This window comes from Paenibacillus sp. NAIST15-1 (assembly GCF_001894745.1).
Taxonomy (GTDB): Bacteria; Bacillota; Bacilli; order Paenibacillales; family Paenibacillaceae; genus Paenibacillus_B; species Paenibacillus_B suaedae.
The window spans coordinates 1-230606 of the sequence record NZ_BBYF01000009.1; the positions used below are offsets into that span (position 1 = coordinate 1).

A 230606-nucleotide genomic window follows, 5' to 3' on the forward strand; every position below is an offset into this window, starting at 1 on the left:
TCTCCAATAAAATTGACCGCCAACACGACAATAAAAATGCATGCTCCTGGATAAAGCGCTTGCGTCGGATCGACAAGCATGAATTGCTGTGCGTTGCTAAGCATCAATCCCCAGCTCGTATCAGGAAGCTGTACCCCTAAACCGAGATAAGATAATCCGGACTCGGCAAGAATCGCCCCGCCTACCATTAAAGTAGCGTTTACGATAATCGGAGCCGTGGCATTGCGAAGCAAATGTCTGCTTATAATCCCCCAACTGGACACACCAATCGCCTTGGCCGCTTCCACATACTGCATCTCCCGCAGTTGAAGGAACGTTCCTCTAACAAGCCTCGCCGAGCCCATCCAGCTTGTAAAGCTTAAAATCATGATCATGTAGCTGAACTTCGGACCGAAGATAGCCAATACCAAGATGTTCAGGAACAAGGTCGGGATGGAGTTCATGACATCCACCAGCCTCATGAAAATCGTATCGATCCAGCCGCCGAAATATCCGGAAATGGAACCAATAATGGTTCCGATTACGACAGAAATAAAGGCAACCGAGAAACCGACCGATAACGACACTTGACTGCTGTAGATAAGCCGTGACAAGATGTCCCTTCCCAATTCATCCGTTCCCAGTGGATGACCAGGACTGCCCGCTGGCAAACTTGACTTCAACATATCGATCGCGGCTGGGTCATACGGGGCAATATATTTAGCACATAGAGCAATGACGACAAAGAACAATAGGACGATGGCTCCAACTACTGCAAATGGATTGCTCATAAATTTCTTCCATGCCATTAAGGTCATACTTGTCGGCTTCTCCGACTTAGGGCCAACCTCACTCGTCTTGCCGCGTTCAGGGTCAAGCTGAGCACCTTGTAAGCTCGTTGCACTCATGCCGACATGCCCCCTTTGCCCAATTGTACACGCGGATCAACAACCGCATACAAAATGTCCGCGATCAAGTTGCCAAGAACGACGATAACCGTTGTAATTAAGGTAATTGCCATCAGTACCGAATACTCCCGCGACACCGCCATCTCAACGAACAACCGCCCCATGCCTGGCCAGTTAAATACGCTTTCCGTAATCGCTGCTCCCGCTATGAGTATCGGCAGATCCAGACCAAGTACGGTAATGATCGGGATGAGCGCATTCCGCAAGGCATGACGGAAAATGACCCTGCTTTCCTTCATTCCCTTCGCTCTCGCCGTTCGAATGTAGTCCTGCCCCAGCACCTCAAGCATGCTGGATCGAGAATATTTCACGTAAGAAGCCAAGAAGCCTAATGTGAGAACCGTGACAGGCAGAATAAGATGCATGAATAAGTCCTGAAAATCGCCCTCTTTCCCCATCGAATACATGTCGGATAAAGGCAGCCAGTCCAACTTAATAGAAAAATAACTCTGCAAAAGAATACCAAACCAGAATGTCGGCATGGCAAACCCAATATAAGAAATTAACGACGCTGTCTGGTCGGATAATCCATACTCTCTCGTACTATTGTATATCCCCCAGGGGATCGCAATGATTAAGGAGAGCAGCCATGCAACGCTCATCAGAACAACCGTATTCTTCACCGTCGGCCAGAGTATATCACCTACTGGGAGATTATTCTTGAAGGTTTTCCCCAAATCACCCTTCAACAGGTCTCCCACCCAGCGAATATATTGGATATGAATCGGCTTGTCCAAGCCGAGATTTTTCGCTTGTATTTTACCCGCTTCCTGAGACAGTCCCGGCGACAGAAAGATTTGCGTCGGACCTCCTGGTGCTGCATGAATGAGTCCAAAGGTAACGATGGAGATCAAAAACAGCACTAAGAGTGACTGTAGTACACGGCGGATCAGATACTCCGTCATAGGAAATCCTCCTAAATCGTATCGTGTGAATTCATGTATTAGCACATCCATATAAAAGAGGAAGGGGCAAGCAACCCCCTCCCCTCATCATGCATATTCAACCTGTGCTTGGTATTTTATTCTACCCACCAGTTGATCATGCGGAACATGTATCCATATGCGAGTCCTGGTTCAGGTCTGTCTTCTTCCGCATATTTCACACGAGGGTTCAAGCCCTGTGGTGTACCATATTGATACATGAATACATAAGGAAGATCCGTTGTGATTTCTTTACCGATCTCTGCGTAAACTTTCTTACGCTCGTTTTGATCAGCGACAGAGTAACCTTTTACCCACAATTGATCGAGTTTTTCGTTTTTATACCAACCCGAATTTTGGTTCGGCGGGAAGAACTTTGAGGAGAGAATGCTTTCTGCGTTCGGATCTGGATCATTTAATGACCATGCCGCCAAGATAGCTTGGAATTTACCCGGTACAATGTTCTGCTCTTGCCAAGCAGCGAAGTCAACGCCTCTCGGCTTCACTTCAATGCCGATATCTTTCAAGTTCTGTTGGATAACAGCAGCAACCTGTTCGCGGCGGCTATTACCTGTATTGTATTGAAGTTCGAAGGAGAACTTGACGCCGTTCTTCTCTAAAATGCCACCTTCAGTGCTAGCCTTCCATCCATCTTCAGCCAGCAGCTTCTTCGCCAATTCCACATCATAGTTATAAACTACTGCAGTTTCGGCTGGATCTGCCCATGAGCCTGGCAGGAATGGCGAGTTCATCAACTTACCTGTTCCCTTAAGGATATTGTCGACCATGCCTTGGCGGTTAAGCGCGTGAGCGATCGCTTGTCTTGTCTTCTGTCCAGCAAAGAAGCTTTCTTTATTATCGAAGTTCATTTTGTTAAAGTTGAAGCCCATGTATTCGTAGAGTGGTCCTGGTGCCAAGATGACGTTGAGGTTGTCGCGAGCTTGAACAGCTGCTAGTTGGGTGACTGGAATCGCTGATACAGAGTCGACATCTCCCTTGATGAGAGCTTGCACTTCTGTATTTTGATCTGCGTAGATTTTGTAGATGACTTTCTGGATGTGAGGTTTTTTCGCTCCCCAGTAGTTCGGGTCTGCGTCGAAGCTTAAGTATTGTTTTTGCTTCCATTCAGTCCATTTCCAAGGACCGTTCGTTACAGTCTGCTCTGGTTTGGAACCGTATGGATGCTTCTTCAATTCTGTAATCGGAACATCCTTCAAGATGTGATATGGCACTGGTTTAAGTCTAAGAGAGTAGAGGAATGGGGCAAATACTTGCTTTAACTTGATCTGAACAGTGTGTCCATCGATCTTCGTTACCGATTCAACATGTTCGAATTGGCTAATACCTGGGGAACCTACTTCTGGGTTGCGTACCGTATTAATGGTAAAGATCAAATCATCCGCTGTTACTGGTTGGCCGTCGCTCCATTTGGCTTCTGGCTTCAATTTGACCGTGTAGGTCTTCAAGTCTTCACTGATTTGAGGAGGCTCAGCCGCGAGAGACCAAGGCTCTACGACTACGTTCGCTTGACGGTCAAGATCGTACAGGCTGGAGAAGATCAAGATTTCAGCATCCCCGGATGAAGTATCACTTACGTACAATGGGTTTACCGAAACGATATCCGAGAAGGTACCTAACGTGATTGTACCTCCATCTTTCGGGGTCTGAGCCGTATTCTCCTTCGCTGGCTCTTCCGTTTTCGCTGGTTCGGTATTTTTGGGCTCATCCTTTGGAGGATTCGTCGATGTGCTTGAACCTCCGCACGCTGACAACAACGATCCCATTAGTACCAAGAGCAGCATAAATGACATCCATTTCTTTTTTGCCACATAATTCCCCTCTCTCATTTTCGATATTTTTGTGAAGGATATATTTTCCTAGACATTGTATCATTTGAATCAGCCTACAGGTAGTAAAATGATGGAAAATATTTATAATTTGCAATTATATTTTTCATTTTACTGATTACTTTCTTTAAAAAGACTATATAGAAAGAAAAAAGGGGCGACATCCGCCCCCTTTACCACTTTACTCCAATAAATTAACCTATGGTACACGGGATACGAACGTAAATCTTCTACGCTCCCCTTCCTTCTTATCCTAGCGCTGGATGCTGACAATTCTCTCTGTTCCATTCCATGTGACGCTGGCCCCTATGGATTCGGCAATTGCTCGAACAGGTACATAGGCACTGCCATTTAGAATGATGCTATTTGGCTGAGAAATATTGTTGAGATACGCGACCTTCTTCGTATTGTCCCATCCAACAGAAAGACCCAATGCTGACGCTATATCACGAATCGGACCGTATACGACATTTTCCTTCATTATTCCCTGCGCTGCTTCTTGTCCATTGACTAGAATGCGAATTCCATTTTGAAGTTGCTGTACTTGCCCCTTAATTAAAATTATGAACTGGCTCCAGTACGGGAGAATTTGCGAAGGGCACTGCTTGCCTGACCATTTCTTATGCGGGACAACTTGATCGACCGTAAGCGTATAGCGCAAAATCAGTGTTGCCACGAGCCACGCTGCGTTATTCCAAGCCACATCTTGATTCATGCCCGTATACATGCATACCTCAATAGCAATGCTTGTCGTGTTGCCAGGCCCATTGCCATCGCCTGCGTGCCATCCCTGCTCATTATCACGCAGATGCTGATAAATATCCTTGTCATCCACCGTATAGTGCCATGATGCTTGTCTCCCACCGCTTCCATCTAACAAGTAGCGCGCGTGCGATTCCGCTGTTCCGCTTGTATTGTCCGTGTTGTGGATCGTAATCCACTGTGGTGTCATAGGCCTGCTCGGCTTGTTCGGACTGCCATCCGGAATCAGACGTTGTTGAATGACGATGCTCATGGTTCATCATCTCGCTTCTGCATAATGTGTTGTCCTAGAAGACTTGGCATGCATGCTGCGAGAGCTGATCTATCACCAAAAAGCGTTCAAAGGAGTTGAACGCCGCTTGGATCATTGCCGCAAATGGATTGTATATAGGAGAATCACCCTAAGATATAAGTGCCGTCGCAAATCTTCTATAGTAAAGCATACGTACTTTCATAGAAGTTTGGCTCTGGCAATTGTCTCGATGGATTTGTCTGTTTTGGCTCCACTCATCAGCTTAGATGTCCATGAATCTCCTCAAATGACAGTAACAAATGAATCTCGTTAACTATCAACTACAATGAATTATGAATGCAATAAAGTATCATTCCAATTTATAGCTGATTTCACTTTTCATGCATTCGCAGTTTAGAAGGACAATGATACAATTACCTCATGCATTCCAGCAATTGACTTCATGAGAATTGATTAATTAGGAGAGATCTATGTGGAGCGTGAATGGAAACTAGAACAATCGTCGCCTAGCACTGAAAAGAGGCCATTCTCTACCGGTATCGTCGTCACCTCTATCTTTGCAGCATGTTGTGTAATCGGCTTGTCTATCTTTACTTTGGTTCATAGCATGAAAGTGAATGATGCCGCAGAGAAGCTGCAGCAATCCTTCTCTAAATTGCAAGCAGACTATGAGGAACTAAAAAGAGACAACAGCAAACAGAGATTTACGATGAATCAACTGCAGAACAATCTCTTGTATGCAAATATTCAGCATGATATGGAGGAAAACGTCGTATCCGATCATTTGATATTGGATAAAATCTACTTCGACGATATCGTCTATCGCAAAGGAACGAGCGGCACGACCATAGACGTTCGCACTCAGCCCGAATTTAACACTAAATATGCGGGGTCTGGGAAGTTCACTCTATCTGATAAAGAATTGAACAATGTTGTAACCACGTTCATGCAAGCAGCGCGAGATCAATATGAGTGGTGTCTGGAAATGTACAGCATGGATGCCGTTGCACCAGATTGGAATGAGCTTACGCATACCATTACGATAGGCAACTATGATCTTGGAACCTATCATAATGGTTTGTTTACGCCTGTTAAGAAATAGTATCTTTGAGCTTAGGTAAAACACCTCTAGCTTCTGCAATCCGCTGAACTGAGAAATCAGGTCATTCAAAAAAGAGAGAGTCAACGAGAAATGCTATTCGATGACCCTCTCTTTTATTAGTTCTGTTAAGATTGATAAAGTATCATTTATGCATGTTACTGAAACAATTTAGGCTCTGCGAGTGCTGCCCACGTAGACTCGAAAACATTGCCTGGTTCCGCCACAATTTGAAGCTTAAGTACCCCACTCACATCAATATTTACAGGATTAGGGTTATCTCCGCCCTTTACATTTTCAAACGAAGCCAATTCTGTCCCATCACCAATAAAGCGATAGGTAACCACTCTATTCGAATTTTTCGTTTCATCATCTACACCAATAAAAGTTGATAGCTTTTTATATTTTTCATTTAAGTTATAGTCAATAGAGGTACTTTTGTTGTTCATAAAGCTAAGATTAAAAACAATTCCTTTTTGGAACTTATCTCCTGCAATTTCAATTTTATTGCTGTAAGGGTTTTGATTAAAATGAACGCTTGAACCACTAGGGCCATCCGTTCTTGCATAATTTACATCAGATAAATATGTAAACGAACCTTCTTTTTTACCAACCCAGGCTGTTTTATTTTTCCCGTCATACGAAAATTCTTTCCCCGAAGCGTCAGCAACGAATTTCACTGGAGCATATAGCTGCCCTTTATAGAGAATCGCATTATCTGTGCTAACTTTCTGGACACCATCGAACATATACTTTATGTTTTCAAACGAGACTTCAATTTTTGCCGTGCTAGCAGCAAATGCCGCTGTACCAAATAGCAGACCCCCGATTACTACTCCCATCAGGAGGCCTTTTAGTTTCTCCTTCATCATTCAGTTCTCCCCTGTTTATGTTTTTAGCATGGATTGACCAATCACATCACTTCGACATATACCACTATATTCCTGCATATTCTCCCAAAATACCTACCTATTTTGTCAAATAGAGTATTAGTAAATATCCACAAATTATAAATAAACCCACAAAATAGGTAATTTGTATCATTCATCTTTTATTACTATTAATGGTAATATAGATTCACCTGGAAGAATATTACACATAATGGACTTAAAGTTGAAAAATTAAAAAGGAAGTGTGCCAAACTATGAAAAAAACGTTTGTATCCTTACTTACGACCGCTCTCTTACTTACTGCCGCTGTTCCAGCTTTTGCCCAAGAAAGCACTCAAGCTCCTGCACCAGCAGCCACAAGTGTTGTTAATCCTGAATCGATTTCCGCTTCGTCTTACTTCTTCGCTAATGTTTCTTGGAGAAATGTTTCTGGCGCAACTCGCTATGAGTATTTCGTGTATAAAAACGGAAATTTGGTTGAGTGGGGAAGTCAGAGTGTTACAGGCAGAGATGTCGGGATGGAGGAATTCGCCGCTTACAGAATAGAAATTAGAGCTGTTGGGTCAAATGGAAATCAGCTTGCTTGGGGCACAACGAATACCTTTGTAGCAGGTCCCACTTCAATTTACGTATCTCTGTAGTCTTTGGAAGGTTCATGTAAGTATCTCAAAGGAATAAACAGAACAAGAACCTGCTTAGCGTTGAAAATAATGACTACCATAACTCAAATAGGCTGCCAATACGGCAGCCTATTTCTTGTATCAAGTCCATTTACAGTATGGATGCTTTTTATAATAAGGAAAACGCCCACCGACGTGAGATGACGTTAATGGGCGTTGAAGTGTTAAGGAATATTATTTTTACAAATTACCGTTTGCCCTATATGGTTGAGCATAATAACTTTTAATCCTATGCCTTCCATCGTATCTTGAAGGATTTAGCTTTCTTTTCCTTCCTATGGGTCCATCGAACAGTACGTCACTGACAAAATCTCCTATAACAATAAAATTAATCGGATCTCTATTCACATGTCTTGCCAAACATGCAGGAGGCGGTTCTTCGCAGCCTAGGAGATTCGATTACAGCAACGAAAATCGAGACTGAAAATCCGCTTTATCTGGATAAAGGGTAGATGAATGGTAGATGAAGCACTTAAAAAAGGGAAAAGCGCGGCCTCCGATTGCTCGGAAACCGCGCCGTTATCGACATTACATGGTGCTGGAGAAGGGAATTGAACCCCCGACCCACGCATTACGAATGCGTTGCTCTACCCCTGAGCTACACCAGCAAATTTTGTTGACACCAAATATTATAGAGAAGTCAAATTATTGTTTCAACACTAAAATAAATTTACCTATATTTACTATATGATGCTGCAGAAGTGTTCTAGAACGATGTTCCTTCCCTTCATGCAGCACCATATTCTATTTTCCGCATCCAATCGAAATATCTACAATTAGCTCTCCGCTAAAAGCGCACTGACCAACTTCTCCAACGCTTCTTGATCCTGTTCATTGAAGCGATCCGTAATCGGGCTATCGATATCCAATACCCCGATAAGCTTGCCTTCTTTCATCAGTGGGACAACAATTTCGGAGCGCGATGCCGCATCACAGGCAATATGTCCGGGAAATGCGTGAACATCCGGCACAATTATTGTACGCTGTTCCTTCGCCGCCGTTCCGCACACGCCGCGGCCAAGCGGAATTCTTACACATGCAGGCAGTCCTTGGAACGGCCCGAGCACAAGCTCCCCTTTCCCCTCATCCATCAAGTAAAATCCAGCCCAGTTAATATCCTTAAGCCCATGCCACAATAGCGCAGCTGCATTAGACATATTCGCAATGAAATTCGGCTCACCTGCGATTAATGCGGACAGCTGTCCATTGATAATCGGATAATCCTTGGCTCTATCGCCAGTATATAGTGTCGGTGTGAACATCTGTACCGCCTCCCTCAGTCCTATTTGTAATGTATCATACCATAGTGGAATGAATTCCGTGTATGATGCAATTAGAAAATAACGTAGCTTTCGTTTCAAAGCTCTCGATATAATGTAAGAAAAGGGTAACGGAACAAATGCCGATGAGGAGGCAATCTGATGAGAACGAACACCTTTCAATTTATAGATGAAGAACAAGTACGGATTCATGTCTACCACTGGATGCCCGAGGACACAGTTGAGGTTCGAGGCGTGGTACAAATCGCTCATGGGATGACCGAAACAGCGATTCGCTATGAGCGCTTTGCCGAAGAGCTTACGGCTGCCGGTTATATCGTATACGCCAATGATCATCGCGGTCATGGCCTTACAGCAGCAACAGAGCAAGACTTGGGCTATGTTGGCGAGGACGGATTCACGTGGATGGTGCGCAATATGGCGCAGCTCACCAAGATGATTCGAGAGCAGAATGGCGATATTCCACTGTTTCTGTTCGCTCATAGCATGGGCTCTTTCCTCGCTCAGCAATATATAACAGAACATGCGAGCCTGATAGACGGCGTCATCCTATGCGGAAGCAATGGCCCTCGCGGTCCTGAGCTGCTAGCAGGTGTCGGCGTTACGAAGTTGATCGCCTCGGTGAAGGGTTCTCGCCATCGTAGCGCCTTCATCGATAAGATGGCGTTCGGCAGCTTCAATCGCAAATTCAAGCCAGCACGCACACAGGTAGACTGGTTAAGCCGCGATCTGGAGGAAGTCGATAAGTATGTTGTAGATCCTTACTGTGGATTTCTAAGCACGGTCGGATTCTATCGCGACTTCTTCAAGCTGCTGCGCAATATCCATCGTCCCGAGGTCATGAACCGCATTCCGAAGCAGCTGCCTGTGCTGCTTATTGCAGGAGATGAAGATCCGGTAGGCAACTACGGCAAGGGTGTGAGGAGGTTGGCGGACCAATATATGCAGCTTGGCTTGGAACAAGTGGAGTGCAAGCTGTATGAAGGTGCACGCCATGAGTTGCTAAATGAAACGAATCGGGATGAGGTTACGGCGGACTGTCTTGCATGGTTGCAGCGTCAGACCCCGAGTTTGACCAACTCCTAAAGTTTCGCTAGTCTGTCATTTGTACCCACAATCTGGATCAGCGTATAATAGACTTGAGTCAATGATTTAGTCCAATGGAGATGGAAGGAGATTTTACATATGTCTCGCTTGTTTGAACCGATAACGATCGGAGGAGTTACAATCCCGAACCGGATTGCTATGTCTCCGATGTGCATGTATGCATGTGATGATGAAGATGGCAAAGTAACGGAATGGCACTTGGTCCATTATGCCTCTCGTGCAGTTGGGCAAGTCGGGCTTATTATCGTGGAAGCGACTGCCGTCACACCAGAAGGTCGTATCAGTGCTCGTGATTTAGGAATTTGGAGCGACGATCAGATTGCGGGTCTGCGCAAGCTAACTGATCTGGTGCATTCCCATGGCAGCAAGATCGCAATCCAGCTTGCCCATGCAGGCCGCAAGGCTACCGTTCCAGGCGCAATTGCCCCATCGGCAATTGCATTTAGCGAGGAATACACAGTGCCGGAAGAAATGTCGCAGGAGCAGATTCGACGGACAGTGAAGGCATTTGCAGAGGCCGCTCGCAGAGCGAAGGAAGCAGGCTTCGATATCGTAGAAATCCATGGTGCTCATGGCTACCTGATCAATGAATTCCTCTCCCCGCTTACGAACCAGCGCATGGACATGTACGGCGGTAGCACAGAAGGAAGATACCGCTTCTTAAGCGATGTAATCGATGCAGTACGCCTCAATTGGGAAGGCCCCGTGTTCGTGCGTATTTCGGCCAATGAGTATGCGGATGGAGGCAATTCTCTGGAAGCTTATATCGACTATGCACGCCGTATGAAGGATCAAGGCGTCAGCCTCGTTGATTGCAGTTCCGGCGCGGTAGTACCGCATCCAATCGATGTATTCCCCGGCTACCAAGTGCCTTATGCGCATGCCATTCGTCAGTCCGCTGGCATAGCTACGGGAGCAGTCGGCCTTATTACCGAGCCAGCTCTAGCAGAAGAGATCGTCCGTAATGACCGTGCGGATCTCGTCCTTCTCGGACGCGAACTGCTGCGTGACCCATACTGGCCGCTGCGGGCCGCACGAGCACTTCGTGCTGAACTGCCTAAGCCGAAGTCTTACGAACGCGCTTGGTAAACCGCAAGATAACATAGATAGTGCCCCGATATAGAAGAGGTGGCATTTTCTAACTCAGCCTGTTGCCTTCTTCATGAAGCAAGCATAAGCAATCGTTGTTACTATGGATAGAAAATATACTCAGTTACGAAGAGGGCATTCTTCATGGATGCTCTCTTTTTTATCTTCAGATACAACAGCGAAACCGACATGTTCGACATTTTGTGATACCGATAACTTTTTTCGCCGAAAATCGCGTTTCCCTATTGAATATCCGATTATATCCATCTAGTATAAGGATAAGTTTGTTCTTCATTGCCATATTTACGTATTTGTGTGTTCTCCAACACCTACCACATGCATTCATCTAGAGGAGGATGGAAGATGGATAGAAGCGGCGTTCCTGAACCGAATATCGTGTTCGAGCCAAAGCATTACATTTGCCACCGTGCAGCAGAACCGTTACAGCTTGATGGACGATTGGACAAGCCTTTTTGGGCGAATGCCCCGTGGACAGACGACTTTGTCGATATTGAGGGAAATTTGAAGCCACGGCCGTTCAAGCGCACACGGGTCAAAATGTTATGGGATGACGAGTATTTATACTTCGGAGCCGAAATGGAAGAAGATCAAATATGGGCAACATTGACGGAGCGAGATTCTGTCATTTTCTATGATAATGATTTCGAGATTTTCATTGATCCCGACGGCGACACGCATAACTACTATGAGTTCGAAATGAACGCCTTCAACACGATATGGGACTTGCTGCTTCCGAAGCCATATCGTGATGGCGGTCCGCCTATTAATTCCTGGGATATTCATGGCATTCGCACTGCCGTTCATATTGATGGCGAAGTGAACAATCCGAATGCAGACAACAAGGGTTGGAGCATTGAAGTGGCCATGCCTTGGAGCGTGCTGAAGGAATGTGCGCCAGAGGGACGCCTGCCGCGTCATGAAGAATATTGGCGCATTAACTTCTCCCGTGTCGAGTGGCGTGCTGAAGTGCAGAACGGAAAGTACGTGAAGACAATCAATCCGGATACGAACGCCCCTTATCCAGAGTATAACTGGGTATGGAGCCCGCAAGGCATTATTAATATGCATTATCCAGAGCTGTGGGGCTTCGTCGTCTTCGCCGAGGCGAATCAGCCAGAACCCATCTTCCAACTTACGCAAGATGAGCTGATCAAGTGGGAGCTGCGCAAGCTCTATTACCGCCAGCGTCAGCATTATGCAGCGCATGGACATTATGCCTCCACCTTGTCAGTGTTAACGAACGAAGAGGTGTGCAGCATTGAACCTGTCATTGAGACAACAAGCGGAACCTTCCTCATGTCTGCCAAGTCACAGGACGGACTGCAGTGGATTCGCATTCAAGAGGATGGGAAGGTGTGGGGCGAATAGGTTTGCTGCTGCAGCATGCATGCTCCAAGCCTTCGGCACATCCGTTCTCTGCATTTTTTGTAGTTATCGATAACATAACCAATAACCAGTAATCGATGTTCCAATGACCAAGTTCGACCGGACTAACAATCATACATGAACCATCACTGCATCACAGATATTCCACACACGGAGCTGATGAACAAGATGACGAGTACAACTGGCTACGCAGATAGCACATTCCTTCAACAGATCGAAGATAAGTTTCATTATAAACAAGAATTAGCCAAGCACCGTTCAGAAGAGCTATTCGGTGTATTCAATCAAGAACTGACCTGCGAAGAACGTTTACTCTTGAAATACTTGTACGCCTACATGCCAATTCACGACTTGGCTGACTATAACGGGAATTTCTTCTTAGCTCATGTGCGCCGCACTCTAGCAACACGTCAGGCGCTTCCTTGGGGAAAAGATATTCCAGATTACATCTTCATGAACTTTGTCCTCCCCTACCGGGTCAACAATGAGAATATCGACGACAACCGCGAAGTGATTTATCAAGAGCTTGTTGATCGTGTGAAGGATAAATCCATGGTCGATGCGATTTTGGAAACGAACTATTGGTGTCATGAGAAAGCAACCTATGTCGGCACAGATCAACGTACCGTATCTCCATTAACCCTGATGCGTACGGCTCTAGGCCGCTGCGGGGAACAATCGACACTAGCCGTCGCCGCACTGCGCAGTGTCGGCATTCCGGCGCGCCAATGCTACACGCCGCGCTGGGCGCATTGCGATTCGAACCACGCATGGGTGGAAGCCTGGGCTGATGGCACATGGTACTTCCTCGGTGCATGTGAGCCGGAGGGACGCCTGAACGAAGGCTGGTTCAAGGCTCCTTCACGCCGCGCCATGCTTGTGCATACGCGCGTTCCTGCTGATTATAACGGGCCCGAGGAAACGTGTTCCAGCCACCCTTGGTATACCGAGATCAACCTGCTCGGCAATTATGCGCCGCGCAAGACCATTACAATACAAGTCGTGAATGAACAAGGAGAAGCAACACCGGCCGAAGTTCATTTCCAAATGTACAATTTCGCTGAATTCTACTCTGTTACGACATTGCCAACCGACGCGGATGGACAAGTAGCATTCACAACGGGATATGGCGACCTGCTTATCCACGTACGCAACGAGCAAGGCTACGGCTTCCGCCATATTTCGGTCGGAGATGCGGATATTTTCACCGTAACGCTCCAGTCTGAGCCACCGGAGCACGAAGTATTAGAATTCAATATGGTGCCGCCGCCAGAGATTCCAGACAAGAGTGAAGATCGGATGACAGACGAGGAACGTCAGGCGAACGATAACCGCGTCCAGCACGGTACAGCAACACGTGCCGCATACGAAGCTACATTTATAAATGAAGAACAGGCTGGGGAATTAGCGCGCAAGCTCTCCCTGCCTGCAGATCGTGTATGGACGGTACTTCGTCATGCACGTGGGAACAGTCATGAAATAGCGTCTTTCCTCAAATCCTGCACACCGGAGCATGGCGAATGGCCGCTGCGACTGCTCGAATCGCTGCACGAGAAGGATACACAAGACACGATGAGCGAGACACTGTGCGATCATTTGGAGGGTGCCCTTCCCTATCTGCAGCAGGTGAAGGATGAAGAACTATTCGCAACCTATGTGCTCTGTCCGCGTGCCTATTATGAAATGATCAAGCCTTATCGCTCATTCTTCCAAGCCAATCTAACGGCTGAGGAGAAGGCGGCCTATACAGCCAATCCGCAGCAGCTGGTTGAGCGCTTGGCCAATGACATAACACTTGAAGGCTGTATCGATCGCTACAATGGCATGATTACGCCAGTCGGCGCATTCCAATTGAAGCTGGCTGATCGCGTAAGCCGGGATGTATGCTTCGTGGCAATCGCGCGCAGCATCGGAATCCCAGCGCGACTTGAGCCGCTGAATACACGTCCGCAATTCTGGATGGATGGCGCGTGGCAAGATGCCCTGTTCCATCAGGATGCCGTCGAGGCGCCTATGGATGCTGCCGCTACTGGTTCCGTCGTATTTACACGAGGAGAAGGAGATCAAGAAGCTGCCTATTACTTGAATTTCACCATTTCTCGATTCGAGAAGGGTAGTTGCCGTACCTTGACCTTCCCATATGGAGAAAAAGATATGTACGACAAGCCTTACGAGGTGCTGAGCGGCGACTATCGAATGACAACGGGAACTCGCCTTAGCGACGGAACGGTGCTAGTTCGCCAAACCTTCTTCTCGGTGCAAGACGGGACAACAACATCGGTGCCTATCGTGTTCCGTAAGGAAGAGATTCATGTTCCGGTACTCGGTACAGTGACGGCCAATCAGTGGGAACTCATGACCGCGAAGGCGGATCTTAATATTCCCGAGCAAGGAATCGTCCTTGCATGGCTCGATCCAGAACGGGAGCCTTCCAAGCACCTCGCGCGAGAATTGCGTGAGCTCAAGGCAGAGCTCGATCAATGGGGAGGCCGGATTGCACTTATGGTAGAAACGCAGCGCAATCGCGGCGAATTCAAGCTTGAGGGCATGCCGGAGCATACAACATACAGCGTGGATGAAGATGGAGGGGCTCTGCAAGCTCTGCTTCCTTCCTTGCCGGAATGGAACGGGCAAGAATACCCGCTCGTTGTTGTCGTGGATCATCAGCACCGCATCCGCTATCAGCTCCAAGGCTACAAGCTTGGCACGGGATCGGATATCGTGAAGACCGTAAACAATATGCAGTAACGGTACCGAGTTAGACGAAGTGACGGAGGCGCTATCACGTACATGGTTAGCTCTTTTACTTTGATAGCCTCCCTTGTAGAAATCGTAGATGGTATGATGTCAGATCGAGTTCGAGCATTGAAGCTGCTGAACTCGATCTGTTTGCTTTTATCGAAAAGGATAGCAAGGTTCGAGATTGAATCGAATTGAATTGCAGCCAGTTCTTACAGTCAATCCTTATATCCTCGATCCTTACAACCAGTCATTAAAGCGGCGGATATACCATTTCTTGACGGTCTGCGTCAAAATGCAGTAACCGAGCAGAATAGCTGCCAACCAAGGGAAATACGACAATGGCAGCGGCACTAAGCCAATCCCTTCTCCGAACTCGGAGAACGGAATCATAATGCCTGCCAGCATAATGAGCCCCGTCAGCAGCATGACAGGAAGGCTCGCCCGACTCTGGATAAATGGTACCTTCTCCGTACGGATCATATGCACGATCAAGGTTTGCGACAGCAGCCCCTCAATGAACCAACCGGAATGGAATAGGGCTTGATCTGCAGGTGAATTCGCAGCGAAGACGAACATCATCAATCCATAAGTGAGGAAGTCGAAGATTGAACTTGTTGGCCCAATGAACAGCATAAAGCGGCCAATCGACTTCGCGTCCCACGTACGCGGCTTCTTCAAGAACTCTTTATCCATGTTGTCCCACGGAATCGACAGCTGCGACACATCATAGAACAGGTTCTGCACGAGCAGATGCAGCGGCAGCATCGGCAGAAACGGCAGGAACAAGCTTGCGCCGAGTACACTGAACACGTTGCCGAAGTTCGAGCTGGCCGTCATCTTGATGTATTTGATCATGTTGCCGAACGTGCGGCGACCTTCGATGATCCCCTTCTCCAGCACCATAAGAGACTTTTCGAGCAGAATAATATCTGCCGACTCCTTCGCAATATCCACCGCAGTATCAACCGATATGCCAATATCCGCTTCCTTCAAAGAGATTGCATCGTTAATGCCGTCACCCATAAATCCGACCGTATGCCCCTTCGCCTGCAGGGCACGAACGATCCGCGCCTTCTGCATCGGATTCAGCTTCGCGAATACCGTCGTCTTGTCAGCCAGCTCCGCAAGCGCCGTATCGCTCAACTCATCAATTTCCTTGCCTAGCACAATACGACCTGTGTCGATGCCCACATCACGGCACACCTTGCGCGTCACCGCATCGTTATCTCCAGTCAGCACCTTCACCGCTACCCCATGCTCAAGCAGCGCTGCAATTGCAGGGGCCGCACTATCCTTCGGCGGATCCAGGAATCCGATATAGCCAACGAATACAAGCCCTTGCTCATCGGCAGCACTGTAGGATTCACGGGAACTTCCATCGTGCAGAACTTTAATCGCTACACCAATGACGCGAAGCCCATCTTCGTTCATTTCATTCGCTTTGCGCAGCAGTTCCTGCTTCATATCCTGCTCCAAGCCAACGACCTGTTTGCCATCAAGCATGGATTCACTGATTGAGAGCATCTCCTCCATTGCACCTTTGCAGATCAGAACATGTTCCCCTTGCTTTCTAGACAAGACCACAGACATCCGTCTGCGATTGAAGTCAAATGGAATCTCGTCAACCTTCATATAATCCAGATCCAGACCCGCAAGGCCATGCTCTTCTGCCCGCTCTACGACCGCATGGTCAAGCAGATTGCGGAGCCCTGTCTGATAACGGCTGTTCAAGTACGCGTACCGAAGCACTTGCTCGCTTTCTTCCCCATGGATGTTCAAATGCTTCTCCAGTATAATTTTGTCCTGCGTCAAGGTTCCTGTCTTATCCGTACACAGCACATTCATCGCGCCCAAGTTCTGAATCGCGTTGAGACGCTTCACGACTACCTTCTGGCGTGACATCGCCATCGCACCCTTCGCCAGATTCGACGTCACGATGACGGGCAGCATTTCCGGCGTTAACCCTACTGCGACTGACAATCCGAAGAACAGCGCATCCCACCAGTCGCCTTTCGAGAATCCGTTGATGAAGAAGATAATCGGCACCATCACCAGCATGAAGCGAATAAGCACGAAGCTGACACTGTTGATGCCGCGCTCGAAGCTCGTCATGGGCCGTGCTCCGACCAAGCTGTGCGCCATCGCGCCGAAGTACGTTTGCGAGCCTGTCGCAATGACAACTGCCGTCGCGGAGCCGCTGACAACCGTCGTCCCCATGTATGCCATATTATCTAGCTCCAACGCCTGCTTAGCTGTCTTAATCGCCTTAATGCGGCGCTGTACAGGCAAGACCCCAATATCCCGCTTCTCTACCGGCATTGCTTCTCCCGTCAACGCCGACTCCATAACAAGCAAGTCCTTGGCAGACAGAAGGCGGATATCTGCAGGAATGAGATCGCCTGCCGCGAGCCTTATCATATCTCCAGGAACGAGCTGCTCCATATCAATCTCACGGCTCTGCCCGCCGCGAATAACTGCGGCTGTCGTCTTCACCATCGCCTTCAGCTTCTCCGCTGTGCGCAAAGAGCGGAATTCCTGCGTGAACGTAATGATAATACTGATCGTAACCATTGTCGAAATAATAATAACGGCCTCTGTATCATCCGTTAGCGCCGAGAATACGTCCAGACCGAGCAGAACAAGAATGAACGGATTCTTGAAGCATCGCAGCAGCTGAATGTACCAAGCAGGCGGCTTCTCATACGCAACCTGATTAGGGCCGTACTCCTCCAAACGGCGCATCGCCTCCATCTCGTCCAAGCCGTATGGCTTCGTCTTCAACTCTTCCAGCACATCATCGACATGAGACTCCGATGCCTCAATGAGACGCTGTTCCAGCTTCGCATTTTCCTTATCTGCATCTCTGCGCGACACATATTTAGGCCATTTACGTTTAGTTTGATTAACCTTCATTTCCATAGTGAATTCCTCCTTCTCATGCACCAAAGTACGCAAAAAGACCTCCCTGCCTACAGGGAGGTCTGCATGACCCGAACCTTCATTTCCTTGCTGTCTGCATGCGCATACTTCTTCCGCACAAGAGGGGAAATCCCTCATTTTCTCACGGATGTCACTTGCTTGTGGATATGATCCATACCAGCAGACCTCGACTATCCAAGGTCTGAATACTCCATGTACAAACGCACATACGAGTACTCCTGCTGCCGATATGATATGATCTTCGATCGCCAATCGAAGCTGTCATTCTCCACAAGTATACAGCCGTTACGGTCGGGTTGAACGAATTTCATCGCAAAGTAACGGAGTGCAGCACTTCTGAACTACACTTCCATTTCCTCACATCACAAAATAAGCCATCCCATGTATCGGTGTCGGCAAGTGAATAACGCATAGGAAAGCAAGGAGAATCAAGGTTCTCCCGTTCCAAGGTTTCACAAAGCTATGCAATTGTGTCTTCGGACTCGGGCTTCCGTCCATGCGTAATCACCGCCTTTTCCTGTCTAATTGATTCATCATACGAAAAAAACCCTTCGGCTCGCCGAAGGGTTTCGCATGCGCAAATAAAGAACTGGGATATTGCCTATCCCGTTCCAGCCCTCCTCGTCGAGCTTCAGCACTATACAACGTAAAGGGATTCATTCCCTTAGCCACCTTAAGAAGAGCCTTAATCCGACAATTCCTGTTCTACCCATGGGCATCTCTCGATATTTCTGGGCAGTGGCCTCTGTTCGTATAGGAGCCTCACCTAACAAAGCTTAGATTGTTTTTCCTCATACAATGTATTACGGCACTTCTCGTTTGTCAACCGCATAACTCAAAAAAATATTTTACACTCATGCTGTAGGATTCCGTCATTTTCAGTTGTTTTTCCATTACGCTGTGTGCTATACCGCATCCGAATCCATAGATCGGCGAAAGGAGGAGGCCCATGATACATTTCCATCAAATCAATAAGCATTACGGCAGCTTTCATGTGCTTAAAGACATTAATTTATCGATCAAGCAAGGGGAAGTCGTTGTCGTCATCGGCCCAAGCGGTTCGGGGAAAAGCACAATGGTTCGCTGCATTAACCGGCTCGAAACGATTACCGACGGCGAGCTCATTGTCGACGGGATACGCGTAAACGACAAGTCTACTGACATTAATCGACTTCGGCGCAATATCGGCATGGTCTTCCAGCACTTCAACCTGTATCCGCATAAAACGGTGCTGCACAATATTACACTCGCCCCGATAAAGGTAGCAGGCATGTCCAAGCAAGAAGCAGAGGAAGCAGCAAGACTGTATTTGGACAAAGTTGGCATTGCTGATAAAGCGAACGCCTACCCTTCTCAGCTGTCAGGTGGTCAGCAGCAGCGTGTTGCCATTGCGCGAGGACTCGCGATGAAGCCCAAAATTATGCTGTTCGATGAGCCTACATCGGCACTCGATCCTGAGACTATCGGAGAAGTGCTCGACGTTATGAGAACGCTTGCGAAGGAAGGCATGACGATGGTCGTCGTTACCCATGAGATGGGCTTCGCCAAGGAAGTAGCAGATCGCATCGTGTTCATGGATCAGGGAAGGATTGTCGAAGAAGCAGAGCCTGTTTCCTTTTTTACAAAACCGCGCGAAGAGCGTGCCCAGCTATTTCTTAGCCGGATACTGAATCACTAAATGATAAGCGATGAAAAGGAGTGTATGTCCCATGAAACGTTGGATGAAATTGATGAGCATGACAATTGTAGCCGCCTTTATTGTAAGCGCTTTATCTGCTTGCGGAAATCAAGCCTCTGAAGGAGAAAACGCCCTTGCAAAAATCAAAAATCGGGGCAAAATTATTGCCGGCGTGAAGTATGACCTGAACCTATTTGGACTGAAGGATCCTGCCACCGGAAAAGTGCAAGGCTTGGACATTGATATTGCGAAACAAATTGCCAAAAAGGTGCTGGGCAATGAGGATGCGATCGAGTTCATGGAGGTGACATCGAAGACACGGATTCCGATGCTCAAAAATGGCGACATAGACTTCATTATTGCAACCATGACGATAACCGACGAGCGCAAAAAAGAGATTGATTTCTCGGATGTATATTTTACAGCCGGCCAGTCCCTGCTTGTCCCTGCTGACAGCCCCATTAACTCCATTAAGGATTTGACCAATGATTCCAAGGTACTCACAGCCAAAGGCTCTACATCCGCCAAAAACATTCGCGAATCTGCACCTGACGCGCAAATTCTAGAGTTTGAAAATTATGCCGAGGCATTTACAGCCTTGAAGGCTAAGCAGGGCAATGCGTTGACGACTGACAACGCGCTGCTGTATGGAATGGCTAAGCAGGACAGCAACTTCCGTGTCTTGGATGAGACATTTACAGAAGAGCCTTATGGCATCGGCATTCGCAAGGGAGAAGCAGAACTAGTTAAAGCCGTGAACGACACCTTGAAAGAGCTGAAGGAGAACGGTGAATACGACAAAATATACGAGAAATGGATCGGCAAAAAGCCAAACTAACAGACCGTCATGTCCGCACGGATTCCGGTGAGGGGATAAGCGCTGGCCGCTCATCCCCTCTTTCGGGTTCATCCAGCCTACCAACGAGGGAGGAACATTGATGTTTATCAACTTTTCGATTCTTAGCGAGCATCTGGATCGCTACTTGATCGGGCTGGGAGGCACGCTGGCTGCCAGCCTGATTTCACTCGTGGCAAGCTTTATTCTAGGTGCAATCATCGCGGTATTTCGCATCACACCCGTCAAGCCGCTTCAATGGCTTGGTACGATCTATGTTGAATTTATTCGCAACATCCCACTGATGCTCATTGCCTTTTTTACGCTGGTCGGGCTTCCGCTCGTAATTGGCACCGTCCTTATCCCATTTGTGGCGGGTCTTACCGCCTTGACCGTGTATACTTCTGCTTTCATCGCGGAAGTGATTCGTGCTGGAATTCAAGCAATCCCCAAAGGACAGATGGAGGCTGCCCGATCTTCTGGACTGACCTATACGCAAGCAATGTGGCATGTCATCCTGCCGCAGGCCGTCAAGTTGGTTATTCCGCCACTCGGCAACCAATTTTTGAACTTGGTCAAAAACTCGTCTATTTTCACTGTTCTATCCGCTACAGACATCATGTATCAAGCTGACTTAATCAATTCCGATACATTCGACACGTTTAGCACCTATATTTTTGCCGCGATGTTTTATTTGGTGCTGACGATTCCGCTCAGCTTCGGTATCCGTTATTTGGAACTTAAATATCAAGGTGTGAAGGGAGTCGAAGCATAATGGATTTCATTGGAGCGTTGTCCCCTGTTAATATGCAGTTTTTGCTGCAAGGCGCCCTTATCACCTTAGAAGTCGCCATAGTGTCCATTATCATTAGCTTTATCATCAGCGTCATAGTCGGAACCGTTCGATATGCCCAAGTCCCCATTCTAGGCAAGCTATTTGCCATCGTGGTGGAGATCATTCGTAACCTGCCCCTATTGCTGATCATCTTCTTTACGTATTTTGCCCTGCCGCAGATCGGTATTAAGCTTGATAAATTTACAGCGGCCATAGTCGCTCTTGTTATTTTTGAATCGGCCATGATTTCTGAAATCGTGCGGGGTGGGTTGAACTCAGTTGAAAAAGGACTCCTCGAAGCAGGACGCTCATCCGGGCTGACAATGACTCAGACGCTAAGGCATATTGTTCTTCCCATCGCGCTTCGGCGAATGGTTCCGCCCATCGTCAGCCAATTTATCTCGCTATTGAAGGATACCTCACTCGCCGTCGTCATTGCCCTGCCGGAATTGATGAACCATGTGCAGATCATTAATGGGCAAAATATCAATTACGTCATTCCAACATTCTTGTTTGCCGCCCTGCTCTATTGCATAGTCAATTACTTGTTATCCCTCGCCTCACGCAGGCTGGAGCACAAACATTCCTGAATATGGATAATTCTACAAGACAACATACCCTCTTTTCCGGTACGATAAGAAGAGGCCCCGAAGGCAGGTGCAGTGTCGGAGCTTGCGGAAAGGAGTGTTCATATTCGATTGCGTGACCAGAGGCTGCTTATTTGGAGCATCATATTATTGTCCACAGGGCTGCTCGGTGAGATGAAAATCAACCCATTTGGCGGTGATTTTCGCTTTTCGCTCGGCATCATGGCCTTCTTTTTCGGGTTGCTGTGGTTCTCGGTTCCCGTGCTTGCCACGGGTATCTCAGTAGGGGCATTCGTTGTAGTATTCCGGATCGCGCTTGGATTGCTGCTCTATGATATCCCCATTCCTCTTGGATTTGCACAGCACATGCCTGTATTTTTTTACTACGTCACCTTCGCCGCCATCATCTTCCTGCTCAAATTGAAAGCGAATGTGGAATATCATGTGAAGGTCGCGATATACGGCGCACTTGCCGATATGGCATCCAATGGTGTGGAGCTGCTCGTTCGCATTGCCTCGGGCACTCCGTCCAACATGAGCTATCAGGAATACCTGCTCATCATTCTCGTTGGCCTGCTGCGCAGCTTCTTCGCCGTAGGTCTGTGCAATATGCTGGCCATTCGACAAGTTCGTGCACAGGCAGAACAGCGTCGTCTGGAATTGGAACGTCTTATGATGATCAATTCCGATCTGTTCGAAGAAGCGTTCTATTTACGCAAGTCCATGTCCCATATTGAAGAAATTACGCGCGAAAGCTATCGGCTGTATCAATCGCTCAAGCAGCGGCTCTATGCAAATGCAGCACAAGCATTGCAGATTGCCAAGCATGTACATGAGCTGAAGAAAGACTCCGAGCGCATTCTGTCTGGCCTATTCAAAATCATTCATCAGGAACGCATGCTCTCCAAACGCATTCAGATTGCTGAATTATGCGCCATGGTCGTAAGGGCAAATACTAACTACGGCCTGCTGCTCGGAAAGCAGATCCATTTACATTCCAGCTGCAACATGAATCTCTCTACCACCGAGATCTATCCGCTTCTCTCTGTGTTGAACAACATTGCATCCAATGCTGTTGAAGCGATACCACAGGAAGGTCGAATCGATTTGCAGGTTGATTTGCATGACGGGCTCCTCTTGTTCTCTATCATCGATGACGGGCCTGGCATCTCGGCAGACGATCTTGAACTGATCTTCCATCCCGGATATACAACTAAATTCGATGCTGAGGGTAACTCTTCAACAGGCATTGGCTTATCGCATGCCACTGACATCGTCCAGCTATTCAAGGGCGACATTGACGTAACCAGCACTCCCGGACATACATGTTTTCAAATTCGGATTCCTGTAGAGCATTTAACTTGAGAGGAGGGTGTTCACTTGTTAAAATTCTATCTTGTCGAGGATGACCCTGCTATTCGTAAAATGCTTATGCGGATCGTTAGCGAAAGTGGCCTTGGCGAAGTCGTTGGCGAAGCCGGTGATGGCTCCTATGTATCGGCAGAGGTTGTCAGCCATGCAGACATTGTCATCATTGACTTGCTTATGCCGGGCCGCGATGGAATTGAGACGGTAAAGTCACTGCGGGAACATGATTATAACGGCCGCTTTATCATGATCTCCCAAGTCGAAAACAAGGAAATGATCGGCGAGGCCTACCAACAAGGGGTGGACACATTCATCCAAAAGCCTATCAATCGCTTGGAGGTGTTGTCTGTTCTTCGGCGTGTATCCGACCATTTGCGATTGGAGAAATCCATGCAATCTATCCGAAATTCACTTCGCGTCTTCGAAGTATCTGGAACGGAAGCCCTGCATGCATGGCAGGGGCAAGCACCTGTGCAACAGGAGAAGAATATAGAACAGCAAGCCAGATCACTGCTCCTGCAACTAGGGGTTGTCGGGGAAGCTGGTGCTCCTGATATGATTCGGATTGTAAAATGGCTGAAGGGACAAGAACAGGAACAACGACTGCTTCAAGATTTGCCGCCACTTAAAACGATCTACGAACAAGTAACATCGCACGGTCAAGCTGCAGGAGATCATCTCAAGCGCGATGTGCGTGCAATAGAACAGCGAATTAGACGATTAACTTTGCAAGCGCTTACTAACTTGTCCTCTATCGGATTGAGCGATTACGGCAACCCCACCTTTGAATACTTCGCGGCGCGGTTGTTCGATTTTCAAGAAGTACGCCTGCGCATGCGAGAGCTGGAGGAGTCCCGTAAGTCCACTTCCTGCAAACTAAATCTAAGAAAATTTCTATATGTATTTTATATCGAATGTGCCTCTACTCCGTGATCGATTCAGCGGAAAAAAGAGAGTACAGTTCCACCCTCTTCCCATACATACGTGCAGCCAGTACATCGATAATGCATTCAAATGAAATGTCGCACAAACTCTGGCTGCCGCCCTTTTTCCCTCTTTATTCGACATCAACTGCAATCTGTTTTGTCCACTGCACGCGGACAAACAGGTTTTATTCCATATGCGATCACAACATCCCCCTCCATCCTCCCCTCAGCAAGGAATCGCAGTAAAAAAATATTTTTTGTCCCCCGCTTACATCCCTCGGACAAGCCTGCTGGCAAGGAATATTGCCAATATAACACTCCAGAACCAGTGACATTTATCACCTTGCGCCTATTTACTTACCCTATATGTTGTAGTATATTTACAAAAGAATATCTACATGTTGTGATTGTTAAGAAATTACTACTACCAATACGCATAAAGTGCAAATGACCTCGAGAACAGCAACAACGGATAACCCTTACGCTGTATTCGAGGTTCGTTTTTGGAGCTTGTTAACAATCGCTAGGTAGATGGCAACTTGTATAAGCCATATCGGATTGTCGAGAATGATGAAGGTGTGCGTCCATGTATGGCGCACGCGCTGTTCTTATGCGCTTAGACAGAGGAGTGCTTCATTCAGGCCTATTATCAGCCCTTTATCTTGGATACATAACCAGCACTCAACTTGAAGTTTTATTTCTTCTGAACGACTCCGACATAGATAGCTAAGCTCCATCTCAATTCGATATTCGAGGAGGAATACTCACGAATGCAGACGACTACACCTATCGTCCACACCGTTCACAAGCCTAACAATCGCTCCCTTGCCTTCGATGCGGATCGCATTAAGCGCTACGGAGAGCGAATGATGGCTCCCTACCCTCAGCTTGATCGTGAGCGCTGGTACCGCAGTTTGCTGTCGAAGCTGCGCAGCAGCAGCGTACAGGCTGCAGATATTACCCAAGCCAGCATGATGACTGCGTTGGAATTGGTGACGAAGGAAGAACCGGATTGGAAGTTCGTTGCCGCACATTCCTTATTAACGAAGCTATATAAAGAGGCAGCCCTCCATCGCAACTATAAGTCTTATCCGGATAAGCCTTACGGAGATTTCTACAAGCTTATCTCTCGGCTATGCGATCTTGGTATTTACCGTCAAGAATTGCTGGAAGCTTACACACCCGAACAAATTCGAGAACTTGGACAATCCATTCAAGCGGAGCACGATCTTATCTTCGACTACATTGGACTTCTGACATTAGCAGAGCGGTATCTCGCCACTGACTTCGAAGGCCGCACGATGGAGCTGCCGCAGGAACGTTATATGATCATTGCTATGTACTTGATGCATAAGGAGCCGGCAGAGCGCCGAGTAGAACTGGCTAAGGAAGCATACTGGGCAATGGCTAATCTATACATGACCGCTGCTACACCGACGATGGCGAATGCAGGCAAGAAGGTGGCCGGACAATTATCCAGCTGCTTCATCGACACGGTAGACGACTCGCTGGAGGGCATCTTCGAGTCCAACACCGATGTAGCCCGCCTCAGCAAGATGGGCGGCGGTATCGGCGTATATCTAGGCAAGATCAGGGCACGCGGCTCCGATATTCGCGGACATAAAAATACAAGCTCAGGTGTTATCCCTTGGATTCGCCAGCTTAACAATACAGCCGTCAGCGTCGACCAATTGGGCACACGCAAAGGTGCGATCGCAGTGTACTTGGACGTGTTCCACAAGGATATTCTGTCCTTCCTCGATTTGAAGCTGAACAACGGGGATGAGCGCATGCGGGCGCATGATATTTTCCATGGGGTGAGCTTGCCGGATCTGTTCATGGAGGCGGTGGAGAACCGGGAGGATTGGCATCTGTTCTGCCCTCACGAAGTGAAGAAGATCATGGGCTGGAAGGATAACCATGGACGCCCACTTGGACTTGAAGATTTCTACGACGAGCAGCGTGGTCAAGGCCAGTTCCGCGATAAATACGCCGAGGCAGTTGCGAATTCAAACCTGCCGCGCATTACACTGCCTGCGATCGACATTATGAAGCGTATCTTGAAGTCGCAGCTAGAGACAGGAACACCGTACATGTTCTATAAGGATGCCGCGAACCGCGCGAATCCGAACAAGGCGCATGGCATGATCTACAGTTCCAACCTGTGTACGGAAATTATGCAGAACATGTCTCCTACCCTCGTTGAGCAAGAGGAACTGACCACTCAGGATGGACAGTCTCGCATTATTATTAGCAAGATCCCTGGTGATTTTGTCGTATGCAATCTGAACTCAGTCCATCTAGCGCGTGCTGTGCGTGCCGATATTCTGGAGCGGCTCATTCCGATTCAGGTTCGCATGCTGGACAATGTTATCGACATTAATCGCATTGAGGTGCTTCAGGCGCAGCATACGAACCGCCGCTATCGCGCAATTGGACTTGGAACCTTCGGCCTGCACCACCTGCTTGCCCTAGAGGGCATCGCTTGGGAGTCCGAAGAAGCCGTGCAATATAATGACGCGCTCTATGAGAAGATCAACTACCTGGCGATTCAGGCCAGCATGGAGCTTGCTAAGGAAAAAGGAGCATATCCTCTCTTCGCTCAATCGGAATGGGAGAACGGCCGCTATTTCTCCGATCGAGAATATACAACAAGCACCCGCCAAGGCAAATTCGTGACGACCGAACAGTGGCAAGAACTTGCGGATAAGGTACAGGCGAACGGCATGCGCAATGCATGGCTGATGGCGGTAGCTCCGAACGGTTCTACTTCCATTATTGCGGGCTCAACGGCAAGCATTGATCCAGTCTATGACCTGCTTAGCTATGAGGAGAAGACGACGTACAAGATTGCCAATCCTGCTCCGGATCTATCGGAGAAGACAATGTGGTATTACAAGACAGCCTTCCGTCTCGACCAGAACTGGTCCATTCGTATGGCAGCGGCACGTCAGCGCCATATCGATCAAGCACAGAGCTTCAACTTATATGTACGTCCGGATATTCGCGCAGTAGACTTTCTTTCTCTCCATCTTCATGCATGGAAGGCTGGGCTGAAGTCAACGTATTACGTGCGCAGTCAAGCATTAACCGTGGAAGAATGCGAAGCGTGCAGCTCGTAACGCACCCATCGTCCAGCGACGGACTCGAATCACTGTTAGAGGTTGTTCAAAAAGTCCGCTTTTGATCACGAAGTAAATCATGAAGTGGACTCGGCATCGAATCTTGAATTCAGCCGGGCCTAAACAGATGCTTACGAAGTATGTTTCCTGCGGAAACATCTCAGGTGCTCATGTACCCAAAACGTACACTCCGCTCCTCAGGCCCTAGCTTCATCCAATTGAGGCGTTTTGAAAAAACGCACATCGGAAGCATAAGCTTCGGTGCCGAAAACTGGCCTTTTTGAACACGCACTGTTACGGAAATCCGTTCATAAGATCGGGAAGGGCTACTGAACGTTACATACAGCAGCACAGCCCTTTCCTACTGGTTGACTTTGACAGCAACCAATTTGTGCATGATTGTGCACGGGGAATAAGGTGTATAGAGAGGAAGAGTTCTATGACATTGTTAGATCGTGAGCTAAATCGGCAGCTCATCTTCAATACAGAAGCACCGAATCAATCGACACGAATTATTCTAGGCGAATGCTCCGGCATATTGAATTGGAACGACATTCGTATGCCGCATATGTATAAATTGTACAAAGTACTCCTTCAAAATCATTGGATTGCGGATGAAATTCCGATGGCGAAGGATGCGCAGCAATTCCCGCTGTTAGACGAAGAAGAGAAGCATGCATTTAAAATCAATATCTCGCTGCTTGCTGTGCTCGATTCCATGCAGACGATGTTTGTCGGTGATGTGAAGAACTACTTCACTGACTCATCGCTAGAAGCCATATCGGCGATCATTGCGCAGCAGGAAGTCGTGCATAACCAATCGTATTCCTATGTACTGTCCTCTCTCGTATCCGAGCAAGAGCAGAAGGATATCTTCGAATATTGGAAGCATGATCGTGTGCTGCTTGAACGGAACCGATTCATTGCGGACATTTATCAGACATTCCGCGATAATTCAACACCTCAGACGTTCTTTGAAGCACTCGTAGCGGATCTGATATTGGAAGGGATCTTCTTCTATAGTACGTTCGCTTTCTTCTACAATTTAGCCCGGGATCAGAAGATGATGGCGACGAGCCAAATGATCTCATACATTCAGCGTGATGAGAACCAGCATTGCTACTTCTTCGGTGAGGTGTTCAAACAGCTGCTTGTGGACTTCCCAGAGTTGAATACCGAGGCTAACCGCCAATTTGTGTACGATACGATTGACCATGCTGTACAATTGGAAACCAACTGGGCCCATTATACGCTCAAGCAGGTACGCGGCATCGATCTGCGTGAATTGTCGGATTACATTAAGCACATTGCCAATCGCCGGTTAAGCCTTATCGGTATGGAGAAGCTGTATGAAGGCGTTGACGTAAACTGCATGCCGTGGATTAAGCCTTTCTCGGACGAAGCCTTGAATGCAACGAAGACCGACTTCTTCGAAGCGAAGTCCCGCACTTACGGCAAGGTCGGCGATGACAACGGCTTCGACGAGCTGTAGGCAGCTGTAGGCTGGTGACTGTTTGCTGCTTGAGTGTCTGTTAGAAACCAGCGTATGTGTTGAATAATGAATATGGATTAGAAATGTAGTCTTGAATTCTGATTAGGAAATACAGATGCGAGCGAGCGGCATATCTGAATCGCCGGATGTTTATACTTTGTATATTACAGTCACCCTTGTCTGCCATGAGATAAGGGTGTTTTTTATCTAATTTACAATTTCTTAGGCTCTAGTTAACAATCTCCCAACCCCCGTGTCCTACGATACATATATCACTCATATCTATTACATATACATTTCAAATATGAAGCAAGCATGGAGGTCCGTTTATGAACAAGAAAAAACTAGGTACCGCCGCAGTCCTGACAACATTGATTAGTACTCTATTCGCTGGATCATTGTTTGCAGCACCTGTGAACCCAATTAACCACCTGGAATGGATGCAATCGAAAAGCTACATAACCGGATCCAATGATGGCCTAGCGCTTGATCGTCCAGTCACACTTGCTGAAGCAGTGGCGATGATTGCCCGCGTACAAGACAAAGAAAAAGAAGTGAAGGCAATTGATCCTTCCATCCAAGGCTGGGCAGCCAAAGCACTCACTTGGGCGAAGCAGAACAACATCGTGGATGCAGCACAATGGAAGGAGCTCCATCGTCCAGCACCTGCTGCGACACTGCAAGCTGTAGCCAAGAAGGCAGGGCTTGATGTAGCAGTGACAGGAGATACGGTGACACGCGAGCAGTTCTTCACAGCACTCGGCGATGCCATTACGACACATATTACGCTCGGACATACGAACGATACGCATGGACATATGTTAGAAGACGAGAAAGCGAAGGAAATGGGCTACGCTAAGCTCGCTACGTTGATGAAGGAGCTCCGTGCAGAGAACCCGAATTCCATGGTGCTGGATGCAGGCGACATGATTCAAGGTACGATTTATGTGAACCTGTCCAAAGGGGAAACCGCAACAAAGCTGGCTAACGCGCTTGGTTATGACTTCATGGCGTCCGGCAACCATGAGTATGACTTCGGCTACGAGCAGCTCACGAAGCTGACGAAAATGTTCAAATTCCCTGTACTCGCTGCGAACGTATTCGACGCACAAGGGAAGAACCTCCTGCAGCCGTACGTCATGAAAGAGGTTGGCGGCAAGAAATTCGCGATTCTTGGATTGGTCACTGCAGATACACCAATCGTTACGCATCCTGACAACGTCAAGGGCTTAACCTTCAAGGATCCGATCGAAGTCGCGAAGGAATGGGTACCGAAGCTGCGCGAGGAAGCTGACCATGTCATCGTCCTCTGTCACACGGGAATATCCTATGACCGTGAAATGGCCAAGCAGGTTCCAGGCATCGACATCATTGTAGGCGGACATACGCATACACCAGTGGATCAGCCTGAACTCGTCAACGGTACGTATATTGTGCAGGACTGGGAATATGCGAAATCGCTTGGCCGTGTTGATCTATACTACCATGGCAAGGATTTGGTTCATTTCTCCGGCGGACTGATCAAGTACGATGAAGCGACGAAGCCAGACCCAGAAGTAGCTGCCATTGTTGAATCTCTGAAGAAAGAAACCGACTCCCTATTGAACGAGAAAATTGCTACTGCAAGCGTAGATCTAGACGGCGATCGTGCAAGAGTGCGGAAGCAGGAGACGATTATGGGCAACTTAGTAGCAGATGCCATGCTGGCGCGCACTCGTACAATGCCTGGATTCGAAGCCGATCTGGCCATTACGAACTCAGGCGGTATTCGCACAACCATCATGAAGGGCGATATTACGAAGCGCAACTTGTATGATGTGCTTCCATTCCCGAATACACTTGCTGTTGTTGAGGCGAAGGGCAGTGATTTGACAGCAGCCTTGGAAAATGGCGTTAGCGAGATCGAAGCTGGTTCCGGCCGCTTCCCTCAAGTTGCTGGTATCACATTCTCCTTCGACATCAAAAAGCCAAAAGGAAGCCGTGTATCGGATGTGAAGGTTGGCGGTAAGGCGGTGGAAGCTGACAAAACGTACCGCGTAGCTGTAAATGACTTCTTAATCGCCGGTGGCGACGGTTATGCCATGTTTAAGGATAAAAAATCACTTGATACAGGCGTGACCCTCTACGAAGTCGTGGAGCAATACATGAAAGAGAAGAAAGACATTACAGCAAAAATCGAACAACGCATTAAGCAATAACGAAATTACGGATTTCTTATGGCATGAGGAATCCCCCCTTCTGAACATAGACACGTGTTGGCGCATCCCTCTTTCCGCCTCGCGTGTCTACTTTTTTATGCAATGAACCGGCCTGGAAAATTAGACACCAATCCGCATACTCTCCCTACTTCAGTCAACTAGCATTAAATCTACCAACAATAGCAATCAGATTCTATGGGAAGCAGTATGATTCTTTCCTATACTGATTGGGGTAAGTATTAATTGGAAAATATTGCGAAGGAGCTGATCGAGTGTCACCCTCACCGAATATGGAGAAGAACGCCGAGCTCGTTATTATTGGTGGAAGTGTAGGAGGCTGTGCAGCTGCTCTCTCCGCTTGTCGATTAGGCAAGACAGTGGTACTGACGGAGGAGACCGCCCGTATCGGCGGCCAATTGACAAGCCAACTGGTTCCGCCAGACGAGCACCCGTGGATCGAACAATTCGGATGCACGCAGACATACAGGCAATTCCGCAATGAAATACGCCGCTACTACCGGGAACATCTCCCTCTGGCCATGAACGCCCGCTCCAACCCGGAGCTGAACCCCGGGAGCGGCCTTGTAAGCCGCCTCTGCCATGATCCACGCGTAGCTCTGTCTGTGCTGGAGTCAATGTTATTCCCTTATGTGAACAACGGACAGCTTACCATTCTGACGCAATGCCGCGCCACCAATGCCGAGGTTGATGGCGACCGCATCCGTGCGGTAACCGCTCAGGATGCAGCGGGCAACGAATATGTGCTAACTGGGGCATATTTCCTCGACGCAACCGAATGCGGAGACTTGCTTGCCCTCTCGGGCACAGAGTATGTCACAGGTGCAGAATCGCAGCATGATACCGGCGAATCGCACGCCGTGCCGGGCGACCCTGAACCGCAGAATATGCAGGGCTTCACTTACTGCTACGCCGTTGATTACGACAAGGACGGAGATTATACGATTCCGAAGCCTGCACGCTATGACTTCTGGAGCCAATATCAGCCTTCGTTCTGGCCGGATCGTCTTCTAAGCTGGACGGCAGTCAAGCCAACGACGCTGGAACCCATCACCTACTCCCTCTTCTGGGAGACAGGGAAGTTCCCACTGTTCCATTATCGGCAAATTACGAACCCGTCGCTGTATGATCAATCGTCAGGCGTACTCCCTACTCCGGTGTCGGTCGTCAATTGGCCGCAAAATGACTACTGGCTTGGTTCGATTATCGATGTAAGCGAAGAGGAGAAGCAGCGGAGCCTATTCGATGCCAAGCAGCTCAGCCTATCGCTCTTGTACTGGCTACAGACAGAAGCACCGCGTCCTGACGGAGGCATCGGCTACCCGGGTCTCCGATTGCGGCCGGATGTCGCCGGCACAGCAGACGGATTCGCCATGTACCCATATGTACGGGAGTCAAGACGGATTCAAGCAGAATTCACTGTGCTTGAGCAGCATATTGCTACCGATTGCCGTCCTGGTCAGCCCGCTGAGACATTTGCTGATTCCGTCGGCATCGGATGCTATCGGATTGACCTTCATCCTTCGACCGGAGGCAAAAACTATATCGATATCTCTTCTTTGCCGTTCCAAATTCCGTTAGGGAGCTTGCTTCCGGTTCGCATGGACAATCTGATTCCCGCCTGCAAAAATATCGGGACGACGCATATTACCAACGGCTGTTACCGCGTGCATCCAGCAGAATGGAACATTGGCGAATCAGCTGGCGCACTGGCTGCATATGCACTGAATCAAGGTATTGTGCCGCGCGCTGTGCGCAGTGACGAGAAGCATCTTAGCGCCTTTCAGAAGCAGCTGCAGCAGCTCGGCATAGTACTGCAATGGCCTTCTACAAGGCCTGTATAAGCAGCCAAGGAAGCATCGCATCGATTCTTCCCGCAGCATAGGAACCAGGACTTAATCAACCTAATGACATAAATAAAAGAACCCTCCAGAATTCTAGTTTTGGAGGGTTCTTTTATTGGCCGGTTTGCAGGTTTTCATACTTTTCTTTATTAGCATCTACTTTGGCTGGAATTGAAATGGATGTAGAGAGCAGAACTCCTGCAAGAAATGTTTTGAAAATTTTTGATTCTATCATTTTTTCCTCCATTCATTCTTTTTCATTCTTTCTTTTTTTGAAGAAATCGAACAAATCGAACTTGATGACATAATCAAAGAGGAAGGTAATTACAACAGCTCCAAGTGGAATCATTGAGTATACCCATAGCGGATTATTTGGAGCTTCACCAGGGGGTGCATCAGTTAAAATCACAAAAAGGACAATACAATAAATTATGGCCAATACAATACCTGTAACATTTCTATTTTTCATAGGCTGTTTTTCACCTCGGATTCACTTAAGAAATTCAAAGTATAGTAAATAAAGTGTAACACTGCCCAACAAAAAATGGATCTATCTTTTTTTAGTGGCGATATTTGTTCTTATATGTACCAAAGCTGGGATTTTGTGCAACAGTCCAGCCCCCAGGCCGCCGTATTCGGCCAAATTCAGCCTTGAGCGGCAATTTCGCTTCCGTGGAACATCCAAAAAACGGGCGAATCGCAACATTTACGATCTCCTGTTTTCTTCGTATTTCTTTGATTCATGTATTAATCCATTTTCCTTCAATGAATGAAATAACTTCTTCGGTCGATGAACTTCCTTCCTCATCGATTTCTCGTTCACATCGTGAGGACGCAGTAATAAGCTTCCCCATCATCCACAAAAGGGGTGGCCCTTGAATCTCGGGCCATCCCCTTTGCTGTGCACACATCTTGCAGACGATATCTGCATTCAGCATACCTATCTTGTTTTTTGCTCATGCTTAACGCTTCGCATACCAATCATTCGCGGCCTTCACCATATCCGCCCCACCCTGTGCATGCCATTCCGCGAGGAACTGGTCATAATTGTCGAGCGGTTCCGTTCCGCTAATATAGTTAATGAACGTGTCCTCTTGATACTTGTTCAACCGCTGCACGTTCTTCGAGATATCCGGCATTGGAGGCGCTGAACCGAGTGGATCAGCGATTAACAGGCCCTCCGCATTTTTCTGGAATGTGTTGAAGTAGTTCTCAACGATTGGGTTTTTCTTCAATCTCGCCTGCCAGTAGATCGGATAGTTCTTCTCGTCCACACCCGTCAAGAATGAGCTTGCATTTGTACGCTCATCTGCGAACTTCGGCAGAATCGGCGAGTAGGCTCCATTTTCAAACTTGTGATGTACACCTTCTTCACCGATAGCGATCCCCTTGAAAATATCCTTATCGAACTTCATGTCGAGCCACTTCACCGCTTCTTCCTTGTTCTTCGCGAACTTCGGAATTGCAATGTAATAATTAATCGTATTGCCCGGCGTGCCTACACGCGCTTTCCCCGATTTGTCCTTCAATACCGGCACAATCGCAAGCTTCGCATCTGGGAAATTCTTTGCAAGTGCATTTTCCAAGTTCGGAGCAATCCACCACCCTGGACTATACATGGCAGCCTTGCCGCTTGCCATCTTCTCAATCGATTTATCCGCCGTATTAATGCCCCACTCGGAGTCGATTAGTCCCTCTTTGTACAGCGTATTCATGAACTTCAAATATTCCTTCATCTCTGGAGCTTCAACCGCGTGAATGATCTTGCCGTCCCGCTCCAACCAAGCCGTCGTTAAGCCGAACACACTGGCGATGTCCGGATGTACAGGGATCTTGCCTCCCGTCAGCGGAATCACATTCTTCTTCTCCTTGAATGTCTTCAGCACCGTCACCAGCTCATCCAGGTTCGTCGGCATCTTCAAGCCCAGTTCATCAAGCCAATCTTGGCGGACGACGAGCGCATTCGATGAGGTTCCGCCTCCGCCCGTTTCTGGTATAGCGTAAATTTTGCCGTCATAACGGGCGCCATTCCAAGAATCTGGGCCGATAACCTGTTTCATATTCGTTCCATACTTCTCAATCAGATCATCCAGCGGCTCCAGCGCACCAGACGATACAAGCTGATAGTATTGGGCTGAAGCGAGCTTCATAATATCATAAGACTCCTTGTTCGCCATGAGCAGGTTCAGCTTCTCGTCGGCATTTTCCGCAGGAAGCATCTCATACTTCACGGAATATCCCGTCTTCTCCTTCAAGTATACGGCTACCGGATCGCTATTCGGCTCGAAGCGATCGAACTGCATCAGCTGACGGAGCTGCTTGCCGCCTTCTCCTCCTGACGCACCCTGCCCTGAACCGGCGCTGTTGCAGCCGAGAAGTGACAAGACCATCACAATCGAAATCAATGATATCCATACCTGTTTACGTTGCATGAACATACCTCCGCTCTTTTGGATGTCCCCCGAAATATCTTCACCGCATTACCCTTTTACGGAACCAATCAGCACCCCTTTCACGAAGTATTTTTGCAGGAACGGATATACCAGCAATATGGGCAAGGTTGCAACAAGAATCGAAGCGGCCTGTATAGCCTGAGGCGTCGTGTTCATGACCGCATCAATATTCGTTACATGCCCGCCATCCTGATATGTGATATTGGAATGCGCAAGCAGTTCCTTCAAGTACAATTGCAGTGGCTTCAACTCTGCCGTATTGATATAGATCATCGAGGCAAAGTAATCATTCCAGAAGCCTACCGCAAAGAAGAGTGCAATGGTAGCGAACACCGGCAGCGACAATGGAACCGTAATGCGGAACAAGATTGTCAAATTCGATGCTCCGTCCATCTTGGCCGATTCCTCCAGCTCATCGGGCAGAGACTCGAAGTAGTTTTTAATAATCAGCATATTAAACACGCTAACCATGCTCGGCAGAAAGAGCACCCACAGTGTATCGATCAGATTCAATCGGTGCATGAGCAAATACGTAGGAATAAGACCACCACTGAACAGCATGGTGAACACATACATCAAGATGAATATTTTGCGTCCGCGCAGACGCGGCTTGGATAAGGGATATGCGGCCAATGCGGTCATGAACAGACCGAGAGCCGTTCCCGCCACGGTAATTGTGACCGATACGAGGAAAGCATTCATGAATTGAGAGTCGCGCAGCACATATAAGTACGTTCCGAACTGAATATCAACCGGGAACAAGGACACGCTCCCTGACATAACCGCTTCCTCACTGCTGAGCGACTTCGCAATCAAATTGAGAAATGGGAACAATGTCGTCCACGACACAAGGGCAAAAAACAGATAGTTCAACACATGGAAGATACGCTCCCCTACCGACATTCGAATGGCCGTTCTTGTTCTCCGCGAAGCAGTCAATTGGTGTCTCATGTTATGCCAGACCTCCTTCCTTCTTACGTTCAGGTTCCAAATAAGCGGCGACTTGCAACATCAAGAGAGCTGTATGCTGAACTTCTCTCATTACCAGATCCCCCGATTCAAATAGCGCCGGCTGAGAGCGTTTCCACCAATAATGAGCACGAAGCCTACGATGGATTCGAACAGCCCCACAGCAGCTGAGAAGCTGTAATTCTGCTCGCCTAGACCCGTACGATATACATACGTGCCGATAACATCCGACACATTGTAGACGACGGGATTGTACATGACGAGAATTTGCTCCGTCCCAGCCTCCAGCATATTCCCGAGCCGCAGGATGAACATAAGGAGAATGACGGGAACAAGCCCTGGTAGTGTAATATGCAGAATCTGTCTGAACTTATTTGCCCCATCGATCTTGGCTGCTTCATACAGCTGTGGATCGATAGAGCTTAAGGCGGCCAAGTATACAATGGTCCCCCAGCCTGCTTCCTTCCAGCCCGCCGTGCCGACGAGCAGCCAGCGAAAGACACTGTTGTCGAGGAAGAATTTGATCGGCTCTCCGCCGAACCACTCAATGATTCGATTCACAAGCCCCCCATTGATGGAGAGCAGATCCATAAAGAGCCCGCTAACGATAACCCATGACAGGAAATGAGGCATGTAAATGATCGTTTGTACCGGACGCTTGAACCACATTTTCGTAAGCTCATTCAACAGAATTGCCAGCAGAATTGGCAGTGGGAAGAGAAGTACAATTTTCAGAACCGAAATGATAATCGTATTCCAAAACACTTGAACGAACTTCGGCGATTGAAATAGTCGTTCGAAGTGCGAGAACCCTACCCAAGGACTGTCCTCTATTCCGCTAAAAATGTTGAAATCTTGAAACGCAATCACGACCCCATACATCGGCGTATACTTGAACAGGAGAAGAAAGGCGATCCCTGGCAAAAGTGCAATGTATAAGTCCCAGTCCTTCCGAATGTCGCTCCACAACTTTCGCCCATATGATCGTGAAGACAAACGTGGAGCATTGTCCAATTCCAGCTTATCCATAGCTCCCATCCTTTCCGTGGCATGAGCACTTGGCATTCATTGTTTGCTGCATCTGCTACTAGCCTACGGCATCTGGCTGCAATCGAACACGGGAGAGCCATGACTTCTTCTGGTAAAATGATTTCCATCGTGAGGTCAGGTTCAACTGAGCCTATGCAGCCCGTTAACCCCGCTTCCAGTCACTCGGCGTAACCCCCCAATATTTGCGGAATACCTTCGTGAAGTAGCTGACATCGCGGAATCCCGCCGCCTGTGCTGCCTCATATACCCGCTCCCCTTGAAAGAGTGCCTCCTTGGCTCGCTCCATGCGGCGCATAAGGAGATAAGACGAGAAGGGCTGATCCATCTCCTGCTTGAACAGCCTGCTCAAGTACGAGGCATTAATAAACAGCCGATCCGCCACTTCCTGCAGGGTTAGCTCTGTATGAAGTTCACTCTCGATTAGCTCCTTCACTTCCGATACCAAGCGATTGCCGCCGCGACGACGCACCATGCCTGCTTCCGCGCCAATGCGCCGCATGACACTTCGCATCCACTCACTCCACTCCTGCTTCGTTCGCAGTTCGGCGGTGTGACGGAACCATCTTGCATCCTCTCCCATTACCTCCGCCATCGACCACCCCTGCCTGCGCAGCCACATAATAATCCACGATTGCAGGAACATCATCTGCTCCTTAAATGCCTCTGCCTCTGGAATCGCACATACTGCGCGAATCCAAGCTTCGGCCAGTTCCGCTGCCTGCTGCTCTTCGGCAGTGTTCCAGGCAATGTCCAGTTCCCGTTCCCACTGCTCCGTATGTATCGTTACGGCCGAAGCATCTTCAGCCGCTCTCAGTCCGTGATTGCGGTACGGAATGACAATATCGCCACCATGAACGAGCCGCTGACGGAGCGCGAAGTCCGCTTCCTTATACAACCGCGGCACGTCAGCCAGCCGCCCGCACGCCGAGCAGATGCCCGCACTCGCCGTAAGCTTCAATGAAGTCTTAATATACTCCAGCATCTTGCCTGCCAGTGCATGAATGCCAATCATCAGTTCTCCATCCGATCTCTCACAATGACTTTCTGCTGCTTGAGATGCCTCTACCCTTCCATTCTCCTCAGCCATGCCCCTAGAGAACGCAGCTGGCGGATAGCGAAATAGGATGGCGAGCGGACCGTCTGCTTCGCGGCATAATAGCATAGAGCCATATTCCATCCCTGTCATCGTTTCCTCCACGACTTGGCCGACCGCGAAGTGCATTAGACCCTGATCGCCTCCAAATGCCTGCACCCGCTCCTGCGGGTAAGGATCAGGATCGATTACCATCACTGCGTAGCGCTCGTCTTCCTGCAAGTCGATACCGAGTTCTGTCATTCTCCTTATCAGCGAGGCCGTCGACAAGCTGCCATCCAGCCCTTGGCGCAAGATGCGCTGACGCAGTATCGGCAAGTAGTTGTGCCATTGCTGACGCAGCATATCGGCATCGTGCCGCCGCTGAATGTCTTGGCGGCGCTCCGAGACTGCAGCGGCAACTGCTTGCAGGATGGCATCCTGTCCCGCCGGCTTCAATAGATACTGCTTCACCCCCATGGATAGCGCCTCTTGAGCATAAGGGAAGTGATCATGACCGCTGAGCACCACCGCCTTCACCTCAACATTCCACTCCGACGCTTGCCTCACGAGGGATAAGCCATCTCCGTCCGGCAGCTGAATGTCTACAAGCAGAATGTCCGGACGCTTCAACTGCAGCCACCGCTTCCCTTCTTCTAGGGTAGCGGCTGCCGTTACTTCCGTAATCCCTGCCCTCTCCCAAGGCATAAGCTCAGTTAAGCTTTGACGGAGCCGCAGCTCATCCTCCACAATCAATAGGTTCATCTTATCTCCTCCTCGGTGACGATTCGAAATGAAGGCATTCTTTACTTCATCAACTAGCGAAGGGGCAGCTGAAGGCTGCCTAGCATTAAGCATTAAGCATCAATTTATTAAGCATTAACCTGCCGTCCTCGACCGATCTTCAATTTGTCTCCCCACGTATGGCTCGGACAAGGGGAGCAAGAGTGTTACCGTTGTCCCCCCACCCCATACACTATCAATATGAATGTTTGCATTCTGACCGTAATTCAAGCGGATTCGTGCCGCGACATTTCGAAGTCCATAACCAGCACCTGTGTGGCCGTTCGCCACCACACCATGCTCTGTCGGCTGCCGCAATACAGCAGACAGTTCAGCTTGCAATTGAGCGCGCATGTCCTCCGTCATACCCGTTCCAGAATCGATAACCCTAATTGTAAGTCTTCTCCCTTCTGTGTCCTCCTCTACTCGGACTACAATGCGCAGCAACATCTCTGCTTGCTGGGAGGACTTCTCCAAGCCATGTATGATGGCATTCTCGACAATGGGCTGCACCAGCAGCTTCACGAGCGGAAGTTCCTCTGCGCACGATTCAATATCGTACTCCATATGGAATAGGTCTAAGAACCGGATTTGCTGGATTCGTATGTAAGCGTGCAAATGCTCCAGACAGTCCTTCACGGTAATTACATCCTTTCCCTTACTTAGACTTAGCCTGAAGAATCGGGATAAGTGAAGTACCATCTCGGAAATATCCTCAGCTTCAGCATGCTGGGCCATCCAATAGATCGAATCTAGGGTGTTATATAAGAAGTGGGGATGGATCTGGGATTGGAGCAGCTTCAGCTCTGTATTGGCAAGCCGCAAGCTCTGTTCATAGTGATCGTGAATGAGGTGCTGCTGCTGCGATGCCATGTGGTTAAATAGGTGGGTCACGATACCGAATTCGTCCTGTCGCGTCGAAGTCAACCTCACATCTAAGTTGCCGCTCGTCATCGCCCTCATACCCCGAGCTAATTTCCGCATAGGAGCAGCAATGCTCGTGTAGATGCTATAAGCCATAACGAGGGCAATGACAATGCTCAGCGCAATCATAAACACCGCGTAATACTCCAGCTGGTAGGACTGGGCGAACAGCTCCCTCTTCGGCTGAGCCAGTGTCAGTGTCCAGCCGTAATAAGGCGAAGCTGCTTGAATTAACACCTGATCATTCGCTTCTGCACGTGTCAAGTAATCCTGATACGATTCAGGCTGCTTAGCCGTGCCTGTGACCCATTTCCCATCTGCCGTATATAGATGCAGCTCTGCTTGTGGCGATGGTGTAACAGAACGGATATATTGCTGCAAGCGCCCCATGTTCAGGCTAATAATAAGCGCATGACGTTCTCGATTCGGGTTGTAAATATCCATCGCTCGAACGACTGCCAGACTATCCGCTCCAAACGCTTGGCCGAACGGCTTCCCCGCCCCTATTCGTTCGTCCGGCTGAATGAATACAATGCCTGTCCCCAGTCCATTAAGCAGCTGTCGAAGCCAAATGCGTTCATCCGCACGATCAACCGGAAGCACGCCATGGAGCGTAGAAATCACGGAGTTGGAATGATCGTGATATACAGCAATTTGCGAGAACATTGGATGAATTGATAGAAAGTTGGCCAGCTTATGCTTCAGATCGGCGAATGCCATGACATTCTTCGGCTCCAGCTTCCTCTTCGTATGTGCAAGCGCATCGTTCATCTCCGTATCGGTTGATAGCACCGCGGACAGCTCTTCCACGTTCTGAAGCACGAGCTCAATATTGTCCATGAGGGCATGCATTGCACTTTCGGTACGAGCGGTCGTCTCTGACAGAAGCAGCTCCTGAGAGCGCTTGTTGGAGAACCAGCCGGTCAACAGCAGAGGGATCAGAATAAGTACAAAATAGATGGTTAATCGCCACTGAATCCGTTGTCGAATTTGGTCACGTATCATTTTCAGCATATTAGCACTCATCCTCCGTGCTTCGAACTGCGTTCAGACTGAATGAATGGCGGCTCACTTCCAATCTGGTTGCGACTGAAGTGATACCAGTCATTGGCCTCCTTCGTCATATCACGCCCCCCTTCATTCATCCATTCCGACACGTATCTGTCGAAGTCCTCAAGTGGTCGATTGCCAAGAATAATGTCGATGAGCATATCATTCTTCTTCAACAATAACGGTGCATATCTTGTCATCGCTGGTGTCGGCAGAGAACGGAAAGCGCTCGGACGTGCATGCATGGATGTAAATCGAAGATTATCGTACAACTGGTATTGAATTCCTAACGAATCCAGCCGGGATCGGGTGTAATCCTCATCAGGCATATCTGCCAAATTAGCATAAAGTCCGCGATAATGATCCTGATTATGGCGCTCCATATTGGTCACCCTCTTCCCCTCCTTCCAAGCCCACACGTCTCCCTCGAATCCAAGCTTGAGGGTATCCCTCCCCTCCTCGCCGATATAGTTAAGCAGCTTCAGCACCTCCACCGCGTGAGAGCTGGTAGCAGGGATTACTTGATAGCTTCGAACTTGAGGCAGCGCAAAGGTTCCACTTCCACCAGGCCCCTTCGGGAAAGGTAGGGGGATCCATTCTGCACGCGGATCCCTTGCCTTGCTCCTCTCCAGCACACCACGGGTATCGTACCATGTTCCCGTGAACAGCCCCAGCTTCCCATCCACAACCTGCCGCTCCAGTCCACGCTGTGTTTGAATCGGGAACAATGGATCTACGAGCCCTTCCTGAACCATTGTTCGCATGAAGGCAAGGGCCTCCTTCATCTCTGGCTGCACATTGGAATATACGAGCTGACCATCCCGTTCCATCCATTGATTGAGCTGCACACCATATGCACCGAACCACGGTGAGGTGCGGCCCAACTCTTCAATGAAGCTGGTACCATAAATATCGTGCAACCCATTGTCATCCGAACGGAGCGAAGTAAAGGCACGCATCACATTTACCATCTCCGCAAGAGTAGCTGGTGGTTCAAGTCCGAGCTGTTCCAGCCAATCCTTGCGAATATACATCATCTCCTGCCCCCTTCCCTCATGCAGGCTCGGAATCGCATATATTTGGCCGTTAAAGGACACCTGCTCCCACACTTCAGGAGGAATCCGTTCCTTCAGCTTTGGCGCGTATCGGGCAAGCAAGTGGTCGAGCGGTGTTAGCATCTGCTTCCGTGCGTAAAAGGAGACCCAATTCGCATCCGTAATGCTGATCAGGTCTGGTATATGGTTCGACATCATCATGACACCGACGCGATCCTCATACCGATGTGATGGGGGGATGATCACTTCTACTTGAAGACCCGTCTTCACCTCGATGTCGGTTACATACGGATTGTCGTTCTCCGTCAACGGCTCTGGGAACCCTATGCCAAGACTATTCAATACAACCGTAACCTTAGGCAGCAAGGAACGCTGTTCCGCCACCTTCGACTGCCCTACCTGCCCACTGCATCCAATCAGCAGAAATAAGCATACAGCTCCTGCCATCATCCCGCCTTTCTTGTACACAAGAGCCGGTCGCAGCACAACAGCTAACCCACTCGTTGTAAGCGTATACATTTTGAACAGCATGACTCTAATCCTGCTCGCCTCTCCCCGATGCTTCATCCACATACTTGCATTCCCCTCTCCATACCTGACCTCCATCAATCTGGGCGGAAGATTATACCTACCTGCTTTCCCTTAATCATACAGAAAGGGCCTATCAGATTGTACTCTCTGATAGGCCCTTTTTTTCATCTATTTATTCTTCTTCGGACAGACGCTTCAAATCACTGACATGCTTGTCTAATCGGCTGTATCCATCAACAAGCACCTGAATATCCATATGCTGCTGCTCCATATTCGCCAATACTTCTTCTACAGAAGCCATATGCTCCTCCGTGCTGTTCGTAATCGTCACAACACCGTGTGCCATATTGGAGTACTGTGTCTGAAGGTCGCGAACGGCTTCATGCATCGCTTCCGACTGACGGTTCACCTGGTCGGTGTTATCCGTAATCGTACGCATAATCTGCTCTACTTGCCCCGTAGCCTCTACACTGGATACGACGGCAGATTGTCCACGTTGTACCTGCTCTGCTGCGGCACTGATCTGAGTTCGTATCGTTTCCAATATGGTTGCAATATCCTCAGTCGCTTTCTTCGCATGGTCAGCCAGCTTGCGAACCTCTCCCGACACTACTGCGAAGCCCTTGCCATGCTCGCCTGCTCGCGCAGCTTCAATCGCCGCATTCAAGGACAGCAAGTTCGTCTGTGCGGAAATATCACTAATGGTACTGACAATATCGCCGACCTGCTCCGTCTGCGCATTCAGTGCGTCCATCACTTGCACAGTCTGTTCCACTGTACGCTTCACACGGTCAATCTCACCGACAAGGGTGTCAATCTGACCACTGCCCTGCTCGGCCAATTGCAGTGTAATTGATGCGACCTGCTCCAATTGATTCGTCCCGTTCGCAACGTGACTTACGGAGCGCTCCACGGATTCCACAGAGCTTCCGATATGCTGCAGGCTAATCGTCTGCTGTTCGAAGCCTGTCGATATTTGCGCGAATGTCTCTGTAACTTCACGCGAGATCGTTCCTGTCGATTCTGCACGCAGCTTCTGCTCATGACTGAATTCATTAAGCATCGTAACCGAAGATTGAATTTGTCCAAGCAATTCTATCGCCTGCTCCTTCGATTTCAGCGCTTCCGATCCCCGTTCTGCCACTTGCCGCTGCAAGTTCTGACTGAACACAGCAGAAGCGCTGAGCGCGATCGTAACGAAGAGCAAATACATCAGCAGATACATAAGCGGTTCCCGCGCGAACAGCTTCTCATGCAGGAAAGGATCATAGAACACATATACAGTCATCAGCATGCTGAGAACCCCGGTGAACACGATAGGGCGATAATTTTGATATAAGGTCATTGCAGTGATTGCGACATAGAACAATAAGTACGTGCTAAAAATCGGATTCGGATCCGACTTCATTAGCATCAGAACCAGAGAGCAAAAAAATACCGGAATCAGATACATGACATACTTCACACCAATGCGCTTGTATGTAAGGAAAGTTGCTAGTCCACAGGCAACTGCACCGGATCCAATCAGCACATAAAGCATTGTACCGACAATACCTGCAGCCAAATCGCCGATGATTCCAATGGCAAGCATTGTCCATATGATCTTGACAAACAGGCGGTTACGTCTGTCAAGAATCGTTAGTTCATCCACGTAATCTACCAACTTTCTATGTATTCAAAATGATCGCAGTTAACAGCTTAAAATCCGCTTACGTTAACCTCAATACCTTATTATATCGGCTAACATCTGGCAGGAGTTGAGTATTCTTCGACTTGTTCCTGTTCTGGAATTAACCAATCGAACTTGGCGGGATTTTGCCAGACTTCCCCGGCATGGATAAGGGTAGGGATGACATCATCTCCCTTGTAGAATGTCTTCTTCCCAACCTTGCGCATCGGAATATGGAATGATACACGCAGCGCACGTGCGAACACAGGCTCCAACAAACAAGCTAAATGCATAATACCATGCTTGCGCGAGTAGTGAACGAGTGAAGAGAGCAGTCTGTCTATATTATGACCGCGATGATCCTTCAGCAAAGCTACCTTATCCACTTCAGCCACTTGTTCTGGGGCATCCATCACCTCCGGTTGTTCAGCAAATGGCGCAACTTCTTCAAGCTTACATGACCTCTCTCTGTATAGCGTCAACTCGAATGTGCCTACAGCCATACCTTCTTCATTAAAGACAATGACTTGATCCAACGGGCGCGCGGACGGCTCCAACTCGAAGCCCTTCTCTTGCCAGACCGTAGTCCAAATGGATCGATACATCTGCAATTGTTGTTCGCTTTCCACCGAAATGTGCATCTCCCTGTAACTCCTTTATGTATGTAAATATTTATATAATTTGTTATCGGTCACAGGTAAGGAAATGATTATATAAATCATTTTTCAAAAAATATGAAAACAGAAGGTTATTTTCTGAAATCTCACTTCTCTTTCTCATTGTAAAAACGATCAGTTATAATGCCAACTCCCCATCTCAAAATTCGTTCCAACGACCCAATTATATATGAATATATACTCACATTTTGCCAGTTTGGTTGCAGTCTATGCCGCTATCCAATCATCCTCACGACTGCAACTTTACATTTGTCATAAATGTAAACCTCCTATATACTTGTAACAACGTTAATTTAGACACAATCCATTCGTAATCGGAGCGATTTATAGATGTCACAATCCAAAGTAACTCAACAACATATTGCCGACGCGCTGAACTTGTCCCGCAATACCGTATCGAAGGCGTTGAACAACGATCCTGACATGCGCGATGACACGAAACGCCGCATCATGAAGAAGGCCGTCGAGCTCGGTTATACCAAATTCCATCAATTCGAAGCGGCGGAAGGAATCAGCTCGACCAATCGTATCGTGTCCCTGCTTACTCATTCGGATTATATGGGCAACCACTATTGGTCTAGCTTCATCAAAGGACTGAATACAACCTTGAAGGAAGCTGGCTACTCCCTGGCGATGACGATTATTGATATGGAAGAAGAGCGCGAACAGAAGCTGCCTTCTCTATTCGTGCAGCAGCGGCCTGCTGGCGTTATTATGATCGGCCCCTTCTTGAGGGAGTACTATGAACTAATCGAACGTTCAGGCATTGCCTCGATGTTCATCGATACGTATGCGGACTTCAACTTCGGCATGCTGGGCAGCGATATTATGCTCGTAGACAATGCCCATAGCGTATATGCCCTAACGCAACAATTGATTGCACGTGGACATAAGAAGATCGGCTTTGTAGGGGATATCGGCTCCTGCCTCAGCTACCGCGAACGGTGGGAAGGCTTCAATCGTGCGCTGTCTGAGGCAAGGCTGAGCGTCAATGAATCTTGGTGCATCATTAACTCCATGAAGCGTCATTATTTCAATGAAGAGGAACTGTCCGCAGCCTATTCCCGGATGGAGGATAAGCCAACGGCCTTCGTATGTGTGAATGACAATATTGCTGTCGACTTCATGCAAATTGTGAAGGCAAGCGGCATGCGCGTACCAGAGGATATCTCCATTACCGGATTCGACAACATCGCCGAATCGCTGCTTGTTCATCCCGCCATCACGACTGTACATGTACCGAAGGAAGAGCTCGGCATGCGCGCCGGAGAACAGATCGTATGGCGCATTGACCACCCGCATCGTCCGAAGGAGCTTATTCGCATCGGCGTGGAGGTAGAATGGCGCGATTCAGTACACAGTCTGATATAGTTTACATTTGCACATCTACATTCGATATATAACACGTTTTTGCACATTATTTGCACAGTAAATGCACAATATTTACTTGACATTGTAACCTTAGTGTTTTACTCTTTAGTTATTCGGAAACGCTGTCATTGCGTTTCGAGAGACAATTGACACATGCTGTGTTACAAGTTCAGTTGACATTGCACACGACATCAATAAAGAACAAGGCTCTCACCTATTCTTTTGGTCTCAACATCTGTCACCTGCACTTGAACAGCACAGGTTTCATACTTACTACGCAAAGCGAGGTTTGCATCATGAGCCAAATTAAGATCATCGGTCCAGATATTCCGAACATGCCTTGGGAAGAACGTCCTGAAGGACATCGCGACGTATTGTGGCGCTACAGCCAGAACCCAGTAATTCCACGCGATTTGCTGCCTAACTCGAACAGTATCTTCAATAGTGCTGTTGTTCCGTTCGAAGGCGGATTCGCTGGCGTATTCCGCTGCGACGATCGCAATCGCTACATGCGCTTGCATGCTGGCTTCAGTAAAGACGGCATTAACTGGGACATCAACCATGAGCCGCTTACATTTGAATGTGACGATCCGGAAATCGGCAATTTCATCGAAGGCTACGACCCACGCGTATGCTGGATCGAAGACCGCTACTATGTAACTTGGTGCAACATCTACCACGGCCCAACAATCGGCGTGGCATACACATATGATTTTAAGACATTCCATCAGCTCGAAAATGCATTCTTGCCTTACAACCGCAACGGAGTTATGTTCCCGCGCAAAATTAACGGCAACTATGCAATGGTGAGCCGTCCGTCCGATACAGGCCATACACCATTCGGCGACATCTTCTACAGTGAGAGCCCTGATATGGAATTCTGGGGTCGTCACCGTCACGTAATGGCTCCAATGGGCGGCTGGCAGAGCAAGAAAGTTGGCGCAGGTCCAATTCCAATCGAAACAAGCGAAGGCTGGCTCATGATCTATCATGGCGTCCTGAACTCCTGTAACGGATTCGTATACGCATTCGGCGCAGCGATCCTCGACCTGGATGAGCCTTGGAAAGTAAAATACCGCAGCGAACCATACTTGCTGCAGCCTTCCACATTGTACGAGTGCGTAGGCGACGTTCCTAACGTAGCATTCCCTTGCGCATCGCTTGTGGACGCAGCAACAGGACGCATCGCGATTTACTATGGCGCAGCTGACACGGTTACTGCTCTTGCATTCGGTTATGTTGATGAGATTATTGAATTCGTGAAGAACAATTCTCGCGTGAAGTAAGATATACTGTAAGCAAAGACTGCTGGGGAGCAGCACCGACTTACAGGGCTCTTCCTTTCTTTGCAACCCCTATACCTATGATCAAAACCCCCTTGCATCTGATCGCAATAAGCGGCCAGCGCGAGGGGGTTTTGTGCAATAATGTGCAATAAGGAAGTCTACGATTATTTAAAATGTACAGTCTTACACCATCGCACTGCGCAATTGCTGCACGTAGCGCCATCGAATGACGAAGAAGTAAATAATTTGAACAACTGTGAAGCTAACGAGCACTTTGATTGTACTTTCCCCCACAGAGAAGTGAACCAACTGCTGCAGCGCTGCAAATGCAACCCCACTATGCAAGATTGCGATGAAAAGCGGCAAAAAGAACATAACCAGCAGCTGTCGTGTCACGACGCGATTCAGTTCCTTGCGAGTCAACCCCATCTTGGACAGCATCTCGGTCTGCTGCTGATCCCGACTGCGATCCGTATATAATCGGAAGTATAAGAAGCTTGCGGCAAAGGTGAAGAACACCACACCAATGAGTACGCTCACGAGCAGCAGCAATCCATTTGCCTGCTTGGCCGCTACCCACTGTGGGTACAGCGCTCTGAACTGAAACTTCATGGATTCGCTCTGTTCTCCTTCTTGATCTGTGTTCAGTTGCTTCATTAGCTGTTCTGTTGTATCCCCAAGCTTACTCCAATGCTCTACCGCAAATCCATATACCGTATAGGATCCCTGGCCTGACTCATCCCGATCAGGTATCTGCTCATAAGCATCATCCGTTACCACAACAAGCCGAATGATCCCATAATCCTGCGGCAGCACTTGATGGGGTACAGCTTTCATAATTTGAAAGGCAAATCGAGTAGTGTCTTCTATCAGTTGGACAACTTCTTCGAAGCCTTCTTTACTATATACTCGCTCCCCCATGACTGAAGTCGGCACAAGGAATGCTTCATTATCAGCAGTAATCGCTTCTTGCTCATATCCAAGGGCTATCGCCAGCTTGTTATAATCGGACAACTTCATAACCGTGACATCATTACCTGCAAATTTCAAGGTAGCTGCGCCAACTCGATAAGGCAATTGTGATTGTTCCAGTTTTTGTTTAATCAAACTTACATCGGCCTGTTCCTGCTTATTTCCTTGATACGAATAATACGTAAATGCAAACGGGTTCGTCATCTCCGCTAACCCTTGATTGCCGATTGCCGTACACGTACCAATCGCAGTAAATGCAACCGCCGAGATTACAGCAACGATAAAGAACAAGCGTGAATTATCCTTCAACCGATATCCCAGTTCAGAGAGCGTCAAGAGATTCGTCTTCTTGAAATACAGCCGCTCGCTCCGCTTCAACATTCGCAGTGCAAATACCGCGAATTGCGTGAACAGAAAATACGTTCCGACTACAGTCAGCACCACCCCTGACAGGAGTACAAGGAACGAATACGTGATGCCTGTTGCAAAGGAAAACACCGTCGCATAGCCCGCTCCGACGAGCAAGACGGCTAGCACCGACAGTCCTATCGACGCCTTAGGTTCAGGCTTCGGCTTGTCCGATCCCTTGAGAAGATTAATGAGTTGATGCACCCTTACCATCCGAGTAGTCACGATCGATATCAGCAGGAAGAGGATCAAGAATGCGATAAACGTTGTCCCTATCGCCTTCAATGGTACATAAAACGTTAAGCCTTTATCAATCGCCAGAAGTTCAGATATCCCGGAGAGGATCAATTTCGAGAAAATGACACCCAGCAATACGCCTGCCACAATGGAGGCGCAGCCAATCAGCATATTTTCCATGAACACCAGCTTGCGAAATTGCTTAGGAGACATTCCATGTATGATGAGAATGCCAAATTCCTTGTTCCGTGTCTTAAGAAATGAGCCTACCGAATATAAGATGAAGAAGAAAGAAAACACGATCAGCAGAACCTGCGACACACGTAGTCCCATCATCCCGAGTTCGCTTAGTGTCTCACTGGAAGATCGAATCTTGCCGTTCAAATCGGGATGGAACAAGAGCAAAGAATAGGTGAAGAACATCAGTACCGAGAAGGTACTGCTCCAGAAATGAGCAGCGTACATGCGCTTGTTGCGAGTGATATTATGAATAGCTAGTTGTGAGAACGTCATTCGGATTGCCTCCCATCACGGACAGCACGTCCATTATGCTGCGCATAAACATGGACTGACTGCCTCTGCGAGTAATTTCATGATGCAGCTGACCATCCTTAATGAAGACAACGCGATCACAATAGCTTGCCGCCATCGCATCATGCGTAACAAGCAGCATCGTTGTCCCCTCCTCCTTGTTCAGCTGATACATCGTATCCATCACAGCTCGCGATGACTTCGAATCCAGGTTTCCAGTCGGCTCATCCGCCAGCAGCAGCTTCGGCTGGTGAATAATGGCGCGTGCAATAGCTGCGCGCTGTGCTTGCCCTCCAGAAATCTCGTAAATTCGCTTGTTCAGCAATGCAGTAATGCCAAGCCTCTCTGCCAGCGCATTCGCCTTGCGGTGCAATTCCTCCACTTCTACCCCGTCCAGTGTTAAGGGAAGTACGATATTTTCCTTAACAGTCAGCGTATTTAATAGATTAAAGGATTGGAATACGAATCCGAGCTCGCGCCGGCGGAATAGAGCCAGCTTCTCCTGAGTTAATTGGAAGGGATTATTGCCATGAATCAACACTTGGCCAGATGAAGGCGCATCAATGGTTGCAATCATATTCATTAAAGTGGTCTTCCCGCTTCCAGATGGCCCCATGATACCTACGAATTCGCCCTGCTCAATACCTAGATTTATATTGGACAATGCCTGATAGGCTACCTTTCCTTCATAGGTCTTACTTAAGTTTCTCACTTCTACCATTGTCATTTTCGATTCCACTCCTGTTTACGAGATTCCTATATTCATCCTGCATATTGTTCAAAGCCATAATCGAGCAATTCTCTCGCATCTGTCCAAACGCTATTCGAACCGGAATGCAGAACAACTGTAATCATTCGGTGATCATTGCGCTCTGCAGCGGAGACTAGACAGTATCCGGCTTCATCGGTGAATCCTGTCTTAATGCCTGTTGATCCTTCATAATAATATTCGCTCTCCTGTTGCAGCAGCCGGTTCCGATTCGTATACGACTTCATAATCTTCTCCATATCCGCGGACACGAGCTTCACATCAGCAGTGGTTTGGCCCACAATAGCGCGGAACACTTTGCTCTTCATCGCTTCCTTCGCAATAACAGCCAAGTCATGTGCTGAACTATAATGGTTCGCATCGTGCAATCCATGCGGATTCATAAAGTGCGTGTTGCGAAGGCCGAGCTCCTCTGCCCGATCATTCATGCATTGAACGAACACGCGGATCGCCTCTTCCGTATCCAAGGATGCATCGGCGCGTACCTGACGTCCCAATTGAACGGCAACCGTTCTCGCCGCATCGTTCCCGGATGGAAGCATCATCGCTTCCAGCAAGTCTTTCCACGACAATTGCTGCCCGAAGCGCAGCCCTGCCGAGCTCTCCCCCGGCTTGGCAAGCAGCACCTCCTGCCCTACAGTCACCTGTTCCTTCATGTCTGCCATCTCGATGGCGAGGAGCGCGGTCATTACTTTGGTCGTGCTGGCCGGTGCGAGCCGATCATCAGTATTCATCCCGTATAGAACTTCACCTGAATCTTGATTGATGACGATCGCTGCCTGGGCATCCAGGCTTCCTGAAGCAAATACATTCTGCCCAGTTACAGTGTGCACGCTATTAGACACTACTTTATATATCTTTTGTTTGATTTGTCCTGAGTAAGGTTGCAGTATGAACCAAATACCAGCAGCGGCGATGCAGCCTGCGAACAGCCATCTTTTCCTATTCAATCTCACGATTATCCACCCTTATCCTGTTATCATGCATTCGCATGTCTTCCCGTGATAGATATCAGGATAACCGAATGGACTTAATAATGTGCTAAGCAGAAATGAAGAAAAGTGAATGAAAGATGAAGAAAATATGAAGAAGACGGTATAAAGGTTATGTGGAATTTATACCCTATGTACAAATCTATTAATTCTAGACCTTAGTAGGGGGGATTAATCAGCTCGAACAGGTATAATAGACATATGATTGTGAAATATGTAACATATCGAGGAGGTATACCTTATGAAACGCAACATCTTAGCCGCTGTTCTCATCTTGGGAGGAAGCCTCTTGCTTGGCAATACCGTATACGAGGGACTCGCAGGTGCGGGAGAGACAGAATCCGGCACAGCATCAGCTCACGACATGCAACAACACCATATGGAACAATCCCATATGAGTGATTCCCATATGAATGATTCTCGTATGAGTGAATCCCGAATGAGTGAATCTCGTATGGGAAATATGAACAGGGATGTATCACCACGTCACGGATCGGGCGACTCCCATATGTCGAAGTACTCCAGCAATAACGACAACTGCCATAACGAAGCATAAGTAGAACAAGAACCGAAGGCTCACCTGCCTTCGGTTCTTATTCATACAATGGAGGCACGGAGCTTGGAATCTCAACGACAAAGTAAGTGCCTTCCTGATTGCTTATCGCTTCAATTGTTCCCCCATGCAGCTCTACAATCGTCTTGGATATCGCAAGACCCAGCCCAGAACCACCCGAATGCTCCGATCTTGATTTCTCCACACGGTAAAATCGATCAAAAATATGCGGCAGATCATGAGCCGGTATAGGCTCACCGCTATTATGCACAGAGATCATAATTCGAGTCCCCCGCTTGCGGAGGAATATTCCCACTGCAGATCCACGCGGCGCATAGCGCATCGCGTTGGTAAGCAGGTTGTCGAATACACGCACCAGCTTATCTGGATCCGCCTCGATCCAGTACTGATCCTCATCGCTGTGCATCGAGATGGTCAGTCCCTCCTGCTCCATCGGATAACGATAGTGTACACACAGCTGACCTGCCATTTCCACAATATTGAGCGGCTTCGTATGCAGCGTCATCCCACCATTCATGCGGGTATATTCGAACAAGTCGTTAATCATGACGTTCAGGCGCTGAGCCTTCTCATAAGCAATATTCGTATAATGCCGCAGCTCTACTTCATCCCTATATCGATCCTGCTCAACCAACCCTAAATACCCCATGATGGAGGTAAGCGGTGTGCGAAGATCATGTGATACGCTTGTAACCAGTTCATTTTTGGTACGTTCGGCAAGGCGCTCCTCTTCCAGCGACAGCTTAATCTGTTCGGCCATACGATTAATGTTATCCGCAAGCTTGCCAATTTCATCATCCGTGGAGACGGTGCAGCGGGCATCCAGATTGCCATCCGCCATACGCTGAACCGTTGCTGTAATTTGCTCCATATTTTTGATTAATTTGCGATTCAGTAAGAAATAGATACCGACGAACAGCGCCAACCCAACGACAATGAGCGGCGGAACGATTCCGAACATTCGCTCCAATGCCCGAAACAAGACATTAAGCAGATCAATTTGCAAGTAACTGTACATAACCATAGCTAGACCGAGCATGAGGTAGGCTGTTATCAATGCCAATATAATGCTCAGCACGAAGGTGAACAGCATCTTCCATCGAAGGCTACTATACCATGGTGTCTTCAATCTTATACCCTACTCCCCATACGGTCTGAATGAGTTTGCCACCGCTTGATTCCAGCTTGTCCCGCAGCTTGCTGATATGAACCGCCACCGTATTGTGCGATCCATTGAAGTTCTCTTTCCATACTCGTTCGTACAGCTCTTCCGCACTGAATACTCTTCCTGGGTTGCTCGCCATTAAGTAGAGAATATCGAATTCCACACTCGTTAAATGTACTGCTTGTCCATCCACCTTCACCGAATGGGTCGACTTATTAATATCCATCGTTTGAATGCGAATGACATCCACAGGCTGCGCTTGAGACTGAAGCTGCGAGTTCAATAAGTAAGCACGACGGAGCAGCGATTTCACACGTGCTACCAGCTCCAATGGATTGAACGGCTTCGTCATATAATCATCCGCACCTGTCATAAGGCCCATGATCTTATCCATATCTTCCGACTTTGCGCTCAGCATCATAACTGGCGTCGCTTGGTTCTCCCGAATTTTGCGGCATACCGCAAGCCCATCCAGTCTCGGCATCATCACATCGAGAATGACCAGTTCGATAGGTTCATGCTGAAGGATGTCCAATGCTTCCACACCATCGTATGCCTTATGCGTGCAATATCCTTCATTTTTCAAGTAAATATCGATTAAGCCAGCGATCTCTTTATCATCGTCGACAATTAATATATTTGTCACACCCATTACCCTCCTGCTTCCACTATCAACATTGTTGGCACTAGCATACCGTTAAATACCGTCCCGGTTCAACGGCAATCACTAGCAGCCTGCTCTCCTGTTTACATGAATCCACGGAAAAATTCCAGAAAACGCTGCCCTTCAGTAACATTGTGCTTCATAACCGCATACGTTCTTGCGGTAGGCAGCATCAATTCCGAGCAATCCACCTGAAGCAATCTTCCTTCCGTACGTTCACGGCGAATCGTAATCTCAGGCAAGAACGAAATGCCAAGCCCTTCTTCAATGAACCGCTTCGTTACATGAACTTGGGTAACAAGCATTGTGCGAATGTATCGATACCTCGTCTGCAGCTCCTGCATAAGCGGCTCCCAATATTCAGGATGATTATAAGTGAGCAGCATATGATTCGCCAGCAAATCTCCGAGCTGGAGCGGAGAAGCAGTCTCTGCATCATGCCCATCATGCGGCGCAACAAGCACCACCTCGTCCTCCCCCAATATATCACAGGTGAGCCGCGCATCACTTGCCCACATTCGAGATAACCCTAGATCCACCTGATCCTGCAGCACCGCATCGGCAATTTGCTTCGATTCCAACACCTGAACTTGAACCTCTACATCAGGATTAGCATGCACATAGCGATTCAAGACATGTGGGATGAGATATGCCGCTACAAGCGGCGATACCGCCAGATTCAATCTGCGGGTATAGCCCTGTTTGAAGCGATGCAGCTCCTGCAGACCTTCCTCGTGAACGGACAACAGATGTTTCGCGTGCGGAAGGAATCGCCGTCCTTCCTCGGTCAATTCTACTCTGCGTCCTACTCGTTTAAATAAAGGCGAGCCCAAGTATTGCTCCAACTGCTTGATCTGGATCGTTACCGTCGGCTGCGAAATGAACAATTCCTCCGAAGTGCGACGGAAATTCTCATGCGCAGCAGCGTGCACAAATGTTTGTATCCATTTCAAATCCATCGTCATCGGCTCCTTATTGATTATGATTCCCTATTAAATCAATAAAAACGTTTCAATATTTTTAATCAAAGACCATGTATATAATAATACATATTAAAGGAGGAGGGAAATGATGGTTGACAAGGGGTTAAAAGGTGTTGTTGCAGCAGAAACCGAATTGAGCTTCATTGACGGCAGTGTCGGTATATTGCTTTATCGCGGATATGATGCTAAAGAACTTGCCATTCGGCATTCCTTCGAGGAGGTTGCTTACCTACTCTGGTACGGCACACTGCCGAGCTTAGCAGAATTGCAATCCTTCAAAGCGGCCTGGGTGCGCTGCAGACAGCTGCCTGAGCCTGTCATCCATTGCTTGAACCAGCTTCCTTCAGACATGAACTTGATGAGCCAGCTGCGCACCGCAGTCTCTGTACTAGGAACGACCGTATACGAAGGGGCTCCACACATCGAACAAGCGATGGCGTTAACAGCGATGATGCCTGCTATCATCGCGAACTTGTATCGCAAGCAACAAGGGCTGCCTATATGGGACTCGATACCGAGTAACGAATCTCTAGGCCATGCAGCCCATTATCTATATTTGCTGACAGGTGAGGTTCCGACCGATATCCATGCCAGCGCGTTGGAAACGTACATGATCCTTACCATGGAGCATGGACTGAACGCTTCCACCTTCACCGCTCGCGTTATCACATCCACAGAGTCGGATATGGTATCCGCTTTGACGGGGGCGCTTGGGGCGATGAAGGGGCAGCTTCATGGCGGTGCTCCTTCAGGTGTAACGGAAATGCTGGAGGCGATCGGTACGGCTGATCGAGCGGAAGACTGGCTGCGTGAACAGTTGGAGAATCGTAGTCTGTTAATGGGCTTCGGTCACCGTATATATCGAACACGCGATCCAAGAGCAGAAGCATTGAAAATGCGCATTGCGCAGATGGAGGAAAGTGACCATTGGCTCGATTTGGCTCAGTTTGTCGAGGATACTGCTGTACGACTGCTCGCTGAATATAAGCCTGGGCGCAAGCTGTATGCGAACGTCGAATTTTATGCAGCTGCCATTATGCGTGCAATTGGCTTGCCTAGTGAGTTGTTCACACCAACCTTCTCGGCAAGCCGTACCGTCGGCTGGACCTCCCATATGATCGAACAGGCGAAAGACAATGTCATCTACCGTCCCGATGCCAAGTACATTGGCTCGTTTCCCACTACTGAACATGTATCGTAAAGCGTAAACCTTGGTCTCTATCCTCGTTTTTATACATTTATGGGGTGCCTCTTCGTCGGATCGGAAATAATCAGACGAGCAGGCATCTCCTTTTTTATCCGAAACCACGTAATTTATCCAAAAGACGAACAATCACAAATTTGTACCACTTCCATTATCCAATCCTATTTTGGCGGATCGAACCCATCATAATATGGTTTAATTAACCAACGTAACTTTTAAGCACCTTATAGCCTGTCCTCTTCATATAGACATTTTCCGATGACACCCCAAGCACAATCCCCTAGTTATTATCATATTTATTTGAAATACGCCCGTATAGAGCGCGAAAAATGTCCTCTCTTGAAATACATACCAGCCACTTCAAATTGTTAAAATTTTTCTATAAAAAGGTTTTATGGCCATAAAAGATTATATTAATGTAATAAAATTTATCACCCTGTGTAAAATCTTCTTTTACGGATGTGGGCGTTTTTGCGACAAATCGTATTTCAAAAAGCGCACATTGTCAGTATAATGTGTGAAAAGTGTTCCTATATTGCAGAGAGGTTAGGTGTAATCCCATGGAAACCATACAACGCGAACAAACAGAAGTACTTAACCCATACGAAATCGTTAAGAAGCAAATTGATGCAGCTGCAGCTAAATTGCAATTGCCCGAGCATGTCACCGAATTACTGAAGAGACCAAAGCGTGTTCTTTCCGTAAACTTCCCAGTTCGAATGGACGACGGCTCAATTCGTATCTTCGAAGGCTATCGCTCGCAGCATAACGATGCAGTAGGACCAACAAAGGGCGGCATTCGCTTCCATCCGGATGTAACACTTGACGAAGTTAAAGCACTCTCCATGTGGATGACATTCAAGTGTGGTGTTGTTGGCTTGCCATACGGCGGCGGCAAGGGCGGCGTTATCGTGGACCCACGCACACTCAGCAAAGGCGAGCTTGAGCGTCTCAGCCGCGCATTCATGGAGGCAATTGCTGACATCGTAGGACCAGAGCGCGATATTCCAGCTCCAGACGTATATACAACACCTCAAATTATGGGTTGGATGATGGACACATACAGCCGCTTGCGTGGACACAACTCGCCAGGCGTTATTACAGGCAAGCCAATCATCATCGGTGGTTCCCTTGGACGGAACGCAGCGACTGCTCAAGGTTGTGTATATGCAATCCAATCTGCATTGGAAGACATTAAACTTCCGATGGAGAACGCAAAGGTAGCCGTTCAAGGGTTCGGTAACGCTGGACGTATTGCAGCTCGCCTGCTCACAGACCTCGGTGCAACAGTAGTGGCAGTCAGCGATTCCCGTGGCGGTATCTATGATGCAGACGGTCTTGATCTGGATCGTGTAGAGCAGTTGAAGGACGAAGCAACGATCCTCGATTACGGCGCAAGCTACCATATCAGCAACGAGCAGCTGCTTGAGCTGGATGTAGATATCTTGATCCCGGCAGCATTGGAAAATGTCATTACACAGGAAAACGCTCCACGCGTCAAAGCACGCATCATTGCGGAAGCAGCAAACGGACCTACAACTCCTGAAGCGGACGCAATCCTGAACAAGAACGGAACGATTGTTATTCCTGACATCTTGGCAAATGCCGGCGGTGTTACCGTATCCTACTTCGAGTGGGTACAAAACCTGATGAACTACTACTGGAGCGAAGAAGAAGTTCTGGAGAAGCTCCAAGTGAACATGGTGAAATCGTATAATGCCGTTCGTGATCTGGCAAAAGAATACGCTACAGATCTTCGTACAGCAGCCTTCATGATTTCACTTCAACGCGTTACAGAAGCTATGCGTGCAAGAGGTTGGGTATAATCCATTCCAAGCGCTAAAGGTCAAATATATCCTTACCCTTCAACATAAGTTCAGCCCTCTCCACTTCCAGTCGGAAGCACGAGAGGGCTGATTCTGTATATTGGACACATAAAAACCATTTTCATGAATTGAGTATATTCTTTCCACATACACTATCAACTATATTTTTCTAACCGCCTGCGCTCCCTTATTCAGCCGTCTTGTCTTGTTGGTAAGAATGGGATCATGGTCTATAATGTAACGTGTAGCACGATACTGACACAAAAGGAAAACATAAATCATGAATGCTAAGCGTACCAATAAGCGCCGTTCCCGATTCATTCCTTTTCGAATGACAAGGGATATTATAGGGGTGTGGAAATATGCTCACCGTCCTTTTCTTCTATTTGAATTGGTTTACAAACTACTGACGATTGGCGTATTCATCCCGCTTCTATCGATACTTTTCAACAAAATACTAGATGTCGGGGGCTTCAATGCGGCCGCGAATCACGATCTGCTCCGCTTCGTGTTCAGCAGATACGGCCTGATCAGCCTGCTGCTCATGGCCCCCATTGCCATGATGCTCATTTACACGGAATTTGCTGCTCTCGTCTATATTGCCTATTACGGTATTCAAAAGAAGCGCGCACGAATTAGGCCTGTGTTGTTCAAAGCCATCTCTCGCTTGCCAGGCTTATGGCGCATCGGGATATTCGGTCTGGCTCTTTATTTGCTGCTGTTGTTCCCACTGCTTGATGCTGGTATTGGAGGATCACTGCTGCCAAGCGTTGCGATACCGAACTTTATTACCGGCGAGTTAATGAAGACCAGTATCGGAACCATCGTCCTAGTCATTGTCGCGCTGGTCGTTCTTATTCTCAATTTGATTTGCATTTATGCCCTGCCGATTATGGTATTGGAAGGCAAGAATCAATTTTGGAATGCTGTCCGCGAGAGCGGCCGATTGTTCTGGCGCAGCAAGTGGTCATTAGTTAGAGCCGTGATTGAATGGGTCATTATCTTCTTACTCCTATTCATTCTCCTGATCTGTATTCTCATCCTGGTTGGACTTCTGCTTCCTGATGTAGATAGCGAAGGGGCTGCCATAGCTATTACGCTCGGCATCACACTCAGCCTAGGCCTGTATATTGCAACGCTAGTTATGACACCATTGTTTATTACCGTCATTACACTGCTCTATGTGCGATACCAAGGCCAAGACCAGGTGAACCTTGATACAGATGGAGTCGATGCCACTGTCTGGGAAGGTCGCGACATGCAGCGTTCACTTGTGCGGCGTTACCGCCCTGCACTGGCGACATTCGGACTTCTTATTCTTATCGCCATCGGCTGGGGAGCAACGACCTTATTGACCGATTGGGGAGAGGCTAATGATAAATTCATCATCATGGCTCATCGCGGCGATGTGACTGCCGGTGTGGAAAATACAATGGGTGCCTTCGAAGGCGCCATTCGAACAGGGGCTGACTATATCGAGCTTGACATTCTTCAGACGAAGGATGGCAAGCTGGCAGTTATCCATGATGAGAACTTGAAGCGGTTATCCGGCAAAAATGTGAATGTGTTCGATCTTACACTCGCTCAGTTGCAGCAAATTCCGCTGCGCGCAGGGGAGTTCCGTGACTTCGTGCCCTCCCTCGACGAGGTACTCGAGCGAACGAGAGGGAAAATCAAGCTCAACGTGGAACTCAAGACACATGGTCATGAGAAGAACTTGGTCTCTACCTTCGTCGACACGATACGCAAACATAAGGCTGAACAACAAATTATTGTACAAAGCCTAGATTACGAACTGGTTCAGAAGGTGAAGAAGGCAGCACCGGATCTGACGGTCGGGTATGTCATATTCGCCACCTTCGCTCCGCTTAATCGCTTCGAAGCAGATTTCTTCGTTGTCGAAGAATCATTTGCCCGGCCAAGACTCATTCGTTCAGCGAAAATGAGCGGCAAGCCCATTTACGTCTGGACGGTCAATGATACAGAGAGTGTAGAACGATTCTATACCCTTGGAGCTGACGGTATCATTACAGACATTGCCACTGATGCAAAAGAGACCATTAATGTACTGCACATGGTAGAGAACGAGGAGCAGTGACAATAACAAGAAGGCTCCATTCCCATTTACACACAAACACCCGGTAAAGAAGCGAAATCCGCTTACCTACCGGGTGTTGTTCTTATCTCTATTTGAACGATTTGCCTATCAGTCCTGCAGCTTCTCTCGTACGGACTGCAGTTTCTGAGCAACCGAGGACGGCTTGTCTCTGCGGTCATCGATTTTTAACACAGTTGACACTCGCTGTGCTCCTGCCTCGAATGGACTTTCATGAAGTGCCTGCACCGCTGCGAGCAATCGATCCAATGGCCCCTCAATAATGGTTCCCATCGCAGTTAGCTCATAGGTGATGCCCTCAACACTCTCCAGCGCCTTCTGCATTCCCGCCACGTAACTGCTCAAACTTGTAGAGCCTGTGCCGACTGGAATTACAGTAATCTCAGCTATCGCCATATACGTTCATCCCTTTCTTGAACCTATCTCCATCATATCCCTTCACGAAAGAGAGCTCAATACGATTCCTACAATAATTATCTCCATTTACCTTCTCCTATAAATAGAGGAGAACATGCACAGGTTCGTTCCCATCCAACCTAGCTCAATCCCGAAATAGACCCATTTGCGTCCACATGGATGCGTTCAGCAGCAGGCCGTGCCGGCATTCCCGGCATTGTAAGCACTTGCCCCGTGTGCACCACGACAAATCCAGCTCCAGCAGATAAACGAACATCCTTCACTTCAACGGTGAACGCCTCTGGTGCGCCAAGCAGGCCTGCTCGATCGGAGAAGGAATATGGCGTCTTCGCCATGCATACAGGCAGGCGGCTTGCTCCAAGCTGCTCCAGCTTGCGCAGAGCCCGCTTCGCCGCAGGCTGATAATGTACACCTGCCCCGCGATATATACGCGTAACGACGTCTTCAATCTTCTCCTCAATGGAGTACTCATCCGGGTACAGCAACTGGAATTGCGATTCGGCATCAGAAGAATCGGCCAATTCGGCAACATACTGCGCCAATGCGCGGCATCCTTCGCCACCATTCTCCCATGCCTCAGACAGGATCGCGCGCACTCCCGATTGTGTGCACAATTCGATAACCGCATCCAGCTCAGCAGGCGAATCTGTCGCGAATCGATTCACAGCGACAACCAGAGGCACGCCGAACTGCTTTATATTTTCAATATGACGCTGTACGTTCACGAAGCCAGCACGAACCGCCGCCACATTTTCGCTGGCCAGCTCCTGCTTGGATACGCCACCGTTATATTTCATTGCCTTCACCGTAACGACCAACACGGCTGCCGACGGGAACAAGCCTGTCTGGCGGCACTTAATATCCATGAATTTCTCCGCACCAAGATCAGCGCCGAAGCCCGCTTCCGTTACTACATAATCTGCCAGCTTCAACGCGAGGCGAGTAGCACGAACACTGCTGCAGCCGTGCGCAATATTCGCAAACGGGCCACCATGCACCAGCACTGGATCCCCTTCGCCTGTTTGCACCAGATTCGGATGAATGGCATCCTTGAGCAATGCACACATCGCTTCAACTGCATTCAAGTCCGCAGCGGTAACTGGCTCATCCTCTTCGTTGAATGCCACTACAATGCGTCCTAGGCGACTGCGCAGATCATCCATATCTTCCGCCAGACATAGAACCGCCATAACTTCTGAGGCAGTTGTAATCATGAATCCATCCTCACGAACAACGCCATTGCCATCTCCAAGACCTACGACAATACTTCTAAGGGCACGATCATTCATATCGACCGCCCGCTTCCATATGATTCGGGAAGGGTGTATACGCAGAGCGTTCCCTTGATGGATATGGTTATCTAACAATGCCGCAAGCACACTATGTGCAGATGACACCGCGTGAATGTCACCGGTAAAATGCAAGTTAATATCCTCTGCCGGCACGAGCTGCGCCTTGCCGCTTCCCGTGGCGCCGCCCTTCATTCCCATGCAAGGGCCAAGCGAAGGCTCCCGCAATGCCGCAACTGCCTTATGTCCAACTCGATTCAGACCTTGGGTCAATCCAATCGTCGTCAATGTCTTCCCTTCACCAGCCGGTGTAGGATTCATTGCTGTTACGAGAATGAGCTTCCCGTTCGGCCGATCGGCTACGCGATTCCATACATCTTGTCCAAGCTTAGCCTTGTACTTCCCGTACTGCTCTACATCTTCTTGCGGAATGCCCAATTGCGCTGCAACATCTACGATTCGCTTCATCGTCATGCCCTCTCCCCCTGTATCCGGTCGTGTTCCATCTTGAGAATAGTTAGTGTCCATTCCTGGTAAACATATCATCTTTATTATACACGTCCAGCCTGTTGCGTACATGCACGTTCCTCACAACGGAAATAAAGGCAGCCAAAGTACATTACAAAAGTGCATCGCAAGAGCACATCGCAAAAAGGCCTGCTTGCGCAGCCCCCGCAATATGCGAGAGCTTCCCAAGCAGACCCTATAGATTCCAATATGAATTACCTACGAATCATGGTTCTGTTGAAGCGGCGCCGCCTCGGCCAGCACACCTTCGAAGGCAGACAGATACACACGACGAATATCATCTTCTGTCAACAGCAGAGGACTGCGCGCAAGAAGTCGCCTTTGCTGTATGCCGTCCTGTACAAGTGACTCCAGTGCGTCACGAGGGATCTCGAAGGCATCCAACGTCTGCGGGATTCCCGTTTCTTCGATCAACTGCTTCATCCGCTCAATGGCAAGGCAGGACGCCTCTGCATCGGACAATTCACGAACATCCGCGCCCATTGCCTCTGCGATATGGCGAAGACGCGTCATACAGGCACCACGAATATAATTCATCACATACGGCAGCAGAACTGCATTGGACTCGCCATGCGATAAATGGAATTGTCCCCCGAGCGGATAAGCAAGCGCATGAACACCGCCCACGCCCGCGTTGAAGAAGGCGAGGCCAGCCAAATAGCTGCCATAGCTCATTTCAGTCCGTGCTTCCTTGTTCGTTCCATCCTTCACCGCCCGAACGAGCGAACGGCTAATTAAGCGAATTGCATGCAGCGCCACCCCATCCGTTGTCGGACTTGCATGTACAGATACATAAGCCTCGATTGCATGGGTTAATGCATCCATGCCCGATGCTGCAGTGACTCTCGGTGGTACACTCACGGTGAGTTCTGGATCAATAATCGCCGCATCAGCCAGCAAGTAATCATGAGCAACAACGTCCTTGGTTGTCTCCAATGACAGCACGGATATATCCGTTACTTCCGAACCTGTGCCTGATGTCGTCGGGATTAGAATCTTCGGCAGGCCGCGTACAGATAATGGACGAGTCCCGCTCAAATTCAAATAATCCGCAACTGCTCCCTCATGCTGCGATAGAACTGCCGCAAGCTTAGCCAAATCCAGCGCACTTCCCCCGCCTAAGCCAATGACAAGATCGAACTTACCTTCACGTGTATAGCGAACGAGTGCCTCTCCTGCCGCAAGCGGCGGCTCCGGCATCGTATCCGTATAGATATCAATATCATAGCCTACCTCACGAAGCGGCTGAAGTACACGCTCCACCGTACCGTTGCGAAATACCGACTTGCTCGTCACGCACAATATCCGCTTCGGTGCGTGACGCTCCACTTCGGACAGCAGTTGGGCTGCTGATCCCCACCCTGTATATTGATAGGGTGCAAATCTATGTGTAAACATACCTTTCTCACCTCTTCTTTATCTTGAACCTTGCTCATTACGCACACCTCGCATGGATTCGGAAGTATGATCGTAACATCCTTAGAGCCCTTGATCAACCTGCTACCAAAGATAGACGAATCGATTTTCCATAATATATGTATACAAACAAGAGCCTCCTGGATGGATCAGGAAGCTCTCCCAAATGATTAAGCTATCTTCACTATCTGTACTGTATTTGCCAACCTTTCTTCCATAACTCACATTAGTTTTCATTTGCTGTCATACATTCGATATCACTGGCATCAGGATACTTCCTGAATAAGGGGGTTCGTATACAATCGATAGTAGAACCCTTCCCGCTTCAGCAATTCTGCATGGGTTCCACGCTCGATAATACGACCTTGCTCGATAACGAGAATTTGATCTGCCTCTCGAATCGTGCTTAACCGATGAGCGATAACGAAGCTCGTACGTCCCTTCATCAAGGTCTGAAGCGCCTTCTGAATATGCATCTCTGTTCTCGTATCAATACTGCTCGTCGCTTCATCCAATATAAGGATGGCTGGATCCGCCAAGATAGCCCGCGCAATCGTCAGCAGCTGACGCTGCCCTTGACTCAGGTTGCTTCCGTTTTCCGTAAGCACAGCGTCATATCCATCAGGTAGGCGCACGATAAACGAATGTGCATTGGCAAGTCTGGCAGCCTGCTCCACCTCTTCATCCGTTGCCTCTAATCTTCCATAACGAATATTGTCCCTAACCGTTCCGGCAAACAAATAGGTATCCTGCAGCACCATGCCAATCGAGGTACGCAGCTCCTCCTTGTCCATGTCTCTAATATCTTGCCCATCAATAAGGATTGAGCCTTGATCAACATCATAGAAGCGCATGAGCAAGTTCACGACCGTTGTCTTACCAGACCCAGTTGGACCAACAAGTGCTATTGTCTGACCGGGTTGTGCAGTTAGCATAACCTCCTTCAGCACCGGCACATCCGGCTTATATCCGAAGGATACATCTTGGAAGACAACTTCCCCCTTCATGCCTTCTAATGGCAATATTGTCTGTTGATCAGCATACTCCGGCTGCTCATCCATGATTTCAAAAATACGCTCTGCGCCAGCAATCGCTGCCTGCAGCATGTTATATTGATTTGCCAATTCGTTAATCGGACGAGCAAATTGTTTCGAATAATTAAGAAATGCCGTAATAATTCCAATCGTAATGACGCCTTGAACCGCCATATAGCCGCCAACCGCCGCAACTAATGCGAAGCTAATATTGTTAATCGCATTCATGAGAGGAGGAACGAAGCCAGAGAAGGCTTGTGCGTGGATACCCACATGTCTCAGCTGAATATTCTTCTTCTCAAACGCAGCAATCGCTTCTTCCTCGCGGCCAAATGCCTTGATGACCCGCTGACCTGAAATCATCTCTTCAATATATCCATTCATTTCTCCTAGCTCACGCTGTTGATCCGTAAAAAATCGACGCGTTCGCTTCGCTATGCTGCGGGTCACAAACAGCCCCAGCGGTACGACAATTAAGCTAATCAATGTCAGTACAGGACTTAGTGCAATCATCATGCCGATAGCGCCAGTTACCGTTATGACACTGGTGAAAATCTGAATCGTACTCTGTGACAGAGAGTTGTTGATATTCTCGACATCATTGGTCAGGCGACTCATCACATCTCCGCGCGGCCGCTCATCAAAGAACTTGAGCGGAAGTGTCTGCACCTTGACGAACACATCCTTGCGAATCGCCTGAACGGTTCGCTGCGAGATGCTTGCCATCATATATGTGTGCATCCATGAGGTTAATGCACCTAGGGCATACACAATAAGCAGCCAAGACACAAGTGATCCGAGCAAGGCGAAGTCGGTTGTCCCTGAGTCGATGCCTAGACTGTCAATAGACTTGCCGATCAAATAAGGACCAATCAGCGCACACACGGAGCTGGCGACGACAAGCAGGAAGACTCCCAGCAGCGGCATGCGTTCCGCACGCAAATACTGCCACAGTCGAATGATAGTCGCCTTGGATTGCTTAGCCCTCTTAGGAGGGCCCATAAGGTGCATGCCCCCTGATCCAGGCCCTTTGTGGCCCATCATTTTGACAGAATGGTCAGCGGAACTGCGTTCTTGCTCCCGTCCTATACGGGAATTCTGCTCTGACACGCTAGACCGCCTCCTCTCCGACTTGGGAACGATAAATATCCTGATACACTTCACAGCTATCCAGCAGCTCTGCATGGGTACCTATGCCAACCACACATCCGTCATCAAGCACCATGATGCGATCCGCGTCCAGCACGGAACTGATTCGCTGGGCTACTATGAGGCAGGTCGTGCCCTCCAACTGCTCTCGAAACGCCTTCTGCATGCGAGCCTCCGTACCTGTATCCACTGCACTTGTACTGTCATCCAGAATAAGTATGGACGGCCGCTTCAACAACGCTCGCGCAATGGACAGGCGTTGCTTCTGCCCACCGGACAGATTGACGCCTCGTTGTCCAATCATCGTATCGTAACCTTCTGGCAGCTTCTGAATGAACTCAGCCGCTTGTGCAGCTTCAGCAGCTGCCTGCACTTCCTGATCGGAAGCTGCTGCATTCCCCCAGCGAATATTATCCCGAATTGTCCCGGAGAACAGGATCGATTCCTGAAGCACCATACCAACCCGCTGCCGCAGCTTGCGCAGTGGGATATGCCGAACATCTGTCCCACCCAGCAGAATATGTCCTTCTGTTACATCATAAAATCGTGGAATTAAGTTCACCAGTGTTGATTTGCCTGCACCGGTGGAGCCAAGAATCGCAATCCGCTCCCCTGGCATCGCCGTGAAAGAAATCCGCTTCAGGACAGGCTGCCCTCCTCCACCTGTATAGCTGAAAGAAACTTGATCGAAGACAAGCTGGCCATGTGCCTTAGAATAAGCTGTGGTGTGCTCCGCTGAATCCGTTGCTAGTTCTGATTCATGTTCTGTTAGATGTTCCATTGCATGCTCTGACCCATGCTCCACTTCCAGTCCAACGTTACGAACAGCAGCGATATCTGAAATATCCGTCTGTGTATTTAGCACTTCAGATATTCGGTCTGCAGACACCTTAGCCCGAGACAGCATCATAAGCATCATCCCCACCATCATAAGCGCAAACAGAATTTGCATCATATAGTTCGTAAAGGCGATGACTTCTCCCACCTGCATACTGCCGCCGTCCACCTTGATTCCACCGAACCATAGAACAGCTACAATACTGAAATTCATAACCAGCATCATAACAGGCATCATAAGCGCCATAATTCGAGCAGCCTTCACCGTTACTTCTGACAAGTCAGCGTTCCTCTTCTCAAACCGTTCCTGCTCATACGAAGAGCGAACGAATGCTTTTATAACACGTATGCCTGCTAAATTTTCGCGCACTACACCATTTAATCGATCGAGTTTGGTTTGGACGTTTTTGAATAGAGGAATACCTTTGCGGAAAATAAGAATAAGTGCCCCGAACAACAATGGAACCGTTACAACAAATATAAGGGCCATCTGCGCATTCAACGCGAACGCCATCGCAATCCCACCCATGAACAATAGCGGAAAGCGAGTCATCATGCGCAGCATCATCAGCACGACGTTCTGCACCTGTACGACATCATTCGTTAAGCGCGTAATCAGAGAGGAAGTATGGAATTGATCCAACTTGTCGAAGGAAAAGGTCTGAATGTTCTTGAACATGGCTAAGCGGATATCTGCGCCAACATGCTGTGAAGCAATACTCGCAAAATAAACGCATCCCATTCCACCCGCAATACCGACAAAGGCGATGCCGACCATCATGAGCCCTGTTCTTGCGATATATCCCATATCCCGATTCACTACACCATAGTCTACAATATGGGACATCAGCGTCGGCTGCATCAGATCACATATGACCTCAACGAGCATGAGGAGCATCGCGCATAAAGCCGCTTTTCGATAAGGCAAGATATAAGCAAATAACTGTTTCATGAATACAGCGCACCTTTCACGTTAGTTTGGCAACTAATGATACAAACTGCAGTAGGGGTAGCTCGGAGCTTATTGTAGAAAACTCCTTCAGCAGCCAACAGCGGTCTCTATTCTATTCGCCTAACCCCTCTTCATCATGAGCAGACAGATTGTGATGCATATGCAGCAAGAAACGACGCAGCAGGATTTTCTCCTCCTCGCGGAATCCTTGGAAACATTGCTGTTCCACTTCCTTCACCGCCTTCTGCACATGCCCTACGGCCTCCTTGCCTCTTGGCAGCAAATATACGCGGGATACCCGCAAGTCCTCCTCATCCGCTCGGCGTTCGATGAGCCCCGCTTTCTCCAAACGATTCAGCATCACCGTAACTGTTGCTGGCTTAATCTTCGCCTTCTCCACTAATTCCTTCTGGCTCCGCCCATCTTGATCACTAAGCAGAAACAGCATTGGCAGCTGCCCAGGATGGATGCCCACATCCTGCACCTTCTTCATCATTTCATTGTTGTATGCCCGCACAACCTGTGACAGCAACACCTCTAACGAATCCAAATACGTATCTTCCATTGCCTATAAACTCCCATTCATTTATTTAGCCGACTACTTATTTTGTGACAGTAGTCTACCACAGAGCTGAATCGGATTCAAGCAGCAGACAACCCCCTCAACCGTACGTAACCTGCGCAAAAAAAAGCATCTGCTCACGCAGACGCTCTCTTCCCGATTCCCGTATATCATCAACAGTCCTACATACTGCCTTATTTATGGCTAGCATGCAGATCATGCATGTTCTGATGAAGCTCCTTAATCATATGATTCATCAAGTATTGCTCTTGTGAATTCAGTCCGTGCTGATTGTCCTGTGCAATGTATTGCTGGATATTCCGCTTTAACAGTTCATTTCGTCTATCTAACATTTGTTCGTAACTCAAACAGAAGTCACTCCTCGCTTGTTGTACGTGCACAATTTAAGCCTATTTAAGTATAAGGAGTAGACTCTTGTTAGAAAAATGTGGTGTTCCCTCTTCCTGCCGCATCTGACCGCAAGAAGCATCATCTTCATGAAACAGAACGGTTCGCTTGTAATAATGCTCGCTTTTACTCCCTGTTAGTCCCCTGCATGAAATATAAGCCCAATCATTTGCCACCGAAATCAAGTGCCTCTGTTAGTTTTGCATAGATGCTTACAATCTCATCCAGCTTCATACGGACAAGTCCACTCGATGAAGGGGCGACGAACTCATATACGCCCTCTACAACCGGATCTGCCTGTACACCCCAATTGATGCCCGCACGCCCACTGTACTTCTCATACACACCCTTTCCGACAAAACATACGGCCCTCGGCTTATACATCTCAATTTTCTGACGAAGCTGCTGGCGCCCTTCCGCATACTCCTCTGCCGTTATCTCCGCAGCCTCTCTAGTCGGACGGGCAACAATATTCGTAAACCCATAGCCTAATTCAATCAGATCGCCATCTTCCTCTGCCCGGAACAACCTTGGAGTCAGACCTGCTCGATAAATGATCTGCCAGAATCGATTGCGTGGATTCGCATAATGATGCCCCGTCGCTCCTGATCTCAAGCTGGGATTAAAGCCAACGAACACAATACGCAGATGCGGTGCAAGATGATCGGGAATGGAATCCATCGACATGACCTCCTTCACTTATTTACAACATCATGAGAAATTAGAAAATTTCGCATATTTTTCGAAGTTGCCTCACATAATAGAAGAGCGGCAACATGCGAAAACGCTCGTGAGCTGCATAACAATTCGTTTTCACTGTACCGACTGCGCTTGCAGACATACTTGGAACTTGCCGAGTCAACCGTGAATAGAAGGGCTGTCCATAGGGGCAGTTCTTTTCATTCAGCCCGCGCTTTTATTTATCCCATCTCATCAGCGCGCACAAATAAAAGGAGGGTTCTACCATGTACTATGCAAAAAAACAACCCGAGCCAGTCCCCGAGGAGCAAACATCCATCTGGCAATGCAGTCAGGACGGCTGCTCCTGTTGGATGCGGGAGAACTTCACATTCGACGACACCCCCATTTGCCCGATCTGCCAGTCTACAATGGTTGAATCGTCGCGTATGCTCCCTACACTAACGAACAACACCAATTATGCCCACACGAAGTAGAATCGCTCAGCTTCGACGTCCGCGGCTGGCTTCATCCGTCTATGGACTGAGGCTGGCCGCATTTTTTTACAGCGAAAGGTCTGTGCGCTCACAATGAGACACAGACCTCTTATTTATTCTTATTATGTTCTAGCGCTTGTACTAACGAACAACGACTGCCGTACCGCTTACTGCAACCATCAACATGCCTTCTCGCACCACTTCATAATCCACGTCAATGCCGACAATTGCGTTGGCGCCAAGTCGTCTTGCCGCATCCTTCATTTCTTCCATCGCAATGACACGCGCTTCCTTCAATTTACTCTCATATGCACCAGAGCGGCCGCCTACTACATCACGCACAGAGGCAAGGAAGTCCCTTACGACGTTGGCTCCCATGATTGTCTCTCCCGTTACAATATCTATATATTCTACAATTTCTCTGCCTTGAATCGATGGTGTTGTCGTTACGATCATCATTTCATTCCTCCTAAGGGTAGGGTGACTTTAAACTCTTCATGCATTCACTGTTTTCTATAGTATCCAGTATACAACGAGCCATTCACAGTACCTATTGATTAATATGACAATCCACCCTCATTTACTTACATTATTGCAACATGCATCTATGGTACTCTTCTCGTCCGAACAGATAACCAGATTACCTTGACAAGATGCTATTAAATTGGTTATATTTTACATGTAAATAATATATCGTAATTTCTTGCGACGGAAGCACCCGTAGGAATGGGCAATCATGCCCTTCTTGCGGGTTTTTTGTTGTCCTGAAGTTAACGACCAAGAGGAGGTTTACAAATGAAACAGAGAGGTTGGCAAGTCTCAGCAGTGCTGCTCGCCGTGTTACTTCTACAGCCATTTCTATCCGCAGTATCGCATGCAGCAAACAAGGAATTATCCCCCACAGCGAAGACCGCATTGACCAAGATAGCTGAATCCGCTACCCCAACCCAAGCCAGCTCCATAGACTCCATGTACAGCGAGCTCATTTCCTTGCAAAATCAGAGCCTGCAGCGAGACAGCACCCTGAAGCAGGTGCAAGCAAAAAACAAAGAAAACCTGACTAATGTACGCAGTAAGCTTCAACACTGGGATACCGACAAGATTAATAAACTGGAAGCCTCCCTAAAGCAAACAAGACAACGCTATGAACCGCTATTCGCTTCATACCAGCTCCTGAACGATCAGCTATCCCGCATGGGCTCCAAAAAAGACGACAAAAAAGAAATGCTGCGCAAGCAGCGCGATATTGTGAAGGCCGCAGTGCAATTAGCAAGAATGGACATTAAAACAAAGGTAGAAGCAGTAAAGAAGGCACGTGAGAGCAAATCGAAATTCGTAAAACGCGTACGTGATATTCTGGCAGGCATCAATACCGTGAATGCCCAAATGAAATCAGAACGAAGCACGGTTAGTGAGTTACAGAAACGCACTACGCCACTATGGTCATCGCTCAATCAAGCAATTAAGAAGGGAGACGCCAAAAGTTCACTTCAGTCGCTAACATCCCTCGTCTCCCTAATTCGTCAAATCGATCAGTCCAAAAAGAAGCTGGAGCAGCACGAGTCACGTATTACTGAAATTGTAAACAAAGCAAAAGGCACCTTCACTTCATGACATAATACAGGCTCTACGGTTCACGCCAGATGGTCGCAAATAAAAATCCCCGGAGTTATCCGGGGATCATCATTCACATGCAGCTGCGACGGGGATTAGACAGAAGGGAGCAACTCCAGCCGAGGCCCTAATCGCCGTTCTACACTGACTGCTTATGCTGTTCTAAGGCAGTGTCTGTGTGCTCTTCTTCATCAGAAGTATGCCGCGTGAAGCGTGCTTCAATTTTTTTGCTAATCAACAGAGACAGGCCTATAAATAGGACGACAAAAATAAGTTGCAGCGGATGATCAATAAATCGTTGTATATCGTGACCAATATAGGATACGGAGAATACCATGAGCGCCTTGCCAAAGAGAATCGCAATGAAGAAGGAGCGGATTCGCATGCGCGCAACAGCCGCGACCATATTAATAAGAACGAAGGGACCTACTGGGAAAATACTAAGCAAGAAGACATAACTGAATGCATTATGACGCACCCACAGCATGCTCTTCTTCACCTTCGGCTTCTCAGCCCAGCGAGCGAGCAACGGGTGGCCTGCTGCCTTGCGCACAATGAGGAACGTCAGCATGCAGCCGCTTACGATTCCAATCCATGAATAGAGAAATCCGAGCCACAACCCATATACTGCAGCATTCACACCTACAATAACGAGGGTAGGCAGCGGCGGGATAAAGGACTTCATGAACGTCAGTAATATGCCCGGCAGCGGCCCGAAGGAACGGAATTGCTCCAACAACGCCTTCAAATGCTCTTCGGTAAAATAAGAAGTTATCTCGGATAGTTCCATGTTGTACGTATCCACCAGCCTCTATATTTATCTGTCCGAAATGGCTCAATATGATTGCCATTGTCATACGAGAGGAAGCCGCCATAAGCTCGCTTCGAACAATAGCATAACATACTTCATCCCCGCTATACTGCCTCTACAACAAAAAAGATCGACAAATAAATGGCGTGGCTGCGAATATAACAAAAGCGAAGCAGAAACACAAAGAGCCGCCCCTGAGGACGGCTCTTTGCTATTCATACGGCATCCCTGCCGCATAAAATTAATAAATGCCCCAAACCTTAGGTCTGGGGCATTGTAATTTCGTGTCTTACAGCTTTACAACGTTCTCAGCTTGTGGTCCACGGTTGCCTTCAACTACGTTGAACTCAACGCGTTGGCCTTCGTCCAACGTTTTGAAGCCGTCGCCAGTGATTGCGGAGAAGTGTACGAATACATCGTTGCCGCCTTCAACTTCGATGAAACCGAAACCTTTTTCTGCGTTGAACCATTTAACTGTACCTGTTTGCATGAACAAATACCTCCTAAAATTTACATGACCTCTTATTTACATAAATAAATAAAATTCACATATTGGACAAGGTTATTCTAGCTTCAAAATAACCCTCTGCAATATGTGAATCAGGTCAAATTTGAATATAGTCATCTTACCACATGGTTACCCAAATAGCAATTCCTGTTTTTTAATTTGTTTTAATTTCCCGTTGTCCAAGTCTTCTCAGGCTCAGACAACGTCAGCGTATTCAACTAATTAACCACATCTACGTGCTCAACCTTCTTTATTGTCATGTACATTACGAATGCACCGATCAGTGCCAAGATGATCGGAACGATAATGATTGAATTCAGCGAGACTCCCCCATTATTCGAGCACACGATGGAAACAATGAGCAAGGAAGACATGATCGTCGTCGGTGTCGAATATTTTTTCATGCCGAAATATAGCGGAATGAGGCTCATAATGCTTGCAGCAATTGCATTCATGATCAACTTCAATGCCCCTCCCCCAATTATCGACAAAGTCAGGGGCTCTTGTATAATGGGTACAAATGCATTTGCTGTCAACAAGATCGCGTTGAGCACAATTTCAGACACAATAATATTGCTAAATGTGAAGATGGCGATAATGGCCAACTTGCTGAGGAGGATCTTTTTCCGACTTATTGGATACATAAATAGGATGTTTATTGTCTTTGATTTATATTCATCAATAATGAACCGAGATATCAATACTGCTGCAAAGACGATAAAGATCATTCGTACAAATGAATCCACACCCACAAAAAGGGCAGTGTAATCCGCGAAAACAACTTCTTCCATCATGTTAGGACTGTATAACATTAAGAATAAGATGGCAATCGCGACAATATTTGCAATAATCGCGTTTCGAATATACCCTCCTATGTGATGCTTCCGAAGCTCCAAAGCTATCAAATTACGCAACATGATCGCCTCCATCCAACAAAGATAAGAAGTATTCCTCTAAAGAGCTGTTTTTCTTATGGATCGATTCTATTAAAATATCGTTCACGACCAGTTCCTTCGTCAGCACTCCCTGCTGGATATTCGGATCATATACTCGAATTATGCGCTCATCCATGACTCGTAGATTGTGTATGCCTAGTTTATCTTCGAGCAGGAACGCAGCTCGCGTGCAATCATTCGTCACAATCTCAATATATTCGCTATTTTTCATACGAACCTCGTCCATAGACACTTCTGCAATTAATCTACCCTTATTAATGACACCAATCGTATCTGCAACAAGCTCAATTTCACCCAGCAGATGACTTGATATCAATATCGTTGTACCATATTGTCTGCTCAGCATGAGAAGCAAATCGCGTATCTCCTTAATCCCTATCGGATCCAGCCCATTAATAGGTTCATCCAACAGAAGCAGCTCCGGCTTCGTTGCGATCGCTCTGGCGATACCTAGCCGCTGCTTCATTCCAAGCGAGAAATCCTTAACTGCTTTATTACCCACATGGTTGAGCTTCACCAGCTCCAATGCTTCATCTATGGCCTTCATGTTGTGATACCCCATGTACTCGCAGTGCAGCTCCATATTCTCTCGTGCCGACAGCTTGTCATAAAATACAGGGTATTCGATAATCGTCCCCATCCGAGCCAGCAGATGATACGACTTAGGGGACAGCGCTTCCCTGAATACTTCAATTTGGCCCATCGAAGGCTTAATTAAGTTCGTAATCATTTTCATAATTGTTGTCTTACCGGCCCCATTCGGACCCAAAAATCCATATATCTCTCCTTGGCGGATGTTCATATTCACATTCGAGACGACCTCTTTACCTTGGAACGTCTTCGTCAAATGATGTGTACGTAATAAATACGTCATGCCAGTATCTCCTCCCGCTCAATGCGTATTTCCCGATGACTTTATTGTATGAGGCATTCCTCTCTAATTCCTTACTCAATCCTTACAAAAATCTTAAGCTCTATTTGCTCTTCATTCAGTCTCACTCGACACACCTTGGTATTCCTGAAGCCGATTGCTAGATTATCTGCTCTACTCATTATCGTACGGGCATTGGAGCGTTTCAATCCGTTATTTCCTTCTGATAGCGATGAATAGTTATTAAGTTGGAGGCATATAGATGGATTATCAGGTATGAATCAACTCTAGTAGGTTAATACTTGTAGTATGTATACAAACTAGTATTTTCTTATCATTGACAAATTGTCCCTCGTAACCTATATTGAGCTTGATAGTTCCCTATGCCTATGATTACAGTCATCTTCGCTTGGATAAGAGGTGTTATGATTGATCAATCACATAGGGCACACTAATCGAAAGATTAGGCCGCAAAGCTTCGGAGTCTAACGGTCCTACGACCTATGATAGTCCGGCTGCATCTAACAATTCTGTTACTTGCAGCTGGACTTTTTTTATTTATGTGAAGTTCTGGCGGAATTAACTGTCCGTTGAGCTATATAAATAAGAATGAGGAGGCATGGACTCACTTCGGTAGGGGAGGAATAAAATGAAAAAATGAGGTGGCGAATTGAATGAAACGTAGAGTAAAGTTGGCCGTAACATGGCTGTGCGTATTTGCCGTGTTCTTCGGGTTTATTCCTCACACACTGCAAAGTGCAGATGCAGCCGCACGCGATCCAATTTGGCCAGAGCCAGGTGCTGTGAAATTAAGCAAGACAGCGAAGCCTACCGGGACGCCAGGAGAGTGGCAGATTACTCTGACCGCCGAAGGAAAGAACGTTGAAGCCGGTGATACCGATGTCGTACTTGTCTTAGACAAGTCAGACAGTATGAAAAACTACAAACGGTTAGACAATGCCAAAAAAGCAGCGGATAAATTTGTAAACACACTGCTTTTGTCCAACGTCAAAACAAGAATTGCTCTTGTCACGTTTAGCACCAGCGCAGAGGACACATCATCCGGATTTCTTGGCCAGAATGACAAACAAAAGCTCCTGAACAATATTAAGGGTATCTCGGCTTCCGGAGGGACAAACATACAAGGCGCTCTCAACACAGCACATCAGTTACTAACTACAAAGAGTTCAGCTAAAAATAAATTTATTGTGCTGCTTAGCGACGGTGCGCCAACGTTCAGTTCTCCTGCAAAAAAGGCCGCTCCTTATTCATGGCCCGACAACAAGTATAACTTTGTACTTTCCAACTTTGACTACACCAAGACTATCGGTTCTGGCAACAGCTATGAATTATCCTCTGGCTTGTTCGGAGATCGATACAAGATAGATAACTATACGGTTAAGGACAATGGAATCCCTACGATATCTCAAGCCAAAACATCCAAGGATGCAGGAATCACCATTTATTCGATCGGGCTCGAGGTCGGCAGTGATGCTAACGCTGTATATGTATTAAAGAACAGCGCTTCAGCAAACAACTATTACCCGTCTGACAGCGCAGAGCTGGAGAAGGTCTTCTCTGAACTGGCAGGGAAAATTTCTTACGCGGCTGAAAATGCTGTAGTCAAGGATCCGATGGGTGAAATGTTTAACCTTATTTTCAAAGGTAATGCACCTGTTGAAAAGCAAGACTATACAGCATCTCAAGGCACGGTGAAATGGGATGCAACTTCAGAAACGTTTGTATGGGACGTTGGCAACATCGTAGAGGGAAGTCCAGCAACCCTGACATATACCATCAAAATGGACTCTTCCAAAAATCCAAGTGCCGATGTCAATTACCCGACAAACGGACGAACTACCATGGAATACACAGATGTGAATAGACAGCGTACAACAAAAGATTTTGAAGTGCCGCAAGTCAGCTTCGGCAAAGGCTCCATTCTTGTGAAAGGCTACAGGGTAAATGATCAAGGCGAGCCTATTAACGCAGACGGCAAGGTTGTCGAACGCGTGGATCTTGCAGAGCAGTTGTACAGTGGGTCTTTCACCATCAACGGCAAGGATGCGCTGGACATAGGGCCGAAATATAAGGTTCCTGCTCCGAAGCTTGATAACTATGTATTGAAAAAGGGTACTGACCCTACAGAAGAAACGTTAACGATTCAGGAGCCTAATAAAACCATTTGGTTCGGATATGCGCTAGCTCCACAAAAGTTAACGATTAAGTATGTAGATAAGGACTCTGGCAAATCCATCGCTGACGACGATACTTCGCTCTCCGGTACCAACGGACAGACAATTACGCTGAAGGCGCTCGACATCCCAGGCTACACGCCCGAGAACGCCGAAGTTCAATACACATTTAAGGCCAAGGACAACGAGTATACCTTCTTCTACAAGAAGACAGCACTCCCTATTACCATCAAGTTCGTCGATAAGGATACCGGCAAGTCCATCGCTAACGATGACACTTCTCGCTCAGGTAAGATTGGCGAGTCTGTTACGTTGAAAGCTATCGACATCCCAGGCTACACGCCTGAGAAGGAAGAAGTAACCTATACTGTCAAAGCTGCGGATAATGTGGTTACCTTCTTCTACAAAAAGGCGGATCTCCCTATCACTATCAAGTTCGTCGATAAGGATACGGGCAAATCCATCGCTGACGACGACACTTCTCGCACAGGCAAAGTTGGAGAGTCCATTACGTTAAAAGCTATCGACATTCCGGGTTACACGCCTGAGAAGGAAGAAGTAGCCTATACCGTAAAAGCTTCGGATAACGTGGTTACCTTCTTCTACAAAGCAAACACTCAAAAAGTAATTATCAAGCATGTCAGCAACGTTACGCAAAGAGAAATCGCTGCCCCAACATCTGAACAAGGTGTCACTGGCCAGACGATAACGTTGAAGTCACTAAACATTCCAGGCTTTACAGCTGACAAAGCTGAAGATAGCTATACGTTCAAGGCCGAGGACAATGTATACACATTCTGGTATACGCCAAGCAAACAGACACTGACAGTGGAGTATTTGAGTAAAGAAACCAAAGAAGCACTTGCAGATTCCGAAACTTATAACCGGCCTACCGGTACGAAGCTTGGGTTGGAAGCCAAGAAGATTCCTGGCTATACGCCTGAGGTAGAAAGAGAGCTTTACACATTCACAGATAAAAACGACACGTACAAATTCTTCTACACCGCGAATCCACAAAAAGTAACCATCCACTACATTGACCAAGATACCGAGCTTCCTATCGCAAAAGATTCTTCGAAAGACGGCAAAACTGGAGAATCAATAACACTGACTGCACTAGAAGTCACAGGCTACACTCCAGTCAATCCAGAAGTAAAGTACACGTTCACGGCTGAGGCTAACCAAGAGCATACCTTCTTCTACACCAAGAATGCTCCTGTAGAACGTACTGTTCACGTCCACTATAAAGAGGCGGCTACTGGTGCGGTTCTGAAGGAATCCACTTCGACTAGCGGCAAGATCGGAGAAACCGTTACGCTGAAAGCCGAAGATATTATCATTGATGGTGTAATCTACGTGCCAGACTCCTACCAGCATGAATACACAATCACTGAGCAAGCTAAACAATCCTATACGTTCTTCTACAGCAAGAAAGAGCTGCCAACCTATTTCGTAACTATTCATCACCTTGAAGAAGGCACTGACGCAGTGCTGCAGGAACCTACTACGGTCAGCGGCAAGTCTGGCGAAGTTGTTCATGTAACAGCTGAGCCAATCTCCGTAGCAGACGCTGTTTATCAGCCTTTAAAATTCAACCATGACATTACGATTGACGGAACTCCAGAACAACAGTACACGATTTACTACAAAAAGGGCGATCCTGTAGAGGCATTGCTGCTGACGGTACAGCATCTGGATAAGGAGACTCTTGCACCGGTAGCAGAACCAACTTCGTTGAAAGGCGAAGCCGGAGAGCACATCACACTGAAGCCAACACCGATCACAGTGACAGACGCTGTATATAATCCAGAACAGTCTACTTACAACTATGTCTTCACTGCGGATGCTTCACAGACGTTCACGATCCTCTACATCAAGAATCCAATCAGCAAGCCTGATCAGCAAGTAACGATTAAATATGTGGAGCAAGGAACAGGCAAGCAGCTCGTAAATCCAACGACGAAGAGCGGTAAAGCCGGGGAGAAGGTCGAACTTACGGCACTGTCCATATCGGGGTACACACCTGTGAAATCCACTGACACTTACACCTTCACCGATAAGGAAGGGCAAGAGTACATCTTCTATTACACGCAAAACTCAAGTGGCGGAGGCAGCAGCAGTGGCGGCAGCAGTACCTCCTATTATCCAAGCTCCAAGCCATTGCCACCAGTTCCACCATTGCCACCGGTGCCGAAGTTAGAAACGCAATATCATTACAATTACATCAATGGATATCCGGATGGGGAAATCAAGCCGAAAAAACTGATCAGCCGCGAAGAAGTGGCTGCTATCTTCTACCGCTTAATGGAGAACACTACACGAGCCAACTTCTTGAAGGGCACCAACTCTTACAAGGATGTAGCCGAAAAGCGCTGGTCGAACAGACACATCTCCACGATGGAGAATGCAGGGATTATCACTGGGTACCCAGATGGCACTTTCCTGCCAGAAAAACCGATTACGAGAGCAGAGTTCGCCGCAATTGCTTCCAGATTCGATAAGCTGAATGAGCAGACGAATACACTGTTCTCCGATATCAGCGGTCATTGGGCAGAGAAATACATTGTATCGGCAGCCAACAAAGGCTGGATTAAGGGTTATCCAGATGGCAAGTTCAAGCCAAATCAGTACATCACTCGTGCCGAAGCAATGGCGTTCATCAACAGCGTACTGAACCGAAAAGTGCACAACGATGATGTCCACAAAGACGCGAAGAAATGGCCGGATATCGCCCCTACGGATTGGTACTATTCCGATGTGATGGAAGCGACGAACTACCATGACTACCACCGCAACAAGGATGAATTCGAATCGTGGGAGAAAGTAAACGCTGATGTCGTGTACCCATAATCGCGACTGAGCACGAATATGCAGCAAAGCGCCTCTTCGACGCATGTCGAGGAGGCGCTTCTTCTATGTAGGGCTCTTAGCTCGCAAATAGCTTAGCCATAAATTCATAAGTTAACGGCATGCTGCTCTTCAAATCGTCCCTTGTCGTATCGCTAAACAAATACAAGCTAGCAGCTTCAGCGAAATACTCCGTTGGATACGTCGAAACATAGCCATCACCTTTATATTTTACACTTGCTTCTTTATTGAAAATGGTGTTGAATTCTTCAGTACCACTAATTTCATTGAAAACGAGTCGGTCAACCGCATGCAGCGTCTCGTGAATTTCCAGATTAAACGAATTGTGCCCCTTCCCTTTCTCGCTATACCCGATGCGAACCGCCACAACTCGCTCGCTCACTCCAGGAACATCGTCCCATGTCAATCCAGTGCCTTCCCACCCTCTTGGTACTACTCCCTTCAGGTAAGCAAGTTCTGGCTCGTCCGTAATGGCTCCTTGTGTAAGCTTAATCTTAACTCCTTTACTATATAGAGCATTCAAGACCGATGTCGGAATCTTCTCCAGCCGCTGCTTCATTGCAGCTGCCTCACTTCGATTGTAATCGCCGTTAGGCAATACAACCAGCTTGTCCAGAATAGTCTGCTCCTGCGCTTGAACCGGAACTGCGAATAATGGGCATACGATGATAACAGCAAGAATAAATGCGACAACACGCTTGTCCCATTTCACAATACATTCTCCTCCCGAAGCGAACAGCTGAATAACCGATTCAACACTGCCCTGCTTCATGATTGGTAACTGGCTGGCTTAGCGAGATTCGCTGTAGCCCCTATAGCTTTGCGTCACCATTTTTCAATGGCTTTGCCCTTGTGCAAATACGGAGTGCATGATATGAAGTTTGCAAGCAATAAAAAAAGATCCCCACTTACCGAAATAAGAAGGGATCGTAACGTACATGGACGTTGCCGCTATTCCTCTATAATCGGTAACTGGCTGGCTTAGCGAGATTCGCCGTAGCCCCTATAGCTTTGCGTCGCCATCTTTCGATGGGTTTGCCTTTATCAATATAGACTCTATTGAAATGGAAAATAAATCTATTAGTTCTATATCACTAGATTAATGCTGCTAGAATCGAAAGTCAAGCAGGTAACGGCAAAATTTTACAAGAAAATCGAGTCCTTTTTCCTCCCTATGCCTGAACTTGTCGCATTGTCCCATAACAAAGAGCCCCGATACAATCGGAGCCCCTTCCTCTATGAATCTACCTACTCCATCACTGCCTATAGATTTACTTCGTATGCTCTAGAAGGCTTCACCAGGAATGATTTCATTACATGCCTTGGACAAATTATTGGCTGTTGCTTGTCGGCCATCTGCAATCGACAGAATGAATATACGATAGGCAACACCACTTCGAAGTGCGGATCCTGTAATGTCCTTATCTGAAGAAGTAAGCGTCAGGATACCCTCCTCCGATACCTTCACCACACGATATCCTCCGTTGCGTACCCGATTGGCTTCCGTCAATGTAAAGCTATCTGCGTATCCAGAAGGAACTGCCATTATCGCGTAATAGGCGATGCCCTTGCTATCTGCTGCCTTATCGAATGATACTTTGAGGATTGCTCCTTCCCCTTCCAGGACAGCAGTTACATTCGCCGCTGCTGGAACCGCAGGATCAAGCAGCTTAAACTCCTCGGAAGGAGCAGAGAGTGCATTGGATGCACCTCTCCCTTCGGACACAGATAAGATAAATACTCGGTATACCATCCCTTTCGAGAGCTGCTTGCCGTACACATCACGTGCAGCATCAGGCAGCATCTCCTTCACAACGCCCGCCTGCTTAGATACCTTCTTATAATTGATTGCCGATACGGTATTTGCAGCAGATAGCTTATAGCCCTCCGCCTTCTCCGACGGAACGATTAGAATTCGATATTCGGCAATTGTGGAATCATTAGCAGGTGCCGAGAAGCTCACTTCCACATCCCGGCTATTGCCGTTGTTCTTTGTTCCTTGCACAGCAACATTAGTAACTGTGTCTGCCCCTAGGTTATCCTCCAAGACGATATTTGGGGAAGGTGCTGACAATGCATTTGTTCCGCCGTCATTGTCTCCTACTGACAAAATAAAGACTCGATAACTAACACCATTTTTAATGGATGAACCATCCACATCACGAGCATCCGGGGACAACGTCAAAGTACGATTCGCTCCGTTCGTTTTGACAACTGTGTAATTGGATCGCGGTACTTCACTAGCCGCAGAGACGCCGAACTGACTTGCATTCGCCGATTTTACGACCAGCACTCGATATTGGCTTATATTCGACTCATCTACTGCTCGGGTATATGCTACCTGTAGATCTCGGCCATCACGATAATCGCTAACATCCTGTACACCCACATTCGTAGCGGAGTATACCACAGCACGATTCTCCAGTGTAATCGGCCAAGACGGATTGGATAAGGCATTGGAGTAACTGCCCTTCCCAACAGATAAGACAAATACCTGATAACTGATTCCATTTCGAATAGAAGAGCCATCCACATCACGGGCATTGGAAGGCACCACAATACTTTGATGTCGTCCCGTTGTACTGACAGCGATATAATTTGATCTAGATATTTCATTTGCACCGGACAGTGTAAATCGATTGGCATCTGAGGACTTTACGACCATAATTCGATACTGGCTAATATCCGACTCATCCGATGCCCGCTCGAAGCTAACTCGCAAATCACGGCCATCATTATAATCGCTGACATCACTGACCGTTACATTCTTAGATGCCTGAACATTCCCTTTATTGTTGAGTACGATCGCAGAAGATGCTGCGGAGAGTGCAGAAGCATTGCCATCCTTGGCTACTGCCATTACGAATACGCGGTACGTCTCCCCATTGCCAATATAAGATCCCTGTACATCTCGGGCATTGGACGGCAATGTCGTCGTTATGTTGTATCCATTCCGCGCAACATCATAATATCTGCCGGACGGAACTCGGTTCGCATCGGACAGATCGAAGCTTCCGGCATCTCGATTTCTGACTACAAAGATCCGGTAATAGCTCACCTTCGATTCATCGCCGGAGCGAATAAAGCTAACCTGCAAGTCACGGCCATCCCCGTAATTGCCCACATCATCCACTTTTGTAATGGACGGCGCCGCGATCGGACGATCCAGCGTAATAGAGGATGAACCTGCAGACAACGCATGCGGAGACACCTTGCTATTGCTGCTTACAGAGAGTACAAATACGGTATATGAAATATCGCTGCGAATATAATCACCGGATACATCTCTTGAGGAAGAGGAGAGCGTTGTCGCTAACGTAGAATTGGAACCAGATTTGGAGATTGTCGTGTAGAATGAGTTAGGCACAGCATTTGCAGCAGCCGTGTCAAACCGATTGGCATCTCTTGTCTTCACAACGTGGATTTGATAATTCGCGATGTAATCATCATACTGCGGTCGTGCAAAGCTGACCTGAAGATCTCGGCCATCTCCGTAATCGGCCACATCGCGTACTTGCACATTGCTTACAGCGGACACTGTTGTGTTCGTTAATGTTAGGGTTTGGGAAGCTGAAGATAACGCCGACTTGTTCGTACCTTTGCCTACCGCAAGCACTAACACCACGTAGGATTGACTCTTCTTCAGAAGGTCTCCATCTACATCGCGAGTGTTGGATGTAAGCGGCACTTGTTGTGGCCCGCCAATCGGGAACGCCACGGTATATTGACCTGTAGGAACAGCCAATGCTTGCGACAAGGTGAATCCATAGACATTCGCGGCCTTCACTACAAATACGCGATAGTGATCCACCGCTGATTCCGTTGCCGATTTCAAGAAGCTGACCTCCACATCACGGCCATCTCCATACTTGCCAGCCGTTTGCGCGCTGACACTTGTTACTGGGGCTACCGTTTTGTTTGCAGGGAGTGTCCGAATATAAACGCTCTGTGATCGCTGATTCCAGCCTACCTCTGCCCCAATTGCCTCACTGACGAAGCGTACAGGCACCATGGTTCTCCCCAGCAATGTCTGCGGCGGTACATCAAGTACAACAGCGGAGCCGTTTATGGTCGCAGCCTTGGAGCCAATCTTCAGCACAATGGTAGTATCGTCCTTAATGGCCGTCACCATTTGCCTTCTCTGATCCCACAACACCTTGGCATCAAGCGCTTCGAATATGGCGCGCATCGGAAGCATCGTTCGACCCTGAAGCGTTGTCGGTGGCTGATCCGTAATCAACTTCACCCCATCCATGTAAATGCTGATGGATGCAGCTGCTTGCAGCTGTGTTGGAATGACAAGCAGCAGCATGACGACTGCCACAATCCCTGACAGTATCCTTTTCACCCGTTCCTCCTCCTCGTTCACCAAACATGATAATCCAATATATGTCTTCCTGTTGCCTTCTTAACGTGGCAATCTAGAGAAAGGTTTCGCTCTAAGTTGCAATCATTCAAATTTGGGCTTGCCTTTTTTTTCGCATGGCTTCCATTACTATTCAACAGGATAGTTACTATATAAATTAACCGTACTTTTATTAGAAAAGCAGTTCGATTATGATAACAGCACAGCATGCGCATGTTGAATTCATAATTACGGAATGTGATGGAGCAAGGCTTAGGAGGAGGAACACGTTTGAGAGCAATTGTATTTGGAAGCACCGGCTTCATTGGAAGTCATGTCGTAGAGCAGCTGCTGCATGCTGGGCATGAGGTTACCGCCGTCGCACGGCATACAAGCAATATCTCATGGCTCAAACAGACCGGCGCTCAAGTCATCCAACTCCATATGGAGGATCGTACAGAACTGGCTTCTGTCATCCAAGGACATGATGTGGTCTACAACTGCACAGCAGATGCGAAGCTGAATTCGACGATACGCTTAGACGCACCCGTAGAAATTCAATTGACGAAATGGTTGACAGAAACTGCAGCCGCGCAAGGAGTAGCCCGCTTCGTTCAGTTGAGCACCATTGTTGTCTATGATTTCCGCAGCATTGAGCCAATTGATGAACGATATGATACTCAACCGATGTACCCGATACAGCAGTTAGCACTAGCAAGGGAGGAGATCGTACAAGAAGCTGGCCTCCGTAATGGAATGAAGACGGTAATATTACGTCCGGCAAGCACGATTGGAGTACGCGATCAATCCTCATTCTTCGCCAGAAAGTTCGTGGCACATGCCCGCGATCAGTATCCAATCGTCGGCGGTGGTTCAACGAAAGTGTCTCTCGTCGATACTCGCGATATCGGCCGTGCGATGGAGTGGCTTGGTACATATGGTGAGGTCGGGCAGGATAATGGGGTTTATGTATTGAAAGGATTCGATACGACTTGGATGCAATTGAAAGAGGCCATCGATGCCGCTACAGGAAAGCGCGCTTCCCTTCTCCATATCCCCGCTGAACTGACTGAGGAACAACGGAAAGCGTATCCTATGTCGCCTTTTGCATGGGACACATTAACGACCAACCGCATTTGGGACGATTCGCAAATTCGCCAGCAAGGATTCCAAACCCTCTATTCCATGGAGGAATCGGTTACGGATGCAGTTCGTGATCTGATGACTCGGCAGCAATATAGGGCTTATTAAGTAATAATCTACTTTTAAAATACAAAAAGGGACACGAAAATTCGTGTCCCTTCATAACGAATAAACTTAATGCACAAGTAACCCCGTCAACCCTTACTTGGAGGATTGAACTGGACTCGTGTTGGCAAGAACGGCTATCTTCTTCTCACCCTTGACCATTGCAGACTTGCATTGCGGGCATGTCGGTTCATTTGAAAAAGTGAAATTATCTCGCATCCATCCATTGCAATCTTCACTCGAACATATCCACACCGATGTTATTTCCATCGGCACATCCTCTTGTGATTTCTTCCGCGAGCTGTACAAACCCCATCTCTCCTCACATGATATGTTGATACGCCGACTGTAAATATAAAAGCCCCAAACGTCACGTTCGGGGCACGATATTGCGACTACAGCCGAATCAGTATGGTTCCATTATACCATACTTCCAGATTAATCTGTGTAAAAAGTGGATCTCCGTTCCAATTCTGAATCAACCTGTACAAAAGCTCTGTTGAGAAGCGGCTATTTCCTCCCGTAATCGGCCTTAATCTCGCCCCAATGCTCGGTTTCCCACTTCAGGATTTTATTGCTGTAGGTATTCGTCTGCAGCCAATGAAGCGCCCGGTCTACTAAATTCCACACTTCCCGCGTCGATTCATTGCGAACAAGCGTTGTCGCCACTTTCTTCTCGCGTACCCACTTCATCGCGGTTCGCGAATCACTGTATATCGTCTTATTGCTGCCTTGCTGCTTGAGATAAGCCAAAGAATGCACGATGGCAAGGAACTCGCCTAGGTTGTTCGTTCCATTGGGAATAGGCCCATTTGCAAAGATCACTTCTCCTGTCTTCGTATCTACTCCCTGATACTCGATCGGCCCTGGATTCCCTCTCGTCCCTACATCTACGGAAATGCTGTTATAGTCAATCTCTGATTTGGATACGGAAGCAGCAGCCCCAGCGGACTTCCCAGAAGCCCCCTTCTTCGCAGCGCCTTGACCCCAATGCTTCTTCCAGCCTTCCCGATAGGCCTTCTCCGCTTCGCTCTGGGAGGTATAGGACTTATACTTCGCGTCCTTGTAATTGCTCACTTGCGCTTGGCATTCCGGCCAGCTCGTATAGACTCCTGGCTTATTGCCTTCCCATACCACATAGTATTTCTGCTGCGCCATAACTCGTACCGCTCCTTCACCTTCTGCTTCTCTATTGACAGCGACAGCTGCCACTCCACCAGAAATACAGAGGAACATGTTGTTCCTCGTGATCCAGCGTTAGTTGCTCCATCTCTTTACGCCAAGCTTACGTCCATCCCCAGCAGAATCCATCTCTGTCCCATGCGACTTTGCCGCGATGCAGCTTACGGAACGCCTTCTTCACTTCCTTGTCGAGCGAAGCATTCCCATTCTCATTCACATATACGAAATGCTCCCCGAAGTGCGCCTTCACATATTCAATGACATCGCTCTGATAAGCGACACCCTTCGTTCTAATTTCATCGATCATCCATTCCGCTACTTGCTGAGCTGTGTATTCCACCAACATTCCACTCCTAATTCGTATCGATACTTGCATGCCTGTTTTCATTATAAATGAGCCCGCATCATATTCCTAATGTGCTCCACAAATTTTCCCTAATAAAAAAGCCGTCGGTATCCGACAGCTTTCCCCACTCTTTATCCGTAATCCGTTATCCAGTTTTCTTCGTAACGATTTTCAAGGCACCGTAAATGAACAATTCTCGAACATAACTTCCAAGCTGTACGTGCAATTACCATTGTCTAATCTCGAAAGATAACATCATATACATCACAACGTTATGACCTGACCATCCTCCGGAACGAGGAATTGATCCGCAATCCCTTTCTCTTGAGCATAACTACGCAGCTCCTGCCTCGACAGCAAGCAGTGATTCACCGCCTCCATATGCGATGAAATGATAATGGATTCCGGCGATGCCTGATGCGTCCGATAAATATCTTCCTTAGTCATGAGGATTGGGTCCCCGATAAGGAATTGAGCTGCACCTCCGTTTACCACAATCACTTCAGGCTTGTGCTGTTGAATTGCAGCGTCCACCTCATCGCACCAGATCGTATCTCCCGCGACATACAAGGTCTTCTCTGTTGGATGCGACAAGACGAAGCCGGATACCCTGCCCATCCGCTCTCCAATTTCTCCAGTGCCATGCCGACCAGCTGTGCGCTGCAAACAAACTCCTCCTACGGAGGTATGTTCATTCATCGCCTCGACATGATGGAAGCCCGCATCGCGAATCGATTGAGCATCCTGCTCGTTTTGGGCAATAATGCGAATCTCTTTAGGCAACACCGATTTTGCCGTGTCGTCGAAATGATCAAGATGAAGATGCGTTATAATGACGGCATCCACCTGAATAATCTCTTCAATAGGAGTCGGCAGCTCAACAAGCGGATTGCGAAGCTCCGCATGCGGTGTATTTGGGAATGCTGGGTAAGTCCCCTTAGGGGCCAAAAATGGATCAACCAGCAGCCTTTGACCTCCGTACTCTATAATCAGCGTAGCATTGCGAATTTGGGTAATGTTCATTCTGCACTCCTCCTGTGGCAAGCAAGCCTCTTTTTCTCTTCCTACGAATAGGATAATATGATTGGAGATAGGAAGACATATACAGAATCAAGCGTTAAGCGTCAAATACTTGATTAATGAAAGAGGTTGTTACGATGCTGGATTCTACGGATCAACGCATTATTGAAGAACTGTCCCGCAATGGACGAGTCTCGATGAAGGAACTGGGACAGAAGATTCATATGACAGGTCAAGCAACGGCGAATCGCGTACAGAAGCTGGAAGACGAAGGCGTTATTGAACACTATACGATTCAATTGAATCAAGCCAAGGCTGGGTACCCCGTACAAGCATTTATTCAAATCTATACAAAGCAGCCGGATCATCGCCCATTCTTGTCCTTTGTCGAGACACAGCAGACCTATGTTCTTCATAATTATAAAATTAGCGGCGAATGCTGCTATATGATGGAGTGCCGCTTCCCCTCCAATGAGGAACTGGATGCATTCCTCGTGGAATTGAATCAATATGCGAATTACAGACTGTCGATTGTCATTAAGAAAAACCCTTAAATAGAACTCACAAATCTTCAACCCATCATTTAACGCCATACATCGTCAAACATTCTAACTTTCTTGTCAGCCAATGCTGACAGTAACATAAAGAATACAGCCGTCTTTAAGACGGCTGTATTCTTTGTCCTTTTTATCAGACATGACAATGATTATTTACGGCTTATCGGCACCTTTGAATTCGGCACGAAAGATTTCGTCATGGGGATTAGTCGAGGATCCTGCAAACTGAAGTATATTGACGTTAGCACTCATGACATGCTTGCCGTCAAGCGTTCCCCCGCTTTGTGAACCGAATCCATGAATACCCCCGCTATGGCCCCACACCGACTCTCCATTTGGACTCTTCGTTACTTCATAAATGCCCAAGCCATACCGACCGATAGGGGTATCCACACCATCCAGCATTTGAGTCATCAATTCTTTTGACAACAGCTTGCCGCCTAGCAGTGCACTGAAAAACGCATTCAGATCCTTGGCGGTCGAAATCATGTCGCCCGCTGCGTTCCCCCATGAAGGATTGAGCTCCGTGATGTCGACGTATCCTCTGCCTTCCAATGTGATATAGCCCCGTGCATGTGGATCTGGCAAAGAGGACAGCGTGCCTGGAACGGAGGTACTTTTCAACCCCAATTTTGCAATAATGCGTGCCTCGATATTTTCGCCGTACGTTTTACCCGTAACCTTCTGGATAATAACTCCCGCCAATACATAGTTCGTATTGGAGTAGCTCCATCCCTTGCCGGGCTCGAATAGCGGCTTCTGCTCCAAGCCAAGCCGAATCAATTCATCCGCGGAATACGTTTGATAAGGCTTCTCTACTACGATCCGCTTAATGAAGTCTTCCGTTGTAAAATTGGCAATGCCGCTCGTATGATTCAGCAGCTGACGAATCGTAATTTTGCTCCCATCATATCCATTCCCCTGAACCACGCCTGGAAGCCACTTTTCCACGGAATCATCCAGACTCAATTTGTTCTCCTCCGCCAATTGAAGCATTACAGTTGCGACGAACGTTTTCGTAATGCTGCCAATACGGTAATGGAATTCCGGATCCATCTTACGATCACTATAAATACTTGCCTGGCCCGCCCCATACGACCACACCTGTCCATCCTTTACAACCTGTGCTAGGATACCGGGAACTTCCTTACGCTTCACAAGGTCATCCATCGTCTGTTGGACAAGTGAATGCTTCTCATTTGGTAGATGGTTTACTTGACTTTCTTGTGTCGAAGCCCAATTGTTTCTCACATCCTGTGCCCGAGCTGCCGAAGTATTCAGCAGCATGGATCCTGCAAGCAGCACAGAAAAACTCGCCAATAAACATTTTTGAAATAACATAGAATCCTCTCCTCTTCTTTTCTTGTAGAATCGCGGCATACATCATGCACTCGGTAGATTCAGAAGCTTAATGCCCGCGAATTAATCTCAAGCTATCTGAAAAATGTCATATTTCGTAGTAACGAAATGTCACTTATGACAAATTACTAGGCAATATGCTCGCGCAAAGGGGCATGACATGGGGTTCATATGACAAAATGTCATGATGTGACAAGCGCTGTATCATCCCGTTCTGCCGTTAAATTCTAGTAACATGGATGACGTAATTGCCTCTTGACTGTCGTCATAGTTGTTATCAATACATTGCAGAATCTATCGGGACTATGAAATGAGGTGCTAACATTGAATATAGCAATACCGTGGACGAAGCAGCGGGCGTGGTACGATTGGGCGATTCTTGTCACTCGATTCTATTGGCTGATCAGCGCGTCAGTCATCGTACTAGCGTTCCGTGAAGAGTTCCCTCACGCGATGTGGATGCTCTGTACGCTAGCCTTGCTCGTCTATCCTCTTCCATTGCTGCTGCGCTTCGGAAGACAATGGCACATGCTTGCGGAAATCTTGCTTGTCGGCGTTTTTAGTATTTGGATAAGTGCCTACTTGCCTTTAGCCTCATGGCAATTCCTTATGGCTGCCTTTGTATTCGGCTTCTTAAGCAGCCGCAATTCGATATGGTGGACCGCTCCCCTGGTTGTGATCTGTATTCCCTTTAGTCTCGGCATGGCCGTTAATTCAGCAATGGATGAGATTTTACTCCGATACCTGCCGAACAACGGGTTAGCCTACTTTCTAGGCTTTGCTTTTCAATTGCTGGCACTCACTCATAAGCAAGGTCTCATCATTCAAGAGCAGAATCGCGTGCTCGAGCATCATGTGACCCAAGTAGAGAGGCTTACCTTGATCGAGGAGCGGAGCAGACTGTCCCACGAGCTCCACGATACAATCGGACACACGTTAACATCCGTCATTATGGGATTGGAATCGATGCGTCCCGCCATTCCTGCATCACACGGCGAGCAATATGGAGAAATAATAGTACGGGCTCGCAAAGGGCTCGATGATATACGCACACATCTGCATGAGCTATCCCCCGATCAGATGGATGGAACCCTAAGCGAATCGATAAATCAGCTGTCGAACAACTTCTATACCTCGACAGGCATCAAGGTAAAACTCCGCGTGTTGGGAACAGAGTGCCCTGTAACGAAGCACGTCAGTCACTGCCTATACCGTTGCTTGCAAGAAGCCCTGACGAATGCTGTACGTCACGGACAAGCCACCTCCATAGATATTTCGCTATATTACGATGAAGAATGGCTCCGTCTGCATATCGAGGACAATGGCCAAGGGATGGAGCAGGTACAATACGGCTATGGACTTTCGGGTATGAAAGATCGTCTGCTTGCATTGGGCGGGAATCTGTCTATTCATTCCGTGCCTAGAGAAGGTACGGTAGTCGTATGTAAGGCGCCTCTCATCATGCCAGCGCCGAACGCTGCAGTGCGCGTTCTTATCGTAGACGATCGGGAATCGATTCTGCATAGCTTGCATGTGTTATTGACCAAGCACCCTGAATTCGAAGTGGTCGGGGCGGCCTCCAATGGGCGGGCAGCACTGGAACAGTGCGAGCGATTCCATCCAGATCTAGTGCTTATGGATGTAAAAATGCCGAAAATGGACGGGATTACCGCCCTTCAAACGATGAAGCAGCGGTGGCCTGACTTAAAAATTGCATTTCTGACTACTTTTCCGGACGTCGGGCAAGCGATGACGGCCCTTAAGCACGGTGCCAACGGCTATATGCTGAAGTCAGTCCATCCTAAAGAACTGATTGAGGCCATTAAATTGATTAACAACGGCGGGACGTGGATCGCGGAAGGCATTGCGGAGCAAGTATTTGCAGGCATGAAGCAATCAAAGACGAGCAACATAGAAAATAGCGCAGGTCATATTCAAGACAATCCATATGGACTTACACAGCGTGAACACCAAGTATTGCACCATCTATCATTGGGCCTTAGATACAAGTCAATCGCGAAAAAGCTCTTCTTAAGCGAAGGCACTGTACGAAACTATTGTTCCATCCTCTATTCCAAGCTGAATGTAGGCAATCGGGAAGAGGCTGTATTAAAAGGAAAACAGGAGAATCTTTGCTAATGACCCCAGCAACGCGAATGAAGGAGCAATAATTGCCCCTTCTTATTTTACTGTTCGACCTCAACTGACACGCCCGTTAGGGGTCAGTCCATTAATCGGGGATGATCGAGAACGCGGTTCGTCCCTGTTCTTCTACTCGTTGTACGGTTGTCAGCCTCTGATCGATCTTGGTAATATCCGTAATTCCTTGTTTGTTCTTCTCAATCGTTAACGATAGGATCATCCCTTGCAGCGTCTTTGGGTTCTTCTTCAATCTCGTTGTCAGGAAATTTCCTAGCGAAGAAGCCGCCACCCGGAGCCGAGTGCGACCGTACCTATCCTTCATTTTTTTGGAGATGACGGGATGAAGGACATGTGGGTGAGCGCCCAGCACCACATTTACACCGTGTTGGAACAGCAATTGCATGAGCCTTCGCTGCCTTGCCGTCGGCGTTGTTCGATATTCCTGTCCGAAATGCAAACAGGCAATGACCAGATCTGTTTGCTCTCTCAACGCCTTAACATCAGCAAGCATCCTGCTCGGATTCAGGCGATTGACCTGCCACGCTTTTGGGACAGGGATTGAATTTGTACCCAGCGTATACGCGGCAATGCCTAGCTTGATTCCCTTTACAGGTATGATCATGGATGTGTGCGCATCTCTCCTCGAACGATAGGTACCCGTGTGCTTCAATTCATAACGATCAAGAACTTCAAGTGTTCGGACTAACCCCTTCCCGCCCCCATCCATGCAATGATTGTTCGCAGTCGAGAAGAAATCAAATCCTGATCGCTTCAGTGCAGGTGCCAATTCATCTGGACAGCTAAAGATCGGATACCGTGTGACAGGATGCCTTTGCTCCTTCCAACGATTGCTCCCCTTCTGTTTCAAGATGCCGTCATCATGCCAGGTTGCACCCGAGAATGTCGTCTCTAAATTGCCAATCGCAAAATCATGCTCCTGTATATAAGGAGCTACTTGTTCAAAAATCGGTTCAAATCGATAGCCGTCAGGCTGCTTCGCTGATCCAATGATTTCACTCTTCATCAATATATCTCCTACCGCGGCAATCTTGATTACCGTCAAGTCGCTCACCCCTTCCTGCCCATAGTTTATTCAGCTACCCAACAATGTGTAAAAATAACGCGAACAATACGGGCAAGGTCCCAGTCAGACGAATAGGATAGGGTAAACACCTACAGGAGGAGGATCAGACTCCATGAAGAGAAAGGCGAGAAAGACAGCAGCTAAAACACATTCTCTAGTCGAGCCAAAGGGACCAAAGTGGGAACATCATCTCGCATTGATGAAGGATCATGAGCTGCGCGGGCATTTACCAGAGACATTGAGGCTGGATAAGGACTCTTTATCATTCATGCTATCGCTGTATCCAACAATCTATGTGAAGCCGAATCAAGGCGCCTTCGGTGAAGGGGTCATGAAGGTAAGCAAATCAATGGATTCCTCTGGATCAGAACAGTTCCATGTCCATCACGGAACGAAGCAGCATACTTTCCATTCGGAAGAACAATTGTATCCCTTCATTCTGGCGAAGAAGACAAGCAAAAAATATATTGTGCAGCAGGGAATTGATTTGATGAAATGGGAAGATCGCCCCTTCGATCTGCGCATTATGGTCAGGAAGCAGGAAGACGATAGCTGGAAGAACGAAGGTATTCTCGGCCGTGTTGCCCAGCCTAACAAAATTGTGACAAATATTCGCAGCGGCGGAAGCTCCATGTCGATTGAGAAGTTATTATCCTCGCATACCAATTGGGTCAGTCTGCGCAATGTGAAAGAGCAATTGAATCGGATCAGTGCGCGTACAAGTGAAGTGATTGAGACCAGATATCCCGGAGTGAGGATACTCGGTATTGATATCGGCATCGATCAACAATTAAAGCCATGGATCATCGAAGTGAATATGAAGCCAGAGAAAATATGCTGGGATTGCATCGAAAAACTCTACCAGGAAAGTGAATCCGTCTAGCCTATGGAAAGCAAAAGAGAGCCGACATAACGTCGACTCTCTTTGCCATTCTACCAGCCAAAATCCAATGTCTTTCCCGTTTCAGCCAGTGTCTTAATATTGCTTAGTATCATCCACCAATGTCCCTTCGTACTCTCATAGGATGGATGTCCTTCCGTCCAGTTGTCATTGACCAATGTTAACCGTGTACAGCCGCCAACCTCGTCAATCGTGAAGGTAATCCGAGTCTCCAGCTCCGCATGATTCTCACGATAAGAGGGCCCTGGATGCTCTGTATAGCTCAACACTTTGTTCGGTTCATAGGCCAAAATGCGCCCATACACATGCACCGTCTCGTCGCCTTCATTGCCTGGACCTACATATTCATAAGGAGCTCCAATTTCAAAGGTCGATTTCAGTACACTGCCGAAGAAAATTTTACGCGTCCCTTCTGGAGACGCGATCGAATTCCATACAATCTCAGGCGATGCTCCAATATAAAATTCATACTTTAATGCTTCCATTTGCCTTCACTCCTTCGCAAAATGACTGACTGCTCGTTCCCAGACTAAGCAGCATTGCGGTGATTCCCATCTATTGCTACTATGATTATAGATATTGCCCGTAAGCTTGTATTGTAAAAACGCGACAGTCCACAGGAATTAGGCACATTGTAACGGTTGGCACATAACAGGGGCTTGCTCAATCAACAAGTCCATCGTCCTTCAATCTTGATTTCGGGAGTGATTCGCATCGTACTTATGCAACCCACAATCCATAAGCCTAGCATGGGCATTTTGAACATGAAGCAAGGCGAACAGAAATTCACGCTTGCGCGCCATGTGCCCTCTGACCAATTGCGTGATGTTATTAAGCACTTCTGGATCATTCGCTGGGATCTAACCGATCAGCCTCCATACGAACAAGGGATTGTTCCAAACCCATGCGTTAATATGGTCATTGAGCATGGTCACACGGCTATCTATGGAGTTGCGCAGAACCGCTATTCTCATCGTCTGGAGGGCAAGGGAAAGGTATTAGGCATCAAATTCAGGCCAGGTGGATTTTATCCGTTCGCGGGCCTGCCCATCTCCCAGATTACGGGCCGTTCAATGCGTCTTGAAGATGTGTTCCAAGCTGATCCGCGTCTACTTGAACAGGCTGTCCTATCCGAGGACGAGGATGAGGATATGGCCGCGGCAGCAGAAGCCTTCTTCCTAGCGCATCTTCCCGCTAGAGACAACAACGTGGCTTATCTCAATCGCATCATTGACCGTATTCAGGGCGATCGCCATATTACGAAGGTCGATCATGTATGTGAACAATTTGAGGTGAATAAGCGCAAGCTGCAAAGACTGTTCCAGCAATATGTGGGTGTGACGCCTAAATGGGTCATTCGACTGTATCGATTGCACGATGCCGCAGAAACAATCGACTACGGTTCTTATCAAGATTTGACGAGACTATCCATAGATCTTGGCTACTATGATCAATCCCACTTTATCAAGGATTTCAAGGCTATCATCGGTGCTACACCAGAAGAATATACGAAGCGTGTTCTTCACGCAACATAGGAGAAGGCCGGATTCCCCTCGCTGTATGGGTCTCCGGCCTTCTGTTATTGATTCATAATTCCAATGGTTTCATTCCTGCTTCTAGCTTATGTTCTCCAGCTATATATCCTCTATTATCAAATGAACCGGGCAATGATCACTACCCATGATGTCCGAATCGATGCGAGCATCTACTAAAAAATCGTTCAATCTCGAAGATACGAGGAAGTAATCAATGCGCCACCCGATATTCCGTTCACGCACCTTCGGCATGTACGACCACCAGCTGTACGCGTCCGTCCGATCCGGATAGAAATGCCGGAACGTATCTGTGAAGCCTGCGTTTTGTAAGATGGTCATCTTCTCCCGCTCTTCTGCTGTGAATCCGGAATTGCCCTGGTTTGACTTCGGATTCTTCAAATCGATCTCTTGATGAGCAACGTTCAAGTCGCCACATACGATGACCGGCTTGCACGCATCCAGCTGCTGCAAATAGCCGCTGAATCGCTCTTCCCACTCTAGTCGTTCTTCCAGACGGGAGAGATCACGCTTCGAGTTCGGCGTGTACACATTGACTAAGAAGAAAGATTCGAATTCAAGCGTAATGATGCGGCCTTCCGGCTCCTCATTCTCCTCAATGCCATAGCGAACCGTCAGAGGCTTCTTCTTCGTAAATACAGCTGTGCCGGAATATCCCTTCTTGAGCGCATAATTCCAATACTGCGAATATTCCTCCCCAAGATCAAGCTCAATCTGCCCTTCCTGCAGTTTCGTCTCTTGGACACAGAAAATATCTGCGTCCATCTCTTGAAAGTAGTCCATAAAACCTTTATTCACGCAAGCGCGCAACCCGTTCACGTTCCAGGATATAAGCTTCATCTTCTATATCTCCTTGCTTAGCTATCAATAGTTTAGATGGTACTATACTATGTAGTGTACCATAATCTAGTACGGCCCGTAGACCAATCAAGCAAGAGTATATTGGGTCAAATTACCACAAACCTCTGCCCAATAACAAATTCTATAATACTATTTTTCTATATTGAACCTCTTCTAATAGGCCAAAATACCCATGTTTAAACTATGAATCGTGAGGTAAAATAGTCACTAACCTTAATGGCAACATATGGGTCATATTACTTTTATAAGGGGGTCTGAATTCAGATCGTTTGCATCATTGATAGAGCGCAGGCACAGCACTAACCATTTCAAAAGGGAGGTTGCAGCTTGAAATTACATACGATACGTCGAAAATTAGCGGGAATCCTTAGCATCGCCATGGTAGCCGCCATGCTATTCCCAGCCTCATCACACACTTATGCGCAAGAAATTACTTCGAAAGAACAGGTTACACCAAAGGTCAATTCCAACCTGTCTCCACAGCTCCAACTTCCTGGCCAACCCGAATCACCAACCAAAACAGGCAACAACTTTGTTCCTCAGTCCGACAGCAATAAGCCGATAACCGTCATCGTCGAATTAAACACAGAACCCGTAGCCTTATCCCAAGCGGAGCAAGGGCAAAGCTCTGCTCCTTCTGCTGACGATCAAGAAAAGAAAATTAAACTCGAGCAAAACACCTTTAAATTGCAAGCCCGGATAAACTCGAAAGCGGTAATCCGCCATGAGTATACGGCCGCACTCAATGGATATTCCGTGAGCATTCCAGCTAATGAAGTGGATCGCCTAGCGAAGCTTCCTAACGTGAAAGCCATCTATCCAAACTTGGAATATAATATACCTGTTGACGACGGGGGTGTATTCAAGCCACTTATGGATGTAAGCGCTCCCTACATTGGTACGAATGTATTATGGGACATTGGCGTCACGGGTGCTGGCATTAAGGTTGGGGTTATAGACACAGGTGTCGATTATAACCATCCTAGCTTAAAGGATGCCTTTAAGGGTGGTTGGGACTTCGTTGATAACGACAGTGATCCGATGGAAACCCGCCCTGATCTTTCGAAGCTGCCTAGAAACGGAAAACCATACCATACATCACATGGAACTCATGTAGCCGGCACGATTGTGGGCCGTGGCGACCCTAACAACCCGAACGGAAAGACGGGATGGGTCAGAGGCATCGCTCCTGGCGCTGACTTATATGCATACCGGGTACTGGGACCATACGGCAGTGGATATACAGAGAATATTATTGCTGGTATTGATAAAGCAATTAAAGATAAGATGGACGTCATCAACCTGTCGCTAGGCGGAACATTCAACAACGCTTATACGGCTGATTCAGTGGCCGTCAACAATGCAGTACGCGCTGGTGTAACCGTTGTAATGGCAGCAGGCAACGAAGGTCCTAATTCTGGAACGCTTGGCTCGCCTGGCGGAGCTCACCTTCCAATATCCGTAGGAGCTTCTACACCTCCAATGATTACACCTTTCTTCCAGGCTCCAGGCATTCAACAATTGCTGTACGCCAAACTGTCTACGCATGCACCAGAAATCACTGATAAGAACACATCATTCGAGGCGGTATATGCCAACCTCGGCAAGCCTGAGGACTACAAATATATCAAAGCATCCGGCAAGCTTGTGCTCGTCTCGCGCGGCGATATTAGTTTCCGGGACAAAGCAATAAATGCAGCGAAGGCTGGAGCTGCAGCGCTTATCATTTTCAACAACGAACCTGGGGAGCTGGGAGCAACTCTTGAATTACCAGATCAATACGTTCCTACCTACACCCTCTCACAAGCTGCGGGTCAAGCACTAAAGAGAAACATTGATAAAGGGATAACCACGGTTACCTTTGATACCGTACCAGAGGAGGATCTATTAGCGGACTTCAGCTCCCGCGGGCCTCTTCTTCCGGACTATATGATTAAACCAGACATCACTGCTCCAGGTGTTGCGATACGTTCTTCCGTACCAGCGTGGGATGGAGACTATGCGTCGAAAGGCTATGAAGCTAATAATGGTACAAGTATGGCCGCCCCACACATCGCTGGCGCCGCTGCCCTGCTGCTGGAGAAGTATCATCACAAGATAGAAACAGACGAACTGAAAGCTCTCTTGATGAATAATTCTAAAACCATAGAAGACCGCGATCATAGATTATACTCCGTAACCGAACAGGGCGCTGGACGAGTGGATCTCAATCAAGTTATTCAAGCTACAGCCATTGCTCTCGTTGAAGCAACAACCAAGGCAACAAGCGATGGCCAAAGTATCCCGTATGAGACAGGGAGTGTATCTTTTGGATTGGTTCCAGCAGGCACCCACTCCAAAGAAATTGTCGTTAAGGATATTGCAAATACGGATCAAACCTATACAATCAGCAGCTCCTGGAGCGGAACAAGCAAAGGTATCAACCTGCAGTTCACCTCGAATACGGTAACTGTACCTGCAAATGGTTCAGGAAGCCTACGGGTTAAGGTAACGGTTCCAGAAAATACTACCGGCAGCTATGAAGGCAGCATCACCTTAACTGAGCAAACAACCCATCACCAGCTGCACCTTCCTGTCAGCCTGTTTGTTGGGGATAACTATGGAATTGCACCAATTACAAACCTTACTGCGGATCCTATGTACTTCTCACCAGGCGGCAAATTTTCTCCTGCTCAGACAGCAGATGCTTATTTCGATGTAACAACAGATCTGGCTGATTTCAAGATTTCAGTAACAGACGCGGTATATGGAACATACATGGGCGATTTTTATGACAGCCAAGGCAAACTTCACAAGCCGGGTGTCTATGGATATCGGAATTGGAATGGAACGGTATGGAAAGGCGGGAAAGCTGTCTCCTTGCCGGATGGGCGGTACGAGTTCACTCCATCTATCAACGATAAGAAGCTTGAAGACCAGAAATCATTTTTCGTTATTGATCGCGAAGCACCGGAATTTACTCTGGATGATCCCCCTCTTATCAGGAACCAAGAGAATCCAGGCACGGGATTTATCCGAGGGGAAATTACGAAGGACTTATTCAAAGATTTATTCCCTGACAAGATTAATGAATATATTACCACAGTTGCATTTGATCGATTGGACAAGCAGCATATCGGCAAGATGAACAGTGATGGAACATTTGCAATTGAGGTTCCGTTGAATCCAGGCAGCAATGAATTCATTCTAATGATATATGACGCTGCAAAAAATGGTTTTGGGTATATTGCTGAGCGTATCGTGTTCGACAATAAAGATATCGTCTATGCGGGAAGCAGCAGCTCTAAAGTGCCGACTAGAAATCCATTTGACGTCAAGATCAATTATTCCGTTACAGAAGCTGTATACTCTGCTTCATTCAGTCTTACTTATGACAGCCAGGTAACGTTGTTGGGTGTGGAACCAAGCGTTACGATGGCTACTTATCAAGATAAGCACTATCCAGGTACGCCTCTGATCATTAAAGAGGATAGAGTTGAAGAACCTGGAGGCAAGATCAGATTGAATTACAGCGTCAGCCTAAGTGGGGGGGCGTCTGAGAAAGAGGGCGATATTGCAACGCTCGTCTTCTCTGGCAATCAAGAAGGAACTTATGGGTTTAACCTTGAAAATGTGCAGCTGTATAATGAGAACAACGAATTAATTCCAATAGACAAGGTCTTATCTTCTAAGATAGAAATCGCCAATCCATCCGAGCCGAATCCAGGGCCAGGGCCGGATCCAGGACCAGATCCAAGTCCAGGGCCAGCTCCGACTCCAGGGCCAACGCCGCCAGTTTCATCTTCTTTATCAGGGGGTTCTGCATCTTCAACTGCGCCTGTTCAGGTTCCATCAGGCAAGCAACTGAAGGCGGGATCACTGACGGAGACGAAGAAGGATGGAGTTGCAAACGCGGTGTTCGCGATAAATGCAGATGCCGTGAAAAAGCTGCTGCAGGACAAGGACGCCAAGCAGGTTCAACTCGATATTAGCGATGTTCGCATGAAGGAATACGGTGAAGTTGCGTTCACGCTGGACAAATCGACTGCGATGCAACTGCAGGATTCAGGCAAGGACTTGCTCCTGTCAGGAACTGAATTTGATATTATCATCCCGAATAAATCGGCAGCTGATCTTATCGGCTCGAACGGAATTGAGCTTGTGCTTTCCCTGTCTGACCACAAGGATAAAGGGTTCGCAAAAGAGCGTGGCGAAGCTACCTACACCTCTCCAAAGCTCACCATCCGCGGCCCTAAAGATGCGAAGAGTGTGACGCTTGGGATTACACTCAAGCTGACAGATGCCGCGAAGGATACTCGCAGGGCAGGTGTCTATGCACTCGCGCAAGATACGGCTAACACTTGGAAATACACATTGGCAGGAACACAAGCGGCCGACAAAAAATCGGTCACGTTCGAAGCAACTCAATACGGTACCTATACCATCGCAGAGCATGTAAGACCATTTAGCGATATTGCTGCACATTGGGCGAAGGATGAAATCGAAGTAATCGCCGCCCATGACCTGCTGCATGGTAAAGACAGCTTAGACACGTTCAAACCGAACGATGTCATTACTCAGGCTGAATTTGTCTCCTTGCTTGATCGCTTGACGAACAACGGCAAGACATGGGAGCAGCGAATTGCTGAGCCTGGGGCACGGAATCCAATCACACGCGAGAAGCTGGTCGTCTTGCTAGCGCAAGCACTGCAGACCGATCTCTCCCAAGCGAATGCATCACTTGGGTTCAAGGATGAGGCTCGTATTTCACAAGATGCGAAGGCTGCCGTTGCATATGCAGTCAGCAAAGGGCTCATCAAAGGTTCTGATGACAATACGTTCAATCCAACTGGAACTTCCACTCGTGCACAAGCAGCCATCATTTTGTATCGTGTACTGAATCAGAAGTAAGCTTAGCGGCCTATGTACAAGAAGCAGAATTCCTACGCACTTCGCGGAGGATTCTGCTTCTTTTTTTCATAGAATTAATCATTATCAGTCCATCCTACCGCTACTGAAGCTCAATAAGCAGGGCAAGTTAGATAATCAACCAATAAGCCCCGTCCAATATCCATTTACCGAGGCAGCCATATCCGAAATGTACTGCCTTCGCCTATTCGGCTAACAACGTCTATCGTTCCGCCATGTGCTTCAACAATTGATTTCGTAATAGCCAGACCTAGTCCGGAACCTCCACTTTTACGATTCCGCGAAGTTTCGCTGCGATAGAATCGATCGAACAGATAAGGAAGATGCTCAGGAGCAATACCCAACCCATTGTCAGAGACGGATAGCTGAACTCCATTCTCATTTTTTATACCCTCGACGTGAATGTGCCCTAGTTCTTCATCCGTATGTTGAACCGCATTATGCACCAGATTGAGCACAACCTGCTTCATCTTATCGGGATCTTGCTTGCATAACAGCTGAGGCTCTAGCGTAATCGCCACCGTTCTCTTCCCTGCCAGCATTACAAGCTGCGGTTCCATGCTGCGAATGACTCCATCGAGAGATCCTTCAACCAGTTCAATGGAAGGCACCCCATCTCGATCCAGCTTCGCTAGTAGAAGCAAATCATGAATCAGCTTACTTAGTCGCTCCGACTCACTATGCATGCTTGTTAATGCCTTATGCAGCTGTTCGGGATGCTGGGCCGCCCCACGAAGCAGAACCTCTAGAAATCCATGGATCGAAGTCAACGGTGTACGAAGCTCATGGGATGCATCGGCAACGAAGCGTCGCATCTGCTCCTTCATCTCCCGTTCCGCGTCGAAGGAAGTCTCTAGCCTCTCCAGCATGCTATTGAAGGAATCGGCTAGACGATCCACCTCAGATTGTCCCTGCGCGGTGGAGAAGCGCCTATCCAGATTGCCTGCATCAATTTGTTCAGCTGTATTCACCATTGCAGACAGCGGTCGCAGCGTCCTTCGGATGACTGGAAGCAGCACAATTACCCCTAGTAACATCGCTATAGCCGCTATCATGAGAAAAGTAAGCGTCTGCCCCATGAGCAAGTCGTTAAGCGGAGCCGTTGGCGCACTAATCTGTACCGTCCCTATTTCCCTGCCAGGAGCTGATAAGACGGGATGCAGTACAACCAACTGTTCTTTTCCGTTCGAATCATTTGCAATGTGGTAGGATGGATTGCCCAGAGGAGCCCTTCTTGCCTTCTCATACTCCTCAGCATTCAATTGTACGGTGGCAAGTTCACCTTGCCCATTCGGCAGTGAATGATAGCCTCCTGCTTGATCAATGAAGGCCACATGGGTATCCGGCATAAGCAGCATCGGCATTGAGGGTTCGGGTACACGCTGTCCCGACTGTTCAAGCTGACGATGATACTGTCCCACCCGCTTCCAGACGAATCCAGGAATGCTCATTGCATGACTTTGAAGACTCGCTGCTTTATTCTGATACACAACCTCGCGCATAAATATATACTGCAGCATGCCGACGATCACCAGCAAGATAGCAATGACAAGCAAAGAACGATACAGCAATTGGGTACGTAGTGAATACAAGTTTATGATCCTCTCTAGACCGGAACGCCATCGATTCCTCATGGGATATCTACCCGATAACCAGCTCCACGCAACGTTCGAATTAACTGATGTTCCTTGTCGTTCAACTTTTCCCGCAAAGATCGGATATACACCTCGACAATATTGTCCTCTCCCCCAAAGTCATAACCCCATACCCGATCCAAGATGACAGACTTGCTCAATACCACGCCACGATTCAGCACGAGGAACTTGAGCAGATCATACTCCGTTGGCGAGAGCGCCAGCACTCTGCCGCTATACTTCATTTCCTTGCGCTTGTCATCGATCACGAATGGCCCTACCTGCACACCCCCGAACATCGTCGGGAACTGATTGCGAATCCGTGCTTGAATTCGTGCCAATAGCTCAGCGAAGCTGAATGGCTTGACCATGTAATCGTCTGCCCCCAGATTCAAGCCCTTCACACGGTCATCCACCTCATCCTTCGCCGTAAGCATAATAATCGCCACATCTTCTGACTTCTTCAGCATACGGCACACCTCATACCCGTCCATCCCCGGCATCATCACGTCCAATATAACGACATGAGGCTGGAACTCAGTAAATCGGGCTACAGCAGTCACGCCATCCTGTGCAGCCTGCACATCGAACCCCTCATTTACCAATCCCAGCTCAAGAAATTGTAAAATATTCGGTTCATCATCTACGATGAGAATTCGAATCCCTCTGCTCCGATACATCCACGCCTCTCCCTCACTGCTGCGATATATTCCCTGTTCCTTCTATTATCCTATTATTAGCTGAAATACAGCTGAGCGTTCGCTTAAAATTTATTGAGGCTGCGCGAATGCATGGAGTCCATTCACTACTACGATAAATCGATCAAGTGAATTTAGCGAATATCCTTCTGGATGTTCCTATACCATTCGATCGTTTCGTCTATTCCTGCCGACAAACTATACTGAGGCTGCCATCGCAATTCCTGCTTCAAACGCCCAGCATGAGCGCCAACATACAAGGGTTCATCTACGGGATCAGGGAGTGCCCCGAATCGAAGCAAACGTTCACGCCCCAACTTCTTGGCAATCATCAGGGCGATCTGCTTTACCTGAACCGGCTTCCCTGAACCGATATTCAATGCGCCCTCCACCTTGCTGAAGAGAAAAGACACCAGCGCATCCGCCACATCCTTAACAAACAGAAAGTCTCGATACTGCTTGCCTAGTGAGCAAGCCGCCTCTCGTCCATCCAGCAGTGAACGAATGATGGAGGATACGAGACGGTTCCCTTGCTCATAAGGGCCATATAAATGAAAAATACGTGCCCAGCCGCTGCTTATCCCCTGTTGTTCCGTATAAGACTCCAGCCAAGCACGCAGCGAATTTTTGCATACCGCATATAAAGTCTTCTTCGATAATGAAGAATTGACCTCTGACAATAATCCCGGCGTCCATTCATATTCGGCACAAGAGCCAGCAACGATCAATCTTTGTCCGCCACATTGAATGAAATGATCAATAAGCTTCTTGCTGGATTGCATCCAGTTATAGTTGCTCAGAGAAGTATAACATTGCGGCGGAATGGCATCCCAGGCAAGGTGCATAAGGTGTGTTGGTCTTACCTGTTCGATAAGGGCCTTCACTTCTTCCTCATCCCATAAATCTATCTGATGCCACGTACAGAAGAGATCCGCTCTATGCGCTCTCCGATATATAGCATGAACGTCATACCCTTTCTGGAGCAGGATCTGAACGACGAAGCCGCCGATCCACCCACTGCCGCCCGTAACCAGTATTTTATCCATCCTTTACACCACTTCAATCACTGGAACAAGGATGACAAACTTCCCGCCCCATTCTCGGATATAAGCGCACTGCTCCATAATCTCTTCTTTCAAATTCCAAGGCAGTATAAGTACATAATCTGGACGTACTCGCTTCAGCTCCTCGGGACTGCGAATAGGAATTCGCGAACCAGGCAAATATAGCCCCTGCTTATATGGATTCTGATCCACCGTAAATGGAAGCCATGCCGTATGGAACCCGCAATAATTAAGCAGTGTATTGCCCTTCGCCGGTGCCCCATAACCTGCTACCAGCTTGCCTTGATTGCGAGCTTCCATCATGAATCGGACAATATCCTCCCGCATCTGTTCTACCTGCTGGGCGAACGCGGTATATGCCCGCCAGTCATGCAGTCCGTTCTGCCTTTCCTGTTCCAGAACCTTCTGCACAGCTGCTGCGGCCAATCTGTCCTTGTCCTCATGCATGATATACAAGCGCAATGACCCCCCATGTGTAGAAAGTTCTTCTACATCTGTTACTTGGAGGCCATGCATGGAGAATAGCTGTTGAGCCGAGAACAAGGAGAAGTAAGAAAAGTGCTCATGATATATCGTATCGAACTGCTTATATCGAATAAGATTGAGTACATGCGGAAATTCAATCGTTATGGTGCCTTCCGGATGGAGCAGCCGTTTCAGACCAGCGACAAAATCCTGGACGTCCGGAACGTGAGCCAGCACATTGTTCGCTACGATTAGATTCCCGCTAATCCCCTCGTCCTTAACGAGCTCTTCCGCCAGTCGTTGTCCGAAAAACTCTGCCTTCGTCGGGATTCCCTTATCCCTCGCAAGTTGAGCCACATTGCTTGCTGGTTCTATGCCCAGTGTTCGTATGCCCTGCTGATGGAAATACTGCAGTAAATAACCGTCATTGCTCGCAATCTCGATGACCTGTGAATCACCGTTCAGTTGAAATCTGCGAATCGCCATGTCTGTATATTGTTCTGCATGCTTCAGCCAACTTGTAGAATAGGAGCTTAAATATAAGTAATGCTTGAATATACTAGCCGGGCTCGCGAACTGATCAAGCTGTACGAGACAACAAGTATCACATACGTACGAATGGAGCGGATAATGGGGTTCGGCATTCCCCAATTCCTCTGGTGTTAGGAAGGCATTTGCAAGTGGAGATTGTCCTAAATCAATAAAGGTATGCACAAGCTGTGTACCGCATATCCGACAATGTGAGTTCATTCGCCTTCTCTTCCTCCTTCTCTGCGAACATAATCGACGATCTGCCGCTCTGATAGCAGTCTAGCATTCATTCCTGCACGATGCTGCTGATGCCAGGACATCGTCCATGCCACAGCCTCCCTGATAGACAACTTCGGATGCCAGTTTAATAGCTGTGCTGCCTTGTTGCTATCCAGAGATAGTCTGGGAGCTTCATAGCGAGTGGCTGCTTGTTCTAGCACCACTTGTATGTCTACCTGCCAGATCTCTGCTGCCATTTGAATGATATCTTGAACGGTTGTGTCTGGCTGTTCCAGCGGCCCGAAGTTCCATCCATCTGCGTATTGCGGATGGTCCCACAACTTCTCCGCGAGAAGCAGATAACCGTGCACGGGCTCCAACACATGCTGCCACGGTCGTACCGCGTTTGGGTTCCGAACAAGCAGTGGTTCAGAGGCGGAACAAGCTCTTATTACATCCGGCAGAAGGCGAGATTCTGTCCAATCCCCGCCGCCAATGACATTGCCTGCCCGAACGGAAGCCATTCTAGGCCCTTGTCCATCCTCGCTGCGAAAATAGGAATCCCGATAGCTTGCTGCAATGATCTCGGCACATGCCTTGCTTGCACTATAAGGATCATGACCGCCTAGCGGATCCTCTTCGCGAAATGAAAGCGTCGTTTCCCCAGTATTGCGATAGCACTTGTCGCTCGTTACATTGATAACAGCACGAACGCTAGCTGTATGACGAACCGCCTCCAGCAGATACACCGTTCCCATTGCATTCGTGTGGAAGGTGCTTACCGGATGTTCATAGGATGTTTGTACGAGCGGCTGTGCAGCCAAATGGAACACAATCTCCGGCTCGTACTCCGACATCACCTTCAGCAGAGCCGAATAATCATTCACATCTCCAATAATGGAATCCCTACTCAAGGCTTGAATATTCGCAGCATTGTACAGGTTCGGCTTCGTACTCGGTGGTAAGGCGTATCCAACAACCTCCGCACCCATCAAGGACAACCACATCGTCAACCAGGATCCCTTGAAGCCTGTATGTCCCGTAACAAGAACCTTCTTTCCCTGCCAAAAAGTTTCATTGATCATGCCTGCCACACCTTCCATGGCGCTTGTCCCCGTTCCCACAAGTCCTCCAATTTCTTCTTATCCCGCATTGTGTCCATCGGGTGCCAGAAGCCATGATGCTCATAAGCCATAAGCTGCCGCTGGCGTGCTAGTTCGGTTAAGACATCCGTCTCCCATACGGCAGCATCGTCAAGAATATATGGGAACACGTCAGGCTCCAATACAAAGAAGCCTCCATCCCCTGCAGGCTTCTCTGTAAAATCGATGACCTGCTGCTGCGCCAAGGCAAGCGAACCGAATCTTCCTGGGGGTTGAACTGCCGTTACTGTCGCATATTTGCCATGGGATTGATGATACGCAATCAATTCAGCAATATTTACATTACTAACTCCATCTCCATAGGTGAGGCAAAAGGTAGAGTCGCCAACATACGCTTGAACCCGCTTAATCCGTCCTCCCGTTTCTGTCCCCTCACCAGTATCGATTAATGTAACCTTCCACGGAACAGCATTGTCCCCATGATAGTCAACAGTGTTACTACCCATATCTAACGTGAAATCCGTATGCCGCATATAGTAATGGATGAAATATTCTTTTATGGCGTAGCCCTTGTACCCCAGACAAATGATAAACTCACGAATTCCATAATGGCTGTACAGCTTTATAATGTGCCACAGTATCGGCTGGGGGCCAATCTCGATCATCGGCTTTGGCTTGACCTGCGTCTCCTCACCGATTCTCGTTCCGTATCCGCCTGCAAGTATGACTGCCTTCATACAGCTCACCTCCATACACGCTGATAATCAGGATGATGACTTAAATCAGTCGCTTGGTTCACATAACTGTTATATCTCCGCTCTAATTCTTCGCGGGTAACGAGATGCTGTAGCCCCATGCTTCGATAAATACTGCCTTCCGAAAGGGTTGGTCCAATCTGCAACTTTCGAAGCCGTGTTTCCTCTGTCCATGGGCTATAGAAAAACTTGATAACAATGGCTGGATACGGATTATCATTGAAGGGGTAATCGATAAACGGATGGGAAGAGAAGTGTCTTCCTGGAGCATAATTACCCCGAGGGTACTTATGAATGAATCGGCCGGTATCAGGCAAAATAAAACCATGATGGCGCTGCTCTACTAAAGGCTTGGCTGGATCCGGCTCATCATATCCGTAGTTAGGGTCATCAATTAGCATAATCGTACGAAGAGAGTACATACTGCTGCCCATCTCATCCAGCGAAGAAAAGAACTTATTCTTATCAGGGAAACATAAAAATTCCGTTGTATTCAACGCCATTTTCCAGCCCATGCACTCTTCCTCGATTTCCATGACCTCTATATCAACCTGTTCTGCGTCAAATGTAGGGACTTTGGAATCTCGAACCTCCCAATGGGGAACTAATTGTCGGCAAATTTCAACAGAGCGATCCGTCGACCCTCGATTGATGAGAACTCCATGATCAAAAAGTGAAGCATGATGCTTCAGCCACCACGGCAGTAAATATTCCTCATTGTAGAAGTGAGAGATTACAGTTCTCATGTTTTCCATACCTCCTTTTCCTATTACTATATGAATCTCAAATAATAGAAGCCTCTCATAATCGTTCCTATATACATACCTTTTTTCATCGCCATTGTCCGGTTCTGCTTCTTCCATCAACGCCTAATACGATAAAAAAGGCGGCCCTTGGTTGGGCCACCTCTCAATCATTCCGTATGCAACTAGCTCCCTGCTTATTGTGTAAGGCTATATTAAGAATTGCTTGCCAGTATTTCTCGCAGTACTGGCTCCAGTCCATCAGCCATCTGCACAAACCCTAGATCGGTAGGATGAGTGCCGTCCACGAAGCATTCAAGAGCATGCTGTGGAAGAAGCTGTTCACCATCACAGAAGTAGATATGACGATCCCCTGCTTGCCGCAAGGATTCCACTAGCGTCATCTGCATGTGCTTGCGCACTTGATGCAGTCTGGAGTCCTCCTCATCGAAGCGTGTGAAGGAGAATGCAAGTCTCGATAATATAAGAATCGGAACTTCTGGATACACTTCACGATAAATCCGTACGAATCGCGGCAGTGTCTCCGCATATCGTTCTGGCGAGACGCTGTTCGCTTCGTAGTCCAGAATAAGACAAGCTGGATCGGATATAGATGCAATAATATGAGCTAGCTCGGCCTCTCCTTTTCCATGGCCAGAGAAGCCTAAGTTAATGAATTCACGATTGATTCTTCGACTAAGAATGTTCGTGTAACACATTCCAGGACGCATGGCACATGCCCCTTGGGTGATGGAGGTTCCGTAAACAATAACCTTGCCTGGATCCTCATAGGCAGGCGGGGACTCCACGATGGCATCCCTTTTCAACCCGACCATAATCTCCTCTACCCCTTGATACAGCGGGAAGTTCAGAACGACAAGCCTTTTCTGTGCTTCATCTCGGAAAAATAGGACAGACTCATACTCAGAATCTCTAGGATTCCATCCTGCCGTCGTACTTCGGTAGTGGAGATGTCCATCCGCTTCCACATAGCAATCGAAGCCGCACTGCCCCGTCGCCGACATATGATACATGTCGTGTGGGCCAGATAACTTCACCCGCAGGAACAGCTTCGAAGAGTCCGTCACGAAGCGGATCTGACCGCCTGCTGTATGATTCGCCAGCCATTCGACCCCCTCTGGAATCTTATGTTCGGGCGAGATGGGGAGTCGCCGATATCTTCCCTCCATAGACAGCCAGTGGAATCCAGCAATGGCAAACGGTGCTTCAAGCGGCGAATGCCAGACCACATCGGATGTGTTCGTCCTCTGCTGCTCCACAGTCAACTCTGCTTCCTTCACTTGTACATCTTGATATTCCGAATCCATTTGCAAGCTCCTCTCGAATGGTGTGCTTACCCAAACAGACACTTACTCACTGGATTATTTCTCCATAGTATATTCCTACTCCTCTTCATTTCTTACATAATTTCGATTGGGAGGGGGAATGTATGGAGAGTATCTATTTTGAAGACACAGGAGGAACACCATTATGTCCCGAAGAAGTCGTCGAAAGTTGCTTGTTACAGGTGCCGAGAACAGCGTCAATGCCTTTAAAGCCGAGGTCATGCGCCGCGAAGGATTTGCAGTAGATCCGAACCGGCCGAATGATGTCAAATATGAGGTAGCTAAGGAACTGGGTGTTCCGTTGCAAGAAGGTTACAATGGACAGTTGTCAACGGAAGATGCAGGCCGCGTTGGCGGACGAATCGGCGGCTCGATGGTGCGCGAGATGATTCGTCTTGCTCAGGAGAACTTGACGAAGAAGCATGGAGAGTAAGATCTCTTGCTTGGCATGTCAGGCATTATTTCATGAAATAATCATTCAGCAACGGTAGGAGTGTCTGCTTATGTGCTATGAGAGCATTATTATTGGCGGCGGCATAGCCGGTCTGCAAGCTGCCATTCAGTTGGGGAGATATCGACACCGCGTTCTGGTGATCGATAGTGGTTATGGCAGATCGACGATATGCCGTTCCTACCATAATGTGCTTGGATGGCCTGAGGGGGTATCCGGTTCCCAGCTTCGTCATTTGGGTAAACGACAGGCCACATCGTTAGGCATACATCTGCTTGAAGATACCGTGACGAGCCTCGCCCGTGATGACGAGCATGGCTTCGTCGTAACGACAACAGAGAACGGCCTCTTCACTGCACGTACACTCCTGCTCGCCACTGGAATCATGGATCGGATTCCATCATTGCCCAATCTTATGCCTTGCCTAGGCCTTACGGTGTACGTGTGCCCTGATTGCGATGGTTATGAAGTGAGCGGTCGTCGAACCATTGTGCTTGGTTCTGGCTCTACAGGTGCTGATATGGCACTAACGCTATTGTATTGGACCCGTGACGTCGTCTATGTGAATCACGAGCAGAAGCCCTTGTCTGCTGATCAAATGCACCAATTGGATGCTCAGCAAATTGAAGTAATTGAAGCACAGATTGAAGAAGTAGTATGTAAGGGAGAAGGTATCTTCAGTGGCGTGAGACTTTCCGATGGAAGGATCATTGATGGAGAGCGTGGATTTGTTGCCTTCGGAGGCAATGAGGTGAAGTCCTCCCTCGCAGAGCAGCTTGGGATAGAGCGGCATGAAAATAAACACATTATGGTGGATCCACGTACGAAAATGACCAATGTTCCCAACGTATGGGCGGCAGGAGATGTGTGTGTGCATTCGGAACAGGTTACGATTGCGATGGCGGAAGGTTCACAAGCTGCCATTTGGATGCATAAAGCAATCCTTCAGCAGGCTTCCCCTAAGGAATGATCCTCATCATCTTAGATTGCTGACGCCTCCTTCCAGCATCCGGTTGCTGCAATTGAGCTTCACTGCTGCTATCCGATTCCCTACGAAACCGCGCCTACCATCATGGTGGGTTATGGAAAACATATTGCTACATACGGTACAATAGAGGCACGAACATAGTCCGTTAAGGGGGTGCCTCTTATTACGAAGAAGAATCAAATCATGTCCAGATTGCTCGGTGTCACGGCTCTCTTGTTTCTTCTTGCTGGGCTAGCTCTTATCTTATATCCAAAGTGGAACCAATACAATGAGCAACAAAGAGAGCTTCGGCTCCTTACGGAGTGGGACAACTTGCCGCAAAACAGCATTCAAGTAACCTCCAAGACACAAACCGATTCAACCACACCAAAAAAACAGGAGCCTAAATCCATTGACGGTCTCCTTGTATATGGGGCAATATCGATCGACAAAATCGATCTGCGGGAACCTATGGTAGAAGGAGCCACACCTGCCTCTCTCAAGGTTGGAAGTGGAATCGTTGTCCCTGGCCGAATGCCGGGCGAGATCGGCAACTTTGTATTGGCGAGCCATCGCAGTCTGACATTCGGCAGACACTTCAACAGGCTCAATGAGTTGAAAAGAGGCGATAAAGTTCAATTAGAAACGTCGGATCAGACCTACACGTATACCGTGCAATCGAAATCCATCGTGACCCCAGAAGATCTGTCCGTTCTCGATCAGAATCCAACGGATCGGGAGCTGACACTTATCACCTGTGATCCAATCGACACAGCCACACACCGGCTTATTGTGAAGGCTGTCATGGAGAAGACTCCATAACGCCGCAACAATCAAAGACGCCTCCAACACCACTGTTTCTGTGGGATTGAAGGCGTCTTTTTACCACGGCCTGCTAGCTTCGTGGCGTATAGAAGTTTTCCGTGTAGTAGACTTTCGATTTACCTCCGAAAAATACGCCCACACCCATTCGCGTATAATCTCCTAATATGTTAGCACGATGCCCTTCCGAGTTCATCCAGTTCTCATGAACGAAGATGGCACTCGTCTGGCCGGCGGCAATATTCTCTCCTGCGGACTTATATACGATTCCGTCTGCCTTTATTCGATCGAACGGCGACTTGCCATCCGGATTATTATGATCGAAGAAGCTTCTTACTCCCATATCACCGCTATGCTCGCGTGCTGTTCCCGCGATCTTATCGTTCCATTGCAGCGGCTTCTTGCCATTCCGTACGCGAACCGCGTTCGTTAAATCGAATATTTGCTGCTCGAAGCTTGTCCGCAATTGCTCGCTAGGCGTTCCGAAGTAGCCCTTGAACGACAATTCCACAGCTTCAGCAATAAATTGGACAGCTGTTACCGTGCCGCGCTGATTCACATCATAGAACACCGTCGCATAAGCGTCGCCCACCTTGTGCATACTGTACGTTCCACCGTTATCCTTGTAATTGTAGATCGTATTGCCTTTCTTAATTCGACTGATGGAAGACCCGTAGGCTGCTGTAACTTCCTGCTTCGTCGAACCAAATCCAATGCTGCCATAATCAGCCTTAGCATTCGAGTATAGAGCTACAACTTTCTTGTTGAGCACACCGACCTGCACATACTGCTTATAATCCTTGTTATAGATGTACCACTCGAACCCGTACTCGCTTACGTCTTTGCGTGCTGGTTGGCCCAGCCGCTCGAAGAGCTGCTTCTCACTCATACCGAGCGAAATGCCCTGAACCTTGACTCCTGCCGCCTGTACATTCAACAATTCTGATGCAGCAGTCCCGCTTCCGCTAGTTTCATCCGCTGCATAGAGAGTTGTCTGTGGCATGAACATGCCGAACAGCAATGCAGCACTAAGCCCTATTGCAATTCTTCGCTTGCTGCCTACCAATGATTGTTTTTCTTCTACTTGCCAGTTTGCGTTGTTGTCAGTCGTTTCCGTACAACGTGTCCGCATCCTTACCATCTCCCATTCTTTGACGTTATCCGCTCGAATGAGATGAACACCAGGGGCGCTTCTTGTTATACAAAAAAAGCGCCACCCTAATGGCGGCGCACTTAAATAGACGCTCGTATTGTCGCAATTAGGGCAACCCGGCTGTCATCGCATTGTGTAAATGCATTAGACCCGTGGCTTTGCGTCCCCTGCTTTCGCGAGGGTTTGCCATTATCCAAATGTAACCGTTATATGTCTATGGTAACATGCAACAGAACTGCTTGTACACTCCTGAACGATTGTAATCTTCTGTATGTGGACAGAATAGTAGGATACCCGCCAAGGAACTCTCCCTGGCGGTTCATCACATCAACGTCTTACAAATAATCGCTTCCGAGCAATCCACATGAGTGCTGCGGCAGTAATGAGAATCATACCGACGATTGGCGATGCAGGCGCTTCTTCACCAGTTTGCGGCAGCTTGCTGCCCGGCTTAGGATTCGGCTTCTTCGAATCCGTCTTGCCTCCTAGATCTGCATCATCAGGATTTCCTTCATCATCCTTGTCACCGTCTGGATTGCCCATGTTTCCACCCGGCTCCGTCGTATTTCCTGTATCGGGATCTGTCGTCTCACCAGGTACCGTAGGCTGATCAGGGTCAGTCGTCGTTCCAGGCGTTGTTGGCGTTGTTGGCGTTGTTGGCGTTGTTGGCGTTGTTGGCGTTGTTGGCGTTGTTGGCGTCTTTGGAACTGTAGGATCGACGATCTGCCCAGGGACCGTTGAAATGTTCGGATCTGTCTTAGGAGGTGTCTTGTCGTCTGGCTTGCTTGGCTCCCACGGTTCATAAGGATCCGTCTTGCCCCCTCCCCCTCCATCGGTATAACGAACATTCTCGACCGTAACGACAGTCAACTGCCCTCTCGTAATTTCGAACCCATTCAATGTAGTGTTGCGAATATAACCGCTTGGAGCCTCTGTTTCCTCGAAGAAGTATTTCCCCGGCTTCAAGGCTGGAAGGGATGCTTCTCCGTTTGTATCCGTCGTTAAGATCGGAAGCTCTACTCCTGCCTCATCTTTAACCGGCTGCTTCTCCGCATCCAGAAGGCGGAACTTGGCACCAGACAGCTTTTTCTCTTTATTGTCATAAGCAATCTTAATCAGCTTCACTGAACCCGTCGGCGGCAAAGCGAGTGTATTACGCACAATGACTACTGCTTCCTTGCCAGCGTTCACATCAAACTCGATTAATTCCGTGTTCAACACATATCCGACTGGCGCCTTCGTTTCTTCTGCATAATACTTGCCCGGATTCAGGTTCGGAATCGTGACTTCGCCATGCTCATTCGTGATTAGCAGCGGCAATTCCACGCCTGCTTGATCCTTGACTGGCTGCTTATTCGCATCCAGCAATCGGAACTCCGCACCTGGCAATTTCCTTTCTTCATTGGCCGCATCAACTTTAACCAACTTAGCAGTTCCGGTCTTAGGCACTTCAGGCTCACGTGTATTCGGTACCTTCACTTCAGCTACTGCCTTCTTGCTTACTGTGAATTCGAATAAATCACCGTTCAACACATACCCTACCGGTGCCTTCGTTTCTTGCGCGAAGTATTGGCCGGGATTCAGATTCATAATGATCAATTGGCCATGTTCATCCGTTACCAACTGTGTCAATTCTTTGCCTGTTTGATCCTTGGCTAGCTGCTTATGTGCATCAAGGATGCGGAATTCTGCACCAGGGAGTGTAGTATTCGTGCCTGCCGCCACTTTAATGACTTTCACCGTTCCTGGAACCAGTTTGTTCAAGACGGTAATCGGTGTGTCCGTTCCGTTCTTGACTTCAACTGTAATCGGCTGAGTATTGAGCACATACCCTTCTGGAGCTGCCTTTTCTACTAAAGTGTAAGTACCGCTCTTCAAATTATCGAAGCTCAGTATACCATCTGCAACAGTTTGCTTCGTGGCAATGATATTCCCTTTGGCATCTTTAAGGACAAATTCTGCACCAGAGAGCAACGCACTGCCAGCTTCATCTTTCTTAATTACAGTAATGGAGCCAGGAAGTGATGTGTTCTCAACCGTACGCGTTGCTAATGTTGTCTGATCCTTTTTAATCTCAAATTGTATTGGCTTTGGATTTGAATCCAACTTATATCCCTCAGGAGCCCTTACCTCAATAAGTTGGTATTTGCCTCCGGGTTGGAGTTCTTTCAGCCTAAGCTTCCCGTTTTTATCCGTCTGCTCATCCGTTCTACCAGGAACATCCTGATACACATCATGTTCATCCTTTAATTGAAGCTTGAAGATGGCACCCTGCAGCCCCTTGGATGGATAATCCGCATCGACCTTGGTCAACTCGAATTCCCATACGCCTTTCGTGTTTTTGATGACTTCTATTTGCCCGTCTTTTTTGAACGAAACAGAGCTCCAACCATCACCTTGAATAAAATACCCTTTTGGTGCTTCTACTTCTTTGAGCTTATATTTTCTAAATCTCTTATCTGTAAATGTTGCCTCACCATTCTTATCAGTAACTAATTTCTCTAGTAAGACAGTTCCCGATTGATCATAGAGTTCAAATTCAACTCCTGGCAGCGTGATTTTTTCATTGTTTGCATCTACTTTTTTAATAATTAATTTACCGCGTCCAGAAGGATTTGCTCCTCCTCCAGCTCCAGAGAGGCTCACCTGAATTTGTGCCTCTTTGTTACCTTGACCAACTATTTGCCCCTTAAAAGACACATCATTGGTAATGACATCACCGTCATTAGCATCAATATAGGATTGATACTCCAATCGGTACGATGTTTCCAGACTGTCAAGGAACGTAAGCGTGAAGGTTTGCCCGTTAAATTCAAGCTTCGCTACGCTGTCCAGAGGCTCAACCAGTGTTCCGCCAGTCTGTGCTCCTGCCTCTCCCGCTCCAAGCTTATAGAGCTTAATCGATTTTTGATCCAATGTGTGACCCTTTGACAAGGTATCTGTTAGAACCGCACCTTTGTCAATAAAGGACTGGCTTCGGTTAATGAAAACTTTCCATAATGCAAGATCAGATTTCTCACCTTTCCCTTGCTCGCCTTTCTTGGATACATACTCTCCGCCAAATGCCGGTGGAACTTCTGCCGACTTCTCGAATACTTTCTTCCCGGCATCGCCCATATCATACACTTTGGCATTATTCTTATAAGTTTTATATACCTGTTTACCTTTCAAACTAGTATCATACGTAATACGATATGCCGTATTGATCGGCTTCTTCGTGAAGATAATGACGATACCGTCTTGACCGTTTTCACTCACATTTTGGAACGTATAATCGGAGATTTCCGTTCCTTGCTTAACGTCATTTTCTCCGCCATTAAGATTTAATTCATACACCTTCAAGGAACCCGTTACAAAATCTTGCCCCTCTGTGTAAAAGTCCTTAACGACCGCTTCCTTAATCTCATTTAAATTGTAATTGAAGTCAATTTGCCATGTGATCACTTTTGTTATCGCATTGTAGCTGCCTGTTTTGTCTCCATTTGCAACCGTATATTTATCCGGTTTCGCTTTTCCAGTTACTTTGATATAAGGAACCTGAGGAGCTTTTTCATTCCAATCCACAAGTTTTGCTGTGTTGATTTCTTCCTTGGTGAATTTATTAGGATCAAACTTTGTTGCATATGTGATTTTATGCTTTGTTTCGATTTTCTCGATGAGAATTTCAAAGCCTGCAGCCGTCTTTGTTACGGTGTAATCTTGCCCTGCTACCAGCTTCTTCTGTGTACCAACCTCTTCAATTACAACGCTGCTTGGTACAAAATCAAATACATCCGTACTGAACGTGTCCTCAATTTTAACTTTATTCATTTTTTTACTATCAGAGTTAATTGTTAATGTCCAAGTAACCTCTTTATTCTTAAAGTCAACAATACCGTCAGATTTGCTGAAAATGACCTGATCAATTGGTTGTTTTCCAACTTCTGTTGTACCATCATGTATTTCCACACGATTCGTAACTTCTGTGCTGTTGTACACACGGTTAACAGATTTCGTTTTGTATTCAATTTTATAGGCACTGCTAATCGATTTTTTAAATTTCAACTCGAAACCGTTCGCTGTTGGTCCGACGATGTAATCTTTCCCTTGTTCAAGTGCAGGAACCGATTTCTCCACAGCTGCGCCTGAATCCTTGATTGTCATCTCTTTAACGACAAACGATGTTTCATCCAGCTTTTGGAGATTATTCTTATCGAAGAAATCCTTAATCCACGCATCCTTTTGATCAATGGTTCGCTCATTATAGTTGTACTCAATTGTCCATGTAATCGTCTGTGTACTAGAATCGTAATGAACTGATTTCTTGTTTAACGGTTTGCTGAATGTAATTTCCACTTCTTTTGTAACTTCATATGGCTTGGGAAGCGTATCTCCTGTCAGCTGCGCTGAATTTTTAAATGATTTTGTTCGATAGTCTGTTCCATCTTTATAGCCAGACAAGTCAGTAATTATCGTTGCATATTCAACTCGATAAGCCTGATCGATATCGCCAAAAGCAATACTAAATTTGGAATCCTCAGGATTTATCGTAAACTTGTTAGTAACATCGGCTCCCTTTATCGCTTCACCACCATCACGACGAACGTTTATTTCGTATATTTTGATGGAGGATTTGTCTAATACTAAGCCATTTGGAAGCTCATCTCCCAATACTGCATTTATAATATTTTCACTGTTTCGATTCAGTTCGATATTCCAATTGATATTTTTCGGATTCCTCGTCTTATCTGGTGAGCCAGATTTGGTCATATTGCTTTCATTTTTACTTTTGAAATTAATGACGAAGGAAAATCCGATATCATCAAACTTGATTTCTTGCTTGGTTCCTCCATCAAATTTGCTTTCGTCAAATTCCCGCCAAACTTCAAAAAAACCTGCCAGGCCTTGACCATTATTAATTTCATCATTAAAGGTGAATGTCACCTCACCATTCTTCGTTACAACGTAAGTACCAACAGTATCACTTCCACCTTCAAGATCACCAGTTAATTCCCGATCCACTCCAAATTGATCAGGCAATTTGAACTTGAATGTAGAGCCAGTACCATACTTATGTCCGTCCTCAAGCTTCCAGTCAAAAATGATTTGTACCTTATCGCCGATATCAGGGCGGACTTTGGTAATATTATTACCAGCCTTATCCTTTATGGTTACTTTCGTTATAATATTTTCATTTATCTCCCCATAAGTTGCCTTCGTCACACTAGGGGCATTCCCGTAAGTCGCATCTGTTACACTCTGCGCTGTACGATTAGAACTATCATCTAGCAATCCATCAAATGCACTCACCATAGTAGGTGGGAACACAAGATTTAATAGCAACGCAATTACTAAAAATACATATAAGGTCTTTCTACGTTCTTTCATGTCTCGTAACATTCACCTCTTCAGCTTTAGTTCGAGCTTCAACTTCATTTCCCGTAATCGGTTAATAAAGTGCAGCTCCCCCCTTCCTTACCGGCTCTATGTATAGCTGCTTCTGCTTCAACGATTAGGCGAGAGTCTACTTACACAATAATCCATGATTCTGAACAAAAACTGAAACATACGCGGTTCACTCTTTAAACGAATTTTAAACGAACGATCGACCTCTCCTTAATCTTCACCCTTTACGCTCAATAGACAGAGGCAAGTACGCTCTGAAGAACGGGAGGAATAGGAACGTTATGCGGCTCTATGAAATATTGCTGGCTTTCTCTTGCTTTGCATTATTGATAAGTACTCTATTTACACACAAACTGCCCCGGCTAACCGGCATCGTAGCCAGTACAATCAGCATGTCCATTCTCACGCTGCACTTGTGGCAAGAGGGTTATCGATGGCAGATGTTCGGCGTGTACAACCTAACTATCGTAGTAACGGGGAGTCTATGTTGGAAAAGTATACGGTCATCTAGCACGTTCAATCTGTGGAAATCTGTGCGCTATACTTTATTTGGCCTATCCTGCGTCGTAATCACATTGACCGTCTTGTTGTCGTCATGCTTGCCTGTTTTTCAGCTGCCGAAACTGGAGGGCCCCTATCAAGTAGGCACATTTGCGATGTCGCTAACGGATGAAGGTCGAGAGGAGATCTATACAGAGAATGGTGGAGATAAACGTAAAATCCTTGTGCAATTCTGGTACCCCGCACAAGTAGATAATGTGCAGAAGACCGTACCTGTCTTTCCTGAGGATCCAAAGATGCTCGCGTCCTATAAAAAGGGATTATCATCATTTATCAGGCTCCCTGAACCGATATTCGATTATTGGAAGTACATCCGCAGCAATGCCTATGAAGAAGCAGCAGTACAGCCTACTTCCGTTCCCTATCCATTAATAATCATCAATCATGGAATGGGGACAACCCGATTGCTTCATGTGTCTCAAGCCGAACAGATGGCCAGCCACGGTTATATTGTCGCTTCCATCGACCATCCGTACAGCACAGTAGCTACAGCGTTTCCAGATGGCACAAATACAGACTATCGAACTACTTTCAACATGGATAATTTCTATACGGTAGGCAAATCTATCGGAACGGTATGGACGGAGGATGTGAATTTCGTCATTCGCCAGTTGGATGGCTTGAATACTGGTCACATGCCAAGCCCACTTACGGGCGCCATCAACATGGACAAGATTGGTGTCATGGGCCATTCCTTCGGGGGCGCGACCGCATTTAACGTCTTGAACACGAACCCCCGCGTCAAGGCGGCGGTCAATATGGATGGCTCTCTCTATGAATTAGACATCAATAGACTAGCCGACAAGCCCGCCCTATTCCTGAAGGCTGATAAGTTCACCGAGATGAAGGAGCAGCAGCGTAAGGGGCTTATTACAGATACGAAGATGAGCAGCATCATTGCACAAGAGCTTGCCATAATGGAGAAAGTAAAGCAGCACGGTGGAAGCATCATTCAATTGGAAGGTGCAAAGCATTATAATTTCACCGACCTGCAGCTCTATTCGAATCTCCTGCAATACGCCGGTATTACAGGAACAATCGATGGGTACAGAGGGGCATCTGTCGTCAATCACTATGTTCTGGATTTCTTCAATAAGAACCTGAAGGGTACTGGCGGAGCGCTGATGAAAGGCGCCAGCAGTGAATATCCCGAAGTTACGTTTCATTGATACACAATAGTAATGCTACTAGGCCGGGAAAGGCAGTCTTCCTTCCCTTCCCGGCCCCAGTCTAATGAAGATAAAAAATCAATTACAGGGTAAGAGTCCGATTTAATCATAAGTAATATACCGACGGTTGGTATCTATTTGTGCAAAAAAAGTTGTTCTACCCCTTACTTGAAATTCGGCGGACATTCCATACATTGATACCTGCAACCACAATTCCGGAGCCGAGCAAGCTTAATCCCCATCCCGTCTGACCAAGCCCAAGTACGACTCCTCCTACAGTCAGCAGCAGCAGTCCGATACCACCACTTATTATAGCACCTCTGTATGCCGCCTTCCGAGATGGGTGTGCAGCTTGATAAGCCTGATTCATTGCTCTCTTGTAGGTGCTGTCGGACAGCCTCTTCGTTGATTCAAGCAGCCTCTTATTTCTCATTTTCACGCTCTCCCCATCTCCAATTTCTTCCTTATCTTCATCACAGGCACCCCTCATTCTCACTTTGCAATTCCTAAGTTAATAACTGCACTTGCTAAAGCACATACGCCAAACAGAACCGCCCAGGTTGCCCAAGTGCTTGTATCGCCACGCCGCTTGCTCAGCACGAGTCCGATGATTCCCGCTATTAGAACCACACTCGCGATGACAGATCCAACTATAAATCCTACATGCATTTGCAATGTCATCTCCTCCTTCACTCTACATTCAGGAAAGCCCCCATGTTCTTGTATTGCTCCATCGCTTTCTGAATCAAGCTGTCGCTGACAACATCCACGCCTAATTGCTTCATCATTAGCTGCAGAAATTGGAGACGTCGAATGGTTCCCTCGATGTCTCGCATGAACAGTACCGGGTTCATCCATACGTTCAACAGCAGCAAGAACACTTCTGCGCATTCATCGGGATATTCCGTCCTAATCGATCCATCTTCCATCCCTTGCTTCATAATAGAAGCAAGCTGCTTCGCATCCTGCAGTACGCAATCCTTGATCCCATTCACGACAAACTGTGGATTATGGATCTGTGAGCATAGGAGAGCATCAAGAGAGTGCGCATCGTGATCGACTGCAAGAGCTTCCAATAGGGAAATGAGCTTCTCGCGGGCATTCGGTGCTTGAGTACTCTGTATTAAGGTCTGGAACATGTCTGCTGCACGATCTGAGCGCTGGTTCATAACCGCCTCCAAAATCTCTTCCTTGGACGTAAAGTGATGATAGATCGCTCCCTTGGACATTCCTACTTCATTAATAATGTCTTGAATACTCGTTTTGTCATAACCCTTTTCCATGAAGAGTTTTGCAGATACCGCCATAATCTGCTCCAGCGTCTGTTCTGGATATTTGTTTCTTGCCATACTGTTTTCCTCCTCCATTTTAATACCGACCGTTGGTATCTATAAGTATAATGTCATAATCACAGCCTTCCGTCAATGTTCTCCTGAGTCTGTTCTTTCTGCTATCCCGAATCCATTACCAAGAAAACGATTGACTCTCCCGTGACGGGAGACTCTATACTCGTAATAGAGAGAAGGGAGACATCAGGATGGAAGGATACTATTCAATCGGGGAAGTATCAAAACGGACTGGCGCAACCGTTAAAACGATTCGTTATTATGATGAAATTCAACTGCTGCCAGCTTCAAAGCTCAACTCCACCGGATATCGCTACTATAACGATGAAGATATCGCCCAGCTGGAGCTTATCTTATTACTGCGATACCTTGGCTTTGCTGTTCAGGAAATCAAGCAAATGCTGCAGCATGATATGCCAGTGTCCACTTCAATCCAGTGGCAGCTGGAGGCTATAGAGCAGCAGATCGAGCATTTAGGACAAATGAAGCAAATTCTTGTTCATGCCCAAGAGCAGCAGCATCGGGGAGCTCCACTTGCTTATCTGCACGACATTGCAGACATTGTCCATAAAAGCAGTCGGCAGCGGCAGCAATTTATCGCTAGCAAGATGCAGCATGCACTAAGTGCGAAGCAGCTGCCCGATCGTTGGCGAGAGCAAGTTCTTACCGCTTGTATTGGGTTCGTCCCGAAGGAGCAGGAGCTGACTGAGGATCAGCTTCACGCATGGTCAAGGATGAGTGCCATGCTGGACGACCCTGCCTTTGTCCAAGAAATAAATCAGAAGCTTAAACCATATTGGGATGCGATATCAAGCCAACAGCTTGACCCTTCCCCGTGGGGAGAGCAATATGTGACAATTACGAACACAGTCCTTGCCCTAATCGAAGCTGGAGAGAACGAGTGCAGTACAAAGATGCAGCAAGCCGCGCTTGATTACGTGTCGCTCGTCACCGGATCCACACCGCCTATTACACTGGATCTAGTGCGCTCCTTCCTCGAGCATGGGGAGGCAATGACTTCAGAGCGTGTTCAGCAATGGTGGGAGCTGGTTACTGCACTCAATCCATCGCTTGCTCCGCAGGCGCGAGCGCAACATATGATTGCGCGGACATTGGCATATATGGCCGGTGAATCTAAGTGGACGGCTGGAGGTGAATCAACATGACCATGGTTGATGCACAGCGTATTCCTGTTGCTGATGGACATATACATATCGCTTCCTATGGCATGAATCACGAGGAGCCTGTCATGCTGCTCCATGGCACCGCAGCCTATCATTATTGCTGGCGCATCGTAGCCGAGCAGTTAGCATCACAATATCGCATCTACTGTCTTGATTTGCTTGGTTCTGGGTTCAGCGATAAGCCGCGGACAGCCACATACAGCAAACGAGCACAAGCTAAGCGAATTCAGACTGTTATTGAAGCGCTAGACTGCGGTTCTGTCCATCTTGTCGGCCACTCCATGGGCGGTGAAATCGCGGTACACTTAGCCTTGCAGGCTCCTCATCTGGTGCGCAGCTTGACCCTCGTCGCTCCCGACGGCTTCCGCCGCGGTGTAGCCTCACCTGTGAAATGGGCTGCCCGCAAAGGCTGGATGGAAGGTATATTTCGTGGGGCGATGAAGCGCCAGTTGAAGCCGGGCACGCTTGCTCGGATGCTTCGTTTGCCACTGGAGCATATGACCCCTGCATTTATGGACAGCTGGACGAAGCCCTATCAGGATCCGAATATTCCTTATGTCATTGCCAAGACATTGGCTGACGACGATACAGGCGCCATCGCGCCTCGAGCCTCGGAGATCGCCACTCCCACGATGCTGATCTATGGCTCAACCGATAAGATGATTCCAATGCGGGTGTTCCGGCAATATGAACAGACAATACCCGGCATTTGCACAGAAATATATGACGGATTCGGCCACGTTCTTATGGAAGAATGCCCTGATCGGCTGGCAGCATCTATTCGTTCCTTTATCGACAAGATCAAATGAGGCATGATAAGTGGAAGCAGATCTACTTGTAACAAGAGAGGCACACAGTAACGCTGGTTGTTAGAATGCCAATAAGTTGTATAGAATACAACTTACGAAATCTGTTCGTAGGAAATAGACAGGTTATGTTGTATAGCATGCAGCATTTTTCCGTGGCAGAGGACAAATATGACCCGCTCAAAAAGGCTCTTGTTGCACAGTGTGCAGCATTGACCCGAAATCGGCCCTATTAAGCTCAACATTCTTGCATTTCATACAACACAACATGCCGGAAGCACACCCATCATTAAAAACAGGGGTGCCCCGAAGTCATGACTTTCGGAACACCCCCATAAGGAATTTATAGGATTGTGGTGTACAACACGCTCTATTCCAATAAAAAATGATAAGTGCTTGCTCGATTTCCTGTTACGATTTCAACGGAATTATATTTTTGTCGATCTGTGCTTTAGAGGATTCCCCAATGAGTCCTAATCTCCAAAATGCCGTTCCCTTCAGTTGATGACGCTTCGCAAGTCCAATCACGCTGCTAATCGTTTTCTCGTTCTCACTCCAAGTAGAAATGCCTAATACCAGCTTCTCCTTCGGTACTTCCTTCAGAGCAAGCTTAATCGCCCCATTTACTTGATCCAATGGCTCTGGTACATTCCCTTTTGTATATTCATACGCCATAATAATGAGATCATCTGCTACTGTGGCCAATGTCTTATAGTCATATCCTCGGTAAGCTCCATTCAGTGGATGAAGCGCCAGGGACAGCTTAAGATTAGCTGCCTTGGACTCTTTGGCAAGACGAGTCACGAATTCATTGTAATCCCGCTTTGCCTTCCCAATATCTCCAGACAAGCCCAACCCTTCAAAATCAAGCACGATGCCGGAGAAATTTTTGTCCGTTGCAAGCTGCACAATATCCGTAATCGCCTTATCGCGAAGCGCCGAATCCTCTAGCATTTTCGTCAGCTCGTTCTTCCGATCTGAAGCAAATACCATGAGATACGGACTAGTTCCTTCCTGCTTTGCCTGATCCACTATCCCCTCAGGTGTTATTTCTCCTGCAGCTTGGGGCCAATAGAAGTCTTTACCGCTCGTTGTGATCGTTCCATCTTCTTGAAGCCTTGCCCAGCCAAATCCCACAGTATCAAATTGAGGGATATACTGGCGCTCGCCGAAAGCTTTTACCGCATAAAAGGCCATACTGTACATCTTCTTTGGCGGTGACTGCAAGGAGACGACTTTCGTTTTCTGATCCCAGGATACCTGTGCACCGAACTGCTTACTGAAAAAGCTGAGCGGAATATAGGTCGTTCCGGTACGGGCGAACGGCGCTGCATTCAACTGCACGGCCTGTCCATTCACTTTGGCTGTCTTCTGGTTCAATTGCAGAACGACTACCTTCTTCCCATCTGCAGTCATTTGATTCGCCGTTACCGTCTTATCTTTCGCATTCCACAGCACTTCGATGCCGAGCGCTTCTGCGATTCCACGGAATGGAACCATCGTATTCCCCTGTACAATAATGGGCTCTGCCTGAAAATCTAGCGGATAGTTATCCAGCATAATCTTCGTCTTCATAGATTGACTGTTCCCAGCCGCCTCTGCGATGCCTGCTTGCTGCGGAAGAAGCAGCGTAGAGGTCAACAGCATAGACAACAGCGAACAGATAAGAAATCGCTTTTTCAAGAAAGCTCCCTCATTTCTTACAAGATTATGAGAGCGATTGCTCTATTACTCTCTCATTCGGATCTATTTTAACTTATTTCTCAATAGAATTCCTGTACTTCCTTAATGTTCCAATCCATTCGCAAGCCTGTCGCACCACATCTGCAAATCAGTCTCTATTTACATCAAAAATATCTCAATGGGAATGATTCGCCGATCGCCAGAATACATATGAGATGTACAAGTTATTAACCACTGTACCAATTCCAAATAGAAGGAGTGATTGCATCTTGTCACAGATTCAGATCAGTCCTAAGGTAGAAGCATTCTTGCAAGGTACGAAAAAGCTGTTCATCAATGGAGAATGGACAGAATCCGCGAAGAATAACGTATTCTCCTCTATGAATCCGGCAACTGGTGAAGTGCTGGCTGTCGTTGCCGAAGCGCAGGAAGAAGACGTCGATAGAGCTGTACAAGCTGCTCGCGATGCCTTCGATCATGGCGAATGGTCCCGCATGAGCGGAGCTGATCGCAGCCGTCTCATTTACAAGCTGGCAGACTTGATTGAATCGAATAAGCAAGAGCTTGCGGAGCTAGAAACACTGGATAACGGCAAGCCGCTCCGCGAAACCTTGGCTGCCGATCTTCCTCTCACCATCGAGCACTTCCGATACTATGCTGGCTGGGCAACCAAAAATGTTGGACAAACGATACCGACTGCCGGCAACTTCCTCACCTATACGAGACATGAGCCTGTAGGTGTAGTAGGACAAATCATCCCGTGGAACTTCCCATTGCTGATGGCTGCTTGGAAGCTGGGCGCCGCACTGGCCACTGGATGTACAGTCGTCCTGAAGCCAGCTGAGCAGACACCGCTGTCAGCACTCTATCTCGCACAGCTCATTCAGGAAGCTGGCTTCCCGCCGGGCGTCGTCAACGTCATTCCAGGCTTCGGCGAGACAGCTGGTGCTCCGCTTGTCCAGCATCCAAATGTCGATAAGATTGCCTTCACAGGATCAACAGTAGTAGGCAAATCCATCATGCAGGAAGCTGCCCACTCCTTGAAGAAGGTTACCCTTGAACTTGGCGGCAAGTCGCCGAACATTATTCTTCCTGATGCTGATTTGTCCCGGGCAGTCCCTGGAGCGCTCAGCGGCATTACCTTCAACCAAGGGCAAGTGTGCTCAGCAGGCTCACGGCTGTACGTGCAGAAGAAACTCTATGATAACGTTGTTGCTGACCTCGCTTCCGAAGCCAAACGCATTCGTGTTGGCGCTGGCTTGGACTTAGACACGGAGATGGGGCCTCTAGTATCTTCCGAGCAGCATGATGTCGTCCAGCGCTACATCGAAGCAGGCAGAGCAGCTGGCGCTGAATTGGTGACGGGCGGAAGCGTACCTTACAATCAAGGCTACTTCATCGAGCCAACGGTGTTTGCACAGGTTGATCCACAGATGACCATTGCTCGTGAAGAAATCTTCGGCCCAGTCATTGCAGCATTGCCTTATGATACGCTGGATGACTTGATTGAACAGGCTAACCAATCCGACTACGGCCTTGCATCTGGTGTATGGACACAGGACTTGAAGAGCGCCCATTATCTTGCAAGCAAGCTTAGAGCAGGAACTGTATGGATCAACTGTTACAACGTATTCGATGCAGCCGCTCCATTCGGTGGCTACAAGCAGTCAGGAATCGGGCGTGAAATGGGCTCCTATGCGCTAGACAATTACACCGAAGTGAAGACGGTATGGGTGAATCTTGATTAATGCTGCATTTCTAACCCTTGGCATGACATAGCAGTTATCCAGCTGCCAGCAGCTCGATAGGAAGGGAAGGCCGGTCTCGGGGAGCCGGCCTTTTTCCTGCTGGTCTGACAAGCTGGGACGTCTCATTCTATCTCAGCAGTCGAATTCAGATTTTGTTCAGCCAAATATGGTTGAATAGAACTAACGAGTACGACTATGACTGCTGGAGGAATGCGAACATGCTATTATCCATCATTCAACAAGAAGCACTTGAGCAGGCAAGACGACATGGAGGACGGCTCATTCGCTGGAGTGGAGGATGTTGGACATATGAGGGAGCAGCTATTTTAGAAGAGGATGATCACAGCAAAGCATTCCCCGAATGGCATTGCACCACCAATACGATCTTCGCCTTGGTACGGCGCGGTTACCTGTTGATGGAAGATTGGCGGAGCTGTACACTTGTTGAATCACTCCCAAGCTTGAAGTCTATTAATATGCGGGCTATTCTGGAACATAGGCACTTGAAATCGTAACACGGCTATTCGCTATTTGTAGAAAGCTTATATGCAGCATACATTCTCCCTGCGTATTCAGAAATAGAAATAGAATGGGGGCTATCTTAACAATGGGACTGCATGCCATAATTGTTGATGATGAGCGACTCGCTCTAAAGAAAATGGAAAAATTGCTGACGGAACAGACCGGAAGAAATAAAATTGAGCGATTAATGGCTTGCTATAATCCCTATGATGCAATTGAAATTGCACAGCGGGAGCAGCTCCACGTAGCATTTCTAGATATTGAAATGCCGGAGATTAACGGGTTCGAATTAGCCGAACGCCTGCTGCAAATTCATCCACAGCTACATATTATTTTTGTGACGGCCTATCAAGAATATGCGGTCAAAGCATTCGAGCTTAATGCGCTTGATTACCTACTAAAGCCGGTTCACCACAATCGGCTGGCATTGACCTTGCAGCGGCTTACCTCAACGAATCCGCATAATGGGGCAGCTCCTGCAATCAGCCATGAGCGTACACCCCAGCTGACATTATGCTGTCTGCAAAGCTTGCACTATATTGATGCGAACGGCGCTGCACAGCGATTCCCTTGGAAGACGCTGAAAGCCCAAGAGCTATTCGCGTATCTGCTCTATTACCGAGAGAAAACCGTGAATAAGCAGGTGCTGATGGATCTGCTGTGGCCGAATTATGATACGGAACGCGCTACGACGCAGCTGCACACGGCCATTTATCAAATTCGGAAAATGATCAAAACCGCAGAACTCGATATAGAAGTCAAATATAAAGACGAAGGATATCGTCTGGCTTGGGGCGCATTGCGACTTGACGTGGAAGAATGGGAGAACTCTGTTCGCGAAGCTCCCTTACTGCAGAGGGATACCTTAGCGCAGCATCTTGCCATCTTGAATGCATACACAGGAGATTTCCTAGAAGAGCATCGATATGGCTGGGCTGAATACGAATGGGAGCGCATACGAACGATCTGGTTGAACCATGCCGAGGTAATTGCCCAATACTACCTTTCGGATGAAATGTACTCAGAAGCTACTCTGATCTATCGCCAAATTATTGACAAGTTCCCTCATATGGAGCATGGTTACTTCGCGCTAATGAACATTTATGCCTCTCTGAATCACTCAGCCGAAGTACGCAAGCTGTACAATCATCTGACAAGCAGGCTCGAAGAGGAGTATGATACGGCCCCTAGCAAGGAAATTATCGACTGGTACCATCAATGGATGATGGAATCAGCGCAAGCTAATGGATCTGTAATCTAGCAGCTGCTCAGCACATACACCGACCAACGCCTTACCCATCCCGATAACCTATCGGGATTTTTTTGTGTAAACTGTGTTTCTTCATTTTAATATAGTCGCCATATAATCCTTGTACGCCCCTCCACCTTTCTCATTTCCGCACAAAAAAATGTCAAGCAAATCTGTTTAACATACCATTTCGTTGGGTAATTTCACATGTCAGGAAATGTTTTCTGAAACTTTCATTTGGTTTGACAAAACTGAATCCTTTAGTAGACAATGATTCAGTTGCAAAAAAATTTAAAAAATAGGAGATTCTAAGAATGAACAACCTTAGAAAGACATTATACGGTCTCTTAGTAGTCGCTATTATGTTGAATCTTGTTCTGCCTCCCACGCTTGTTCAAGCGTATGATGGGTTGCCGAATCAATTGTTCAATACCGGAGATCGTAATGCCACAAGCGTTACCGACCTCACTTACGGCAAGGATCCGAACAATGGCCAGGATCCCAGCAGCGTGACGAAGGTTACTTACGGGGCAATTACAGACAATATTCTTACTTCCGTGTCTATAACGGATGCGAAGGGGAATAATATTTCATCTATTCGTCCAAATCTGAATGAATATGTGAATATAGACTATACTTGGAAGCTTCCAGCCGGTCACCATTACGGCGCTGGCTCGACCTTTACATTCCGACTTCCAGACAAGTTCCAGTTATCGGCCCCAATTAAGAATCAACCTTTGAATAAAGGTGGAATCGAATACGGCACCTTTGATATTACGCCGGACGGTCAAGTAACCTTCACGTTCAATGAAGAAATTGAGGATGGCCAAGAGCTGATCGGCGATTTCTTCGTATGGAGATATTTCGACGAGAAAAAGTTTGAAGGTGGAACCCAGCAAGAGATAACTTTTGATATTCAAGGGGACTCCAGCTTCGAAATCCCAATTCATTTCAACAAAAATCCGAACAGCAAAGAGATTACGAAGCGTGGCACAGCCAATCGAACAATCAATCCTACGGAAATCGAATGGGTTGTAGACTTCAATACAAGTGAAGACATTATCAATAACGCTATCTTCACCGACATGCTGCCAGACGGCTTGGAAATCGATATGAGTTCGATTACAGTACATAAGCTTGACGTTCAATTGAACGGAACGGTTAAAGAAGCTGAGCAAGTAGCTTACCTCCCCGTACGCGAAGCCAATGGCTTCAAAATCGAGCTGGGCAATATACAAAATGCCTATCGAGTGAAATACAAAACGAAAATTACCAAGACAGAAGATAAGCGCTATACAAATGCTGTTCAGATCACAGGAGATAATCATAACCCTCTAACGATCTCTTCGGGTGTGGATGTACGATTCAGCAAGCCGCTAGAGAAACAATCGACCGGCTACGATCCTTACACGCAAACGATCAATTGGAAGATTGAATACAATTACAACGAGCGTGATATCGACCAAGCGAAGGCTTGGATTGCGGATGTTTTTGACACGAAGGTTCAAGAACTCAATGTAGATTCATTCGTAGTGAACGAAATGTCTATTGACGATAACGGAAAAGCAACCGTTGTCAGACAACTGGGCAAAGATGAATATACGGTCGTAAAAACAACCGACGGATTTAAGCTGCAATTCAAAAATAAAGTAACGAAAGCTTATTCCATCGAGTATTCGACCAAATCCATTGACCGGGTTTATGAAAATGGAAAAATCAACAATAAAGTCACGATGCATGACAACACCTCTAAAGAGGCATCGAGAGACATTTACCCTGTCATCTTCTTCAAGGGCCATGACGATGTTAACTATGCCAACAAAACGATTGGTTGGTACCTCACCCTGAATCAAGACAACAAGGTGATGGAAAATGTCGTCGTAGAAGATATATTCAAGACGAGAGGTTTGACCATTGATCAGAAAAGCCTTGAGGATAGCTTGGCGGTTGCTGGATTTACCAAAGATAAGGATTATACGATCAATTATGTAGTAGATCCTACAAATTCCCGCTATCATAGCGGATTCAAGATTACATTTACAACGAACATTACTTCCAGTCTAGTTATTCGGTATCAGACAAAATTCGATCCAGTTCTAAATAACGCCAGCTACACAAATAGTGCGACTCTGAATTGGGAAGAAAAAGGCGTATCTCAGAAGCCTATCACGAAAGAAGATACCGTTACACCAGATGGCTATACGAAGAACAACGGGAATAAAAGAGGTTCTTACGATGCCCGCACGAAGGAAATTACGTGGACGATCGATATCAACTACAACCTTCACCACATCGATAAAGCCGTACTTCGCGACTTTTATACCGGCGAGCAGACATTCGTTGACGGATCTTTGACTGTACACGAATTGATTTTGTCGGGTGGCGCAAATGGTGTTCAAGAAGGCCGCATTACAAACGATTATACATTCGAAAAGAAAACGGAAAATAATAAATCGGGCTTCGAATTAACGTTCAACAACCCAATTGACAAGGCTTACCGAATTACCTACAAGACAAGCCTTAACAATCAGTCTGTCGTCAAATCCTACAGCAATGGAGCAACATTGGAGGATAAATCGACATCCAACAAAGTATTCGACGGCTCGGCTTCCGTGTCACCGCAATACGGAGATGAGTATGTATCCAAGACAGGTGTCCAAGGTAAAGGGGAACAATCGGACATCGCGTTCTGGACCGTCAACATTAACCGCAGCCAATCGCACATCAAGGCCGGTTCGGTTCTGACAGATACGTTGTCTGCCAGCCAAAAGCTTGTGCCAGAGTCGATTAAGCTGTACGAAACGACCGTGTCACAGAACGGAACCTTGACTAAGGCTTCCACGCCAATGGATTTAGAGCAAGTTGCGGAATTGAAAGTCGATGGAAACAAGCTTACGCTTACCTTCAAGACAGAACTGGATAAAGCTTACGTTTTAGAGTATCAATCCTTTATTGATGCCGATAATGGCGAGAGTTTAAGCAATAAGGTATCTTTTGAAGGTCAGTCCTCCGGAACAGTAAACGGCAATGAATCATCAAGCATCAAAGTTGAATTCGCTGGAGCAGGGGGCGGAGCAAGCACCTCCAGCCGCGGAGAGTTGAAAATCAAAAAGGTCGATGCTGCTACAGCAGCGCCGCTGGAAGGCGCGAAATTCGGGCTGTACGATAAATCGGGAACGATTCTGCTGCAAGAAGCTGTAACGGATCAAGACGGAATCGCAACCTTTACTGATTTGCGATTTAGACAATACAAAATTAAAGAGCTGGCCCCTCCTCCAGGCTACTTGCTGCCGCAAAAGCCGGAGCAGGTCATTACACTGAGCAAGGATGGCCAGGTCGTTACCATTAAGAACATCAAAATCGTAAGAGATTTTGAGCTCACGAAAGTAGATGCTGAAAATAGATCTAAGCTTCTTGAAGACGCTGTGTTCAAGCTTCAGCGGTTTGATGGAGTCGGATATGCAGATGTCAATGGATATACGAACATACCTACGAAAAAGAACGGTAAGTTGAAACTGACGGATCTCCCTCCAGGTCAATATAAATTGGTCGAGGTTCAGGCTCCCGCTGGGTATAAGCAGGAAGCTAAAGAAATTCCATTTACCATTGATGAAAACCAAACCGTACAAAAAACGGGGACTGTGACAAATAACCGAATCAAAGGCTCTGTTGAACTGACAAAGGTAGATGACGGCAAGCCTGCTTCACCTCTTGCTGGGGCTGAGTTCGAGATTCAAGATGCTAAGACAGGTAAAGTCGTACGCAGCAAGCTGATTACCGGAACAGACGGTAAGGTGAGCACGGGCAACCTGGATATTGGAAGCTATCAATTTGTCGAGAAGGCTGCACCTAAGGGGTACAAGCTCATTACGACTCCATTGAAATTTGATATTACAGATGAGGGCAAGATTGAGCTCACATTTGTAAATGAAAAGCTTCCAGGTACATTGAAGCTGTTGAAGATCGAAACAGGTAAAGCAACCAAAGGGTTGAAAGGCGCTCAGTTCCGTCTCCTTGATGAGAACCAGCAGCCTCTCTTGGATAAGAACGGGAAGCCCTATCCAATTCAGACTACGGATAAGGATGGACTTATTCTGATTCCGAATTTGAAGGCGGGCACTTACTTTGTCGAAGAGACTAAAGCTCCAGTTGGCTATCTCATCGACAGCAAGCTGACCGAGTTCACGATTACGAGTGAGAAAGAAACGCTCGTTACTGTCGAGAATACTCTTGAGCCTCTTCCGGGCTCCTTGAAGCTCTTAAAAATTGAAACGGGCAAGAAAGATAAAGGGCTTGAAGGCGCTCAGTTCCGTCTTCTTGACGAGAACCAGCAGCCTCTTTTGGATAAGAACGGTAAGCCGTACCCAATTCAGACTACGGATAAGGATGGACTTATTCTGATTCCGAATCTGAAGGCGGGCACTTACTTTGTCGAAGAGACTAAAGCTCCAGTTGGCTATCTCATCGACAGCAAGCTGACCGAGTTCACGATTACGAGTGAGAAAGAAACACTTGTTACTGTGGAGAACACTCGCGAACCTCTTCCGGGCTCCTTGAAGCTCTTGAAGATTGAAACGGGCAAGAAAGATAAAGGGCTTGAAGGCGCTCAGTTCCGTCTCCTTGACGAGAACCAGCAGCCTCTTTTGGATAAGAACGGTAAGCCGTACCCAATTCAGACTACGGATAAGGATGGACTTATTCTGATTCCGAATCTGAAGGCGGGCACTTACTTTGTTGAAGAGACTAAAGCTCCAGATGGTTATCTCATTGATGAAAAGCTGACGGAGTTTACGATTACGAGTGAGAAAGAAACACTCGTGACTGTCGAGAATACTCCGAAGCCTATCAAGCCAATTGATCCGGTTGACCCAATCGATCCTATTGATCCAGTCGATCCGGTTGACCCAATCAATCCTGTTGATCCGGTTAATCCGGTCGATCCATCACATCCTGGTGACAATTCGAAGGAACCGACCGAAAACGGCAATAAGGAACCGAGCAAACCTATCAATCCGGAAGAACCAAACAAGCCAGAAAAACCTGAAGATGATGGCAGCATTCCTGGCCACATCACAGAAGAAGGCTCTAATAAAGAGCCTGAGAAAGAAACGGGCAATGAAACAGGCGACAAGCCAAATAAAGAAACGGATTCAGGCAACGAAACTGGTGACTCTGGTAAAGAGTCCGATAAAACGGATGGCAAAGACTCCGGCGATGGCAAGGATAACAGCGCCACTGACAATGGGTCGAACGAGAAGTCCGAAAATAACGGAACATCGGATAAAGTAAAAGATAAGAGCACAAGCAATAACATCACCAACCGTGAACAAAACCGGAAGCAAGATAAATCCGACAAAGTGCTGCCGAAAACAGGCGAAGACAGCCCGCTGCCTATGCAGCTTGCTGGACTGGCACTTGTCATGCTCGGATCCGTATTGTTCGCCATTCGCAAGAGATGGATGAAATCTTAATAGCAGCTATTCCAGACCGACCCCAACTTATGGGGTCGGTTTTTCTATCCCCTTCCACCCAAAAGAGGATTGATATTTCGGGCATGATCGAGTAAAGTAGTAACTGTGCATACTGTGTATCTATCTAATATACAGTATGCACAGTTTCGAGCAAAGAGGGTATTTTATGAACATTATTATTAAGAACGTGTCCGACGTTCCCTTATATCAACAGATCAAGGATCAGATCAAAGACGCGATTCTGCGCGGCGATCTGAAGGAAGGCGAACTTCTACCCTCCATTCGCTCACTTGCGAACGATCTGCATGTCAGCGTACTAACGACCAAGCGCGTATACGCTGAGTTGGAGGAAGAAGGATTTATCATGACGAGGGCTGGGAAGGGCTCGTATGTGGCGCCAGAGAGCCAAGAGCTGCTAGCAGAGTCCAAGCGTCATCTCGTGGAATCGAAGCTCGCGGAGGCATGGCAGCTAGCCCGGACACTAGATATTCCGAAGGAAGAACTACGTGAAATGATGGAACTACTATTTGTAGAGGAGGATGAGCAATGAGCAATCTATTGGAAGTAACGAATGTTAACGTCCAATTTGAACACTTTCGTCTGAACAATATTAGCTTCGCCCTACAAGAAGGCTGTATTACTGGATTTATTGGAACGAACGGTTCAGGGAAGACGACGACCATTAAAGCCATTCTAGGACTCATTCAGAAGAACGGGGGCAGCGTTTCGTTTCTGGGGAAGGAAATGGACAAGCATGAGCGCGAGTTGAAAAACCGCATCGGCATCGTATTTGATGAAGGCTATTTCTATGATGATATGACGCTGTCGGAAATGAAGAGCATCATCGCTCCTGCCTATACGAACTGGGATGAAGCCATCTTCCAACGCTATATCCAGCGCTTCAATCTGCAGCTGAATCAGAAGATATCGACCTTATCCAAAGGCATGCGCATGAAATATGCAATTGCACTCGCCATGTCCCATCATGCCGATCTACTCATTATGGATGAGCCCACGAGCGGTCTTGATCCCCTCATCCGGAATGAACTGATGGAGCTTCTATTGGAGTTCATGAACGAGGAAAGAAAGAGTGTCTTTTTCTCCACACATATTACGTCTGATTTAGAGAAGATCGCAGATACCCTGTTGATGATCGATCATGGGGACATCTTATTTCACGAAGACAAGGATGCATTGCTGGATTCACATGCCCTTGTGAAGGGAGACAAGAAGCTGCTGAATGAGCGCACAGAATCCCTCTTCTTATCTCTACAGGTTACCGCATACGGATTCGAAGGCATTACGCGCAGCATTCCCGAAGTGCGGCAGCTGATGGGCAACGTGCATATGGAGAAGCCGTCCATCGAGTCCATTATGCTGGCTTACATAGGAGGTCATCGACATGCTCATTAATCTGGTCAAAAAAGATCTCATCCTTACGAAAAAGTATTTGCTGGTCATGCTGCTATTCGCCATCGGTGGACCTCTATTTATATCTTATCGGATGCCGCTGAGCGGAAATGGAAACATCAGCTTTCTTATTACCGTACTCTTTATGGAGTTTATTCTATTCAATACCGTGTCTGTATCGGAGGAAAAGTATAAGGGGGCCTCGCTGCTGTGTGCCACTCCCTATACACGCAATGCGCTAGTCAAGGCTAAGTATCTGCTCGTTCTCACCATCTTTATTGTGAGTCTCGGCCTTTATACAATCACATCCCTTGTCGTTCCACAACTATTAAGCCGCTTGAGTGTCTTGGGCGTAGGGACGGCCTTGCTGCTCGTCAGCCTGTACTTGGGCGTGTTGATTCCGTTGCAGTACAAATATGGTTATGAAAAAACGAAGTTCATATCTATGATGATCATATTCGTGACTCCCTTCATCACTCCAGTGATCATGAAGTGGTACCAGTCTCGGCCTGTTTCCATTTCGATCTCGCTTCCACTTCCACACGAGATTCAGCAGTGGATTCCATGTATCATTGCGCTTGCCATTGGCATCGTGTCGATGATGATATCAATTCGTATTTATGCAAGCAAGAACTTGTAATTATCCGTACAAGTCGCAATCTAAGAAAGTAAACAATACATCTTAAGGCGAGGGATAATCCCCCGCCTTATGTCGTTCATAAGCATGTGAACGTCTACCTCTTTTTATGGAAAAATAGTAATTTAGCCATCTGCCCTTCAGCGAGGAGCCACAACAATTCAATTCCCTTGTTCTTCAATTTCTGCAGCAATCACCTGTATATTCATAAGGGAGGGCTGCCTAAAGGTCAGTAAGGTGACCTAGGGCAGCCCTATAAATCATTTCACAATATCAATCCATTATTATTTCGTCATAGCAAAGGATACACTCGTCCCCTCATTCACCTTACTGCGAATAACGAGACCCGCTCCATATAGCTGCTTCAATCGTCGGTCTGTATTGAGCAGCCCAATTCCCCGCTTCTCAATCCCATGGAATTCAAGCAGAGTACCAACTCGATGAGCATCCATACCTACACCGTCGTCGCGAATCTCCACATGAACATACCGTTCATCCTGCGTAATCCTGATCCACACTGTGCCCCCACGAGCACGGCTTAGCACCCCATGTCGAATGGCATTCTCCACAAGCGGCTGGATTGTCAGTGGCGGAATCATCACCCGAATGTGCTGCTCCAGTTCCCAAATGACATTCAGTCTGTCCTCGAAGCGAGCATACTCGATAAATAAGTAGGAACGAACGAGATCAAGCTCATGTTCAATCGGTACCAGCTTCGACGAGTTCAAGAAGTCGAAGCTGATTCTCAAGTAAGAGCTGAATGCCTCAATAAGGTCATTCATCTTGTTCGTGTCGAAATCACTGAGCGCCGTAATCGTGTTCAATGTATTGAATAAGAAGTGAGGCTGGATCTGTGCCTGCAAATAAGCAGCCTCCATGCGCAAGCGATCGTTCACTGCCTGCTTCAACTCCGTCAGCGCCTGTACGCGGGAGCGCAGTTCCATAGCATCAACAGGCTTCGTTACATAATCATTTGCACCCGCCAAAAATCCCGAGTGCACATCCTCCGCGTTGCTTCGCGCAGTTAGGAGCAGAATAGGCAATTCCAGAATCGTAAAGCGTTCGCGAATGAGACGAGTTAACTCGTAACCGGACATATGGGGCATCATGACATCCGTAATGATCAAGTCCCACTTGGCTGCATCCAGCTTGCTTAAGGCCTCTTTGCCGCTCGTTGCTCTCACAACCTCATATTGATCGCTGGACAAGATGTCCCCCAGTATTTTTAAATTCACGCGATCATCATCAACAATCAATACCATTGGCTTATACAGGGCCGAGGCCGCCTGCTGCTGCACCACATGAAACTCGTCAGAGATCATGCTCACCTCGCTTGCAGCCTGAGCAGATACAAGCGCCTCTATCTGGTTCTCCTCCTGCACAAGCGGAATGGTATCCAGTTCGGCCAATTGCAGGGTGAAGGAAAATACAGAGCCCTTCCCCAGTTCCGATTCCACATCCAATCTTCCACCATGCAGCTGCACCATTTGCTCACAAATGCGAAGTCCAAGTCCGATTCCCCCAGCACTTGTATTCGTATCCGCAGTTCCTTGCTCATAAGCATGGAATGCCCGCTCCTGCAGTTCCTTATTCATGCCAATGCCTGTGTCAGCAACAGAGATACAGGCCAGTCCTTCTCGAACCTCTGCGGAAATCGTTATTGAGCCCTCGTCCGTGAACTTGATTGCATTATGCACAAGATTGGACAAAACTTGAACTAATCGCTTCTCATCCGCTATAACAGGCGGAAATGTATCTGGTATCGCCATAACCAGCTGAATTGGCTTGCCCTCCATCATGAAACGCAGCATGTCCAGCACGCCAGATGCCACCGACTGCACATGAAGCGGAGTGCAATATAAAATGACTTTCCCTTCCCGAAGCTGTGCCAAGTCAAGTAAATCATTAATGGTATGCGACATTCGGCGACTGATCGTAATAAGCAGTTCCATATCTTCCCTGCTCTTCTCATCCATCAGTTCCTTCTCCCGTGTGACGACGGACTGCGCAATATTGATGACACCGTGCAGCGGCGTACGCAATTCATGCGACGTGTTTGCCAAGAATAGATCCTTCTTCTCGTCAGCCTCCCGCAACTGCTCGTTCAATTTTGAATTCTCTTCAGCATTGCGGAAATATCCCTTGAACCAATACGCCGAAAATCCAACAATCGAAGCGATGATGTTGATCGGATAGTAAATCATATTTTTCGTTCCGCTATAAATAAAGACACTCCAAGTAACCCCCGACATGACACTGACAGCCGCAAGCAGCAAAATATAAGCTTCCCTGCGATTTTGATAGACCATCTGCATAATCAGGGATGATAGCCAAATTATCGGGAAGAGATAAAGCACGCTGAAAATCTTATAGGCCGTCGTGAAGAAAATATACGGTGCAGGGGCAACAAGTGTAAATGCTGTAAACATAACTAAGAAGCCCGTATATCCGTAGAACAGCTTACCGCGCCGTGTAAATCCGGAAAAGTTCCTTCCCATAATCATCATGAAGCAGGCATGCCACAAATAAGCAAGAATCTTGATTCGAAGCGCCCAGGTATAATTGATTGGAAGCCATAACAGCAGGATCGAATCATTGTCAGCGATGACTAATGTACCTGTCATTGTCATTAATAACCCGAAAATAATAAACGTCTTCTCTCTCGGATTAAAGCAATATAAAATGATGGCATATAGGCCATGCAGCATCAAAATGATAAAGGTAGCTAGTTGAAAACCGATGGAATACCAGCGTTGAAATCCAACTGCAGCCTCCGTTCCGAATCTTACAGAGCGAACGATGCCTCCTTTATAGGGACTGTCGAAGTTGGAGACCTGAAGCAGAACCTCGATAACGCCTTGATCCTCTGCCTCGACCTCATAAGAAGCGGTAAATGATGACTGAACGGGTCGATACGACTCCACATCGGTGGCCACTACCCCCGATTTCGCACTGATCTGTCCATTGATGAGAAAAACGTTGGCAGCTTGAATTTCTCTTATCCAAAACGTGTAGGGTTGACTTACCGTCTGATCAACCAATATACGAAGCCGGTACGTCCCATAACCATATGAATTGCTTTTATGCTGCTGCCAACCTTCCCTCCAATCTCCGGGAACCTGAACATAGCTCGATTGGCCTTGGAACTGACGCAGCTCATTTTCATTAGATAGGAATGCATCCGGATAGAACTCCCACTGGCCATCCAAATATACGGTATGCCTGTTATCCAGCTTCATGCCGCGCATATCAGCTACCCCATTAGCCACCTGGACATGCTGAGATGCTTCCAGAGTAATAAGCCATGTTACGTGAATACTGGCAAGCAAAAGCACGAACAATAACGTGCTCACAATGACTTTTTTCTTGTTCATCATTCTATGAAATTTCGACAGCAATCTTCTTTTTCCTGCACGTTGGAATCCTCGCCCATTTTCAATGTTTGCTAATAAAAAGGCGAAGAGCTCTTCGCCCCTCGCCTCATACAATCGTACCTATCATCGTTCTTCCAGCATTATTTCCCTATCTAATATTCCCTATCTATTCCCCGTCTATTACTCTATCGACTATCACTCATCTGCTATTCGACACGCAGCGTATACCATTCGATTGCCGAAGGCTTGCTCGTGATCTGACCCACCATTGGGTTGGCATAGTACCACGTAATCGACTGATCTTGCACAAGCGGCATCATGTTCCCAGGGGATGGAACACCCCCAAGATAGGTCGGCTGCTTAAGCATCGTTCCTTGGCCATCCACGACCGCATACTTCATTCCTTCCCCGAGTCGGCTCGACTCCGTCCATAACAAGACAAACTTATTATCATCGATCTTGCTAATATATGTATCCCTGATGAACACGCCGTCCTCAGACGTATGCTGTGTCAGCCATATCGGCTGGATGCTTGATTGATCTTGCGCATTCTTCGGCACGACACTAAGGAATACATTTTTGCTTTTCCCATCTTGTGAACCGGCGGTACTGTTGGTGCCAATGGCAAGATAGCTGGATGCAGATACTTCTAGTCCGCCCAAGTTGGCGCCTGTGTAATTATCACCGATCTTGCCCGGTATATTAATGAGGTCAATTTTTTTCGTAATCTTACCACCCTGCTCCACCTGCAGTACAATAGAGCGCGGATACGCATCGCCATGGTCAGCGTATACGATTCGATCTCCATCTATGCGAACATATGTAGCAAAGGAATGGCTCACATGGTTAGACGGGAACTGACCACTCTTACTAAGCACCTTCATCGCAGCCATATCAATGGTAAAGGTCATATTCGACTGATGCCGCAAACCATCCTTAGCGGTCTTATAGCGAAGACGAGTCGATTGAACTACGAGTTTGCCATTGGCACTGTCCATCGTAACATTCCCAGATCTGAACGGTTCTGATACGTACACATCTGATACATCTACCTGACCAAGCTTGTCCCACGAAGCATTATATTTCACTACGCGATATACTGCCTTTGTGCTGGATTCCTCCATGTTGTCTTGTCCGAATACGAGATAATAATTGCCGTCCTCACCTTGATGGAAGCCTCCGAATTTGGGCAGCTCCATGTTCAGCGTCTTACTTCCCGCTGCGGTATAGTCCTTATTGAATTGCTGAATATGTATCTTCTGCTTGTCCGAGTCCCATTGCAGCAAATTCAGCTGTCCATCCTTCAGGAACAAATAGCGGGCAGCTGGCTCGAACCAATTTCCATAATTATAATCATTGGTTGTACGCAGCTGGGTAACCCCTTCAATAGAGCGGATCGCCATCTCTGGTTGGGCAATGATATGAATTGAACTGCTTAACGCCCGCCACAGAACGGGAACATGCAGCTGCTCCCCTAATTCCCGCAGTTGAAAATAATTGCTGCCCCCGATATTATAAGACGTCAATTGAATTTCTTTGCCATCTACATATACTTTGGAGGAAGTCGGTATCGCCTGTCGTTCAACTGCCTTGCCTGACTGTGCAGACTTCTTGGCAGGCTCTAGCTCCCCTCCGATTGGGGTATAGGCTTGTCCTGTATGCACACGAATCGCATTACTCGTGGTATCAACGGTTACATCGAAGCTGCTCTTCGTCCCCTTCAATGCCATTGCAACATCTCTCAACTTGAAGTAGTTGCTGTCCCCAATATTGTAGGCATCCATCTGATTCATCGCTTGTCCATTAATGCTCACATTGGCCTGAGTCGGCCGCGCCATTACGGATTTGTCTGCAGCCTGAACGGAAGCAGCCATTCCCAGCATCATCACGAAACTGAGGAGAATACTTACTTTTGTTTTCATGAAATTGATGTCCCCCATTTTTCTATCTAGCTTCGCTCATGGCTTGCATCACTCATCGCACACCATGGCCATCCATATCGTCCATAATCTCTACCATTCTATAGCAACAATCTAAATTGTACAACGAGCCTAGCGGCGATTGACGGCAGTAGAGCACTTCATTCTAGTAGGGCTTCAAGACTTCAACCGCCGCCTTCCTTCGAAACTAAACCTCCCTGCTAGGATCCCTGTATGTCTTCGTACCAATTCTAGCAGCAACACCCCATCCACGATGCTCGGAAATGGCTACGTTCCGATTGTCGCGACCATATTGGAGTCGCTGTAGGGCATCAAAATCCGGATGAATGACCTCATTGGATAAATAAGCCGAGGTCTTGCTTCCAGGCTTCCTCGCTCCATTCAAGGCTGTGATCATACCCTGTGAAGAGGTAATGCCAATACCATGCCCGTAATAGAGATCGTTGCCCAGCTTCACGACATTTTCTCCTTGCCACTCCGGAGTACGCGGATTGTAGTCTGGATTTCTAAAATAAAGAATATCCCCTAAAAATGTCTCAGCGAGGTTTGAGTTCGACACCAATCGAAGATTACGGTCATAATTCCAATCCCATAGAAGCAAATCCTGAAAGTAACGGTCAAAAACGGTTTCACCAAGCGTATCTATGACTGCCTTGTACAGAACGATAATAATAGCTGTCGCACATTCAAATGCATACTGTCCCCCATTATGGAAAATATCGTTGATGGCAGCAGAAGGCGAGACACCTCTTCTTAATTGAAATCCCCCCCTGTCCGTGCGTATCCAATACCTCTCGTTGCATCTGGAATCGTCGAATCCAGCAAAATCCACCCCACTATCGTGCAATGCCTTCGCCGCATTCACGATATTGGAGCGCATTCTCAATTCGAACTTCAAGTCATCAAGGGAGTTATATCGATAAACGACAGGACTCTTCTGCTTAGCCGCAATTACACTCCTCTCCAACTCCGATAATCCCAATGTATTGAACTGTCCTGTGTTAACACCTGCAATCTCGATCATTCTTACTCTCCTCCTAAAGTTCCTCTGATTACCGAACGCTTTGCGGGGATCGGAACACATGAAACGGATCGCACTCCTGATTAACTAGGTGTAACCTACAGTACTCTATGCGCCCCCATCTACTCGGGTTCATGTCAGAAAAAGGGGCCTACATCGGATAAGCATGAAATCTTCATAAAATAACAGAACTTAAAGCTTATACTACAATATGGAAATCAGTGCAAAAATCCGCTACAATAGTGATTATCATCATCAATACCTGCATGTTCACCTCAACCTTCTGTCTTTCTACTTCCCTTGTTTGCCTTCATCCACACGACATTCAAATTCCTTATTGTGAAGATCGGATAAAAGAATCGGATAGGTGCTCTCGACTGCCTGATACACGGAATATGGACGTATGAGATACCGCCGTTAATACATAGATGGCTTACAACCTGTGTCTAAAAGGAGGGATCTTAGCTAACCAGCTTGGCTCTACGCATGATTAGAAGACGGAATGTTCTGATAATGAAGGAGGAGTATTGATGAATGTTGGAATACAGCCTGGGAGTGGGCTATATTTGCATGTTAAATGGTTCGCAGCCGATCACGAGTGGACACCTCAAGCAATGAGCAAGGTGCTCACCCCTACCTTTCTGTTCTGGTTTAGCTTCACGATTGTAGTATTGCTGCTTGTTTCGAGATATAACGCAGCTTTGGAGCGCATCCCTATCGTTGTGAAGGTACATTCATTTCTCAATAAGTTAAAACGCTTTCACCTATTGATTATGCGAGTGGGTGTTGGCATTGCACTGTTGATGCAGATAAGCACAGGCTCCTACCTAGCTCCCACATTGCGAATCGAGACATGGTGGGTCTATGCACTTCTTATTACTAGCTTGCTTGGTCTGCTTCATCGCAAGACCTTGTTTATAAGCGGTATAGTGTTAGGCGTCTTATATGTGAAGGCACTCGCTAATTATGGAATGTTCCACATGCTCGACTATATGTTCTACCTCGGCATCATTTATTATTTGCTTGTCTCGAACACGAGATGGAGCCGTTCTGGCATCCCTGTCCTCTATATATGGACCGGCTTGTCTCTTGCGTGGCTTGCGATGGAGAAGCTGACCCTCGCCAAGCTGGCGTGCTCCCTGATGCACGAATACGGAATTCCGTCACTAGGCTTTACCGTTGAAGACTTCGTACTGATCAGCGCCTTTATTGAGCTTGGCCTTGCATGGGCATTTATCGTCGGTATTATGAATCGATTCACAGCTCTGCTATTAACCGGATTATTCCTCGTCACAACCACTGTATTCGGATTTACCGAAATCATCGGCCATATGATTATGCATACGATACTGCTCATCTTCCTTATTGTTGGCCGGGACGGCTATACGACATTTCTGCTCTCCAGACGCGCTCCCAAACTACGCAGCTTCTTCGTGGTGCTGCACTTCACCATTATGATCTTCAGTATGATGACCGTGTACATATGGATGGGGCAGCCTAGCAGCGGATTTACTGTACCTGATCCTGCGACGCAAGCAGCACAAGCGAGTAAAATACCGGCATTTTGCCCAATCAAGTGACGCAGCTAGTAGCATTTTTACCAGTAACCTCGTATGTCGTGTCGGCCAAAAATTTAAGCGTTATAACTTATTGACCATTGGTACCTCGACGTAGGTGGCTGTTTTTCTCTCAACAGAAATGAAAAAAGACACCATTCGGGTGTCTTTTTTCATGATGCATATCGTATTGCGGCTCGACTATCCTTCCAGATCCACGTTGTGGTAGACTTGCTGCACATCATCAAGATCTTCGAGCGCATCAATCAGCTTCTCGAACTGTGCCTTCTGATCGTCGTCCAAGACTACTTCGGTCTGGGGCAGCATCGTAATTTCAGCTACGCTGAATTCCGTAATGCCCTCATTCTTCAGCGCTTGCTGAACAACATGGAATTGATCCGGCTCCGCGTAGATGATTACCGCTTCATCCTCTTCCAAGATGTCGCGTGCGTCTACATCGGCGTTCATCAAGATTTCCAGAACATCGTCTGCACTCTTGCCTTCCAGACCGATAACGGCCGTCGGACTGAACATATACGTTACAGAGCCGCTTACGCCGAGACTTCCGCCATTTTTGTTAAATGTGGAACGAACCTCCGAAGCAGTGCGATTCACGTTATTGGTCAAAGCGTCTACGATCACCATGGAACCGCTTGGACCAAAGCCCTCATAGCGAAGCTCATCATAGTTCTCATCGGAGCCGCCCTTTGCTTTCTCGATCGCGCGATCAATGATCGCCTTTGGTACATTGTATGTTTTGGCACGTTCAACCACGAATCGCAATGATTGGTTCAGCTCGGGATCAGGCTCGCCTTGCTTCGCTGCAACGTAGATCTCTCTGCCGAAACGCGCATATATACGACTCGTATTCGTGTCCTTAGATGCTTTTTTTTCCTTAATATTATTCCATTTACGCCCCATACTGTATCTCGCTCTCTTTCCGCATAAAGTATGCATACTCCATATAATTATATCTTTTCGAGAGAGCTTGGGCAAATATGAAAACTTTTGAATTTCAATTCTTAGCTAGTTATATTGGCGATTTTTCCGGTAAAATTCAGACATTTCTAGCAAACAAGATATCCGTTCACACTGTTAATTCGTACAAAGGTGTAAAAAACAGAAAGCTGTGTTAAAATACTGTAATTGCACCCGCTATTTTGTTAGGGAGGTTTAGTGAATCACCATGCTCATTATCGGTATCACCGGAGGCACCGGATCCGGCAAAACAACGGTTGCCAAGTCCGTCATTGACCGTCTTGGATCAGATAAAGTCACATTCATTTCCCAAGACAACTATTACAAAGATCATTCTCACCTCAGCATGGCTGAACGCGAAGTAATTAACTTCGACCACCCGCTCGTATTCGACAACGAGCTGCTGCTTGAGCATGTGAACCTGCTCAAGCAAGGCAAAACTGCTTATGCACCGGTATACGACTTTACCGTTCATGCCCGTTCCACGGATGAGACGGTAGAGCTGAAGCCGAATAATATCATCATCATCGAAGGGCTTCATGTGCTGTTCGATGAAAATTTACGTCAATTGCTCGACATTAAAGTATTTGTGGACACCGATCCAGATGTACGGATTCTACGCCGTGTACTTCGCGACATTGAAGAGCGCGGTCGGACGATTCATTCGGTCTACAACCAGTATCTGACTTCGGTCAAGCCGATGCACGATGCATTTATCGAGCCTTCTAAGAAGTACGCTGACCTGATTATTCCAGAAGGCGGTCAGAACGAGGTAGGCATTCACATGCTGTCTGTGCTGACAGAGAAATATTTGACGAGCGAATGGAATTAACGTGAAGAAGCCGCTCGAATGGCAGACCTGCATCTGCCATTCGAGCGGCTTATTTTCTTATGAGCCAAGTGGCTTTTTGCTAAATGGTATACAGTCAGTGAGGAGATATCGCCCTCTCTGTCTGTTATGGCTTTACATTGTAGGTTCGAAGCTTTCCAGCGTCTTCATGCCATCGGCTCCAAAAATATTGTATACTCCAAATTCATAGAAGGAGTAGCCATAGTCCGTGTTTCTTTGAATTCCTTCGAACTTCACATATCTCGCTTCTGTTGGCGTGAAGTGAATTGTGTCCCGCCCATCTTGAGCCGTAATGATTCCATCGTTCTTTGTCGTGACATTTACCCATTCTTTCTTATCGTTAGACACGAGGATTCTGTATGTTTTGGCGCGAGCGTATTCCCAATCAATGCGGATCGTATCGAACTCCTTCACCTCGCCAAGATCAACCGTGAACCATGAATCATCTACATAATTGCTTGCCCATCTCGTAGCAGGGGATCCGTCCACTGCTTTTTGCGGCATGTAATTCGGGCTATTGCTCTCTACCGAGGAAGCTTCAACCGCCTTATTTTCCGCCAAGTTGCCAAGAAGGTAGTAAGCATTATCCTTCAGCGTATTGTAAGCACCATCTGCAATGTGGCCTTTGATTTTCTGGAACTCCAGCATTGCATTGAACATCTTGATAAACTTATTGAACTTTTCATCATTACCTTCGAATCTCTTCGCATTATCCAAATGAGCCTGCAAGGAGCGAGCCGCCCCCGGATTTTTGAACTGGTTCTCTTGCTCGAATTGATCAACTAATGTTTTGATGAGATCCACATTTGTCCCAGCATCAATGATATAAGTTGTCTTTTTCGATTTGCCCGAAGTCACCGTAACCGTAAGTTCATGCTTGCCAAGCTTGCCTGCAAAGTTAATTGGCGTACCTGCTGTGTACGGCTTGCCGTCGAATGTCGCAGTAACTTTAATAATGCCGCTTCCGTCGTCATCCTTGAGCTGCCATGTAAATTGCACCGTCTCTGTGGCCGGCACTGTTGTATGGCTCTCCAACGGCTTTCCGTTCATTTGTACGTCAGCATCGGAAGGAACGCCGCTATTCACGCTGTATGTGCCCTTCACGAATTGGTACAGCCAATCATACAAGATCCGATTGGATGGATCCTTGCTTACGGCTGTATTATATACAGCGTCATTGCCCTGATAGTAAGCATTGTAACCATTTTGCATAAACCCAGTTTCTGCGCCGTTGTTCAAGTACTCGATATACTTCTCACGGAAATGGTTATCCGTCAGCATCCGGTCATCAAACTCCAGCTCCATGCCCATGCCGTGCTGTTTCGCTAAGTACGCTGCGTCCGGCAAGCGCTCAGGGTCGATGTCATCCTCGAAGAAGTAATTTGGCTGGTAAGCCACATTATCGATGCCAACATCCTTCCACAGGAATGACTTGTATCCGGAGAAGAACGGAACCCAGAACAGCCTCATGCCCATGTCATGCACCTTGGCACTTGTTGCACGAAGCAGATCTGGTCCCTTGCTATGTGTGCTGATCTGCTCATCTAACCAGTACATGCCGACAAGCTCCAAATTGGAGTAGTTGGCAGCAGCCCACTTCTGCTTCACTTGATCCAGCCACCAGTGAACGGCCTTCACCCGGTTAGCAAGTGCCTGTTCCACACCGATCGAGTCGCTGAAGCTCAAGTTGCCATCGCCAATATCACCGAAGTCAGCGATGCCTTCTGCTGGATATGGGATCATATACACGACTTTCGTTTTACGGTTAGGATCGTTCAGCTTCACCCCGACTTCTTTGGTCGCTTCATTTAATTGATACATATCGCCTTGCGCTGCAAATGTCTTTTCTAAGTACCATTTCCAGTCGTCCAGCTTGCTGTTCAGTCCCAAATTACGGCCCATTGGTGTATCTAATCCAAGATAGAGAACTCCATCGAACAGCCAATCCTTCGGATTGCCTGCCTCATCTACATAGCTAATATTCGGAATGATGCGCTCCTTCGACCAATCACCCTTGCCATTCGCATAGTGCCCGTTGTACAGCAGCCCAAGATCGCTAATTCCGGCAGTCGCTTCTCCTGGTGCTTGGAAGGCTGGTGTCTGCGTAGGAACAGTATCTGCACCTTGCACCTTGCCGTCTTCGCCTAGAATTTCAACTTCATCGACTAACGTCATCGCCCTGTTATGCATCATGAAGCTTATCTTCACATAACGTGCATAAGCGATGCCACCGTACGCCAATCCTTCTTTGTTCGGATCCTTGATTCCCTCTTTGTTGCCCTTCCATTCAAACGTCTCTTCATGCTGTCCGTCTATCCATAACGTTTGGAGTGCATTATGAGATAACAAACCCCAATTTTCCTTATCGTCCGATACGTAAATAGACACGGTCAACGGTAAAAGGACATTGTTGTTCGGCCAATCCTGCAAGAAATGAGCCTTAACGGATGAGATTGATTTATTCTCGCCGAGGTCAAATACCACTTCACGCGTTCTCTTCTTCAAATGTCCGACCCATGCCGGGTCTGACTTCGTGACCTTGCCGTACTTGCCATCTGTCAGCTTATAGCCATCATCAGCATACCCTGCTTCTGGTGCTTGCGACCATTCATAAGGGAGACCTAGAGCCAGATTGCGCTCCCCTTGCTGAGGTTCAGCAGCTTGCTGCGCCGTATATTGCTCACTCGCTGGCAACGACGTATTCGCCTCCTCCGCCTGTACTAATGGAACCATCATTGAGAGGGCTAACACCGTAGACATTACGATGGATAACCATTTCTTTTTCATTAATTGAACTCCCTTTCTATATGTAAGATTATGAATGTCATCAAATTCGGTAAGCATGTAATTTGATTGAATATTATTGCGGTTTCATATCTCCCTCCCTTTTCAACTGATAAAACCCACGTATATGATAGCGCTTACTTTTAAAATAAGAGACTTTCTGTCCTATTCAAATAGATTAATCATTACTTTTGTATACTTTTGTTTACCTACTCTATCAAGACATCATTTTATTTGATTTTGCCAGGGATCAACCCCGTAATATAGCACACCCAATTGACTGCGATGAAATTAATACCTTCCTATGCAAAAAGGAGCTTCGTCCATTTGGAAGAGCTCCTTTTGAATGTATAAAGACTCTGATCTACCTAAATCGTCATAGGTCTACTGTTCTTGCTCCGACTTCCTCGAGAAGCAAGAAGCATACAATTTCAGTTCCTCTTTATTTGTAGCAACGTGCCCCTCTAACTTCATTCCGATTTTCTCTAACAGATGACCGGATCGTTCGTTGTCTATCGTGGTGATGGCTACTATGCGTTCTAAACCAAGCGTCGTTCGACCGTATTCCAATGTTGCGGCAGCCGCTTCGTAGGCGTATCCCCGCCCACGGAACTCAGGGAGGAAGGCAAAGCCGATGTCCACATCTGTCAGGGAGTCCCTCTTGATAAGTCCGCACAATCCGATAGGAGTCGAATCTTCCTTCAATTCCGTCAAAAACAAACCAAAACCTAGTCGCTCATAGCTCTCCATCGGACCACTCACAATATAGTCACGCGCACCTTCAACCGTTCTAATCCCTCTATCGCCAATATATCGGTGCCACGCTTCATCGTTCAAGAGTCGTAATATAAACTCTGCATCATCCACAGTCAACTTGCGAAGAATTAATCGATTCGTTTCTATAACCGTCAACGCAGCTGCCCCCTTATACTCAATTCTGGTGCATGTGAATTCCCGTAACTACCATATATAAGTATGCAATTGACGTTGTATGTCTATCGAGAACCGACAAATTAGATGCCAACTTCCCTCATCTTCACTGTAATTTGCTCAATCCTGCCGTCCATATCTATCCCCGTAAACTTAGGGAGACTCAACTCGCTCACAATCGCTCCATCACGCATGAACATAATGCGCTCCGTCCGTGCCGCAACCTTGGCGTCGTGAGTAACAAGCATGACCGCAGTACCTGCTTCGTTGATTTTAGAAAAGATGTCCATAATCTCCTGTGCCGACTTCGAATTAAGCGCACCCGTAGGTTCATCACCAAAAATAATTTTGGGACTGTTCATAAGCGCACGGCATATCCCTGCACGCTGAAGCTGACCACCCGACACTTGTGTAATGTCGCGCTTTTCTAGCTCCGCAATGCCCACCCTCTTCATGAGTGCCCTTGCCTTTTCCGTAATTTGTGCAGCATTCTTTCGATTGTCCCTCATAGAGGGAAGAATGATATTGTCGAGGATATTCAGGTTTTTCAACATCGTCGGCTGTTGGAACACGAACCCCATTTTTGTTCTGCGTATATCAGACAACTCGTTCTCGCCAATCTCCGCTAAATTCTTATCGTCCATGATGACTTTACCGCCATTTACGCCATCTGTTCCGCTCAGTGCGAACATCAGTGTTGATTTTCCCGATCCTGAAGGTCCCATGACCGCGACGAATTCGCCTTCATTGATTTCAACGGATACACCGTCGAGAACATTGCGCTTCTCATCACCCTCGCCGAAAGATTTTACGAGTTGATCGCCGATAATGATCTTCTTCATATGCCTACTCCTTTATACTTTCGGAAATTTTGATTTGCCCTGCTCTCGATGTACCGATGATGGTTGCGATAAGCACAGTACCGATCATCATTAGTGGGCTAAGCAGATACGCTGACAGTGGATTGACCGTAAATTGGAACGCCGACGCCCCAAAGTAAGAGACCATTGCCCCCGCAAGCATCTCTCCGAGCGTATTGGCTAGAAGCGTTCCAAGGACAATGCCCACAATCAGCACGAACACGGAACGCGTCACATACTGCGCCTGAATATCCGAATTTGTAAAACCGAATGCCTTCATAACGGCAATGGAGTATCTATCCTTTGCAACAAGCAGTTTCATAAACAACAAGGTAACCAGTACCGCTATCAACAACGCAACGGCAATTGCGGAATAGGATGCCTTGCCAACAGCACTGATTGTCGAGCCAAATGTCTGTGCCATAAACTCATCGATGTCTGACACCTTTGCAAAAGGGAATTTATCCGCATATTCTGAAACTTTACTACCGATAAGCGATTTGTCAGCAATTACCGCACTGATCACAACCCACATCATCTCTGCCGACTGATCGGTAAACACCGCCTTTGCGGTTTTGCCTCCATTGGTAATGTCAGAATAAATGCCGCTTACCTTGAGATTTTTTTCTTTCCCCTCTATCACTAGAGTCATGGTATCGCCGACTTTTTTGTCGAGCTCTTTGGCGTTCATCACCGACAGCGCCACTTCATCTTCTACACGTGGAGCCGTACCCTCCGAATATTGCACTGGGAATACGGAATGGTCTCCGAGCTCGATCTTTACCCTTTCCTCCGAGCCATTCTCCATCTTAGCTTTAAATGTTTTGGTTGTGAGTACCGCATACTTGGAGATCGCGCTATCGTTGCTCATTGTTTTGAGCATTTCAGCTGCCTTCTCAGACATATGGTCAGTCTGCTGTATATCGATGCGCATATCGCTGTTGCCTATCCCCATATATTTGATGAAGCTTTTTGAGGAAATGGTGTTGTAGAGGTTCTGAGGAACGATGATGATAAATGCCGAAATCACCAACACGGCAAGCATTGTAACGTATAGCTTCTTCCTCGCAAGCACATCTTTGATACCAAGAAAAGCATTGGTATGGAACAGTTTGTTGTTACTCAGATTGAAGCGTTTTGCGCCCGAGGCCTTTTCCTGAGAGGTTCCATATCGAATGGCTTCGGCAGCGGATATTTTCCGGAAGCGTCTTAGCACTCCATTTACAAAAGCAATAATTGCCCCAAATACAAGCAGTACGCCGATTACCCCGAACAGCATAGCAAGAGAAGTGTTCTCGCTTTCTCCCATATACATGCGGATATTTTCAAGGAGCATCCCTTTGAATACAAAAGAAAGTGCATAACCGAGCACACAGCCTGCCGCTGCAATCGCCGCATACTTCACCAGATAAATTCCCTTGATATCGGCAATGCGGAGCCCTATGGCCTTCATCACGCCAATCTCTCGGTAATCGTCTTCGATCTTCGCCAGGAGTGTAAAGCGGATGCACATCAATGCGATTGCTACAACAAGTACGCTGACTAGAAGGATCACCCCTATCATCATCCCGTCGGAAATCGCGTTAAGTGTTTTGAAGAGAGAATATGTAATCGCTGGCCCGTTCGCTTCAAGTCCAGAAGAGGCATAAGCCGTTTCGAATTCACTCGTCTTAGACAAATCCTTGAGTCTAAACTCGATCAAATACTCGACGTTCCCTGCATGTTTTAACTCCTCATAATCATGCTCGCTGACCAGCATTCGCTTCGAAGAAGCTAACGAGGAATTCATTTGCGAATCTCGAAGCATGCCCGCAACCGTGAACTCCTTCCCGCTTATGTTCGCCTTGTCGCCAATCTTCGTGATTCCGTCCTTGATGTAGCTGATCGGAATGTACAGTTCTCCATCGGATGCTTGGATAGGACTGCCGTCAAGATTCAAGAGGAAGTCGAACTTCTCGCTCTGGACAGTAAGACCATTGTCCTGCACACTATTAGCAAGTGAACCATTGCCAAAGCGGATTTGCGAGCCGTCCATATTCAAAAACTCAAGCACCTGAAAGTCTTCAACATTAGCATCTTGCTCCGCAAAAGCATTCAGCCGTGCTGTGTTAAGTGCACCTGAGTGCATCTGCATAAAATGCGGCGTTTTCGCCTGAATCATAAGTGTGTCTAACGCGCCTGTTAGATTGACGATGAGAATTGCCGCCAGTGAGACAAGCATTGCCGCAGCGGCAACAAATATCATCGTTGTCAGGGTTATTGCCTTGCTCTTCAACATGTCATTACGGATTATCCTGAAATGCATACGTCACCTCTGTTCCTCGAACTTCTTAGCCGATTTCAAGTCGTACAGAATCACAAAAGCCATGCAGAACAAAATTGCAGCAATAAGTCAGCGATGTTCATAAGTAACCTAAGCAACCCTTCCCTGTTATCTGTCACTAGTCATATGGCTATCTTCCCTGATGATAGAACGAGAACTTATATGTTCCGGCTCTGTTTGAAACTAGGACGTTTTGGTCGGATACGAAACCTTCATGATCTCAAGAAAAAATTCACATTTTTTCCGAATAATGTAGTTCTATTTAACTACTCGGCATGTTTTCCGTTTATGTTTCCGAACATCCTCATCGTGTGAATGAGACTTCCCTCTGCAGCCCCAAGCAGTCTCTCTATGTTATAAACAAATGCCTGCATACGTAACATCCGCTCTTCGTCCGTCAATTCAACCACATCATCATCCAACACGGTATTTGCATAGATCACGATCATCTCCATGCATTCATATGGGAACGGCGTATGGAACATGCCCACCTGGATGCCTTCGCGGATAATTTCCGCCAGTATCGGCGTAACGCCGTTAATGATGACCTTCTGTATTTTCTGATGCATAAGTGCGTTCTGCGGCTTGTGAATATGCTCCATTATCTCCTTGCTGCTCCCGCCGCTTATGTTCAGTGCCATGACTACACGGATAATACGCTCGACTACAGGGATGCTCTTGTCAGCAGCAATATCCTGCGCCGCACCTAATAGACGGACATTGTACCGCTCGATCAGCGCGTCTAATATATCCTCCTTCGATTTAAAGTGGTGATATAAGGTTCCACGTGCAATCCCGACCTTATCGAGGATATCGTTTGTACTTGCACCGTCAAAGCCTTTCAGGCCAAAAAGCTCATCCGCTGCGTCAAGAATTTCATTTCTACGCTCTTCGGCTTCTTTTACAATTCTCATCCATATACCTCTTTCTTTAGTAGACCGACTGCCTGTCTGTTAGATGTTAACATAAACCAATCTATTAAAAAAGGACTTTTGCCCTAAAAAATTTGAATACATGGAAGGGTTTAATAAGTATCCCTTAACGCTTTTGTTGGGTATTAAAAAAGCTCAGACCTAATCAGGTCGAGCCTTTTGTAAAGCAACCACTATTTCGTCTTCATCATCTATCCAAAAACCGGATTACTGTACCGTAAGAAAAAATCTCCATAACCTGCTTTTTGCCAATCAAACTATCAGAAACAGCTACACGATATTCAAATTGACAACTTATCACAGCATCCCCACGCAATTGTTCACATTTTTTCTTTAACTGATTTTTAACTCCCTCAAAGGCTAAATTAGGGTCTGCAGATTTATAATAGCCTTCTTTGTGAGAATCCATCGCGAATATGGTATCAATCACTTCATAATTTCTTTTCAGATCACCTGTTGTGATGATTACTGACATAACCTATCCCTCCGAATCCAATGATTTGTATGTAATCAAGGAGTATTTCGGCAAAGGGCAAGGGCATTCCTTCCAAACCTATGAAATTCGAAAGGTTTGTCTTCTCATCCACATCGTGGCGACCCACTTTTCGCCTTTGCTTACAGGTGTACCTGCATGCAGGGTAAGTTCGTTTAATTCAGGATTACTGTAAAAATATTCGAAATAGACCGCCATGCCTTTATTAGGGAACACGGATAAATTAAGCTTAGGAAAGGTCGTTTCTCCGCCTTCCTCCACATCATTCAGATACATAACTAGTGTACTAATTCGATTATTGCCACTTGCCCGACTCGTCTCAGCGAAGTAATCATAATGCGGTTTATACTCCTGACCGGGGGTATAGAGCAGCACTTGCAAACCATCACCATGCTCGATCGGAATATTCATGATATGAGCGATTCGCTTCTCAATCCTTGCGACCGACTCACTGTCTTCACAAAATACTCCACTGCTCGTTCTAATTTGATCGACCGAACGGTCTTCTCCGATTTTGGAGCGCTGCAGCCGATCTCTTGAGTGTTCAATCAGTTCATCGCACTCTTCATTACTAAGGACATTTCCTAATACCATAACCAAGGGCTCCTCATATTTGGCAAGGATTCGAATCTCTCGATCTTCTGTCTTAATTGTGCTTCCGACATGATCAAAAATAGTACGTTCTTTCTCCGTCGCGTTCCCGATCATCCTTAGGTATCCCCCAGCTAATGACATCAATCACAAAAATAAGATACCATAAAATGGTCATTCCGCTCTACTAATTTTTAGAAAGGTACAGACCACTCTCACCTTTACCTCTACATTCCGAATCATACATTCCTGACTCACAACTAATACGCAGCCGCAATATAATGTTTCTAGGCTGTATGTGACGAAAATACACGAGCATTCAGTCAAACGTTATCATTGTTATTGTTTTCATCTGGTGGTTGACGTTGTCTTTATGATAAAGAGTGGAACGGGTGATATCATTATGATCTATACGGCTCTTGGGGACTCCATCACATTTGGGGAAAATGCTTCTTCACTAGCACAGTCTTATCCCCGATTGATCGTCTCTGCGTTACATTCAAAATCATGCAGAGCCCAAGGCTTTGTTCTGGCTCAGCCTGGTTGGAACAGCTATGATCTATTGGATGCTTTGATTTGGCGCGGGGCTCCTGTAATCAGTCATTCCTCTGTCGTTTCGGTATGGATTGGCGGGGTGGACTTAGCGAACACGGCACTAGCCGCGCTTAGATCTAAAACAGCACCGGAAGTAAAACATATGATTGCAAACTATGAACGGAATTTAAGTTCCATTTTCACTCAAATTCAAGCAGGAAGCTGTGCTCGAATCGTTTGCTGCACCCAATACAATCCATTTCCCAAAAGTCCTCTTGCCGTTGATGCGGTAAGCAAATTAAATCTTCTAATCAGTGAAATTTCCCGTCATTTTGATGTTACGGTAGCTCCCGCTCATAAGTGGTTTGAAGGGAAGCAGGCCGAGCTTATCTATGGATTTCAACATGGAAAGATTGAAGATGCACTGGGCGGATTTTTGCCGATACACCCGAACAACAGGGGTCACCAAGTGATTGCAGCGAAGTTGGCGCCATATCTTTTTCCAAACACTCCCCCGCTTTTTACTTAACGAATAAGTTCTAGTATAATAGCGAAGAATGAAAATAGTACAAATCCAAAGGAGGGATTGCACATGGATATCAAAGCAAAAATTGAAGAAGTCGTTGCAAAAGTCAAAAACGATCCGGACTTCTCATCTAAATTTATGAGTGATCCTGTCTCGGCGATCGAATCTGTAATAGGGATTGACCTGCCAAATGATCAGATCAATGCATTAATCGAGGGTGTAAAAGCGAAATTGACCGTAGATAAAGCCAGCGGCGTTTTTGATTCGATCAAGAAGCTGTTCTAATTTGTACATAACAAGTTGAACAGTTCTCATACAAAGGGGATATACAAGTCATGTGAAATGACCTGTATATCCCCTTTTCGTATTTTTGCAGCTGCTTAACTGGCCATGGCCGGAATCCTAATATAGTAATATCTCTGGGTGCATGATATGGTAATACAGGAAACTATTATTAGAAAGAAGGAATTGAATGATTTATAAAGCAGATCACAATGTAAGAGAAAAATTGGTACCTATGTTCGAACATATGGATAGCACGATTGTTCTCTCCTATCTCCAAGGACATATGGGTGATGCTTGGGTAGACAACCTTGAAAATCCAACTGTTGCTCAAATCACTGTGGGGATTTTTGTGTTTTATGCGGGGAACCCCAGCGCAGAAGAATCTGAAGAATTACTTCACAATCTTCCTGAATTTACGCTTGCAATTGTTGATTCGGATGGGTGGAAAAAGCGGATAGAAACGGTTTACAAAGGATCCTATGAGAAATTTCAGCGATTCAGATTTAAAAAAGATTCTGTGGATTTAGATAGAGCACACATACAGAATCTACTGTCTGCATTACCTGAAGAATATGAAATTAAAAAAATTGATAAAGAGATAGCTAACGCCCCTTCCTTCCATGAGCTCTCAGAAGACTTTGTCAGTCAGTTTGATTCGATTGATGATTTTATGGAAAGAGGAATCGGGTATGCTATTTTACATAAAGGGCAGGTTGTTTCTGCGGCAACATCATTTAGCATCTATGATGACGGAATCGAGATCGAAATTGCGAGTCACCCTAACCATAGAAGGAAGGGACTTGCAGCAACTGTTGCCTCTGTACTGATTTTAGATTGTCTGGATAGAGGGAAATACCCGAGTTGGGATGCGGCGAATGCTGAGTCTGTTGAGCTAGCAAAAAAGCTGGGATACACGTTCAAGGAATCTTACGACACATATTTTATTAATAACAAAGTGAACAGAAGCCAATCTTAGATCCTCCAGCATTTCTTTATACGCCTGTAAACAGGTAAATCCCTAACTGATTTTATTATGGAATGTATTATTTTTTTGGGTAATTACAATAATGATCTAGGGGAATCAAAAAGCATGCATAATAGGATTTTAGAAAATCAAAACGTAGGAGGTAATCATGGGCAGAATCGTTCATTTTGAAATTCATGTAGATGACATGGAACGTGCTAAGAAGTTTTATGGAGAGGTATTTGGATGGACATTTGAGGATTGGAGCGATTATGCTGGAATGCCCTATTTCGGAGCTACGACTGGGGATGCAAATGAACTGGGCATTAACGGGGCTTTGATGCAACGTAAAGGCACTACCCCTGAATCAGGTCAGCCTTTGAATGGCTATGCATGTACAATGGGAGTGGAAGACTACGATTCTACTGAAACAAAAATTCTAAAGTTGGGAGGCAAAGTCGCATTGCCGAAGCATGCACTACCCGGAATGGCATGGCAGGGGTATTATATTGACACCGAGGGAAATACTTTTGGGATTCATCAGCCAGATAAGAATGCAAAATAGAATTTTTTCCTTTACACATAGAAAAACCCGGCCGCTTGAGAGGTCGGGTTTTTCTATGTGGATCTTATTTTATATACGTGAGAGATGCGAATCTAAGACGAAGCTGATTAATAGAAAAACAATCATTCTGCCATTCATTTTCTCTTCCCCTTTATCAAGGGTGTGCTAAAACAGACCAAACCCCTTTTTAATTACATGGACATATGTCCATTTCATTTTTACACCATTTACTTCTGTCATCTTCTGAATTCTGGTTTGACTTCATGGTGGCGAGGGGACTATTGACTTCTCCATTGGACTTGCTGCCTAAGCTTATCCTACGATGACTACCTTTGGGTTTGAAATCGACCAATGTTATCAATCCCATCCACAAATCGTCACTCCCCTATAGGCATCTGCATACGATGGAGAAAATGAACAAATCTAAATTGGAGGTCACGACTATGAGCTTGCAACAACAGGGGCAACAAGAACAAACACTGTATCGAATGGATCCAACGACTATGCATAACGTAAGATCCATTCAAGATCACATAGGAAATATATGCCGCAACCATATGAATAAACTTGTTCTAGTGGAGACGATGGATGGCGATGTTTTTGAAGGGGTACTTATCCACTGTGAAAGAGGAATTTTATACTTACGACTTCCAAGCCATGGGGCTAGTCGCGGTTTTGTTCCTGGTTTCCAAAATGATTTCGTCTTGCCCCTAGTGCTGTTCAATTTACTCGCCATTTCATTAATATAGGCCTGATCAAGCCTAATCTAAGGAGTGAAATCTTATGGCATTTGTATCGCCTCAAGGACCACAAGGAATACAGCAGGCACCATCCTCCCCTCCTCCACAATTTGCACCACCACAACCCGCTGCTACAGCGTTCGCCATCGATCCTGGAGCTATTTCTGGTTGTTTATTCCGCAACACGTATGTGTGGTTGAGAAATGGGAACTCGTTCTGGTTCTTCCCAACCTTTGTTGGACGTAGATCCGTTGCAGGTTTTAGGTGGACCGGTTTTGGATGGATGTATACGGGAGTCGATCTAAGAAGCATTGTGTCATTTACATGTTTTTAGAGAAGAAAATAGCGGCCCAGTCCCTTACCGGTACTGGGCTTTTGCATATGGGTAACCCACAAATTTAAAATCTTTACCTAAGGGCTGCACACTGACATTGTGAAGCTCTACAGCGCCACTCATCTTTTCGATCCCTGTCCCGCCGAGAAAGGACGATGCATTCCGACCACCTATCAACTTTGGAGCCATGTAAATAATGACTTTGTCGATGAGTTTATTCTCAAAAAAGGCTGCATTGATTTCACTACCGCCTTCTATCAAAACGGAAGAGATCATCTCCCTGCCCAAAAGCTGAATAACTTCGGTTGGATTGACCCTGCCCGTCTGTTCCGTAACAAAGACTTTAACGCCTGCCTTTTCTAATGCCGCCCTCTTCTCGGCGTCATGAGAAGTTGTTGTAAACACCCAAGTAGGAGCTTCTCCATCTGTAACTACCTTAGCCCCCAAAGGTAACCGTAAAGAGGAATCCAAAACCACGCGTATCGGATTCCTACCGTTAGGCAGCCTTGTTGTAAGCTCGGGGTCATCTGTAAGCACCGTGTTGACGCCAACTAGGATCGCGGCATTCTGATTACGGAGAACGTGGACATCTTCCCGAGCTGCTTCTGAAGTAATCCATTTGCTATCGGAAGAGTAGCTATTGATTTTCCCATCCATCGTGATTGCTGTTTTTAAAGTCACAAACGGAATATGCTGTACAATGAATTTATTGAAAACCTCATTCATTTGGTAAGATTCTTCTTCACATACTCCCGTGATGACTTCGATTCCTGCCTCCCGGAGAATATCCACCCCTCTCCCCGAAACGAGCGGGTTAGGGTCAAGTGCTGCGATCACCACTTTTTTAATGCCTGCTTCAACAATAGCAACTGCGCATGGCCCTGTTCTGCCATAATGGGAACAAGGCTCAAGCGTCACATAGATGGTCGCTCCCCGCGTAAGCTCTCCAGCCATGCGGATCGCATGGATTTCGGCATGGGGTTCGCCTGCCTTCATATGAACTCCGATGCCCACGATGCGGTTTTCGTTGACAATCACAGACCCTACAAGCGGGTTGGGATCAGTCTGCCCCTTCATGGCCTTTGCATTCTGTATGGCCAGCCGCATATAGAATTCATGGTTATTCATCATTGTTGCAGGAGCCATTCCCTTCGTTTATATGTCCCGACCGCACGATTTTGGTTTTTAAGTATTTTTCATTATATTCCGATACATCCCCCCAAAGCTGTACCCGATCTTCCACTGCCATGCCTGCGTTTCGAAGCGCATCAATCTTTTTAGGGTTATTGGTTATCAGTGTAACCGGTTTGGTCCGAAGGACATTTAATACTTGTATCGCATCACTATAGTCACGGGCATCGTCAACAAATCCAAGTTTAAGATTGGCATCTACGGTATCGTAACCATTTTGCTGAAGGATATAAGCCAGCGCTTTACTGAAAAGCCCGATCCCTCTGCCTTCGTGGTTGGCAAGATAAAACAGCGCGCCAGTTCCATGTTCGGCAATATGCACCAATGACTGCTCTAGCTGATATCCGCAATCACAGCGTTTGCTGCCGAAAATATCCCCCGTGTGGCAAATGGAATGGAACCGGATTAAAGCATGATCTGCATTCTCGAAGTCTCCGTGCACCAGCACACTCGATTGTTGAAATTCAGCTAAATTCACATTTGATAATTTGGCAACAATATGCTCAAAATCTTCCGTTACCTCGCTGCAATTCAACCAGCAATACCATTTAAACTGAACGGTCTCCCCCTGCAAATTAATCGGAAGATTTATTGGTCCGACTAGATAAATGGCACCGTTTTCCGTGTTGATCATTTTAATTCTCTCTTGTAGAAGAGAAATGACTTTCGGATCAAACTCCTTAACAGCAGGCATTAACACAACTCCTCTTTTAACCAATGTTTATGTTTTATTGTGAACGAAACAACTTTTATTCCCTGTTAATGGTTAAACCAGCATCCCGCCTAAGCCAATCCAGAACATCACGTTGATTTTCTTCCGAAACGCCATGGTCGGTCGGGTATATCTTTAATGTGATTCGTTGCGTGTGTTCCTTTAAATATGTCGCCGTTTCATGCACGATTCTGACTGGGAATACGGAATCATACTCACCGTGCGAGACAAATACCGATACATTATTCAGACTTCGAAGTGAATATTCCGTCTTTACAAAGTCAGGAATGTATCCATTCAACGCAACAATTCCCTTTAGTTGATCCCCCATTGTAAGTGCAAGCGTCATGGATAAAATGGCGCCTTGACTGAAGCCGAGCAAGTAACATTTGCCCGGATCGATTGGATACTTATCCATCGCATATTGAATGAAAGCTTCGAGCTGTTTTATCGCCTCATCAAACATCTCTCGAATGGGATTGCCCAAACTTTTCAGTTCGTAATATTGATATCCTGCACCAAGCGGTAGATTACCGCGAATCCCAATGACAATGAAATCATCACTTATAGGTGCTACCAAGCCAAACATATTTCCTTCATTAGAACCTTTACCGTGCAGCGTAAAAATAACCGGGTATTTCTTATTCGGTACTACATTGGCAGGCAGGTGAACGTCATATTGGTAAAACGGAGTCATTTGAACCACCCTTTTTGAGACGCTTTTCCTGCCATAATAATGTGGTCAAGCGAGAATGGCGACCGGTCGGCCACTGCAAGGTATAAAGAAACCATCATAAATCCAAGATCCAACTCATAGCCAGCCATTTGAGCATTGCCAAGAAGTCCGGCGGAGAGTTTTGCAGTCAGTATTGCACCAATAAGCATTACTACGAATAACGCCGCTACATAACGGGTAAACAATCCCGCTATCAGCATAACACCGCCCACAAGCTCAAGCAGCGCCACGATATAAGCCGCAAATCCAGGGATACCAATGGAACTGAACCATGCCTCAACATTAGTCATGCCCATTTGAAATTTCGCGATACCATGAAACATAAATATGATTCCTAGCACTACACGCATAATAATTGTTACAGCAGCTGTCTTCGTCACACAAATCACCCTCAAAATAATATTAGTCATAAAGAAATAAAATTCATATTAGTAATACTAATCAAAAGCAAGTAGCGTGTCAACAAAAAAATTGCTAATATACAATTATATTTGTTATCACTAATATTAAAGAGGTGCAGTCCTATGGATATTGGCTCCACAATACGTGCTATCCGAAAACGAAAAAATATAACTATTGCTCAGATCTGCGAAGAAACTGGTCTATCACAAGGATTCATGAGTCAAGTGGAAACGAATAAGACTTCCCCTTCCATATCAACTCTAGAAAACATCGCAAAAGCACTAAAAGTACCTTTAGCTTACTTGCTATTAAAGAAAGAAGATCGGATGAATATTGTTCGTAAAGATGAGCGAAGCATTACGACAAGCGGTTCTGATAAGTTAACAGTGCAGCACTTAAGCTCTACGAAGAACGTAAGGATGATGGTCGTAGAGTTTCCTCCAGGGGCTTCGACAGGGATTGCTCCACATGCGCATGAAGGTGAGGAGGTTCATGTTGTCATTGAGGGAAGAATCTACGCGGAGCAGGGAGAAGACGCGGCCGAATTTGAAAAAGGTGATTCCTTCAGTTGGAACGCATGTACACCCCATTTGGTGAAAAACATCGGTGATGAAACTGCCATCGTTCTAATATCCATCTATACGGAGAACGACAACAATCGGGAGCTAATCTAACTATCAGCTATGTTCGTAGGACATAAAAACGAGGAGTCTTGCCAGTGGCAGAACTCCTCGTTTCGTCTATGTTTAAATCAACTTATACTCTTTAAGCAGCTGCATGATTCTGGTGTGAGAAACTTTTTGCACACCCGTCACTGCTGCTAATTGGATTGCTGGAGGCAGTTCCATATCGATTAGCTTCTTGCCGTCCATCATTTTCGCTGTGGAATCCAACAACACACGGACATCATAAGCGGATCCAAATACTTCTGGCACGCCGCGATCAATGTCAAGAAGCGTGTATACAGCTTCCATGGCGGTACGCACCGAATACTCCGTGGTGAATACCGTGTCTCGCGGTGTTTCGGCAAAGTTACCGATAAAGGCAGCGTTGATACAACCATCAGGAACTACATTCGGACGGTCTCCCGCAGCTCTTGGCATGAAGTAAGAGGTAACATAAGGCATCATGCAAGGCACACAGTTTGCGGAGTTTACGGCAAGATCGTGAATCTCTGCTTCAGGTACGCCCATGTGGTAGAGCCATTCTTCCGTGATCTCGATACCCGTGCAGTCCTTCATCGGTTTCTTGATGTAGTCACCTGGCACGTCGCAATACAAGCTGTAAACCCATACGACGAGCTGATCTTTTGGCTGCGATTTGAAGTGAGGCTGTCGGTTCAAGGTAAAGCTCATCAGCCATTTTGAATCTTTTACTGTCACGATACCGCCGGTAACGACCTTGCCACTGAATGGATCCCGCTTGCAAATTTTCTCGATGTAAGGAGGGATTCGGTCATCCAACGTTGTAACCGTAGCAGACTCCCAGTTGCTTTCCGCAATGTTGCCACAAAATTTGTCTGGACGGCCGAAGGCAGGATCCTGCTCCGCAATCTTCTTCCAAAGCTCCCAGCTTCCCCCGAGGGAGGTATTCATAATGGCAGGAGTGTTGTTGTCGCCTAAAGTGGAGCTCTCGGTATTGCTGCCATTCGTGATGAATACCAGATCATTTTCAGTCAGGTCAAAGTATTTTTCTTGTCCGTGTTGAACATAGACCAGCTTTTTAGCAACTTTCTTGTTCTCCGTAATATCAAACTCAACATTCGTTACGGTCGTTGCATATTGGAAGGTGACGCCATGGCCTTGCAAATACTTCATTAGCGGCAGTGCAAGAGACTCGTACTGATTGTATTTTGTAAATTTCAACGCTGAGAAATCTGGCAATCCCCCGATATGATGAATGAATCTAGCGATATATCTACGCATTTCCATCGCGCTATGCCAAGGCTCAAATGCAAACATCGTCTGCCAGTAAAGCCAGAAATTCGAGTTAAAGAAATCTTCCGAGAAGACATCTGTAATTTTCATATCTTCAAGCGCTTCTTCTGGAGTAAAGAACAACTTAATAATTTCCATCGAAGCGGTTTGAGTAAGTGTGAATTTGCCATCGGTATGTGCATCCTCACCACGATTGAGAATAGCACGCTGCAAGGAGAAGTTCGGATCCTCTTTGTTTAGCCAGTAAAATTCATCTAAGACCGATGCACCCTCTGTTTCAAGTGAAGGAATAGAGCGGAATAGATCCCACAGGCATTCGAAGTGGTTCTCCATTTCCCGGCCACCGCGGATAATGAACCCCCGACCGTCATCGTAGATGCCGTCTAATCCACCTCCAGCAATATCGAGTTCTTCAAGAATATGAATGTTTTCCCCCTTCATCTGACCATCCCGTATAAGGAATGCGGCTGCGGACAGTGATGCAAGACCAGAGCCAATCAGATAGGCGGATTTTTGATCAACACCGAGTGGTTTCTTTGGACGGGCAAAAGCTTCATAGTTACCATTGCTATAATACATCCTTATAACCTCCTTTAGTGGTCCTGACACCTCCACTTTATAAGAGTATGAATGCAATAAAAATAGACAGGTAAAGCCCTGTGTCTAAAATTTAAACTTCAGGAGCCATATGTCTAAAAAATCCATCGGTTATGGTAGAATAATAAGAAACATTGCATCCTAAGGAGAGGTTTCCAATTCATCCGTACACCAAGCATGCATTAGCTGATGCATTGAAGGATATGCTGGGCACCAAGACTTTAGATAAAATAACGGTTAAAGACTTAGTGGAAGCCTGCAAGTTGAATCGCCAAACCTTTTACTATCATTTTCAGGATATTTATGACCTGCTCGGATGGATATATAAAACGGAGGCACTAGGTGCTATCCAGAATAACAAATCCTATGCGACTTGGCAGCAGGGGCTATTAATCATTTTAGAATTTGTGGAGAGCAACAAGGCGCTTTGCATGAACACATGTCGTTCTCTTGGAAAAGAGCATTTGGAAATGTTTTTAAATCAGGTTTTGTTTGAACTCCTGAGCAATGTCATCAATGAAGTTTCGGATTCCCGTGTGATTTCAGAAAAAGACAGGACGTTCATCGTTCAATTTTACAGTCATGCCTTTGCAGGAACGCTGCTGGATTGGATTGAGGATGGGATGAAAACACCCTGTGAGGTGATCGTGAACCACATCGTTCGACTAATGGATGGGCGTTTTATGGATGCAGTGGAGCGTTTTAAGTGAATTTTATCTTGTTTCATTAATTAACCCCATATTAATATGTAGTACTGAGATTTGAAGGTTATTGTCCTTAGTGGTTGAAATCGATGCCGTGCTCGTCTCGTCTGCTGTTGTTTTCCTTCGAAGCAAATCCATCGCTTCCTGTAGGAATACTAAATCTATTATTTCTATCATTTTTTACAAATTGATACTTAATTTAATGAAAACGACCTGGATTTTACTACCAAATACCCCCTATACCTGATAGACTAACGAATAGTATTATATTTCAAGGGGGAAAACATGAAGAACATCACAAAATTTCTATCTATTTTATTAGCCGCAGTGATTATATTATCTGGATGCTCAAGTAATAATGCTGCGGATTCGAAGGATCGATCTGCGGATGAGAAGCTGGCATTATCCTATGTCACAAACTACCACAATGGAACGAAAGAGGCCAAAACGAAGTTTGTTGATGAGAGTATACACCCTGATGTGCAAGGTAAATTCCGTGTTGGTGCTAAGAGAGCGCTCCCGGAGGACGAGCAGCTGAAGGATCCGAAGGTTGTAGAATCTGCTGATTATGATGACGGAGACACAAAAGGATCATTAGTACTCATTCAATCGGCAGACGATAAAGAAATGATTGCGCTGATTACCGAAAATAAAGTTTACATGCATTTTAGTCTACAGAACACGGCTCCAGATACGTACCAAGAAATACGTAGTCAATTTAAAACAGCTAAAAAAGGCTAAATAATAAAATTGAAAAAGAGCCACCGGATCTGAACTGAACCCGCCAGTAGACATTAGAATACAATGATTAAGCAGCCTTAGCTCGTACTCCATCGGGCTAAGGCTGTTTAGTTTTTTCTGCAGCCGTTCATCCCTAATTCCTATCCCCTGTCTTTTCCAACCCTTTTGATTTTTTCATTGGATGTTCGCCTTTTTTGGGCATAGCGAAAAATGTTCATCTAGGCATTTGAACAGGCTAAATTTCTAGATACCCATACAATAGGAATAGAATAGGGAAAATGCCTTGTACCCGTCCAATTATATGAATTTGAGGTGACGGTCTTTGGATTGGAATCAAAACAGAGGAACTTACCATGCATTTATCAGCCTTGGAGCAACGTGCCAGACTGCGCATCAATTAAGAAGACTAAAACTCCGTAAATTTAGTGGCCCACTTGATTGGTTCATTTCCTATCCTTCCTCGAAAATTTCACATCTTCTCAAGACAAGGTTCAATGGATTTATGGAATTAGACAAATTGCGTCTTATAAACATAGTCGATAATCATTATGTTTTACGTGATACGGAATACCATGTAGATTCGTATCATGATTTCCCCGTTCCTTATAATCCCAACCAGCTGTACCCCAAGTTTAAAGAGACAATGGATCGTAGGGTATCCAGATTTTTGAAAACAATAAAAACCGGCCCTGTTTGTTTCGTTCGTACAGAAACCTCAAGCTCTGAGGCGCGGCTCCTGGAACAAGCTTTATATGGCATTTCGCACAAAGATTTCAGGATACTCATAGTTAATTTCCATAATCAGTGGGGAAAAGGCGTCATTTATGACGATTGGGGATTGCAGCGCGTTTCTTCTGTCAAAATTCCACCAGGCAAGAATTGGAGAGGCTCAGACCATCATTGGGATCTCATTATGAAAGGGTTTAAATCGGTATAGTGCCTATTTTCATCTGCCGATTTATTTGAACGCGACAATTAGAAAATCACGTCATTTGAGACGTAATTAATAGTACTCTGATTGCACGTACTGAAGCCTTGTTCATCTTTGAGTAAATAATCTAGTTTCTACAATTATGAAAAGTTCTCATCAAGATGTTGAAGCATTTGGACTTGAATAAGCCGATGATCATTCTCATGAACCGACATACCCAATGATTTCGGAAAAATATCAGCTAAGTCGATAATGTATACGATAAAATATAAAACAACGATAATTTGTGTGAGGAAAATGGCGTAGGTATGTGATATCAACAGGAGATAGCACGCGATAAACAACGTTGTTGATGTCCTGCATCGTTATCGCTTCCTCTCATCCTTTGGTGTGTCTCAAGCTTATCAGTGAGGAAAGAAATTGTATTGCAAAAAAATATGTATGTATATTCAAGTATAAATTATTCATTGGCCATGCCATACAGGGAGTGTCGGTGTCTCATCCTATAGTGAAAAATTAGTAACGCCCTTCTTATATGTATATTTCAGAGTGTATGTTTCTTCTTTTCCATAGGGCATTGTAGCGATTTTTATACGAGTATAATCAAGCCTGCTATCTTTTAAAATTCGTTTCACCAGGGCAATACTCCGTTCTTCTTCCGTAACAACACAAAATATATTTAGAGCATACTTTTTCGAGTCGGACATGCATTTCCCCATATCTGAGCCATCAACATAGCCTAAGTTAGCATCTGCTAGAGATTTCTCCAAATATTCCATTACTTTATCTCTTAACCAGTGATCACGTTGACTGCCTTTGGCACTTTTCAATGGATATTGTACCACTAACCAGAATTTTTCGCTCATTCAGATTCACCAACCAATCTAAAATTAATATATTTAATTCTATCGTATGAGCGAAGATACCGGCGTTACCAATGAATACTCATATATAAATAACTATAGCAAGAAAACATTGTATGTGGACGCGCTTATTAGCAACAGCAAAAATACTGTTTGTACGTTGAAGTCTTACTCCGATGCTTCTCACTCCTGTGCGTGAGACTGAACCCCTGACAATGGCGTCTCCCATGCTACACCACTAACGCAAAAAGCCAACCTCATGCGGTCGGTTTTTTCAGGTTTTTGGTGGAGGCGAGGGGATAATCGATATCTCCATTAACTTTGCTTCGTAGATTATTCCCAGATGACGTTCTTAGCGGTTGGATATCGATGCCGTGCTCGTCCGCTGATGACTTTCCTTCGAAGCAATATCCTACGCTACCTGCGCGCGGAACGTACCCCTGACAGGGGCAAATCCCCTTTTCAACTCCACCAAAACAAAAAACCGACCTCACGCGGTCGGTTTTTTCAGGTTTTTGGTGGAGGCGAGGGGATTCGAACCCCTGTCCGAAGATAACGCAACACGAGCTTCTACGGGTGTAGTCACAGTTTTGATGTCACCCGAGCATCGCCCCGTAACCGGCTATGCTTTGGGTCAGCCTGATTGTCTTCTTCAGCACACCCCAGGCGGAGATGTGACAGCGTATCCCACTAAAAGTTGAGCCCCTATCTCGGCACATGGGCGATGCAGAGTAGAAGCACGCTCACAGGTTATTAAGCTGCGAAAGCGTAGTTTGTTTGTTGTTTGCCGTTTAAATGGCTTTAGCGTTGATGAAGTGGACGCGTCCCCACTACCCGCTACCCGAGCCCGAACTATCCCCGTCGAATCCAAGAACGCCCCCATAAGTGATAAGCGAACCTCGCCCATCAGGGGAATAGAATCTTGAATTAAAGAGAATCTAGTTAAGACACAGATAGTGTATCCTTCCACACTATTCAGTTGTCAATGATGTTTGTATTCGGTCAGCAGCGATACCATGCTGTGCAGTAGTTCGTTACCGACACGTTTATTATAACACACTCAAACGAAAGTTGTTAGTCAACTTGTTGCCAACGCTACATGCCTTTTCCTTGGTACAAATGATCCAACAAGGAATACTGCTAACAACAGTAGCAAAAAATCGCATTATGCCTCAAGCTAACCTTAATACTTCTGCTTCTCACGCAGCGCGCGCTGAATTTGACGATCCGCATCCCGCTTTGCAGCTGTTTCACGCTTATCGTAGTTCTTCTTGCCTCGACCGAGTCCAATCAGCAGCTTCGCATATCCGTTACGAACGTATACCTTCAAGGGAACGAGCGTGTACCCTTCCTGCTTCGTCTGCCCGATCAGCTTGTTAATCTGCTCTTTGTGCAGCAGCAGCTTGCGCGCACGCGTCGGATCAGTAGGATTGTGTCGATTACCCTGCTCAAATGGGCTAATATGCATATTGTGAATAAACGCCTCACCACCGCGAATCGTAGCAAAGGAGTCATTAATGTTCGCTTTGCTCATGCGCAGCGACTTGATTTCTGTCCCTGTCAGCACCATGCCCGCTTCATAAGTGTCCTCAATAAAATAATCATGGGACGCCTTCTTATTTTGGGCTAAAACTTTATTATCATTCTTCTTACCCATGATTGCCCTCCAACGTTACGACAATGACATCATCACCAAGTGAACGAAGTAATTGCCCTAGACCACGTCACTATAGCTTGTTGCTTAGAAGTATATTGTACCAAAAAGAACACCCCCGACTCAAGCAAGAAACATATTGGCTCAACATGTATTCAGACAAGAATGGGCTCAGACTATGTTTGGCTTAAGGTGTTCTTCAATTCATATCTCGTAATCGTAAAGTAACTCCAATTACGATAACATATGAACATCCGAGACTCCCTGTAATCGAAGTATCGCCTCGCAGCATACGGCTACCGATTTTACATCCTCAGACAGCACCTTCAGTTCAATTTGCAAAAGTCTTGCACTTGCCAAAGTACGCTCTTTATCATCCATGTCTTCGGGGTGGCCACCCTCCCTGCCGACTTCCATATCGCTTTCAGACAAGTGGTCGCTTCTATCCTTCTGTTCTGAGCCCTGTCCCGCTCCAAGCCACTTCGTCCACGACTTCCCTACATTGCGCTCCGGCCGCATGCGAATGCTTCGTACCGTAAGTCCCTGCTCCTCTGCAACCTTTGTCAATTCTGACAGCCATCCTTCACGTTCCTCCACAACGACTTCCAACTCGTGAATTCGATGTGCAACCCGATTTTTAATATCAACCTTATTCAGCAGCCACAAAGCGACGAGAGATAAGGCACAACCGAATAAGGCCGCAGAAATAAAGCCAGAGCCGCAAGCAAGCCCAATCGCCGCCGAAACCCACAAGGAAGCAGCTGTCGTTAGCCCCTTCACACTAGTTCCATTGCGTATTATCGTCCCTGCTCCAAGGAAGCCAACACCGCTGACGACCTGAGCCGCAATACGCGCCACATCCACAGCGGCTTTATTATCACCGCTTAAATCTGGGAATCCGTATACCGATATGAGCATGACAAGCGCCGATCCGAGGCTCACCAACATGTGCGTCCTTAGCCCTGCAGCCTGACTTCGCTTCTCCCGTTCCAATCCAATACAGCCACCTAGCACTAATGCAAGCACCATACGCAGCATAACATGATACATCGATATATCTGAAGGGCTCATCTTACTCACCTCTCTAACGAAGTAAAAAGCAGCGTCTCTTAAGATATGTACATTGTATCATATGTATTCCGTTTGATTGTCCGTATGCCCACCTAAGCGTTGAAATCGAAACCCCAACTTCCATCTCACAGAAAATAATAAACGGCCCCAGTCCCGCTCTTAAGCGGAACCAAAGCCGTTATTTCTACTTGTTAGAAAACGGAAAACTTATCGCTTCTTACGAACAAACTTTGCAGTCTTGCTGTTTGCTTTCCCCTTCTGCTTTGCTGCTTTGTGGGCAGATTCGCCTTGATTACGAGCCTTTGCCGCATCTTCACCAATGAAGATCCCGCTTTCGGACGTCGTTCTCCGCCCCTTCTTGCCGCCAGATGTGCCGCTACCTCGATAGGAGCCTCCATCACGCCCTGGTTTTCTACCGCCCTGATCATTGCCACCTGATCGACCATAACCGCCTCGGCCAGAGCCAAAGTCGAAGGAGCGTGGACGATCTGCTTCTTGTTCCGCATCTGCAATGAGACGATCTACCCAATTGGAGTCATCATACTCCTTCTTCGCTGGGGCTGGACGCTCCGCATTCCCTTGGCCTGCGCCAAAGTTAATGCCACCCTTACCGCGTGGCTGAGGTGCACTTGATGACTTCTCATATGGATTGACTCCACGACCCTGCTCTTCGCGCCGTCCTTTGCGTCCACGACGGCCTCTCTGCTGCTCACGGAATTCACCTTGGTTATACCAATCCCCGGCAAATGCATCGGCCTCATGCTCCACAGCATCACCATGTGTGTGACGCTCATAACGAGTATCCTGCTCTAAGTGCTCCTCATGCTCATGCTGGTGCTGATTTCGTCCGTATCCACCTCGTACATGCTGACCGGAAGAAGCACCATACTGCTCATAAGCTTGCTGTTCCGCAGGATCTATGCCAGTGACACGTCTATCAGCACGACCAGCTCCAGGCATGCCTTGACCAGCGTGCCGATCTACACGACCGTCTCCACGTGCACCTTGACCAGCAGGCTGATCTGCAGCACGACGACCACGATCGAAACGTTCTGTCGGACGACTATCTCGACCGCCCAATCGATCCGAACGACCGCCTCTTGCTCCTCTATCCGCATCGCGGCCATTTCGCGGTTGTCCACCACGGTCGCGTTCTCCTGGACGGCCGCCTTTTCCATCCTTACGGCCCTTATAGTCGCTACGTCCAGCTCCACCGCGTCCTTCGGCACCAAATCCACCGCGACCACGTTTCTTCCGGATGTCGAAGCCGAAGTCACGTCCGTTATGGCGAGACTTGCTCTCAATCAGCTCAAAATCAATCGTATGCTCATCCATATTGACACGAGCTACCCGAATACGAACTTCATCGCCAATACGGAATACATTTGCCGTCCGTTCCCCGATCAGCACCATATGCTGCTCATGGAAGTGGTAATAATCATCATTCAATTCACTTAGTCGAATAAGCCCTTCAACCGTATTGTCCAGCTCAACGAACATCCCGAAGCTTGTCACACTGCTAATAATGCCGTCAAATTCCTCGCCGACCTTATCGAGCATGAATTCAGCCTTCTTCAGCGCTGTTGTATCCCGCTCTGCATCAACGGCTACCCGCTCACGCTCTGAGGATTGCTGTGCAATATCCGGCATGCGTGCATGTAGCTGCTCCAAGCGCTTCTCAGGCAACGCTCCTCCATTATCCATTACTTCCCGCATGACTCGGTGAATGACCAAGTCTGGGTAACGGCGGATTGGCGATGTGAAGTGCGAATAGAATTCAGCAGCTAGTCCGAAGTGGCCTGTCATCTCCGCATCATACTTCGCCTGCTTCATTGAGCGAAGCATCATCGTGCTGATCACAGTCTGCTCACGCGTTCCCTCAATTTCCTCAAGCAGCATCTGCAAGGAACGAGGATGTACCGAATTGCCCTTGCCTCGAACAACATATCCGAAGTTCGCTGCGAAGGACATGAAGTTGAACAGCTTCTCACTATTCGGCTCTTCATGAATCCGGTATAGGAACGGAACTCTAAGCCAGTGGAAATGCTCCGCAACCGTCTCGTTAGCTGCCAGCATGAACTCTTCAATAATCTGCTCCGCAATCGTACGTTCCCGCTTGATGATATCAGTCGGTACGCCCTTCTCATCAACCAATACCTTCGATTCCACAAAATCGAAATCAATTGCGCCACGGTTCATCCGCTTCTGGCGGAGCTTCAGCGCCAATTCCTTCATGAGCTTGAAGCTGTCAACCAAATAAGCGTAGCGTGCTGATACCTCTGGATCCTCATCCTCAACGATCTTCCGTACATTAGTGTACGTCATACGCTCAACAGTACGAATTACACTCGGGAATACATCATGCTTCACGAGCTTCGCCTTCTCATCGAATTCCATCTCGCAGGACAATGTCAAACGATCCACACGCGGATGGAGGGAGCATATTCCGTTGGACAATCGATGCGGCAGCATCGGAATAACTCGATCAACCAGATACACACTGCAGCCGCGAGCATATGCCTCGCGATCCAGCGCAGAACCTTCCTTCACATAATAGCCGACGTCTGCAATATGGACGCCAAGCTTGTAATGTCCATTCGGAAGCTGCTCTACATATACCGCATCATCCAAGTCCTTCGCATCTTCTCCATCGATCGTGACGATATTCATGCCCCGTAAATCACGGCGTCGCTGACTGATGATTTCTTCCTCGGTTATGGAATCCGGCACAGCTTCTGCTTCTGCCATCACTTCATCAGGGAACGCCTCCGGAAGCTGATGCTTACGGATGACGGACAAAATATCAACGCCAGGATCATCCTTATGACCGAGAATTTCGGCCACCATGCCTTGCGCTGCTGCTCTTCCTTCCGGATAGCTTACGATATGGACAACGACCTTCTGTCCAGTAACCGCGCCATGCATATCTTCCTTCGGAATGAAGATGTCGCGATTGATCCGCTTGTCATCTGGAATGACAAATCCATACGATTCGTAATTTTGAAAAAGGCCGACAACACGCTCCACTGCACGCTTCACAATGCGCACAACTTCGCCTTCCAATCGAGCGCCATCAAAGCCTTTATTCGTCACGCGTACAAGCACGGTATCCCCATGCATCGCAGTCTTCAAATCATTCGCGTGAATGTATACATCGGGGTGCCCCGTTTCTTCCGGAATCAAGAATGCGAAGCCTTTGGCATGCGCCTGCAGGCGTCCGCGCAGCAAGTTCATACGCTCCGGCACACCGTAGCGGTCTGTACGAGTGCGCAGCACCTTACCCTCTTCTTCCATTTGATTCAACATTTTCAGAAATGCCTTGAACTCTGAAGCGCCTTCAATATCGAAATGCTGCTCCAGCTCTTGATAGGTCATCGGCTTATAAGCGGTTTCACGCATAAAGTCCAACAACTGTTGTTCTGTTACCATTCCTTCACCTCACCTTGCCATGACCTGCATGATACAGTATAACAATATATAACCTAGTATACACGAAATAAAATCGTTACATCCCGGCGCTTTTCCTACATTTTTTCCGTTCGATCCACATCGTAGCAAGTTTCTTGTCTCCGCCGGAAAAATGGGTACAAAAAAAGCGAGGAGCTTGTCCTCGCTTTGCTTACGAATGGGAATTAACCTTTAAGGAAATAAGCTACGATCAGTGACAAGATAAAGAATCCTCCTGCCAATACAACCGTTGCACGTTGCAGGAACAAGTCCAGACCGCGTGCCTTCTGCTTTCCGAATAGATGTTCCGCACCGCCGGAGATGGCACCTGACAAGCCGGCACTTTTCCCTTTCTGCAGAAGCACAATGCTAATCAAACCGATAGAAAAAATGACAAGCAAAATTTTCAAGAAAATTTCCACAGTTACACCTCCTAATGCGTGATACACGTTCGAAAAGCCAAAAACAGTACTTTTATTGTATCACACGAATAAGAAGCAGGCAAGGCTTATCCTCTCCCCCTTCCTATCTCTTCCGAAAAGCTTACCCCAGGTTACAAGGCATTTGGTGCATCCCTACACGAATATATCCCTTACTTATTCTTCGCCATGCTGCAGCAAGCGCAGTGCATTATGGCGCACAGGTCCAACATACTGATTAAGTGGGAAAGAATGACGGATCGCTTCCGTAATGAAGCTCTTCGCCTTATGGACACTCTCACGTACATCATTCCCCTTCGCCAGTTCTGCTGCTACTGCTGCTGAATACGTACAGCCAGCGCCATGCGTGTAGGTTGTATCGATCAGATCAGCGTCCAATATTTCGAAGGATTTGCCATCATACAATACATCGACGGAAGTAGGCAATCCAATCTTGGAGCCGCCCTTTACCAACACGTACTTCGCTCCCTGCTCTTGAATGCGGGCAGCGGCTTCCTTCATATCTTCGAGCGTACGGATTGGCGCTGTTCCTGCCAGTTGTGAAGCCTCGAACAAGTTCGGTGTAACCACGACAGCCTTCGGTACGAGTATGTCCCGCAAAGCATCGTTCGTCTCTGGGTGAAGCGCCTCGTCAGCACCCTTGCACACCATAACCGGGTCAACAACGACGTTCGGAATGTTATGCTTCTCAATGGTGCGGGCTGCCAGCTCAATAATATCGATAGAACCCAGCATACCGGTCTTCATGCCTGAAATACCGACACTCATGATTGTCTTCAATTGCTCTTCTATCGTAGAGAGCGCGATTGGGAACACCCGGTGCGCCCAACCTTCATCCGGATCCATCGTTACAATGGTCGTCAATGCGGTCATGCCGTACACACCGCGTTCTTGGAATGTTTTTAGGTCGGCTTGAATGCCAGCTCCACCGCTCGTATCCGAGCCAGCCAATGTCAGCACTTTATGAATCGGTTTCATGTATCCTTACCCCTTTACCTGATATCAACAATTTAAGATAAGTACATTATAACCGATTCACATGAATCTTCCGAGGAGCCGATACTATTTTTCGACAATCTTTATACTGCCCGCTTCTGTCCGCACCTTAATAACCATATCGCTTCCATGTTTCTCATTCGGTGCGGAGACGCTTCCCAACTCTGTTTTCAAATCAAACTTCCCGTTGTATTCAGGAACAACACGGATATTCACGCTTCCAAGCTGGCCTTCCGCATCAATCGGATGTGCAGCAGCTTGAACAATAGAGATGGAGCCTGCATTGGCTGAAGCCTGAACATTCTTCTTCGTCTGGTTCAAGTCAACACTTCCCAGTGAAGAGCTTGCTTCGATCTCTGCATCGACATTATCTGCCACCACTTGGCCTGAGTCTGATCTAAGCTTAACGAAATCCCCTGTTACATTCTTTACCTTTACCCTTCCCAGATTACTTGATGCTTCAAGTCGCTTAATATGCCCACCTGTCATTTCAAACGCACCTGCAGACACATTCGACGACAAATTGTCGAGCACAAAATTCTCCGATGCATGGATGATAACTTCATGATAACGACGCTGTATATTACCGATGTTGATATTCAACCACCCTGCATTATCATTGTCTTCAAAATTCAGCTCTAGCGTTCCATTCTCCGCCTGAACATCACGAATTCGATTAATGACCGCTTCTGGCGCCTGCCCCTTCAACTCAATCATATTCTTGTTATCATTGATCCAGCTTACCTTAACATCCCCATAATCCGCATCGATAACTATACTCTCAAGTTCCCTTACATCAATGCGAGATTCATAATCAGATGTCTTATCTGCCCCTTTTTCCTGACCAGATGCATCCTGTGAACCTTCCGCAGAGATACGGTACTCATAAGAAGGAAGTTGTGACTTAAATAGCTGATTTGGGCCGTAATAGACCAAGCCCGCAACCCCTGCCACGATACACACAATTCCGACCATATTCATGGTTGCACGATTCCAATTCATCTAACCTCGCTCCTTCCTTCATAGGCGACCCAGTGGAAATAAATTCGGTTCCATTTCAAATATGCACGTCCTACAGCAACTATCGCTTGTATTAAAAAAATTCCTATTCCAAATGCAATGGCAACTATCGACATTTCCGTTCCATAGAAAGCTCCGCCACCAAGTGAGAACTTCAATACGTACAAAAGAGGAGTTGCTAATAACGCAATAGCCGCTACACCAAGCCCAAACCACGTTGCCCATAGCCCGAACATAACCGGGACAACCATAATGCTAATAAAGATCGTACCTGCGTAGGCGATAGCTGAACGGGGACGTCGTCCTTCGGACTGCTGATATGGTGGGTAAGCAGTATTCGGTATTCCGCCGTACTCTTGAGAATATCGATTTGGTTCCCCATAATGCTGATTCAAATCCAACGGATGTTCAGCATTCTTCAGGAAGCTAGGATCCTCGAAGAGTGGAGGTACTTGTGAAGCTTGACCTTGTTGACTATGAATAAACGGTTCTGTTACCGGCTCCCGTTCAACCTCTTTATCCCCTCGTTCACCTAACAGCAGCTCGGCCGCAAGTTCTTCCGGATCGCCAAGCTCTCGAGCAATCTCTTCTTCTGTTCGTCCCTGCTGCTTGCTGAATTCAAAGTGTGCATCATACTCTGCTAATATTTCATTGCGCTCCGACTCTGGAAGCGACAGTAGGCCCATTTTCAATTGCAGCATAAATAACTGCTTATGCATGTTGTTCACCTCTCTCACTTCTCCTTGGATTCTTCTTCCGCTTCGGTAAGCAGATTGGCTACTCCCGACACAAATTTATCCCACTCGGTCACGAGCTCATTCATATAATCCTTGCCTACTGAAGTAAGCTTATAATATTTCCGTGGCGGTCCCTCGGTAGATTCTTGCAAATAGGTTGTACAGTGACCATCCGCAACCATCCGTCGCAGAACTGGATATAGAGCACCTTCGGCAACCTCCACATGCTTGGATATCTGCTGGGCCAGCTCGAAGCCGTAACGATCTCTCTGGTTAATGAGAACCATGACACACAGTCCGAGCACCCCTTTTTTAAATTGAACGATTTCCTTCAATCGAGTCACCCCCACTCCATAACGTGATGAATTATAATTTATGATTCAGTATTGTATATTGATTAGTAGTACACGATGATTATATCCCCTGGAATAGTGTTCCACAATAGGTTATTTCCAAAACTAGCCTCAGGTCTAGGTAAAACCCAACTAGAGTCGGAATGAAGCAGTGAAGCATAATTTCACAAGGATCAGAACGGGTAAGAACAAAGAGAAATAAGGGAAATAAGGGAAGACAAGAAGGACAAGTACGAAAGGCAAGCAAGAGTAAAAGGTAGATTAAAGGAAGAGCACAATATGCCTTCCTCACATATGGATATGGGGTCATAAAAAAGAAGCCAGACCCCTTCAAGGGAGTCTGGCTTCTATCGAATCAGCAAGCCGCATGTGCGGCAAGCCAATTATTTTTTCAAGTTGTAGAAGGATTTCAAGCCGTCGTAACGAGCTGTGCTTCCCAAGTTGTCTTCGATGCGAAGCAATTGGTTGTACTTCGCAACGCGGTCTGTACGGGAAGGAGCACCTGTCTTGATTTGGCCAGCGTTTGTTGCAACCGCGATGTCAGCGATTGTGCTGTCTTCGGACTCACCGGAACGGTGGGAGATAACAGCTGTGTAGCCAGCGCGTTTTGCCATTTCGATCGCTTCGAATGTTTCTGTAAGCGTACCGATTTGGTTAACTTTAACCAAGATGGAGTTACCGATTCCTTTTTCGATACCTTGAGCAAGACGCTCAGTGTTTGTAACGAACAAGTCGTCACCAACGAGTTGTACTTTGCCGCCCAATTTTTCAGTGAGCAACTTCCAGCCATCCCAGTCGTCTTCGGACATGCCGTCTTCGATTGTGATGATTGGGTACTTGTCAACCCAAGAAGCAAGAAGGTCAACATACTCAGCAGATGTGTAGGACTTGCCTTCGCCTGCCAATGTGTATTTACCGTCTTTGTAGAACTCAGTGGACGCAACGTCCATACCCAAGAATACTTCTTCGCCTGGCTTGTAGCCAGCTTTTTCGATTGCTTCGATAATAACTTGAAGCGCTTCTTCGTTGGAACCAAGGTTAGGAGCGAATCCGCCTTCGTCACCTACAGCCGTGTTCAAGCCTTTGCTCTTCAATACGGACTTCAGGTTGTGGAAGATTTCAGCACCCATACGAAGTGCTTCTTTGAAGCTTGGTGCGCCAACTGGCAATACCATGAACTCTTGAACGTCGATGTTGTTGTCAGCATGCTCACCACCGTTGATGATGTTCATCATTGGTACTGGCAATTGCTTCGCGTTGAATCCGCCAAGGTACGTGTACAAAGGCATATCCAATGCATGTGCAGCAGCGCGAGCTACAGCCATGGATACAGCCAAGATTGCGTTAGCACCCAATTTGCCTTTGTTAGGCGTGCCATCAAGCTCGATCATTGCTTTATCGATTGCAACTTGATCAAGAGCATCGTAACCGATGATTTCTGGAGCGATAATTTCGTTTACGTTTTTAACAGCGTTCTCTACGCCTTTACCAACGTAACGGCCTTTGTCGCCATCGCGAAGCTCAACCGCTTCGTGAGCACCAGTGGATGCACCGGAAGGTACGATTGCACGGCCGAAGCCGCCGGATTCCAATTTAACTTCTACTTCTACCGTAGGGTTACCACGGGAGTCAAGCACTTCGCGTGCGTATACGTCCATAATCATTGTCATGGTGTGTACAACTCCTTTTTTGATTGTTTATAAATAAATTACTATATATCCAGGTAAGTTGTAAAACTTACTTCTTAATCATGCTTTGTCCTGTCATCTCTGCTGGCTGAGGCACGTTCATCAAGTCCAGAATCGTCGGAGCGATGTCTGCCAAGATGCCGCCTTCGCGCAATTCCACGTCATTCGAAGTAACGATGAATGGAACCGGGTTCGTCGTATGTGCAGTGAATGGACGGCCTTGCTCGTCGAATACCATATCCGCGTTGCCGTGATCCGCCGTAATGAGGCAGACGCCGCCTTTCGCCAATACCGCTTCAACTACCTTGCCCATGCACTCATCCGTAGCTTCTACGGCCTTGATTGTTGGCTCCAGCATACCGGAGTGACCAACCATATCAGGATTCGCGAAGTTCAGGATAATCGTATCGAACTGGTCAGAGTTGATTTCGTTCACTGCTGCTTCTGCAACTTCGTAAGCGCTCATTTCAGGCTGCAGGTCGTAAGTTGCTACCTTAGGCGAGTTGATAAGCACACGCTTCTCACCAGGAAGCTCAACGTCACGGCCGCCGCTGAAGAAGAACGTTACGTGCGGATACTTCTCCGTTTCCGCAATGCGAAGCTGCTTCTTGCCATGCTGCACGAGCACTTCACCAAGCGTGTTGTCCAACTCTTTTGGAGAGTAAGCAACATATCCGCCAACTGTTTCTGCGAACAGCGTAAGCGCAACGAAATGCAAGTTCTTAGGGAACTTGTCGCCACGATCGAAGCCGCGGAAATCATCGTTGGTGAACACTTGGCCAAGCTGGATCGCACGGTCTGGGCGGAAGTTCATGAATACGACGGAGTCGCCTTCTTGAACCAAGCCAACCGGCTGATCGTTCTCATCCACAATTACCGTAGGCATAACGAACTCGTCATATACGGATTGGGAATAAGATTCTTCAACTGCAGCAATTGGATCGCGGTATTTTGGGCCTTCGCCGTATACCATTGCGCGGTACGATTTCTCAACACGTTCCCAGCGCTTGTCGCGATCCATCGCATAGTAGCGGCCTTGAACCGTAGCGATACGGCCTATGCCAACTTCGGCGATTTTGGCTTGCAGCTTTTCGATATATCCGCGGGAGCTATCAGGCGCAACGTCACGGCCATCCAAGAATGCGTGAATGTATACGTCCTTTAAGCCTTCACGCGCACAGAGATCGAGCATCGCAAGCGCGTGGTCGATATGGCTGTGTACGCCACCATCAGACAACAATCCGTAAATGTGAAGCGCTTTATTGTTCTCCTTCGCAGTCTTCACTGCTGCAAGCAGTGTTTCGTTCGAGAAGAAGTCGCCTTCACGGATCGATTTTGTAATACGAGTCAGGTCTTGATATACGATGCGGCCTGCACCGATGTTCAAGTGACCTACCTCGGAGTTCCCCATTTGACCTTCTGGCAAGCCTACCGCTTCGCCGCAAGCTGTCAGTGTCGTATGAGGGAATTGGCTCATGTAACGGTCGTAGTTTGGCTTGTTCGCTTGCGCGACTGCGTTGCCAACTAGTGTATCGCGAAGTCCGAAGCCGTCCATGATGATAAGTGCTACCGGTCTAGGTGCGGACATCTTACTTCGCCCCTTCCACCAAGGAGATGAAGGAAGCTGGTTGCAAGCTTGCGCCACCTACCAATGCGCCGTCAATATCACTTTCTGCCATGTATTCACGTACATTTTCCGGTTTTACGCTTCCGCCGTATTGAATGCGAACAGCAGCAGCAACTTCATCATTGTACAAGCCCTTCACAACGCTGCGGATGTAGCTGATAACTTCATTCGCGTCTTTTGCTGTGGAGGATTTGCCTGTACCGATCGCCCAGATTGGCTCATAAGCGATGACAGCTTCTTTTGCTTGTTCAGCAGACAATCCTTGGAATGCTGCTTCTGTTTGCACCTTGCACACGTCGTTCGTTTTGCCGGATTCACGCTCTTCAAGCGATTCACCTACGCATACGATTGGCGTCAAGCCATGACGGAATGCTGCATGCATTTTTTTGTTTACTGTTTCATCAGTTTCCGCGAAGTATGCACGACGCTCGGAATGACCGATAATGACGTAGTGTACGCCAAGGTCTTTCAACATAGCGCCGGAAATTTCGCCTGTGAATGCACCGGAATCTTCAAAGTGAAGGTTTTGCGCACCAATCTTGATGCTCGTGCCTTTCACTGCTTCAACCAATGCTGGCAAGTTTGTAAATGGTGCGCAGAGTACGCTCTCTACGCCTTCCACTTCTGCTTTGCCTTTCACTTCGGATACGAAAGCAACAGCTTCCGATACCGTTTTGAACATTTTCCAGTTCCCTGCGATAATCGGTTGTCTCACACGATTCACTCCTTTACGCATAAGGGAGCGGCCGAAGCCGCCATCCCCTTACTTGCTCTCTTACTTATCGTTCAATGCAACCACGCCTGGCAATGCTTTGCCTTCCATGAATTCAAGGGAAGCGCCGCCGCCTGTGGAGATGTGGTCCATTTTATCTTTCAGCTTGAACTTCTCAACCGCTGCTGCAGAGTCGCCGCCGCCGATGATTGTATAACCAGCAGTTTCCGCACATGCTTCTGCTACCGCACGCGTACCATGAGAGAACGGCTCGATTTCGAATACGCCCATAGGCCCGTTCCATACAACAAGCTTGGAATTTTTGATAACGTCAGCATAGATTTCACGAGTTTTCGGACCGATGTCAATGCCTTCCCATTCAGCAGGAATGCTGTCGATCGCTACCACTTGTGTGTTTGCATCTGCACTGAAGTCATCTGTAACTACGATATCTACTGGCAAGTAGAGGTTTTTGCCAAGTTCTTTGGCTTTCTCGATGAAGCCTAAAGCAACATCAAGCTTCTCGTTGTCGACAAGCGACTTCCCGATTTCGTTGCCTTGTGCTTTGAAGAATGTGTATGTCAAGCCGCCACCGATCACGATATTGTCGGCGATTTCCAACATTTTGTTGATAACGTCGATTTTATCTTTAACCTTGGAACCGCCTACGATTGCCGTAAATGGACGCTCAGGGTTTGTCAGCGCTTTGCTAAGTACATTCAATTCTTTCTCCATCAACAGACCGGACACGGCTGGCAAGTGATGTGCGATGCCTTCAGTGGATGCATGTGCACGGTGAGCCGCACCGAACGCGTCGTTCACAAACAAGTCCGCAAGTTCTGCGAAGGCTTTAGCCAATTCTGGATCGTTCTTCTCTTCGCCTTTGTGGAAACGAACGTTTTCAAGCACGACAACGTCGCCGTTTTCCATTTTTGCAATTTCAGCTTTTACGTTTTCACCAATTGACTCGTCAAGCTTCTTAACGGGCTTACCAAGCAGTTCGCCAAGACGTACTGCTGCAGGTGTCAGACGCATGGAATCCACAACTTCGCCCTTCGGACGACCCATGTGGCTTGCCAAAATAACTTTCGCACCTTGTTCCACCAAATAGTTAATTGTCGGCAACGTTTCGCGTACACGTGTATCATCCGTAATCACACCATTTTCCAATGGAACGTTGAAATCTACACGTACAAATACGCGCTTACCCTTAACTTCTACATCACGCACACTTTTCTTGTTCATCCCCGTGTTCCTCCTATCGTCGATTACACCGGCACACGCCTCTCTCTGGTGTGTTGTTCGGTATGTTCTGTGTTCTTGTTCTGTATGGGTTCCATCTAAATCTTTCTCTCTATATATCGTATATCGTTCGTTAGTATGTTCTGGTTTCTCTCTATACTCTCTATCTCTGTATATCTAAAAATCTGTGTCCGCACTGGTTCTCGATATGCTCTAGGCACTATAAGGATCAAAAGAGGAGGCCTGAACGGTCACTCCTCTTTGATTGTAAGTGCTATGCGATTACAGACCTTTTTTTGCGATGAAAGCTGCCAAGTCTACAACGCGGTTGGAGTAGCCCCACTCGTTGTCGTACCAGGATACAACTTTAACCAAGTTTCCGCCGATTACCATCGTTGTCAAAGCATCGATAGTGGAGGAAGCTGGGTCGCCGTTGAAGTCGCTGGATACCAATGGCTCTTCAGTGTAGTTCAAGATGCCTTTCAATGGGCCTTCAGCTGCTTCTTTCAAAGCTGCGTTTACTTCTTCAACAGTAACGTCTTTCTTAAGTTCTACTACCAAGTCTGTAACAGACACGTTAGGAGTAGGAACGCGCATGGACATACCGTTCAATTTGCCTTTCAATTCAGGCAATACAAGGGATACCGCTTTAGCAGCACCAGTTGTAGTAGGGATGATGTTTTGAGCTGCTGCACGAGCACGACGCAAGTCTTTGTGCGGCAAGTCAAGAACGTTTTGGTCGTTAGTGTAGGAGTGAATTGTGTTCATCATACCTTTTTCGATACCAAACTTGTCGTTCAATACTTTAGCGAATGGCGCCAAGCAGTTTGTTGTGCAAGAAGCGTTGGAGATGATTGTATGGCTTGCAGCATCATACTTATCTTCGTTAACGCCCATAACGATTGTGATATCTTCGTTAGTAGCAGGTGCGGAGATGATAACTTTCTTCGCGCCGCCTTTCAAGTGCATTTCAGCTTTGTCTTTCGCTGTGAAGATACCAGTGGACTCAACAACGATTTCAACGCCGTTAGCGCCCCAAGGCAAGTTCTCAGGGTTGCGCTCAGCGAATACTTTCACTTCGCGGCCGTTAACAACCAATGCGCCCTCTTTAGCTTCTACAGAAGCTTCGAATTTGCCGTGAGTTGTGTCATATTTCAACAGGTGAGCCAGAGTGTTTACATCTGTCAAATCGTTGATTGCAACGATTTCTACTTCTGAATTGTTCAATGCTGCGCGGAATACGTTACGTCCGATACGACCAAAGCCGTTAATACCAACTTTAACCATTGATGATTCCTCCCATTTCCTTCGCAATTTTTTTATATATCTCAAGACGGCCTGTAAGGCACATCGAGACCACAATGTTTCAATACTTCAACTGCTGCTGCTTCATCGATAACGAGAATGTCTTCGTGTCCTGCACGAAGCACTGCAGTAATCGATTCACCTTTGCTCTGACCTCCAGCAATGGCAATGACTACCTCCATACGAGAGATGTCCTCAAGGCGAAGGCCTAGTGTTAGCATCGTATGAACGACATGCCCGTCTCGGTCAAAATAATACCCGAACGCTTCTGCAAGCGCCCCTTCTTCGAGCAGCTGCTGGATCGTCTCTTCATCCGCACGGCGGCGCTTCGCCATAACGAGAGCTTCTCCAATGCCATGCACGACAATGCGTGCTTGGCGAATTACTCGCAAAATGTCTTGGATGTTCGGTTCCTGCTTAAGCGACTGATACGCTTCCTCACTCAGCAAATCCGGCACATGCAAGAGCCGATACTGAGCGCCTACGCGCTTCGCCATCGTGGAAGCGATTGTGTTCGCTTGGTATTCCAAGCTCTCCCCAAGTCCCCCACGTGCGGGTACGAACCAATTGCCTTTCAACGGTGATGAACTCGTCAATTGATCTGCCATTGCAGCCAATGTGGAGCCGCCTGTCACCGCCACGACATCTTCCTTGTCCATTACGCTGCTGAGCGCTCTACAAGCCGCTTGCCCGAGTTCTTGCTTCACGGCAGGCGATACATCCGAATTGCCGGGTACGACAATGACCTGCTTCAAACCGAATGCTTGGCGGATACTCTCCTCCAGCTGGCGCATCCCGAGCAATTCGCCCATCACGGATTCCAGCTTCCGGACAAGTTGCCGGCCTTCATCAGTGATTCGCATACCCGTGTTATCCGAATCAATCAGGCCTTGCGCCTTCAATAAATCGGTCTCTGCACGGAGCACACGCTCGGTCATCTGCAATGACGTTGCCAGCGTTCTTCTCCCAATGGAGTCGGACAACATGATTTGATGCAGGATGGTGTAACGCTTCTTCAACAGTTCAATGAGTTCAGGTAGAAGTCGCTTCTGTATTTCTAACCACTCACGCATTCTCTCCACTCCTGCTTCCCATAAGCAACCATTGGACTAAAAACGTCCCATCTCTACATTTTTTGTCCCACCACTATTCTACCGAATAACGCAGCAACTTGCAAGTATCCTGAACCCCTGATTTTGCGCCCAAAACCGCGAATTCTCTGCCTATAAACAACTTCTATAATAAGCAAGCAATATCGAAGTTATTCATTATCAGACAACATATCTAGAAGGGCATACGACTGCCTATGATGTAATTAACCCAAAATACGACAAGTTAATACATATTTCGCAAAAATTTTAGACATTCCTCAGTATAGACATTAATGACGGACATCATGCCCTGCTCGTACCTGCGTTTACAAAAGTTTTGAGCTTTCCTTCACATCCTGTTCGCTCTCCACGTCCCCATGTAGTTTAGCCATCGACATTGCTCACTTAGATCGGGCAACATCCACCTTATTCGGCACCGTCCACTTATTATAGAAAGAATTATTTTAAAATAAATATTCAGTGGCGCTCACTTGACTTTGTTATACGCTTTCTTATATAATAAATTTTGCTCTTGTATGAATGCGCCCGTGGTCCAATGGATATGACGTAGGCCTCCGGAGCCTGAGATCAAGGTTCGATTCCTTGCGGGCGCGCCATTTACACTCCTGTCCTTATTTGGCACAGGATAAGAAGCTACGTTACGCATATATTTAGGTGAATAAGCACGGAAGTAACATCTTGAATTTTGCAGAAGCGAAACGATAGATGTTTTTTTCTCTACATAGTTTGACCATCTTTGACTTTTTGTTTCAAGTCCTTTATATTGAATGTGTAATGATATTAGTTAGGAGGGGTTATCTTGAGTTATGTACCCGTAGTTGTTGAACAGACGAATCGTGGCGAAAGATCCTATGATATTTACTCTCGATTGTTGAAGGATCGCATCATCTTCCTCGGAACAGAAGTGAACGATCTCGTGGCGAATTCGATTATCGCCCAGCTGTTGTTCTTGGCTGCAGATGACCCGGAGAAGGATATTCATTTGTACATCAATAGCCCAGGCGGTTCAATCTCAGCCGGCATGGCCATATACGATACAATGCAGCACATCAAGCCGGACGTATCTACGATTTGCGTGGGCTTGGCAGCTTCCATGGGAGCGTTCCTGCTTAATGCAGGTGCCAAGGGCAAGCGTTTCGCCCTGCCGAACAGCGAAATTATGATTCATCAGCCGCTTGGCGGAGCACAAGGGCAAGCGTCCGATATCGAGATTCGCGCACGCCGCATCTTGAAGATGCGCGACACGTTGAACAAAATTTTGGCGGATCGCACAGGTCAGCCACTTGAGCGCGTGGAGCGCGACACGGATCGCGACTACTTCATGTCTGCCCAAGAAGCGTATGAATACGGTCTGGTTGATAAGGTTCTTGGCAAAGAGTAAACAGTAAACGTGATACAGCCTCTCTCATGCGATCTATTTTGCATGTAGAGAGGCTGTTTTTTATTGCTTATTTCAACTGAAATGAATAACGAAAAGCTAGGTTTACTTAGGTAAGAATGATCGGCAAGGACTCGAAACCGAACATAAACTCGCTCTGGATGCGCTTCAACGGCTTGGAATGATCACATTGATAGTTCGGGAAACGATCGAGCATTGCATTCAACGCTATCCTCGCTTCCAGCCGTGCAAGTTGAGCCCCCAGGCAGAAGTGGATACCATGACCAAACGCTAAATGCGGGTTTGGCTGACGGCGAATATGGAAGAGTTCTGGCTGTTCGAACACAGACTCGTCATGATTCGCTGACCCGATCCACAACATGACGAACTGCCCTTCAGTTAACATCATGCCATCTACTTCCACATCCTTCTTCACACGGCGAAACATTAACTGTACCGGCGAGGTAAACCGCAGCACTTCTTCAATAGCGCCAGGCAGTAAAGAACGATCGGATCTAATATCGTCCCATGCGATGCGCTCACTGTCGAAACACGCTAGTGCAGAAGAGAGCAAATTCGTTGTCGTTTCATTGCCAGCCACAAGCAGCAAAATACAAAACCCAATGAGCTCAAAGGGGGACAACGGTTCTCCGTCTGACGTTGCATGCACAAGCCTAGTGATCAGATCATCCTGTGGATTACGGCGGCGTTCTTCTGCGATCGCCTCGAAATATACAGCCATCTCCTTCTGGCAATTGCTATTGCGGTCAATGTCACCACTCACTAATGCCTCCGACCATTCTCGAAACTGATCTCGATCGTGTACCGGTATGCCGAGTATTTCTGCGATTACAATAATCGGGAGCGGAACTGCGAAGTCTTGAACTGCATCCATTCGTCCTTTGCTTTCCACCTTATCTAGAAGCTCATCCGCCAATGCTTCAATTCGTGGAATCATCTTTTCAATGGATCTAGGTGTGAAGGCTTGTGAGACTAATGTTCGAAGCTGGCTATGCTTCTGCGGATCGGTGCGGAGGATGCTGTATTCAATCGGCCGCTTGTCTTCGCTTCGCAATTCGGAAGAAAAATGGTTGTAATCAGCAAATATCCTCTTAATATGATCGTATCGGTACGCATGCCAGAACGTTCCCCCCAGCAGCTGAGGATTCTCTGAACGCAACAGAGAGCTCTCTGACCACAACAAAGGACTCTCTGACCGCATAGTTTTGTAATGAGATAATGGCAGCACTTCATGCTCTTGAATCCATTTCATCATTCAACCTCTCCCCTCCTTAACCATGCAACATAGCTTCAGTCACAACTCTTCCTCGATTTACAGGGATTCGAAATAATATCTTGCATTAAAACTAATATATGTAAATAATAACCTACATAGACCTAGGCCTGTATGCACTGAAACAACTTCGGGTCGACCTGTTAAACACCGAATTCAATTCATTTAGCTACAAAAAAAGGACCGCATCGCGCAAATGCCGATGCGGTCTATATATGTTCTAGGGGTAAACTGTAAACCATGAGAAAGATGAAACGGATCACCTTGTGCAACGGAAGACTCCGGTTGACCAAGGCCAGTAATCGCTGCCGGCAACCCTCCTTCGCAAGAACTCATCTGTCATTCGGTCCATTGTTAGAATACTAGAGTTACATTAAAGAAAACTGAACCGAACCTTAAAATAAGATAAAAAGCAATTCCCTCAATGGCTATACACCTACAATGTCCACTCTACAGAAATTGTTGTACACACTACGAAGTCATTCCATTTCCGAATGGAATCGTTTACAATATGAATATTGCCGCTTTTTTTCAATTTCTCGCTTTACAGATGAAGCGAAACGTATACAATAATTACAAATCATCAGCATCTTTTCTCTATTAAATTGTCTTCTTACTAATTGCCAGATTCACTTCATAGCAAGATTACATCAAGAGACTACTAGGAGGCTTGTCAGGATGAGTTGGAACTATTTTCGGTCGAAGCTGCTATTACAGTACATATGGTCGTATATATTGATTTTTCTCATCCCATTAGTGGTTCTCACGATCTTTATCTATCAAAATGCCGTAAACAATCTTCGTTCCGAAATTGAGCAATCGAACGTGAACCAGCTCAATCAGGTGAAGCTGAACATCGATTCTCGCATGACGGAGCTTCGAGACATTGCTTCTCGCATTGCTTATGATGAACAATTGACACCTTATATGATACGGCATCCCTATTACAGCCGCGATGCGATATCCGCGCTCGGCAAATATAAAGCGAACAGTTCCATTCTAGAAGAGCTATTCCTTTTCTACAGGAATAGCCACGCCATCTACTCGTCAAAAGGAATGACCAATGTAGATGTCCTCTTTGATCAATACTATCTATTCGAGGACTGGAGCAAGAAGGATATTATTAAGGAGCTGGAAACTGAGCTCTATCCTGTCGTGCGACCAGCGGAATCCGTTAACTTGAGCATGAATATTACCAAGTCCATGCTTGCGTATATTATCCCGATCACTCCTAACAGCTCGTCTCCACACGGAACCGTGCTGTTCCTGATGGAGGAATCGAAGCTAACGGGACTTATGGATACCATTCTGAATGGATTCAAAGGCAATACCTACATCTTCGACGAGAAGGGTCGTGTGCTTACCCAGAATAATCATGGAGAGCCTATCCCAAAAACTGAGATTCACTTGTTGTCAGAGCTCGGGCCCGGCATCCATAGCTTGAAGCTGGATAATATGCAGCAATCCATTGTTTCTGTTAAATCTTCCATGAATGGGTGGACCTATGTGACGGCTATGCCAAGCGAGCAATTTTTCGGGCGTGTGTTCCATATTCAGACCTTCTTCATGCTCGCATTCGCTGTAGTGGTCATCGCCGGCATTCTAGCAGCCATAATCCTGGCACGCAAGCAATACCATCCAATCCATGATCTTATGGAATTTGCCTTGTTGAATGAAGAAGCCTCTGCTGCACAGCCAGCACCTAAGAGACGCAATGAGTTGGAGTGGATTCGTAAAACTCTGCATGACTATAGTGCCCGCGTCGATATTCAAGAGCCATTTGCCCGAAATCAATTTCTGCTCATGCTGCTCAAGCATGGGAAGCTGGACAACCCAGAATCTGCACATATTATGGAGATGATCGGCATTGAACTGACAGGCAAGTACTATTTCATCATTGCAATCTCTTGGGATGAGTATCCTGGCGTCGCAGATGCATTGCAGCATCGTCAGCAGATCGTAGAGCTGTTCGAGGAAATTGAAATTCCAGAATACGGTGCACACGCATATGGCATTGAGCTGCCGCATTTTGATCAATTCGCCCTTATCGTCAGCATGAATGAGGACTCAAGAATCTCCGTGGAGCACCAGATGGAACAAATCGTCGAAGCTCTTCGAACAACCGTGATGGAAAGCACGCACCTCATCCCATCCATTGGTGTTGGTAATGCCTATGAGGATGCAGCGCTCTTGAATCAGTCTTATATCGAGTCAGCTTCTGCGCTGGAGTATCGTATGGCGAACGGCAAGGGCAGCATTACTTATTTCAACAAGCTGTCCCATACGCCTAACGACACGTTCTGGATCGCTAAGGACTCCCTGCTTAAGCTTACACAAAGCTTGAAGCAGGGCAATGATACCGTTGCAATGCAAATGATTGAAGCGATATTCAACAAGCTGAAGGCAGAGCGCGTATCGATCTCTCTCCTTCGCTGTATTTGCTTCGATATTATGAATACCTTGCTGAAGACAGCGTCTGAGCTCGGCTTGAACGAGTTAATTCGTGATATTCCGAGCTTCACCTCCTTCGAGTCACTGGAGGAGCTTGAGAAGAAGCTTCAGCTCTTGGCCGCACATATCTGCGAACAGGTAGAGCGCAACTCGGAAAATGAACAGCTCTCTTTAATGGACAGCGTCATTGCGTACGTTGATCAACAGTATACCGACTACAGCTTGAGCTTGGAAGCGACCGCACAGAAGTTCTCTATCTCGTCCTCTTATCTCAGCCGTTCATTCAAGGAGAAGACAGGCAGCAACTTCTCTCAATATATATGGCAGCGCCGCATGGATGAGGTCATTCGCCAGCTGCTGACGACTAGTGATCCGCTGAAGGACATCATCGTCAGGGTCGGATATTTGGATACACCGAACTTTATTCGCAAGTTCAAAAAAGAGACGGGATATACACCAGGCCAATACCGGAAGCTTCATGCTTCAAGCGAGCAAGCGAAAGCCGCCGCAGATGCGGACGATGAATCTATAAGCTAAGTGCATACGTACAAAGAAAACGAGCACCAAAGGCAGAATAGGAAGCCTAAGGTGCTCGTTTTCTTTCCGATTAGCTTAATTCACAATTTACGAGGTCACAACTAACGTTTACTTCCCTGAGTTCCATTGGTCATAGGCTTTTTGATAAACCTCAACGATTTTCTCAGCGCCCATCTTCTTCAATGTACCTATATACTTATCCCAATTCGCAAGCGGTTCTTGCCCTGTTACGAACTTCGCTTCCATTTGCTTCACGTAAGTGTCGAGGTCAGAGCGCAAGCTCGATACTTGCTGCTGATCAGCCTCGGACAAATATACGCTCGGGAATGGAACCTTCGCGATCGGATTGATTTTTTCCTCTGTTTCTTTCTTCAACCACTTCTCGAATTCGCCTTCGAATCCGCGCTTCACTTCTTCTGTCATGACTTTCGGGACGATCGTACCGTAGTCCGGCGTCAAAGTTGCACGATAGTCCTCACGATCCTTACCATCCGGTACCGGAAGTTGTTTCTTTGTATGGTCTTCCTTGTTTGCATACTCCCACAACGTGCCTTCCGGACCGTAGCTAAGCAATTCGGAGCCTTCTACCGAATAGAAGAAGTCTACCCATCGCATGGTTGCTTCTGGGTTTTTGTTCTTGTTCGTAATCGCGAATACGCCCTTCATCAAACCTGGATGCTTCGCTGCGACCGGTTCGCCCATCTCGCTTTTCACAGGAGCGTACATCGGGTCAGTCATGCTAGGCTCGCCACCCAATGTGAAGTAGGCATGGTAATCAGCGAACAATGCCACTTGATTATTTTTCCCTTTTGCTTTCTTTTGCTCATCCGTTTGGGAGAAGGTTTCATGATCTAACAATTCTTCGTTCCACAACTTGTTCAAGAACGTAAGATAGCCTTTGTATCCTTCCTCCATTGGAGAGTAGTGAACTTTCCCTGCTTTATCCGCATAGATGAATTCGCCATACATCCCCCAAGAGCCGAACAACCACATGCGAATGTCGTCAAGCTTAACGGAAACGAGCGGAATTTCATCCTTCTTGCCATTTCCGTTCGGATCTTCTTCTTTAACCCGTTTCAAGTATGTGTATAGTTCATCCGTTGTGGATGGTACTTTGTCCATGCCAAGCTTCTTCAAGAACTTGCCGTTATACCACAATGGACCACGATACCAGCCTGCATCCAAGTCAATGCTTGGCAAGGAATAAATATGTCCATCTGGCGTCGTAATCGACTTGCGAATATCTGGATTATCATTCAGGATTTTGTTCAAATTCGGTGCATACTTCTCAATAAGTCCTTCCAAAGGAATCAGTACCCCTTGGCTGCTTCCATAGTTGATTTCATCTGCAGACTGCAATTGGCCAGAGAAGAACACATCAGGATAATCGCCACTAGCAAATACAAGGTTGCGCTTTGTGTCAAAGCTGTCGAGAGGTGCATTTCGGTATTCAAACTTAATGCCAGTCTTCTCTTCCATTTGCTTTAATAAAGCCATATCCTTCCAGTTTTGAATCCCTACGTCTTGTCCCATCATCGTAAGTGTAATAGGTTCCTTAACGATCGGGAAGCCTTCTTGATTTAAGTTGCTAAGTGCTTCCTCGCTACCTTTGCTTCCCTCTGCGGCAGGCTTGTCTGACGATCCGCATCCTGCGAGCATTGTGAAGATCAAGGTCATAGACATCAACAATGCCCACGTTTTTTTCCATTTTTGCATGGCAATGATCCTCCCTTTTGATGATTATTATACTCTTTGTCCTGCTTCTATAATAAGCAAAGGCGAGCCTTCGTTTATTACCGTTCATAGATTCGACAATGACAACGTACATATCTTTCATGCTCACTAGACGAAATAGACGAGATTCGTTACTGATGAATTCTACTCTGGTTACAATCACAAGCGCATTCTAAAATTTACAACAGTCTGTTCAAGCTATCCTTTGACCGATCCAATCATAACCCCTTGCACGAAGTAACGCTGCAAGAATGGGTATACCACGATAACCGGTAAAGTCGAAACAATAATGACCGAATATTTGACGAGCGATGCGATTTCTGCCTTGTTGTTTAGCGCAGCGGCAACCGAACTACTTACCGCAGCACCAGTCGTTTCTGCCGACATTTCCTGCAGAACAAGAATTTGACGTAGGATCATTTGCAGTGGATATTTCGACTCTTCATTCAAATAAATGAGAGCGCCAAAGTAGCTGTTCCAATGTCCAACCCCATAGAATAATGCCATAACGGCTATGATCGGAGCTGACAACGGCAAAATAATCTGCAGGAATAACCGCATGTTCGTACAGCCGTCAATGCTTGCTGCTTCCTGAAGTTCTCTAGGTATCGTGGATTGGAAGAATGTCCGTGCCACTATGATGTTCCAGACCGATGCTGCACCCGGCAAAATTAACGCCCACATACTGTTGATTAGCCCCAGTTCTTTAATCAACAGATATCCCGGAACTAATCCGCCACCGAAGAACATTGTGAACAGGAACATCCCCATAAAGAAATTACGTCCAATAAAGTCCGATCGGCTCAATGCGTATGCTGCCGGTAACGTTACGGCTAGGTTAACGCAAGTACCTACAACGGTATATAAAATGGTGTTCCCATAACCACTCCATATCTTTGAGTTCTCGAACACGCGTGCGTATCCGTCAAATGTGATTCCTTTTGGGAACAGCCACATTTCACCAGAGGCTACCATCTTGGGATCACTGATAGACGCGCTTAGAATATACAACACAGGATACAATACAAGAATCAAAGCTATCGTTAAATAAATATAGTTACATACGATAAAAATCTTGTCCGCTCTCGTTTCTTTCACAGTAGCAGCCATGTTCCATTCTCCTCCTTCCTACCACAAGCTTGTTTCGCTCGTGCGTCGCGCGATTTGGTTAACAACGATGAGCAAAATAGCATTAACGATCGAGTTAAATAAACCTATCGCCGTGGAGAAGCTGTACTGCGCATCTACTAGACCTGAACGATATACGAATGTCGATATGACATCAGAAGATTCCATGTTGAGTGGGTTTTGCAAGAGCAATATTTTCTCAAATCCGACACCGAGAATGCTGCCCATGTTCAAAATGAGCAAGATTGTAATCGTTGGAATAATTGCCGGAATGTTAATATGCCAGATACGTTGGAACCGGTTCGCGCCATCTACAACGGCCGCTTCATGGAGCTGTGGATCAACACCAGATAAGGCTGCCAAATAAATGATTGTCCCCCATCCCGTACCCTGCCACACACCAGACAAGACATACATTGTCTTAAACCATGCCGGATCCGTAAGGAAAGAGGCCGGTTCAAATCCGAAGAACTTAATGATATGAATGATGATACCAGTTGAAGGAGACAGGAACGTAATAATGATACCTGCCATGACGACAACGGAAATAAAGTGCGGTGCATAGGTTATCGTCTGTACCGTTCGCTTGAATATCCCATCCTTAACTTCATTAAAGGCAAGCGCCAATATAATTGGCAGCGGGAAGCCTATCGCCAGCTCATACAAGCTGATGCTCAGCGTATTCCACAGCAGATCCCAGAAGTAGTACGAGTTGAAGAAGCGCTCGAAGTGGTCGAATCCGACCCATGGGCTCCCCATAATCCCTTTCGCTGGGATGAAGTTTTTGAATGCAATTTGAATCCCGTACATCGGGCCGTAATGGAAAATGAGGAAGTACAAAAATGCAGGAGCAATAAATAAATACAACTCCCAATTCTGAAGCATCTTCTTCCACGTCGGTTTCTTCTTATTTGGAACCACGTTCATTGAAAGGGCACTCTGTCCATTTCCTTGCATCGTGTCCACTCCCTCCCTTCAAATGATGGCATGGTTGGCACAGTCACTTTCATTGATGAAACGATGAACTGTGCATGAAGCCATGCTAACGCTTTCATGAGAACATTTTAGGCATCCTTTACCAATATCGTAAATATGTCGATTCCGCATTGTCGTTAACATATCCTTTACAACCGCGCCACTGCGCGTTTTTTGATCACGCACCCTGCGTCGGTACTACCTCAATTGCAGGCGAAATTGGTACATTTTGATGTTACCGATCACACACCAAATGTTACACATTGTCAGGAAAAACATATCGAACAAGGCTGATTACAACGCTTAATGTTCAGCTTCCAACCCTTCCATCTATTGCTGAATTCTGCATCAGGATGTATGATAGTTCTATTATCATAGAACTAATGGATTTATAAACTTACATACATGGACACATGTATAAGAAAGGGGAAAGATTCAATTGTCTACTTATCTTCTTGTCCACGGAGCATGGGATGGCGGATTTGTATGGAGGGAAGTCGCATCCCTGCTTCGACAAGCTGGTCATGATGTGTACACACCCTCCCTCACTGGACTTGGAGAGCGAACACATCTAGCTCATCCAGACATTGATCTACATACCTTCATTCAGGATATTGTAGGGGTCTTTATTTATGAACAGCTCGAGGATGTTATTCTTGTTGGACACAGCTTCTCTGGAATGGTAATCACCGGGGTAGCTGAAATAGTACCTGATCGAATCAGGCAGCTGGTCTATGTTGATGCCATGGTTCCACGCCATGGAGAATCTGTGGCGACCCTCTCAGCTCCATACTTGGATAATCCCTATCCAAGTACTGCAGATGGCGACACACCGGCGTTTATTGCACCACCTAACTTAACAGATCCGCGTAAATCGCCAATGCCGACACGTTCGTATATGCAGGAGCTATCTATTACCAATGAGCGTGCCGCTGCCCTTCCTCGCATCTACATAGAACCGCTGGATCATCCTGATAGTTGGCCGATGGCTGCCTTTTTCCGCGCAATGGCCTTACGCGCCCGGGATGCCGGCTGGCGCCATATGAGTCTCGAGCAAGGAGGGCATTGGCTCATGAAGACTCAGCCCGAACCATTGTCCAAGCTGCTCCTGAATCTGTAATCAACATAAAAATGCCCTTACTCCACATTAGGTGTGGATTAAGGGCATTTATTATTCAATCAATACTATGCGATTATCTTCCGCTCTTCAGTTCTGTCCACAAGCGATCATATAATTGGATATTTTTTCCAACATCGCCGAGCCATTCTGTTCGACCAAGTTCTTCGTCAGTTAAGTTAATCATCTTGTTGTCCAGATACTCTTTGCTATGGTGCTCTTTTGCCTTCGTCACAGGATTGCTGTAACCGATAGCCTCATAGTTCTTCGCACTGTTCTCCGGATCAAGCATGAAGTTGATGAACTTCTCCGCTAATTCCTTATTCTTCGTACCCTTTGGAATCGCATAGTTGTCCGAGAAGATCGTGCTTCCTGTCTTCGGAATCATGAATGCAACATCTGGGTTCTCACCATGAATGACAGATGCATCGCCAGACCATACCGTACCGATCCAGCCTTCTTCCGCAATCATCTTCTGCTTGATGTTGTCCGTATCGAATGCAAGCACGTTCGGAACAAGCTTGCGCAGGTCATCAACAGCCGCGTTGATTTCCGCTTCATTTTGGGAACTGTTCGACTTGCCTGCCTTCTTCAGCGCCATACCTACGATCTCGCGGTTGTCATCCAGAAGAAGTACTTTACCCTTGTACTCATCCTTCCACAAATCCGCCCAATCGGTTGGAGCTTGCTTCACATATTTTGTGTTGTAGGCAATGCCTGTAACACCCCATGTATATACAATAGAGTACTTGTTGCCAGGATCAAATTCAGGGTTTTTGAAACGATCCGTGACGTATTGGAAATTCGGAATATGATTTAAATCGAGCGGCTCCAGCAGATCTTGCTTAATCATGCTAGCCACCATATAGTCGGACGGTTGAATTAAATCATAATTCGCGCCGCCGGCTTTCAACTTCGCCAGCAGTTCCTCGTTGTTGGCAAAAATCGCATAGTTAACTTTTACGTTATTCTCCGATTCGAATTTCTTGATCATATCCATATCGAAGTTATCTGCCCAGCTGTACAAATTCAATGTTTGCTCCGGCTTAGAAGAGCAGCCTGCCAGTGCAGTAAGTGCCAACATCCCGGCCAATACGACCGCGAACCATTTCTTTTTGTTCAATTCTTGTTACCCCTCTCTGATCCTGCAACAGATCCTTAGAATGTAATAATTATTATGATTCAAATTCACTTGCTCACATCGGGTGAACAGTGAATTAGAACGGCAGCATAGAGCTTTTCTTCTCTCCGTTACCGCGGTTCAACAACCATTGCGCCAGTACGATCAGCACAACGCTCAAGATAATCATTAGCGTACACAAGGCGTTGATCTCTGGAGAGATCCCCCGTTTTACCAATCCATAAATGTAAATCGGCAATGTTGTCGAGTTCGGTCCGGCAACAAAGAAGCTGATCATAAAGTCATCAATCGACAGTGTAAAAGCCATGATCGCTCCGGCAAGCACGCCTGGCCATATCGAAGGCAGCGTAACGTAGCGGAATGTCTGCCATGGTGTAGCACCAAGGTCAGATGCCGCTTCTTCAAGCTGCTTACCCATGTTGGCAAGCCTAGAAGCAACAATCACATACACGTATGAAATACTGAACGTGATATGTGCAATAATAACCGTCATTTTGCCCAGATCAATCTTAAACTGGCTGAACAGCACCAGTAGGGACAAGCCCATAATGATATCCGGTACAATAATCGGCAAGTACAACAATCCGATTACGCCTTGCTTGCGCTTGGCAGTCATTCGGCGAAGTGCAATTGCGGCTATCGTGCCGAGTACAGTCGAGATGACTGTAGATATCAATGCGATCGACAAGCTGTTACTGAGTGCTTCCATTACTTGTCGGTTGTCGAATAGTGAACTGTACCATTTGAACGTGAAACCGCTCCAATTCGAATTAATCCGCGAATTGTTGAACGAGTACGCGATAATCAAAAATACAGGTATATAAATAAATAGAATTAACAGTATCGAATGGAGCGCAAGAAGCGGACTCTGATTCTTTTTGGTTGCTGCCTTCATGCCCCCGCCTCCTTCGATGCATCATATTTAGAGCGGAGTGCTCGGTTGAACAGCCCAATAATAATTAGGGAACTGATCACGAACACGACTGACAGCGCGGAACCGAATGGCCAGTCACGCGCACCTAGGAACTGATTCTGTATAATATTGCTGAGCATTTGCGCCTTAGCACCGCCCAGAATGTCTGTAACAACGAACATCCCCGCTGTTGTCACGAAGACAAGCACACTGCCTGTCATCATGCCAGACTTCGTCTGCGGCAGCGTAATATGCCAGAACGACTTCCATTTCGTAGCACCCAAATCACTGGATGCCTCAAGCAATCGCTTGTCCATTTGCTCCAAAGAAACATAAATCGGAAGCACCATATACGGAATGAACGTATAGACCATTCCAAGCAGTACTGCTCCCTTGGTATAGAGCATTTGCAGAGGCTCCGCGATCAATCCCAGATCAAGGAGCGTCTGATTGACGACCCCTTGCGTACGAAGCAAGAGTACCCATGCATATGTCCGAATCAAGAAGTTAATCCAGAACGGAACCGTAATGAGAATGAGCAGCAGCTTCTGCTTCGCCGGGCTCGTCGTCGAGATATAATATGCAAGCGGATAGCTGAACAACAAGCAAATTGCCGTTGTTAACACGGATAGCCACAGCGTATCCCAATAAATACCCAAGTATAAGGGATCGAAAAATCGTTCATAATTGTTCAACGTAAACGAAAAGACGATATTGCCGAGCTCGTCGCGCTGCATGAAGGATACAGCGATGACCGCGATCATCGGCACGACAAGGAATATCGTCAGCCACAATACGACCGGCGCAATGATGCCAAATGAGCGTTTCATGAGCCGATCATCACCTCATCTTGCTTACTCCAGCTTACTCCAATATGCTGGCCAATCTCCCACGTCCGCTCGTCCTTGAAGTCAAGCACAACCGATACGTTCGTTTGGTCGTTATCCAAGTGCACGATCAGCTTGTGAATGTTCCCCAAATAAACGATATCCTGAATAATTCCAGTACGAGGCGCACCTTCCACATCCGCTGTCACATGAATTTTCTCTGGACGTACGGTGAAGAGGTTCTCTTCATGGAATACGTTGTTCTCCCCTACAAACGTAGCTGCAAACAACGTCTCCGGGCGTTCGTAAATATTTTTAGGAGAGTCGATCTGTTCGACACGTCCGTTATTCATAATCACGATTCGATCCGACATCATCATCGCTTCTTCTTGATCATGGGTTACATATACGAATGTAATGCCCAAGCTCCGCTGCAATTGCTTCAGTTCAGCCTGCAGATTTTTGCGCAGCTGCAAATCAAGTGCACCAAGCGGCTCGTCCAACAGCAGCACCTTCGGCTTGTTAGCAATTGCCCGTGCAATCGCAACACGCTGCTGCTGTCCACCAGACAATTGATGCGGATAACGCTTAGCAAGTGCTGTTAGCTGCGTCAAGCGAATGGCTTCATCAATACGCTTGCGCTGTTCAGCTTGCGGAATTTTCTTCATCTTTAGGCCGAATTGAATATTTTGCTCGACCGTCATATGAGGGAACAACGCGTAATGTTGAAATACAAGATTCAAATTCCGCTTGTTCGGAGGTAAGTTCGTAACATCTTCTCCATCTAGGCGGATATGGCCAGATGAAGGCTGTTCAAAGCCAGCAATCATGCGTAAAATGGTTGTCTTCCCACAACCACTCGGACCGAGCAGCGTCAAAAATTCCCCTTCGCCAATCGTAAGCGACAGAGGATGCACAACGGGTTGCCCGGCAAAATGCTTCTCCACATTTACCAGTTCAATCATTAGCATCAACCCCTTACATCGTCAGTCTGCCAATTGGAGCAGCTGTTCCTGCATGCAGCATGCCATCGCAATGGCAAGCTAACACGCTCTGCAGCACCACCCCAAATGGGATGAACAAGAATGCGCGCAGTGTATAGGATACGTTCTTATTCATTAAGCAAAAAAAGCCATATCCATTGGTATGGCTTCTACGTCCCGTTCACGTTGGCGTTTTTGCATATCCAATATACATCGTTTTGTCTGACGATACAACTTATTTTAACGTAATTTCGACAAAAACATACATTTCTTTTCAACGGTTCGACCTATTTCCAATAGCGATCAGGCCATGAGGCACTTATTTACATTCGAACTATCGGAGAATACGATAATATTCAATTCCCCTGTTACATTCTAGGGCTTTGTTCCCTAAAATACAACCCCTAATCCAAGATGGCTTCCATACAAAAAGGCACTATGTCATTTCTGACACGAGTGCCCCTTGATACAGCGCCATTTCTGATGTACTCTTACCCGCCTAATTGGGAATATTTCATTGATTTAACAGAAGGCTTTCACCCAAGCCGACGCTGTTACTGCACGCTTCATTTCAGTTGTTTCTGCGTTCTTTATTTCAATTGATATTGAATTTGCACCTGTGCATTCAACTTAATAAGTCCGCCCTGCACAGAAGTTGAAGCCACATCCTTTTTCATATCCGACGGGCTTGCTGCTGCGTCGTACATCACGCGTATCGGGGACCAGTCCGCCCCAGACTCTGTAATCGTAAGTGCGACACCTGCTTCACGGCCTGCCGCTTTCGCGAGTGTGGATGCCTTCTTCGCTGCATGCTGCACTGCCTTCTCCAGCACCTGTGCCTCATAGTCAGCGCGCTTCTCCGTATCGAATTGAATACGGACTACTCGGTTCACACCTGCATCAGTAGCAGCATCAACTAAGCTCCCTAGTCGATTCAAATCACGATACGTCACACGCACAGCATGCTGTGCTTGATAGCCTATGATTTGAGGCTCTTTATTTTCCACGTATTTATATTCAGGATTAACCGAGAAATTGACCGTCTTCAGATCCTTTTCCTGAACACCATATTTCGAAGTAAGCACCTGTTTCACTTTTTCGAACAACACTGCATTTTGCTTTTGTGCTTCAGCCGCTGTTTTCCCACGTGTATCTATTGCAAGCTCCGCATAAGCCACATCAGGCGTTACTTCCAATTCTCCCATGCCTGACACGTTCACCGTATCCTTCACGCTGAATTCTGCCGCTGCTGCATGCACAGGCACCGGTGCCGCAACTCCTGTCCCCACAAGCAGCGCTCCTGTAAGCATGACCGCCATCGTCATTCGACGCCATGTCATTCTTCCTGTCAATTGCGTCATAATCCATTCCTCCATCACGTTATAGATTGTAAGATTGACTTGCTTCTTGTCTTCTAAACGTTAATAAGATAAATATTGTTGCAAGTCCGGTCATAACTTTAGATGTATTTTCTGCAGTTATTGAATCGGTACAAATGTAACTCTGCAGATTCATTTTTATAATCATTAATCTACAGTTTTATACAATTTTTGTCATTTTATGCTTATTTCGACCTGTCGATCGGTGAAAAACCATGATATGGTAGAGCTGTAATTTCCATTAAAAGACGTCTGAGGAGGAATACATGTGATTCGTAACAAAGGAAAATACGCTTTGCTTGTTGCTCTTGCATTGAGCATGCTTGCTCCTGCATCATTATCGGCCAAATCTGCTGATGAATTGATGATCGAACAGAAGTACGGACCAGAAACGGGGTATTCAAATGTATACCAAAAGCAAGACATTCTTAAGGCATTAACCGCTGTATACGAATGGTCAGCTGATTTCTCCACGACAACCCAACAACAAATTAAGAAAGACATCGTAGTTCCTAGCGACACTCTCCGCACTACACTCCAGTTGAACGTTAGCTCTGAGAAAAATACCGGCAGTAATGAAAAATTCAAGGTCGAATTAGAGATGTACTACCCTTGGGCAGGTTATTTGATCGAAGAATCACGCGAACTTAGTGTAGGTTATCAAAATGCACCTGTATACTTCTATAAGCTCAAGCCAGGCAATACATATCGTCTGCGCATCAATGGGAATGTTAAAGGATCCGTTGACGTCTATAGAGAATAGGCTTCGACAATCAATCGTAACAACCGCACTACAAATACAGCCTGATCTCCTTCAAGAGATCAGGCTGTATCACACTTCATACCGTTCATCTGATGCACCATTCAACAAGCTTACCATAATAAAAAAAGAGCCATTATGGCTCTTCTCTTGATCACAGTCGCAGCTCGCTGCCCCCACTATGATTGAACACGATGTCAGCTACAGATTAGCTGTCCAATTCTTCCTTGCTCACAAGCCCGACTAAAGCGCTTACAGCCTGATCGGCGTCCGCGCCATCCGCAGTAATGGTAATTGACGTGCCGGTGCTGATTGCGAGACTCATAATACCCATGATGCTCTTAGCATTCACTTTCTTATCTTCTTTTTCAACGAAGATATCCGAAGAATATTTATTCGCTTCTTGAACGAACAAGGCCGCAGGTCTTGCGTGCAGTCCAGTCTTCAAACGTACGACAATTGGTTGTTGAGCCATGCGAATCATACCCCCTATATTCCATGTAGTTTACATTACACAAATTTACGCTAATTTGCTCTATTTCATCACATATTAGCATTATAAACGATTTTAAGCGAGGAATAAAGTTTATCTCGCTATCCGTTGCGCATTCGCTCAGCCAGCTCGTCTATCTTGCGCAGTCGATGATTGACACCGGATTTACTAACCTTACCGCCCAGAAGCTCTCCCACTTCCTTCAGATTAATATCCGGGTGTGCCAATCTGACCTCGGCAACTTCTCTCAGCTTATCTGGGAGTTTATCTAATCCAAGATGCCTATCCAGATAACGGATATTTTCGATTTGGCGCACAGCCGCACCAATCGTCTTATTCAAGTTAGCCGTTTCACAATTGACGATTCGGTTCACGGAGTTGCGCATATCCCGCATAATACGGACATCCTCGAACTTGAACAGCGCCTGGTGAGCACCGATGATATTGAGGAACTCAATAATTTTCTCGCCCTCTTTGATGTACAGGACAAAGCCCTTCTTGCGCTCAATGAATCGTGCATTCAACTGGAACTCATTCGCCAGATCAACTAATGCGCGGCAATGTTCCTCGTACATCGAGGATATCTCCAAGTGATAGGAAGATCCCTCTGGATTATTCACCGATCCTCCTGCCATGAACGCTCCTCGCAAATATGCGCGTTTGCAGCAGTTATTTTCAACAATCTGCGTGTCAATGCCGTCCGTGAACAAGAACCCTTCCGATACAATGTGCAGGTCACGCAAAATCTCCTGCACACGCGTCGGAATACGTACAATGTACACATTATTTTTCTTCAAGCGCATCTTCTTGCGTACAAGCAGCTCCGTATGCACTTGAAAATACGTTTTAACAAGCGTATAAATGCGGCGTGCGATCGCTGCATTCTCTGTAGAAATGTCCAATATTACCTTGCGGTTGGACGAGAGCTGCACAGAACCGTTCATGCGCATTAGCGCAGACAGTTCCGCCTTCTCACAGCACGACTCGGATTCGATCATGGTTAATTCTTTTTTTGTCTGTGCTGCAAAAGACATAGCGGCTCACCTCTTTCGTAACATCCAATTTTCCACAAGCTGATAAATATGATGACTAAGCTTATCCGCGTCATGACGCAAATAGGTGCGGAACAGCACTAAGGAATCCGCGATTACCTGATATCCACGCTTCGTCACTTCTTCCATATCCAAATGGACAGCCTTCGCCCCCTGTTCGGCATATTTATCCTGAACTTGCGGCGGAATCTCCCCATTATTCACGATAACATAATCGAACAATTGAGTGCCGACATGAAGCTGAACAGCTTCCAAATGATCACTCACGGAATAGTTATCCGTTTCCCCCGGCTGAGTCATCACATTACATACAAAAATCTTTACCGCATTTGATTCCAATACTGCCTGTGCCAGCTTCGGTACGAGCAAGGTAGGAATAATGCTCGTATACAGGCTTCCTGGTCCAATCAGGATGGCATCCGCCTGACGGAGCGCCTCAACTGCCTCAGGCAACGCCTCCACCTGTTCCGGTTCTAAGAACACACGCTTAATGCGCTGGCCGGCTTGCGGGATTGATGATTCGCCAGACACAATAGACCCGTCTTCCATCTCGGCCTTCAGGACAACTGCTTGATTGGCTGCAGGCAGTACCCGGCCCCGAACCGCAAGTACGCGGCTCAGCTCCCGAATGCCTGCAACGAAATCGCCGGTAATATCCGTCATCGCCGCCAATAGCAAATTACCCAGGCTATGTCCTGCAAGTCCAGATCCACTCTTGAAGCGATACTTCAACATTTCCGACAGCGATGGCTCCACATCAGCCAACGCTGTCAATACATTGCGTATATCTCCTGGCGGGGGCATCTGCAGCTCGCTGCGCAATATACCAGAGCTGCCTCCATCATCCGCCACAGTAACGATTGCGGTAATATCGAGCGGCTTCTCCTTCAACCCTCGAAGCATGACCGACAGCCCTGTGCCGCCGCCCATAACTACGATACGTGGGTTTACGCGCTCTTCTTTTTCACATGCCATAACGACCCTCCACTAATGCCGATCTCTCTCAGCATCACGGTGACTGACACGGACAACCTCCGTATCACTCGCTCCGATTGTACGACCTAAATATTCTGCAATGGCCACTGATCGGTGCTTGCCGCCTGTGCATCCGATGCCGATGATAACCTGACCTTTCCCTTCCTTGCGATACTGCGGCATAAGGAAATTCAGCAAATCAAGCAGTTTAGCAAGGAAAGCCTGTGTTTCTGGCCATTTCATGACATAATCATATACTTCAATATCCTGTCCAGTTCTCGGGCGCAATTGCTCCACATAATGCGGATTCGGCAAAAAACGTACGTCAAAAATGAGATCCGCATCAATCGGCACCCCATATTTGAAACCGAACGAAGTCACATTCACCGACATCATATTCTGATCCGCGTGCGTGAATCGTGCCGCAATTCGTTCCTTCAACTGTACAGGCTTCAAATTGCTCGTATCAATAACCTGTGTCGCCCAACCCTTCAAATCTTCCAGCAGTGTGCGTTCCTGCTTAATTCCTTCAAGCGGCATGCCGCCTGGATTGAGAGGATGACGACGACGGCTCTCCTTATAACGCTGCACGAGAACAGCATCCGTTGCATCCAAGAACAATATTTCACAATTAATGGTAAAGTGATCCCGAATATAATTAATGGATTCTGATAAGGCCGTGAAAAATTCTCTGCCGCGCAAGTCAATGACAAGCGCTACCTTGCCAATCTTACCCTTGGACTGCTCGATGAGTTCAGCAAACTTCGGTATAAGTACTGGCGGCAAATTGTCCACGCAGAAAAAACCGAGATCCTCCAAGCTCTGTACAGCTATTGTCTTCCCTGCACCAGACATCCCCGTAATGATAACCAGCTTCGCAAGAGCTGTCATCTCTGTCGATTCCATCATCGTTCGTCCTCTCCTTCTTACAAGATTCGGCTACGAACGCAAGAACAAGCCTGCCGCACCAATCATACCCGCATCATTGCCTAGCTCTGCTGGAACGATGGATACGCCGCGCGTAACCGGGTCAGGTGTTAATTTCATGAATGTTTCACGAATTTGCTCGAACAGGAACTCGCCTGCCTTCGATACGCCTCCGCCAATAATGAACCGCTCTGGATTCAATGTCACTGCTACAGCAGCCATCGCCTTGCCTAAATAATAAGCTGCACGGGATACGATGCGCACTGCGACCTCATCTCCCGCCTTCGCCGCATCGAATACATCCTTTGCTGTAATGCTCTCTACCAAGGATAAGGAAGTGCGATCTCCGCGTTCAACTGCATCATTGGCCATTCGAATAATACCTGTAGCCGAAGATACTGTCTCCAAGCACCCCATCTTGCCGCAGCCACATTGGATCGCTTCCAGATCAGGGATTACCGCCATATGGCCAAGCTCTCCTGCTAGACCTGAGAATCCTTGTACAATTCTACCGTTAATAATAATGCCTCCGCCGACACCCGTTCCGAGCGTGTAGCAAACACAATGGTCAATGCCCTTGCCTGCGCCGCTCCACACCTCGCCAAGTGCGGCAACATTTGCATCATTGTCAATCTTAACTGGCTTGCCTAGACGTTCTTCTAATATGGAACGGATCGGCACATCCTTGAATCCTACGTTGGGCGCCAAGATGATAACGCCTTCCTTTACATTCGTAAATCCTGCGACTCCTGCACCGACGCCAGCCACCTGGCTCCAATCGTAAGGAGATTGTTCCACAATGAGACGAACATATTTTTCGATATTATCCATGACAGTATCCGGACCCTTAGCTACTTCAGTTGGTCCCTCAAATGTATGCAGAAGCTTGCCTTCCGCATCACAAATTCCAACTTTAATGGCCGTACCGCCCAAATCGACACCCACGTAGATCTGCTCAGACATGCGTCATCCACCTTTTATATACGTAATCGAATTATGGTACTTTCAGTACCCACTATACGCGAACCCACTAGTCAGGTCAAGAGAACGGAGCCCCTAGCCAAGCGTTGCCAAGCCGCGCCAGAAGCGCGTATAAGCCCTCCCTGCGGCCTAATTTTCGGCCATACGTTCCAGTCCGTTCGACACGCTCGCCACTCCCACTTTTCCCGCTCGACCACCTGACCTAATCGTACGAAAATAAAGAGGGAGCCTACTGGCTCCCAACTTTCGAAAAGTGAGTTCTTTTTCACCTTATTGATTCAAAGACTGGCTCCAGTCCTGCGTAATATGTCCTTCCAAGAACTTCTCGCAGTCCAGAGCTGCTTGGCAGCCAGAACCGGCTGCTGTGATCGCCTGACGATACTTCGTATCATGCACGTCACCTGCAGCAAATACGCCTGGTACACTCGTTTCCGTAGAACCTGGCTTCACAATTACATAGCCATGATCGTCCAGTTCAATGTGACCTTTCAAGAAATCTGTATTTGGCTTGTGGCCGATAGCAACGAACAAACCGTCCGTTTCCAGAATTTCTTCTTCGCCAGTCTCATTGTTTTTCACCTTGAGACCTGTAACACCCATGCCTGTAGATACGACCTCAATTGGAGTACGATTCAAGCCCCATTTGATCTTCTCATTATTTTTCGCGCGATCCTGCATAATCTTCGATGCGCGAAGCTCATCACGACGATGAACGAGTGTCAACTCGGAAGCGAAGCGAGTCAGGAAGTTAGCTTCCTCCATCGCAGAGTCGCCACCGCCGACAACGATGATTTTCTTCCCACGGAAGAAGAATCCGTCGCACGTAGCGCAGGCGCTGACCCCTTTACCCAAGTTCTCTTGCTCACCTGGAATATCCATATATTTCGCAGAAGCGCCTGTTGCTACAATTAACGTTTCTGTGACAATCTCGCCTACACCTTCAACTTGAAGCTTAAATGGGCGGCTAGATACATCAACACTGTTTACCCAGCCTGTCTTGAACTCTGTGCCGAAGCGCTCAGCTTGCTTACGCATATTGTCCATCAATTCAGGACCCTGGATGCCTTCTGGGAACCCAGGGAAGTTCTCAACGTCTGTAGTCGTCGTCAACTGTCCACCTGGTTGAGGTCCCTCGATCACAAGCGGGTTCAAGTTGGCGCGAGCCAAGTAAATCGCTGCTGTATAACCAGCAGGTCCTGTGCCGATAACAACTGATTTATATACTTTGTTCTCCATGGGGTTGGCCTCCCTTATAATCAAGTATTTATTTTATCTTCATGTAAAGGATTGCTTGATTTTAGCTTCTACCTGACAAGTGTCTTCCATTCGTTTCACATGCTTGGCAACGGTAGTTGCCGATACACCATATTGCTCTGCTGCAAGCTGATAGGACATCTCACGTCGTATCATCTTCGCGATAATGAATTCGATCGCTGCAGCCCAGCTTTCCGCCTTGCCAATTCGTGGTACTTCGTCGGGATATAAGTGCGTAATAAATTCAATCCAAAGCGTCTCTGCATCATGCATCTGAAACAGATCGTACCGCTCTTTCATAGAATCACGCAATATATCTAGTACCTGCTGCCATTGCGACTCCCAGACCGGCAGACGATTTGCAATATGATTACGGTGAACTTGAATATACTCGCCCTTCCATTCTACCTCAATTGGATCTTCTACCCCATGCATACGAAGCACATATACAGCAACCTGCTTCATGTATGCATCCTGGTCTGGATCCAGCAGCATAGAGCGAAGCGCATCATTAGCCTCATCGTCACCAAGTAAGCTCATCGCTTGGAGTGCCTGAAGCTTGACATCCGGCTCACCGAATCGCAGTGCCCAGAACAATGAAGCTCGTACAAGCGGATCTTTCTTGAGCTGCTGCTCCCAATCCTTGCCGTCCTCTGAACGACCCGAACGACTGCCATCAGTTGAATCAGCCTTCGAAGCAGCCCTACGGCTAGCCTCCTCATAAGGTAGACGATAATGATAGGTTGGCATAGGATCGATATCTCCCTCATCACGCTGCTGCAATCGTTCCATATAGTACGTTGCAATGCCGGAATTGGGATCCAGTCTGCGGCATACTGCCCACCAGCGAGAAGCCTCCTCATATCGACCCAAGCGGCAAGCCGCTACAGCCGCATAATGGTAAATACTCGCTTCCCGCAGCATATGGCCTGTTACTAAGCGGCGCAAATGCTGATAAGCAAGCTCATGCTCATCCAACATACCCATCGTAGTCGCAATCTTGAACAGATGCTCCCGATAGAAGGGCTGAATCTTGCCAATCATCGCAATAAGCTGCTGGACGACAGCTTCATTGCCGGCATGGCGCTCGAATATCGCCAAGTTGCACAATGCATGCAAGTTCCCTTGATCTCTCTCAAGAACAGCATCAAGTGCCTCCCGCGCTTCATCGAACTGCCCCATATAATAATAAGATAACGCCAGGTTGTTCCATGCGGCCAAATAATCTGGATCCGAATCCACAACCCGCTTCAACAATTTCTCTGCCTCTACGAACCGGCCTGCTTCGAGCAGCATGCGTGCTTCTGCATGCTCATCCTCTGCCTGCTCAGAGATTCCCATCTCTTCGTCGCTCAGCGCTGACGGCAGCTTCGCAGCCGACGATTGAGCTCCCACATTCTGCTCACCGCGATGCTGTGATGAAGAAGACTGCTTCGCCTCGAAACGAATCATTTCGAGCATTTCCTCCGCTTCTTCCGTATACATTCCTGTGAGATCACGGGATAAATACGTCTCAAGCATCGCCTCCGACTCCTCGAACTGCTCCATATAAGCAAAGTTATTCGCCATATAATAGTAGCATTCATTCATATTCGGATCGAGTTCATGCAAGATGTGGTGCAATGTATCGTTAGACTCTTCGAACCGTCCCGCTTCTGCAAGAGTTCCTGCAAGATTGCACTGCAGGATAGGGTTGTCCGGTTCGCACTCCACCGCCTTGCGAAAATATGTCAACGCCTTGTCGTAGTGCAGTCGTTCCAACGATTGTACCGCACGTTCAGAGAACGAAGCAGCATCCATCGGGAACATAACTACCTTGTTCTGTTCTGCCATCGCCAAGGCCCCTCCTGACACTCATATACTGTACACATACCCAACAGTATATCATATTGACGCTCAATTCCTGCATCCCTTTCGCGAAGTCTTTCCAAGGGACAGATTCAAACCTCGCGTTTCTCTGTAGATTCAGGCACAAGCCTCTATATTTCCCATAACCGCAAGGGCCGGAGATTCAGAAGAAGCACATCGGTAATACATTATCAACTTCGATGTATTATTTTTATATAATAATAATTCTTATCTTATTATAACTCAAATCTTGATCACAGGCAATCTGTTGACCCCTATTTAGATATGTTCATATTCAAGTTCACAACCACGCTAACAACGAACAATAGGCGGGCAATTGCATTGCGCACCTCTCATAAGGAACACATGACATCGCCCGCCATCCTATGCAGCTTGTATTCACGACTTTACTTTCCCATTCTGATTATACGTATCCCGTCTAGCCCCACGGTGGCGCGCCTCCAGTACAGATAACACGTCTCCCAGCGCAATGTTGCGTTCGCGTAGCAGAACAAGCATATGGAACAGCAGATCTCCAATCTCCCCAACTAGTTCCTCCTTGTTGTCACTCTTCGCTGCGATCACAACCTCGGTAGACTCCTCGCCTATCTTCTTCAATATCTTATCGAGACCCTTCTCGAACAAGTAGGTTGTATATGATCCCTCAGGACGCTCAATCTGCCGCTGTGCTATAAGGTTCTCCAGCTCTGCCAGCACCGAATTTACAACTGGCGCATGACTCTCTTCTTCCCTCACATATCCCATAAGGCCACTTTCGAAGCAAGTACGGCTTCCGGTATGGCAAGCCGGTCCGCTGGGACTGACCTGCACGAGCAGTGTGTCCTGATCACAATCCACGGCTATGGATACGATTCGCTGCGTATTGCCTGACGTTGCGCCCTTGTGCCACAGTTCTTGACGAGACCTGCTCCAGAATACTGTCTCTCCTGTCTCGCACGACAAGAGCAAGGATTCCTGATTCATATACGCCACCATAAGGACTTCCTTCGTGATGGAATCCTGCACAACAGTCGGCACGAGGCCGTATTCATTCCAACGGATGGATGCGGCCAAGCGTCCTCCATCTACTATTACTTGTTGCGTCATCGTACACGTACCCCCTCTGCGTGAAGCGCCTCCTTCACTTCTGCAATCGATACTTCCTTATAGTGGAATATTGACGCTGCAAGCGCAGCATCGGCATGTCCTTCCGTAAATGCCTCCACAAAGTCACCTGCTCGCCCTGCACCGCCTGAAGCAATAACGGGGATGCCGACAGCATCGGATACTGCACGTGTCAGCTTATTATCGAAACCATCCTTCGTTCCGTCCGCATCCATGCTTGTCAGCAGCAATTCCCCTGCCCCAAGCCGCTCCACCTCTTGTGCCCAAGCCACTGCACGCAATCCAGTAGGTGTACGCCCACCGTGAATATACACTTCCCATTCTCCCCAGGTCTCATTGTACTTGGCGTCGATGGCTACTACGATGCATTGCGACCCGAATCGCCGCGCACCATCCGTTATGAGACTTGGCTGCTTCACAGCCGCTGTATTTATGCCGATCTTGTCCGCACCTGCACGCAGCATGCGCATCATATCATCGACAGAAGAGATCCCGCCACCCACTGTAAAAGGAATCGAGATTTCTCCTGCGGTCTGCCGTACTACCTCCACCATCGTTGCCCTACCCTCGATAGACGCGGAGATGTCAAGGAATACCAGTTCATCTGCGCCCTCCTGATCATACAGCGCAGCAAGTTCCACCGGATCTCCAGCGTCACGAAGCTGAACAAAATTGACGCCTTTTACAACACGGCCATCCTTCACATCTAGACAAGGAATTACACGCTTCGCCAACACCGCAATCGCCCCCGTTCCGTATGGCTAGCTTCGTACGGCTGCCTCCAGCCGTACTGCATCTGCCAAATCAATGCTGCCTGTATAGAGTGCCTTGCCAATAATTGCTCCACCTACACCATCAGCCGCATACTTGGATAGAGCATGAATATCATCCATACTGCTGACGCCCCCAGAAGCAATTACGGTCTGCCCCGAGACCTTCGCCAGTTGTACAATTGCCTCGATATTCGGCCCCTTCATCATGCCGTCTCGAGAGATATCCGTGAAGATGAACGTCTTCGCCCCTGCCGCAACAAGCTCAGCCGCAAGCACGCCCGCCTTCACTTCCGAGGTCTCCAGCCAACCACGTGTGGCAACGAATCCATTGCGGGCGTCGATGCCAATCGCAATGCGGTCGCCATACTTGCCAAGTACGGTTTCAACGAAGCCACGATCCTCTATTGCCGCTGTGCCCAATATGACACGCGCCACACCCGCTTCCAGCAGCTGCTCAATGTCCTCAAGCGTGCGCAGGCCGCCGCCAACCTGTACCGGAACCGCTACAGACCGTGCAATTTCACCAATGAGCTCCGCATTGATCGGGCGCCCTTCCTTCGCTCCATCCAAGTCCACCAGATGAATCCAAGAAGCGCCATTCGCTTCCCAACGCTGCGCTACTTCTACAGGGCGCTCATCGTAGACCGTCTCTTGCCCATAATCCCCTTGTACAAGCCGGACACACTTTCCCCCGCGAATATCGATTGCTGGATATATCGTGAACGCTGCCATCTGCCTCGCCTTCCTCTCCCATCATTCTCCTGTCTATGATCTGGCCAGTTGTATGGATTGCCTGCCCGAGCCAGTCAGCGCCAAAAATCTCCCTAACAGGCGCAGTCCCAATGCTCCGCTCTTCTCCGGATGAAACTGCATTCCATATACAGAGCCGCGCCCTACTATTGCCGCGACTTCAACGCCTCCATAGCTGCACGTCGCAAGTACATCTGATTGCTCTTCCGCAACTACTCGGTAGGAATGTACGAAATACACATAACCACTCTCTGCCTCTCCCGCCAATGGATGTGCTGCTTGCTGCCACATCAGCTCATTCCAGCCCATATGCGGCACCTTATAAGATCCGCCCACGAAACGCACCGCACGACCTGGCAGCATGCCTAATCCCTCATGGTAGCCATGTTCATCGCTTCCCTCGAACAACAGTTGCATGCCTAGGCAGATGCCGAGCATTGGCTTGCCTCCTTCAACTACCTCCTGCAGAGTGGGAATGAGCCCGCTTCCTCGAAGCGCCTGCATGGCATCTCCGTATGCCCCAACCCCTGGAAGAATGATGCCATCAGCAGTCAGCAATTCCTCACGGGAACTGGTCAGGACGACCTCATATCCTAATCGCTCCACTGCCTTGCTAACACTGTGAAGGTTCCCCATCCCATAATCGACCACGGCGATCATGAGCTACAGCACTCCCTTCGTAGAAGGAACACCTTGTACCCGCGGATCAACCGATGTCGCTTCATCAAGCGCCCGCCCTAACGCCTTGAATACCGCTTCAATCATATGGTGCGTATTCTGACCGTAATGAACGATGACATGAAGTGTAATTCTCGCCTCCAGCGCTAATTTCCACAGAAACTCATGCACAAGTTCCGTGGTGAACGTGCCCACTTGGGCGGATGGATAGGAAGCTCTGTATTCGAAATGAGGTCGGTTGCTTACATCGATAACCACTTGAGCCAGTGCTTCATCCATCGGAACAAACACAGACGCATACCTCTTGATCCCCGACTTGTCGCCCAAAGCCTCTCTTAATGCAAGCCCGAGACAAATGCCGATATCCTCAACTGTATGGTGATCATCGATGTCGATATCACCGGTAGCATCGACCTTCAGATCAAAGTGACCGTGCTTCGTAAATAAATCCAGCATATGCGTAAGGAACGGAACGCCAGTATCCAACTCACTTTTTCCCGTCCCATCAATCGAGAATGACAACTGAATATTCGTCTCATTCGTCTTGCGGGCAATATCCGCTTGACGTATACGGCTAATCGCTTCCTGTACCATTAAAAGTTCCGCCCTTCTGTTGAAGATTGCAGTTTTTATTCTTACTTTCTATGATCAAGAATCCGCTATTCCAATATAAGTTTCGCAGCTCGTTGACTGCACCTAGCTTCTCACGGTTCCTTCTCCACTGTTCCCTGTCTTTCACTGTCTCTCTTTACTTTCCGTGCCGCTCCGCCCGGTTTCTATTTATGTTCTCCACTCTATCTCTAAGTCTCTATGATCTCTATAATTTCTATCTCTATAATTTCAGAATCCCTTCTATGTCTGCTAAATCAGCCATCTTTACTATTTCTACTATTTCTACTATTTCTACTATCGCTGCTATCTCTACTATCTCTTTTATTGTCACTATTCTTACTATCGTTATTGATATAGTACTGCTGTTATTCCTGCGATTTCTGTTGCTGCTGTTTTCTCTTAATCCTACTCTTACTGCTATCGCAACTGTTCTATGACGCTATGTGTAGCTTCAAACCCCACGCTTGACTGCTCTTGCAGACGAACCTCAATTGCCCTGGCATGCCCCTCTAGCCCTTCGTGGCGAGCCAGTTCGATAATGGCCGCCCCATTCGTCAGCAGTGCTTCCTTGCTGTAACGAATTAAGCTCGACTTCTTCATAAACATATCTACATCGACGGGGGAAGAGAAGCGCGCGGTTCCATTCGTCGGAATAATATGGTTCGGTCCCGCGAAGTAATCTCCAACCGGCTCAGAGCTGTAAGCACCAAGGAAGATTGCCCCAGCATTCTCTATGAGCCCGAGCCACTCCATCGGCTCTTCCGTCATGATTTCCAAATGTTCAGGAGCCAATCGATTCACGACTTTGACGCCCTCGCGCAGATCCTCAACCACGATAATTGCCCCGTATTGTTCTATAGAAGCAGAGGCAATGTGACGGCGAGGCAGTTCCTTCAATTGACGTTCAACCTCGATTGACACAGCTTGAGCCAGATCCATGGAGTCTGTCACCAGGACAGCCGATGCCATCTCGTCATGTTCAGCCTGGGACAATAAATCAGCTGCCACAAATACAGGATTAGCCTGCCTATCCGCTAATACGACAATCTCTGAGGGCCCCGCCATACTATCGATATCAACGACCCCATACACTTCGCGTTTCGCCAGTGCTACGAAGATGTTCCCCGGGCCGCATATTTTATCTACTGGGGCAATTGTATCCGTCCCATAAGCTAATGCAGCAATCGCCTGTGCACCGCCAACCCGATACATTTCCTTTACACCCGCTTCGGCAGCCGCTACGAGTATGTATGGATTGATTCCTTCCGTCCCACCAGTAGCTGGAGGAGTGACCATTACGATCTCCGGTACTCCTGCTACTTGAGCAGGAATCACGTTCATGAGAACAGATGACGGGTATGCAGCTTTGCCGCCTGGCACATATACACCTACGCGTTTCAGTGGACGCATAATCTGTCCAAGCAGAGTCCCATCTGGTTCGAACTCCATCCATGATGTCCGCTTTTGTCGCTCATGGAACCGTCTGATGTTGCTTGCAGCTTGACGAATGGCCACTAAGAACGCTTGATCAACCTGCTCGTAAGCCAGCGCAATATCCGACTCTTCTACACGAAGCTGTCCTTGGGTAATGGCGACCTTATCGAACTCCCAAGTATATTTGATTAGTCCTGCATCTCCCTCATGCCGCACATCGCTAACAATCCGCTTTACGCTGCTCAATTGCTCGGGGGTGCCGTAATCAATTTTCCGATCCAGGCTCCAATCCGCTGCTTGTATGATCCGCATCTCACTCTCTCCCTCCTAATCCCCTGCTGCAATAGACTTCGATGCTCATCTAGACTGATGACTAAGAACATCCTAACGAATGGCCGCTGACTTCTCCAATGTCTGGGGCACAATCCGTTGAAGCCGTTCGCACAAGCTCTGAATGACCTCGCTCTTCATGCGATAACTTACCTGATTGGCGATCAGTCGGCTTGTAATGCCGAACATCTCCTCTAGCTCTACCAAGCCGTTCTCTTTCAGTGTCTTGCCTGTCTCCACCATATCCACAATTCGATCAGCCAGACCAATCAAGGGAGCCAGCTCGATGGAACCATTGAGCTTAATCACCTCTACTTGCTGACCTTGCTCACGAAAATATTGAGAGGCTACATTCGGATACTTCGTTGCGACCCGCAAGTGGCTGACCGGCTTCCATGATGGCAATCCGATGACCGACATCCGGCAGCGTGCAATCCCTAGATCCAGCAGCTCGTATACATCCTTGTTTTCCTCCATTAATACATCTTTGCCAACGATGCCGATATCAGCCGCTCCATACTCCACATAAGTCGGGACATCAACAGGCTTCGCCATAATGAACTGCATGCTCGCTTCCGGCACATCTATAATCAACTTGCGCGACTCATCCTCATCCTCTGGAACATAGAGTCCAGCTTGACGGAACAAGGCAGATGCCTGCTTGTAAATGCGGCCCTTAGGCATTGCAACCTTAAGCCAATCTTGCATAAGTCGTTCCTCCTTCGTCGTCAAGCACGGTTCGTGAAAGCAAGCACCTTGCTTCCTCGATCACCACATGTATCGGGCTGCACCCCCGCCTCAACACTTACGTCCAATCGTTTCTCACCTTCAGAATCGATATATTGCGTTACCACTTTCTTGCCTTCCTTCCGCAGACGTGCCGCTTCCCGGAATGCCTCCTGACGGTGAAGCTCATCATATTGAATGGTGAGTGTTGCTATTTCTCCATCTGTTGCATCACCACTGGTAGACAGAGCATCCACAATACGAGTCGTCTGAAGGGCGAAGCCAGTTGCGGGCGCCGAGCGACCGAACTGCTGCAGCAAATTATCATATCGTCCTCCGTTTAAGACAGGGAATCCAGTATCCGCCGCATAACCTTCGAATATCGTACCTGTATAGTAGGAAAAGTCACCTAGCATCGTTAAATCCAATACTATATGGTCTTCCACCCCGTAGGCTTCCAGCACATCCCACACTTTCTCTAAATGATGGATGGATTCCATCATCGCTGGCACATCAGCTATACCGCGAGCTGACTTCAGTACATCTCGGCCTCCTCGCAAGTGCAGCACTTGCTCCAGGCAGCCTCGATGCTCTTGATCTATAGGCAAGCTATGAATGAGCTCTCGATAACCAACTACATCCCGTTGCACTAGGCGCAGCTTCAATTGTGTCTGTACCTCTTTCTGCTGAGGAAGTGCATATTCAAGCAGCCCTTCCAAAAAGCCATGATGTCCCAGTGCGACCTTAAACCGTTCAATCCCAGTTGCTTCTAAGCAAGCAATCGACAGCGCTATTACCTCAGCATCAGCATCAGGAGACCCATCCCCAATCATCTCTGCTCCTGTCTGGTAGAATTCAGCTTCACGTCCTGCTTCCTCCTCCATTGAGCGGAACACATTCGCATGGTAAGACAATCGAACAGGGTACGGTTCCTTGCCGAGCAAGGATGCCACAACTCGCGCTATTGGTGCAGTCATGTCAGAACGAAGCACCATTGTTGTGCCGCGTTGATTCAACAACTTGAATAGCTTGTGATCAGAGGTAGAGCTCGCCGTGCCTACCGTCTCGTAATATTCCATTGTCGGCGTAATAATTTGCGCATAGCCCCAGCTATCCATCGTGCAAAGTGCTTTCCTTTCTACTGCACGTAACCGGCGCACAGCTTCTGGCAAATAATCACGAACACCCGAAGGCTTCTCGAACATTCTCGGCTTTGTCATTGCGTCACCTCGGAATTAGATGCTTTAGTGAGTTAATATATTAACATGTTACCTTATTAGCAAACCAAAGAATTTTACTGGTAATATTATCACGTAATATTCTCATCGTCAATCCATTTTCAACGCAATTCCCTTTATTTCTCTCCTCCCCCACAATCCCCAGCCCGAGCTTCCTGCACAAAAGAAAAGGGACACCCTCTATCCTTGCAAGTTGCAAGAATACAGGGTGTCCCTTAAGTGCAGAAGATGTATACATGTCCTGCTCTTCTGGTGCCGTTAAGAAGCATTCGTACTCCTAATCATTTCAACTGCTGCGGCTGGATTCTTCCGATTCTGCATCCAATCGCGCGGCGGGGCTCCTAATCCAAATGAAGCGCCCGGTATAAATCGAAGTGCCCCATACACGATGATCCATGACATTCCGAGGGCGAACACATAACCACTGAAGATGAATAATGGATATAGCGAGGCGCTCCCCCTATGCCACGGAAACTGTCGATATAGGGCAAGGAATGCGGGATGAATGAGGTAAATGCCGAAGGATAGATCCCCAAGCTGAGACAGTAGTCTTCTTCCGAGCTCTGGTAGACGGCGTTCCAGATAGAAGGCAAGTTGGATGAGTACAATTGCAGATAACAACGTATGTCCGTTCCAGAGCAGTTCATAAATAAGTGAGTTCATCTCTTTGCCCGTGGAGCGTGTCCAATACCATATCTGCACATGCAGCAGCGCGAATCCAAGCCATAACAACCAGATTGAACCTGTTATCAGCTTATAGCGTACCGAGCAGACTCGTCCCCAAGAATCAAGCCAAGGGCGTACTTTATGAAAGTTAATTCCTAAGTAAGCACCTGCAAAATAAAAGCTTATGTATGACAGCGAAATACTCCCTTTTGCCGGAATTTGCACGCCATATTTGTTCCATAATACATACCCCCATTGCAAGGCCAAGCCGAGTGGGATAGCCCAAGCGACAACTCGCCGGGAGCGAAATAGCAATAGCAGCAACGGGAACAATAAGTAGAACTGTATACTAATAAACACAAAATACAAGTGTGTATATGCAGTTCCTGTTAATAGCTTCGTAATGAACACAGGCACTGCTTCACTCCACGAACGATCTGGATACCAAGTTACCTGCACAAGCATAAAATAGAAGACTGAGCAGATTAGATAAGGTATAAATACATAGCGAAATCGATTCTTATAGAACTTCCCCAGCACCTGAGGCTGCAGCTTATCTCCACCACCATAGTTATAGAAGAGCACCATGCTGCTAAGTAAAATAAATGTTGGTGTACCGTACTTGAAAAAGATGTTGAAAAAGGTATACCCGTAAAATAAGCTTGATGTCTTCATCATCGCTGCAGTTTCCGAAGTTGCATGAACACTGATAACACCAAGCATGGCAAGTGCGCGCACGATAGAAAGAGTCGAAATCCGTTCTTTCCGTGCCACTATTGCATCCCTCCATTCACTTTGTGGGGTTCGTTATACGATCCAACTTCATGAGGATAGACCTTTGCCTTTGCGTGTATTGTGATAACCTAATTGGGAGGATGCACTGTCGTCTGTGTTGGTTGGTTCTGCCTCTGTACATTCCCGCTTCTTTTTTTCGGTACCGCCCCAAAGAACATCCAACTGAACGGAATATAGCGATGACATAATTCTACAATAGCCCAAGACAGAAGGAACGCACACAGGAACCCTCCCCCGATATACAGCGCATAACTAATCGAGTCTCCCCCTCCTAGCGGAATCTTGCGATAGAGATATAAGATCACGGGATGAATCAGATAAATGCCGAATGAGACATCTCCGAATCTAGTAATTAACTTCACGGATCTCTCAGGGAATTTGCGTTCAATGTATTGAGATAATTGAATGAGTACGACGCACGACAGCAAAGCGTGAGCATTCCAAGCTGCCTCATACCATAACGTATTGAAGCGCATACCATATTTATAAGTTGCATACCATAGCTGAACATGGCCGAGTGAAGCCGCAATCCACACGAGCCACACCAGCGCTGTAATCCAGCGATCACGTCTGCTGCCTTCAGGGGTTAGTGCATTGAACCAACCTTGTATGCGGTTCCAATACACACCGATGAACGCCCCTACCATGATATAGATCGAGTAGGACACAAGCAGGCTCCCCTTGTATACAATATGCAGGTCTAGCTTGTTCCAAATGACAAAGCCCCAATGTAGGGCTATTCCAATAGGAATGGCCCATATCGCTGATTTTACTGAGCGAAAGAAGTACAATATGACTGGAAATATCAAATAAAACTGAATTAGAATAATGACATAGTATAGGTGTGTGTATGCTGTTCCTTTAATTAAGCTGACAACATAGGCCTGTAAAGTATCTCCCAGACCACGACTGCGATAGGCTAGCCAATGATTCAACAAAAAATAGCAAGTAGAACAGATTACATAAGGAAGAAGAATTAGTTTTAATCGCTTGGTGTAGAATTCCTTTAAGGAGCTCCATGAGGTTAATCCTTTGTCGCAATAATTATAAAACATGACGAAGCTTGTCAGCAGCAAAAAACCAGGAACAGCAAATTTGCTGAACACATTCAAAAAATTATAGACAACAAATGAATCGGTTGTCTGTGTCGCCTTAATCGTCTGCGATGTAGCATGGATGCACAGAACTGCCATCATCGCGATAGCTCTATATATCGATAAAGATGAAATGCTCGACTTATTGCTCATGTCATCCATTCTCCCCATACCGAGGAATCAAGGGTGTCGAATCTAAGAGGTAACTCGGCAAATAATAAGTTTATCGTATGACAACGTTCGAGGTTATTTCCCGGGAAACAACCTCACAATTTGTTGAACGTCGTCAATTTCGTATTTTATACCGAATAGTTGATGAAGCTGGTGCAGTGACAGATACCAAATATCCTTTTTTTTAACCGGCGTAAGCTCGGAATATATGGGTGCTTGATCCCAACTTACTGTATAGGAAGTCTTTGCACGCCCAAGCTGCACATTTTTCCCCTTGTTCCCCATCCGTTCTAATAATTCTGATGTTCGAATTTTCTGATTGCCTGCATTTATACGGAATCCATTTGTTGTCGTCCGTTGATTGATACCTGGCTTTACCGTGAAGGTAACATGAATACCCAGCTGCTTGCACACTTCCAATACATCCTTGTTATACGCCCCGTACGGGAAAGCAACCACACTATACGTATTGCCAAGCATCTGCTTTAAGCGATCTTCAGCTCGCTTAAGATCCTTTTTAACCTTCGCTGTAAATTCCGTGCGTGTCTCCTTGCGATGCAGCTTCTTCAAATATTCTGGCTTGGACAACATCGGTCTCAAGGAACCCTGCTCATTAACCACCGTATATACATGCGAATTGTACGTATGGCTGAAGAAGCTCATTCCATTTCGCTTCATCTCACGCATCTGTTCCCAGGTCAGCTTCGGTCGTCCGGCACTCTTGCGATTGTCAATCGTAGAGACAATGACGAAGTTCGTCGCAGGTATATGGTACTTCTGCATGATCGGGTACACTTCTGTATAGAAAGATTCGTACCCATCGTCGAAGGTCATCAAGACCGCATTCGGTGGAACCGACCCTCCATGAAGCATAAAGTTCATGTATTGATCCATGGAAATGAAATGATAGTTATTATGGAGTAAAGCCTGAATCTGCTCTTCCAACTGATTCGGTGAAATAAATGTGACGTTATCCGGATTCTTCTGAACATTGTGGTACATCAGTGTCACTACTTCATCACGATAATGGACTGGTGTATATACCCATTGTGAGTCCAGATTATCCGTTGGTGCCAGGTCTAATTGCTTGTCTGTCGTACGCACTTGAATGCCGAAGGCATTCTTCAGGGCGTCGGCTGGGACATACCATTCATTCCCCATTAACAATGCCTGCTCTTCCGAACCGTTGTACCCGTCCCATACAATACGATGTGATAGCGCCTGTACCCCATCCGTATTCAAGAACAACGTGCTGCTTAGAAGAGCTATGAGCAATATGACACCTACAGTGCGTTTCTTTCGCATGCGAACTTCCCTCTTCTTCCAGTAACATTACATTTATTTTAATCTAACATACTTCGCAAGTGTTGTCATTTTTGTTTCTATATTCAAATTGTTTGTAAATACCAAAAAAAGTGGCAGGTGGGGATCCCCTTTCCTACCACTTCTCAGCTTATCCTTCTATTGTGAGGATGCTTCTATCATGGGAGCTGCATCCCGAATAACCCGCATGGGATTGCCGCCAACCATTTGACCAGGCAATACGTCTTTGTGCACGACCGTTCCCGCCGCGACAACAGCGTGATCTCCAATCGTGACACCCGGCAAGATCGTACTATTGGCTCCAATCATCACATGACTGCCGATTCGAACCGTTCCAAGCCGATATTCGTGTGTCAAATACTCATGTGCCAAAATTGTGGAATTATAGCCGATTATCGTATTATCCCCAATCTCGATTCGTTCAGGGAAAAAGACATCTACCATCGCCATTAGACCAAAGGCCGTGCATTCACCTACCTTCATGCACAGCAGCTTGCGATAAATCCACAATTTCATACGCAAGGAGGGGCTGTATCGTGCAAGTTGAATGCAAATGAAATTCCACATTCCCTTCCAAGGACTGACGGTTCGGTAGATTTGCCATAGACTGTTCGACCCTTCGACAGGATGCCTCTCCACATCTCTCACTTCTATTTCCGCTCCAATCCGACCAATGCGTATAGATCCCGCATGTCATGAATAATATGGCGTGGCTCGTATTGACGAAGGACAGCTTCTCCCTTCAGCGACCAAGCTACGCCGCATGATATTACGCCGGCAGCGTTCGCAGATAGAATATCAGCCGGACTATCACCAACCATAATCGTCTGTGCAGGATTTTCCTGCAGTGCTTCAACGGCTCGCAGCACCGGTTCAGGATGCGGCTTCGGATGATTGACATCTTGTACAGTAACAATCGTGCTTAAGTAATCAATGAGTCCGAACATACGCAGCGCCCGCTCTGTTGTCGCCCGCATTTTTGTCGTCACGACACCAAGCTGAATGCCTGATGCATGCAAATCCGCCATCACTTCCTTCACATAAGGAAACTCACGAACAAGCTCATCATGGCGTGCTACATTGTATTCACGATACGCTGCTACCAGTTCATCCACCTGATCCTGCCCTGTAAAAATTCGAAGCTGCTCTTCAAGCGTTAATCCCATACTCGGGATAATATGTTCACGAGTGAACGGTGACGGCGTCTTGTCCCGCAGAACGTGGAGAAATGTCTCGATAATCAGCTCGTTCGTGTCGATAATCGTGCCGTCTAAGTCAAACAGTACCGTTCGTATCATTTTCATTAATTACTCCTTCTTGCTCTCGTTATGATCTTTTTGTTGATTATCTTTCGCTTCATTCGCATCATCAATGTCTGATGATTCCTGCACAGCTTGGGTGTGTGCAGTTTCGGTTTTGACAGTTTCCGATTGTGCATTGTCCGAATGCTCTTCCGCAGATGCTCCTGTATCATATACATTCTCTTCGGCCTTATCCACCTGTGTAGTTACTGCTTTTTCCGTGCTACCAGCAGCAGCCTCCGGACGAAGGGTTGACACAATCGGCGCATGATAAGGAACTCGCGCGGCACCAGTCATACGACGAATGATAATCGTAATTACACCGGCCACAATCAAGAAGATCGCAAGCAGCTGCGAGATACGTACATTTCCATACGCAGGATCAAGGAAGCCTGGCTCGAATACAACCGTCATTGGCGACCACAATCCATCAATAAGCGACACTACCCAGTCTGAACCTTGGTAAGCCAAGCTATCCGTGCGAAGGCCTTCGATAAAGAATCGGCCGATGGAATACCAGATGAGGTAGCTGATGAATACTTCACCACTGCGAACACTGCGCAGACGTCGCAAGCCGAATAACAGCAACACTCCTATGAAGCTCCACAGAGACTCATACAGAAAGGTTGGGTGATGGAATGTGCCTTGGACGTTCATTTGATTCACAATAAAATCAGGGAGGTGCAAGCTATTGCGCAAAAATGATTCCTCAACCGGCCCTCCATATGCTTCTTGATTCACATAGTTCCCCCACCGTCCAATCGCTTGTCCGATGAGAAGTCCTGGTGCACAAATATCTGCAATCCGCCAAAAAGTATATCCTTTCTTACGGACATAGATGAGCGCGCAGATGACTGCACCTATGAGAGCACCGTAGATGGCAATGCCCCCGTTCCATATTTTAAAGACATCTACCCAATTGTCCTTATATTCATCCCACTTGAACGCGACATAATACGCGCGTGCCCCGATTAATGCGGAGGGTACACCGAACAATACCAAATCCATAAAGAAATCTTGGGATATGCCAAATCTCTTCCCTTCCCGAATCGCAAGCAGCAGCCCAACCAGTGCAGCGGTACCAAGAATAATCCCGTACCAATGCACTTTCAATGGTCCGAGCTGAATGGCTATCGGGTCTAGCAGCATTGTTGCCATTCTCTACACTCCTTCATTATATAGGCTACACTGATGATCAATCGAAATCGTCCATATCCTCGGCAATCGTTTCCGTCAGCTTGTTCGTAAACTGCAATGCCGCATTGTAACCCATACGCTTGAGGCGATAGTTCATGGCTGCTACCTCAATAATAACGGCCAAGTTCCGACCTGGGCGAACTGGTACGGTAACGAGAGGAACATCCGTATCAATAATTCTCGTTGTCTCTTCATCAATGCCGAGACGATCATATTGCTTATCTTGCTGCCAATTCTCTAGAGAGATGACCACGCTGATTCGCTTATTGTTCCGAATGGCACCTGCCCCGAACAACGTCATCACGTTAATGATGCCGATACCGCGAATTTCAAGCAGATGGCGGATCAGCTCTGGTGCCGAGCCGTGCAATACATTGTCAGAAGTTTGGCGGATCTCTACCGCGTCATCCGCGACTAGACGATGTCCGCGTTTGACCAGCTCTAGTGCTGTCTCGCTCTTACCAATCCCGCTGCCGCCAGTAATTAGCATACCAACACCGTATACATCGACCAATACACCATGAATGGTAGCCGTTGGTGCCAGCTTCTTCTCAAGGAAGCTCGTAATGCGGCTCGATAGAATCGTTGTTGCGGTGCGCGAGCGCAGCAGAGGCACTCCCTGCTCCTGACATACGTCGAGAATTTCCTGCGGAACCTCGAGTCCTCTTGTTACGATGATGCAAGGCATCTCTTCCGAGCAGAACAATTGCATACGCTCTCGCTTCGTTTCGGGGGAGAGCATTTCGAAGAAGGCAAGCTCAGTCTTACCAAGAAGCTGTACTCGTTCCTTCGGGTGATATTCGAAATATCCGGCCATCTCTAGGCCTGGGCGATGTAAATCATCAACAGTAATTGTTCGCTTCAAGCCTGTATCGCCAGCCAGCACCTCCAGGTGGAACTGTTCCACCATCTCGGAGACCTTTACCTTTTTGGCCATCGTCGTTCACTCCTTCGTCTCCGGCATTGCTCACAATCGATTACGTCCTGTTATGATGCCAATAATGCCGTATCTCTTTGTATTCATCGTATAGGAAAAACTAGCTTTTTTCAACGTTCCTTCTTTCGCAAGCACAACCTTGGCATATTCCACGATTTTTTTCCATATTTGTTGAAGGGATGCAGGAAAATCACCCTATCTCCACGAATATTCCAAACTACCTATCGATAAGGAGGTGTATGATATTTATCCCGATTCCCGTACCTGGCTGATAAATAGGTTAAGCGAGCAGGACGATGAATCCGAAATCCACCTATGACGACTTCCTTGTCAGGCCCATTCGTCCATAACCTTATATTTGAACGAAGGAGGCAATCATATGAAACGAAGTTCCTTACGTATGTCAATGAATCCGCTTCCAAAACCATTTTCATCCCTTGCTCTCGTCTTTATCCTCTTGTTGTCACTCTTCCCTGCTACTGTCTTAGGGGCAGCAGCCCCATGGTCACCGAATACCGCCTACAAAACCGGGGATCTCGTCTCCTATAGCGGCAAGACTTATGCTTGCATTCAGCCGCATACTTCACTAACCGGCTGGGAACCACCGAATGTCCCTGCTTTATGGAAGCTATCAGCAGATGAGCCTGTTGACACGACACCTCCTGCAGCCCCAACCAATCTGCGCGCATCTTCAATTGGCATTACTGAAGTCGTATTAGCCTGGAACCCAGCTACGGATAATGTGGGCGTCGTATCTTACGAAGTGTATAATGGCTCACAACTGGCAGGCACTACGAATACCACATCGTACACTGCCAAAGGGCTTACCCCAGACACAGCCTACTCATTCAATATCAAAGCCCTCGACGCTGCTGGCAACCGGTCAGAAGCGAGCAACAGTCTGGCCGTCCATACGAATACGGCCCCTGTGGATACAGAACCCCCAACTGACCCAACAGGATTACAACTGTTGTCTGCTACACCAACCAGTTTAACCCTCTCGTGGAATGCATCGACCGACAATATTGGCGTCGCCGGATATGATATTCTCCTTAACGGAACCAACGCTGCTTCAACATCCAACACGACCTACACATTGACTGGGCTCACTGCAGCCACCTCTTACACGATTCTCGTTCGTGCCTACGACGCTGCCGGCAATCGTTCTGCGGACAGCAACATTCTTACTGCTGATACCCCTCAAGTTCCGATTGGCAGCGGCTCAAAACAATTAATCGGCTACTGGCATAACTTCGATAATGGATCAACCAATATCCGCTTAAAGGATATATCTCCGCGCTACGATATCATCCAGGTTGCATTCGCTGAGCCAATCGGCGATCGAGTAACGATGGCCTTCACTCCTTACAACGCAACGAAGGAACAATTCAAGGCTGATATCGCTTTACTTCAATCCCAAGGCAAAAAAGTGCTTATTTCGATTGGTGGGGCAAATGGAACCGTCGAACTCACCTCTACCACAGCTAGAGATAGTTTCGTACGTTCTATGAATGATCTCATTCAAGAATATGGATTCAACGGAATCGACATTGATTTGGAAGGAAGCTCGCTTGCCTTGACTGGTGCCGATACCGACTTTAAAAACCCAACAACACCGAAGATTGTTAATCTCATTAGCGCAATCCGGACGATTCTACAAGGAAAATCCTCAGATTTCATGCTAACTATGGCGCCAGAAACTGCATATGTACAGGGTGGCATGGTTGCATACGGTGGCCCATGGGGAGCTTATCTGCCTGTAATTTATGCGTTTAAAGATCGCTTGAACATCCTTCATGTTCAACATTACAATACGGGCTCCATAACCGCACTGGATGGACGTTCCTATAGCCAGGGCACAGCGGATTTCCAAGTAGCTATGGCTGAAATGCTGCTGCAAGGCTTCCCGGTCAACGGCAACGCATCCAACCGCTTCCCAGCATTGCGCGAAGACCAAATCGCCATCGGCTTGCCAGCTGCTCCAGCTGCAGCAGGCGGCGGTTATACGTCACCTGCAAATATCGATAAGGCATTGCAATATCTCGTCAAGGGAACGGCATACGGAGGTACCTATCAGTTGATCAAACCCTCAGGCTATCGCAACTTCCGCGGAGTCATGACCTGGTCCATCAACTGGGATCAAGCAAGTGGAAACAACTTCTCCCAGCCTGTACGCACCACATTGAATGGGTTGCAGTAATTGGGGGACTATGGATCTAAGAAATTCAAGAACAGGCCTCGATTTTGAGCAAAAATAAAAGCGGTTCAATCTTCCACGATCCGAACATCCATACTTCACTGAACATACAGATTACGAAACAAAAACATGCAAAAAAGGCTGGCCCTCAGGGCCAGCCTTCTATTTATTGAATCCAATTAGCTTTCGAACAAGTTCAACTCGGAATCTTTGTCGAAAATATGGATTTTGTTCATATCGATAGCAAGCTTCACGTTTTGGCCTTCTTTCGCGTTAGAACGTCCGTCTACACGAGCGATAACCGTTTCCTTGCCTACACCTGTCAAGTACAAGAACATTTCATGACCCATGTTCTCTGTAACTTCGATAGCTGCAGAGAAGATGCTGCTAGGGGAAGCTTCCAAGAATACCGGCTCTTCATGGATATCTTCGGAACGCACGCCGAGAATAACCTCTTTGCCTACATATCCTTTTTCTTTCAAAATTTGTGCACGGCCTGCAGGAACTGCTACATCCAAGCCAGTCGCCTTGAAGCGGAAGTTGCCGCCTTCTTCAGACAATACACCTGTAATAAAGTTCATTGTAGGGGATCCGATGAATCCTGCAACGAACATGTTAACCGGATGATTGTACAATACGTCCGGGGAAGCTGCTTGTTGAATGATACCGTCTTTCATAACAACGATACGGTCACCCATCGTCATCGCTTCGATTTGGTCATGCGTTACGTAGATAACAGTTGTTTGCAAACGCTTAGCAAGCTTGGAGATTTCCGCGCGCATTTGACCGCGCAATTTTGCATCCAAGTTGGAAAGTGGTTCATCCATCAAGAATACTTGTGGTTCACGAACGATCGCACGACCCAAGGCAACACGCTGACGCTGACCACCGGACAAAGCCTTAGGCTTGCGATCAAGCAAGTGCTCGATGTCCAAGATGCGAGCTGCTTCACGAACGCGCTTGTCGATATCTTCTTTTTTGAACTTACGCAGTTTCAAACCGAATGCCATGTTCTGATACACGTTCATATGCGGGTACAACGCGTAAGATTGGAATACCATCGCGATATCGCGATCTTTAGGAGCAACGTCATTCACAAGGCGGTCGCCAATGAACAATTTACCTTCAGAGATTTCTTCAAGACCTGCGATCATACGCAGTGTTGTCGACTTACCGCAACCAGATGGGCCTACCAATACGAGGAACTCTTTGTCTTGAATGTCCAGGTTAACATCCTTAACTGTTGGATTATCTGAACCTGAATACTTCTTGTAAATATGTTCTAAACGTACGCCTGCCATGTGCGTTTCCCCCTTATAGTTAGATACAATGTAATCGGTTACTTTCGATACATTTATCTTACCGGAACCCTGTACAAATGACCATACACAAACTGCACAAAAAATGAATAGCCTATTTTGTTACTTTGTACAATAGCAATATCAATTTTACCAACACAGCATCCGTAAATTGACGAACGTCCAACCCGGTCTCATGTTTAATCTTATCTAATCGGTATAATAGCGTATTACGATGGATATAGAGACGCTTGGCTGTCTCGCTTACACTACAGTCATGCTGGAAGAACGTATCCAGCGTAGACAGTGATTCTACATCATTGAAGCTGTCTGCCTTCGTAACGACACGCTGCAGAAATTGCTTACGAACCGCATCTGGTATACTGTTGACAAGCCGTTCTAGATGCAGCTCCCATGGAAGATGAATATTGTCTGTGACATGGAACGTCCGCCCCAAGTACATCGTTTCTCTCAGCTGGCTAACGACCGACGGCATACCCTTCACCGGTGCAAAAGGATACCCAATGGACAGCTGGCTGTCACCTACCCATTCACTGGCCACCAGCTCATACAGTCCCAGACAAAAAGAAGTAAGTTGCTCTTCCATCGTCTCCTTCGTTTCTACATCCTCGTCTGCCTCACTAACTTGAATCAGTTGCTCGGGACATAAGATCAGCCACTCCTTATCCGATAAAGGAAGGAGGATCAATTCTCCGCCAAAATAAGACTTGAGCAGTTTATATAAATGCTTGTACCCTGGCCCATCTCGATGAGCATGTTCCGCAACAAGCAAGAAAGGCACTGTCTGTGTGAACATTTTCGTCTTCCATGAGAAGGAGTCCGGAATTTCCGCGGCCGTATCTCCATCTCGCATGTGCTCGATGATCCATTGACCGATTAGATAGGCCTGCTGCTCATCCGTGACATGAACCGTATCCATCGCCGATTTCGGTTGATGCTGCATCAACAGCACTAATTCAAGCCATTGCAGCTCTTGTCCCGATAGCGATTTCCCTTGCAGCTTCATGACTTCGGTTGTTGTCTTACCCTGCTTCCATAACAAATACCATTCCTCATCATGCTTCACCATCGTACGAGGAGATGGAGTTCCATCCTTCACTCCCACAGCTGCTGATATCCAATCTTCCCACTGTGCCGTTGATATGTGTTGCGACTCTAAGCGCATACCTGTTAGTCGCTCGATTTGCAGTTGTAATGCTTGCTTATCCATCATCGCTCTCAACCCATTTCATCCAGCATAAATTACTTCCATTGTACCATATCAAGATACAAAAAAACCGGACTGGCTAATCCCAGTCCGGTACTTATGTATGATGAGTGTTATATGGGTTGTTTAGCAGCCTGTTTGTTTTGTTTCATTCTCATCCATTCTTCTGCAGCCAACACGGCCACTATACTGCACGCATAAATAATACCCGCTATCCTTGGCTTCCCGATTGCGTCAAAACATTTTGCAATACCAAAGCCAATAAACGTAGTTGCCAGAAACACAGTCACTCGTATTATCCACTTGTTCATGCTGTCTTTACCTACATTCGGTATAGTTGTGAACATACAAAAAAACCTCAGCTTCCGCTGAGATTGATTAAATAAACTGGTGAGCCATGAAGGACTCGAACCTTCGACACCCTGATTAAAAGTCAGGTGCTCTACCAACTGAGCTAATGGCTCGCAAATGGTGGAGGCTGATGGATTCGAACCACCGAACTCGTAGAGAGCAGATTTACAGTCTGCCGTGTTTAGCCACTTCACTAAGCCTCCGCATTTACATGGTGGCTTGGGACGGAATCGAACCGCCGACACAAGGATTTTCAGTCCTTTGCTCTACCGACTGAGCTACCAAGCCGTATTCAATTAAAAAAAGTGGGGATTGACCTCCACTTTTACTTGAAATAAAAATGGCGGAGCTGACGGGATTCGAACCCGCGGTCTCCTGCGTGACAGGCAGGCATGTTAGGCCTCTACACCACAGCTCCAGGATGGTTAAAATGGTGCCGGCGAAAGGAGTCGAACCCTCGACCTACTGATTACAAGTCAGCCGCTCTACCAACTGAGCTACACCGGCATATTATGGTGGACGCTGACGGGATCGAACCGCCGACCCTCTGCTTGTAAGGCAGATGCTCTCCCAGCTGAGCTAAGCGTCCATGTTGTTGTAAGAAAGGTAATATGGTAGCGGCGGAGGGAGTCGAACCCACGACCTCACGGGTATGAACCGTACGCTCTAGCCAGCTGAGCTACACCGCCATATTATCATCAATTGTATCACCAGAATATAACTGGCGGAGAGAGAGGGATTCGAACCCTCGCGGCTGTTACACCCTAACGCTTTAGCAAAGCGTCCCCTTCGGCCTCTTGGGTATCTCTCCAATTCGTTAAGGTGCGCAATACGCTTGTCCACCGTATTATACGCGATTCATGATACAATTACAAGGTTTGAACCTTGAAAACTGAATGCGAAAGTGTCATGCTCTGAATCAAATAGGATAAGCCCTCGACCGATTAGTATTGGTCAGCTCCACACATTACTGTGCTTCCACCTCCAACCTATCTACCTCGTCGTCTTCAAGGGGTCTT

189 protein-coding genes, 10 tRNA genes, 1 rRNA gene, 1 other RNA gene and 5 riboswitches are annotated in these 230606 nt (G+C 47.1%); of the genes, 61 read left to right on the forward strand and 140 right to left on the reverse strand.

Going from position 1 to position 230606, the window contains the following annotated elements; genetic code table 11:
* The 4 genes from PBN151_RS18470 to PBN151_RS18485 all read right to left on the reverse strand — a co-directional run.
* The coding region (locus tag PBN151_RS18470) for an ABC transporter permease (protein WP_072730197.1) at window positions 1–887 on the reverse strand (887 nt) is incomplete at its 3' end.
* Window positions 884–1852 (reverse strand): ABC transporter permease, encoded by a 969-nt coding sequence (locus tag PBN151_RS18475; RefSeq protein ID WP_072730198.1) that lies wholly within the window; start codon window positions 1850–1852, stop codon window positions 884–886. The genes PBN151_RS18475 and PBN151_RS18470, both read right to left, overlap by 4 nt.
* Before the next feature lie 116 nt (window positions 1853–1968).
* A complete protein-coding gene (locus PBN151_RS18480) occupies window positions 1969–3672 on the reverse strand; it encodes a peptide-binding protein (RefSeq protein ID WP_175560753.1) in 1704 nt (567 codons plus the stop codon).
* Between the two features lie 298 nt (window positions 3673–3970).
* The gene (locus tag PBN151_RS18485) at window positions 3971–4732 is read right to left on the reverse strand and encodes an N-acetylmuramoyl-L-alanine amidase (protein ID WP_072730200.1); all 762 of its coding nucleotides are present in this window, start codon (window positions 4730–4732) and stop codon (window positions 3971–3973) included.
* Window positions 4733–5204: 472 nt separating this feature from the next.
* Between PBN151_RS18485 and PBN151_RS18490 the strand changes: the two genes are divergently transcribed.
* On the forward strand, window positions 5205–5834 hold the full coding sequence (locus PBN151_RS18490; RefSeq protein ID WP_072730201.1) for a hypothetical protein: 630 nt from the start codon (window positions 5205–5207) through the stop codon (window positions 5832–5834).
* Between the two features lie 155 nt (window positions 5835–5989).
* On the opposite strand, the gene PBN151_RS18495 is transcribed toward PBN151_RS18490, so the two are convergent.
* The gene (locus PBN151_RS18495; protein WP_072730202.1) at window positions 5990–6703 is read right to left on the reverse strand and encodes an NPCBM/NEW2 domain-containing protein; all 714 of its coding nucleotides are present in this window, start codon (window positions 6701–6703) and stop codon (window positions 5990–5992) included.
* 272 nt (window positions 6704–6975) lie between these two features.
* Here PBN151_RS18495 and PBN151_RS18500 point away from each other — a divergent pair, with 272 nt between their 5' ends.
* Window positions 6976–7362 (forward strand): hypothetical protein, encoded by a 387-nt coding sequence (locus tag PBN151_RS18500; RefSeq protein ID WP_072730203.1) that lies wholly within the window; start codon window positions 6976–6978, stop codon window positions 7360–7362.
* Window positions 7363–7934: 572 nt separating this feature from the next.
* Here the strand turns inward: PBN151_RS18500 and PBN151_RS18505 are convergent.
* Together PBN151_RS18505 and PBN151_RS18510 are read right to left on the reverse strand one after the other, a co-directional pair.
* Window positions 7935–8009, reverse strand: a tRNA-Thr gene (locus tag PBN151_RS18505).
* 168 nt (window positions 8010–8177) lie between these two features.
* Window positions 8178–8663 carry a GAF domain-containing protein gene (locus PBN151_RS18510; protein ID WP_072730204.1) on the reverse strand — a complete coding sequence of 162 codons (486 nt, stop codon included), beginning with the start codon at window positions 8661–8663 and terminating at the stop codon, window positions 8178–8180.
* A gap of 159 nt (window positions 8664–8822) precedes the next feature.
* Between PBN151_RS18510 and PBN151_RS18515 the strand changes: the two genes are divergently transcribed.
* From PBN151_RS18515 to PBN151_RS18530, 4 genes are all read left to right on the forward strand, one after another.
* Window positions 8823–9767: an alpha/beta hydrolase gene (locus PBN151_RS18515; RefSeq protein ID WP_072730205.1), complete on the forward strand. Its 945-nt coding sequence runs from the start codon at window positions 8823–8825 to the stop codon at window positions 9765–9767.
* A 99-nt stretch (window positions 9768–9866) separates the two neighbouring features.
* Entirely contained in the window at window positions 9867–10877 is a 1011-nt protein-coding gene (gene namA, locus PBN151_RS18520; RefSeq protein ID WP_072730206.1) for an NADPH dehydrogenase NamA, read from the forward strand.
* A gap of 363 nt (window positions 10878–11240) precedes the next feature.
* Window positions 11241–12266, forward strand: a complete 1026-nt coding sequence (locus PBN151_RS18525; protein WP_072730207.1) for a carbohydrate-binding family 9-like protein — start codon at window positions 11241–11243, stop codon at window positions 12264–12266.
* 186 nt (window positions 12267–12452) lie between these two features.
* On the forward strand, window positions 12453–15032 hold the full coding sequence (locus tag PBN151_RS18530) for a transglutaminase-like domain-containing protein (RefSeq protein WP_072730208.1): 2580 nt from the start codon (window positions 12453–12455) through the stop codon (window positions 15030–15032).
* A 231-nt stretch (window positions 15033–15263) separates the two neighbouring features.
* Here the strand turns inward: PBN151_RS18530 and mgtA are convergent, their stop codons facing one another.
* Complete coding sequence (mgtA, locus tag PBN151_RS18535) at window positions 15264–17945, reverse strand: magnesium-translocating P-type ATPase (RefSeq protein ID WP_083545225.1); 2682 nt, start codon at window positions 17943–17945, stop codon at window positions 15264–15266.
* 191 nt (window positions 17946–18136) lie between these two features.
* Window positions 18137–18277, reverse strand: a complete 141-nt coding sequence (locus PBN151_RS31390) for a hypothetical protein (RefSeq protein WP_175560750.1) — start codon at window positions 18275–18277, stop codon at window positions 18137–18139.
* A 298-nt stretch (window positions 18278–18575) separates the two neighbouring features.
* A riboswitch (M-box (ykoK) riboswitch) is annotated at window positions 18576–18747 on the reverse strand.
* Window positions 18748–18915: 168 nt separating this feature from the next.
* Here PBN151_RS31390 and PBN151_RS18540 point away from each other — a divergent pair.
* The 10 genes from PBN151_RS18540 (at window position 18916) to PBN151_RS18585 (ending at window position 32869) form a co-directional block, all read left to right on the forward strand.
* On the forward strand, window positions 18916–19644 hold the full coding sequence (locus PBN151_RS18540; RefSeq protein ID WP_072730209.1) for an amino acid ABC transporter ATP-binding protein: 729 nt from the start codon (window positions 18916–18918) through the stop codon (window positions 19642–19644).
* A 31-nt stretch (window positions 19645–19675) separates the two neighbouring features.
* On the forward strand, window positions 19676–20482 hold the full coding sequence (locus PBN151_RS18545; protein WP_072730210.1) for a transporter substrate-binding domain-containing protein: 807 nt from the start codon (window positions 19676–19678) through the stop codon (window positions 20480–20482).
* A gap of 100 nt (window positions 20483–20582) precedes the next feature.
* Complete coding sequence (locus tag PBN151_RS18550; protein ID WP_021262607.1) at window positions 20583–21254, forward strand: amino acid ABC transporter permease; 672 nt, start codon at window positions 20583–20585, stop codon at window positions 21252–21254.
* Complete coding sequence (locus PBN151_RS18555; RefSeq protein ID WP_072730211.1) at window positions 21254–21904, forward strand: amino acid ABC transporter permease; 651 nt, start codon at window positions 21254–21256, stop codon at window positions 21902–21904. Before PBN151_RS18550 ends, PBN151_RS18555 begins: the two co-directional genes overlap by 1 nt.
* 108 nt (window positions 21905–22012) lie before the next feature.
* Entirely contained in the window at window positions 22013–23266 is a 1254-nt protein-coding gene (locus tag PBN151_RS18560) for a sensor histidine kinase (protein WP_083545226.1), read from the forward strand.
* Between the two features lie 15 nt (window positions 23267–23281).
* Window positions 23282–24202, forward strand: coding sequence for a response regulator (locus PBN151_RS18565; protein ID WP_072730212.1), 921 nt, complete (start codon window positions 23282–23284; stop codon window positions 24200–24202).
* A 763-nt stretch (window positions 24203–24965) separates the two neighbouring features.
* Window positions 24966–27317, forward strand: a complete 2352-nt coding sequence (locus PBN151_RS18570; RefSeq protein WP_072730213.1) for a ribonucleoside-diphosphate reductase subunit alpha — start codon at window positions 24966–24968, stop codon at window positions 27315–27317.
* A gap of 439 nt (window positions 27318–27756) precedes the next feature.
* On the forward strand, window positions 27757–28809 hold the full coding sequence (locus tag PBN151_RS18575; RefSeq protein ID WP_072730214.1) for a ribonucleotide-diphosphate reductase subunit beta: 1053 nt from the start codon (window positions 27757–27759) through the stop codon (window positions 28807–28809).
* A gap of 329 nt (window positions 28810–29138) precedes the next feature.
* On the forward strand, window positions 29139–31007 hold the full coding sequence (locus PBN151_RS18580; RefSeq protein WP_072730215.1) for a bifunctional metallophosphatase/5'-nucleotidase: 1869 nt from the start codon (window positions 29139–29141) through the stop codon (window positions 31005–31007).
* 290 nt (window positions 31008–31297) lie between these two features.
* Window positions 31298–32869 carry an FAD-dependent oxidoreductase gene (locus PBN151_RS18585; protein ID WP_072730320.1) on the forward strand — a complete coding sequence of 524 codons (1572 nt, stop codon included), beginning with the start codon at window positions 31298–31300 and terminating at the stop codon, window positions 32867–32869.
* A gap of 112 nt (window positions 32870–32981) precedes the next feature.
* On the opposite strand, the gene PBN151_RS32325 is transcribed toward PBN151_RS18585, so the two are convergent.
* The 10 genes from PBN151_RS32325 to PBN151_RS18630 form a co-directional block, all read right to left on the reverse strand.
* The gene (locus tag PBN151_RS32325) at window positions 32982–33104 is read right to left on the reverse strand and encodes a hypothetical protein (protein ID WP_265332113.1); all 123 of its coding nucleotides are present in this window, start codon (window positions 33102–33104) and stop codon (window positions 32982–32984) included.
* A 12-nt stretch (window positions 33105–33116) separates the two neighbouring features.
* Window positions 33117–33338: a hypothetical protein gene (locus PBN151_RS18590; RefSeq protein ID WP_028533523.1), complete on the reverse strand. Its 222-nt coding sequence runs from the start codon at window positions 33336–33338 to the stop codon at window positions 33117–33119.
* Window positions 33339–33831: 493 nt separating this feature from the next.
* On the reverse strand, window positions 33832–35301 hold the full coding sequence (locus PBN151_RS18595; RefSeq protein ID WP_028533522.1) for an extracellular solute-binding protein: 1470 nt from the start codon (window positions 35299–35301) through the stop codon (window positions 33832–33834).
* Window positions 35302–35349: 48 nt separating this feature from the next.
* Window positions 35350–36273, reverse strand: a complete 924-nt coding sequence (locus tag PBN151_RS18600; RefSeq protein ID WP_021256303.1) for a carbohydrate ABC transporter permease — start codon at window positions 36271–36273, stop codon at window positions 35350–35352.
* A gap of 90 nt (window positions 36274–36363) precedes the next feature.
* A complete protein-coding gene (locus PBN151_RS18605; protein ID WP_021256304.1) occupies window positions 36364–37320 on the reverse strand; it encodes an ABC transporter permease in 957 nt (318 codons plus the stop codon).
* Window positions 37321–37483: 163 nt separating this feature from the next.
* Complete coding sequence (locus PBN151_RS18610) at window positions 37484–39178, reverse strand: response regulator transcription factor (protein ID WP_072730216.1); 1695 nt, start codon at window positions 39176–39178, stop codon at window positions 37484–37486.
* A gap of 114 nt (window positions 39179–39292) precedes the next feature.
* Window positions 39293–41134, reverse strand: coding sequence for a cache domain-containing sensor histidine kinase (locus tag PBN151_RS18615; RefSeq protein ID WP_072730217.1), 1842 nt, complete (start codon window positions 41132–41134; stop codon window positions 39293–39295).
* A gap of 8 nt (window positions 41135–41142) precedes the next feature.
* Entirely contained in the window at window positions 41143–42756 is a 1614-nt protein-coding gene (locus tag PBN151_RS18620) for an extracellular solute-binding protein (protein ID WP_139295380.1), read from the reverse strand.
* Window positions 42757–42928: 172 nt separating this feature from the next.
* Window positions 42929–44407, reverse strand: a complete 1479-nt coding sequence (locus tag PBN151_RS18625) for a methyl-accepting chemotaxis protein (RefSeq protein WP_072730219.1) — start codon at window positions 44405–44407, stop codon at window positions 42929–42931.
* Window positions 44408–44496: 89 nt separating this feature from the next.
* Window positions 44497–45054, reverse strand: a complete 558-nt coding sequence (locus PBN151_RS18630; protein WP_227774846.1) for a hypothetical protein — start codon at window positions 45052–45054, stop codon at window positions 44497–44499.
* Window positions 45055–45432: 378 nt separating this feature from the next.
* Here PBN151_RS18630 and PBN151_RS18635 point away from each other — a divergent pair, with 378 nt between their 5' ends.
* Both PBN151_RS18635 and PBN151_RS18640 read left to right on the forward strand, forming a co-directional pair.
* Window positions 45433–46473 (forward strand): LacI family DNA-binding transcriptional regulator, encoded by a 1041-nt coding sequence (locus tag PBN151_RS18635; RefSeq protein ID WP_072730221.1) that lies wholly within the window; start codon window positions 45433–45435, stop codon window positions 46471–46473.
* Window positions 46474–46769: 296 nt separating this feature from the next.
* Window positions 46770–47759, forward strand: coding sequence for a glycoside hydrolase family 130 protein (locus PBN151_RS18640; RefSeq protein WP_021256311.1), 990 nt, complete (start codon window positions 46770–46772; stop codon window positions 47757–47759).
* A gap of 183 nt (window positions 47760–47942) precedes the next feature.
* Here PBN151_RS18640 and PBN151_RS18645 read toward each other — a convergent pair whose 3' ends face one another.
* From PBN151_RS18645 to PBN151_RS18655, 3 genes are read right to left on the reverse strand one after another with little or no spacing between them, the layout of a single operon-like run.
* On the reverse strand, window positions 47943–49889 hold the full coding sequence (locus PBN151_RS18645; protein WP_072730222.1) for an ABC transporter permease: 1947 nt from the start codon (window positions 49887–49889) through the stop codon (window positions 47943–47945).
* Window positions 49861–50634, reverse strand: a complete 774-nt coding sequence (locus PBN151_RS18650; protein ID WP_072730223.1) for an ABC transporter ATP-binding protein — start codon at window positions 50632–50634, stop codon at window positions 49861–49863. The genes PBN151_RS18645 and PBN151_RS18650 overlap by 29 nt, the downstream gene beginning before the upstream one ends.
* A 35-nt stretch (window positions 50635–50669) precedes the next feature.
* Window positions 50670–51632, reverse strand: a complete 963-nt coding sequence (locus tag PBN151_RS18655; RefSeq protein ID WP_072730224.1) for a D-alanyl-D-alanine carboxypeptidase family protein — start codon at window positions 51630–51632, stop codon at window positions 50670–50672.
* Between the two features lie 277 nt (window positions 51633–51909).
* Here PBN151_RS18655 and PBN151_RS18660 point away from each other — a divergent pair, with 277 nt between their 5' ends.
* Window positions 51910–52224 carry a hypothetical protein gene (locus PBN151_RS18660; protein WP_072730225.1) on the forward strand — a complete coding sequence of 105 codons (315 nt, stop codon included), beginning with the start codon at window positions 51910–51912 and terminating at the stop codon, window positions 52222–52224.
* A 37-nt stretch (window positions 52225–52261) separates the two neighbouring features.
* Here the strand turns inward: PBN151_RS18660 and PBN151_RS18665 are convergent, their stop codons facing one another.
* The 3 genes from PBN151_RS18665 to PBN151_RS18675 all read right to left on the reverse strand — a co-directional run bounded on the left by PBN151_RS18665 (window position 52262) and on the right by PBN151_RS18675 (window position 55030).
* A complete protein-coding gene (locus PBN151_RS18665) occupies window positions 52262–53320 on the reverse strand; it encodes a sensor histidine kinase (RefSeq protein ID WP_227774848.1) in 1059 nt (352 codons plus the stop codon).
* A gap of 31 nt (window positions 53321–53351) precedes the next feature.
* Window positions 53352–54059 carry a response regulator transcription factor gene (locus tag PBN151_RS18670; protein WP_036667607.1) on the reverse strand — a complete coding sequence of 236 codons (708 nt, stop codon included), beginning with the start codon at window positions 54057–54059 and terminating at the stop codon, window positions 53352–53354.
* A gap of 95 nt (window positions 54060–54154) precedes the next feature.
* Window positions 54155–55030 carry a LysR family transcriptional regulator gene (locus tag PBN151_RS18675; RefSeq protein WP_072730227.1) on the reverse strand — a complete coding sequence of 292 codons (876 nt, stop codon included), beginning with the start codon at window positions 55028–55030 and terminating at the stop codon, window positions 54155–54157.
* 112 nt (window positions 55031–55142) lie between these two features.
* Here PBN151_RS18675 and PBN151_RS18680 point away from each other — a divergent pair, with 112 nt between their 5' ends.
* The 3 genes from PBN151_RS18680 to PBN151_RS18690 all read left to right on the forward strand — a co-directional run bounded on the left by PBN151_RS18680 (window position 55143) and on the right by PBN151_RS18690 (window position 60182).
* Window positions 55143–56255 (forward strand): citrate synthase/methylcitrate synthase, encoded by a 1113-nt coding sequence (locus tag PBN151_RS18680; RefSeq protein WP_083545215.1) that lies wholly within the window; start codon window positions 55143–55145, stop codon window positions 56253–56255.
* A gap of 563 nt (window positions 56256–56818) precedes the next feature.
* A complete protein-coding gene (locus PBN151_RS18685) occupies window positions 56819–58084 on the forward strand; it encodes a Glu/Leu/Phe/Val family dehydrogenase (RefSeq protein WP_072730229.1) in 1266 nt (421 codons plus the stop codon).
* 280 nt (window positions 58085–58364) lie between these two features.
* Window positions 58365–60182, forward strand: coding sequence for a glycerophosphodiester phosphodiesterase (locus tag PBN151_RS18690; protein ID WP_072730230.1), 1818 nt, complete (start codon window positions 58365–58367; stop codon window positions 60180–60182).
* Between the two features lie 108 nt (window positions 60183–60290).
* On the opposite strand, the gene PBN151_RS18695 is transcribed toward PBN151_RS18690, so the two are convergent.
* The 8 genes from PBN151_RS18695 to mug form a co-directional block, all read right to left on the reverse strand.
* A complete protein-coding gene (locus PBN151_RS18695) occupies window positions 60291–60596 on the reverse strand; it encodes an MTH1187 family thiamine-binding protein (protein ID WP_021255730.1) in 306 nt (101 codons plus the stop codon).
* A gap of 140 nt (window positions 60597–60736) precedes the next feature.
* Window positions 60737–62374 carry a formate--tetrahydrofolate ligase gene (locus tag PBN151_RS18700; protein ID WP_072730321.1) on the reverse strand — a complete coding sequence of 546 codons (1638 nt, stop codon included), beginning with the start codon at window positions 62372–62374 and terminating at the stop codon, window positions 60737–60739.
* 258 nt (window positions 62375–62632) lie between these two features.
* Entirely contained in the window at window positions 62633–63832 is a 1200-nt protein-coding gene (locus tag PBN151_RS18705) for an iron-containing alcohol dehydrogenase (protein ID WP_072730231.1), read from the reverse strand.
* A 284-nt stretch (window positions 63833–64116) separates the two neighbouring features.
* The gene (locus tag PBN151_RS18710) at window positions 64117–65928 is read right to left on the reverse strand and encodes an ABC transporter ATP-binding protein (protein WP_370510437.1); all 1812 of its coding nucleotides are present in this window, start codon (window positions 65926–65928) and stop codon (window positions 64117–64119) included.
* Between the two features lie 67 nt (window positions 65929–65995).
* Entirely contained in the window at window positions 65996–67822 is a 1827-nt protein-coding gene (locus tag PBN151_RS18715) for an ABC transporter ATP-binding protein (RefSeq protein ID WP_072730232.1), read from the reverse strand.
* A gap of 112 nt (window positions 67823–67934) precedes the next feature.
* Window positions 67935–68387 (reverse strand): MarR family winged helix-turn-helix transcriptional regulator, encoded by a 453-nt coding sequence (locus PBN151_RS18720; RefSeq protein ID WP_072730233.1) that lies wholly within the window; start codon window positions 68385–68387, stop codon window positions 67935–67937.
* 191 nt (window positions 68388–68578) lie between these two features.
* Window positions 68579–68752, reverse strand: a complete 174-nt coding sequence (locus PBN151_RS31395; protein WP_005543625.1) for a hypothetical protein — start codon at window positions 68750–68752, stop codon at window positions 68579–68581.
* A 205-nt stretch (window positions 68753–68957) separates the two neighbouring features.
* Entirely contained in the window at window positions 68958–69473 is a 516-nt protein-coding gene (mug, locus tag PBN151_RS18725; protein WP_072730234.1) for a G/U mismatch-specific DNA glycosylase, read from the reverse strand.
* 284 nt (window positions 69474–69757) lie between these two features.
* Between mug and PBN151_RS18730 the strand changes: the two genes are divergently transcribed.
* A complete protein-coding gene (locus PBN151_RS18730) occupies window positions 69758–69967 on the forward strand; it encodes a cold-shock protein (RefSeq protein ID WP_021255723.1) in 210 nt (69 codons plus the stop codon).
* Between the two features lie 141 nt (window positions 69968–70108).
* On the opposite strand, the gene PBN151_RS18735 is transcribed toward PBN151_RS18730, so the two are convergent.
* The gene (locus tag PBN151_RS18735) at window positions 70109–70423 is read right to left on the reverse strand and encodes a YbjQ family protein (protein WP_021255722.1); all 315 of its coding nucleotides are present in this window, start codon (window positions 70421–70423) and stop codon (window positions 70109–70111) included.
* 339 nt (window positions 70424–70762) lie between these two features.
* Between PBN151_RS18735 and PBN151_RS18740 the strand changes: the two genes are divergently transcribed.
* Window positions 70763–71581 (forward strand): hypothetical protein, encoded by an 819-nt coding sequence (locus PBN151_RS18740; RefSeq protein ID WP_072730235.1) that lies wholly within the window; start codon window positions 70763–70765, stop codon window positions 71579–71581.
* Between the two features lie 139 nt (window positions 71582–71720).
* On the opposite strand, the gene PBN151_RS18745 is transcribed toward PBN151_RS18740, so the two are convergent.
* From PBN151_RS18745 to PBN151_RS18760, 4 genes are all read right to left on the reverse strand, one after another.
* On the reverse strand, window positions 71721–72371 hold the full coding sequence (locus PBN151_RS18745) for a TVP38/TMEM64 family protein (protein ID WP_072730236.1): 651 nt from the start codon (window positions 72369–72371) through the stop codon (window positions 71721–71723).
* Between the two features lie 310 nt (window positions 72372–72681).
* Window positions 72682–72882: a cold-shock protein gene (locus PBN151_RS18750; RefSeq protein WP_005543633.1), complete on the reverse strand. Its 201-nt coding sequence runs from the start codon at window positions 72880–72882 to the stop codon at window positions 72682–72684.
* Between the two features lie 236 nt (window positions 72883–73118).
* Entirely contained in the window at window positions 73119–73817 is a 699-nt protein-coding gene (locus PBN151_RS18755) for an ABC transporter permease (RefSeq protein ID WP_083545216.1), read from the reverse strand.
* Window positions 73807–74730, reverse strand: a complete 924-nt coding sequence (locus PBN151_RS18760; RefSeq protein WP_072730237.1) for an ABC transporter ATP-binding protein — start codon at window positions 74728–74730, stop codon at window positions 73807–73809. Before PBN151_RS18760 ends, PBN151_RS18755 begins: the two co-directional genes overlap by 11 nt.
* A 432-nt stretch (window positions 74731–75162) precedes the next feature.
* Window positions 75163–75250, forward strand: a riboswitch (cyclic di-GMP riboswitch).
* Window positions 75251–75401: 151 nt separating this feature from the next.
* Here PBN151_RS18760 and PBN151_RS18765 point away from each other — a divergent pair.
* Complete coding sequence (locus PBN151_RS18765) at window positions 75402–79772, forward strand: MucBP domain-containing protein (RefSeq protein ID WP_072730238.1); 4371 nt, start codon at window positions 75402–75404, stop codon at window positions 79770–79772.
* Between the two features lie 76 nt (window positions 79773–79848).
* Here the strand turns inward: PBN151_RS18765 and PBN151_RS18770 are convergent, their stop codons facing one another.
* Both PBN151_RS18770 and PBN151_RS18775 read right to left on the reverse strand, forming a co-directional pair.
* Window positions 79849–80562, reverse strand: a complete 714-nt coding sequence (locus tag PBN151_RS18770; protein ID WP_227774850.1) for an anthrax toxin lethal factor-related metalloendopeptidase — start codon at window positions 80560–80562, stop codon at window positions 79849–79851.
* Between the two features lies 1 nt (window position 80563).
* A riboswitch (cyclic di-GMP riboswitch) is annotated at window positions 80564–80649 on the reverse strand.
* A gap of 105 nt (window positions 80650–80754) precedes the next feature.
* A riboswitch (cyclic di-GMP riboswitch) is annotated at window positions 80755–80840 on the reverse strand.
* Window positions 80841–81075: 235 nt separating this feature from the next.
* The gene (locus tag PBN151_RS18775; protein ID WP_072730239.1) at window positions 81076–84138 is read right to left on the reverse strand and encodes a copper amine oxidase N-terminal domain-containing protein; all 3063 of its coding nucleotides are present in this window, start codon (window positions 84136–84138) and stop codon (window positions 81076–81078) included.
* Between the two features lie 288 nt (window positions 84139–84426).
* On the opposite strand from PBN151_RS18775, the gene PBN151_RS18780 reads away from it, so the two are divergent.
* Window positions 84427–85386, forward strand: coding sequence for an NAD-dependent epimerase/dehydratase family protein (locus tag PBN151_RS18780; RefSeq protein ID WP_072730240.1), 960 nt, complete (start codon window positions 84427–84429; stop codon window positions 85384–85386).
* 93 nt (window positions 85387–85479) lie between these two features.
* On the opposite strand, the gene PBN151_RS18785 is transcribed toward PBN151_RS18780, so the two are convergent.
* From PBN151_RS18785 to PBN151_RS18800, 4 genes are all read right to left on the reverse strand, one after another.
* Window positions 85480–85692, reverse strand: a complete 213-nt coding sequence (locus PBN151_RS18785) for a cold-shock protein (RefSeq protein ID WP_021252735.1) — start codon at window positions 85690–85692, stop codon at window positions 85480–85482.
* A 201-nt stretch (window positions 85693–85893) separates the two neighbouring features.
* Window positions 85894–86541: a ribonuclease H gene (gene rnhA, locus PBN151_RS18790; RefSeq protein ID WP_072730325.1), complete on the reverse strand. Its 648-nt coding sequence runs from the start codon at window positions 86539–86541 to the stop codon at window positions 85894–85896.
* Between the two features lie 127 nt (window positions 86542–86668).
* Window positions 86669–86905 carry a DUF6953 family protein gene (locus PBN151_RS18795; RefSeq protein WP_021252737.1) on the reverse strand — a complete coding sequence of 79 codons (237 nt, stop codon included), beginning with the start codon at window positions 86903–86905 and terminating at the stop codon, window positions 86669–86671.
* A gap of 270 nt (window positions 86906–87175) precedes the next feature.
* A complete protein-coding gene (locus PBN151_RS18800) occupies window positions 87176–87934 on the reverse strand; it encodes an MBL fold metallo-hydrolase (protein WP_072730241.1) in 759 nt (252 codons plus the stop codon).
* A 134-nt stretch (window positions 87935–88068) separates the two neighbouring features.
* Here PBN151_RS18800 and PBN151_RS18805 point away from each other — a divergent pair, with 134 nt between their 5' ends.
* Window positions 88069–88485, forward strand: a complete 417-nt coding sequence (locus PBN151_RS18805; RefSeq protein ID WP_072730242.1) for an Lrp/AsnC family transcriptional regulator — start codon at window positions 88069–88071, stop codon at window positions 88483–88485.
* A gap of 156 nt (window positions 88486–88641) precedes the next feature.
* Here PBN151_RS18805 and PBN151_RS18810 read toward each other — a convergent pair whose 3' ends face one another.
* The gene (locus PBN151_RS18810; RefSeq protein WP_083545217.1) at window positions 88642–89829 is read right to left on the reverse strand and encodes a serine hydrolase domain-containing protein; all 1188 of its coding nucleotides are present in this window, start codon (window positions 89827–89829) and stop codon (window positions 88642–88644) included.
* Between the two features lie 342 nt (window positions 89830–90171).
* Between PBN151_RS18810 and PBN151_RS18815 the strand changes: the two genes are divergently transcribed.
* Entirely contained in the window at window positions 90172–91986 is a 1815-nt protein-coding gene (locus PBN151_RS18815) for a helix-turn-helix transcriptional regulator (protein WP_083545218.1), read from the forward strand.
* 91 nt (window positions 91987–92077) lie between these two features.
* Here PBN151_RS18815 and PBN151_RS18820 read toward each other — a convergent pair whose 3' ends face one another.
* On the reverse strand, window positions 92078–93061 hold the full coding sequence (locus PBN151_RS18820; RefSeq protein ID WP_227774852.1) for a CapA family protein: 984 nt from the start codon (window positions 93059–93061) through the stop codon (window positions 92078–92080).
* Between the two features lie 124 nt (window positions 93062–93185).
* On the opposite strand from PBN151_RS18820, the gene PBN151_RS18825 reads away from it, so the two are divergent.
* On the forward strand, window positions 93186–93956 hold the full coding sequence (locus tag PBN151_RS18825) for a YheC/YheD family protein (protein ID WP_072730244.1): 771 nt from the start codon (window positions 93186–93188) through the stop codon (window positions 93954–93956).
* 50 nt (window positions 93957–94006) lie between these two features.
* Here the strand turns inward: PBN151_RS18825 and PBN151_RS18830 are convergent, their stop codons facing one another.
* Entirely contained in the window at window positions 94007–94459 is a 453-nt protein-coding gene (locus tag PBN151_RS18830) for an SRPBCC family protein (protein ID WP_072730245.1), read from the reverse strand.
* A gap of 156 nt (window positions 94460–94615) precedes the next feature.
* Between PBN151_RS18830 and PBN151_RS18835 the strand changes: the two genes are divergently transcribed.
* Complete coding sequence (locus PBN151_RS18835; protein WP_227774854.1) at window positions 94616–95509, forward strand: AraC family transcriptional regulator; 894 nt, start codon at window positions 94616–94618, stop codon at window positions 95507–95509.
* Between the two features lie 99 nt (window positions 95510–95608).
* On the opposite strand, the gene PBN151_RS18840 is transcribed toward PBN151_RS18835, so the two are convergent.
* Window positions 95609–96367, reverse strand: a complete 759-nt coding sequence (locus PBN151_RS18840; protein WP_072730246.1) for an exodeoxyribonuclease III — start codon at window positions 96365–96367, stop codon at window positions 95609–95611.
* A gap of 348 nt (window positions 96368–96715) precedes the next feature.
* Here PBN151_RS18840 and PBN151_RS32445 point away from each other — a divergent pair, with 348 nt between their 5' ends.
* Window positions 96716–101278, forward strand: coding sequence for a S8 family serine peptidase (locus PBN151_RS32445; protein WP_072730247.1), 4563 nt, complete (start codon window positions 96716–96718; stop codon window positions 101276–101278).
* A gap of 164 nt (window positions 101279–101442) precedes the next feature.
* On the opposite strand, the gene PBN151_RS18850 is transcribed toward PBN151_RS32445, so the two are convergent.
* The 8 genes from PBN151_RS18850 to PBN151_RS18885 form a co-directional block, all read right to left on the reverse strand.
* A complete protein-coding gene (locus PBN151_RS18850) occupies window positions 101443–102888 on the reverse strand; it encodes a sensor histidine kinase (RefSeq protein ID WP_370510434.1) in 1446 nt (481 codons plus the stop codon).
* Between the two features lie 38 nt (window positions 102889–102926).
* Window positions 102927–103610, reverse strand: a complete 684-nt coding sequence (locus PBN151_RS18855; RefSeq protein WP_072730249.1) for a response regulator transcription factor — start codon at window positions 103608–103610, stop codon at window positions 102927–102929.
* 152 nt (window positions 103611–103762) lie between these two features.
* A complete protein-coding gene (locus PBN151_RS18860; protein ID WP_072730250.1) occupies window positions 103763–104674 on the reverse strand; it encodes an NAD-dependent epimerase/dehydratase family protein in 912 nt (303 codons plus the stop codon).
* A gap of 3 nt (window positions 104675–104677) precedes the next feature.
* The gene (locus PBN151_RS18865; protein WP_072730251.1) at window positions 104678–105907 is read right to left on the reverse strand and encodes a class I SAM-dependent methyltransferase; all 1230 of its coding nucleotides are present in this window, start codon (window positions 105905–105907) and stop codon (window positions 104678–104680) included.
* Window positions 105904–106992 (reverse strand): CDP-glucose 4,6-dehydratase, encoded by a 1089-nt coding sequence (rfbG, locus tag PBN151_RS18870; protein WP_072730328.1) that lies wholly within the window; start codon window positions 106990–106992, stop codon window positions 105904–105906. Before rfbG ends, PBN151_RS18865 begins: the two co-directional genes overlap by 4 nt.
* Entirely contained in the window at window positions 106989–107747 is a 759-nt protein-coding gene (gene rfbF, locus PBN151_RS18875; RefSeq protein WP_072730252.1) for a glucose-1-phosphate cytidylyltransferase, read from the reverse strand. Before rfbF ends, rfbG begins: the two co-directional genes overlap by 4 nt.
* Before the next feature lie 5 nt (window positions 107748–107752).
* Window positions 107753–108511: a glycosyltransferase family 2 protein gene (locus PBN151_RS18880; protein ID WP_072730253.1), complete on the reverse strand. Its 759-nt coding sequence runs from the start codon at window positions 108509–108511 to the stop codon at window positions 107753–107755.
* Window positions 108512–108723: 212 nt separating this feature from the next.
* Window positions 108724–109836, reverse strand: a complete 1113-nt coding sequence (locus PBN151_RS18885; RefSeq protein WP_072730254.1) for an SGNH/GDSL hydrolase family protein — start codon at window positions 109834–109836, stop codon at window positions 108724–108726.
* A gap of 163 nt (window positions 109837–109999) precedes the next feature.
* Between PBN151_RS18885 and PBN151_RS18890 the strand changes: the two genes are divergently transcribed.
* The 3 genes from PBN151_RS18890 to PBN151_RS18900 all read left to right on the forward strand — a co-directional run bounded on the left by PBN151_RS18890 (window position 110000) and on the right by PBN151_RS18900 (window position 112094).
* Window positions 110000–110287 (forward strand): alpha/beta-type small acid-soluble spore protein, encoded by a 288-nt coding sequence (locus PBN151_RS18890; RefSeq protein WP_072730255.1) that lies wholly within the window; start codon window positions 110000–110002, stop codon window positions 110285–110287.
* A 70-nt stretch (window positions 110288–110357) separates the two neighbouring features.
* Window positions 110358–111275, forward strand: coding sequence for an NAD(P)/FAD-dependent oxidoreductase (locus PBN151_RS18895; protein WP_072730256.1), 918 nt, complete (start codon window positions 110358–110360; stop codon window positions 111273–111275).
* A gap of 201 nt (window positions 111276–111476) precedes the next feature.
* On the forward strand, window positions 111477–112094 hold the full coding sequence (locus PBN151_RS18900; protein ID WP_227774856.1) for a class D sortase: 618 nt from the start codon (window positions 111477–111479) through the stop codon (window positions 112092–112094).
* Window positions 112095–112167: 73 nt separating this feature from the next.
* Here the strand turns inward: PBN151_RS18900 and PBN151_RS18905 are convergent, their stop codons facing one another.
* Complete coding sequence (locus PBN151_RS18905) at window positions 112168–113226, reverse strand: CAP domain-containing protein (RefSeq protein ID WP_072730258.1); 1059 nt, start codon at window positions 113224–113226, stop codon at window positions 112168–112170.
* A 128-nt stretch (window positions 113227–113354) separates the two neighbouring features.
* A riboswitch (cyclic di-GMP riboswitch) is annotated at window positions 113355–113445 on the reverse strand.
* A 129-nt stretch (window positions 113446–113574) separates the two neighbouring features.
* The gene (locus tag PBN151_RS18910; RefSeq protein ID WP_072730259.1) at window positions 113575–118614 is read right to left on the reverse strand and encodes a SpaA isopeptide-forming pilin-related protein; all 5040 of its coding nucleotides are present in this window, start codon (window positions 118612–118614) and stop codon (window positions 113575–113577) included.
* 344 nt (window positions 118615–118958) lie between these two features.
* On the opposite strand from PBN151_RS18910, the gene PBN151_RS18915 reads away from it, so the two are divergent.
* Window positions 118959–120362, forward strand: coding sequence for an alpha/beta hydrolase family protein (locus PBN151_RS18915; protein ID WP_175560751.1), 1404 nt, complete (start codon window positions 118959–118961; stop codon window positions 120360–120362).
* Window positions 120363–120519: 157 nt separating this feature from the next.
* Here PBN151_RS18915 and PBN151_RS18920 read toward each other — a convergent pair whose 3' ends face one another.
* Genes PBN151_RS18920 through PBN151_RS18930 form a run of 3 tightly spaced genes read right to left on the reverse strand, consistent with a single transcriptional unit; the run spans window position 120520 to window position 121711 of the window.
* Window positions 120520–120795, reverse strand: a complete 276-nt coding sequence (locus tag PBN151_RS18920; protein WP_139295376.1) for a hypothetical protein — start codon at window positions 120793–120795, stop codon at window positions 120520–120522.
* 59 nt (window positions 120796–120854) lie between these two features.
* Entirely contained in the window at window positions 120855–121037 is a 183-nt protein-coding gene (locus PBN151_RS18925) for a hypothetical protein (protein WP_072730262.1), read from the reverse strand.
* A gap of 14 nt (window positions 121038–121051) precedes the next feature.
* A complete protein-coding gene (locus tag PBN151_RS18930) occupies window positions 121052–121711 on the reverse strand; it encodes a TetR/AcrR family transcriptional regulator (RefSeq protein WP_083545220.1) in 660 nt (219 codons plus the stop codon).
* A gap of 188 nt (window positions 121712–121899) precedes the next feature.
* On the opposite strand from PBN151_RS18930, the gene PBN151_RS18935 reads away from it, so the two are divergent.
* Complete coding sequence (locus PBN151_RS18935) at window positions 121900–122874, forward strand: MerR family transcriptional regulator (protein ID WP_072730263.1); 975 nt, start codon at window positions 121900–121902, stop codon at window positions 122872–122874.
* On the forward strand, window positions 122871–123701 hold the full coding sequence (locus tag PBN151_RS18940) for an alpha/beta fold hydrolase (RefSeq protein WP_072730264.1): 831 nt from the start codon (window positions 122871–122873) through the stop codon (window positions 123699–123701). The genes PBN151_RS18935 and PBN151_RS18940 overlap by 4 nt, the downstream gene beginning before the upstream one ends.
* 408 nt (window positions 123702–124109) lie before the next feature.
* On the opposite strand, the gene PBN151_RS18945 is transcribed toward PBN151_RS18940, so the two are convergent.
* The gene (locus PBN151_RS18945) at window positions 124110–125345 is read right to left on the reverse strand and encodes a stalk domain-containing protein (RefSeq protein ID WP_072730330.1); all 1236 of its coding nucleotides are present in this window, start codon (window positions 125343–125345) and stop codon (window positions 124110–124112) included.
* A gap of 251 nt (window positions 125346–125596) precedes the next feature.
* Between PBN151_RS18945 and PBN151_RS18950 the strand changes: the two genes are divergently transcribed.
* From PBN151_RS18950 to PBN151_RS18980, 7 genes are all read left to right on the forward strand, one after another.
* On the forward strand, window positions 125597–127129 hold the full coding sequence (locus PBN151_RS18950; RefSeq protein ID WP_072730265.1) for an aldehyde dehydrogenase family protein: 1533 nt from the start codon (window positions 125597–125599) through the stop codon (window positions 127127–127129).
* A gap of 218 nt (window positions 127130–127347) precedes the next feature.
* Window positions 127348–127644 carry a hypothetical protein gene (locus PBN151_RS18955; RefSeq protein ID WP_021252770.1) on the forward strand — a complete coding sequence of 99 codons (297 nt, stop codon included), beginning with the start codon at window positions 127348–127350 and terminating at the stop codon, window positions 127642–127644.
* 92 nt (window positions 127645–127736) lie between these two features.
* Window positions 127737–128912 (forward strand): response regulator, encoded by a 1176-nt coding sequence (locus PBN151_RS18960; protein WP_175560755.1) that lies wholly within the window; start codon window positions 127737–127739, stop codon window positions 128910–128912.
* Window positions 128913–129214: 302 nt separating this feature from the next.
* Window positions 129215–134371, forward strand: a complete 5157-nt coding sequence (locus PBN151_RS18965; protein WP_072730266.1) for a SpaA isopeptide-forming pilin-related protein — start codon at window positions 129215–129217, stop codon at window positions 134369–134371.
* A 166-nt stretch (window positions 134372–134537) separates the two neighbouring features.
* Complete coding sequence (locus tag PBN151_RS18970) at window positions 134538–134921, forward strand: GntR family transcriptional regulator (protein WP_021262161.1); 384 nt, start codon at window positions 134538–134540, stop codon at window positions 134919–134921.
* A complete protein-coding gene (locus PBN151_RS18975) occupies window positions 134918–135784 on the forward strand; it encodes an ABC transporter ATP-binding protein (RefSeq protein ID WP_072730267.1) in 867 nt (288 codons plus the stop codon). Before PBN151_RS18970 ends, PBN151_RS18975 begins: the two co-directional genes overlap by 4 nt.
* Window positions 135774–136421 (forward strand): ABC-2 transporter permease, encoded by a 648-nt coding sequence (locus PBN151_RS18980; protein ID WP_072730268.1) that lies wholly within the window; start codon window positions 135774–135776, stop codon window positions 136419–136421. Before PBN151_RS18975 ends, PBN151_RS18980 begins: the two co-directional genes overlap by 11 nt.
* Window positions 136422–136702: 281 nt before the next feature.
* Here the strand turns inward: PBN151_RS18980 and PBN151_RS18985 are convergent, their stop codons facing one another.
* The 4 genes from PBN151_RS18985 to PBN151_RS32550 all read right to left on the reverse strand — a co-directional run bounded on the left by PBN151_RS18985 (window position 136703) and on the right by PBN151_RS32550 (window position 142889).
* Window positions 136703–139795, reverse strand: coding sequence for a hybrid sensor histidine kinase/response regulator (locus PBN151_RS18985; RefSeq protein ID WP_072730332.1), 3093 nt, complete (start codon window positions 139793–139795; stop codon window positions 136703–136705).
* A 203-nt stretch (window positions 139796–139998) separates the two neighbouring features.
* The gene (locus PBN151_RS31400; RefSeq protein ID WP_072730269.1) at window positions 139999–141714 is read right to left on the reverse strand and encodes a hypothetical protein; all 1716 of its coding nucleotides are present in this window, start codon (window positions 141712–141714) and stop codon (window positions 139999–140001) included.
* A gap of 205 nt (window positions 141715–141919) precedes the next feature.
* Complete coding sequence (locus tag PBN151_RS18995) at window positions 141920–142756, reverse strand: protein-glutamine gamma-glutamyltransferase (RefSeq protein WP_072730270.1); 837 nt, start codon at window positions 142754–142756, stop codon at window positions 141920–141922.
* A gap of 28 nt (window positions 142757–142784) precedes the next feature.
* Window positions 142785–142889 carry a BBE domain-containing protein gene (locus tag PBN151_RS32550; RefSeq protein ID WP_370510435.1) on the reverse strand — a complete coding sequence of 35 codons (105 nt, stop codon included), beginning with the start codon at window positions 142887–142889 and terminating at the stop codon, window positions 142785–142787.
* A 394-nt stretch (window positions 142890–143283) separates the two neighbouring features.
* Between PBN151_RS32550 and PBN151_RS19000 the strand changes: the two genes are divergently transcribed.
* A complete protein-coding gene (locus PBN151_RS19000) occupies window positions 143284–144333 on the forward strand; it encodes a hypothetical protein (RefSeq protein WP_072730271.1) in 1050 nt (349 codons plus the stop codon).
* A 177-nt stretch (window positions 144334–144510) separates the two neighbouring features.
* On the opposite strand, the gene PBN151_RS19005 is transcribed toward PBN151_RS19000, so the two are convergent.
* Window positions 144511–145230 carry a YebC/PmpR family DNA-binding transcriptional regulator gene (locus PBN151_RS19005; RefSeq protein ID WP_021252781.1) on the reverse strand — a complete coding sequence of 240 codons (720 nt, stop codon included), beginning with the start codon at window positions 145228–145230 and terminating at the stop codon, window positions 144511–144513.
* Between the two features lie 265 nt (window positions 145231–145495).
* Here PBN151_RS19005 and udk point away from each other — a divergent pair, with 265 nt between their 5' ends.
* Entirely contained in the window at window positions 145496–146119 is a 624-nt protein-coding gene (gene udk / locus PBN151_RS19010; protein WP_021252782.1) for a uridine kinase, read from the forward strand.
* A 132-nt stretch (window positions 146120–146251) separates the two neighbouring features.
* Here the strand turns inward: udk and PBN151_RS19015 are convergent, their stop codons facing one another.
* The 7 genes from PBN151_RS19015 to PBN151_RS19045 form a co-directional block, all read right to left on the reverse strand.
* Window positions 146252–148924: a DUF4855 domain-containing protein gene (locus PBN151_RS19015; RefSeq protein ID WP_072730272.1), complete on the reverse strand. Its 2673-nt coding sequence runs from the start codon at window positions 148922–148924 to the stop codon at window positions 146252–146254.
* 381 nt (window positions 148925–149305) lie between these two features.
* Window positions 149306–149833, reverse strand: a complete 528-nt coding sequence (locus PBN151_RS19020) for a GNAT family N-acetyltransferase (RefSeq protein WP_072730273.1) — start codon at window positions 149831–149833, stop codon at window positions 149306–149308.
* 101 nt (window positions 149834–149934) lie between these two features.
* Entirely contained in the window at window positions 149935–150693 is a 759-nt protein-coding gene (locus tag PBN151_RS19025; RefSeq protein ID WP_021252791.1) for an ABC transporter ATP-binding protein, read from the reverse strand.
* Window positions 150694–150697: 4 nt separating this feature from the next.
* Entirely contained in the window at window positions 150698–153016 is a 2319-nt protein-coding gene (locus tag PBN151_RS19030; RefSeq protein WP_072730274.1) for an ABC transporter permease, read from the reverse strand.
* A 284-nt stretch (window positions 153017–153300) separates the two neighbouring features.
* Entirely contained in the window at window positions 153301–153948 is a 648-nt protein-coding gene (locus PBN151_RS19035) for a TetR/AcrR family transcriptional regulator (RefSeq protein WP_021252793.1), read from the reverse strand.
* Window positions 153949–154153: 205 nt separating this feature from the next.
* Entirely contained in the window at window positions 154154–154441 is a 288-nt protein-coding gene (locus tag PBN151_RS19040) for a hypothetical protein (protein ID WP_021252794.1), read from the reverse strand.
* A gap of 78 nt (window positions 154442–154519) precedes the next feature.
* A complete protein-coding gene (locus PBN151_RS19045) occupies window positions 154520–155167 on the reverse strand; it encodes a 2OG-Fe(II) oxygenase (RefSeq protein ID WP_072730275.1) in 648 nt (215 codons plus the stop codon).
* A 286-nt stretch (window positions 155168–155453) separates the two neighbouring features.
* Between PBN151_RS19045 and PBN151_RS19050 the strand changes: the two genes are divergently transcribed.
* The 5 genes from PBN151_RS19050 to PBN151_RS19070 all read left to right on the forward strand — a co-directional run bounded on the left by PBN151_RS19050 (window position 155454) and on the right by PBN151_RS19070 (window position 158673).
* Window positions 155454–156113, forward strand: coding sequence for an SGNH/GDSL hydrolase family protein (locus tag PBN151_RS19050; protein ID WP_072730333.1), 660 nt, complete (start codon window positions 155454–155456; stop codon window positions 156111–156113).
* 63 nt (window positions 156114–156176) lie between these two features.
* Window positions 156177–156395 (forward strand): hypothetical protein, encoded by a 219-nt coding sequence (locus PBN151_RS19055; RefSeq protein ID WP_028533469.1) that lies wholly within the window; start codon window positions 156177–156179, stop codon window positions 156393–156395.
* 187 nt (window positions 156396–156582) lie between these two features.
* Window positions 156583–157371 (forward strand): GNAT family N-acetyltransferase, encoded by a 789-nt coding sequence (locus tag PBN151_RS19060; RefSeq protein WP_072730276.1) that lies wholly within the window; start codon window positions 156583–156585, stop codon window positions 157369–157371.
* A 157-nt stretch (window positions 157372–157528) separates the two neighbouring features.
* Entirely contained in the window at window positions 157529–157924 is a 396-nt protein-coding gene (locus PBN151_RS19065; RefSeq protein ID WP_072730277.1) for a VOC family protein, read from the forward strand.
* Window positions 157925–158367: 443 nt separating this feature from the next.
* Window positions 158368–158673, forward strand: coding sequence for a hypothetical protein (locus PBN151_RS19070; protein ID WP_028533466.1), 306 nt, complete (start codon window positions 158368–158370; stop codon window positions 158671–158673).
* Window positions 158674–159022: 349 nt separating this feature from the next.
* Here PBN151_RS19070 and ribD read toward each other — a convergent pair whose 3' ends face one another.
* Genes ribD through PBN151_RS19095 form a run of 4 tightly spaced genes read right to left on the reverse strand, consistent with a single transcriptional unit; the run spans window position 159023 to window position 162017 of the window.
* Window positions 159023–160126, reverse strand: a complete 1104-nt coding sequence (ribD, locus tag PBN151_RS19080; protein ID WP_072730334.1) for a bifunctional diaminohydroxyphosphoribosylaminopyrimidine deaminase/5-amino-6-(5-phosphoribosylamino)uracil reductase RibD — start codon at window positions 160124–160126, stop codon at window positions 159023–159025.
* Complete coding sequence (locus tag PBN151_RS19085) at window positions 160119–160883, reverse strand: GTP cyclohydrolase II (protein ID WP_072730279.1); 765 nt, start codon at window positions 160881–160883, stop codon at window positions 160119–160121. Before PBN151_RS19085 ends, ribD begins: the two co-directional genes overlap by 8 nt.
* Before the next feature lie 55 nt (window positions 160884–160938).
* Window positions 160939–161598: an alpha/beta hydrolase gene (locus tag PBN151_RS19090; protein ID WP_072730280.1), complete on the reverse strand. Its 660-nt coding sequence runs from the start codon at window positions 161596–161598 to the stop codon at window positions 160939–160941.
* Window positions 161595–162017 carry a DoxX family protein gene (locus tag PBN151_RS19095; protein ID WP_370510436.1) on the reverse strand — a complete coding sequence of 141 codons (423 nt, stop codon included), beginning with the start codon at window positions 162015–162017 and terminating at the stop codon, window positions 161595–161597. The genes PBN151_RS19090 and PBN151_RS19095 overlap by 4 nt, the downstream gene beginning before the upstream one ends.
* Before the next feature lie 144 nt (window positions 162018–162161).
* On the opposite strand from PBN151_RS19095, the gene PBN151_RS19100 reads away from it, so the two are divergent.
* Window positions 162162–162713, forward strand: coding sequence for a helix-turn-helix domain-containing protein (locus tag PBN151_RS19100; RefSeq protein ID WP_072730282.1), 552 nt, complete (start codon window positions 162162–162164; stop codon window positions 162711–162713).
* Window positions 162714–162785: 72 nt separating this feature from the next.
* On the opposite strand, the gene PBN151_RS19105 is transcribed toward PBN151_RS19100, so the two are convergent.
* A complete protein-coding gene (locus PBN151_RS19105) occupies window positions 162786–164555 on the reverse strand; it encodes an oleate hydratase (RefSeq protein WP_072730283.1) in 1770 nt (589 codons plus the stop codon).
* 152 nt (window positions 164556–164707) lie between these two features.
* Here PBN151_RS19105 and PBN151_RS19110 point away from each other — a divergent pair, with 152 nt between their 5' ends.
* The 3 genes from PBN151_RS19110 to PBN151_RS19120 all read left to right on the forward strand — a co-directional run bounded on the left by PBN151_RS19110 (window position 164708) and on the right by PBN151_RS19120 (window position 166955).
* Entirely contained in the window at window positions 164708–165283 is a 576-nt protein-coding gene (locus tag PBN151_RS19110; RefSeq protein WP_083545222.1) for a TetR/AcrR family transcriptional regulator, read from the forward strand.
* A gap of 279 nt (window positions 165284–165562) precedes the next feature.
* Window positions 165563–166018: a hypothetical protein gene (locus PBN151_RS19115; protein ID WP_072730284.1), complete on the forward strand. Its 456-nt coding sequence runs from the start codon at window positions 165563–165565 to the stop codon at window positions 166016–166018.
* Between the two features lie 322 nt (window positions 166019–166340).
* Entirely contained in the window at window positions 166341–166955 is a 615-nt protein-coding gene (locus tag PBN151_RS19120; protein ID WP_072730285.1) for a DUF1796 family putative cysteine peptidase, read from the forward strand.
* A 134-nt stretch (window positions 166956–167089) separates the two neighbouring features.
* On the opposite strand, the gene PBN151_RS32665 is transcribed toward PBN151_RS19120, so the two are convergent.
* The 17 genes from PBN151_RS32665 to PBN151_RS19200 form a co-directional block, all read right to left on the reverse strand.
* Window positions 167090–167293 (reverse strand): DUF8051 family protein, encoded by a 204-nt coding sequence (locus tag PBN151_RS32665; protein ID WP_483311013.1) that lies wholly within the window; start codon window positions 167291–167293, stop codon window positions 167090–167092.
* Between the two features lie 159 nt (window positions 167294–167452).
* A complete protein-coding gene (locus PBN151_RS19125; RefSeq protein ID WP_072730286.1) occupies window positions 167453–167815 on the reverse strand; it encodes a hypothetical protein in 363 nt (120 codons plus the stop codon).
* A 513-nt stretch (window positions 167816–168328) separates the two neighbouring features.
* Window positions 168329–168693: a transfer-messenger RNA gene (gene ssrA / locus PBN151_RS19130) on the reverse strand.
* 302 nt (window positions 168694–168995) lie between these two features.
* Entirely contained in the window at window positions 168996–169469 is a 474-nt protein-coding gene (gene smpB / locus PBN151_RS19135; RefSeq protein ID WP_021252812.1) for an SsrA-binding protein SmpB, read from the reverse strand.
* Window positions 169470–169700: 231 nt separating this feature from the next.
* Window positions 169701–170537: an MgtC/SapB family protein gene (locus tag PBN151_RS19140; RefSeq protein WP_072730287.1), complete on the reverse strand. Its 837-nt coding sequence runs from the start codon at window positions 170535–170537 to the stop codon at window positions 169701–169703.
* 207 nt (window positions 170538–170744) lie between these two features.
* A complete protein-coding gene (gene rnr, locus PBN151_RS19145; RefSeq protein ID WP_072730288.1) occupies window positions 170745–173966 on the reverse strand; it encodes a ribonuclease R in 3222 nt (1073 codons plus the stop codon).
* Window positions 173967–174169: 203 nt separating this feature from the next.
* A complete protein-coding gene (secG, locus tag PBN151_RS19150) occupies window positions 174170–174406 on the reverse strand; it encodes a preprotein translocase subunit SecG (protein ID WP_021252815.1) in 237 nt (78 codons plus the stop codon).
* A gap of 174 nt (window positions 174407–174580) precedes the next feature.
* Window positions 174581–175402 (reverse strand): pyridoxine/pyridoxal/pyridoxamine kinase, encoded by an 822-nt coding sequence (gene pdxK / locus PBN151_RS19155; protein WP_072730289.1) that lies wholly within the window; start codon window positions 175400–175402, stop codon window positions 174581–174583.
* Between the two features lie 84 nt (window positions 175403–175486).
* A complete protein-coding gene (locus PBN151_RS19160) occupies window positions 175487–176422 on the reverse strand; it encodes a DUF4097 family beta strand repeat-containing protein (RefSeq protein WP_072730290.1) in 936 nt (311 codons plus the stop codon).
* Window positions 176419–177159, reverse strand: coding sequence for a DUF1700 domain-containing protein (locus PBN151_RS19165; RefSeq protein WP_072730336.1), 741 nt, complete (start codon window positions 177157–177159; stop codon window positions 176419–176421). The genes PBN151_RS19160 and PBN151_RS19165 overlap by 4 nt, the downstream gene beginning before the upstream one ends.
* A 14-nt stretch (window positions 177160–177173) precedes the next feature.
* Complete coding sequence (locus PBN151_RS19170; RefSeq protein ID WP_083545223.1) at window positions 177174–177512, reverse strand: PadR family transcriptional regulator; 339 nt, start codon at window positions 177510–177512, stop codon at window positions 177174–177176.
* Window positions 177513–177913: 401 nt separating this feature from the next.
* Window positions 177914–179200, reverse strand: a complete 1287-nt coding sequence (gene eno, locus PBN151_RS19175; RefSeq protein WP_072730291.1) for a phosphopyruvate hydratase — start codon at window positions 179198–179200, stop codon at window positions 177914–177916.
* Between the two features lie 67 nt (window positions 179201–179267).
* Complete coding sequence (gene gpmI / locus PBN151_RS19180; RefSeq protein WP_072730292.1) at window positions 179268–180806, reverse strand: 2,3-bisphosphoglycerate-independent phosphoglycerate mutase; 1539 nt, start codon at window positions 180804–180806, stop codon at window positions 179268–179270.
* A gap of 1 nt (window position 180807) precedes the next feature.
* Window positions 180808–181560: a triose-phosphate isomerase gene (tpiA, locus tag PBN151_RS19185; RefSeq protein ID WP_021252822.1), complete on the reverse strand. Its 753-nt coding sequence runs from the start codon at window positions 181558–181560 to the stop codon at window positions 180808–180810.
* Between the two features lie 60 nt (window positions 181561–181620).
* Window positions 181621–182802 carry a phosphoglycerate kinase gene (locus PBN151_RS19190; RefSeq protein ID WP_021252823.1) on the reverse strand — a complete coding sequence of 394 codons (1182 nt, stop codon included), beginning with the start codon at window positions 182800–182802 and terminating at the stop codon, window positions 181621–181623.
* Between the two features lie 279 nt (window positions 182803–183081).
* On the reverse strand, window positions 183082–184086 hold the full coding sequence (gene gap / locus PBN151_RS19195; RefSeq protein WP_072730293.1) for a type I glyceraldehyde-3-phosphate dehydrogenase: 1005 nt from the start codon (window positions 184084–184086) through the stop codon (window positions 183082–183084).
* A gap of 41 nt (window positions 184087–184127) precedes the next feature.
* The gene (locus PBN151_RS19200; RefSeq protein WP_065292240.1) at window positions 184128–185177 is read right to left on the reverse strand and encodes a sugar-binding transcriptional regulator; all 1050 of its coding nucleotides are present in this window, start codon (window positions 185175–185177) and stop codon (window positions 184128–184130) included.
* 560 nt (window positions 185178–185737) lie between these two features.
* On the opposite strand from PBN151_RS19200, the gene PBN151_RS19205 reads away from it, so the two are divergent.
* Window positions 185738–185812, forward strand: a tRNA-Arg gene (locus PBN151_RS19205).
* A 203-nt stretch (window positions 185813–186015) separates the two neighbouring features.
* Window positions 186016–186597: an ATP-dependent Clp endopeptidase proteolytic subunit ClpP gene (gene clpP / locus PBN151_RS19210; RefSeq protein WP_021252826.1), complete on the forward strand. Its 582-nt coding sequence runs from the start codon at window positions 186016–186018 to the stop codon at window positions 186595–186597.
* 106 nt (window positions 186598–186703) lie between these two features.
* On the opposite strand, the gene PBN151_RS19215 is transcribed toward clpP, so the two are convergent.
* On the reverse strand, window positions 186704–187870 hold the full coding sequence (locus PBN151_RS19215) for a cytochrome P450 (RefSeq protein WP_072730294.1): 1167 nt from the start codon (window positions 187868–187870) through the stop codon (window positions 186704–186706).
* Between the two features lie 696 nt (window positions 187871–188566).
* On the opposite strand from PBN151_RS19215, the gene PBN151_RS19220 reads away from it, so the two are divergent.
* The gene (locus PBN151_RS19220; RefSeq protein WP_072730295.1) at window positions 188567–190876 is read left to right on the forward strand and encodes a helix-turn-helix domain-containing protein; all 2310 of its coding nucleotides are present in this window, start codon (window positions 188567–188569) and stop codon (window positions 190874–190876) included.
* A 108-nt stretch (window positions 190877–190984) separates the two neighbouring features.
* Here PBN151_RS19220 and PBN151_RS19225 read toward each other — a convergent pair whose 3' ends face one another.
* The 3 genes from PBN151_RS19225 to PBN151_RS19235 all read right to left on the reverse strand — a co-directional run bounded on the left by PBN151_RS19225 (window position 190985) and on the right by PBN151_RS19235 (window position 194695).
* Window positions 190985–192592 carry an extracellular solute-binding protein gene (locus PBN151_RS19225; RefSeq protein WP_072730296.1) on the reverse strand — a complete coding sequence of 536 codons (1608 nt, stop codon included), beginning with the start codon at window positions 192590–192592 and terminating at the stop codon, window positions 190985–190987.
* A gap of 216 nt (window positions 192593–192808) precedes the next feature.
* A complete protein-coding gene (locus PBN151_RS19230; RefSeq protein ID WP_021258708.1) occupies window positions 192809–193720 on the reverse strand; it encodes a carbohydrate ABC transporter permease in 912 nt (303 codons plus the stop codon).
* Between the two features lie 18 nt (window positions 193721–193738).
* A complete protein-coding gene (locus PBN151_RS19235; protein ID WP_021252831.1) occupies window positions 193739–194695 on the reverse strand; it encodes an ABC transporter permease in 957 nt (318 codons plus the stop codon).
* Between the two features lie 457 nt (window positions 194696–195152).
* Here PBN151_RS19235 and PBN151_RS19240 point away from each other — a divergent pair, with 457 nt between their 5' ends.
* Window positions 195153–195833, forward strand: coding sequence for an alpha/beta fold hydrolase (locus PBN151_RS19240; protein ID WP_072730297.1), 681 nt, complete (start codon window positions 195153–195155; stop codon window positions 195831–195833).
* A 73-nt stretch (window positions 195834–195906) separates the two neighbouring features.
* Here the strand turns inward: PBN151_RS19240 and PBN151_RS19245 are convergent, their stop codons facing one another.
* The 6 genes from PBN151_RS19245 to PBN151_RS19265 form a co-directional block, all read right to left on the reverse strand.
* The gene (locus tag PBN151_RS19245) at window positions 195907–196953 is read right to left on the reverse strand and encodes an ABC transporter substrate-binding protein (RefSeq protein WP_072730298.1); all 1047 of its coding nucleotides are present in this window, start codon (window positions 196951–196953) and stop codon (window positions 195907–195909) included.
* A gap of 94 nt (window positions 196954–197047) precedes the next feature.
* On the reverse strand, window positions 197048–197866 hold the full coding sequence (locus PBN151_RS19250; protein WP_072730299.1) for an ABC transporter permease: 819 nt from the start codon (window positions 197864–197866) through the stop codon (window positions 197048–197050).
* Window positions 197863–198714 (reverse strand): ABC transporter permease, encoded by an 852-nt coding sequence (locus PBN151_RS19255; protein WP_021252835.1) that lies wholly within the window; start codon window positions 198712–198714, stop codon window positions 197863–197865. The genes PBN151_RS19250 and PBN151_RS19255 overlap by 4 nt, the downstream gene beginning before the upstream one ends.
* Complete coding sequence (locus tag PBN151_RS19260) at window positions 198711–199682, reverse strand: ABC transporter ATP-binding protein (RefSeq protein ID WP_028533457.1); 972 nt, start codon at window positions 199680–199682, stop codon at window positions 198711–198713. Before PBN151_RS19260 ends, PBN151_RS19255 begins: the two co-directional genes overlap by 4 nt.
* 7 nt (window positions 199683–199689) lie before the next feature.
* Window positions 199690–199830: a hypothetical protein gene (locus tag PBN151_RS31405; protein WP_175400538.1), complete on the reverse strand. Its 141-nt coding sequence runs from the start codon at window positions 199828–199830 to the stop codon at window positions 199690–199692.
* A gap of 454 nt (window positions 199831–200284) precedes the next feature.
* The gene (locus PBN151_RS19265) at window positions 200285–201070 is read right to left on the reverse strand and encodes an SIMPL domain-containing protein (protein ID WP_227774859.1); all 786 of its coding nucleotides are present in this window, start codon (window positions 201068–201070) and stop codon (window positions 200285–200287) included.
* A gap of 271 nt (window positions 201071–201341) precedes the next feature.
* On the opposite strand from PBN151_RS19265, the gene PBN151_RS19270 reads away from it, so the two are divergent.
* The gene (locus PBN151_RS19270) at window positions 201342–201836 is read left to right on the forward strand and encodes a hypothetical protein (protein ID WP_072730301.1); all 495 of its coding nucleotides are present in this window, start codon (window positions 201342–201344) and stop codon (window positions 201834–201836) included.
* A 205-nt stretch (window positions 201837–202041) separates the two neighbouring features.
* Here the strand turns inward: PBN151_RS19270 and PBN151_RS19275 are convergent, their stop codons facing one another.
* The 22 genes from PBN151_RS19275 to hprK form a co-directional block, all read right to left on the reverse strand.
* The gene (locus PBN151_RS19275; RefSeq protein ID WP_005545782.1) at window positions 202042–202308 is read right to left on the reverse strand and encodes an HPr family phosphocarrier protein; all 267 of its coding nucleotides are present in this window, start codon (window positions 202306–202308) and stop codon (window positions 202042–202044) included.
* A 119-nt stretch (window positions 202309–202427) separates the two neighbouring features.
* On the reverse strand, window positions 202428–203360 hold the full coding sequence (gene whiA / locus PBN151_RS19280; protein WP_021252839.1) for a DNA-binding protein WhiA: 933 nt from the start codon (window positions 203358–203360) through the stop codon (window positions 202428–202430).
* A gap of 6 nt (window positions 203361–203366) precedes the next feature.
* Complete coding sequence (locus tag PBN151_RS19285; protein ID WP_021252840.1) at window positions 203367–204353, reverse strand: gluconeogenesis factor YvcK family protein; 987 nt, start codon at window positions 204351–204353, stop codon at window positions 203367–203369.
* 12 nt (window positions 204354–204365) lie between these two features.
* Entirely contained in the window at window positions 204366–205262 is an 897-nt protein-coding gene (gene rapZ / locus PBN151_RS19290; RefSeq protein ID WP_021252841.1) for an RNase adapter RapZ, read from the reverse strand.
* Between the two features lie 30 nt (window positions 205263–205292).
* Entirely contained in the window at window positions 205293–206243 is a 951-nt protein-coding gene (locus PBN151_RS19295; protein ID WP_021252842.1) for an ROK family glucokinase, read from the reverse strand.
* Window positions 206244–206531: 288 nt separating this feature from the next.
* Window positions 206532–207497, reverse strand: coding sequence for a thioredoxin-disulfide reductase (gene trxB, locus PBN151_RS19300; protein WP_072730302.1), 966 nt, complete (start codon window positions 207495–207497; stop codon window positions 206532–206534).
* Between the two features lie 39 nt (window positions 207498–207536).
* Entirely contained in the window at window positions 207537–209348 is a 1812-nt protein-coding gene (locus PBN151_RS19305) for a tetratricopeptide repeat protein (RefSeq protein ID WP_072730303.1), read from the reverse strand.
* Between the two features lie 414 nt (window positions 209349–209762).
* Entirely contained in the window at window positions 209763–210470 is a 708-nt protein-coding gene (hisIE, locus tag PBN151_RS19310) for a bifunctional phosphoribosyl-AMP cyclohydrolase/phosphoribosyl-ATP diphosphatase HisIE (protein ID WP_072730304.1), read from the reverse strand.
* Window positions 210467–211225, reverse strand: coding sequence for an imidazole glycerol phosphate synthase subunit HisF (hisF, locus tag PBN151_RS19315; RefSeq protein WP_072730305.1), 759 nt, complete (start codon window positions 211223–211225; stop codon window positions 210467–210469). Before hisF ends, hisIE begins: the two co-directional genes overlap by 4 nt.
* Before the next feature lie 24 nt (window positions 211226–211249).
* Entirely contained in the window at window positions 211250–211993 is a 744-nt protein-coding gene (gene hisA, locus PBN151_RS19320) for a 1-(5-phosphoribosyl)-5-[(5-phosphoribosylamino)methylideneamino]imidazole-4-carboxamide isomerase (RefSeq protein ID WP_072730306.1), read from the reverse strand.
* Between the two features lie 33 nt (window positions 211994–212026).
* On the reverse strand, window positions 212027–212671 hold the full coding sequence (gene hisH / locus PBN151_RS19325) for an imidazole glycerol phosphate synthase subunit HisH (RefSeq protein ID WP_072730307.1): 645 nt from the start codon (window positions 212669–212671) through the stop codon (window positions 212027–212029).
* A gap of 3 nt (window positions 212672–212674) precedes the next feature.
* Window positions 212675–213283, reverse strand: a complete 609-nt coding sequence (hisB, locus tag PBN151_RS19330) for an imidazoleglycerol-phosphate dehydratase HisB (protein WP_072730308.1) — start codon at window positions 213281–213283, stop codon at window positions 212675–212677.
* 435 nt (window positions 213284–213718) lie between these two features.
* A complete protein-coding gene (hisD, locus tag PBN151_RS19335; protein ID WP_072730309.1) occupies window positions 213719–215047 on the reverse strand; it encodes a histidinol dehydrogenase in 1329 nt (442 codons plus the stop codon).
* 72 nt (window positions 215048–215119) lie between these two features.
* Entirely contained in the window at window positions 215120–215773 is a 654-nt protein-coding gene (gene hisG / locus PBN151_RS19340) for an ATP phosphoribosyltransferase (protein ID WP_072730310.1), read from the reverse strand.
* 20 nt (window positions 215774–215793) lie between these two features.
* Window positions 215794–217011 carry an ATP phosphoribosyltransferase regulatory subunit gene (locus tag PBN151_RS19345; RefSeq protein ID WP_072730311.1) on the reverse strand — a complete coding sequence of 406 codons (1218 nt, stop codon included), beginning with the start codon at window positions 217009–217011 and terminating at the stop codon, window positions 215794–215796.
* A 276-nt stretch (window positions 217012–217287) separates the two neighbouring features.
* The gene (locus PBN151_RS19355) at window positions 217288–218469 is read right to left on the reverse strand and encodes an acyltransferase (RefSeq protein ID WP_227774861.1); all 1182 of its coding nucleotides are present in this window, start codon (window positions 218467–218469) and stop codon (window positions 217288–217290) included.
* Window positions 218470–218558: 89 nt separating this feature from the next.
* On the reverse strand, window positions 218559–219737 hold the full coding sequence (locus PBN151_RS19360; RefSeq protein ID WP_175560752.1) for an acyltransferase: 1179 nt from the start codon (window positions 219735–219737) through the stop codon (window positions 218559–218561).
* A gap of 93 nt (window positions 219738–219830) precedes the next feature.
* Window positions 219831–221060: a polysaccharide deacetylase family protein gene (locus PBN151_RS19365; RefSeq protein ID WP_021252856.1), complete on the reverse strand. Its 1230-nt coding sequence runs from the start codon at window positions 221058–221060 to the stop codon at window positions 219831–219833.
* 156 nt (window positions 221061–221216) lie between these two features.
* Entirely contained in the window at window positions 221217–221726 is a 510-nt protein-coding gene (locus tag PBN151_RS19370; RefSeq protein WP_072730315.1) for an acyltransferase, read from the reverse strand.
* A gap of 2 nt (window positions 221727–221728) precedes the next feature.
* The gene (gene ppaX / locus PBN151_RS19375; RefSeq protein ID WP_072730338.1) at window positions 221729–222376 is read right to left on the reverse strand and encodes a pyrophosphatase PpaX; all 648 of its coding nucleotides are present in this window, start codon (window positions 222374–222376) and stop codon (window positions 221729–221731) included.
* Window positions 222377–222385: 9 nt separating this feature from the next.
* Entirely contained in the window at window positions 222386–223537 is a 1152-nt protein-coding gene (lgt, locus tag PBN151_RS19380) for a prolipoprotein diacylglyceryl transferase (protein WP_072730316.1), read from the reverse strand.
* A gap of 37 nt (window positions 223538–223574) precedes the next feature.
* The gene (hprK, locus tag PBN151_RS19385) at window positions 223575–224513 is read right to left on the reverse strand and encodes an HPr(Ser) kinase/phosphatase (protein WP_021252860.1); all 939 of its coding nucleotides are present in this window, start codon (window positions 224511–224513) and stop codon (window positions 223575–223577) included.
* Window positions 224514–224892: 379 nt separating this feature from the next.
* On the opposite strand from hprK, the gene PBN151_RS19390 reads away from it, so the two are divergent.
* Window positions 224893–226713, forward strand: coding sequence for a fibronectin type III domain-containing protein (locus tag PBN151_RS19390; RefSeq protein WP_083545224.1), 1821 nt, complete (start codon window positions 224893–224895; stop codon window positions 226711–226713).
* 176 nt (window positions 226714–226889) lie between these two features.
* Here the strand turns inward: PBN151_RS19390 and PBN151_RS19395 are convergent, their stop codons facing one another.
* The 12 genes from PBN151_RS19395 to PBN151_RS19450 all read right to left on the reverse strand — a co-directional run.
* The gene (locus PBN151_RS19395) at window positions 226890–228011 is read right to left on the reverse strand and encodes an ABC transporter ATP-binding protein (protein WP_021252862.1); all 1122 of its coding nucleotides are present in this window, start codon (window positions 228009–228011) and stop codon (window positions 226890–226892) included.
* Between the two features lie 112 nt (window positions 228012–228123).
* Window positions 228124–229242, reverse strand: coding sequence for a PucR family transcriptional regulator (locus tag PBN151_RS19400; protein WP_227774871.1), 1119 nt, complete (start codon window positions 229240–229242; stop codon window positions 228124–228126).
* 107 nt (window positions 229243–229349) lie between these two features.
* Window positions 229350–229547, reverse strand: coding sequence for a hypothetical protein (locus PBN151_RS19405; RefSeq protein ID WP_139295378.1), 198 nt, complete (start codon window positions 229545–229547; stop codon window positions 229350–229352).
* A gap of 77 nt (window positions 229548–229624) precedes the next feature.
* Window positions 229625–229700 (reverse strand) — tRNA-Lys (locus PBN151_RS19410).
* A 5-nt stretch (window positions 229701–229705) separates the two neighbouring features.
* Window positions 229706–229790, reverse strand: a tRNA-Tyr gene (locus PBN151_RS19415).
* Window positions 229791–229799: 9 nt separating this feature from the next.
* Window positions 229800–229875 (reverse strand) — tRNA-Phe (locus PBN151_RS19420).
* 53 nt (window positions 229876–229928) lie between these two features.
* Window positions 229929–230005: transfer RNA gene (locus PBN151_RS19425), tRNA-Asp, on the reverse strand.
* Between the two features lie 13 nt (window positions 230006–230018).
* Window positions 230019–230094: transfer RNA gene (locus tag PBN151_RS19430), tRNA-Thr, on the reverse strand.
* A gap of 6 nt (window positions 230095–230100) precedes the next feature.
* Window positions 230101–230176, reverse strand: a tRNA-Val gene (locus PBN151_RS19435).
* A gap of 23 nt (window positions 230177–230199) precedes the next feature.
* Window positions 230200–230276, reverse strand: a tRNA-Met gene (locus tag PBN151_RS19440).
* A gap of 33 nt (window positions 230277–230309) precedes the next feature.
* Window positions 230310–230398 (reverse strand) — tRNA-Ser (locus PBN151_RS19445).
* Between the two features lie 113 nt (window positions 230399–230511).
* Window positions 230512–230606, reverse strand: a 23S ribosomal RNA gene (locus PBN151_RS19450); the annotation flags it as partial.

Coding starts and splice junctions, on each gene's coding strand:
- PBN151_RS18475 (WP_072730198.1), bottom strand. CDS start 1,852: ATGACGGAGTATCTGATCCGCCGTGTACTACAGTCACTCTTAGTGCTG.
- PBN151_RS18480 (WP_175560753.1), bottom strand. CDS start 3,672: ATGCTGCTCTTGGTACTAATGGGATCGTTGTTGTCAGCGTGCGGAGGT.
- PBN151_RS18485 (WP_072730200.1), bottom strand. CDS start 4,732: ATGAGCATCGTCATTCAACAACGTCTGATTCCGGATGGCAGTCCGAAC.
- PBN151_RS18495 (WP_072730202.1), bottom strand. CDS start 6,703: ATGATGAAGGAGAAACTAAAAGGCCTCCTGATGGGAGTAGTAATCGGG.
- PBN151_RS18500 (WP_072730203.1), top strand. CDS start 6,976: ATGAAAAAAACGTTTGTATCCTTACTTACGACCGCTCTCTTACTTACT.
- PBN151_RS18510 (WP_072730204.1), bottom strand. CDS start 8,663: ATGTTCACACCGACACTATATACTGGCGATAGAGCCAAGGATTATCCG.
- PBN151_RS18515 (WP_072730205.1), top strand. CDS start 8,823: ATGAGAACGAACACCTTTCAATTTATAGATGAAGAACAAGTACGGATT.
- namA (WP_072730206.1), top strand. CDS start 9,867: ATGTCTCGCTTGTTTGAACCGATAACGATCGGAGGAGTTACAATCCCG.
- PBN151_RS18525 (WP_072730207.1), top strand. CDS start 11,241: ATGGATAGAAGCGGCGTTCCTGAACCGAATATCGTGTTCGAGCCAAAG.
- PBN151_RS18530 (WP_072730208.1), top strand. CDS start 12,453: ATGACGAGTACAACTGGCTACGCAGATAGCACATTCCTTCAACAGATC.
- mgtA (WP_083545225.1), bottom strand. CDS start 17,945: ATGGAAATGAAGGTTAATCAAACTAAACGTAAATGGCCTAAATATGTG.
- PBN151_RS31390 (WP_175560750.1), bottom strand. CDS start 18,277: ATGAAATTCGTTCAACCCGACCGTAACGGCTGTATACTTGTGGAGAAT.
- PBN151_RS18540 (WP_072730209.1), top strand. CDS start 18,916: ATGATACATTTCCATCAAATCAATAAGCATTACGGCAGCTTTCATGTG.
- PBN151_RS18545 (WP_072730210.1), top strand. CDS start 19,676: ATGAAACGTTGGATGAAATTGATGAGCATGACAATTGTAGCCGCCTTT.
- PBN151_RS18550 (WP_021262607.1), top strand. CDS start 20,583: ATGTTTATCAACTTTTCGATTCTTAGCGAGCATCTGGATCGCTACTTG.
- PBN151_RS18555 (WP_072730211.1), top strand. CDS start 21,254: ATGGATTTCATTGGAGCGTTGTCCCCTGTTAATATGCAGTTTTTGCTG.
- PBN151_RS18570 (WP_072730213.1), top strand. CDS start 24,966: ATGCAGACGACTACACCTATCGTCCACACCGTTCACAAGCCTAACAAT.
- PBN151_RS18575 (WP_072730214.1), top strand. CDS start 27,757: ATGACATTGTTAGATCGTGAGCTAAATCGGCAGCTCATCTTCAATACA.
- PBN151_RS18580 (WP_072730215.1), top strand. CDS start 29,139: ATGAACAAGAAAAAACTAGGTACCGCCGCAGTCCTGACAACATTGATT.
- PBN151_RS18585 (WP_072730320.1), top strand. CDS start 31,298: ATGGAGAAGAACGCCGAGCTCGTTATTATTGGTGGAAGTGTAGGAGGC.
- PBN151_RS32325 (WP_265332113.1), bottom strand. CDS start 33,104: ATGATAGAATCAAAAATTTTCAAAACATTTCTTGCAGGAGTTCTGCTC.
- PBN151_RS18590 (WP_028533523.1), bottom strand. CDS start 33,338: ATGAAAAATAGAAATGTTACAGGTATTGTATTGGCCATAATTTATTGT.
- PBN151_RS18595 (WP_028533522.1), bottom strand. CDS start 35,301: ATGCAACGTAAACAGGTATGGATATCATTGATTTCGATTGTGATGGTC.
- PBN151_RS18600 (WP_021256303.1), bottom strand. CDS start 36,273: ATGAGACACCAATTGACTGCTTCGCGGAGAACAAGAACGGCCATTCGA.
- PBN151_RS18605 (WP_021256304.1), bottom strand. CDS start 37,320: ATGGATAAGCTGGAATTGGACAATGCTCCACGTTTGTCTTCACGATCA.
- PBN151_RS18610 (WP_072730216.1), bottom strand. CDS start 39,178: ATGAACCTATTGATTGTGGAGGATGAGCTGCGGCTCCGTCAAAGCTTA.
- PBN151_RS18615 (WP_072730217.1), bottom strand. CDS start 41,134: ATGCTGAAAATGATACGTGACCAAATTCGACAACGGATTCAGTGGCGA.
- PBN151_RS18620 (WP_139295380.1), bottom strand. CDS start 42,756: ATGCTGTTCAAAATGTATACGCTTACAACGAGTGGGTTAGCTGTTGTG.
- PBN151_RS18635 (WP_072730221.1), top strand. CDS start 45,433: ATGTCACAATCCAAAGTAACTCAACAACATATTGCCGACGCGCTGAAC.
- PBN151_RS18640 (WP_021256311.1), top strand. CDS start 46,770: ATGAGCCAAATTAAGATCATCGGTCCAGATATTCCGAACATGCCTTGG.
- PBN151_RS18645 (WP_072730222.1), bottom strand. CDS start 49,889: ATGACGTTCTCACAACTAGCTATTCATAATATCACTCGCAACAAGCGC.
- PBN151_RS18650 (WP_072730223.1), bottom strand. CDS start 50,634: ATGACAATGGTAGAAGTGAGAAACTTAAGTAAGACCTATGAAGGAAAG.
- PBN151_RS18660 (WP_072730225.1), top strand. CDS start 51,910: ATGAAACGCAACATCTTAGCCGCTGTTCTCATCTTGGGAGGAAGCCTC.
- PBN151_RS18670 (WP_036667607.1), bottom strand. CDS start 54,059: ATGGGTGTGACAAATATATTAATTGTCGACGATGATAAAGAGATCGCT.
- PBN151_RS18675 (WP_072730227.1), bottom strand. CDS start 55,030: ATGGATTTGAAATGGATACAAACATTTGTGCACGCTGCTGCGCATGAG.
- PBN151_RS18680 (WP_083545215.1), top strand. CDS start 55,143: ATGGTTGACAAGGGGTTAAAAGGTGTTGTTGCAGCAGAAACCGAATTG.
- PBN151_RS18685 (WP_072730229.1), top strand. CDS start 56,819: ATGGAAACCATACAACGCGAACAAACAGAAGTACTTAACCCATACGAA.
- PBN151_RS18690 (WP_072730230.1), top strand. CDS start 58,365: ATGAATGCTAAGCGTACCAATAAGCGCCGTTCCCGATTCATTCCTTTT.
- PBN151_RS18695 (WP_021255730.1), bottom strand. CDS start 60,596: ATGGCGATAGCTGAGATTACTGTAATTCCAGTCGGCACAGGCTCTACA.
- PBN151_RS18700 (WP_072730321.1), bottom strand. CDS start 62,374: ATGAAGCGAATCGTAGATGTTGCAGCGCAATTGGGCATTCCGCAAGAA.
- PBN151_RS18705 (WP_072730231.1), bottom strand. CDS start 63,832: ATGTTTACACATAGATTTGCACCCTATCAATATACAGGGTGGGGATCA.
- PBN151_RS18710 (WP_370510437.1), bottom strand. CDS start 65,928: ATGATGGGCCACAAAGGGCCTGGATCAGGGGGCATGCACCTTATGGGC.
- PBN151_RS18715 (WP_072730232.1), bottom strand. CDS start 67,822: ATGAAACAGTTATTTGCTTATATCTTGCCTTATCGAAAAGCGGCTTTA.
- PBN151_RS18720 (WP_072730233.1), bottom strand. CDS start 68,387: ATGGAAGATACGTATTTGGATTCGTTAGAGGTGTTGCTGTCACAGGTT.
- mug (WP_072730234.1), bottom strand. CDS start 69,473: ATGGATTCCATTCCCGATCATCTTGCACCGCATCTGCGTATTGTGTTC.
- PBN151_RS18730 (WP_021255723.1), top strand. CDS start 69,758: ATGTACTATGCAAAAAAACAACCCGAGCCAGTCCCCGAGGAGCAAACA.
- PBN151_RS18735 (WP_021255722.1), bottom strand. CDS start 70,423: ATGATCGTAACGACAACACCATCGATTCAAGGCAGAGAAATTGTAGAA.
- PBN151_RS18740 (WP_072730235.1), top strand. CDS start 70,763: ATGAAACAGAGAGGTTGGCAAGTCTCAGCAGTGCTGCTCGCCGTGTTA.
- PBN151_RS18745 (WP_072730236.1), bottom strand. CDS start 72,371: ATGGAACTATCCGAGATAACTTCTTATTTTACCGAAGAGCATTTGAAG.
- PBN151_RS18750 (WP_005543633.1), bottom strand. CDS start 72,882: ATGCAAACAGGTACAGTTAAATGGTTCAACGCAGAAAAAGGTTTCGGT.
- PBN151_RS18755 (WP_083545216.1), bottom strand. CDS start 73,817: ATGTTGCGTAATTTGATAGCTTTGGAGCTTCGGAAGCATCACATAGGA.
- PBN151_RS18760 (WP_072730237.1), bottom strand. CDS start 74,730: ATGACGTATTTATTACGTACACATCATTTGACGAAGACGTTCCAAGGT.
- PBN151_RS18765 (WP_072730238.1), top strand. CDS start 75,402: ATGAAACGTAGAGTAAAGTTGGCCGTAACATGGCTGTGCGTATTTGCC.
- PBN151_RS18770 (WP_227774850.1), bottom strand. CDS start 80,562: ATGAAGCAGGGCAGTGTTGAATCGGTTATTCAGCTGTTCGCTTCGGGA.
- rnhA (WP_072730325.1), bottom strand. CDS start 86,541: ATGGCGCAGCAGAAATACTATGTGGTATGGGAAGGCAATAAGCCAGGA.
- PBN151_RS18800 (WP_072730241.1), bottom strand. CDS start 87,934: ATGAACATTACCCAAATTCGCAATGCTACGCTGATTATAGAGTACGGA.
- PBN151_RS18805 (WP_072730242.1), top strand. CDS start 88,069: ATGCTGGATTCTACGGATCAACGCATTATTGAAGAACTGTCCCGCAAT.
- PBN151_RS18810 (WP_083545217.1), bottom strand. CDS start 89,829: ATGTTATTTCAAAAATGTTTATTGGCGAGTTTTTCTGTGCTGCTTGCA.
- PBN151_RS18825 (WP_072730244.1), top strand. CDS start 93,186: ATGAAGAGAAAGGCGAGAAAGACAGCAGCTAAAACACATTCTCTAGTC.
- PBN151_RS18830 (WP_072730245.1), bottom strand. CDS start 94,459: ATGGAAGCATTAAAGTATGAATTTTATATTGGAGCATCGCCTGAGATT.
- PBN151_RS18840 (WP_072730246.1), bottom strand. CDS start 96,367: ATGAAGCTTATATCCTGGAACGTGAACGGGTTGCGCGCTTGCGTGAAT.
- PBN151_RS18855 (WP_072730249.1), bottom strand. CDS start 103,610: ATGTATCGGAGCAGAGGGATTCGAATTCTCATCGTAGATGATGAACCG.
- PBN151_RS18860 (WP_072730250.1), bottom strand. CDS start 104,674: ATGGATAAAATACTGGTTACGGGCGGCAGTGGGTGGATCGGCGGCTTC.
- PBN151_RS18865 (WP_072730251.1), bottom strand. CDS start 105,907: ATGAACTCACATTGTCGGATATGCGGTACACAGCTTGTGCATACCTTT.
- rfbG (WP_072730328.1), bottom strand. CDS start 106,992: ATGATCAATGAAACTTTTTGGCAGGGAAAGAAGGTTCTTGTTACGGGA.
- rfbF (WP_072730252.1), bottom strand. CDS start 107,747: ATGAAGGCAGTCATACTTGCAGGCGGATACGGAACGAGAATCGGTGAG.
- PBN151_RS18880 (WP_072730253.1), bottom strand. CDS start 108,511: ATGAGAACTGTAATCTCTCACTTCTACAATGAGGAATATTTACTGCCG.
- PBN151_RS18885 (WP_072730254.1), bottom strand. CDS start 109,836: ATGGATTCGGAATATCAAGATGTACAAGTGAAGGAAGCAGAGTTGACT.
- PBN151_RS18890 (WP_072730255.1), top strand. CDS start 110,000: ATGTCCCGAAGAAGTCGTCGAAAGTTGCTTGTTACAGGTGCCGAGAAC.
- PBN151_RS18895 (WP_072730256.1), top strand. CDS start 110,358: ATGTGCTATGAGAGCATTATTATTGGCGGCGGCATAGCCGGTCTGCAA.
- PBN151_RS18900 (WP_227774856.1), top strand. CDS start 111,477: ATGTCCAGATTGCTCGGTGTCACGGCTCTCTTGTTTCTTCTTGCTGGG.
- PBN151_RS18905 (WP_072730258.1), bottom strand. CDS start 113,226: ATGCGGACACGTTGTACGGAAACGACTGACAACAACGCAAACTGGCAA.
- PBN151_RS18910 (WP_072730259.1), bottom strand. CDS start 118,614: ATGAAAGAACGTAGAAAGACCTTATATGTATTTTTAGTAATTGCGTTG.
- PBN151_RS18920 (WP_139295376.1), bottom strand. CDS start 120,795: ATGAGAAATAAGAGGCTGCTTGAATCAACGAAGAGGCTGTCCGACAGC.
- PBN151_RS18930 (WP_083545220.1), bottom strand. CDS start 121,711: ATGGCAAGAAACAAATATCCAGAACAGACGCTGGAGCAGATTATGGCG.
- PBN151_RS18935 (WP_072730263.1), top strand. CDS start 121,900: ATGGAAGGATACTATTCAATCGGGGAAGTATCAAAACGGACTGGCGCA.
- PBN151_RS18940 (WP_072730264.1), top strand. CDS start 122,871: ATGACCATGGTTGATGCACAGCGTATTCCTGTTGCTGATGGACATATA.
- PBN151_RS18945 (WP_072730330.1), bottom strand. CDS start 125,345: ATGCTGTTGACCTCTACGCTGCTTCTTCCGCAGCAAGCAGGCATCGCA.
- PBN151_RS18950 (WP_072730265.1), top strand. CDS start 125,597: ATGTACAAGTTATTAACCACTGTACCAATTCCAAATAGAAGGAGTGAT.
- PBN151_RS18955 (WP_021252770.1), top strand. CDS start 127,348: ATGCTATTATCCATCATTCAACAAGAAGCACTTGAGCAGGCAAGACGA.
- PBN151_RS18960 (WP_175560755.1), top strand. CDS start 127,737: ATGGGACTGCATGCCATAATTGTTGATGATGAGCGACTCGCTCTAAAG.
- PBN151_RS18965 (WP_072730266.1), top strand. CDS start 129,215: ATGAACAACCTTAGAAAGACATTATACGGTCTCTTAGTAGTCGCTATT.
- PBN151_RS18970 (WP_021262161.1), top strand. CDS start 134,538: ATGAACATTATTATTAAGAACGTGTCCGACGTTCCCTTATATCAACAG.
- PBN151_RS18975 (WP_072730267.1), top strand. CDS start 134,918: ATGAGCAATCTATTGGAAGTAACGAATGTTAACGTCCAATTTGAACAC.
- PBN151_RS18980 (WP_072730268.1), top strand. CDS start 135,774: ATGCTCATTAATCTGGTCAAAAAAGATCTCATCCTTACGAAAAAGTAT.
- PBN151_RS18985 (WP_072730332.1), bottom strand. CDS start 139,795: ATGATGAACAAGAAAAAAGTCATTGTGAGCACGTTATTGTTCGTGCTT.
- PBN151_RS31400 (WP_072730269.1), bottom strand. CDS start 141,714: ATGAAAACAAAAGTAAGTATTCTCCTCAGTTTCGTGATGATGCTGGGA.
- PBN151_RS18995 (WP_072730270.1), bottom strand. CDS start 142,756: ATGATCGAGATTGCAGGTGTTAACACAGGACAGTTCAATACATTGGGA.
- PBN151_RS32550 (WP_370510435.1), bottom strand. CDS start 142,889: ATGAACCCGAGTAGATGGGGGCGCATAGAGTACTGTAGGTTACACCTA.
- PBN151_RS19000 (WP_072730271.1), top strand. CDS start 143,284: ATGAATGTTGGAATACAGCCTGGGAGTGGGCTATATTTGCATGTTAAA.
- PBN151_RS19005 (WP_021252781.1), bottom strand. CDS start 145,230: ATGGGGCGTAAATGGAATAATATTAAGGAAAAAAAAGCATCTAAGGAC.
- udk (WP_021252782.1), top strand. CDS start 145,496: ATGCTCATTATCGGTATCACCGGAGGCACCGGATCCGGCAAAACAACG.
- PBN151_RS19015 (WP_072730272.1), bottom strand. CDS start 148,924: ATGAAAAAGAAATGGTTATCCATCGTAATGTCTACGGTGTTAGCCCTC.
- PBN151_RS19025 (WP_021252791.1), bottom strand. CDS start 150,693: ATGAAGAAGATCATTATCGGCGATCAACTCGTAAAATCTTTCGGCGAG.
- PBN151_RS19030 (WP_072730274.1), bottom strand. CDS start 153,016: ATGCATTTCAGGATAATCCGTAATGACATGTTGAAGAGCAAGGCAATA.
- PBN151_RS19035 (WP_021252793.1), bottom strand. CDS start 153,948: ATGAGAATTGTAAAAGAAGCCGAAGAGCGTAGAAATGAAATTCTTGAC.
- PBN151_RS19040 (WP_021252794.1), bottom strand. CDS start 154,441: ATGTCAGTAATCATCACAACAGGTGATCTGAAAAGAAATTATGAAGTG.
- PBN151_RS19045 (WP_072730275.1), bottom strand. CDS start 155,167: ATGATCGGGAACGCGACGGAGAAAGAACGTACTATTTTTGATCATGTC.
- PBN151_RS19050 (WP_072730333.1), top strand. CDS start 155,454: ATGATCTATACGGCTCTTGGGGACTCCATCACATTTGGGGAAAATGCT.
- PBN151_RS19055 (WP_028533469.1), top strand. CDS start 156,177: ATGGATATCAAAGCAAAAATTGAAGAAGTCGTTGCAAAAGTCAAAAAC.
- PBN151_RS19060 (WP_072730276.1), top strand. CDS start 156,583: ATGATTTATAAAGCAGATCACAATGTAAGAGAAAAATTGGTACCTATG.
- PBN151_RS19065 (WP_072730277.1), top strand. CDS start 157,529: ATGGGCAGAATCGTTCATTTTGAAATTCATGTAGATGACATGGAACGT.
- PBN151_RS19070 (WP_028533466.1), top strand. CDS start 158,368: ATGAGCTTGCAACAACAGGGGCAACAAGAACAAACACTGTATCGAATG.
- ribD (WP_072730334.1), bottom strand. CDS start 160,126: ATGAATAACCATGAATTCTATATGCGGCTGGCCATACAGAATGCAAAG.
- PBN151_RS19085 (WP_072730279.1), bottom strand. CDS start 160,883: ATGCCTGCTGTTAAGGAGTTTGATCCGAAAGTCATTTCTCTTCTACAA.
- PBN151_RS19090 (WP_072730280.1), bottom strand. CDS start 161,598: ATGACTCCGTTTTACCAATATGACGTTCACCTGCCTGCCAATGTAGTA.
- PBN151_RS19100 (WP_072730282.1), top strand. CDS start 162,162: ATGGATATTGGCTCCACAATACGTGCTATCCGAAAACGAAAAAATATA.
- PBN151_RS19105 (WP_072730283.1), bottom strand. CDS start 164,555: ATGTATTATAGCAATGGTAACTATGAAGCTTTTGCCCGTCCAAAGAAA.
- PBN151_RS19115 (WP_072730284.1), top strand. CDS start 165,563: ATGAAGAACATCACAAAATTTCTATCTATTTTATTAGCCGCAGTGATT.
- PBN151_RS19125 (WP_072730286.1), bottom strand. CDS start 167,815: ATGAGCGAAAAATTCTGGTTAGTGGTACAATATCCATTGAAAAGTGCC.
- smpB (WP_021252812.1), bottom strand. CDS start 169,469: ATGGGTAAGAAGAATGATAATAAAGTTTTAGCCCAAAATAAGAAGGCG.
- PBN151_RS19140 (WP_072730287.1), bottom strand. CDS start 170,537: ATGAGCCCTTCAGATATATCGATGTATCATGTTATGCTGCGTATGGTG.
- rnr (WP_072730288.1), bottom strand. CDS start 173,966: ATGGTAACAGAACAACAGTTGTTGGACTTTATGCGTGAAACCGCTTAT.
- pdxK (WP_072730289.1), bottom strand. CDS start 175,402: ATGAAACCGATTCATAAAGTGCTGACATTGGCTGGCTCGGATACGAGC.
- PBN151_RS19160 (WP_072730290.1), bottom strand. CDS start 176,422: ATGAATTGGAATCGTGCAACCATGAATATGGTCGGAATTGTGTGTATC.
- PBN151_RS19165 (WP_072730336.1), bottom strand. CDS start 177,159: ATGCATAAGCAGTTATTTATGCTGCAATTGAAAATGGGCCTACTGTCG.
- eno (WP_072730291.1), bottom strand. CDS start 179,200: ATGACAATGATTATGGACGTATACGCACGCGAAGTGCTTGACTCCCGT.
- gpmI (WP_072730292.1), bottom strand. CDS start 180,806: ATGTCCGCACCTAGACCGGTAGCACTTATCATCATGGACGGCTTCGGA.
- PBN151_RS19190 (WP_021252823.1), bottom strand. CDS start 182,802: ATGAACAAGAAAAGTGTGCGTGATGTAGAAGTTAAGGGTAAGCGCGTA.
- gap (WP_072730293.1), bottom strand. CDS start 184,086: ATGGTTAAAGTTGGTATTAACGGCTTTGGTCGTATCGGACGTAACGTA.
- PBN151_RS19200 (WP_065292240.1), bottom strand. CDS start 185,177: ATGCGTGAGTGGTTAGAAATACAGAAGCGACTTCTACCTGAACTCATT.
- PBN151_RS19215 (WP_072730294.1), bottom strand. CDS start 187,870: ATGATGAAATGGATTCAAGAGCATGAAGTGCTGCCATTATCTCATTAC.
- PBN151_RS19220 (WP_072730295.1), top strand. CDS start 188,567: ATGAGTTGGAACTATTTTCGGTCGAAGCTGCTATTACAGTACATATGG.
- PBN151_RS19225 (WP_072730296.1), bottom strand. CDS start 192,592: ATGCAAAAATGGAAAAAAACGTGGGCATTGTTGATGTCTATGACCTTG.
- PBN151_RS19230 (WP_021258708.1), bottom strand. CDS start 193,720: ATGGCTGCTACTGTGAAAGAAACGAGAGCGGACAAGATTTTTATCGTA.
- PBN151_RS19235 (WP_021252831.1), bottom strand. CDS start 194,695: ATGCAAGGAAATGGACAGAGTGCCCTTTCAATGAACGTGGTTCCAAAT.
- PBN151_RS19250 (WP_072730299.1), bottom strand. CDS start 197,866: ATGAAGGCAGCAACCAAAAAGAATCAGAGTCCGCTTCTTGCGCTCCAT.
- PBN151_RS19255 (WP_021252835.1), bottom strand. CDS start 198,714: ATGAAACGCTCATTTGGCATCATTGCGCCGGTCGTATTGTGGCTGACG.
- PBN151_RS19260 (WP_028533457.1), bottom strand. CDS start 199,682: ATGCTAATGATTGAACTGGTAAATGTGGAGAAGCATTTTGCCGGGCAA.
- PBN151_RS31405 (WP_175400538.1), bottom strand. CDS start 199,830: ATGAATAAGAACGTATCCTATACACTGCGCGCATTCTTGTTCATCCCA.
- PBN151_RS19265 (WP_227774859.1), bottom strand. CDS start 201,070: ATGGAGGAATGGATTATGACGCAATTGACAGGAAGAATGACATGGCGT.
- PBN151_RS19275 (WP_005545782.1), bottom strand. CDS start 202,308: ATGGCTCAACAACCAATTGTCGTACGTTTGAAGACTGGACTGCACGCA.
- whiA (WP_021252839.1), bottom strand. CDS start 203,360: ATGTCTTTTGCAGCACAGACAAAAAAAGAATTAACCATGATCGAATCC.
- PBN151_RS19285 (WP_021252840.1), bottom strand. CDS start 204,353: ATGGCATGTGAAAAAGAAGAGCGCGTAAACCCACGTATCGTAGTTATG.
- rapZ (WP_021252841.1), bottom strand. CDS start 205,262: ATGATGGAATCGACAGAGATGACAGCTCTTGCGAAGCTGGTTATCATT.
- PBN151_RS19295 (WP_021252842.1), bottom strand. CDS start 206,243: ATGTCTGAGCAGATCTACGTGGGTGTCGATTTGGGCGGTACGGCCATT.
- trxB (WP_072730302.1), bottom strand. CDS start 207,497: ATGGAGAACAAAGTATATAAATCAGTTGTTATCGGCACAGGACCTGCT.
- PBN151_RS19305 (WP_072730303.1), bottom strand. CDS start 209,348: ATGGCAGAACAGAACAAGGTAGTTATGTTCCCGATGGATGCTGCTTCG.
- hisIE (WP_072730304.1), bottom strand. CDS start 210,470: ATGACGCAACAAGTAATAGTAGATGGAGGACGCTTGGCCGCATCCATC.
- hisA (WP_072730306.1), bottom strand. CDS start 211,993: ATGGCAGCGTTCACGATATATCCAGCAATCGATATTCGCGGGGGAAAG.
- hisH (WP_072730307.1), bottom strand. CDS start 212,671: ATGATCGCCGTGGTCGATTATGGGATGGGGAACCTTCACAGTGTTAGC.
- hisB (WP_072730308.1), bottom strand. CDS start 213,283: ATGGTACAGGAAGCGATTAGCCGTATACGTCAAGCGGATATTGCCCGC.
- hisD (WP_072730309.1), bottom strand. CDS start 215,047: ATGCGGATCATACAAGCAGCGGATTGGAGCCTGGATCGGAAAATTGAT.
- hisG (WP_072730310.1), bottom strand. CDS start 215,773: ATGCAAGATTGGCTTAAGGTTGCAATGCCTAAGGGCCGCATTTACAAG.
- PBN151_RS19345 (WP_072730311.1), bottom strand. CDS start 217,011: ATGACAAAGCCGAGAATGTTCGAGAAGCCTTCGGGTGTTCGTGATTAT.
- PBN151_RS19360 (WP_175560752.1), bottom strand. CDS start 219,737: ATGAGCAATAAGTCGAGCATTTCATCTTTATCGATATATAGAGCTATC.
- PBN151_RS19365 (WP_021252856.1), bottom strand. CDS start 221,060: ATGCGAAAGAAACGCACTGTAGGTGTCATATTGCTCATAGCTCTTCTA.
- ppaX (WP_072730338.1), bottom strand. CDS start 222,376: ATGATACGAACGGTACTGTTTGACTTAGACGGCACGATTATCGACACG.
- lgt (WP_072730316.1), bottom strand. CDS start 223,537: ATGGCAACAATGCTGCTAGACCCGATAGCCATTCAGCTCGGACCATTG.
- hprK (WP_021252860.1), bottom strand. CDS start 224,513: ATGGCCAAAAAGGTAAAGGTCTCCGAGATGGTGGAACAGTTCCACCTG.
- PBN151_RS19390 (WP_083545224.1), top strand. CDS start 224,893: ATGAAACGAAGTTCCTTACGTATGTCAATGAATCCGCTTCCAAAACCA.
- PBN151_RS19395 (WP_021252862.1), bottom strand. CDS start 228,011: ATGGCAGGCGTACGTTTAGAACATATTTACAAGAAGTATTCAGGTTCA.
- PBN151_RS19400 (WP_227774871.1), bottom strand. CDS start 229,242: ATGATGGATAAGCAAGCATTACAACTGCAAATCGAGCGACTAACAGGT.
- PBN151_RS19405 (WP_139295378.1), bottom strand. CDS start 229,547: ATGAACAAGTGGATAATACGAGTGACTGTGTTTCTGGCAACTACGTTT.